This is a genomic window from Pyruvatibacter sp. HU-CL02332, from assembly GCF_040362765.1.
Taxonomy (GTDB): domain Bacteria; phylum Pseudomonadota; class Alphaproteobacteria; order CGMCC-115125; family CGMCC-115125; genus Pyruvatibacter.
Map to the genome: position 1 here is coordinate 219,734 of NZ_BAABWK010000002.1, position 228,153 is coordinate 447,886.

A 228,153-nucleotide genomic window follows, 5' to 3' on the forward strand; every position below is an offset into this window, starting at 1 on the left:
TCGGCGTTCTGTATGAAGAAGGCGAGGGCGTCGAAAAGGACGTCATCAAGGCCTACATGTACTACATCCTCTCCAACGACAACGGCTTCCCCAAATACCCGGCGGAGGCGATTGAAGCCCTTACACCCAAGCTGACAAATGATCAGATCAAGAAGGGTGTGGATGCTGCCAGGGCATTTGAACCGATTTAAAGAGAGATGCTGGGCAACACCATGGTTTACGTGGGGGGTTATTCAGTTTTTGCGTAGTCACCTTTCGCGTAATTCATCTTCATTTGTTGGCGTTCCGTGCTATGTCACTCTTTGAAATTGAAGGACGCTGGATTTCTGCAGCATCCGGATTGATCTTGTTCAGATAGTTTCTGTTCAGGTCGGTGATGGCTTTACTACCCGCAGAATGTGGGGTGTCCGCCAAACGCGGACAGGCCAATTTGGGGGCCCACAAGGAGGACCAACAATGAGTTCAGTTTTTAACACCAGCACTGGTGCGATTGCCGCGCTGCTGACAGCGTCGGCATTTGCCGTCCCTGCAGTTGCAGGCGTGAGCCAGGCTGAAGCCGACAAGCTCGGCACAACCCTGACGCCAATCGGCGCCGAAAAGGCAGGCAATGCCGACGGCACAATCCCAGCTTGGGAGCCGCTAGCAAATGCGCCGGCTCACACGGCAGGCGATTTTTACGCTGATCCGTATGCCGATGATGCGCCGCTGTTCACGATTACATCTGAGAACAAGGCTGAGTATGCCGACAAGCTGACCGGCACCCATGCCGCTTTGCTTGACGACATCGCCGGCTACAAGATGATCGTGTACCCATCACGCCGCAATTGCTCCTATCCGGACTTTGTGAATGCCGCCATCAAGCAGAACGCTCTCAACAGTGAGCTGGTTGCCGATGGTAACGGTGTGGCAAACGCCACAATCGGTGCACCATTCCCAATTCCAACAGAAGCTGTTCAGCTCGCCTGGAACCACAATCTGCGGTATCGCGGTTACAAGCTGAACCGTCAGTTCGCGTCCATCGCTCCGGACGGCAATGCCAACTTCACACCGATTACGGTGTATGACGAAGTGGTGTTCACCTATTCAAACCCGGACATCCCCAACTTCGATAGCCTGAACAACATTTCACTCAAGTACCTGCAGACGGTGATTGCACCGTCTCGTCGTGCCGGTGAATTGCTGCTCGTGCACGAAACCATCAACCAGGTGAAGGGTGCGCGTAACGCGTGGCAGTACAACCCGGGCACCAAGCGTGTGCGTCGTGCACCAACAGTGGCTTATGACAACCCGCAGTCATACGCTGATGGTCGACAGACAACGGACCAGTTTGACCTCTTCAACGGGTCACCTGACCGTTACACCTGGACCATGCAGGGCAAGTCCGAGAAGTACATTGCGTACAACTCTTACAAGTGGGCAAACCCAGCCAACACCTATGACCAGATGCTGCAGCCAGCGTCCCTCAATCAGGATCTTCTTCGCTACGAACTGCACCGCGTGTGGACCGTTGAAGCCAAGATCCGTGAAGGTCAGCGTCACATCTACACACGTCGTGTGAAGTCATTTGACGAAGACACCTACAACATGGTCACCGGCGAAATGTTTGACAGCCGTGGTCAGCTGTGGCGCGTCCAGGAAGGTCACATCCTGAACTACTACGATGTGCCAACTTGCTGGAACAACTCAGACGTCACCTATGACATTCAGGCGGACTACTACAACGTCCAGGGCCTGAAGAACCAGGAACGTGAAATCAACTACACATATGATGAGTTGAGCGAAGACAACCTCGACCCGGCAGCCCTGCGCCGCCGTGGCGTTCGGTAAACCACCGAACATCGAGAGCCTAAAGAAAGCCCCTCGGACGCAGTGTCCGGGGGGCTTTTTCTTTGGCCAAATCACCCGCCAGTCGATTGCATCCTGAGCGAATGTCGAACATGCTTTGCACGAACGTGATCAAACAAAGAGGCGCAGTGCGGGCCCGATGAGTATCCAGCAAAAGAATGCCGTGTGGACCAACTGGTCAGGGGCGCTGACATGCGCACCCTCCAACCTCGTGACTGCCAATAGCGAAGCCGAGATTTCTGCAGCGATTGTGGAGGCAGCGGGTCAGGGCAGGGGTCCTGTTCGTGCGCCGGGTACCGGACACTCATTTACGCCCATCGTCATTACAGACGGCACGATGATCGATATCGATGGCCATGAAGGGCTGGTGTCTGCAGATACATCAACCGGCAGGGCACGGGTCAAAGCCGGCACAAAGATTCACAATCTCGGCGCGCCGCTTCTTGACGCGGGACTGGCGCTCGCCAATCAGGGTGACATCAACCGCCAGTCAATTGCTGGCGCCATCTCTACAGGCACCCATGGCACAGGCCTGGCCCTTGGCTCAGTGTCATCTCAAGTGGCTGGTGTGCGTGTTGCGACAGCGGATGGCAGCATCGTGTCGTGCTCTGCCGATGAAAACACTGATGTCTTCAATGCGGCCCGCGTCTCGCTGGGCACGCTGGGCATTCTGACCGAGTTCGATCTGCAGTGCCTTCCGGCTTACTCCCTGCGGGAGACCGGGGGCCGGATGGCTGTGACAGAGGTCATGGCGCAGATGGACAGCCTGGTGAATGACAACCGGCACTTTGAGTTCTTCTGGTTCCCGTTTGCCGACGATGTTCTGGTCAAATTCCTGAACACCACTGACGAACCTGCACGTCCGCCGCGTGATGGTGGGGGCGGCATGGAACAGTTCGCCATGGTGGCCGCGTGCGAGATCAGCCGCTTTGCGCCCTTCATGCGCGGACCGTTGCAGCGGTTCCTGACCAACAATGCCGGTGCCCGATACATGGGCGCGGATGAGTTTTCACAAAAGGCGAAAGTCCGCCATGCCTATCAGGCATTCCCCAGTGATAGGGATGTTCGCTTCAATGAAATGGAATTCTCCGTCCCGCTGGCCAGCGGGACGGACTGCGTTCAGGAACTCGCCGAGCATATGCGCAAGCGCGGCGGCAACTTCATCTTCCCGATTGAGTATCGCACCATTCAGGGCGACGACATCTGGCTGAGTCCGTTCCAGGGGCGTGACAGCGTATCGATCTCAATCCACCAATATGCGAAGCAGGATTACCGGCGTCTGTTTGATGGCGCCGAAGCCATCTTCCGCAACTATGGCGGCCGCCCGCACTGGGGCAAGTTGCACACGCTTACGGCGCGTGAGCTGGCTCCGCTTTATCCACACTGGGATGATTTCCAGGAAGTGCGCAGGCGGCTTGACCCGAATGGTCTATTTCTCACGCCATATCTCGCGCGCCTGTTCGGAGAAGACGCAGCCTAGTAGTCGATCACGTCGCCTTCATCTATGTCGTCGTGCGGCACGGGCGGCGGTGGAAGGATCGTTTCCAGATACGCAATCAGATTATCAATCTGGGTGGCATCCAGCTGGAACTGCGGCATGCCCACATGGGCGTCCGTTCCAACGACAATGCCTTCGGCAAATCCTTCCGCCAGATGGTCCGCTGGATAGGCAAGCACGAGTTCATGGAAGTTTGGTGCCGCATCATTGGGCGACAGGCCATCGGCCTCCAACGCATGACAGGACGAACAAAGGTTCTGTGCCAGCTTTTCACCTGCTTCTGCTTCGGCTGAAAAGTCTGCGTGTGCGGTGGCCGGCGCCAGCATGATCGCCAGTATCAAAGATGGAATGGCAGTGAGTGCCCGTATACGCATGTTGATGCCCCTCTTGAGAATTGGCCTAGACGTCCATCCGCGCAACAACCTGGCCTTCTTCGACCAGTTCTTCTTCTTCGACCAGAATTTCAGTGACCTTGCCGTCCTTCGGCGCGGCAACGGGAATTTCCATCTTCATGGATTCCAGAATGATGATCGCATCTTCTTCTTCCACGGACGTGCCCGGGGTGGCTTCAATCTTCCAGACCTTGCCTGAAATCTCCGACTTGATATCCATAAATTCAACTTCCCTTTATCGCTGCCGGGCGGAGCGGCGCACGAGATATTCAGATGCAACCAGCGCTGCAACAGCAACAGTTACCGATAGGATGAGAACGCGCAATGCGGCCTGTTCGCCACCCGGCATTTGCAAAAAAGTATAAAGGGCAAGGGGCAGTGTCCGCGTCTCGCCCGGAATGGATGCCGCAAAGGTGATGGTGGCCCCAAACTCTCCAAGCGCGCGGGCAAAGGCCAGTACGCCACCGGCCACTATTCCGGGAACCATCAACGGCAGCGCAATGGTCGCGAAGGCGCCAAAGGGCGACTGGCCAAGCGTGCGGGCCGCCTGCAACAACCGCTCCTCAACATTCTCAGCCGAAATGCGAATGGCACGAACGGCCAGAGGAAAACCGCTGACGGCTGCCACAATCACAGCCCCGGACCATGAGAACGCAAGATTGATCCCGAACCATGACTGGAGCGGTTCACCGATCGGCCCACGTGGCCCCAGTGCCAGAAGCAGGAGATAGCCAAGGGCCACCGGCGGCATGACGAGCGGCAGATGCACAATAATGTCGAGGGCCGTCTTGCCCCAGAACTGCCAGCGGGCCAGCGCCCAGCCGGTGAGCAGAGCGAACGGCATTGACACCAGCAGGCCAATGCCTGCGACCGTCAAAGAGACCGTGAGCGCCTGAAGCTCTGCGTCGGTTATGCCCCACATGTGTTGACTACCCGCATTCTGCTTCTGGATGGGAGCCATCTGACGGATTGGCATCAGGGGGTGTCGCAAACCCATGGGACATCAGGATTGTGCTGCCTTCCGGGCTGCTAAGAAAGGCCAGGAAATCATACGCCTTGGATGTCGCGCTGGTGACCGCGAGCGCCTCATAGACAATCGGTCCGTGCAGTGTGTCAGGTATCGTGGCCAACACATCAACGTCGTCCACGATTGCAGCGTCTGTGGCGTAGACAATGCCAACGGGCGCTGTGCCGGTCCTCACCCAGTTCAGCACCGTGCGAACAGTATCGCCCTGCACAAGCCGGTCCTGCACAAGTTGCCATGCCTTAACTGCCATGAGAGCCTCGCGGGCATAGACCCCTGCGGGCACACCGATAGGGTCCGCGATGGCTATGCGCCCGCGGCTCAGCCCGGAATGGTCCGGGCCGAACGGTGCCTTACCTGATGCAATGGTACTGTCTTCGTCGGGACGTGAACCAATCAGGACCAATTCATTGCCTGCAATGGCGCGGCGCGATGCCTTGTCGCCAATGCCGCAGGCAACCAGCCATTCCGCCCACTGGGAATTTGCGGAAATGAAAACATGTGCAGGCGCCCCTTGCTGTATCTGTCGGGCCGCCCGCGATGTTGAATCAAACACCGTAATGGTCGGGCCATATCCGGCAGCTTCAAAGGCGTCGGCCATCTCCTGCACCGCGTTGGTCATGCTTGCGGCCGCAAAAATCAAAAGCGGCGTATCTGCTTTTGAGGGCAGGGACGAACCGATAGCAATCAGCAGAGCAAGGACGGTAGCGCGGATCATCCGGCAGCCCTGAGGCGTGCAAACCCCTTGTCCAGATCAGTTTTCAGATCATCCATATCTTCAAGGCCGGCATGGAAACGCAGCAGGCGACCAGGGGTGTCCCATTGGGTCGCCGTGCGATATCGGCCCGGATTAGAGGGGACAACAAGACTTTCAAAGCCGCCCCATGAGTAGCCCATGCCGAACAACTCAAGACCATCCAGCATTGCTGCCAGCGCGGGTTCCTCAACCGGATTCAGCACAACCGAGAAGAGGCCACTGGCGCCCAGAAAATCCCGCGCCCAGATGTCATGCTGTGGATGTGAGGGAAGGGCTGGATGAAGCACATGGGAAACCTCGTCGCGCTCACCCAGCCAGGTGGCCAGCTCAATGCCCTGCTTCATGTGCTGCTTTAACCGAACATCCAATGTGCGCAGGCCACGCAACGCCAGATAGATGTCGTCCGGCCCGGCGCACAAGCCAAGTTCGCCCCGAGCGGCATGAAGCAGGGGCCAGCATTCTTCATTCGCGGTGATCGTTCCCAACATCGTGTCGGCATGGCCAACCACATATTTTGTGGCCGCTTGGATGGAGACATCTACCCCATGCTCATAGGGCTTGAAGAACAAGGGCGATGCCCAGGTGTTATCGAGAATGACCTTTGCGCCGTTTGCATGCGCCACTTCTGCAATCGCCGGAATGTCCTGCACTTCAAAGGTCAAGGAGCCGGGGCTCTCCACAAAAACCACCGTGGTTCGGTCGGTCATGAGGGATGCGATATCAGCGCCGATCGTCGGGTCGTAGTAAGTCGTCTCGACGCCCATGCGTTTCAGGAACGTATTGCAGAAATTGCGTGTCGGTCCGTAGGCGCTGTCCGTCATCAACAGATGGTCGCCGGAGCTCAGGAAGGCGAGCAGGGCGGTGGTGCATGCATTCAGGCCTGAGGGCACGATTGCGCACCCAGCACCTCCCTCAAGCGCCATGATGGCGTCTTCCAGCGCAAAGACGGTGGGCGTCCCGCGACGACCATATTGCACGCGCGTCTTGGGGTGCTTCAGATCCTCATAGGTCGGATAGAGGATGGTGGAGGCATGATAGACAGGCGGATTGACGGCACCGTGATTTGATTTCGGGTCCCGTCCGGCGTGAACTATTTTGGTCTTTTCTTTCATCGCACCCACTTTGGTTCCAACGGCCAAATACGGCTTTTCCAGCCATGACACAGATGTTGCGCCAAGCCTCTAGCCGAGGCCTTGAGGAATGCTACACTGGCACAAATGCTGGCAAAAATCGCCGCGTGCGGTACATCCAGTACCCAGAATTCGACTGTGAGGATAGATTCGTATGATTCCCACCACCATTCGTGCCCTTGGGCGTCCTGCTCTGGCCGGTCTTGCCGGTCTGGCGTTTGGATTAATGTCTGTTCACGGTGCTGCCGCACAGCCCGCCGATGCGGGAGCCACGCTGGCTGCCGTAAAGGCAAAAGGCCATTTGCAGTGTGGGGTGAGCCAGGGGCTTCCCGGCTTCTCCAATCCGGATGCCACCGGCGAGTGGACAGGCCTTGATGTGGATTTCTGCCGTGCTGTTGCTGCTGCCATCTTCGGGGATGCCAGCGCTGTTCGGTTTACGCCGCTCTCCGCCAAGGAGCGATTTACGGCACTTCAGTCTCGTGAGATTGATGTTCTGTCGCGCAACACAACCTGGACCCTCGATCGCGACACGTCGCTTGGGGTCAACTTTGCCGGTGTGAACTACTATGACGGTCAGGGCCTGATGGTCCGTAAATCTGTCGGCGTGACAGACGCGCTTGAACTAGATGGCGTGACTTTGTGCACAAACACCGGCACGACAACCGAGCTGAATGTTGCTGACTTCTTCCGGTCCAACAATCTTGAGTACAAGATCCTCGCCTTTGAAAAGGCTGATGAGGTTGTGGCCGCGTACAACGCCAACCGCTGCGACGTGTACACAACAGATGTCTCCGGCCTTGCTGCCCAGCGCCTCAAGCTCACCGAGCCGGATGCCCATGTCATCCTCGACACCATCATCTCTAAGGAGCCGCTTGGGCCAGCCGTTCGTCAGGGCGACGATCAATGGCTCGACATTGTCCGCTGGACGCTCAATGCACTTGTTGCTGCTGAAGAGCTTGGCGTGACGTCCGCCAATCTTGATGAAATGAAGTCCAGCGAAAATCCGCAGATCAAGCGGCTGCTGGGAACCGAAGGCGCCTTTGGTGACGCTCTGGGTCTGTCCAATGACTGGGCCTACAACGCAATCAAGGCCGCGGGCAACTACGGCGAGAGCTTTGAGCGCAACCTTGGCGTCAACACGCCACTTGGCCTTGCCCGAGGGCAAAACGCGTTGTGGACGGACGGCGGCCTTCAATACGCCATCCCAGTTCGCTAGACGCTGATACCAAACAAGACATGGCGCGCCGATATCCAATGAGAGATCGGCGCGCCGTTTTTATGTATGCTTGCAACTGAATGACAGATCCCACCATAGCTACTTCCTCCAAACAACAAGGTCGACCCCAGGCCCGACCTCAGGCCAAGGCATCATTGGTGAACGACCCGCGCGTGCGTGGCATCGTCTATCAATTGCTGACGCTGCTTGTGGTCGTTTGGATCGGCGTTGAGTTCTGGACCAATGCGGTCAGTAATCTTGAGCGCGCAAACATCGCGTCGGGCTTTGGGTTCCTGGATACGACAGCCGGCTTTGGCATCGTCCAGACGCTGATCGAATACACTGAGGAATCCAGTTACGGGCGGGCATTTTTTGTTGGTCTGTTCAACACCCTGATTGTCGCGTTCTTCGGCATCATCCTCGCGACTGTCATTGGCTTCCTGGTTGGCATCGGATCCCTGTCACGCAACTGGCTCATCCGTCAGATATGCGTCGCCTATGTGGAAGTGATGCGCAACATCCCGCTGCTGCTGCATCTGTTCTTCTGGTATTTCGGCGTCCTGCGTGCGGTCCCGGGTCCACGCGAGAGCCTGAATTTTCTCGACAGCGTGTTCGTTAACAACCGGGGTATTTATTTCCCAAGACCGGAAGGTGGGGACGGGTTTGGCCTTGTCCTTATTCTTGTGGCTATCGGCATTGCTGCCTCGTTCTTCATTGCGCGGTGGGCGCGCAAGCGGCGTGAACAGACCGGGCAACCTTTCCCCGTGCTCTACTGGTCACTGGGCCTGATTGTCGGCCTCCCACTGGCAGTGTTTCTCTTGCTCGGCATGCCGCTGACATTCGACTATCCCGCTTTGAAAGGCTTCAACTTCCGCGGCGGCATTGTAATGATCCCTGAGTTCATCTCTCTGGTTCTTGCCCTGTCGATCTACACCGCTGGCTTCATTGCTGAGAATGTGCGTTCCGGCATCCAGTCCGTGAACAAAGGCCAGACAGAAGCCGCCTATGCGCTTGGCATTCAACCTGGCCCGACCATGCGTCTGGTGATCATCCCCCAGGCCATGCGGGTGATCATTCCGCCGCTCACCAGCCAGTATTTGAATTTGACCAAGAATTCGTCTCTTGCCGTCGCCATTGCCTATCCCGACCTCGTGTCGGTCTTTGCAGGCACGGTGCTGAACCAGACGGGGCAGGCGGTTGAAATCCTGTTCCTCACCATGTCGGTCTATCTGACGCTCTCAATCATCACCAGCATACTGATGAACTGGTACAATTCGCGCATTGCGCTGGTGGAGCGCTAGGCCATGTCAGACGCACATCACATGCAAGCCTTTGTCCGCACCGAGACCAAACCCGCGCTGCCGCCTCCCGGACGCACGAAGGGTGTCATCGCGTGGATGCAGGCGAACCTGTTCTCGTCAGTCAGCAATACGCTCCTGACGCTTCTTGGCGCTTACCTGCTTTATCTGATTGTCCCCTCGGTCCTCGACTGGGCGCTGTTCAGTGCGACGTTTACCGGAGACGGACGCGAGGCCTGCCTGCGCGACGGGGCTGGTGCCTGCTGGCCATTCATTGATGCCAAGATGGATCAGTTCATCTATGGCCGCTATCCACTGGAAGAGCGCTGGCGCGTTGACTGGACCTTCTTCCTGGGCGTTGCGGGCCTTATTCCGATGCTTATTCCATCGGTGCCATACAAGCTGTGGAATGCGATTTATCTGCTGGTGCCCTATCCGGTGATTGCGTTCCTGCTGCTCACCGGCGGCACGTTTGGCCTTGTAGAAGTCGAGACATCCTTCTGGGGTGGCATGCTCGTAACCTTGGTGGTTGCCATCACCGGCATTGTTGCATCGCTGCCGCTTGGCATTCTGCTGGCTCTGGGCCGTCGATCAGAGATGCCGATCATTCGCATGCTTTGCATCGGCTTTATCGAGATATGGCGCGGCGTGCCGCTTATCACGGTGCTGTTCATGGCCAGTGTCATGCTGCCGCTGTTCCTGCCCGAGGGCGTGACCTTCGACAAACTCCTGCGCTGCCTTGTGGCCGTTGCCCTGTTCTCATCGGCCTACATGGCTGAAGTGGTGCGTGGCGGATTGCAGGCCGTGCCGCGCGGCCAATATGAGGGGGCTCAGGCGCTGGGTCTCAACTACTGGAAGATGATGGTCTTCGTCATCCTGCCTCAGGCCCTCAAGACCGTGATCCCCGGCATCGTCAATTCTTTCATTGCCCTCTTCAAGGATACGACGCTGGTGCTCATTATCGGCCTGTTCGATTTTTTGGGCATCATCCAGCTCAACTTCACCGATCCAGAGTGGTCAACGCCGCAGACAGCCATCACGGGCTATGTGTTCGCGGCCATGATCTACTTCGTCATATGCTCCGGCATGTCGCAATATTCGCGCTACATGGAGCGCCGCCTAGATACGGGACACCGTAATGACTGACAGCCCAAAAACGGACGCACCAGTCCTGCCTGAAAAAGGTGCCGCAGATTCCTCTCGCATGTCGGTCTCGTCCGACAAGGCGATTGAGATCAACGGCATGAACAAGTGGTACGGCGATTTCCACGTCCTGCGCGACATTGACCTCACGGTTCATCGTGGCGAGCGCATCGTCATCTGCGGGCCGTCGGGCTCGGGCAAATCCACCCTGATCCGCTGCATCAATCGTCTGGAGCAGCACCAGAAGGGCAGCATTGTTGTTGATGGCATCGAGCTGACGGACGACCTCAAGCGAGTGGATGAAATCCGCCGCGAAGTCGGCATGGTGTTTCAGCACTTCAATCTCTTTCCGCACATGACGGTGCTGGACAATTGCACACTTGCTCCCATCTGGGTCCGCCGCATGCCGCGCAAGAAGGCGGAAGAGTTGGCGATGGAATATCTGGAGCGCGTGCAGATTCCAGAGCAGGCACTCAAATATCCCGGGCAGTTGTCAGGTGGTCAGCAGCAGCGTGTGGCCATCGCCCGCTCGCTGTGCATGAACCCGCGCATCATGCTGTTTGATGAGCCGACGTCTGCCCTTGATCCTGAGATGATCAAAGAAGTGCTCGACGTGATGGTGTCGCTCGCCGAAGACGGCATGACCATGCTTGTGGTGACCCACGAAATGGGCTTTGCCCGCACCGTCGCCAACCGCATCATCTTCATGGATGAAGGTCAGATCGTTGAGATGAACGAACCTGAGCAGTTCTTCTCAAACCCTCAAAGCGACCGGACCAAGCTATTCCTTAGCCAGATCCTGCACTAGCGTCGCAGCTGGTCGGGACCGGGTAACGAGCAACAGCCGGTAAAAATGCGTTGTTCGTCCTGCCCAATATCAACAGAGATATCTGCCGAGTAGGGATACAGCGCGTCCGACATCCCGTCGGAACAGGCGCTTCGGCGGATCAGCGCATTGCCGCGGTCCTCGACGCTTTGTCTGAGTTTGATCCACGTCACATGGAAGCGTGCTGCGGCTGACTGGACGGTTCCAATTGCGAACTTGGCCGGCTCATCAAGAATGATGTCATCAAGAACTGCCGTCCCATCTGCTTCAAAGCTGAGGCTCCAGAACGGTTCGGTTCCAAAGCAGGTCAATCCGACCGGCAGGGACGTTTCCCCCAACACAGGCACGTCGACCTCTTTGAGAAACCTGAGGCTCACCCAGCCATTGCGTTCCTGACTGACAATCTGCCCCCAGCCATCCTTGGTAGAGAGCACTTCAATGGGTCCTGCGCCCGGCGCGAGTTCACCAATGGTGTCTGATCGCGCTGTGGCTTCAGCACGGACATTCAGCGTGTCCCCGTCTTCAACGCCGGAAACCTGATAATACTTCGATCCGAAATCGAACGGGTTCTCATGGGCCAACGCTGCAAAGGGTAGGCATGCTATGCCTGCAAGGAGTGTCAGCATGTGTGTCAGCCGCATGTGATGTCCTTATCGAGTTTCAGTCGAGTTCTTCGACTTCGGCCTCAGTCTGAGCGTAAGGCATAAAGCCCATACGCTGATACAGGCCGAGGGCGCGCGGGTGGTCCAATGTGCAGGTCTGCACCTTCAGTTTGGTAATGGAATGCTGCCAGGCAATCTCAATCGCCTGCGCCAGCAGATATTCGCCAAGGCCGCCCCCGACGAATTCCGGCATAAGGCCCATATAGGCTAGCTCACATACACCGCGCTCACGAAAGTTCAGTTCCGCAAATCCGGCTGGTGAGCCCTCGACGTAAAGAACATAAATTTCGACCAGATCATCGTGGATGATGCTCAGGAGGTCCGCATCGCTCTTGCGCTTGCGGTCCACCCAGATGTGGTCACGCCCTACTGCATCATAGAGATAGCGATAGTAATGCACCGGTGGCTCAACACTACGCATCAAGGCCAGACGTCGTGCCGGTATGGGAACCCGGTTGTCCGGGTCCTCATCCATGCTGAGAAAGGTAACGGTGGTCTTGTGTTTGGTGCCCATGCCCGCCTAAGCCTGCATCCTGCGATGCGTATGAATACGTCCTAGCTGGTCTCGATCGGGCAACCGTCGGTGCTGCCCCATTCCGTCCAGGATCCATCATAAAGCGAAGTGTCTTCCACGCCTATGCGTGCGAGTGCCAAAGTGAGGATGGCTGCCGTCACGCCAGAGCCACACGTGGTGATGATGTTCATCTCTTCACCAACGCCCAATCCGGCGAACAGGTTCTCAAGGTCGGACGGGGCATTCAGGAAGCCCTCCGACGTAACGACGCTGGAAAACGGAAGGCTTGTTGCGTTTGGCATGTGACCCGAGGGCAGCCCCGGCCGCGGCTCCGGCTGCGAGCCATCAAAGCGTCCGGCCGGGCGCGCATCCAGAATGACATGGCTGGCGCCCTCACTCGCTGCCTGCATCGCAGAAAGTGGCGTTACGGCGCGGGGGCTGAACTGGGCCTCATAGGTGGAACGCTCAAATTGTTCTTTGGCATCTGTTGTCGCGCCACCTGAGGCCAACCACGCGGGAAGCCCGCCATCCATCACGGCGACTTTGTCATGCCCCATGGCCCGAAACATCCACCACGCTCTGGCGGCACTGAAGATGCCGACGGTGTCATAGATGACAATCTGGTCGGCATTCGAAATGCCAAGACCACCCACTGACGCGGCAAAGGCATCAGGCGTAGGAAGCATATGGGGCAGGGGTGACGAAGTATCGCTGATGGCATCGATATCGAAGAACCGCGCGCCTGCAATATGGTCGCGCCCGTATTCGGCACGCGGGTCACGCTCAGCCGCTGGCATGTGCCAGGAAGCATCCAGCAGCACCAGATGGGGATCAGAGATATGGTCGCGCACCCATTGGACTGACACCAGCGTCCGGGGATCATCCGTATGCGGTGCGGCAGTCACTTACTTGTCCAGCCAGCCAGGAACGGGAAGTCCCTTTTCCTTCAGGAAAGCCGGGTTGAACATCTTGGACTGGTAGCGGGTGCCGAAGTCACACAGGATCGTCACGATCGTATGGCCGGGGCCCATCTTCTTGGCTAGGCGCATGGCACCGGCCACGTTCACGCCGCTTGATGACCCCATACACAGGCCTTCATGTTCCAGGAGGTCAAAGGCGACGGGCAGGGCTTCTTCGTCCGGGATCTGGAATGCTTCATCTACCTTGAGGCCTTCAAGGTTGGCTGTGATGCGACCCTGACCGATGCCCTCTGTAATGGACGTGCCCTCGGCTTTGAGTTCACCGTTGGCGTAGTAGTTGTAGAGCGCGGCCCCCATGGGATCGGCGATGCCGATGGTGATGTCTTTCTTCTTTTCGCGCAGGCCCATGGCCACGCCTGCCAGTGTGCCGCCAGTGCCGACAGCACAGATGAACCCGTCCACCTTGCCGTCCGTCTGTTCCCAGATTTCAGGCGCCGTTGTTTCGATATGGCCCTGACGGTTGGCAACATTGTCGAACTGGTTGGCCCAGATCGCGCCTTTGGGTTCCTTGGCGGCCAGCTCTTCTGCCAGACGACCGGAGTATTTCACGTAGTTGTTGGGGTCCTTGTACGGCAGCGCTGGCACTTCAATCAGTTCCGCGCCGGCCAGACGCAACATGTCTTTCTTTTCCTGGGTCTGAGTTTCCGGGATAACAATCACGGTCTTGAACCCAAGCGCATTGCCGACCAGCGCAAGGCCGATTCCAGTATTACCGGCCGTGCCTTCAACGATGGTGCCGCCGGGCTGGAGGCGACCGGACTTAATGGCGTCCTGAATGATGAAGAGTGCGGCCCGGTCCTTGACGGACTGGCCGGGGTTCATGAATTCCGCTTTACCCAGAATTTCGCAGCCGGTTTCCTCGGAGGCCTTTTTCAGGCGAATGAGAGGAGTGTTGCCGATGGCATCGACAATGCCGTTCCTGATCCCGGGTGTTGCAGATGTCATGAACGTTATTCCTCACTGGAAACTGTAGATTTATGCGATCCACATATTTTTCATGTGGTTGGAAGCATGGGGAAACTGGAAAATAGGGAGCAGCCTGCCTGGACGCAATGCATCATTTACCACATTGAGTGATCCAAATCGCTTATGTGTCCGTATCTACAGGGAAATTCAGAGACTGCGACCCAGTTCCGCCAAATTTGGCGGAATTCAGCCAATTCCGCGCCTGTACTTGCGTGGAAAAACCAAGGACGACCAAGAGACCTCGAATGCAGAATTCGCCAAGAACAAACCGTCCTGCACCAACCATTGACTGGCTTATTTCTCAGTACGCGTTGGGTCAGCTGCCAAGAGCCGCAGCCCTGCTTGCGCAGAGCTATCTGGAGATGAATCCGCACCAGCGCCACACAGCTGATCGGATCGAACAGGTGGGCGGCTGGTCTCTCGAAAAGGCTGAACCTGTTGCCATGCGTGCAGCAACCTCTGACGCCCTTTTGGCGCAGTTCGAGGGCACTGCTGTCATGAGCGCGCCGCGGCGGAAATCAACGTCTGAAGCCCATGAAAGTGCGTTGCCGTCTTCATTACTGGACGCCATTGGGCAGCCGCTCTCGGAGGTTCCCTGGAAGTGGCGCGGCATCGGCGCATATGAACATCGCCTCAGCGCCCTTGAGGACGATGGCATTGTTGCCCGTCTGTTGCGTATCGAGCCGGGAAAGGCCGTGCCACAACACACCCACGAAGGCATGGAAGCAACACTGGTGGTATCAGGCGCGTATTCCGATGATGCAGGACGTTTTGGCCCCGGTGATATCGAACTTGCTGATGATGCGGTGGACCACAAACCCATCGCCGAGCGCGGAGAGACATGCATCTGCTTTGCTGTGACCGAAGCGCCCATGCAGCTTACCGGGCGCATTGGTCGGATATTCCAATCATTGCTTTAGGGCCTTCGTGTCACCAGATCCAAGGTGTCGTGACAGACATGATTTTCGCCGACATATGTGAGGATCCATGGCCGACCCTGTAACTAAAGAAGACGGCGTAGCCTGGGTGACCGGTGCGAGTTCAGGCATCGGCCGCGATGTCGCCCTCAGGCTGGCCGCAGATGGCTGGCAGGTTGTTGCAACCGCCCGACGGGTAGGCGAGTTGGCTGAATTGGCTGAACTCAGCAAAGATCTTGCCGGTGAGATCCGTCCATTCGCTGGCGATGTATCAGACAAGGCTGCGATGCAGAGCATCGTGGAGCGCGTTGAACACCAGTTTGGAAAAGTGGCGCTTTGCATCCTGAATGCTGGCGTGTTCAAACCGATTGATGCACGCAATTTCACCGCTGATGCCTTTCAGTCCACGTTCGACATAAACCTTGTGGGTGTCGCCAATTGCCTGGAACCGGCGATTGCGTCCATGAAGGCCCGTGGCAAAGGTCAGATTGCCCTGGTCGCATCAGTGACAGGGTATGGCGGACTGCCGACGAGTTCCGCCTATGGTGCCAGCAAGGCAGCTCTGATCAACCTGGCCGAGACGTTGCGCATCGAACTTGATCCGATCGGCCTGCTGATTCAGGTGGTCAATCCTGGGTTCATTGATACGCCTGCCACGAAGAACAATCCGTTCCCCATGCCTGCATTGATGGCGTCACCGGATGCGGCGGACCGCATCGTGGATGGGCTCAAGTCAACGCGGTTTGAACTGACGTTCCCGCGTCGCTTTACCTATGTCCTCAAAGCACTGGATTTTCTGCCGACCACGTGGCGGCTGGCCCTTGTCAGGAAGCTGACAGGCTGGGATGACCCTCACACCACACCGGATGTTCCCACAGGCGACGCGTAGCAGTTAGCTACCTTACGAGGTGCTTAACTGCCTCTTGATGTGCGTCGTGAAATCGTTTGGCGCACAGTGCCGAAGGGCAGACCAAACTTCTTCACACTTGCCGTATTGACCAGCGCATCGGGCTCGCACAGCTTAAACTCGTCATCGAAGTTGAGCCGCCAGGCGCGACCCCCAATGGGAAAATCAATCGGATAGGACCAGCGCAGGCGCGGGCCTTCTACCTTGCCTTCTGCAATACCAACAACGTCTGTTGCTTCACCTGTGTAGCGGCCATCACCATGGGCACGAATAACCCACTCGCGTTCATCTATCTGGCCATCGTGGTAGTGAAACTTTTCGTGGATACGGATGGTGTTGCCATCGCGTTTGCCGGTGACACGAGCGTGGAAGGTCCGACGGACGCGGCCGAAGGGGTCGCGGAACTCGCCCTCTGCGTCCAACGATCCATCAAAAAACTCTTCGAGACGCAACTCGAGGCCTGATGCAGCTTCTGCGTCTTCGTAATGTCTGTTCTCACTCATGAGGCAGCTCGCACTCGTCCACTGACGGGGCCGGGGCCCGCAATTGGATCAGGAGGAGGAAGCAGCCGCCGAAATCCGCGTCTGCAGGTCTTCCTGAGCTTCCCGGCTCAATGGAAAATTCCACATAAGTACGAGCGCTGGCAGCTTTAGGATCACCGGCAAACCGGCATAAAGCATTGAAACAGCAAATAAACTTCCATTTGTGTTCGTGCTGTCGAGCCCTGGAAGGGTATCTGCCTGAAAGCCCACAAAAGCAAGAAGGGGAAAGGCCACACCGGCTGCGAGCGCCAGTGAGAGTTTTGTGGCAAGGCTCCAGAGCGCGAAGTAGAGACCCGTGCGCTGTTCGCCAGTGTCTGCTGTGTCTACATCCACCACGTCGGCCTGAATGGCCGCGGGCAGCACAAGGTCAGCTCCAACCGCAAAACCGGACAGCACGCAGATCACGGCAAACCACAGGACGTCGCCCGCGCCCAGGAACGGAACCCAGAGGAAGGTGACGCAGGCAAGCGTCATCGAGCCGACCCAGACACGGTGTTTGCTCCACCGGCGCGACAGCCAGACCCATCCAGGAATGGCCAGCACACCTGACAGGAAGTAGAGGAACAAAAGCGGGCCTACCATCTCAGGCGCCACAAGCACGTGCGTGACGAAGAGCACAAAGAGCGTCGCGGGCAGGCCGTTGGCCCACCCGTTGATGAGGTAGGCGGAGACAAGCCGGACGAAAGACTTGTTTGACCCGATCGCCCGCAGACCGGCGCCCAGCGCCACACGCTGACGGCTTTTGTCAGGGGGTGATGGAACGCGCCACAGGCACAGGGCAACTGTCAGCGGTAGCAGCACAACCAAACCCAGTGCGAGTATCTCAAGGGCGGCCGACGTTCCGATTACACCCAGCGCCGCCAGCACGGCGGGCGTTGCCGTGGCCAGCAACGTGCCCGCCACCACCATGCCTTCGCGTCGCGCGGTAACCGCTGTGCGACCGTCATAGTCATCAGCAAGTTCAGCGCCCCACGCGTTGTAGGGCAGGATCATCAGGGTCCAGCCTACCGATAGCACGGCACTCCAGACAAAAAGGTAAGTCGCTGACGGCGTCTGCGAGGGGACGAACACCATCCAGACCGCAAGCATGGTGGGTATGAGGCCAATGATCATCCACGGCTTTCGGCGGCCGCCGGGAAGGCGAAGTCTGTCACTCAAGAAGCCAATGGCGGGATCAGAAATGGCGTCCAGCAGGCGGACGCCGAGCAACACAGTTCCGATCAAGGCCAGAGATACGCCAAGCTCTGCATAGAAGGCCGGCACGAACACATATACCGGCAACGTAAGTGCTGCGAGCGGAAGGCCCGGCAGTGCGTACCACCAGAACGTCGATGTACGGGAGGACATCAAATGAGATCAGGCGCGCGCAAGTGTGACCTGGGTCACGTCGGTGTTGGCTGAACTGAAGCCAGCCTCGCAATAGGCCAGATAGAAGTGCCAGAGCCGCTTGAACCGCTCGTCAAATCCAAGTGGTTCGATCTTTGGCCATGCTTCAGCGAAACTCTCCTGCCACATGCGCAGGGTGCGGGCGTAGTCGCGTCCAAATTCCCGGTTGCCGGTCAGAACCAGTCCCGCCTTGCTGATCTGATCACGCAGGGCTGTAGGCGAGGGAAGCATGCCACCGGGAAATATGTAGCGCTGAATGAAGTCCGCAGTGTTGCGGTAGTCTTCATAGGCATCATCCGCAATGGTGATGATCTGCAAGCCGGCCTTGCCGCCGGGTTTGAGTACATTGCGGACCTGCTGGAAGTAGGTTGGCCAATAGTCCTCACCAACCGCTTCAAACATCTCGATCGAGGCAACCCGGTCAAACGTCTCGTTGACGTCGCGGTAGTCCTGATAGCGGATTTCAACCTTGTCGCTCAGTCCAGCGCGCTGCACACGCTCGCGGGCAAACTCCAGTTGTTCCTTGGAGATTGTGATGCCGGTGACCCGGCAGCCAATTTCGCTGGCTGCAAACTCCGCAAAGCCACCCCAGCCGCAGCCGATTTCCAGCACGTGGTGCGAGGCGTCGAGCTGCATGCTTTCGGCCAGCGCACGATATTTTTCACGTTGGGCTGACGCCAGATCGTTCATGCCGGGCTTAAAGATCGCGGACGAATATGTCATCGTTGGATCAAGCCACAGGCCGTAGAACTCATTGCCCAGATCGTAGTGCGCATGGATGTTGCGCTCAGAGCCCTTGCGCGTGTTCTTGTGCAGCTTGTGATAGAGCTTGTTTACCCAGTCAAAAAGGCCCATGCGCAGCGCTTGCAACATCATGGTGCGGTTGCGGGCAAACACTTCCAGGAACTTCGCCATATCCGGCGAGTCCACGTCGCCGGCGATATAGGCCTCTCCAAAACCGATGCCGCCACCGGCCAGCAGCCGGCGCACCGTACGATAGTGCTTCAATTCAACTTCGCCGTGGTCGCCGGGTTCCTTGCCTACAAACCGCAAGGGTGCTTGATCCGGCAAACAGACCGTCAGGCTGCCGCTTTGGATATTGAGGAGCATGCGCAGTGAAAAACGCACGAGACGCGGCACACCAGACAGACCGTCCAGAATTTCCGGGGTTGCCACAACAGGCGCAGGGCGTCCCTGCGCGGCAACGTCTGACATATCAGTGGTCGTCATGTCGCTCAGGCTGCCTTTGTTTTTGCGGGATCAGTATAGCGTTTTTCCGGCGCCTTTGCAGGGTCGATTGCATTTCCTCGTGCACCTTGCGAAGGACCATCCAAACTGGAACGCGCGGGCGCCTGCAGTGGACTGGTAAAAAACGGCACGCCTTTGAGCCACAACCGCAGTGCCTCAAAATGAATGGCCCCGACAATCTTGAGTGTCATGAGGGGGTATTTGACAAACGCCTGGGCCAGCGTCGCTGTTGAAAAGGGGCGAGCCTTGCCATCAAACGTGGCCAGCAAAAACGGCCCGTCTTCATCTGTTTCACGAATGCGGATGCCAATCGTTTCAGCAGGGTCATCAAGAGCAAAATGGTAGGACGCGGCCATGCCAACGAAAGGCGAGACGTGCAGGTTCTTGTCCCGGGACTGATGAACCACACGACCTTTTTGCTCAGCGTCTGACACAGGCGCGATGTAGCTGTGCACATCGCCGAATGTGTTGTGGACTTGGTAGACCAGCACGGACAATTGTCCCGCCGCGTCGTAGCAGTAATAGACCGACAACGGATTGAACACATATCCAAGAATACGCGGATAGCAGAGCAGCTTGATCTTGGCAGGCGCAGGCAGGTCAGCGTCACTCAGCAGCGTGTCGATGTGGGTGCGCAATGAACTGCCGTCTTTGGGACCGTGATCCCGGCGATGAAAACTGAACAGATTGAACCGATCGAGAGAGAACAGCCGGCTGGTCTTCGCAGCATCCTCAAGCCGATCGATGTTGATCAGCATTGAAAAGACCTTGTACGCAAAGCGGTGCTTGCGCGGGCGCGAGCGCGCGTGGATGACCCGCCCGAAATACAGCCGGGCGGCTGGGTCATTGATTGCAGGAGTGGGTAGGGTGCCCGTCACTCGGCGGCCTCAACAAACGGTTCAATGCTTGCGGGCGCAGCGGTGTCACCTGCATTTGCGTCGAGCACCATCTGAGCGACATCCAGCCCAGAGGACAGTCCATCTTCATGGAAACCATACCCAAGCCACGCGCCACAGAACCAGGTATTGCTCTGGCCCTGCAGAGACGAGATTTCCTTTTGGGCATCCAGCGCCTGCGCATCAAACATCGGGTGATCGTAGTTCAATTCCGCAAAAGTCAGGTTCGCCTTGGGCGGGGCCACCGGATTGAGCGTCACGAACAGAGGATATTTTTCATCAATCCCCTGAAGCTGGTTCATCCAGTAGGTCACTGACAAGTGGCTGCCCTTGTCGATACGGCCCGGTGACAGATAGTTCCATGCGGACCATGCACGACGACGACGTGGCATCAGCGCAGGGTCACGGTGCAGATAGACCTTGTTGGGTCCGTAGCGCACAGCGCCAAGGAGCCGGTTTTCTGCTTCAGATGCATCCGACAACATGGCCAGCGCTTCATCCGAATGCGCACCAATGACGATGTGATCAAATTCTTCGGTATTGCCGTTGGTATCCGTCACCTGCACCCGACCGTCGTTACGGGTCACCTTGGCAATGCCGACACCGAGCCGGATACGGTCTGCAAACGGCGCTGTCAGCTTTTTGACGTAGGAGCGAGAGCCGCCCGTGACGGTGCGCCACTGGGGGCGATCCTCATCAATGAGACGGTGGTTGCGGAAGAAATCCAGAAAGCTGCGTGCCGGAAAGCGCAACATCTCACTGGCAGGTGTGGACCAGATAGCAGCGCCCATGGGCAGCAGATAGTCGCGCTTGAAGCGCGCGGAAAATTTGTGGCTGGTCAGATAGTCGCCCAGAGACACGCTTTCCTTGAGGCCCGTCTCCAGATCCTCACGCGCGAGGCGATTGAACCGGAAAATCTCTCGCAGCATGAACAAGAAGCCGGGGCTGAAAAGATTGCGCCGTTGGGCAAACACGCTGCGCACTGTGCGTCCTGACCACTCGAATGCGCCCCCCATGGTGGAGACAGCAAAGCTCATATCACTGTCCTGCGTCTCCACGCCAAGCTCGGCAAACAGCTTCGTCATACGTGGATAATTGTGTTCGTTGTACACAATGAACCCGGTATCGACGGGAATGCTGACACCGTCATAGTCCACATCCACCGTGTTTGAATGACCACCAATACGGTCCTGCTTTTCGTAAATCGTCACCTCGTGATGGCGCGACAGCACATGGGCTGCAGCGTTGGAGGAGATACCAGTTCCGGCAATTGCAATTTTCATGGTCGGTCAGTGTCTTTCTACGCAAGGCGCGCGGCATCAAAGTGACGCCAATATGTGGCAAGCACTCAGCTGGCCTTCTTGATTTCGCTATATCCACACAAGGCCCGCTCGCGCGCGTCTGAGTGATCTACGATGGGTCGTGGGTAGTCCGTTCCCAGAACAACGCCTGCCTGATCAAGCACGCCTTCGGGAGCGGTCCAGGGAGAGAACAGATACTTGTTGGGTAGTTTTGCAAGTTCCGGCACATATTTGCGAACATAATCGCCATCCGGATCAAATTTGTTTCCCTGGGTCATCGGGTTGAAAATCCTGAAATAGGGTGCCGCATCTGCCCCGGAGCCGGCCACCCACTGCCAGCTGGCGGCATTGGCGGCCAGATCAGCATCCACCAGAGTGTCCCAGAACCAACTCTCGCCTTCGCGCCAGTGCACCATCAAATGCTTGGCAAGGAAGGATGCGACGATCATCCGTACACGGTTATGCATCCAGCCGGTCTGCCATAGCTGACGCATGCCGGCGTCCACCATGGGGTATCCCGTCATGCCCTTTTGCCAGGCAGCAAGACCTTCTGCGTCGTCGCGCCAGGGGAAGCCGTCAAACTTGTCCTGATAGTTGTCGGTTGGAATGTTCGGGAAGTGATAGAGCAGATGATAGGCAAACTCACGCCAGCCCAATTCTGCAATGAATTTGTCAACGCTCGTGGTCTGAGCCGGATGCTTGTCCGCATGAGACTTGGCCGCCCAAAAAGCGTGACGCGGGCTGATTTCGCCAAAGTGCAAATGAGGAGACAGGCCTGACGTTCCATCGACGCCAGGCATGTCGCGTGCCTCTTTGTAGCCTCCGGCCGCCTCGTCAAGGAAACGACCCAACCTTGCGCTAGCCCCCTTTGAGCCAGGTGACCATTGGTCTGCCAGACCACCAGCCCAGTCCGGGCGTGTTGGCAACAGATGCCAGCTATCCAGAGTATCAGAGGCCGGGCCATCCTTCGGGGATGTCAGTTTGCGGGGCGCTTCTTTGGGGTGTTCCGGCGCATCAAGTTCGCGCATGCAATTGCGCCAGAAGGGCGTAAATACACGGTAGGGTCCACCGGTCTTGGTTTTTGCTGACCATGGCTCAAACAGAAGGCTCGCATTGTAGCTGCTGACGTCAATGTCCATGGCCTGAAGGTCAGCCTTCAGCGCCTTGTCGCGAGCAATCGCATAGGGCTCATACAACCGGTTCCAGTGAACCGCAGTGGCCTTGGTCTGGGAGACCATGTCCTTGAGAACGTGTGCCGCGTGGCCCTTGCGCAGGATCAGTTCGGTACCAAGCCCATCCAGGTCAGCTTTAAGCGACGCCAGAGAATGGTGAAGCCACCAGCGGCTTGCTCCGCCAATACGCCACTCACCGGGAGTCTCATCATCCAGTATGTACAGGGCAACGACCGGCTGGCCGGATGCCGAAGCCGCCAACAGCGCCGCGTTGTCCGCAATACGCAGATCCTGCCTGAACCAAACAATGACGGGGGCGTTGTTCAAAAGAAAAACCTAATGCAGAACCCCGAAATTGGGGCAAGTGGCGCGTCCGTTGACGCAAATTCAGTATGGTTTTTCTACGGCCCCGGACCGCTTTTGGATCATTTTCGGGCTGATTACGGGGCTGTTTGCGTGGCGGCCTCAATAAAGCGGGCCACATGGCTGGTTGCAGGTGCCGACCTGATGGCGGCCGGGGTGCCAATCTGGGCAACGCGCCCGTTTTCAAGAACAGCCATACGGTCCGCCAAACGGGCAGCTTCTGAAAAGTCGTGGGTGACGAACACAATGGTGCGGGCCAATTCAGCCTGGAGCTCAAGCAGAAGGTCCTGCAGATCAACACGCGTGATGGGGTCCAAAGCCGAAAACGGCTCATCGAGCAGCATGATAGGCGACTCGACACATAAAGCGCGGGCCAGACCTACCCTTTGGCGCATTCCCCCGGACAGCTGGTGCGGGTACGACGTGCCATGAGCCCCCAGGCCGACGCGCCCCAGCAATTTGCTAGCCCGCGCCTCTCGATCAGCCTTATTCATCCCGGCGACCTTAAGACCGAAAGCCGCGTTCTCCCCAACCGTGCGGTGAGGGAACAGCGCGAAGCTCTGGAAGACCATGGCGATGCGCTCGCGCCGGAACGCAATCAGGTCGGGTTTGGAGAGCCCACTCACGGTAACACCATCCACAGTCACGGATCCCGCATGTGGCGACAACAAGCCGTTGATCAGGCGGACCAATGTGGATTTTCCTGAGCCCGACAGGCCCATGACCACGAACAACTCACCGTCCTGGATGTCCAGTGACACATCATCGAGCGCCAGGGTCACACCAAGTTGATCCCGTATCCGGTCGCGGCCAGCGCTTTGTTGGGCGGCAACGATTCCCTGACGCACCGCACGTGGATTGCCGCCAAACAGAAGTGATGCCTGATCGATGGAGATCATTTCGTATCGTCCCCGCGCGAGGTCAGGCGACGGGTGCCGAAAGCCTGCGTGATGCGATCAAGCACAATGGCAAGCAACACAATGGACAGACCACCGATCAATCCCTTGCCAACGTCGGCGCGCTGCAACCCTTCCAGAACCGTCTGACCAAGGCCGGGCGCGCCCACCATGGACGCGATGACGACCATCGCCAGTGCCATCATGGTTGTCTGGTTGATGCCTTGCAGAATATTGGGGGCGGCAAGGGGCAGTTCAACGGATACAAGGCGCTGCATCGCGGTCGCGCCAAAGGCGTCTGCCGCCTCAAGCAACTCCTGTTCAATCAGGCGCAGACCCAGATCCGTCAAACGAATAAGCGGGGGCAGGGCATAGACCACCGTTGCAAGGATCGCCGGGACCTTGCCCAGGCCCAGCAACATGGCAACGGGAATGAGATAGACGAAGCTGGGGATGGTCTGCATCAGGTCCAGCACCGGCGAGAGCAGTCGGCGGACCATCGCGCTTTTGGCCATGGCTATGCCAAGCGGCACACCAAAGATGGCGCACACACCAACCGATACCAGCACAATGGCAAGGCTCTGCATGGCCTCGTCCCAGACCCCAAGCGCGCCAAGCAGCCACATGCCGCCGGTGCACACAAGCATCAGCAGGATTTTGCGGGATGCCGCAAAGGCCAGGACTGCGACCACCAGCAACACAGCCCAAGGAGGCATGGCGCGCAGCGGCAATTCCACAAACAGGAAAGCTCCCAGCAAGGCATCAGACACGGCGTCAAAGCTGTTGCCATGGGTGATGATCAGCCAATCAATTGCCGCGTTGGCCGCGTCTCGCAGAGGGGTGCCGAAATCGGGAAACAAGATGTGGCCTTACTGTCCGGCCAGAGCTGCAAGAATGCGCACTCGTGCATCTTCCGAAACCCAGTCGGCCCAATGATCTGGGTGGGTCGACAGGAACCAATCGGCGGCTTCCTCATCCGACAGGTCGTTCTCCCGCATTTGCGCCAGGACATTGGAGACCATTTGTGAGGTGGTGTTGTAGGCCTTCAGCATGGCAATGATTTCCGGCGCGGCTGCTTCAAATTCGGTGTTCACACCAATGGCAACCGCCGCAACGGGGTATTCCACACCCGTCAGCAAGGGCAGGTCCGGGTCCCTCAGGGCGCTGAAGGCGTCCTGATCGTAGGCAGGTTCTTCCAGCTTTACGAGATCATGAAGCCCGGCCAGCCATGTCGGTTCCCAGTAATAAAACAGGATCGGACGCTTGCGTCTTACTGCCCCGGCAACAGCAGCTGACAGTGCCTCGCTCGTGCCGGGTCGAAAGTTTGTGTACAGATCATCAAGACCGTAAGCCTTGAGCTTGCGTGTGTTGACGATCTCGCAGGACCACCCGGTGATGCAATTGTAGAACCGGCCTTTGCCGGGTTCTTCGCGATCCTTGAACAGGTCCGTGTAGTTGGGCAGGTCGCTGACATGCTTGAGATCCGGGGCAGGGGCGTCAGGTCCGTCCACCACATATCGCGGCACGTACCAGCCTTGCACAGCGTCGGGAAAGTTGGCGCCGATATCCACGACCTGACCACGGTCCACCGCCTTGACCCAGGCGGCCGCCAGATTGTTGCGCCAGACTTCCATCATCACATCAATGTCGCCTCGGGCGAGACCGTTGGTGAGGGGAATGGTGGACCCGGGAATGTTGGCTGTTTCACACCCGTAGCCCGCCGACAAAAGCCGCGCGGCAACGGCGTTGTGAAAGCGCGCGGAATCCCAATCGAGGCCGGCAAGGACCACGGGGCGATCGATGGGGCATGTCTGGGCTGTGGCCGTTGTCGGCAGCCCCAGGGCCGCCATCAAGATCAGGGGAGCAAGAAGTTTGAGAATAAGGGTCATGAGTCACAGTTTAGGTGACCTCACACCGGATTCACACCCGCGGTTTCAGGCGGGCAGATTTACGCGACCGGTGCGCTGATCTGATCCAACAGTGCAGAGCGCCGCGATCGGGCGGCTTGACGGGCCGCAGGCTTTTTCTTTCGGAATGACGAGGGCGCACGTCCATAGAGCTTGTTAAACGCAGCATTGAACCGTCGGGTGCTGCCAAATCCAGCTTCAACGGCGATGTCCGCCATGGACAGGTCTGTTTGATCCAGCAGGCGTTTGGCCTTGTGGATACGCAACGTCTGCGCAATCTGCTTGGGTGAAGCGCCAATGTGTTCCTGCAGGAGGCGGCTTAGATGCCTAGCGCCGATTCCCAGACGGTCGGCGAGCTCCTCAACCGACCCGCTGTTGAGTGCACCTTGCGCAATGAGGCGCATGGCGCGGTCCGCGGTGGTGCGCGTGCCATTCCACGCGGGGCTGAACGGCGCTGTTTCCGGGCGACATCTCAGACAAGGGCGAAACCCTGCCTGCTCGGCAGCCGCAGCACTTGGATGGAACGTCACGTTCTTTTCCATGGGTGTTTTCACCCGACAGACCGGACGACAGTAAATGCCGGTCGTCCGCACACCGATAAAAAACACCCCATCAAATGCGGCATCGCGCTGGCGCATCGCTTTCAGGCATGTGGGAAAATCAAGCATGGGCGAACATTATCACAGGAGACGCGGGCTGCAGTCGGCTGGCTCATGATGGCGTCTGAAAACGTCCAATGGCGCAGGTGACGCTGATTGCAGTGGTCTGGAGCACCTTTTTGCCATCTCGACAGCCCGCTAAGATGATTTCACCTAGGGGGAATCAAAATGAACTCGATATGGCTTTTCGCAGCATCCGGTGCAGCGCTGGTGCTTTTTCTCGTCCATGTGATTGCGGGCGGGCGCGCCTATGTGCGCCCCTTAATGGCCCAACCTGATCTGCCGGACATGATCCGCTGGATGAGCTACATGGCCTGGCACTCCGCCAGCGTCGGCATGGCCGCTTTGTGTTTGACCTATGGCTATCTGGCTATCTATGGCGGCCCGATCGAACTGGCGGTTGCGGCAACGCTCTACAGCGTAGGCAGCGCTCTGGTGCCGCTGTACATAGCCATATTTGGCCATGGCATGTTTTTCAGGCTGCCGGCAATCTATGGATTTGGGACGATTGCAGCCTTCGGTGCCCTGGGCATCGCCCTTTAGACAAATCGAGCGATAAGGCTGGCCCGACGGGTCTGGGCCGATTGTTTTTCAGCAATGAAGAAGGGGTGTTGGTGGCCCCTGAAAGAAAATGGCTCCCCGGGCCGGACTCGAACCAGCGACAAAGCGGTTAACAGCCGCTTGCTCTACCAACTGAGCTACCGGGGAACACTCACAAAGCAGCCATTGGTCAGCCGCTCCGTGCGAGATGCAGGGCTATAGCAAAGCCCTTAACGCCTTGCAAAGCCCCATTTCGCCAGAATGCAACAAATCTCGTCTTGTTCGGGTTAACACCAGCCACATTCCCGCCTACGTGTGGGGTTATCCGCACTGCATTGTCAGGACTTGGGCCGTTTGAAACTCAAAATCCGGCGCAAACTGCAATTTGACTGCACAGAGGCCCATGGCACGAATCAAACTTGGCAAACGATCCTATGCTGTTCCGGGTTCAAAACCGGTCCGCATCGCCCTGGGTGTCGTTTTGGTGTTCCTGGGCATGCTCGGCTTCCTGCCAATAATCGGCTTCTGGATGATCCCGCTGGGCCTGCTCGTTCTGTCCGTGGACTCGTGGCGCGTGCGCCGGATGCGGCGGCGGCTGGAAGTCTGGTATGGACGCCGCAAGGAAGCCAAGGCGGCGCAGAAAGCCAAAGCCGCGTCTGAAACGGAAACAGCCTGAGCCGCCCGTGCCTTAGGCCGGCATCGGGTTCGACGTTGCATCTGATTTGGGAAAGTTGGAGGCCACGCCCGGAATCGAACCGGGGTAAACGGATTTGCAGTCCGGCACGTAACCACTCCGCCACGTGGCCTCAACCTGAATAGGGTGTCCAAAAGGACAGGATCCATCCAAGGCAGGGGGCTATAGCAGATGGTGCGCCGCCAAACAATCGCGGAAAACACGGTATGTTCCTTCTGAGCACACTGGGACGCATTGTCAGCCACCAAGCCGCTGACTATAAGGCCCGATAACGCTATTATTGGTGCAACCGTCAGCATTTTGCCGATTGTTGCCTCTTTCAGGTCAGGCCGAACCCATGCTCGATTTTGCTTCAGCTCGCTACAACATGATCGAAAGCCAGATCCGTCCCAATGACGTGACGGACAAGTCTGTGCTTCAGGCCATGTCAGATACGCCGCGTGAACTGTTCGTGCCTGCTGCCAAACGGTCTGTGGCCTATCAGGACGAAGACTTTGTCATTCACACTTCAGAAGAAGGCGTTCAGCGCTTCATCATGGAGCCGCGTGTCTTCGCCCGTCTTCTACAGTTTGCAGACATCAAGCCGGGTGCCCTGGTCCTCTATGTTGGCGCGGGCCTTGGGTATGGCCCGGCGGTCGTTTCAAAACTGGCTGAAACAGTCGTGGCTCTGGAGAGCGACGCCACTCTGGCCAGCCATGCGGGTCAGAACCTGACAGAGGCGGGCGCTGACAATGTGGCGATCATTGAAGGTGCTCTGCAGGACGGATGTCCGGATCAGGCTCCTTTTGACGCCATCATCGTTGATGGAGCCCTGCCAGAAGCCCCTGCAGCTCTGTGCAGCCAGCTAAAAGACGGCGGAAAGCTTGTGTGTGTGATCGGGCAGGGCCTTGCGGGCAAGGCTCACGTGTTTGAGGCCACCGGCGGTGAAGCAAGTGCCCGTGCGGAATTCAGCGCTGCGGTTGCGCCAGCACCCGGTTTTGAAAAACCTCAGGCTTTTGTCTTTTAGGCAACAATTCGCCCACAACCGGCCTAAACCACACAACCAGTTGGGCTTTTTACGCGTAAAACCTGTGTTTAGGGGCCACCAATGGCCGATTCACGGCTGATATGCAGACGATTTGTCCACTTTTTAGCGCGACTGTGTTGAACCGGCTTCTACCGGCACCCTATATAGGACTGACATAAGCAGCTGAGGTGCACATCGCACCGACAGGGCACAAGCGGGGCATGTTTTGAGCAATTATTCAGCGGACTTTCTGGCCAAGAAGCTGCGCAGCGGCGCATCTTTTGCGGCTCTTTCGCTTTCTCTCGTATTTGCGGGCGGCATGACAGCAGCGTCGGCGGAAACTCTGCAGGACGCTTTGGTGGCCACATATGGCTCCAATCCGACGCTTCAGGCGGCCCGTGCCGAGCTTCGCGCGACTGACGAAAACGTCAATCAGGCCCTGGCCAACTGGCGCCCGTCGATTTCCGCGACCGGAACCAGCCAGTTCACCCAGTCCGACAGCGATCTGCGATCAGGCGCGGGCCTTACCTCGCTTACCGCCAAGGATGACCGCACCACAAACACCGGCACGGTCACCGTTCAGCAGAACATCTTCCGCGGCGGACGGACCGTCTCCCAGACCCGTCAGGCCAAGGCACAGGTTGCCGCGGGCCGCGCTCAACTGACCAGCACAGAACAGGATGTGCTGCTGAGCGCCGTGACGGCCTATATGGACGTGCTGCGCGATACCGCCACCGTCGAGCTCAATCAGAACAACGTAAGCGTGCTGCAGCGCCAGCTTGAAGCCTCGCAGGATCGCTTCGATGTGGGCGAGATCACGCGGACGGATGTGGCCCAGTCGGAAGCCCGCCTCAGCCGCTCGGAATCCTCGCTCATTCAGGCGCAGGCCAATCTCATCAACTCACGCGCCACCTATGAACGGGTGGTTGGATCTGCGCCGGGCACCCTTCAGGCAGCACCCGTTCTGCCGCCACTGCCTGAGAGTGAAGATGCTGCGCTCGCCACAGCAACGGTCAACAACCCGACATTGGTTGCAGCCCGTTTTGCGGAAGAAGCCTCACGCCATGCCATTCGGACGGCACAGGGTGGTTTGCTGCCGACACTCACCGTGCAGGGCGACTACAGTCAGTCAGACAATCCAAGCTCGACAGTGAAGAGTTCTGAAACCGCATCCGTAACTGGCCGGCTGACGATCCCGCTTTATCAGTCAGGTGCCGAATACAGCCAGATCCGCCAGGCCAAGCAGCTGAACAGCCAGTCTCGCCTGCAGATCCGCGAAGCGACTCGCTCGGTTGAAGAAGGCGTTGCAAGTGCCTGGGAAAACTACCGTGCCGCCAATGCCCGTATTGTGTCAGACCGCGAGCAGGTGCGTGCCAACGAGATCGCTCTTGACGGTGTTCAGCAGGAAGCACAGGTCGGCTCACGCACAACGCTTGACGTTCTCGATGCCGAGCAGGAGCTGTTGGACTCACGCGTTGCCCTGGTGACGTCAGAGCGTAATGCCTATGTCGCTGCCTATCAGGTGCTGTCGGCAATCGGCCGCCTGAATGCCGGTTACCTGGCCCTGCCAGTCGACCAGTATGATCCGGGTCAGAACTACGATGACGTCAGCGGTCAATGGATCGGCTGGGGCATTGATGATGAGCCGGACGATGTGGCTCCCGAATCAGGCACCGATGCTGCGTCACAGCTCTAGGTACACTGCAGATGTATGCGACAGCCGGGTCTTCCCGGTGGGAAGTGCTGTTTTCTTCGCCACAATAGGCTGGAGTTAACTGTTTCTGGCCGAAACTGCTTGGATAACTATCTCCCTTTAGGGTTTGCCTGCCTTTAATTGGCCTTGCGGCTAGGCTAGGCTCAACTCAATTGGATACAGAGGTTTTTCCTCGAGTCGGCTCCTTGTCAGGAGCAGGCCAAAACAGATTTAGCGCGCAGAACCGGTTTAGTGCGCAGCATGCGGTGAGTGATACGATGAGCGAACAAGGCACCCAGGCCGAACCTTCCATGGAAGAAATTCTCGCCTCGATCCGTCGGATTATCTCCGAGGATGGTGAGGAAGAAGGTGCGGAAGGCGCAGCTGCTCCTGAAGCTGAAGCTGCAGAGGCTGTGGAAGCTGCGGCCGAACCAGATGCGGCTGAAGAAGAAGCAACCCCCATCGAAGACCTCATGGTCGCCGAAGATGATGCTGACGACGAAGACGATGTCCTGGAACTGACGGATATTGCCGAAGTTGAGCCAGAACCGGAGCCTGAGCCCGAACCAGAGCCAGAGCCGGAAATGGCTGCAGAGCCCGAACCGGAACCAGAACCGGTCGCAGAGCCTGAACCCGTTGCCACCGAGCCTGTTGCGGATGATCCATTCGACACAGGCGAAGACAGCGATCTTATGGCCATTGATCGGACGCCTGAGCCTGAACCGGCTCCAGAGCCTGCACCCGTGGCGGCACCAGTGCCCGTTGCAAACACGGCACCAACACCGGAGCCGACTTCTTTGATGTCTGCTGAAGCGTCAGCCGCAGCAACGGCCGCGTTTGATCGTCTTACGGACGATATGCGGATTTCAGGTGATGGCGAGTCAGGCACCCTGGAAGGCCTCGTTCAAGACCTTCTGCGGCCCATGATGAAGGCCTGGCTGGATGAAAATCTGCCAACCATCGTTGAAGCAGCCGTAGCTGAAGAAGTAGAGCGTGTGGGCCGCCGTCGCCGGCGGTAATCACGTAGTTTTCGAGCCCCTTGTTGTCATTGAGGCTCTTTGCGTTAAAACCAGCCGGTTCCCTTGTGATGCCAAATCAGGCATTCGCAGCGGAACCGGCTTTTTTGTTTATTCGCCCCCCTGATTGCAGGCTTCCTGCGGCAGGCATGGGCAAGGTCCAGACACACAATGCTTGAGAAGTCCTTCCAGCCTCAGACGGCTGAGCCACGTATCTACGCCGAGTGGGAAGAAACCGGTGCCTTCAAGGGCGGTGATCCTGAGCGCGTTGCAGCGGGTGCTACCCCGTACTCAATCGTCATTCCGCCACCCAATGTGACCGGCTCCCTGCATATGGGTCATGCCCTCAACAATACGTTGCAGGACATTCTGATCCGGTTTGAGCGCATGCGTGGCAAGGACGTGTTATGGCAGCCGGGCACGGACCATGCGGGCATTGCCACCCAGGCAGTCGTTGAACGTCAGCTTGCGGAGCAAGGCAACAATTCGTCGCGTCGTGAAATGGGCCGGGATGCCTTTATTGAACGCGTCTGGGAATGGAAGGCTGAAAGCGGCAGCACGATCACCAATCAGCTGCGCCGCCTTGGTGCCTCCTGCGACTGGTCGCGCGAGCGCTTCACCATGGATGACGGCATGTCCAAGGCCGTCCTCAAGGTGTTTGTTCAGCTCTACAAGGAAGGGCTGATCTACAAGGACAAGCGCCTTGTGAACTGGGACCCGACGCTTGAGACCGCGATCTCGGACCTCGAAGTGGTGCCCACGGACGTCAACGGGCATCTGTGGCATTTCCGCTATCCGCTTGCCGATGGAAAAACCTATGAGTTTCCAACGGAGCATGACGACGACGGCAATCCGACCGCCTATGAAACGCGCGACTACATTGTTGTTGCAACAACGCGTCCGGAAACCATGCTGGGTGACACCGGCGTCGCCGTGAATGCAGAAGATGAGCGCTATAAGCATCTCATTGGCTCACATGTCGTGTTGCCGATCACCGGACGCCGCATCCCTATTGTTGCAGACGAGCACGCCGACCCGACACAGGGCTCAGGTGCCGTGAAAATTACGCCTGCGCATGACTTCAATGACTTTGAAGTTGGCCGCCGCAACGACCTGCGCATGATCAACATCCTTGATACCCGCGGGAAGCTCTTGCTCGACAGCAATGAAGCCTTCCTCGAGGGCGCGCCGCAGGCCCATCAAGCTGTCACCGCCTATCACGGCAAGGACCGCTTTGATGTCCGCAAGGAGATTGTCTCAGCGCTTGATGAGCTGGGAATGCTCGACAAGATCGACGATCATCGCCACGCCATTCCCTATGGCGATCGGTCGAACGACGTCATCGAGCCGTTTCTGACGGACCAGTGGTATGTGGATGCGGCGACGCTCGCCAAGCCCGCCATTGAAGCGGTGGAGAAGGGCGAAACGACTTTCGTTCCAAAGAACTGGGAAAAGACCTATTTCGAATGGATGCGGAACATCCAGCCATGGTGCATTTCACGGCAACTCTGGTGGGGGCATCGGATTCCGGCATGGTATGGCCCGGACAAGGAAGTGTTTGTCGCTCAGACCGAAGAAGAGGCCTACGAGCAGGCCGAAGTGCACTACGGAAAGCGCATGGATCTGGAGCGCGACGAAGACGTTCTGGACACCTGGTTCAGCTCCGGCCTCTGGCCGTTCTCAACCCAGGGCTGGCCCGAAGAAACCCCTGAGCTTGGCCGCTACTACGGCACCGACGTTCTGGTGACAGCTTTTGACATCATCTTCTTCTGGGTTGCCCGGATGATGATGTTCGGTCTGCATTTCATGAAGGAAGTGCCGTTCAAGGACGTTTACATCCACGCGCTTGTCCGCGACGACAAGGGCGCCAAGATGTCCAAGTCCAAGGGCAATGTGATTGACCCTCTTGAGCTGATCGACACTTACGGTGCCGATGCCCTGCGCTTCACCCTGACGGCCATGGCGGCTCAGGGGCGTGACATTAAACTCTCAACATCGCGCGTTGAGGGCTACCGGAACTTTGGCACCAAGCTGTGGAACGCCGCACGCTTCTGCCAGATGAACGAATGCTCACGGGTTGAGGGCTTTGACGTCTCCACCGTGACCAGCACACCCAATAAATGGATTGCCGGTGAAACACGCCGGACCGCAGCCAAGGTCACCGAGGCGCTGGAAGGCTACCGATTCAATGAAGCGGCAGGCGCGCTTTATCACTTTGTCTGGGATGTCTATTGCGACTGGTACGTGGAACTTATCAAGCCAGTCCTTTACGGCACGGATGAAGCCACCAAGGCTGAAACCCGCGCCACTGCGGCCTGGGCGCTGGATCAGATCCTGCTGATGCTTCACCCCATGATGCCGTTCCTGACAGAGGAACTGTGGAAGGACGGCGTCGAAGGCCCCGCACGGACCAGCATGTTGGTATCAGCTGAATGGCCAACCTACAGCGCTGAACTGGGCGACGGTGCAGCAGATGCCGAGATTGACTGGATCATCCGGCTTGTTTCTGAAGTGCGGTCTGTCCGTGCACAGATGAATGTTCCGGCGGGCGCGAAAATCCCGCTTGTTCTGCGTGACGCCTCTGCTGAGACTGTTGAGCGCATCGCGCGCAACAAGGACATGATCGAGCGCCTTGCGCGGCTGGAAAGCATCAAGGCCAGCGACGAAACACCCGCTGGCGCTATCCAGTCCGTGGTGGATGAAGCAACGCTCTTCCTGCCCCTTGCTGACGTCATTGATATCGATGCGGAGCGGGCACGTCTGGCCAAGGAGATTGGCAAGATTGATGGCGAGATCAAGAAGATCGACGGCAAACTTGGCAATGAGAAATTCCTGTCCAAGGCGCCGGAAGCTGTCATTGAAGAACAGCGCGAACGGCGCACTGACGCTGAACAAACCCGTGCCAAACTGGCAGATGCTCTTGGTCGCCTGGAAGGGGCTGCGTAAAGATGATTACCCGACTTAGTGCCGTTGCACTGGCGTTCCTCGTTTTCATTCTGCCGGCCCACGCCGCTGAAGAAGAAGTTCTCGAGACCATATTTGTGCGTGACACCATTGAGCGCACACTGTTTTCGCCTGAGCTGCTGAACCGCGCCAATGTGGAAGAGGTGGTAGCCATCGTCCGCGGTCTCAAAGGTACGCTGGGCGGGTTCCGGGGTGTTCAGAAAGACGGCCAGAACACCTACACGGTGTTCTTGGAGCGCGGCCGCGTGCCGGCTGAAATTCAGCTTGATGAACAGGGGCTCGTAACATTCCTTTTCTTCCGGCAACCAACCGCGTCTGGCCTTACACCACAGGAAGCATTGGGTGGATTTGTCCGGCTTGAGCGATCGGGCGGGGGGCAGATTTCATTGCTGGTCACCCGCGATGGTGTGGATCAGGTGGCACTGGCACCGGACACGGCTCTGGATGCCGGGTCGACTTTCAAGATGGCCGTCCTTAAATCTCTGACGGAAGCTGTTGAGAGCGGCAAGCTGACCATGGCTGACGTGGTAACCGTTGATCCCGCCTGGCGGTCGCTTCCCAGCGGCATCCTTCAGGACTGGCCCGAAGGCACACCGGTCACGCTGGCTACGCTGGCCACCTTGATGATTTCCATCTCGGATAACACAGCCACGGATGCGTTGATTTCAATCCTGGGGCGCGATGCGGTCGAAGCACATCTTCCACAAAAGCCGCTGATCACCACAGCTGAGTTCTTCAAACTCAAGGCAGATGTGAACAACACCCGGGCACGCTTCCGGGCCGCAGAGAATGAAAGCCGTGCCGATGTTCTGGCTGATTTGGCCGATGCGCCGCTGCCGGAGGTGACCGAGCTCGACGACAGCCCGTCACCTGAAATCGGTTGGCCGATTTCATCTCGCCAGCTTTGCAGTCTTATTGAGGACGTCGCCGACCAGCCTGCCATGCAGGTCAATCCCGGCGTTGCAAACCCGGAAATGTGGGAAAAAGTGGCTTACAAGGGCGGCTCAAATTTCGGCGCCTTCAATATGACCACACGCCTTGTGGATGAGACTGGCACCAGCTGGTGCATCACGGCAACCTGGAACACGGAGCACAGCGCGTTGGATCAGGCGGCCTTCACAACGGCGTATCTCGCCATGATCGGAAGCCTCACCCAGGCAGAGACCCCCTGATGCTTGGGTTAACCACTGCAAGGCTGATCCCCAGTCTTACGGTGGAACCGCCTAGACCGAACGCCTAAACTCTCGCCAATATTGCGACACCCCCAACGGAGATCCGGCCCCATGAGTGCCAACAAGTTTGATAAATCGAAGCTGCCCAGCCGCCACGTTACGGTTGGCCCGCAGCGCGCACCGCATCGCTCCTACTATTATGCGATGGGCCTCACGCAGGAAGAGATTGATCAGCCATTTGTGGGTGTGGCCACCTGCTGGAACGAGGCTGCACCATGCAACATTGCGCTGCAGCGTCAGGCTCAGTCTGTGAAGAAGGGCGTGGCAGAAGCTGCGGGCACCCCACGCGAGTTCTGCACGATCACCGTGACGGACGGCATTGCGATGGGTCATCAGGGCATGAAGTCGTCCCTGGTCAGCCGTGACGTTATTGCGGACTCCGTTGAACTCACCATGCGCGGTCATTGCTATGACGCGCTCGTGGGCCTTGCGGGCTGCGACAAGAGCCTTCCGGGCATGATGATGTCCATGCTGCGGCTTAATGTGCCGAGCGTCTTCATGTATGGCGGCTCCATCCTGCCGGGCAACTTCAAGGGCAAGGACGTAACTGTTCTTGATGTCTTTGAAGGTGTTGGCCAGCACTCAGCCGGCAACATGTCAGACGAAGACCTGCACGAGCTTGAGTGCATTGCCTGCCCAAGTGCCGGTGCCTGTGGCGGTCAGTTCACGGCCAATACAATGGCATGCGTATCCGAAGCCATCGGACTTGCACTTCCAAATTCTGCCGGTGCACCGGCACCCTATGAAAGCCGCGACGCCTATGCCGAAGCCTCGGGCCGAGCCGTCATGGACCTGATCAAAACCGGTTTGCGTCCGCGCGATATCTGCACGCGCAAGGCGTTTGAAAACGCAGCCACGGTTGTTGCGGCGTCTGGCGGGTCAACCAATGCCGGTCTGCATCTTCCTGCCATGGCTGCGGAAGCAGGCATTGATTTTGATCTGATGGAAGTTGCCGAGATCTTCAAGAAAACGCCTTACGTGGCTGACCTCAAGCCGGGCGGCAATTATGTCGCCAAGGACATGTATGAAGCCGGCGGTGTGCCGATGCTCCTCAAGACGCTCCATGAAGGCGGTTTCCTGCACGGCGATTGCGTGACCGTGACTGGCAAAACGCTGGAAGAGAACCTCTCCGAGATTGAGTGGAACCCGGACCAGAAAGTTATCTATCCGGTCTCCAATCCAATCACGAAGACCGGCGGCGTTGTCGGTCTCCAGGGATCACTGGCACCGGAAGGGGCCATCGTAAAGGTGGCCGGTCTTGAGAAGCAGCAGTTCTCAGGTCCAGCCCGCTGCTTTGATTGTGAAGAGGATGCCTTCGAGGCGGTTGAAAACCGTCAGTACAAGGAAGGCGAAGTTCTGATCATTCGCTATGAAGGTCCCAAAGGCGGCCCAGGCATGCGCGAAATGCTGTCGACCACGTCTGCGCTTTATGGTCAGGGCATGGGCGACAAGGTTGCGCTCATCACAGATGGTCGGTTCTCAGGCGCGACGCGCGGGTTCTGCATCGGCCATGTGGGTCCTGAAGCTGCCGAAGGTGGCCCCATCGGCCTCATCGAGGACGGCGACATCATCACTATTGATGCGGAAGCCGGGACCCTTGATCTCGATGTTGCCGCAGATGTGATGGCGGAACGGAAGAAAAACTGGAAGCCGCGCAAGACCGACTACAATTCCGGCACATTGTGGAAATATGTTCAGCTTGTCGGCCCGGCCCGGGGCGGCGCATTGACCCATCCGGGCGCAAAGGAAGAAACGCATGTTTATGCGGATATCTAAAACTGCACTCGTTCTGCTGGCAGCTGTCGGTTGGGGTATTGCCCCGGCAGCAGCTGACCTGCAGACCGGCATTGAAGCCTATTCAGCTGGCGATGTGACCGCTGCCACTGAGGCATGGGCCGAGGGCGGTGACGCTGGAGATGCCACGTCCGCCTTTCTGGCGGCCAAAATGTATGAGGGCAACAATGGCGCCCCGGCCAACCCCTACAAGGCCGTCAAATACATGACACTTGCCGCTGAAGGGAACCATGTGCAGGCGCAAGTGGAACTTGGTGACTACTACCGCTCAGGCAAGCCTGAGGCGGACGTCAAAGCCAGTGTGGATGAGGCGCTGCGCTGGTACGAGAAAGCAGCTCTTAGTCAGCACGCTGAAGCCCAGATGAAAATCGGCGAGATGCACTACAATGGCGAAGGCGCTGAGCGGAACCGCTTTGAAGGCATTCGCTGGTACGAACTGGCTGCAGAAAAGTACTACACGCCCGCTCTCATTTTTCTGTCAGGCATCTACTGGGAAGGTGACCCGCTTCCCCAGGACAAGGCCAAGGCCTATAGCTTCCTGCTTCTCGCGCGTCAGGGCGCAACTGATGACACCCGTGCCGGTGTTGATGCCCTCATGAGCCAGCGTGAAAAACAGATGTCGCGCGCCCAGATGGACGCGGGCATCCGGCTGGCAGAAGCGTTCCGCCTCGAACACATTAAGAAGTAAGTCTTCCGGTAAAGCCATTCGTTTTGTCTGCGCTTTTGGTCATGCATCATGGTAAGGAATCTTTTCCCGAGATGATGTGTAGCGCCGAATGCCTCCTGCAAAACCGACCGGTCCCGAGAAGAAATCTGCGTTGAAGCAGCCCCGGCCTGTAATCGGCTGGCGCGAATGGGTTGGACTGACTGATCTTGGCATAGATCAGGTAAAGGCCAAGATCGACACCGGGGCGCGCACGTCGGCCATCCACGCGTTCAAGGTTCGTCCGTTCACCGATCGCGGCGCGCCACATGTATCGTTCGTGGTGCATCCCACACAACGCAGACGCATCCCTGAAGTGGAGTGTACGGCGCCGGTGCACGACCAGCGCAAAATCCGCAGCTCAAACGGGCAGCAGGAAGAACGCTACGTTATCAAAACCACCATTCAGATTGGCACACATGTGTGGCCGATTGAGCTTACTCTGGCTGACCGTGACCAACTTGGATTCCGCATGTTGTTGGGCCGCGAAGCCATGCGAAAACACTTTGTTATTGATCCCGGTCGCTCCTTTGTCGCAGGCCGCAGTGCCGCCCGGATGTCACCGGTGCACCCCCTACAGGAAGCATCCTCATGAAAATCGCCCTGTTATGCCGCAATGCCACGCTGTACTCGCATAAGCGGCTGGTTGAAGCTGCTGAAGCACGTGGCCATCAGATTGATGTTATCGATCACCTGCGGTGTTACATCGACATCGCGTCGAGTGACCCGGAAGTCCATTACAATGGCGAGTCCCTCAAAGGATATGATGCGGTCATTCCGCGTATTGGCGCATCGGTGACCTTCTTTGGTAGCGCCGTTTTACGGCAGTTCGAGATGATGGGCGTTTATCCGCTCAATGAGTCTGTTGCCATCTCCCGGTCCCGCGACAAGCTGCGCAGCCTGCAGCTTTTGTCCCGGGACGGTGTCGGCCTGCCTACCACTGTGTTTGCCCACCGGACATCTGACGCCAACGAGCTTCTTAAGCTGGCAGGTGGGGCTCCGGTCATCATCAAACTGCTCGAAGGCACACAGGGCATCGGTGTGGTGCTCGGCGAAACGCCGCGGGCCGCTGAAAGCATCATTCAGGCATTTGGTGGCGTGCAGACCAATATTCTGGTGCAGCAGTTTGTCAAAGAGGCCAATGGCGAGGACATTCGCTGCCTTGTCATTGGTGACAAGGTGATTGCTGCGATGATGCGCAAGGGCAAGGACGGTGATTTCCGCTCAAACCTTCATCGCGGCGGCAGCGCGAGCCTTATCAAGATCACGCCGAAGGAACGCGCGACTGCGGTTAAGGCCGCCAAGGCGATGGGCCTCAATGTCTGCGGCGTGGACATGCTGCGCTCGAATGACGGCCCGGTGGTCATGGAGGTCAACTCGTCACCAGGACTTGAGGGTCTTGAAAACGCGACGAATGTTGATGTCGCCTCGCAGATCATTGAGTTCCTGGAGAAGAATGCAAAACCCGGCAAGACTCATACCCGAACCAGCAAGAAGCGGGGCCCGCGCAAAAGTGCCTGACACATCCCCCAAGCGTAGCCCGTTCGAAATTGGCGGCATCTCGATCCAGCCCGGCAGCCGCGAGATCGTCGACATTCCTTTGAGCATGATGTCGGATCACACGCCGGCAACCCTGTCTGTCCAGGCCATCCATGGTCGCAAGCCAGGCCCAACGGTGTTTGTGAGTGCCGCCATTCACGGGGACGAAATCCTCGGGGTCGAGATCGTGCGGCGTCTGATCCGCACCCCTGCGTTGCGGCGCATCGCAGGCACGTTGTTGCTGGTGCCGATCGTGAACACTTTTGGGTTCATAAACCAAAGTCGCTATCTGCCGGACAGGCGTGACCTCAACAGGTCCTTTCCCGGGAGCCCCAGCGGCTCTCTGGCGTCGCGGCTGGCCAACGTATTCATGGAAGAAGTCGTTGCACGCAGTGATTACGGCATTGATCTTCATACTGCCGCCGTCAATCGCGTGAACCTGCCGCAAATCCGCATCGACACGACAGACAAGGCTGCCCACAAGCTGGCGGACGCCTTTGCACCGCCGGTTGTGGTCAACTCAGCGCTCCGTGATGGGTCGCTGCGCCACGCCGCGCGCGAGCAGGGCGTTCCGGTCATGGTGTTTGAAGCCGGTGAAGGATTGCGCTTTGACGAGACTGCCATTCGCGTGGGCGTCAAAGGTGTGTTGAACGTCCTGCGCTTCCTGGGCATGACCGGCAAGGCGCCCACGGGCCATATGGCCAAGACGCGTCCGGCGTGTGCGCCCCTTGCCACAAAGAGCGCCTGGGTCCGCGCCACGGAAGGCGGCATTGCTCGCATCCACTGCAAGGTCGGTCAGTTCGTCAAACGCGGTGACCTGCTCGGCGTTGTGTCCGACCCCTTCGGCGAGCGTGACACCGAACTGTTTGCCCTGCGAGATGGGCTCATCATCGGACGCTCCAACCTGCCGGTGGTCAATCAGGGAGATGCCCTGATCCATATTGCCGACATCCCGAAGGCCGAAGCAGCGCATGCCGACCTGGACGTGATCGAAGAAGCTTTTGATGGTGACCCTTTGTTCGACGAGGATGAGATTCTCTAACCGACGACGGACCGTTCCCGCACAAATGTGAGGGAGGAGTGCTTGAGGTCGATGAATTTTCTTTCATCTGCCAGCAATTCCGCGCCTGCTTTCAAGGCAGCTTCGTCAGACATGGCGAAGTTGAGATCGTCTTCGCTCTCCCAGCACAGTTCCGCAAACCCGTCATATTTTGGTTCTGCCTCGCGGGAGGCCTGCATGGCGTCGCCGAGCGGTGTTTCCATCCCGTGGGATTGCACATAACGAGCGATTTTAAGCGCCGGGGCCCGCTCTTTCACGAGGGGCGCGTGTTTTGTCCACCAGTACTCCCGAAACTCTTCCGGTGAGAGACCGGGAAGCCGGTGGAGGCAGAATATCAATTTGATCATGGTGTTAGCTTCCTTTGTCGGTCGACCCCGGTGGACTTCACACGCGCCCAAAACCCCTGGTCACATTTTCTGCGTTTTTTTGATGTCTTTGATTGTAGCCATGGGCTGCCAGCGAGTCCTAAGCTAGTTGGCGTGTGGCCGTATGTCAGGCATGTGCGGGTCTCCACACAGACACAGAAGAGGCGTCCGTCATGCGTGTCGCAGTGGGTGGTTTTCAGCACGAGACCAACACATTTGCCCCTCAAAAGGCGGATCTGGATGCATTCCTGCAGCCTGACGCTTGGCCGGCCCTTCAAGGCGGACCTGGTCTCCTGACCACCTTTGCGCCGGGTGCCGATGGCGGCAGCGACATGAACATCCCGATTGCCGGATTTCTTGCCGAAGCACCTGCACAGGCCCTGACCCCAGTTCCCATGGTCTGGGCCGCAGCCACGCCGTCTGCTCATGTCACGTCAGACGCCTTTGCCCATATTGCCGGCATGATGGTGGAAGAACTCGAGCGTGCCCTGCGTGATGGGCCGCTGGATGCAATCTATCTTGATCTGCATGGCGCCATGGTCACCGAAGAAATGGAAGACGGTGAGGGCGATCTGCTGGAGTGGATCCGCGACATAACCAACGGCCAGATCCCGATCGTCGCGTCACTTGATCTCCACGCCAACGTGACTGCCAAGATGATGCGCAACTCGGATGCACTGGTGGCGTACAGGACCTATCCCCATGTGGATATGGCAGAGACCGGCGCCCGTGCGGCGAAGCTGGTTGCCAATCTTGCCCGCCGGGCCGGACGCCCCGCAAAGGCGTTCCGCAAACTCAACTATCTCATCCCGCTCACGGCGCAATCGACCATGAGTGATCCGGCAGCGTTGATCTACGCAGACGTGACCGCGCTGGAACGCCTCAAGCTTGATAGCGGTGGCAGTGATGAATCTGAAATTCTGACGGCATCTGCAACCATGGGATTTCCACCCGCCGACATTGCGGAATGCGGTCCTGCGGTCATGGCCTACGCGGACACTCAGGAAGCAGCCGACGAAGCCGTGGACCGGTTGGCTGAAACCTTCATGGAGTTCGAGCGCGGCTTTCGCCAGAAAATTTGGACGGCAGAAGAAGCGGTTGCCTATGGCGAAGCGGCCAGCGACCTTGACCGCCGCGACGGGCCTTTGATCCTTGCAGATACGCAGGACAATCCCGGTGCCGGTGGCAATGGCGATACGGTGGGCATTCTGCGCTCGCTCATTTCGGGCGCTGAGACGGCGCTATGCGGTGTGCTGTTCGATCCGGCTGCCGCGAACACGGCATGGGCTGCGGGTGAAGGCGCTGACGTTCAGCTGTCGCTGGGTGCCTGGACAGGTGGCGCCCGAGAAAAACCCATTGAGGGCAAATTCAAAGTCCTCAAGCTGCATGATGGTGAAATAGACGCACACGGACCATTTTATCGCGGCGCGCATCTGTCTCTTGGAAAATCAGCATTGCTGATGATCGAGGATGTGCGCGTGGTGGTGGCCAGCCACAAGGTTCAAACTGCTGACCGCGCCATGTTTACCGCTTTCGGTGTGGAGCCTGCGGCGGAAAACATTGTCGCCGTCAAAAGCTCGGTTCACTTCAGGGCCGACTTCCAGAAGATTGCCCGTGACATTGTGGTGGTTGGAAGTCCCGGCCCCAATCCGGCAGATCATGTGGACCTGCCATATCGGCGGCTGCGCAGCGGTGTGAGGCTCATGCCCATGGGGCCCGCGTTTCAGCGATCACGCAAACCGTTGAAGTAGGCTTCCACGTCTTTTTCCGGCAGCGTCTCATCGAACCCACGCATGAAGCGGGGGCTATCCTTCTTGAAAATTTGAAACCTGGGTGCCGCGGCACTCGGGTCGTCGAGGGACCCACCAGCAATATCAATCTCGTCTTTGTTGTCATTGACGCGGTAGGTCAGTGTGGACCCACATGCGCTGCAAAAACCCCGGCTGGCCCAACTGGAAGAGGCGAACTCTGTTGGCGCTCCCTGGGTGAGCCTGAAGGCTTTGGGGTCAATACCAAGCCAGACAACGAACGGCGCACCGGAGTGGCGCTGGCAATCCGCGCAGTGGCAAATTCCGGCGTTGATCTCAGGCGCAGAGATTTCATAACGGACCGCGCCGCAGGAGCAGCCGCCGGTCAGGGGTCGTTGAGCCTGACTAGCCAAAGTCCAACTCCGCCCAGACAGGCACATGGTCTGACGGCTTTTCCCAGTCGCGCACATATTTGTCGATGTCACAGGACACCAGACGGTCAGCGGCGTGGGCGCTCAGCATCAAATGGTCGATGCGGATGCCGTTGTCCTTCTGCCAGGCCCCGGCCTGATAGTCCCAGAAGGAATATCGATGCGGCGTTGTGTGACACGCCCTGAACGCGTCCGTCAGACCGAGGTTGGCGATAGAGCGAAAGGCCTTGAGCGTGTCCGGCCGGAACAGGGCGTCGTCGGCCCAGGCGGCTGCATCGTGCACATCGTCGGGTGTTGGAATGACGTTGTAGTCACCTGTCAGAGCCAAGGGCTCCTCATAGGCCAGCAGTGTTTCCGCGTGGGCACGCAGCTTGTCCATCCAGTCCAGCTTGTATTCATATTTGGGGCCCGGTGCCGGGTTGCCATTGGGCAGATAGATCGAGGCGATGCGCAGCATCTGATCACCTGCGGGAACGAGACCTTCCAGATACCGCGCCTGTTCGTCGCCTTCCATGCCGGGCAGGCCACGGGTCACGTCTTCAAGCGGCGACTTCGAGAGAATGGCGACGCCGTTATACGTCTTCTGCCCATGGGTCTCGACGTTGTAGCCGGCGTCCTCGACCTGCGAGCGGGGGAAAGCGTCATCCACGCATTTGAGTTCCTGCAGGCACACGACATCAGGGTCCGCGTCCTTCAGCCAGGCGAGCAGGTTGGGCAGGCGTACTTTGATGGAATTGACGTTCCAGGTCGCGATCTTCATGAGGCACTCCGCAAATCAAGGTTGCGGAGGTTAGGCGAGGGCACGTCCGAAGACCAGAAGATTGACCGGAACAGGGGCCAGAAGGCTAGACCGAGAATGATGTCCCGCAGCCACAGGATGCGGTCGCATTGGGATTTTTGACCTGAAAGGACTGTCCAATGAGGTCATCCACATAGTCCAGCTCAGACCCGCCGACATACATCAGCGAGACCGAATCCACGAGGACTGTCGCACCGTCGCGCTCGATCACCAGATCGTCGTCGGTTTTGGTGTCATCGAGGGTAAAATTGTACTGGAAGCCCGAGCAGCCGCCGCCTTCCACGCTGACGCGCAGCATGGTGCCATCCGCCTCGCCAGAGAGGATTTTGCCAATCTGCTTGGCCGCGCTGGCTGAAACGGTGAAATCACCGCCAGTGGCCGGAATAGCGTCTGCAGAGTTGCTCTCGACTTGAACGTCGCTCATGGGTACACCCTCGATACACAAATTCGCACAGGTGGCATTGCACCGGTTTTTCAACCTTGCGATGCGACTTGTTATTATTAGGTAATCGCACATAAGCGATTGTCAATCTAGGTGCCCAAACGAGCCCCAAGAAACGAGCCAAATATGAGCAAAACCTGGCAGGTCTATCTTTCCGGCGAAATCCACACTGACTGGCGCGACCAGATCGAAGCAGGCACCAAGGCGGCCGGACTTCCCGTCGTGTTCTCAGCCCCTGTGACCGACCATGGCTCATCAGACGCCTGCGGTGCGGATATCCTCGGCGCGGAAGACAACGAGTTTTGGTACGACAACAAGGGCGCGAAGGTGAACGCCATTCGCACCTCCACGCTCATCAAGGGTGCGGACATTGTGGTGGTGCGGTTTGGCGATAAGTACAAGCAGTGGAACGCGGCTTTTGACGCAGGCTACGCGGCAGCGCTCAACAAGCCGATCATCACCCTGCATGATCCTGACCTGCGGCACCCGCTGAAGGAAGTGGATGGTGCCGCCCTGGCCTGGGCGCAGGAACCCGCGCAGGTGGTTCGGATTTTGAAATACGTCATCGACGGGACGCTCTAGCCTGTGGCACCAGCCCTCACCAAGCCGATCACCGGCGACCTTGCACCCTATGCAACTGACCCGTCTGCCACGCGCGGCCGGCGGCATGACGAAATGGAAAGCCGCACGCGGTCTCCCTATCAGCGGGACCGTGACCGGATCATCCATTCAGGGGCATTCCGCCGGCTGAAACACAAGACGCAGGTCTTTGTGTATCACGAGGGCGATTATTACCGGACGCGGCTGACGCACTCCCTTGAGGTGGCGCAGATCGCCCGGTCGCTCAGTCGCTTTCTCGGCCTTGATGAGGACCTCGCCGAAGCGCTCGCGCTTGCCCATGATTTGGGGCACACGCCCTTCGGCCATGCAGGCGAGGACGCCTTGGCAGAATGCATGGAAGGCTATGGCGGCTTTGATCACAACGCCCAGACCCTGCGCATCGTCACGCGGCTGGAGCAGCGCTACGCTGACTTCGACGGGCTGAACCTCACATGGGAAACCCTTGAAGGTGTCGTGAAGCACAATGGCCCTGTGATTGCGCAAGGCGAGGGGACAGATCAGCTGCCACGCGCCTTCCGCGAGTATGAAGGTCTCGCGTCGCTGGACCTGCATACCTACGCCAGCCTTGAAGCGCAGGTGGCGGCGCTGTCAGACGACATTGCCTACAACAATCATGACATTGACGACGGCCTGCGCGCCGGGCTGTTCACAGCGGATGACCTGATGTCACTGCCGCTGGTCGGCGACATGTTCCGCGAAGTGCATGACGCCTATCCCGGACTGGCTCCACGACGCCTGCGTCACGAAGCCATCCGTAGACTGATTTCTCATATGGTTGAAGACGTCATTGGCGAGACGACACGGCGGTTGGAAAAAATCCAGCCCGGCAATAGCGACGATATCCGAAATGCAGGGATGCAAATTGCTTCGTTCTCCGAAGAGATGCAGGCCCACGACCGGGCGCTCAAGTCTTTTCTGCTGGAACGGATGTATCGCCACTTCCAGGTCAACCGGATGATGAGCAAGGCCAAGCGCGTGATGACCGAAGTGTTTGAGCTGCTGGTCAATGAGCCAACGCTGCTTCCCAATGAGTGGCAGGACATGACGGACGGCCCACGCACGGTCAAAACCGCTGAAACAGTCTGTGACTACGTAGCAGGCATGACTGATCGATTTGCCATTGAGGAACACCGACGATTGTTCCAGCCGGACCCGATCTTCCGATAGGCGTACTCACAGGCCTGCATGACAAACAGCGCTCAAAGGTGTATCGAGCGCTTCCTCCTCATTTCTATTTTGACGTCCACACACATGAACCTATTCAGCGATATCCGCACCGTCCTTTTGCAGACGCTTGAGACCCTGTCGTCCGGCGGCACACTTCCGGGCGACCTGGACCTTGGCAATGTGACGGTTGAGCCGCCGCGCGATCCGTCACATGGGGACATCGCCACCAATGCTGCCATGGTTCTGGCCAAGCAGGCCAAGATGAAGCCGCGCGACATTGCAGACGCGATCGCCGCTGAAATCACCTCTCATCCTTCCATTGCATCTGCGGAAGTTGCTGGCCCCGGCTTCATCAATTTGCGCCTGGCTGAAGACCTCATGCGCGCGCAGGTAACAGGCGTGCTCGAGGCGGGAGAAAAATTCGGCGATGCAGATGTTGGCGGCGGGCGGAAGGTGAATGTGGAATACGTCTCCGCCAATCCAACAGGCCCGATGCATGTGGGCCACTGCCGTGGCGCCATATTTGGCGACGCGCTGGCGAACCTTCTCAACAAGGCCGGATACGATGTGGCGCGCGAGTACTACATCAATGATGCTGGCGGTCAGATTGAAGTCCTGGCGCGCTCGGCCTTCCTGCGATATCGCGAAGCACTTGGCGAGACCATTGGCGACATCCCGGAAGGTCTTTATCCGGGCGACTATCTGGTGCCGGTGGGACAAGCCCTTGCGGCAGAACACGGCAAGAGCCTGAGTGACATGGATGAGGCTGAATGGCTTCCCATCGTCAAAGACGCTTCCATTGATGCCATGATGGCGATGATCCGCGATGACCTTGCCGCCTTGGACATTCACCACAAGGTGTTTTTCTCCGAGCGCGATCTTGGCCGGTCGGACGAGCAGGGCTCGAAGCTGGCGGAAGCGATTGACCTGCTGGACGGCAAGGGCCTGCTCTATACGGGCGTTCTTGAACCACCCAAAGGCAAGAAGCCGGATGACTGGGAAGCGCGGCCGCAGCTTCTCTTCAAGGCCACTGAGTTTGGTGATGACGTCGATCGCGCACTCAAGAAATCTGACGGCACGCACACCTATTTTGCCGCCGACATTGCCTATCACCTGGACAAGTACCGGCGCGGCTTCAATGAGATGATTGATGTGTGGGGCGCCGACCACGGCGGCTACATCAAGCGCATGCAGGCAGCCGTCAAAGCCCTGTCCGATGGCGAAGGATCACTGGACGTCAAGATTTGCCAGATGGTGAAGCTCTTCCGCGCTGGCGAGCCGGTGAAGATGTCAAAGCGCTCCGGTGAATTCGTTACCCTGCGGGATGTGGTGGATGAAGTGGGCCGCGACGTGGTGCGGTTCATGATGCTCACCCGCAAGAACGACGCACCGTTGGACTTCGACTTTGCAGCGGTGATGGAACAGTCCAAGGACAATCCGGTCTTTTACGTTCAGTACGCCCATGCGCGGATCTGTTCGGTGCTGCGGCTGGCGGCTGATGATTTCCCGGATGCTGATCTGTCTGACGCGGCCCTGGCAACAACAGACCTGTCTCCCCTGGATGACGAAGCCGAGCTGGCGCTTATCAAGCTCATGGCCGGTTTCCCGAGGCTGGTGGAGCAGGCGGCCCTGTCCCATGAACCTCATCGTGTCGCATTCTATCTGCAAGATCTGGCTGCCGGGTTCCATGCATTGTGGAATAAAGGCAAGGATGACGCCCGGTTGCGGTTTATCCACACAGATCAACCGGGTGTTACCATGGCCCGTCTGGCTTTGATTCGCGCAGTAGCGCTTACGCTGGCCGCGGGGCTTGGAATACTTGGCGTCACCCCGGTTAAGGAAATGCGCTAGACCGCCAGAAAGCGGTGCATGTGCGCAGATAACAGGATCAGGAGGGGCAAGGGCCCATGTCCAATATGGATCAAGATGATGACCGGTATGCGCGCAGCGCGTTTGACCCGGTGATGGTCGATGAAATGGACACCTACGACGCCACCGACGAAGACGATGAGCCTGCGGGCCGCGGCTGGCTGATGTTGATCGTGGTGCTGGCTGTTTTGGCGGCCCTCGCGGGGGTTGTCTATTTCGCCTATCAGCAGGGCCGTGAAGAAGGCATTCGCACAGCACCACCAATCGTGCGCGCCGATGGCGGACCTGAGAAAGTGGCTCCTCAGGAGCCTGGCGGAATGGAAATTCCCCATCAGGACAAAGAGATTTTCGAGCGGATCAATGGGGACAGCACAGCTGGTGACGTGGAAGCGGGCGTAGAACGCCTTCTGCCGCCGCCAGAAGAGCCGGGCACCATTCCAACCGCACCTGCAGCGCCGACACCGGCACCCGCAGCTGAAGCCACGCCTCCGGCGGCTGAACCAGTTGCACCTGTTGCTGTGGCACCGACACCCGCGCCAACTCCGGCACCAACACCTGCGCCAGTTGCTCAGCCAACGGCTCCTGCAGCGTCCACCGGGGGATGGGTCATACAGATTGGTTCTTTCCGGGATCAGGCGCGTGCCCAGACCGAATGGGCAGGCCTTCAGCGCAAACATGCCGGTATCCTTGCGGCTGCAACGGCTGACATTCAGCGGGCAGACCTGGGCGATCGGGGCATCTGGTATCGTCTGCGTGCTGCGACCTATGCCACCAAGGGTGCTGCAGAGACTGCCTGTGGCAGTCTCAAAGCCGCAGGAACTGACTGTCTGGTGCGTAAGCGCTAATGGCGGAAAGTGGCGCGCAGGCGCTTCAGGTGCAGGCTGCCATTTACGGCTGTGAAGGCCTGACGCTGTCAGAAGCGGAAATTCGGTTTTTCCAGGATGCAAACCCGTGGGGTTTCATCCTGTTTGCCCGCAATGTGGATACACCGGCGCAGGTCGCAGCCCTGTGTGACTCCCTGAGAGACACAGTGGGCCGGGACGCACCGATCCTGATTGATCAGGAAGGCGGACGCGTCGCGCGTCTCAAGCCGCCGCATTGGCGCAAATACCCGCCGGTGCGGACCTATGGCGACCTCTTTCAGCAGGACAAGGCTGCAGGGCTTGAAGCCTGCGAGCTGGGCGCGTTCCTGATTGGTCAGGAGCTGCGTTCCCTTGGCATTGATGTGGATTGCGTGCCGCTCGCGGACGTTCCACAGCCCGGTGCGCATGACATCATCGGGGATCGGGCCTATGGCGAAACGCCCGAGCAGGTCATCGCGCTTGCCCGCGCGGCAGCAACCGGGCTTGAACAGGCGGGTGTGCTGCCGGTGCTCAAGCATATTCCCGGTCATGGCCGGGCAGGGGTGGATAGCCACGAAGACCTGCCGGTGGTCGATGCCTCTGCCGACAGCCTGCGCGAGATAGACTTTCGGCCGTTCGTGTCGCTGGCGGACCTGCCCCTGGGCATGACGGCGCACGTGGTGTTTACGGCCCTTGATCCCAAAAATCCGGCAACAACCAGTGGCGATGTCATTCGTCTGATCCGCGAGGAGATCGGATTTGACGGGCTTCTCATGGGGGATGATCTCTCCATGAAGGCCCTTGGTGGATCAATGGAAAGCCGTGTCACCGAATCGATTGGTGCAGGGTGTGACCTGGTCCTGCACTGCAATGGGCACATGGATGAGATGGAAGCGGTGGCAAGCGCGACATCCAGCCTCTCTCCACCGGCCTTACTGCGCTCAGAAATGGCGCTTTCCCGCCGAAAACCCTTCAGTGGCGAATCGGTTACAGCCGCAGTTCAGAGATGGGATGAACTTCTCAGTGCAAGTGCTTGACGGTGCCCTGTCACTAGGCAGACGGTGAGGTTTCATACCCACTTCATAGTCACACCGGACATGGAATTGATCAGTTGAGCCCCGGCGAAGTCTACGATTTTGAAAGCGGCGCACCGCGAGAGACGGACGCATCCAACGCGGATGTTGATCCACGCTCGCTGGTCATTGATGTCGATGGCTTTGAAGGTCCGCTGGACCTGTTGCTGACACTTGCGCGGTCCCAGAAGGTCGATCTCGCCAAGATCTCCATTCTCGAGCTGGCCGAGCAGTATCTGGCCTTTGTTGAAGAAGCCAAGAAACTGGAGCTGGAACTCGCCGCTGACTATCTGGTCATGGCGTCGTGGCTGGCTTTCCTCAAAAGCCGCCTGCTGCTGCCGCCTCCGGAAGAGGACGAAGAGCCCAGCGCCGAAGAGATGGCCGCCCGGCTTGCCTTCCGTTTGCAGCGCCTCGAAGCCATGCGCGAGAGCGCGGCCAAGCTCATGGCGCGCGACCGGTTGGGTCGGGACATATTTGCCCGCGGCATGCCTGAAGGCGTCCGGGTCATCAAGAAGAGCCAGTACTCGGCTGAAATCTATGACCTGCTGAAAGCCTATTCGACACAACGTGCCGTCCAGAAGATTGATCGCCTTAAAATGGCCCGCCAGCCGGTGTTGACTATTGAAGAGGCGCGAACGCGACTTGAGAGCATGCTGGGGACACTGATTGACTGGGGCCTTATCGACAGTCTGGTTCCCCCGGAGTTTTCCGAAGGCAAGGATCGCCGGTCAGGTATTGCCAGCACGTTCTCAGCCAGCCTTGAGTTCGCAAAACACGGCAAGATTGAACTCCGGCAGGCCAGCCCTTTCGCGCCGCTCTACGCACGGCGCATCGGAGATGGGTCACCAAACGGGCCGCGACTACACACAGAAGAGCCGGTTGATGCAGCAAACGGAAACGCCTCATGACGAACGCACCGCGCAGGGCTGAAACACACGACATGCACGAAGATGACGATATCGAGGAGGAGGCCGTCGGTTCTGAGACCGAAGCGGCTGACGCTGCGTCTTCAGAAGCAGAGGCCTCAAGTGAGGACGCTGCAGAAACGTCAAATGTCGCCAGCATCTCTGATGAAAACCGGGCCAAGACACTTCGGATGGTCGAAGCGCTGCTTTTTGCTGCTTCAGAGCCACTCGATGTGAAGAGCCTGGCTCAGCGCCTTCCCGAAGGTACGGATGTGCCGGGGCTGCTGACTGAACTGCAGGCGTTCTACGCGCCGCGCGGCGTCAATCTTGTGCCCGTGGGCGGCAAGTGGCTCATGCGGACGGCAGAAGACCTTTCGTTCCTACTGCAGCGTGAAGCTGTGCAGATGAAGAAGCTGTCACGGCCCGCCATGGAAACACTGGCGATCATTGCCTACCACCAGCCCGTGACCCGCGCCGAAATCGAAGAAATCCGCGGTGTATCGGTGTCCACTGGGACGCTGGATGTACTGCTGGAAACAGGCTGGATGCGCCTGCGCGGTCGCCGCAAGACCCCAGGTCGCCCACTGACCTACGGCACCTCTGAAGACTTTCTCGTTCACTTTGGGCTGGAAAGCGTACGGGACCTTCCCGGCGTTGATGATCTCAAGGCGGCCGGTTTGCTGGACGCCCGTCTTCCACCGGACTTCTCAGTGCCTCAGCCAGGTGATGATCAACTGGCCGATGACGAAGAGGAACTGGCCGAAGATGACAGCGGCGAAGAGCTCTTGATCGGCGAAGCCTCTGATGAAGTCATCCCGGAGCCTGTTGCTTCAACTGAGGATGAAACCACCTCGGAGGCAGCCGAGCCGGCAGGCGACAATGAGGCGGACGCAGATAATCGCGAATAAGCCGCATTTGTACTTGAGCGCATTCTGACTATTGTGCGCCCCATGACCGCTCGGCTCTCCTTCAAAGGCATCGCGCATCAATATGATGTGCAGCTGGCACTCCAGGACCTTTCCCTGGACGTGGCAGCTGGCGAGGTCGTGTGTCTGCTTGGACCTTCGGGGTGCGGCAAGACAACGACGCTTCGCATCGCAGCGGGTGTTGAGCGTCCGACCACTGGCCGTGTCGAAATTGACCAGACTGTGGTCGCGGGCCCCGGTGTGTTTGTGCCACCGGAAAAACGCGGTGTCGGCCTCATGTTCCAGGATTATGCGCTGTTTCCGCATCTCACGGTGCTGGACAACGTGAAGTTCGGCCTGCATCAGCATGCCAAGGACGAACGCGAGCCGATTGCGTTGCGGGCACTGGAGGGTGTCGGCATGACACGCTATGCCCACGTCTATCCAAGTGTGTTGTCCGGCGGTGAACAGCAGCGCGTGGCGCTGGCACGGGCGATGGCACCAGGACCGCGCATCATGCTGATGGACGAGCCATTCTCAGGGTTGGACAACAGGCTGCGGGACAGCGTGCGGGATGAAGCCCTATCCCTGATTGACCAGTCAGGTGCCAGCGCATTGCTGGTGACCCATGATCCGGAAGAAGCCATGCGCATGGCGGATCGCATCGCGCTCCTGCGCAAGGGCAAGCTGGTGCAGGTTGGAACGCCGCAAGAGCTCTATTACCAGCCCGTGGACGCAGAGGCCGCCGCATTCTTCAGTGATGTGAACCGCTGTGGTGGCACTGTTGAGGGCGGGCTCATCACCTGTGCCCTTGGCACATTTCCAGCCCCCAACATTGCTGAGGGCACGAAAGTGGACATCGTGCTGCGTCCAACTGCCATTGAACTTGGCAGCGGTGGGGTCGGGGTGGCAGCAATCGTCCGCCGTGCCCGCCTGCTTGGGGAGGAAAGCCTCATAGAGATTGAGGTAGATGGCCACGACGGCCTTGTTCACGTTCGCGTACGGGGTGCATGGCTGCCGGCGGAGGGCACAAGCGTTCGGGCGGCAGCAGCCCCTGATCGGGCCTTGATTTTTGCGGATAATGCGCTTGTTTCTGGTGGCGAGAGCACAGTTAACCGTCAGCGCTGACATGCAACCTTGCAGGTTGCCGCACTGCAAACCATCTGAGACACTAGGGTTCTCTTGAATTCATTAGGTTTTCGCCCCTTTTTGGCGGCTTGTTGGGAGTATTTCATATGGGACTGAGCATCTGGCAGATCCTTATCGTCGTCGTGCTGGTCATTCTCCTTTTCGGCCGTGGCAAGATTTCTGATCTCATGGGTGATGTTGCCCAAGGCATCAAGAGCTTCCGCAAAGGCATGAGCGATGACGACGCAGGCAACGCTTCGGCTGGAAAAACAATCGAAGGGGAGAGCGTTGACGGTAACGCCACCGTCGATGCCAAAGATACGGCACAGCGCGAAACGCTAAAGAACTAGACCTGTGTTTGATATCGGCTGGTTTGAGCTCCTCATACTAATGGCACTCGCCGTCATCGTGGTGGGTCCAAAAGACCTGCCCAAAATGATGACGACGGTTGGCCGGTACGTAGCCCGCGCGCGGTCCATGGCAGCCGAGTTTCAACGTGGCTTTGAAGACCTGGCGAAGGAAACCGAACTGGAAGAACTCAAGCGCGAAATTGATCGTGTAGGAGAGGGCGACATTCTTTCTTCTCCGCCTCCCATTCGTCCGAATGAGGACGAAGACGCACCGGCCAAAGACGCGAAGTCTGACACACCGCTCAAAACTGTCCGCACTGAAGCCGGCGGCGAAACCGTTGCACCGGGAGAACGCGGGTGAGTGAACGCGACGGCACCGATGACATTGAGGCCAGCCGGGCACCTCTCCTTGAGCACCTCATCGAGCTACGCACACGGCTCATCAAGGCGCTGATCGCGTTTGTCATCGCCTTTTGCATCACCTTTTATTTTGCCGAAGACATTTACGCCTATCTGACGCAGCCCCTGGCTGAGGCCCTGTCCGGCGACCCGGGCCGCCGCCTGATCTACACAGCCCTGCAGGAAACTTTCTTCACCTACATCAAGGTCGCGATGTTTGCGGCCCTGTGTCTGTCGTTCCCGTTTGTTGCCGGGCAGGTGTGGCTGTTCATTGCGCCGGGCCTCTATCGCGATGAGCGCGGGGCGTTCCTGCCATTCCTCGCGGCGACGCCCGTCCTGTTCATACTGGGTGCGTCGCTGGTGTTCTATTTCATCATGCCGATGGCAACTGAGTTCTTTCTGGGTTTTGAAACGACCGGCGGTGACGGTGCCTTGCCAATTCAGCTGGAAGCCAAGGTCAACGAATATCTGTCTTTGGTAATGACCCTGATCTTCGCCTTTGGCCTCGCGTTTCAGCTGCCCGTGCTGCTGATGCTGATGGGCCGCGCAGGGCTCGTCTCCGCTGATGGTCTTGCCAAGCAACGCAAATATGCCGTCGTGGGGGCATTTGCCGCCGCAGCTATCCTGACGCCGCCAGACCCCATCAGCCAGATTGGCCTGGGTGTGCCCATTATCCTGCTCTACGAGATTTCCATCATCGGTGTTCGCATGATCGAGAAGAAGCGGGCTGAGAAGCAAGCAGCGGAAACCGGGAACGAGGTTGCCTAAACGGCTTCTGGACCGGTCCGGACCTGCATCGTATAGAGGGGCCGGACCCTAGGATTTTCGCCCCTCGAAAGATTCGCTTCTATGCATGACGTCAAATGGATACGCGACAACCCGGACGCATTTGATGCCGGGCTGGCCAAGCGCGGCGTGGCTCCTCACGCTGCTGATGTTCTGAAAATTGATGAAGAGCGCCGGGCGCTCATTTCAGAGCTGCAGGACGTCCAGTCACGGCGCAATGATGCCTCCAAGGCCATCGGCAAAGCCAAGGGTCAAGGCGATGACGCGGGCGCTCAGGCATTGATCGATGAAGTTGCAAAACTGAAAAGCGTCATTCAGGACGGCGAAGACCGGCAGCGTCAATTCGACGAGCGGATTGAGGCGGTGCTGTCCGGTCTGCCGAACATCCCGCTTGATGATGTGCCCCTTGGTGAAGACGAAGATGGCAATGTCGAAGTGCGAAAGCACCTCGAACCACGCCAGCTCAATTTTGCACCCAAGGAACATTTCGATCTGGGTGAGGCCAGTGGCCTCATGGATTTTGAAACAGCGGCCAAACTATCCGGTGCTCGCTTTGTGGTTCTCAAAGGCCAGCTGGCCAAACTTGAACGCGCCTTGGCCAACTTCATGCTCGACCTGCACACCACAGAGTTTGGCTATACGGAAGTGGCGCCGCCCATGCTCGTGCGCGACGCGGCAATGTATGGCACCGCACAGCTACCGAAATTTGTGGACGATCAGTTCAAGACCGGCGCGCCGGATGATGAAGACGCGCACTGGCTCATTCCAACAGCCGAAGTGCCGCTGACCAATCTTGCGCGTGAAGCCATCCATTCCGAAGAAGAGCTGCCCCTTCGGTTCACAGCCTTCACCCAGTGCTTTCGCAAGGAAGCAGGATCGGCAGGGCGCGACACGCGCGGCATGATCCGTATGCACCAGTTTGCAAAAGTGGAACTGGTCAGCATCACGACGCCGGAAACATCCAACGATGAACACGAGCGCATGACCCAGTGCGCTGAAGAAGTACTCAAGCGGCTGGAACTACCGTTCCGGACCATGGTGCTGTGCACGGGCGACATGGGCTTCGGCGCGCGCAAGACCTATGACCTTGAAGTCTGGCTGCCGGGTCAGGATGCGTATCGTGAGATTTCATCCTGCTCTCAGTGTGGCGACTTTCAGGCTCGCCGCATGGCTGCGCGCTATCGGCCAACGGGCGAGAAGAGCACGCGCTTTACGCACACACTCAATGGCTCTGGGCTGGCCGTGGGCCGCGCCATGGTCGCGGTTCTTGAGAACTATCAGCAGGCCGATGGGTCTGTCGCCATTCCAGATGTACTGAAGCCCTATATGGGTGGCATCGAAACTCTCGAACTGGGTGCATCAGATGCCTGACAAGCTGCGGATTGAAACGGCTGAGGGCAAAAAGCGTCCTTTGCGTATTCTGTGTACCAATGATGACGGTATCCATGCTCCGGGCCTCAAGACACTTGAGAAAATTGCCAAGGAGCTTTCCAGCGACATCTGGATCGTTGCACCGGAAACCGAGCAGTCCGGAGCCGGCCATTCGCTGACGCTGGCCCATCCGCTGCGTGTGCGCAAAATCAACAGGCGCAAATTTGCCGTGTCGGGAACACCAACCGACTGCGTGTTGATGGCCGTCAAACATCTGATGCTTGAGACGCCACCGGACCTGGTTTTGTCCGGCGTGAACCGTGGTCAGAATATTGCTGAAGACGTGACTTACTCCGGCACGATTGCAGCAGCCATGGAGGGGACCGTTCTGGGTGTACCGTCCATCGCGCTCAGCCAGGCCTATGGGTTTGAAGGTCGTGAGAAAGTGAAATGGGCGACGGCAGAACACCATGGTGCTGCTCTCGTATCCAAGCTTGTGGAAATGGGCTGGCCCAAGGACGTTCTCATGAACGTGAACTTCCCCGATGTGCTGCACACGGCAGTCAAAGAGGTGGAAGTGACCGTTCAGGGCAAACGCGACCAGAGCAACGCGTTGATCGATACACGCATGGACGCGCGCGATACCGCCTATCATTGGCTGGGCTTCCAGAAAATCCTTTCCAATCCGCCTGAGGGAACTGACTTGCGGGCTATCTATGCAGGTCGCATTTCGGTTACGCCGTTGCATATGGACCTCACGCACAAGACAACGCGGCGGGCCATGGCAAAGGAACTGGGTGGCACGCCGCCCAAGTCGGTCACGCCAGTTACCTGGGCCCCGGTTGACCGGACCAATGGGCGGAAACCATCCAAGTGAGTGATGCAGACTACGATCCCTCCCGGATTATCCAGCTGATCATGACGCTACGCCGTCAGGGCATCACGGATGGCGCTGTTCTCGGTGCGGTCGAGCGCACACCGCGTGAAGTCTTCGTAGAGCGGGCTTTTGAAGGTCAGGCATACGAGAACAACGCGCTTCCCATCGAATGTGGGCAGACCATCAGCCAGCCTTACATTGTCGCGTTCATGACCATGAAGCTTGAGGTCAGCGATCGCATGAAGGTGCTGGAGATCGGAACCGGCTCCGGCTATCAAGCTGCCGTGCTCGCGCGCCTATGCCGCCGGCTGTACACGCTTGAGCGATATCGCACCCTGCTGCGAGAAGCAGAAACGCGGTTTGACAAGCTGAACCTCACCAACATCACAGCCAAGGTCGGGGACGGCACAAAAGGCTGGCCGGAACAGGCCCCGTTTGACCGCATTATTGTCACCGCAGCGGCTCCGGTTGTCCCTGAGGCGCTTGTCGCCCAGCTGAAGACCGGCGGTATCGCCGTTGTTCCAATTGACGTTCCCGTGGCGGATGGTGGCGGGCAGCTTCTGGTCAAGCTCACCAAAACCGAAGAGGGTTTTGACCGAGAAGACCTGATCCCCGTTCGCTTTGTGCCCCTGGTAGATGGCGTGGCCCGCGAGCTATAGGGCTAGATCATGCAGCCCAAATCTCGCGGTTTTCTGCGTTCTTGGTGTCCCGGTGTGTTTTTTCCGGCCACCATCCAGTCTTCATTAACCAAATAACCCGAGACTGCGCATCAGATTGACTGCGCGGTTGCGCCTTGTGCATGGGGCCGTCCTCGCAGATCCAGACGAATTTGGGATACGAGACGATGTCGGTTTTTTCAGCTCTTACACGACCGCTCAAGCGAGATCGCGACAGCCGGGGTGCGTCCCGGGCGATTTCGATTGCCGTGCTGCTGACAGCCGGTCTTGCCATCCTTGGTGCCTGTGCTGCGCCATCAAGCTATCGCGGCGCGCCTCAGGCGACCTATGGTGGCAATCGGGCAGCAGCCGTCGAGCCCTACCAGATCACTGTGAAATCCGGCGAGAGCCTCTCCATTCTGGCGGAACGCCACAATGTGCCCATGCGCGCCCTGGCCAAGGCCAATGGCGTGTCCAAGCCCTACACAATTTACAAAGGCCAGAAGCTGACCGTGCCTGTGCCGCGCACCCACAAAGTGCGCCGCGGCGATACGCTGTCTGAAATTGCAGAAAAATACGACACCTCCACGCGCGAGGTGGCCACACTCAATCGCAAGAACAAGCCTTACCCGATCTATGTGGGTGAGCGTCTTCGCGTGGGGGGCTGGATGCCTGATGACGGGCGGGGGAATACCCGTCGTCAGGCAGCACCCGCACCGCGCAAGCCACGCGTTGTTGCTTCAAATGTGCCAACACCAGCAGCCCGTCCGGCCCGTGGTGTAGCCACGCCGCGTGCCAAGCCACGCATTGCAGAACCACCAGCACGGACAGGGCGTTTCGTCTGGCCGGCTGAAGGACGCATCATTTCAAGCTATGGCCCCAAAGAGGGTGGCTTGCACAATGATGGCATCAACATCCGCGTCCCACGCGGCACACCGGTAGCCGCTGCCGACAATGGCGTCGTGGCCTATGCCGGAAATGAGCTGAAGGGCTATGGCAACATGGTTCTCGTCCGCCATCAAAACGGTTACGTCACAGCGTACGCTCACAACTCCGAACTTCTGGTCAGCCGGGGCGATATTGTTTCCCGCGGACAGAAGATTGCGTCCTCCGGCTCGTCCGGCGGTGTAACTGAACCTCAAATCCATTTTGAAGTTCGCCGTGGTGCAAAAGCTGTGAACCCGATGACATATCTGGGTAACAACGTGGCTTCTCGCTAAGCCGCCTCAGCTTTCCAGCTTCTGCCCCAGCTTGCCCGCCAATTCCTGTATGAACTGCCAGGCAACGCGACCTGACCTGCTGCCGCGGGTATTGGTCCATTCAATGGCCTGTGCCCGAACATCCGTCCACGGAGCATCAAGGGAAAAATGCTCGCAGTATTTGCGGATCATTTCCAGATACTCATCCTGGCTGCAATGGTGAAAACCAAGCCAGAGACCAAACCTGTCTGACAACGACACCATTTCCTCAACGGCCTCTGTCGGGTTGATGGCGCGCTGGCGCTCATTGTCCACCATGTCGCGCGGCATCAGATGCCGTCTGTTGGAGGTCGCATAGAACAGGACGTTTTCAGGACGTCCCTCGATGCCACCTTCAAGCACTGCCTTGAGCGACTTGTAACTTGTGTCCGCCTGATCGAATGACAGATCGTCGCAAAAAACCAGAAACTGCCTGTCTGCATCGCGCAGCAATGTCATGAGCCGGGGCAGGGTGGAAATGTCTTCGCGGTGGATTTCAACCAGTGCAAGTCGTCCCGGCACTTCAGCTGCCACCTTGGCGTGGGCTGCCTTCACGAGGGAGCTTTTGCCCATTCCTCGTGCGCCCCAGAGCAGCGCATTGTTGGCAGGCAACCCGGCAGCAAAGCGACGGGTGTTTTCCAGCAGGATATCCCGCAGGCGATCAATCCCCTGCAACAGATCAATATCTACGCGCGAGACCGCTGGGACAGGTTCCAGCCGCGCTTCTTCGCCCATCCAGACGAAGGCATCGCAGGAATTGAGGTCCTGACCGGGGCGGTTTACCGGCGACTTTTCTTCCAGCGCACGGGCTATCCGGTCGAGCAAAGGCACTATCTGGTCGAGGGTCATTTGGGGGGGGCTGCCATCCGCCATACCGGGTTTGATTCTCCTGCTGTCACGCTCACGCAATTCTGATCCTACCAGTTCCCATCAAATGGGTGAAAAACCGCAAAAAACCAAGGGTCTAAAGAAGGGATCAGGGCTGGTTTTCAAAGGCATTCGGCCTCGTTATAGTCCGCCCGCAGCAGACCTGACACCACCGACGGTGCCCTTGAGGTTCTGCCCTCAGTTTTTGATTTCCCTGCATCGGAGACCTTGATGCTCATTACCCCGGCTTATGCGCAGACGGCGGGCGGCAGTAGCGACTTTCTCGTTACGATTTTTCCGTTCATCCTCGTTTTCGCAATCATCTACCTGCTGATCCTGCGTCCACAGCAAAAGCGCATCAAAGACCATCGTGCGATGGTAGAAGCGGTGCGCCGCGGTGACACCGTTGTTACGGCCGGTGGCGTCATCGGCAAGGTCACCAAGGTCCTCGACGACAGCGAAGTCCAGGTGGAGATCGCAGAAGGCACGCGTGTTCGCATCCTGCGCAGCACGCTCTCTGATGTTCGTTCCAAGACCGAGCCTGCGCCTAAAGAAGCAACCAAAGATGCCCCCAAGGCAGCAAATGATGAGGACGCCAAGTCGTAACCGGCAAACTTGCCGCGCACGCATGGCGCTTCTGACGGAGAAGCTCTGAATGCTCTATTTCCCCCGGTGGAAATACACCCTGATCGCCATCACCTGCGTGCTCGGCTTCCTGCTGTCTGCGCCCAACCTTATATCCAAGGATGCTCTGTCGGAGCTGCCGGACTGGTTTCCATCCAATCAGGTCAACCTCGGCCTTGATCTTCAGGGCGGCGTGCACCTGCTGTTGCAGGTGGATGTTGAGACGGTGCTGAGCGACCGGCTTGAAGCCCTGGAAGACGACGTGCGCGTGACCCTCCGTGAGGCACGCATTGGCTATACGGGCCTCAGCACAGCCGATGAACGGGTGACCGTGCGCATTCGCAATGCTGAAGACGTTCAGCGGGCCTCTGATCTCCTGTCGGAGCTATCTTCCCCCATCAATGCAAATGTGTTTTCGGCCGTACCTGAAAGTGACATTGATATTGAAGTAACCGGCAGCCGCATCGGGCTAACTTACACAGAGACAGCTCGCTTGCAGCGCCTGCAGAGTGTCCTTCAGCAGTCCATCGAAATTGTCCGGCGCCGTATTGACGAATTGGGCACCAACGAGCCGATTATTCAGCGTCAGGGTGCAGATCGAATTCTCGTACAGGTGCCAGGCTTCGATGACCCCCAGCGCATCATCGATATTATCGGTCAGACAGCGCAGATGAATTTTCATCTGGTGGACACGTCTGTATCGGTGGTTGAAGCCATTCAGAACCGTCCACCCGCTGGTTCAATCGTGTTGCCCCTCATTGATGGGTCTGGCGGCTCTGTACTCATTCGCCGTCGCGTCATGGTGTCAGGCGAAAGTCTTATTGATGCGCAGCCAAGCTTTGACCAGCAGACAAACGAGCCTGTTGTGTCTTTCCGGTTTGATGCGTCCGGCGGCAAGCGGTTTGCCGATGTCACCCAGGCCAATGTGGGTCGACCATTTGCCATCGTTCTGGACAATCAGGTGATTTCCGCGCCTGTCATCCGGCAACCGATCCTGGGCGGCAATGGTCAGATCAGCGGTGGTTTCTCTGTTACGGAAGCCAACGATCTTGCGATCCTGCTGCGCGCTGGCGCTCTGCCTGCGCCCCTGTCTGTTCTTGAAGAACGGACCGTGGGTCCGGGGCTTGGGGCTGACAGCATTGCTGCGGGCGAGATTGCCGCGGCCATCGGCTTCATCGCTGTTATCTGCTTCATCTTGATCGTGTACGGATTGTTTGGTGTGTTTGCCAATGTGGCACTTATCATCAACGTGGCCCTGATCTTTGGTGGCCTGTCGCTGTTGCAGGCGACACTTACACTTCCCGGCATTGCTGGCATCGTGCTGACGATCGGTATGGCGGTTGACGCCAACGTGCTGATCTTCGAGCGCATCAAGGAAGAGGTGCGTGCGGGCAAAACTCCGATAAATGCCATTGATGTTGGCTACTCGCGGGCGCTAGGCACCATCATTGATGCCAACATCACCACATTCATTGCTGCTGCCATCCTGTTCCAGATGGGCTCTGGCCCCGTGCGCGGCTTCGCCGTGACCCTGGCCATCGGCATCATCACATCCGTGTTCACCGCCTTCACTGTGACACGGCTATTTGTTTCGATCTGGCTCAAGAGCCGCCGGCCTTCTGAAGTGCCGCTTTAAGGGCCAACGGGAAAACAATCATGCGCAAGCTCAAGCTCGTTCCAGACGATACACACATTCCCTTTCTCGGCATGCGCTTCATCGCGCTGGCTGTATCCTCGGCGATGGTCCTTGGCTCCATCGCCATGGTCATCATTTTCGGGCTGAACTTCGGGATCGATTTCCGCGGCGGCACGATGATCGAGATCGGCACAGAGGAACCTGCGGACATCGCGGACCTGCGAAATCGGCTTGGCGGGCTGGGGCTGGGCGAGGTCCAGATCCAGGAATTTGGCGCACCAACAGACGTGCTGATCCGGATTGAAACGCAGCCGGGCGGCGAAGGCGCACAGCGTGGCGCCATCCAGACCGTGCGCGATGAGCTGGGTGATACAGTTGAGTACCGCCGCGTTGAGGTGGTTGGTCCAACCGTTTCCGGGGAACTGATTGAGGCAGGCGTGCTCGCCATCATCCTCGCCGTGGGCATGATGCTGGTCTACATCTGGTTCCGGTTCGAGTGGCAGTTCTCAGTTGGAGCTGTTGTGGCGCTTGTTCATGACGTGGTGATTACGCTGGGGCTGTTTGCCGTGCTGCAGCTTGAATTCAACCTGTCGATCATCGCAGCGCTGCTGACAATCGTCGGCTACTCCATGAATGATACGGTGGTCGTGTATGACCGTGTGCGCGAGAAGCTGCGCAAATACAAACGCATGCCGCTGATCGAGTTGCTGGACCTGGCCGTCAACAAAACCCTGTCGCGAACGGTGATGACATCTGTGACCACATTGCTGGCCCTGTTGTCGCTTTACATCTTCGGCGGGGAGGTGATCCGCGGATTCACCTTCGCCATGATCTGGGGCATCATTATCGGCACCTACTCATCCATATTTGTCGCAGCTCCGCTGCTGCTTTGGCTGGGTGTAAAGCGTGACTGGTCAGGTGCTGGTGCAGGCGAACCGAGCCAGACTGCCAAAAGCGCAAACTAAAGGCTTATATGCGCGCATTCGCGCGGCTTCCCTTGGGACGGGTTACCGGCGTAACCTACGCGCGACGAGTCGACGCATCACTTTGGCGACAACGCTGGCATCAAACGCCCAGCGGATAGCCGGTCTTGCGAGGCACACCAGCATCATAGGAGGACTTGGGGATGGCTGGAATTCTCTCAAATCTGCGCAACACCATAATTGCAGGCTTCTTGCTCGCGTTGGTGCTCTGCATTTTCTACATCTACGGCCAATACAGTGCGTCTGAACATTTTGCGGACGCTCTTGGCTCACAGGCATTCTGGGCCTTTGTCCTCCGCTGGGCACACGTATTGTGCGGCATCATGTGGATCGGCCTGCTGTACTACTTCAACTTCGTGCAGATCCCGAACATGCCGAACATTCCCGACGAGCAGAAACCTGCCATCGGCAAGGTCATTGCACCGGCTGCTCTTTGGTGGTTCCGCTGGGGAGCCATGGGCACAATCGGCTTTGGTATCGTACTCGCGGCACTTAACGGCTACCTGATCGAAGCTTATCTGCTTGGCTTCACAGATGGCGGTGCCAGCACGATCATCGGCATCGGCATGTGGCTCGGCACGATCATGTGGTTCAACGTGTGGTTCGTCATCTGGCCAAACCAGAAAGTGGCTTTGGGCATTGTTGACGCCCCGGCCGAAGACAAGCCAAAGGCTGCGCGGACAGCGATGCTGTTCTCACGCACCAACACTCTGCTTTCCATCCCCATGCTTTTTGCAATGGTGATCAATCAGAACGCGTTTTAGTTCAACGCCCTGACAATGAACACAAACGGCGCTGCCTCACCCCGAGGCAGCGCCGTTTTTCTTTGCCTGATGCGGCTGCAACCAATCAGGAAATGGCTGCGTAGTTCTGCGCTGCAAACTCCCAGTTCACCAGCTTGTCTAGATAGGTGGCGATGTAATCCGGGCGCTTGTTCTGATAATCCAGATAGTAAGCGTGTTCCCATACATCGATTGTGAGAATGGCAGTTGCACCATGCGCCAACGGCAAATCTGCATCATGGGTGCTTGTGATGCTCAGCTTGCCGGCAGCATCTGATACCAGCCACGCCCAGCCAGAGCCAAAGTGGCCTGCGGCTGCATCTGCAAATTCTTTGCGGAAGGCATCGACTGATCCGAAATCGCGGACGATGGCATCCGCAAGTTCGCCGGTCGGATCGCCGCCGCCTTTGGGGCTCAACGAATGCCAGAAGAATGTGTGGTTCCACACCTGCGCTGCCTGATTGAACAGCTTGCCATCTGATGCCGCGATGATCTCTTCAAGGCTCTTACCTTCGTGATCCGTGCCCTTGATCAGTCCGTTGAGTGTATCAACGTATTTTTGGTGGTGCCGGTCATGGTGGATTTCGAGTGTCGACTTGGACATATGCGGTTCGAGCGCATCATGGGCATAGGGCAGATCGGGAAGGGCAATGGTCATCAAGATACTCCTGAACGCGTTTACTTACGTCTTGGCCCTGCTATTTCGCGGACCAATGACTGGTGAAATTCCATCTATGCACTACCTTGTGCGCGAGACGTATTTATCAAGGATTCCCGGGCGTGTCTGACGCAGAAACCACACTCTTGCCTGCCGATGTTTCCGAGCAGCTTCGACGCACGGATAGCGACCGCTTCCTGTCTGCGCTCTTTGCACCGGTTGAGTTACGCCCGCATCTGTTTGCGCTCTATGCGCTGGACCAGGAATTGAAGCGCATTCCGGGCCTTGTCTCAGAACCAATGCTTGGCGCCATCCGGTTCCAGTGGTGGCGGGATACCATCGGCTCCATCTATCAGGGCGAACATCCTGGGCACGAGCTGGTTCCCGCATTGGCTGCCGCCATTAAAGCAGGAGCACTTCCTGCCGAAGGATTTCACCACTGGCTTGATGCACGCGAAGACGAGATGAATGAACTGCCGTTTGTTGACCTAGCATCCATGGAAAGTCATGCCCGACGAGCGGAAGGCACCGTCATGAACATGGCAGGGCGTATCCTCGGTACGGCAGAAACAGCGGAAGGTCTGTCCGGGTTTGCAGCAGCCTATGGTCTGGTAGAATTACTGAAGCGATTTGGCGCTGCTGCTGGAAACCAGAGTGCATTTCTGCCCGCAGACCTGATCGCAGGCGATGAAGACGCGCTCTTCTCCGGTCGATTGACGCCAGCGATAACTGCCGCTTTCAACGACGTGGCCACTCATGCTCGTACGCTGTTGGAAAAGGTCCGACAGGAACCTGTCTCACGAGACGTTATACCAGCCGGGTTACACGCGGGCCTGGTGCCGGGCTACACGCGCATGTTTACCCGTGCAGGATTTGATCCGTTCCGCAGCGTGCCGGAAATCCCGGCCTACCGTCGGCAGATTTCCTTGATGGCCAGGGCCATGCGTGGACGCATCTAGATCTTGGGCGCAGGCTACTCGGCGGCCAGCTTGGTCCCGAACCAACTCTCGATGTCGGCTTTTGCACGGTCCGTGTACGCGCGCTTGCGGGCAGGCTTCTTTGCCTTGCCACGCACACGCTTTCCATCTTCGCCTCTTGGGTGTTCCACAGGCGGGAATAATCCGAAATTGACATTCATTGGCTGGAACGACCCTTTGCCTGCATCAAGGTGCCCGCCAGTGATGTGGCCGAGCAGTGCGCCGAGGGCTGACGTCTGCGGGGGAGGTGTCATTGTTTCCCCCAGGGCTTCTGCTGCGGCGAAGCGTCCGGCCAACAGGCCGATGGAAGCACTCTCAATGTACCCTTCAACACCCGTGACCTGACCCGCAAAGCGCAGGCGTGGCATTGCCTTCATGCGCAGCTCTGCATCCAGAAGCTTCGGACTGTTCAGAAACGTGTTGCGATGGAGGCCTCCGAGACGGGCAAAGACCGCGTCTTCCAATCCCGGAATGGTTTTGAAAATCCGCGTCTGTTCGCCGTGCCGGAGTTTCGTCTGAAACCCGACCATGTTGTAGAGCGTGCCCAACGCGTTGTCCTGACGCAGCTGGATCACAGCGTAAGGCTTCACATCGGGATCGTGCGGGTTGGTCAGGCCGACCGGTTTGAGCGGCCCGTACCGAAGCGTTTCGCGCCCGCGTTCCGCCATCACTTCGATGGGCAGGCACGCTTCAAAGTAGGGGGTGTTGGCTTCCCATTCCTTGAAGTCAGTCTTTTCACCCTCAAGGATGGCGTCGAGGAAAGCGTTGTACTGCTCTTCGTCCATCGGGCAGTTGATGTAGTCAGCACCCGTACCACCCGGACCGACCTTGTCGTAGCGCGACTGGAACCAGGCTTTCTCCATATTGATGGAGTCAAAATTCACGATGGGCGCGATGGCGTCGAAGAACGCCAGTTCGTCTTCGCCAGTCAGGTGCTGAATTGCCTTCGCCAGATCCGGCGAGGTGAGGGGCCCGGTGGCCACAATAACGCTCTTCCAGTCTTCCGGTGGGAGACCTGCGACCTCCCGCCGGTCGATGGTCACCAGCGGGTCCGCTTCAAGGGCAGCCTCTACGGCTTGCGAAAACCCGTCCCGGTCTACAGCGAGCGCACCGCCCGCCGGCACCTGATTGGCGTCGCCGGACCGCATGATGAGTGACCCGCCGCGCCGCAGCTCATAGTGCAGCTGGCCAATGGCGCTTGATTCATCATCGTCAGACCTGAAGGAGTTGGAGCAGACCAGCTCCGCCAGCCCGCCGGTTTGATGGGCATCTGTCCCACGTTCCGGGCGCATTTCGTGCAGCACCACGGGGACACCCGCTCTGGCGATCTGCCAGGCAGCTTCAGAACCGGCGAGACCGCCGCCGATGACGTGTATGGGGTCGATTTTGCTCATGGCGGAGACTTAAGGCAGGCCAAGTCTCGCTGCAAGTTTCTTGATATCCGCCCGATTTCGGACTTTTACCGTCTTCAGATTGGCTGGCCTTACCTCTCGTTTGCCCGTATACGTTGTTTTGGGTGCCTTGGGACAGTTAGAGAGCCCTTGGAGAGTAGCGTGATGAAGTCAATTACAGGCCTTGGGTTGGCCCTTGCAACTGCTGCAGTTTTCTATGCCGCAGGCCAACCCGCGCACGCATTGTCAGCCTGCAATATCAAAGGCATTCAGCTATTCGGTGAGGTGAGCGTTGTCGCAGCGAATGCTGACCTGACCGTGGAAATTGTTCCCAGTGGCGGAGACCTCAGGGTTCATTGGGTCAACCGGCATGCCAATCAATGTGGCGAATGGCGCCGGGTTGGACTTGGTGCAGACTTTACGATCCAGATTGTGCCATCAGGTGGCGAGCTGAAAATTCAGGAAGTCACCAGCGGCGCAGGGCTCTAGCAACCCGCCTAGTTAGACAGTTCCGCCAGCGCGGCCAATTCACCTTCATCCCCCAGATACCCATCCCAGGCAAACCAGAAGGCGATGTGGCCCGGCATGCGGTGAAACACCGTGCCGTCCGGTCCTGAAATGCCACTTTCTGACACGGTCCATTTTCCTCCGTCGCTTACCAGCACAGACGGATCTTCGGTCTTGCTGAAGACACGACCATCCGTGCGATAGGCCCGAACGGTGCGTGTTGCGGCGTTGCCGATCAGCGTGACGGGCACGACGCCTGCCATGTCATTGAGGACGGCCCCACCTTCAAAGGCTGACAGACGCCAGGCCTTTTCAGCACCCGACCCCCGCAGGGCAAACACATAGTCCTTTGGTTCCAGTGCAGCTTCATCAACAGGCGCCGGGAAAATCAGATCAGGGCTGTTGAAATAGTCCGCGTAGGGCGCACCGGGCGTGTAGTTGCGGTCATAGCCGGTGTTAAGGGAAAGGACCCGGGTCCCAGGATTGCTGCGCCGCCAGCCACCCCAGGTGGTGATGGTCACCGGACGGGTCTTGAGTTCGATGCCCGACCCTGTGAGCTCGCCCACAACCGGGCGGCCGGTGAACTGGTTCCACAGGCTCTGGGTTGCGTGGTCATACATCAGCTTGTTTGACCTGTAGAGGAGGCCGGAGGACCCAAAGGTCAGAGGTGTGTCATGGCCCTCCACAGCTGTCTCGAACAGGATGCCCGATCCACACAGGGTGCAATAGGCGAGGCTAACCGGCACGCCGCCAATCACGTCGTTGAACATCTCGTGCCAATCCATGATGCGAAGCGGATAGGCTCTGACGTCGCCGTTGATCTCGACACCAAATACAAGCTCCTCATCGCTCAGGTAGTCGGCTTCACTCTGAGGCACCAGTTCCGGATTGATGAGGGCTGGAATGCCGTCCTTGAGAACACCACCCCATACGGCTTCCCACAGCGCGATGTCATGGGCGACACCGGGATAGATGAAGCCATAGAAGTTCGGGTCGATCTGCGCGAGCAACAGTGCGCGGCTTTCATCAAAGCCGTCAAAGGGCACAAGATCATCCTGCTTTTGAAGCCACTCCATCCACTTGAACCAGCTGTCGCCATGATCAACGCCAGTGATGCTGCTGGCAGCTACGCCCAAGGCTGGACGAAGGTTGCGGTGAAACCGCATGGCCTGGACCAGGGCAAATGCACCGTCCGGGTTCTTGCGTTTGATGAAGTAATCAATGGCGTCTGTCACTGCACGCGGATTGTCGGACACAAGATCAATCGCCCGGGACACAGGCTCGGGCCTGTCACCACGCACGTCCTGAGCGAGAGCTGGCAGGACCGCAAGACACGCAGCGACAACAGCTGCGGACAGGGCGGACGAAATGGACTGGACAAATCTGGACATGAAAACGGCACCGTTGAGTTTGGGATATCCCAACTCAACGGTGCCGCGTTTACATCCACCGTGCACGTCAACACCGCACACAATCATGTGAGAGGTATGGGGGTGTGACGGGCCTGAGGCGTGACGCCCTAGCTCCAGACAGGCGGTCGCTTGTCGGCCCATGGCTGTGCCTGTTCAAGCTGCCCCGCCAACCGATAGAGCGTTGCTTCATCTCCGTAGCGGCCGGTGAACATCATGCCGAGCGGTAGATTGTCCTTCGACCACCACAACGGCAGCGACAGGCTTGGCTGACCGGTAAAGTTGAACGGCGGGGTGAACGGGAAGACCTTGGCCTGCCGCTTGTTCACTTCCTTTGGTTCCAGAGTAACCGGATCAATGAAGCCAATTTCCGGTGGCGGCGTCCCCATGACGGGGCACAGATACGCATCAAACGGCGCCAGATTATGCAGGATCTGCCGTGACAGCTTGCGCAGTGTCCGCCAACCCCAGAAGGCCTGCGGTCCGGAAATCCGTTCGCTCGCCTTCAGTATCTGCCAGGTCAGCGGTTCCAGTTCTTCAGGCTCCGGCTGGCGACCCAGCATTTCAGACCGCTCCATCATGGCAGCGGCAAAGTTGGATGCTGAAACAGCGCCCTGTGCGCGATAGAGCATGCGGTAGTCAACGCCGAGACCTTGCTCCACCACTTCGTGACCAAGCTCCTTTAGAAGAGCAACCGTCTTTTCAAAAGCGGCCGCATTCTCTTCGTCGATGGGCGCACTGCTTGGCGTCTCCATGGAGCACGCAATTCTGAGCTTGCCCGGCGTGCGGCTTACTTCTTCCAGAAAGGGCCGCTCATAGGGAAGCGGCGGGTAGGGGCTATCCGGTTCCGGGGCACACGTCGCATCCAGCATGGCCGCACTGTCACGCACGGTGCGTGTCACCACATGGTCAACGGAGAACCCCATTGCGCGTTCTCCGTCCTCACCGGAATCCGGATTGCGCGCGCGGGTGGTTTTCATGCCGACAAGGCCACAACAGGCAGCTGGAATACGGATCGACCCCAGACCATCAGAGGCGTGCGCCATAGGCACAATACCGGCCCCCACTGCGGAGGCAGCGCCGCCGGATGACCCACCGGCAATGTGATCCGGGTTCCACGGATTACGACACGGGCCAAGACGGGCAGATTCACTGGTGCCGGTGATGCCGTATTCCGGCGTGTTGGTCTTGCCGACAAATACCAAGCCGGCTTCGCGATAGCGCTTGGCAAGGATGCTGTCTTCGGTCGGCACATAATCGCGCAGATAGTGCGACCCGGACGTTGCCGGCCAGTTGGCCACCTTGACGCCCAGATCCTTGATCAGGAAAGGCACCCCCTTGAAGGGACCGTCGGGCAGATCACCCTTGGCCCATTCCCGGGCGTCGTCATAGCCCTTGTAGACAACTGCATTGAGAGCGGGATTGTGCTGCTCAATCCGGTCAATGGCCGCGTCCACCAGCTCAAGCGGTGTCACTTCCTTTTTGGCAACAAGTTCAGCCAGGCCGACGCCGTCATAGTCTGCATACGCATCAATGGTCATGTTGTGCTTCCTAGTTCCAGATTGGCGGGTGGCGGTCGATCCATGGCTGCGCCTGCTCAAGCTGGGCAGCAATCCGGATCAATGTGGCTTCGTCGCCTGCACGACCGGCGAAATGGACACCAACTGGCAGTCCATCAGGTGTCCAGTGCAGAGGCAGGGAAATGGCGGGCTGACCGGTCGCGTTCTCGATGGGCGTAAACGGCACATAATCGAGGATCGGCTCAAAGGCCTTCTGTGGGTCACCTTCGTTGATATCGACGGTGCCGATACGAAGGGGTGGTTCGCCGAGCGTCGGCGTCAGCCACAAATCATACTCGTCATGCCATTGGGCAACGCTGCGGCTCATGATCTGAAGCATGGCAACGGCGTTCAGGTAGTCCGCGCCTGATATCTGCTTGCCTGCTTCCCACAAGCCGATGGTCAACGGCTCAAGGTCACCTTGGTTTGGCGTTTTGCCGAACAGCACATTCTGCACTTCAATCTGCTGGGTCACACCTGTGGCCCAGATCGCCATGAAGGCTTCCTGCATCATGTCGTTGTCCAGAGGTGGTGACGCCTCTTCTACATGATGGCCGAGGCTTTCCAGAAGCTTGGCGGTGTTGGTGACCGCCTTTGCACATTCCTCATGAACGGGGGTACCGCCGGGAGTCTTGGTCGTAAACCCGATGCGCAGATTGCCGGGACGCGTTCCTACATCCTCTGACCAGATGCCGTCGTGATGCGGAGCGAAATACGGGTCGCCGGGCTCCGGGCCTGCCGCGATGTCGAGGGCCACGGCGGTGTCGCGCACCGTCCGGCTGACGACAAGATCGGTCGTCAGTCCGGACATGGCGTCACCAATCATTGGCCCCTGCGGAATGCGCGCGCGGCTGGGTTTCAACCCCACAAGCCCGCATGAGGAAGCGGGAATACGAATAGAGCCGCCGCCGTCATTGGCGTGGGCGAGGGGCACAATACCCGCAGCAACCGCAGCCGCTGACCCGCCAGAAGAGCCACCGGGCGTATGATCCGGGTTCCAGGGATTGCGGGCCGGTCCATAGAGTGCGCTTTCGGAGACGGGAAGAAGCCCAAACTCAGGCACATTTGTCTTGCCGAGTGGCACAAGACCCGCTGCCAGAAACCGCGTGGTCAGGGTTGAGTGCATTGGAGCTGGACTACCGGCGACAAAACGTGAGCCGTACTGCGTAGCAACACCTTCAAAGTCGCCCATGATGTCCTTGAGTAGGAAGGGCACACCGGCGAAGGGCGCCGCAGCATCACCTTCATCAATATCACCGGCAATCTGGCGGCCCTGATCAGCCATGTCCGTCACGACGGCGTTCAGGGTGGGATTGTGTTTCTCAATCCGGCTCAGGGCTTCTTCAGCCAGTTCGCCTGCCGTCACCTCTCCCTTGCGCACGAGTTCGGCAAGGCCGACCCCATCATGCGCCGCGTAATCATCAATCGGCATTCACACGTCCTCCCAGACACAATTTTTTGTTGGGAGATACGCTAATGGACCAATAGGCGAACGGGAAGGGTGGTGTTGCTGTGAATGTCGGGGCACTGGTGTGGCGACCAACCCGGTTCCAACGGAAAGTCTGTAGGCGTTGACAGCCGCATCGGGCACCAAGTTGCCAGCCGGCAGGCTCCCACACACGACACCCTCGAAGTTCCTTGTCGCGAACAACAACTTTGAACGCCGCTTTGGAAACAGGCCCGGAAGCCCGACAAAAAAGCCGGGTGTTTTGCCTTTACCTCACAGGTGGTCGATTGCCATGATCTGGTCGGAGCCTATGATGTCCGCATGGGGCGCATCAAGGAAACGGAACTCTACCAACCTGTGAAAACCTTCCTCACCGGACAGGGGTATGAGGTGAAGGCTGAGGTTGCTTCTGCAGATATTGTTGCATGCCGGGATGGCGAGGATCCTGTCATTGTTGAACTCAAGACCGGTTTCTCGCTCAGTCTTTTCCATCAGGCGGTCGCCCGCCAGTCGATGACCGATGCCGTGTACATAGCCGTGGCACGTGGGTCCGGGCGGCGATTTCAGCAAGCTCTCAAAAACAATCTCAGCCTTGCCCGCAGGCTCGGCCTGGGTCTCATAACCGTGAGGCTCGCAGATGCATTTGTAGAAGTTCATCTAGACCCCGCTCCCTACGCGCCGCGTAAATCCAAGAGACGCAGAGACAGGCTCTTGAGGGAGTTCTCACGTAGGGTCGGCGACCCGAACACCGGGGGATCGACACGTGTCAAGCTGGTCACAGCCTATCGGCAGGATGCATTGCGCTGTGCCGCACACCTGAAGGCCAACGGACCGAGCCGTGGCGCGGACATCGCCAAGACAACCGGCGTTGCCCGCGCGACAAGGATGATGGCCGACGACCATTATGGATGGTTCGAACGGATTGAACGCGGGGTTTATACCCTAAGCCCCAAGGGACAGGCGTATCTGCAGAGCTATCAGGACGAGGTATAGCGTCATCCCGCTGCCTTATTGGCCGCATTAAGAAACAGCTCCTCGCGTCACCCGGCTTTGTCGGGAAACAGGCGAGCATCAGGCGAACGGGAACGGTGGTGTTCCTTCAAAATCAGGGTCGCTGAGCTGCGGCGCCTCGCTTGGCTTCCATAGTGGCGCGGTCAAGGTTGCACGGCGGCGGACCTCAGCAGCGTCGCTTGACGACTTTTGCTTGTTGGCATTGGCAACCGTCACCACCTCGCCACTGATCTGGTCACCAGTCAGAGTGAGAACCACATAGCCATGGGCATTGGTGTCCAGATATTTGATGTAGGGATTTGCCGAGTCACTCTCCAGCCATCCGCTCAGCGTATCGCTGCCAGTGTAATTCATCGCCAGAGACGCCCTGACGCCATGCATAAGTGTGAGGTTGAAGTTCTCCAGCATCTCACCGTCGGGGCCGTCTGCCACAACCATCGGTCGGAAGGCGTTTCCGGGGTCACGGGTGAAGCTTTCAGCCCCCGAGAAGAAGGTGAAGGAGGAGATGCCGCAGGTGGCAAACTCCAGCGCGGCCCCTTCAGGTGTCTCAGCATCCGGATCAGTTGTGAGAACCGCAGCCCCGTGCATGTGATAGTCGCCGGCGCAAGAGACAACGCCTGCAATGCCTTCGTCTTTCACAAAGGACATCAACTCGCGCAGCTCACCGGGATAGCCATTCCAGGCATCTGTGCCCAGTACGGCATCCTGCAAATCCTGAAAAGGAATGGACGCCAGATCGAGCCGCAAGGGCATGGCGGGAATTGAGTTCGCCCAAAGTTTCCAGGAAGCGGAGCTACCTTTGAGCGTTTCCTTGAACCACTTCTTCTGGTCTGTCCCCAGAATTGATGCTGCGGGTTTATCCGCTCGCGGATTGGGGACGTCTCCGTCCTTTCCGGGGAAAACAGCGGGCGGGTTTCCATCCGATGCATCGCGTCCGGCATCAAGCGCGCGGATGATGTCGGTAGGTGGCGCTGGCGCGCCAATGGCTTCTTCCAGCGCTTCATCCATGGGCTGAGGCGACCGGTAGCTGCGCGTGTCCGTAACGACGATGGACGCTGTCTTGCCCCATTCCAGACTGCGGTAAATCGTCAAAGACGCAAGAGCCGACAGGTTGTTGGGTTCATTCAACAGGTAGCCATCGCCAGGCTCGCCGCCGGCTGCATCTGACACAGTGGCTGGCTTGAAGTCATGGGCGGGTCCATCAAGACGCGCAGGCATGTATTCAAACCATGCCTGGTTGGCTGAGACCTTGCGCTCCTGCGCTGGGCCTGTGCCGCCAGTGTAGGTGGCATAGCTCTGCCAGCTGTCATTGGTAAATTCGTGATCGTCCCAGGTGCAGATGAACGGCCAGCGGGCGCGGGCGGTCTGCAGGGCTTCGTCCTCAAGATAGGTCTTGTACAGATGCCGGTAGTCCGTGACCGATACCGCAAAGTTTCGGCCACTTGGCAAGGTTGCCCCATCCGGGAAAGGCTCAATCCGCCGCGCGGCTTCAAGGCCTGCGGGCAGGTCCGGGCTGGTTTCATATATGAAGTCACCCAGATGCAGGACGGCGTGTATCTGGTCTTCCGGTTGCGCGGCTTCATCGTCACTGACCATGCGTGCCCAGGCGCCGAAATATCCTTGCTCGTAATTCTGGCACGAGGCCATGGCGATACGCAGGGGTGCATCAGCATCGGCCGCAGGCGCCGTGCGCGTGCGGCCCAGTCGGGAAACATCACCGGCGGTCGTCAAGAAACGATAGTAGTACCAGCTGTCCGGCTCGAGACCTGTGACGCTCACCCGAACGGTGTAGTCCTGTTCCAGCGATGCTGATACGGGCTGTTCCACAACCACGGTGGCAAATGTTTCATCCGCCGACACCTGAAGGGTAAGCGACAGGGGGCGTGCGGACCTGTCCAGCGGCGTGGCGCGGGTCCAGAGAATAGCGCCGTCCGACGACGGATCAGCGGACGCCACACCATGCGTAAAGAGGCCACGCCGACCAGCGACAGGCGCCACGCTTTCCTCAGTTGCCTCTTGGGCATTTGCAGGACGCATGGCGGGCAGAAACCCAGATCCTGTGGCTGCGGCAACGAAGCAGCCTGCCGTCGCCCCGAAGCGGCGCATGAACTCACGGCGGGTGGAGTGGGAACTGGACGTCATGGCGCTACCTCAGCTTGTTTTGGTTTTTCTTATCGAAGGAGTGCAACACCGTCGTGTCAAGTTGAGCCCTGTCGATCAGCAATTCTCAACAGATCAACGCGGGACCTGTCAGAAATCAAGGGGCATTTGTCATTTCAGCCTTTCCCACATCGCGCCATGATCTCTCAGCAACACATGTAAACGGAGCACCCCCATGTCAGACGCCGCTACAGATCTCGCCCCAGCCCCGATCAAGATCGGTTTCCTCATGTACCCGATGGTGACGGCGCTCGATGCATTGGGACCGGCACAAATTCTGTCAGCGGTACCCGGTGCTCAGATGCATTACATATGGAAAGAGAAGACCCCGGTTGCTTCTGACTCCGGCTACACCATCAATCCAACCCACGACTTTGATGACTGCCCACAGCTGGACGTCATCTGCGTGCCAGGCGGCTTTGGCCAGGTGGACATCATGAACGATGAGGCCGTTCTTGGGTTCCTGCGTACGCAGGGCCAGAACGCCAAATATGTGACTGCGGTCTGCACGGGGTCATTGCTTCTGGGCGCTGCCGGATTGCTGGACGGCTATGAAGCCAGCTGCCACTGGGCCTGGCACGAGCAGCTCTCGCTGGTGGGCGCAACGCCGAAGCACGGGCGTGTTGTCCGCGACCGCAACCGGATGACCGGCGGTGGCGTGACTGCCGGCATCGACTTTGGTTTGACACTTGCTGCCGAGCTCGCCGGTGAGGACGTGGCAAAGCTGCTGCAGCTTTCCTTCGAGTATGATCCTCAACCGCCATTTGTCGGCGGGCACCCCACCAAAGCTGAACCCGCAACTCTTGAACTCTCCAAGGCCTTTATGGCGGACGGTGTCGCATCCATGGCTGAGGCTGCAAAGCAGGCACAGGCCAATAAAGACAAGGCACGCGCTGCGGCGGAGTAACACTTACCTCTGGCATAATTGAGGGGTAGGGCCTCTCAAAAGAGGCTTCCGGTCACACATGGACCGGGAGCCTTTTATGTCTGACACCAAGTATTTTACTGCCGACAATCTGAAGCTTGCCTACACGGTTTCAGGGGAAGGTCCGCCGCTTGTCCTTATTCACGGCTGGCCGTTTCACAAAGCCAACTTTCGTCATCTGATCCCGCTGCTTTCGAAGTCCTACACCTGCTATGCGCTGGACTCTGCGGGCATGGGGGAGAGCGAATGGACCAAAGACTCGGATCTGGGCTTCCATGCGCATGTGGATCGCACCATGGCGTTTGCGGATCATCTCGGACTGACTGACTATGCGGTCCTAGGGCATGACACGGGCGGAACCATTGCCCGGCTTCTGGCCGTCAAAGACTACAAACGGGTGACCACGATCACAGCGATTGATACGGAAATTCCCTTTCAGTTTCCGCCAACGGTGACGCTATTGCAGAAGCTGCATCGCAATCCGCTGACGAGGCTCATCCTCAAGGCCGCCTTATCGTCCGAGACATTTGTAAAGTCCGGCAGCGGCTATGGCGGGTTCTTCGCCGACGCATCGCACTTCACGGATGACTTCATGCAGCTGTTTGTTCACTCATGGCACCGTACGCGCCATGCCTATGACGGGTTGATGGCCTATCTGTGCGCTGTGGACCCGGCCGTTGTGGATACGCTGGATCAGGTACATGCGGATACGAAGGTCCCCATGCTGTTCATCTGGGGAAAGCGTGATCCGATTTTCCCGGTGAAGTATGCGCGGGAGATGGTAGCGAAAATTCCCGGCGATGCGCGGCTGGTTGAAATCGACAAGGCGCGGTTCCTGCCGCATGAAGAACAGCCCGAAGCAGTTGCCGAGGCGGTGTTGGCATTTCTCAAAACAAGCGACGTCGCGGCCTGATGCTGGATCCCCCGGTCAAGCCGGGGGATGGCGATGGATTGATGGACCAAATATCAACACCACGCGATTGTCCGGTTTAACCGGACAATCCATCTAGCGGCTTGTGACTTTCGCCCTCGTCTTGGTGCGCGCCTTTGACTTGGTCTTGGCTTTTGCCTTTGTCTTCGCTTTAGGCGCGACCTTCTTTGCCGCCGTCTTCCGTTTTGGCGCAGGCGCGGGCTCCTCAGCCGGCGCTTTTCGCATGGGACGGCGCGAGGCTGCCGCAGATGCTCTGGCCAACTCGGTTTTCTTTTTGCGCTCTTCCGACTTGGGCGATGCCTTGCGGCTCTTCTTCAGCAGCGGCTTGAGATAGTCGCCAGTGTAGCTGCGCGGTTCAGCGGCAACATCTTCGGGCGTGCCTTGCGCCACAACCTCGCCACCTCCATCACCACCCTCGGGACCAATGTCGATGATCCAGTCAGCGGTCTTGATGACTTCAAGATTGTGCTCAATCACAACAACCGTATTGCCCTGGTCCACCAGCTCATGCAGCACATCGAGCAGCTTTGCCACGTCATGGAAATGCAAACCGGTGGTCGGCTCATCCAGAATGTACAGCGTGCGGCCCGTGGCCCGCTTGGACAACTCCTTTGACAGCTTCACCCGCTGGGCTTCACCGCCAGAAAGCGTCGTCGCCTGCTGACCAATCTTGATGTAGCCAAGGCCAACCTGTTTGAGGGTTTCAAGTTTGTCGCGCACGGCGGGTACGGCCTTGAAGAAGGTCGCTCCATCCTCAACCGTCATAGCCAATACATCCGCGATGGACTTGTCGCGGAACTTCACTTCCAGGGTTTCGCGGTTGTAGCGCTCGCCATGGCAGACATCGCATTGCACATAGACATCTGCGAGGAAGTGCATCTCGATCTTGAGGACGCCGTCACCCTGGCAGGCTTCGCAGCGGCCACCTTTGACGTTGAAGGAGAAACGGCCCGGGGTGTAGCCGCGCGTTTTGGCTTCCGGCAGACCGGCAAACCATTCACGGATCGGCGTAAAGGCACCTGTGTATGTTGCAGGGTTGGAGCGCGGTGTGCGTCCGATGGGCGACTGATCAATGTCGATGACCTTGTCGAGGAACTCGATGCCCTCAATCTTGTCATGGGCACCGGGCTGCGCGCGGGCATTCATCAGGCGGCGTGACAGGGCAGGGTAAAGCGTATCCACCAGCAACGACGACTTTCCGGAACCGGAAACGCCGGTCACGCAGACGAAAGCCCCAAGCGGGAAGTCGGCATCCACATCCTTGAGGTTGTTTTCCCGCGCGCCCTTGATGGTGAGCTTGCGACCATCAACCGGACGACGTTCGTGTGGCAGTTCGATCTGCCGCATGCCGACGAGGTACTGGCCGGTCAGACTCTCGCCTGACTGCATGACCTGCTTGGGCGTGCCCGCGGCCACCACCGTTCCGCCATGGACGCCGGCACCGGGGCCCATATCGACCACATAATCCGCATCCATGATGGCTTCTTCGTCGTGCTCCACGACAATAACCGTATTGCCGATGTCACGCAGACGCTTGAGGGTTTCAAGCAATCGGGTGTTGTCGCGCTGATGCAGACCAATGGACGGTTCGTCCAGCACGTACAGAACGCCGGTGAGGCCGGAGCCGATTTGTGAGGCAAGACGAATGCGCTGGCTTTCGCCACCCGACAGCGTACCCGAGCCGCGCGACAGGGTAAGGTAATCAAGGCCGACATCTACAAGAAAGCGAAGCCGCTCGCGGATTTCCTTCAGGATACGCCCGGCAATTTCGTTCTGCTTTTTGGTGAAGCTCTTGTCCACGGTGGAAAACCACTCATGGGCTTCGCGGATGGAAAAGTCGGCGACTTCGCTGATGTGAAGTTTTGCAATCTTGACCGCGAGGGCTTCGGGCTTAAGACGATTACCGCCACAGGACTCACACGGATGGGCCGACTGGAAGCGGGCCAGTTCTTCGCGCATCCAGGCTGAATCCGTTTCGCGCCATCGGCGCTGAATGTTGCCAACGACACCTTCAAACGTCTTCTTGGTCTTGTAAGAGCGGATGCCGTCGTCGTAGTGAAACTCAACTTCTTCCTTGCCGGTGCCAAATAGAATGGCATTGCGCAGTGTCTCGGACAGATCGCTCCACGCTTCGTTCATGGATCCACCATAGTGATCCACCATCGCCTGCAATGTCTGGGTGTAATAGGGCGACGTGGTGCCCGTCTTGGCCCACGGCGCAACCGCACCCTGACGCAGGCTCAAGGAAGGTTCCGGCACCACCAGATCAGGCTCGAATTGCAGCTCCGTGCCCAGGCCATCACAGGATGGACATGCCCCGAATGGATTGTTGAACGAGAACAGGCGCGGTTCGATTTCTTCAATCGTGAAGCCAGATACCGGGCAGGCGAATTTTTCTGAGAAGATGAGCTGACGGGGATTGCCGTCGTCGTCTTTTTCGTCGGCGAACTCGGCAATGGCGATGCCTTCAGCCAGCCGCAGCGCAGTCTCCATACTGTCTGCCAGGCGGCCTGATATGTCCTTGCGGACGACAAGCCGATCCACGACGACTTCAATGTCGTGTTTCTTCTTCTTGTCGAGCTTGGGAACATCTTCAAGCTCGTAGAATTCACCATCAACCTTCACACGCTGGAAACCGCGCTTGAGCAGGTCCGCGAACTCCTTGCGGTATTCGCCCTTGCGGCCACGGATCATCGGGGCGAGCAGGAACAGCCGCGTGCCTTCCTCGAGGGCCAGCACCCGGTCCACCATCTGGCTGACGGTCTGGCTTTCGATGGGCAGACCTGTAGCCGGTGAATAGGGAATGCCAACACGCGCAAACAGCAGACGCATGTAATCATAGATTTCGGTGACAGTGCCGACGGTGGATCGCGGGTTGCGGGACGTCGTCTTCTGTTCAATTGAAATGGCCGGTGACAGACCTTCGATGTAGTCGACGTCCGGCTTTTCCATCATCTGCAGGAACTGCCGTGCATAGGCAGACAAGCTCTCTACGTAGCGGCGCTGGCCTTCCGCATAGATGGTATCAAAAGCCAGAGATGACTTGCCGGAGCCGGACAGGCCCGTGATGACGACCAGCTTGTCGCGCGGCAGTTCAACATCGACACCTTTGAGATTGTGTTCGCGGGCGCCTTTAACGGTGATGTTGCGAAGTCCGGTCAAGAGGTCACATCCTGTGATTGGCTTTTGTAAAGAGACCGCGTCAGACGAAAACGAAGATGCGGTTTGTCGTAGTAGGTGCCCTGGCCATCCGGGCGCATGCCGAGGCGCAAGGCAACCTGAATAGAGGCTTCATTTGCAGCGCGGATGACTGCGTAGATAGGGTCAATGTTCCGCGTATCAAATCCATAAGACAGCAGCCGCGCTGCCGCTTCTGTGGCGTATCCGTGGCCGCGGCCTGTTTCAAGAAAATGCCAGCCGATCTCGATCAGACCGCTGTCTTCAAGCGGCTGCAAGATCACCTGTCCCAGTAGCGCTTCCGTATCTTTTGGAAACACCGCCCAGTAGCCCATGCCGTTGGGTGCGTCTTCGAAAAACGCCTCAGAGGCAAAATACCCAGCCTGCGCTTCAGCCGTGTAAGGCTCGTCGCGCCACCAATAGACCTCTGGATCCGTCGTTATGCGGCAAAAGGCATCGACTGTGGCTGGTTCCAGACCATAGGGCACCAGCCGCAAACGGTCCGACATCAGCAAAGGCAGGCCGTGCGGGCTGCTAATTGTGTTGGAGCTTTGGGACATGGAGGCGCTGAAACTCTGGATGAAACCGTTGGTTTTGGATGTGGCGGAGGCGGTGGGCCGCGCAGTGTGCTTAGACTGCTGGCTCAAGTCGATTCGGCATGCTAAGAACATAGCAAGAACATATCGATTTGTTGTGGATTAAATCCGCGGCGATGGGGCAGGCCGCGTGATTATCGGCTACCTTTCGCGCAACTCAATAACCTGGCACGTCACCGGCACCTTCCGGCAGGCACCCAGGACGACCATTCCAAGGAAAGGCCCGCACCATGGCAGGCAGTGTCAATAAAGTTATCCTCATCGGCAATCTGGGCGCAGACCCTGAAGTGCGGCATACGCAGGACGGCAAACCGATCGTCAATCTGCGCATCGCGACATCAGAAAGCTGGCGCGACCGAAATTCCGGTGAGCGCCGCGAGCGCACGGAATGGCATCGCGTCGTGATCTTCTCGGAAGGCCTGGCGAAGATTGCTGAGCAATATCTGAAGAAGGGCTCGAAGGTATATCTCGAAGGCCAGCTCCAGACGCGCAAATGGCAGGACCAGTCCGGTCAGGACCGCTATTCAACTGAAGTGGTGCTGCAGGGCTTCAACTCGACGCTCACCATGCTTGATGGCCGTGGCGACAGCGGCGGCATGGGTGCCGGCTCCGGTGGGGGCATGGGTGCATCAGGCGGCGGTGGTGGCGGTGGCCGTCCGGCAGCTGCGGCAGCTGGCGGCGGTGATGATTTCGGCGGCGGCGACTTCGACGACGAAGTGCCGTTCTAGCGCTCAGCTCCCTTTCGCACCCACGCAGGTGACTTCCTCATGAAAGTCGGACTAATCGGCGCGCATGGCTTTATTGGCAGCCATGTTGCGCGCCGGTTTGTTCGGGCTGGTCACGAGGTCACTGGATTTGGCCGCGACCTTGATCTGGGGCGCCGACTTGTCCCGACTGTCGAGTGGCGGCCCTGCGATCTCAATACTGATACGGATCCGCAGATTTGGGCAGACCGCTTGGAAGGTTGCGATGTGCTCGTCAACTGCGCAGGCGTTCTTCAAAAGACATCCAGAGATGATCCTGCCGCCATTCATGGCGCAGCGACTTGTGCGCTCTTTGACGGTGCTCTCAAAGCAGGCGTCCGGCGCATCATCCATGTTTCGGCACTTGGTGCAGACGATGATGTGGATACCGAGTATTCCAGGTCGAAGCGCGTTGCCGACAAATACCTGGCCGAGCTCGACACGGACTGGATCATTCTCAAGCCATCGCTTGTGGTCGCCCGCGAGTGTTATGGCGGCACGGCCATGGTCCGTATGCTGGCAGGGCTGCCTGGTCTGGTCGTGATCCCCGAACAGGCGAACATCGTGTTTCAGCCTGTCGCCATGGATGACCTGACCGACGGCATCCTCAGACTGTCTGACGCCAACGCACCCTCACGCCTGACGCTGGCGGTGACCGGCCCCGCGATTCAGGACCTTGCCGACATCGTGCAGACCATCCGCGCATGGCTGGGGTTTGGGCCTGCTCGTATTCTGGCTGTTCCCGGGTGGGCCATGCGGCCGGCCATCTTGGCAGCGGACCTGCTTGGCTATCTGGGGGTCGAGACGGCATTGCGGTCCACTTCATTCAAGCAGACTGAAAAGCCCAACACGGCAAATCATGTTCCCTTTGAAGAGGCGACCCGTCTCAAGGTCCAGCCCATCGGGACGGCGCTTGCACATGATCCAGCCTCCCGCGCGGACCGGCGCGATGCACGATTAGCTGCACCGCTGATTGCACTGCGTGTGTTGCTGGCGTTCTTCTGGATTGCGACAGGCATAGTCACGCTGGCAGGCATCACGCACGCGGCCCAGGCCGACGCAGCCCTTGCACTGACCGCACTGGTTGGCAGCACGGCAACACTTGCAGCGATCATTGCCACGTCATGTCTTGATGTGATGCTTGGCGTCTGGTTGATCACCGCGCGGGATCTGTGGCGGCCCTGCGCAGCGCAGATACTGCTGAGCCTTGGCTATATTGGCGGCCTGACGTTGCTGGCCCCGGACATGTGGGCTGATCCGCTCGGGCCGCTTTTGAAGGTTCTGCCGATCATTGGCGCTACACTTGTTCTCGCTGCGTCAGGAGCGCGGCGATGATGGATGCGTTTCTGGTCTGGAAGTGGATACATATCCTCAGCGCGGCTGTGCTGTTTGGAACCGGGCTGGGCATCGCCTTTTTCATGTTCATGGCGCATCGCACCGGCAGCCCAATTGTCATTGCCAGGGTCGGACGCATTGTCGTTGTTGCGGATTTTCTTTTCACGGCAACCGCAGTCGTGGTGCAGCCGGTTAGCGGCATCGCACTCGCTGTGCTAGCGGGCTACAGCCTGCTGGATGAGTGGCTCCTCGCGACCTATGCCCTTTATGCACTTATCGGATGTTGCTGGCTGCCGGTTGTCTGGATCCAATGGAAGATGCAGAAGCTGGCGCAACACGCGGCGGACACCAATGCTGATCTACCAGCGCAATACCACCAGCTGTTTGCATGGTGGTTCTGGCTTGGCTGGCCGGCTTTCGCCTCGGTCATGGCTATCTATGTACTGATGCTCGTTCGTCCGGCGCAGGTCTTCTAGGCCGGCCCTGAAGCGGTCAATGAAAACTCAGTTGATGCCCGTCGCATCTTTTATGGCGTCGGTCATTCCGACACTCTTGAGCAACAACACCCCCTCTATTGTCAGCAGCAATCCGGCAGCTTCTGATCTTCGTTTCTTGGGAGACGTGCTTTTGAGCTGAGCGTGGCCCCATTCCAGAAACCGCTCTCCAAGCTGCTGACCGATCGCGCGATAGAATGCGGCTCCGTGGGCCGCAAGCGCTGATATCTCTAGCCACATGCGCATATAGGGCCACAGATCGTCTTCCAGCGCCGCCTTCAACAGGGCTGGCTGCAGTTTTTCCAGCGGCATGGGGTGTGGTGCTGCCCGGTCTCTGAGAATGATCTCCAGGCGGTCGCCAATCACGCCCAGCGTTGCGGTGATGATCTCGTTCTTGTCCTTGAAGTAGTAGAGCAGCATGCGGTCGCTGGTTTCAGCCGCGTCCGCCAAGGCGCGCAGACTTGAGGCAGAGAGCCCGTCTGACAGGACATGGTCCGCGAGACGCTCCAGTATTGCAGACCGGCGATCATCGGATTTGGCCACGGACTATCCTGTTGCAGGGAGCGAAGAGATTGCTGACATAGCGGATATGACGGGAATTGCCGCGCTTGTGTCAATTTGTCTGCGTATCATCAAAAGAGATACCCAAATCTGCAGTCCCGATAGATTTCCAAAAGGCGGCTTCCATGACCATTGATGTGCTCGACACCATTCATGACCCCGGCAAGATCGGCGGTGCCAACGACGACAATCTGGGTCACTCCGGCGATTACGCATGGGTGTTTGATGGGGCTACGGGACTGGTGGAGGAGCAACTCACCGGAACTGCGAGCGATGCTGCCTGGCTTTCACAGGCAGGCACCGACGCGCTGCAGGCACGCGCGCCAAGCCATCGCGGGCCTCTTGCGGGTCTTGTTGATGAAGTCATTGACGATGTGACGCGGCGCTTTGAAGCTGAAGCTCATCGGCAGCCACAGGAACGCTATGAACGCCCTACAGCGTCGCTCATTCTCGTCAGGCAGGTTGGCGGCGTTCTGGAATGCCTCAATTTCGGTGACTGCAAGATCCTCCTGCGCGACGGCACCGGGACATTCCAGACATTCGGGAGCAGCGAGGAAAGCGAGGCATATGAAAACCACCTCGCCACGCGTTTTTCCGAGCAACGTAAAGAGCAGGGTGAAACCGGCGAACCAAACCAGCACCGCAGTTCAATCCTTGAACGCCTGCGCAAGGTTCGCAACCGCCACAATGTGTCGGGCGGGTACTGGGTGTTTGCGCTGGATGCAGGGGCAGCAGAGCATGCGCGGACAGCGACTTTTGAATTTGAAGCGCCAGCTGTGGCCCTCCTGATGACGGATGGGTTTGAGGCGCTGGCAGGGGACTACGGGCGCTACACGGAAGAAGAGCTGCTCGATGCCGCCCTTGAGAAGGGCCTGACCGCCCTGAAGGATGAGCTACGGCACATTGAGAGGGAACTTGACCCTGAAGCGCACCAGTTTCCGCGCTTCAAACAGTCCGACGATGCAACTGCCATGCTGGTCAAAATCGGCTGAGTCTCAGCGTGTGGTGCAGATTTTGAAACGGCTTTGTCCGGCATCAATGTAGCGAACAAGACTTGGCAAAATCGACGCCATTTATGACAACAAAATCAATGAGTTATGAAGCCCTCCTTGATGCCCGTGTGAGCTTCACGCCGGTTTGCTGCTGACCGCGCCGGGTGGTAGTTTCCCGGGTGCGTTTTCGACGCGATTCCGCACAGTGTTGAAAGTCCAAATGCGCTGCTTTTGAGCCTGCGCAATGCGGGCTTTTTGGCCAAACGATGAAACAACAGAAGCAAGCCGCTCAGTGTCAGATATCGACGACAACGAACCCGTAGAAGATCCCGTAGCAACCAAAAGCTCCAGTGATGGCGCTGGAGGAGAACCACCTGCCGGTGGCTCTGATGGACCTTCCGACGGCCCCGGTGAAGGCATAGGCCGCATCTCAATCGAAGATGAGATGCGCAGTTCCTATCTCGACTATGCCATGAGCGTGATCGTGTCGCGTGCGCTGCCTGATGCCCGCGATGGCCTCAAGCCTGTGCATCGTCGCATCCTGTTTTCGATGAATGAGAACGGGTACGACTGGAACAAGCCGTACCGTAAGTCAGCGCGTGTCGTCGGTGATGTGATCGGTAAATATCACCCCCACGGTGACCAATCGATCTATGACGCGCTGGTGCGTATGGCGCAGGACTTTTCCCTGCGTCTGCCTCTGCTGGACGGACAGGGCAACTTTGGCTCTGTCGATGGCGATCCACCGGCCGCCATGCGTTACACCGAAGTGCGTATGGGCAAGCCGGCCCACGCGCTGTTGGAAGATATCGACAAGGACACGGTCGATTTCCAGAACAACTACGATGACAGCGAGCGCGAACCTGTTGTCCTGCCTGCGCGCTTTCCAAACCTGCTGGTCAATGGTGCGGGCGGCATTGCTGTCGGCATGGCGACGAACATTCCGCCACACAACCTTGGCGAAGTTGTTGATGCCTGCATCGCGTCACTTGATACGCCGACAATCGGCATTGATGAACTGATGCAGATCGTGCCGGGGCCGGACTTTCCGACTGGCGGCATGATCCTTGGCCGCTCTGGCATCAACACGGCCTATCGTGATGGACGCGGTTCTGTCGTCATGCGCGGCAAAGTTCATATTGAACAAACCCGCGGTGACCGCGAAGCCATCATCATCACCGAGATCCCCTACCAGGTGAACAAGTCATCGATGGTGGAGAAGATTGCCGAACTGGTGCGCGAGAAGCGCGTGGAAGGCATTTCTGATCTGCGCGACGAAAGTGACCGCGACGGTATGCGCGTTGTGGTGGAGCTGAAGCGGGATGCGGTCTCGGACGTTGTCCTGAACCAGCTCTATCGCTTCTCTCAGCTGCAGACGTCATTTGGCTGCAACATGATCGCGCTCAATGGTGGTCGGCCGGAAGTGCTGACCCTCAAGGGGTTTATTGATGCGTTTCTGGCGTTCCGCGAAGAGGTTGTTACCCGTCGCACCAAGTTTGAACTCAACAAGGCCCGTGACCGCGCTCACGTGCTGGTTGGCCTGGCCATTGCCGTTGCCAACATTGATGAAGTCATTCGTCTGATCCGCAGTGCGCCTGATCCTGCGACCGCGCGCCGGCAGCTGATGGAGCGCGACTGGCCCGCCGCTGATGTGGCACCGCTGGTGCAGCTGATTGCCGATCCGCGTCACGTGCTGACCGATGGCAATACGCTGCGCATGAGCGAGGAGCAGGCCCGTGCGATCCTTGACCTGCGTCTGCAACGCCTCACGGCCCTTGGCCGCGACGAAGTCGGCGATGAGCTCAAAGGTCTTGGCGAGAAGATCGAGGACTACCTCGAAACACTGCGGTCGAAGGAAAAACTCTCCGGTATCATCCGCGACGAGCTGCAGGCTGTCCGCGATGAGTTTGCCACGCCGCGCCGGACTGAAATCATGGAGTCACTGGGTGACTTCGAAGATGAAGACCTGATCCAGCGTGAAGAGATGGTCGTGACCGTTTCTCATGGCGGCTACATCAAGCGCGTGCCGCTGGATACCTATCGAGCGCAGCGCCGGGGCGGCAAAGGCCGCTCAGGCATGGCGACCAAGGACGAAGATTTCGTCAGCAGCATTTTTGTTGCCAACACGCATACGCCCATCCTGTTCTTCTCCTCCGAGGGCATGGTCTATCGTCTGAAGGTCTGGCGTTTACCCGCCGGCTCGCCGCAGTCTCGTGGCAAGGCGATGGTCAATCTGCTGCCGCTGAAAGAAGGCGAGCGCATTACGACCGTCATGCCGATGCCTGAGGATGAAGAAAGCTGGGGCGACCAGCAGCTGATGTTTGCCACCCGCAAGGGCAATGTGCGGCGTAATCAGTTATCTGATTTCGTCCGCATCAATGTCAGCGGCAAGATTGCCATGAAGCTGGATGATCCCGAAGACGGCATTCTCGGCGTGGCCATCTGCGCGGAAGATGAAGACGTTCTGCTGACGACCGCCAAGGGCAGGGCGATCCGCTTCCCGGCAACCGATGTGCGTGTGTTCACCGGACGCACGTCCACTGGTGTACGCGGTATCCGGCTTGACGACGACGACGACGTGATTGCCATGGCCATGCTGCATCATTCAGGTGCAACACCAGCTGAGGCGCGAGCCTATCTGAAGCAGGCGAAAGTCATGCGTGCGGCTGTGGACGATGACGCACCGGCAGAAGAGACTGAAGAGGCTGCTGACGATACTGGCGATGACGTTACGCTTTCGCCTGAGCGGTACGCGGAACTTGGCGCGCGCGAGCAGTTTGTGCTTGCTGTTTCGGTCAACGGCTTTGGCAAACGCACGTCCTCATTTGAGTACCGGACGTCAGGTCGCGGCGGCAAAGGCATCATTGCCATGACGGTGACGCCGCGTAACGGCAAGCTGGTGGCGGTGTTCCCTGTGGATGAAGCTGACCAGATCATGCTGGTAACGGATGCCGGACAGCTCATCCGCTGCCCGGTCAATGATGTGCGTGTGGCGGGACGGGCCACCCAGGGTGTCACCATCTTCCGCACGGCTGATGAAGAGAGCGTGGTGTCTGTTTCTCACATTGCAGACGCTTCAAACGAAGATGAAGACGAAACAGCCGGTAACAATGATGACGGATCGTCAGGTAATGACGACACGCCAACCCTCGACGAACCGGGTTCTGACGGCTAAAACGACGATCAAATCCGGGCTGCAAGCGTGGAAATGCCGCAACGCGGTTCACTAGGACAACAAATAAAAACGGGAGCCGGCCGGAATGATGAAACGGACGGGGCTGTATCCGGGGACTTTTGACCCGATTACCAATGGCCACCTAGACATCATTAACCGTGGACTGAAGATGGTTGACCATCTCGTCATCGGTGTTGCCATCAACCGCGACAAGGGGCCTTTGTTTGCTCTTGAGGACCGCGTGGCAATGGTTGAGGAAGAGGTCGGGAAGCTCATCGAAGCCTCTGACAGCAAGACGACGGTCAAAGTTCAACCATTTGAATCCCTCCTGATGCATTTCGCTGAGGAAATCGGCGCACAAATGATCATCCGTGGACTGCGTGCCGTGTCAGACTTTGAATATGAATTCCAGATGGCCGGCATGAATGAACGCCTTAATCCGGACATAGAGACAGTGTTCCTGATGGCAGAAGCGCAGCATCAGGCTGTTGCCTCGCGGCTTGTAAAAGAGATTGCCCGGCTAGGTGGTGACATTTCACATTTCACCACCCCAATGGTTCAGGATCGTTTGCTGACCCGTTTTGCCGAACTCAAACAGGCCGCATCCTGATCTGGCGCCACATCGGCACAAGACACTTTTGGGAGAGTTTCACCTTATGCGTATGTCATTGACCCGAACCTGGCTTTCAGCGCTGGCACTGGTTGCTATTGCTGCGATCGCGTTCAACAAACCCGCCATGGCGCAGGCCCCCTTCGAGGATGATACATCCAACATTCTTGTGCTTGAACTGAGCACCGGCACTGTTGAAATCATGATGCGGCCAGATCTTGCGCCGCTCCATGTCGAACGTATCAAGAAGCTGGCCCGCGAGAAGTTCTATGACGGCATCATCTTTCATCGGGTGATCGACGGTTTCATGGCACAGACCGGCGACCCTGCCGGCACCGGAGCCGGTGGCTCCACGTATCCTGACCTGCCTGCTGAGTTCACGGAAACAAAATTCCGTCGCGGTACCATTGGTGCAGCCCGCACGGCAGACCCGAACAGTGCCAACAGCCAGTTCTTCATCATGTTCAATCTGGCTCGCCACATGAACAATCCACGTAACCCGTCCGGCTTCTACACCGTATGGGGTGAAGTCATTTCCGGCATGGATGCTGTGGACGACCTGCCGAAGGGCGAACCACCTGCGAGCCCTGGCAAAATCATCACTGCACGGATTAAATCCGACCTTGCGCCTGCAGCTCCTGCGGCGCCCTGAAACTAAACGACACGATCTCACAACAGAAAAGAGAGAGCGATGACAGACGCCTCGCCTGAAGACACCCTGATCCTGACACTGAAAACAGGTGACGTAAAAATCGCCCTGCGGCCGGACCTTGCACCAAACCATGTTGCCCGCATCAAGGAACTGGTACGTGATGGCTTTTACAATCAGATTGTCTTCCACCGTGTGATTGACAACTTCATGGCGCAGACCGGCGATCCCACCGGAACCGGCATGGGTGGCTCCGGCAAGAACCTTGCTGCCGAGTTCTCGAATGAAGCTCACGTGCGGGGCACATGCTCCATGGCACGTGCTGCAGATCCCGACAGTGCCGACAGCCAGTTCTTCATCTGCTTCCAGGAATCCTCCTGGCTTGATGGCCAATACACAGTCTGGGGTCAGGTCGTTGACGGCATGGATCATGTAGATGCCATTGCCAAGGGCGAGCCACCGGCAACCCCTGACAAGATCGAGAAGGCCGTCATTGCCGCAGACGCCTGATCCGGCAACCGGGGCAACGGATATGACCGACAGCCTCGATGCCTATGACTTTACGTTACCCGAAGAGCTTATTGCGCTGCGTCCCGCCCAACCGCGAGACGCAGCGCGATTGCTTGTGGTCAATGCTGCCAAGCCAGGCTCCATCGCAGACGCAGGTGTGCTGGAGCTTGCTGATTTTCTGAAATCCGGTGACGTACTCGTGGCCAATGATACCCGCGTGATACATGCCCGGCTGCGTGGCATACGACACCGGGGCGATGCTGAGGCGCATATTGAGCTGCTTCTGCACAAGCCGATGCCGGATCCGGGTCATTGGCAGGCCTTTGCGCGCCCCGCCAAACGCCTTAAACCCGGCGAAACCGTTGAGTGCGTAGAAGGCCTCAAGGCGCACATTGTAAGCCGAGACGGCGGCGAGGTTGTGGTCCGGCTGGAAGCCGCCGGACAAACACTTGATGAAGCGATTGCCTCTGCCGGTGAAATGCCTCTGCCTCCTTACATTGAAGGCAAGCGCAAGGCCGACGCGCGGGATGAAGAAGATTACCAGACCGTTTTTGCGCAGGCCGACGGATCCGTGGCCGCCCCAACGGCAGGACTTCATTTCACGGATCGCGTCCTTCAGTCCCTCGCAGACAAGGGCATCTCGCAGGAAGCCGTCACATTGCATGTGGGGGCGGGCACCTTTCTGCCAGTCAAATCCGACACCCTGGCGGGCCACAAGATGCATTCGGAGTGGGGCGAGGTCACGGAAGAAACTGCGCAACGGTTGAACGAGGCCCGCCGCGCTGGTGGTCGCATCATTGCTGTTGGCACCACATCCATGCGGCTACTTGAAAGCGCTGTTGATGAAAATGGGGTCTTTCATTCGTTTCAGGCAGAGACGGATATTTTCATCAAGCCGGGCCATCGCTTCCGTGCGGTGGACGTGTTGATGACCAATTTTCATCTACCACGCTCGACGCTGTTTGTGCTGGTGTCAGCATTTGCCGGCGTTACAACCATGCGGCAAGCCTATAAGCACGCAATCGACACGGGCTACCGTTTCTATTCCTATGGCGATAGCAGCCTGCTTTTCCCTAATTCTCAGGACAACGCCGCGACATGACGAGCTTTGACTTTCACCTTGATGCGACCGATGGCGAAGCACGGACAGGCCGAATAGAAACGCCGCGCGGCACCATTCGCACGCCAGCGTTTATGCCCGTCGGCACGGCCGGGACGGTCAAAGCGATGACGACAGACACCGTGAAATCAACCGGTGCAGATATCGTTCTGGGCAACACTTATCATCTGATGCTTCGTCCGGGTGCGGAGGAAGTCGCGGCTCTTGGCGGGCTCCACAAGTTCATGAACTGGGACAAACCCATTCTGACGGACTCGGGTGGGTTTCAGGTCTGGTCCCTCGCCAAACTGCGCAAGATGACCGATGAGGGTGTAACTTTTCAAAGCCACATCGATGGCTCAACACATTCGCTGACGCCGGAACGCTCAATCGAAATCCAGTGTCTGCTGGGCGCGGACATTCAGATGATTCTGGATGAATGCACTGACTATCCTGCGACCCGCGAACAGGCCCAATCCAGCATGGATCTAACCACGCGATGGGCGAAACGCTCCAAGCAGGCCTTTGCAGATCAACCTCACCGTAAGGAAGGTCAGGCGCTGTTCGGCATCGTGCAGGGCTCGACGTATCCAGATCTGCGCCTGCAACATGCTGAGGCTCTGGTGGATATCGGTTTTCACGGCTATGCCCTTGGGGGGCTGTCGGTGGGGGAAGAGCAGGGCGCCATGCTGGAAACGGTCGAAGCCGTCGCTCCGGCGCTGCCAAAACAGCAGCCTCGTTACCTCATGGGCGTCGGCACGCCGGAGGATCTGGTGGAGGCCGTTCGGCGGGGCATTGATATGTTCGACTGCGTGATGCCGACGCGGTCTGGCCGCCATGGGCAGGCGTTTACGCGCCACGGGCGGGTTGCCCTTAAAAATGCCCGGCATGGCGCTGATCCTCGGCCGCTGGACGCGGACAGTCCCTGCGAGGCCTCGAATCTCTATTCGCGGGCCTACCTCCACCACCTTTACAAAAGCGGTGAGTATCTGGCCGCCATGCTCATCACCTGGAACAACGTGGCCTACTATCAGTGGTTAATGGCGCAGATGCGCGCCGCGATTGCCGAGGGCCGGTTTGAGGCGTTTGTGACCGATTTTTATGCCCAACGCGAAGCAGGCGACATAGACCCCATTTAGGGACCCATTTGGGCCAGCATTTGAGCAGCCCAGACCCGACAAAATGGCGCGGAATTGCAGGTTGACCGCAGCGCTTTGCGCCCCTAGTTTCCCGCCACACATGCACGCCGGGCCTTGCAACCCGCAGAGCACTAAGTGGGCCCGTAGCTCAGCTGGTAGAGCGGCTGACTTTTAATCAGTAGGTCACAGGTTCGAACCCTGTCGGGCTCACCACTCTCTCTTTTCCAAGACACGCCAAAATAGACAGCCCCCCTTTGGGGATGCCGCTATGCTGGAGAACTATGGAAATGGGCGAGGGGACATCTCAATGACAAAACGGACTTTTGAATTCTTGGTTCTGGCGGCAGGGCTCGGTTTCACCTTGGCCTTTGCGGTTATCGTGGTCCCCCCCTTGTTCGAATCCGGCGACATCATTGGTGCGTTTGGTGCGGGGTTTGTGAATCCCTATGCCTCGGGCTACTCGCTGGACACTATCCTGTGCGGCGTCATTCTCGCGATCTGGGTCCTGTATGAGCGCAGTGCCCACGGGATTGCCCATGGCTGGATTGTTCTGCCACTCATTCTTGTGCCCGGTGTCGCCACGGCCTTTGCGCTTTACCTTGTTATCAGAACCCGAAGCGGGGCTGTATCGAACGCCTGACGGCGGCTTTAAGCTGTGCTTTAGTTTCAACATACGAGCAATTCCTCTCGAAACTCGGAGCTTAGTCTGTGCGTAACCTGTTGACCTGGATCGGGACCATCGGATTTCTCGGCGCTGTGGGCTATTTCGCGCCAACATTTGCACCGACCTTCCTTCAGTCCACGCTTTTCGAGCAAGGCAACTCTGAGCAGAACCAAGCCTTTGAGGACTGTCGGTCCGGCGACACGGCCCGGCAAATCGAAGGGTGTGGCTGGCTGATCGAAAATCGGGACGGTCTAAGCAACGAAGATTTGTCGATGGCATTCCACAATCGCGGGCAGGGGCATTCAGAGACCGACAACCACGAACAGGCGTTTGCGGACTATGATGAGGCCATTCGTCTGGAACCGGACGATTACATCACATACTACGTGCGTGGATTTCTTCATCAGTACCGGGAGGACTATGAGGCAGCCGTTGCCGACTACACGCTGGCGCTGGAGCTGGAAACAGAGGACCCGGACGTTTATCGGGATCGGGCCTTAGCGCTTTACTATGTGGGCAAATACGAAGAAAGCCTGCCGGACCTCTATGCCGCGCTGAAGATTGACCCAAACCATGCAGAGACACTCAACTCGTTGGCATGGACGCTGTTGTCGTTGGGACGACCGGAACAGGCGCTGCCTGTATCCGCAAAGTCGCTTGAGGAAGACGGGGAGAAATCCGCCAACTCGCTTGATACCTATGCACACATCATGGCGGAGCTTGGTCGGCAACAAGAAGCGTTGGAGTATTTTGTAAAAGCAGCCCGCATGGGTGACACCTACTATGTGCGGCAGATACAGCAGGCCCTGTCAGCCAAAGGCTTTATGTCCTCGCCGCCTGATGGCGTCATGACCGGACGAACGCGCGAAGCGCTCAAGGCCTGCATCGCCCAGAACTGTCAATTGCAGCTGACAGAGCCCGACACGGGCAGCTGATTTCGGGTCTTAGATTTAGTCACAGAAAAGGCCGGGCTCCGCATTGGAACCCGGCCTTTTGCATAGCGTTCAGGAATTAGTGGCTGACGCCGGGCTCCATGCCTTTGGCCTGGTCGATCCATTTGGTAACCATGGACTCACTGGGCACCTGACGTGTGAGGCTCTTTTCGTCGTTGGTCTTTTGGAGCGCTTCAGCCAGGTTGGCTGCATTGCGGTGCTTCAGCTCTTTGACGGTGTCCACGCCAGCAGCTTCCAGAAGCTCGGCGTACTCACCGCCGATGCCTGAAATACGCATCAGGTCTGAGTGGTTGACCCATTTCAGGATCAGTTTTTCAGAGATGTCGGTTTTTGCCGCAATCTCGCCGCGGCCCTTTTTTCCGCCACCGGCTTCCAGCAGATCGCCGGTTGTGGTGATGTTGGCTGTGGCAAGTTTTTCAGCATAGGCAGGACCTACACCTTCTATGTCTTCAATCGGATAGCTCACGGGTATTCTTCCTTCCTCAGGGGTCAATCAGCCCCGTTCGATCAGGGACTTGGTAATACTTTGCAGCGAGTTTACGGCGATTCCAAGCCCGCAGGAGCAGCAAGTTGGATATCAAATCTGACATGATGTCAGCCTCGGTTTTGCCCCGTTTTAGGGGCATACTCATTCATCTGATTTGTCGGAGTCGGCACAATTGAGGCTGCTTATCGTGAAACGCATTCACCTTGCCATCTGGGCCATGCTGGCGGCTCTTGCCATCGGCGCGCCTTCCGCGACCGCGCATCCGCATGTCTGGATCGACATGACCGTTTCATCCGTGTTCGGGGATGAGGGCAAGCTCACAGGCTTCACCCATGTCTGGGCGTTTGATGAGTTCTATACGGTGTTTCAGCTTGAAGGGTTTGAGCTGTCATCAGGCGACAAGCCCAGCCAGGAGCAGTTAGACAAATATGCCGTCGAGATGACCGACAGCATTGCCCAGTTTGGTTATCTGATGCGGATAGAGGGCAGGGACGGTCGCCTTGATGTGGACGCCGGCAACCAAAGCGCCCGGGTGCGACCGGACCAGCGGCTTGAGCTTACCTTTACCGTTGATCTCAAACAGCCCGTGGATGCCACAGACTGGCCGGTCAGGTATTCAGTGTATGATCCTGACTATTACATTGAGATGCTGCACGAAAAGGGCACTGGCGTGCTTATGACAGGCAACCCGCCGGCGACCTGCACCATGGATGTGGACCGCCCGTCGCCGACCTTTGAGATGATCAGCCTTGCAGCCTCTCTGGACAGAATGGACCAGGGACCGGATACACTCGGTGCTGCCTTTGCTGAAAATGTCACCATTGATTGCCGCCCTGAAGAGGCCCGTAGTGCTGAGTAGATTGATCCGGCCCGCTGGCGTATTGCTGGCCTTTGCACTTGCATTCAGTGTCATCCTCAGCCTGCCGTGGGCGTCCCATGCGTCCGCTCAGCTTGGCGTGGAGCGCCAGGAAACGGCTCCGGTGGAAACGGCTGAAACACCCGTCAATACTGAAGTAGAAGCATCATTCCTCACGCGAACGATTCTATATATTCAAAGCGAGCAGCAACGTTTGCACCGCAGCCTCGCCGGGGCCATTCGGACCTTGAAGGATGAAGGCTCAGCGAGTGCGGCGTGGGCCCTCATCGCGCTGTCTTTTCTCTATGGGGTGTTTCATGCGGCAGGCCCTGGCCATGGCAAGGCGGTCTTGTCCACCTATCTTGTCACGCAGCCTACTGCTCTCAAGCGAAGCCTTCTGCTGGCAGCAGCCTCATCCTTTATGCAGGGCGTGACCGCCATCGTGGTTGTGACCGTCATCATTGCCATCTTCGGTCTGGCACTCAGAACCTCGGGCGTCATTGTTCAATGGCTTGAAGCTGCAAGCTTTGCGCTGGTGGCAGTGGTCGGGCTCTGGCTCGTGTGGAGGTCAGCCAAAGCGCTGGCACCGCGGTTTGGGTTCAGCCTTGGGGCACCGGGTCACCATCATCATGACCACGCACATGGTCATGCTCACAGCCATGACCATCATCACGATCACGATCACGATCACGATCATGAGCACGGGCCGGACTGCGGACATACACATTTCCCGACGCCCGAAGAGAGCATGAATGCCGGGTCGCTTAGGGAAATGGTGGGGATTGTTCTGTCGATTGGTATCCGCCCATGTTCCGGCGCCATTCTGGTTCTGGTTTTTGCTCAAGTGCTCGGGATGACTTTTGCCGGCATTGCAGCCGTTCTTGCCATGTCAGCAGGCACAGCCATTGCGGTCGCGCTGATCGCGCTTGCCGCCGTTGGCCTGCGGGACGGTGCCTGGGCGCTGACCCGGCTTGACGATGCGCGCGTGGAAGTCGCGGTTCATAGCCTTGCGGTTCTTGGTGGGATGCTCCTGCTGGTCATGGGCACGCTCTTTGCCATTGCCAGCGCAACACAACCCAGCGGTGCAATGCTGGGTATTTGACCCTCGACGGTTCTTCGGGCACACGCTTCTACAGGCATTGTCGGACTTGAAAGCGCTCAGCATCGCTGACCTCAGGTCGCGCCAATCGCGCGGGTGGCTTTTGGGGGGAACCACACATGTTTTCAAAATGGGCAAAACGAATTGTTGCTGCGGCGTTTGTGCTTGCAGTCGGATGGTGGCTGTTCTCCGGGGAAGACGACGAACGGCTTTTTGCATCGGCTCTGACTGAGGCCGACTACCTGCAACCGACCCCGCTGATCGTCAATCCGCGTGGCCGAGACACCGTCAGCCTTAATGGCCCGTGGAACATAATCATCGACCCGCAAGATCGCGGGCTGCCTACACGCGCATTGGGTCTCACGCTGCCTGGCTTCTTCGAAAACCTTCAGGACACCGGCCCCATGGAGCTGGTGGAATACAGGTTTGACGAGTCGGAGAAACTGCAAGTGCCCGGCGACTGGAACACCCAGCGCGAGGATCTGTTCTGGTACAAGGAACGCGTCTGGTATCAGCGCTACTTTGATGTAGCCAGGCAAGACACCCAGTCTTACCACCTGTATTTTGGTGCCGCTCACTATGAGGCACACGTCGCCGTGAATGGGGTTTACGCGGGAACCCACAAGGGCGGTTTCACGCCTTTCAATCTCGATGTGACCGACCTTTTGGTAGACGGGCAAAACAGCGTCGTTGTTTCGGTAAGTTCGAAACTGAACCATGGGACCGTGCCAACCGCCAACACGGACTGGTTCAACTATGGTGGCCTGACGCGTGACGTCATGCTGGTAAGCACGCCGAGCATTTTCATTCAGGACTATGAGGTGACTTTGCTGGATGAGGTCACGAAGGACATTCGTGTAGCCATTGACCTCAACCAGCCCCTGCGGGATGTGCCTGTAAGCGTCAAAATCGCCGAGCTGAATGCAGATATCAGCATGACAACGGATCGCGATGGCCATGCGGAAGCGCGCCTTACTGCGCCAAACGCAATGCTGTGGTCCCCGGAAACCCCTAACCTGTACGACGTGACGCTGGAGACCGGAGGGGCAGAAATCCAGGACCGGATTGGACTTCGCACCATTCGTGTGGAGGGCGACCGGATCCTGCTCAACGGTCAACCCGTTTTCCTGCGCGGTATGTCAGCACATGAAGAAACCACGACCCGGTACGGTCGCAATGCAACACCGGATGACGGCAAGGCGGTCCTTTCGTTGATCAAGGAATTGGGTGGCAACTACGTCAGGCTCGCGCACTATCCGCACAACGCCCATACCGTCAAACTGGCGGACGAGATGGGGCTGATGGTTTGGTCAGAGATACCTGTCTATTGGGACGTGGACTGGCATGATACCGGCAGCCTCGCGGATGCCCGGAACCAGTTGGAAGAGATGATCACACGGGACCGCAACCGGGCCTCAGTGATCACGTGGTCGATCGGGAATGAAACACCGAATTCTGACGCACGCCTTTCATTCATGGAAAATCTCGCGGACCATGCCAGGGCCGTGGACAGCACCCGGCCGGTGTCAGCGGCGCTGGTGGGCGATGAGGTTGGCCAGCAACTCGGACAGGCCATTGCGGTTCGGGCCCTGACGTCTGACGACACACCGGAAGCGACAAAACAGGCCATCCGGGAATTCCTGGGACCTCTCAACAGCTGGCTGCTGGATCAAGCACTCGCGTGGGAGATCATCGATCCACAAGCGCCGATCATTATTGAGCTGGAAGACCCACTGGGCGACAGCGTCGATATTGTCGGCATCAATGAATATATCGGCTGGTACTACGCCGCCTTCCTTTCGCCAGTGTTCGATATTCCGGAGGCAGAACTGCGAGAGCAGATGTTTGAGCTGACGCCCAACATCACCCTCCGCAATGCATACGGAAAGCCGCTCGTCATCAGTGAAACAGGGGCTGGCGCCGTGGCTGGCCGACGCGACGCGGACATGTCCATCTGGTCTGAGGATTATCAGGCCAAGGTCTATGAACGGCAGATCGAAATGCTTCAGAATTCTGACCAACTGGCGGGCCTGTCGCCATGGATCATCAAGGATTTCAGATCCGCCATGCGACCGCTGAATGGTGTTCAGGACTTCTGGAACCGCAAAGGCCTTGTCTCCGAAACGGGTGAGCGCAAAGCCGCCTTTCATGTGCTAAAGGCTTATTATCAGGGTTTGGCTGCATCCGAAGCTGCACAGTCAGAACCGCCGCAAAACGCTAACGACGAACTGGAATAATCCAACTATGAAAACCCGTGCCGCCCTGGCTGTTGAGGCCGGACGACCGCTAGAAATTGTTGAGGCTGATCTGGAAGGCCCGCGCGAGGGCGAAGTGCTGGTGGAAATCATGGCCACCGGGATATGCCACACCGATGAATTCACGCTGTCCGGCAAGGACCCGGAAGGGATCTTCCCATCCATTCTGGGCCATGAGGGTGCCGGCATTGTGCGCGAAATCGGGCCGGGTGTGACGTCACTTGGGGTCGATGATCACGTTATTCCGCTGTACACGCCGGAGTGTGGTGAGTGCGACTACTGCCTGAACCCGAAGACAAACCTCTGCCAGAAGATCCGCACGACGCAGGGGCAGGGATTGATGCCGGATGGGACCAGTCGGTTCTCAGTCAACGGCAAGCCGGTGCATCACTATATGGGCACGTCCACATTCTCGAATTTTACCGTGGTGCCGGCGATCGCCCTTGCGAAGGTGCGCAAGGATGCGCCGTTCGACAAGATTTGCTACATCGGCTGTGGCGTCACCACAGGCATTGGTGCGGTCATTCATACGGCCAAGGTGGAAGAGGGCTCCGTTGCCATCGTCTTCGGCCTCGGCGGCATCGGGCTTAACGTGCTGCAGGGCCTGCGCATGGTTGGCGCCAAGATGATCGTCGGCGTTGACCTCAATGATGATCGCGAAGCCTGGGGCCGCAAGTTCGGCATGACGCATTTCGTAAATCCGTCAAAGGTATCCGGTGACCTGACGGCACATCTCATTGAGCTGACGGGCGGCGGCGGCGACTACACCTTTGAGTGCATCGGCAATACGGACGTCATGCGCGTGGCGCTTGAAAGCGCGCATAAGGGCTGGGGACAATCCATCATTATTGGTGTTGCGCCAGCTGGTGCCGAGATTTCCACGCGGCCCTTTCAGCTGGTGACCGGGCGTCACTGGCGTGGTTCCGCCTTTGGCGGGGCGCGTGGCCGGTCAGACGTTCCTCAGATTGTGGACTGGTACATGGACGGCAAGATCGAGATCGACCCCATGATCACGCACACCTTGTCGTTGGAAGAGATCAACAAGGGCTTTGATCTGATGCATGCAGGCGAGAGCATCCGTAGCGTGGTCGTCTATTAAAAAAAGGCCGCTGCGGGTGCAGCGGCCTTTTCCAATTCCGGATTCAGATCAGGTGCTTAGCGCGCCATGTTGATGATCTTGAGTTGGGTGAATTCCTCAAGGCCATCGGCGCCGAGCTCAGCGCCGACACCTGACATCTTGGAACCACCAAACGGGATCATCGGGTCCAGTTCGGCGTGCTTGTTCACCCAGATGGTACCGGCGTCCATCTTGTCAGCCAGTGCGTAGGCACGGTCTGTGTCCTTGGCCCAAACGGAGCCGCCAAGTCCATAAGGCGACGCATTGGCGCGGGCGACCGCATCATCGGCATCAGAGTATTTGATGACCGGGAGAACCGGGCCGAACTGCTCCTCATCCACAAGGCGCGTGCCGTCTTCGATGTCGCGCACAATGGTCGGGCGGATGAAATAGCCTTTTTGATCAGGCGTCGTGCCACCGGCAATGATGTTGCCGGAGTCACGGGCGTCTTCGATCAGGTCTTTGACCTTGTCGTACTGCATCTTGTTCTGGAGTGGCCCAAGCTGGGTGCCCTGTTCCAGACCGTCACCGATGATGGCTTCCTCAGCCAGCTTGGCAAGCTCGGCACACATCTCATCATAGATGCTTTCATGCACATACAGACGCTTCATGGCGATGCAGACCTGACCGGAATTCTGGAATGCGGACTGGAAGAGCTGTGGTGCGGCTTCCTTGGGGTCCACATCATCCAGCACGATACCGGCATCGTTGCCGCCGAGTTCCAGTGTCACGCGCTTCAAGAGTTTGGCTGCTCCTTCCATCACCTTGGCACCGGTTGCAGTTGAGCCTGTGAATGACACCTTGCGAATGTCAGGATGGGCCGTCAGCGGCGCACCCAGATCGTTTGCATCCGTGATGACGTTCACAACACCAGCAGGCACGATCTCTTTGAGGAGGCCGGCGAGCTTGAGTGTGGTGAGCGGCGTAGTCGGGGCTGGCTTCAGCACAAGCGTGTTACCGGCAAGCAGCGCTGGTGGCAGCTTGAACGCCATGAGGATCATCGGGAAGTTCCACGGCACGATGGCGCCGATGACACCCAGCGGTTTGCGGTGGGCCTCAACCCGGCGGCCTTCATTGTCGTCCAGCACTTTGACCGGCATATCCAGCGTTGCGAAGTAACGCATAAAGGCAACTGTGCCGAGCACTTCACCGGTTGCATCCGGCAGGGGCTTACCCTGTTCCTGGGTCAGCAGACGGGCAAAGTCTTCGGCTTCCGCTTCAATAGCATTGGCGATGGCATTGATGACGGTGCGGCGCTGCTCAATCGGTGTGGCTGCCCACGCCGGGAATGCGGCTTTTGCAGCGGCTACCGCGTCATTGAGTTGCCCTTCGGAGGCACGGGGTGCCTTGGTAATCACGCCTTCGGTGGCTGGATTGACAACATCCATCGTGCTGTCGCCGTCCACCAGATTGCCGCCAATCAGCAGCTTGTATGCCTGTTCCGCCATGTTTCCGTCTCCCTAGAATGTGCCGCAGGCTGATGCCTGCCGTTTTCTTTGAGGAAACAGTAACGCGTAATTGCAATACGCAAAGTGTTTTTTAGAACGTGCTTGAAATACCTGGCCCCAAAGGTAGACCAAGCGCCAGCCAGCCGACGAAAAACACCGTCGAGGCAACCCCAAACGCAATGGCGAATGGCAGCATGGTGGCCACCAGTGTGCCGATGCCAAAGTTGGGATCGTAGCGTTTTCCGACAATCAGGATGAGCGGGAAATAGGGCAGCAGCGGCGTGATCATGTTGGTGGAACTGTCGCCGATACGGTAGGCGGCCTGCGTCGCTTCTGGCGACAGGCCCAGCAGCATGAGCATTGGGACAAAGATCGGCGCCAGAAATGCCCATTTGGCCGATGCACTGCCGACCAGAATGTTGATCGTTGCCGCCAGAAGAATGAGCGATACCAGAAGCGGGGACCCCTCAAACCCGATGGAGCGCAAAGTATCCGCACCCACGACAGCCGAGATGATGCCAAGGTTGGACCAGCTGAACATGGCGATGAAGTGGGCTGCGATGAATGCGAGCACGATGTAGACGCCAAGGTCAGACATGGCATCTGCCATCATCCGCACCACGTCCTTGTCTGATGCAATCACCCGTGTCGTCACGCCATAGGCAATGCCCGCGACGAGGAATGCGATGAACATCAGCGAAACAAGGCTGCGCATCAAAGGCAGGAAGCTGCCGTCCTCACCGCGCAAGGGAAAGCCCGGTGCCCATGCCAGCGCCGCCACGCCAGCCGCCAGCACCACAACAGAGAGCAGGGCGGCCTGAATGCCCCGACGCTCGACGGCTGAGACATCACCATCGACAGCGGGGACGGGTGTTTCCGTCGGTTCCCATTTGGGCAGACGGGGTTCGACAATTTTGTCGGTCACCCAGGTGCCGACAATGACGAAGAGCGGCACCAGACCGAGCATCAGATAATAGTTTGCGGTTACTTCAACGACGTAGTCCGCGACCACCAGGCGAGCTGCTTCCTGGGTGATGCCCGCCAAAAGGGGATCAAGGGGTGTTAGGATGAGATTGGAACTGAAGCCACCGGCCACACCTGCAAAACCTGCCGCGAGGCCTGCCACCGGGTGCCTTCCGGCCCCCATGAAAATAGCCGCACCTAGAGGTATGAGCACCACATAGCCCGCGTCAGCCGCCAGCGACGACATGATGCCTGCAAAGACGAGAGCAGCTGTGATGAGGCGCGGAGACACCCCGGAAACCAGCGACCGCAGAGCAACGGTGAGGAACCCCGTTTTCTCCGCAACACCAACGCCCAGCATGACAAGCAGCACGTAGCCCAACGGAGCAAAGCTCGTGAATGTCTTGGGCATTTCCACCAGCAGCCGCTGGATCTGATCGGCGGCAAGAAGACTCTTGGCCTCCACAACGTCGCCGGTGCCGGGGTGAGGCACTGCGACACCGGCTGCGGCTGCAATGACGGACGCAATGACCACCAGCACGATCATCAAGGCGAACAGTGTTACCGGATCGGGCAGGGCGTTGCCGGTGCGTTCCACACCATCGAGGAAACGCGTGAGCATGCTGCGGCGTGGGGCGGTCTGCGTCATGGTGGTGATCCCCTCAGATCAACTGTGACCGGCACTTTGGATGCCGAATCTCAGACCAGTTTAACCCCGCTTGGGGCCAAGGGGCAGCAGGCTTAGGGAGAAGATCAACGCAGCCGCAATAACGATGGATGGGCCAGACGGCGTGTCGAGGTAGAGCGACATGAAAAGTCCGCCGACAGCAGCGGCAATAGCCAGGCCTATAGCGGCCAGCGCCATTTGTTCCGGTGAGCTTGAAAGCCTGCGCGCTGCGGCTGCTGGAATGATCAGGAGGGCTGTTACGAGCAGCACACCAACGACTTTCATGGCGACGGCGATTACGACTGCCAGAAGCAGAACCAAGGCAAGGCGATAGCGGGCAGGGTTGATGCCTTCGGCCGCGGCCAGTTCTTCATCCATTGTTGCAGCAACAAGCTTGCGCCAGATGAAAGCCAGTGCCGCCAGCACGGCAAATGCGAGACCAAAAATGACGGCGAGGTCGGCGACGGATACCGAGAGCACGTCGCCAAAAAGATAGGCCGTCAGGTCGACACGTAGGCTCGGGCTCAGCGCGATGACGATGACGCCCAGCGCCAGCGACGAGTGAGCGAGAATGCCCAGCAATGTATCCAGAGCAAGGCCCGTGTGCCGCTCCATGGCAAGTAAGATGAGCGCGACGGAAATGGTGACGGCGGCAACGCCAATTGTGAGGTCTATACCCAGTGTGATGCCAAGGCCGATGCCCAGCAAAGCCGCATGGGCCGTCGTGTCCCCGAAATAGGCCATGCGCCGCCAGACGACAAAGCAGCCCAGCGGGCCCGCCATTGCGGCCACCCCCACGGCAGCCAATACGGCACGCACAAAAAAATCATCCAGCATGGGTGTGCTCTTTGTGGGAATGGCCGTCGTGGCTGTGGTCATGAGCGACATCGCCGCCGATGTCATGCTCGTGGTCATGGCGGTGTTCATAGAACGCCAGAGCGTCGGCAGCCTTTGGGCCAAACAGGCGCACATATTCAGAATGCTGTGACACTTCGTGTGGCTGCCCGGTGCAGCACACATGGCCGTTCAGGCAAATGACCTTGTCAGTTGCGGCCATGACCACGTGCAGATCATGGGACACCATCAACACACCGCAGCCGCGGTCCGTACGCAGGCGTTGAATCAGTTCATAGAGCGCCAGTTCGCCAGCGTGATCGACGCCAGCCACAGGTTCATCAAGCACGAGTATGTGCGGATCCTGAATGAGCGCGCGCGCCAGAAGCACGCGCCGAAACTCGCCACCGGACAACGTATGGACGGAGCTGTCCACGAGGTGGGCGACGCCGGTTTCCTCCAGCGCGGCCAGAATTTTGGCGCGAGGCCGGGCGAACGTGGACGTCAACAAACGCGATACGCGCACAGGCATCATCGGGTTGAGAGTCAGGCGCTGGGGAACATAGCCGATGGTGAGGCCCGGCTTGCGGGTCACAGTGCCGGATGACAGGTGCTGGATTCCCAGCAATGCGCGCACAAGGGTTGTCTTGCCGCCGCCATTGGGGCCGATGATTGTGACAATCTCGCCGGCATCAACACTGAGGTTGATGTTGTGCAGCAATGTGCGCTCCCCGATGACAACGGAGGCTGCATTGGCAGAAAGAAGGTGCGTCATGCGGCGCCCCGGGCGGCGCAAGTGCCACACTGGCCGGTGACTTCCACTGTGGTTTGCTCTGTCACAAAGCCCGTGTCTTTCGCCGCCTTGGAAATGGCGCGGCCGATGCCGGGGGCTTCGAACTCAGCCACCTGCGTGCAGTCACGACAGATCATGATCATCGGCTTGTGGGCATGGTCCGCGTGCGGGCAGGCCATGAAGGCATTGAGGCTTTCAATCTTGTGGGCCAATCCATGGCTTACGAGAAAATCGAGTGCACGGTAGATGACCGCAGGCGCCGGACGGCGGCCACGCCAGTCAATCTGCTCCATGATGTCATAAGCGCCCTGTGCACGATGACTATCCAACAGCACTTCCAACACGGCCTGCCGGTCAGGCGTCAAACGCGCCTTGCTCGCGGCCAGGTGCCGTTGCGCATTGGCCAGCGCATCCTTGCGGCAGGCATCATGGTTGTGCGTTTTGGTGGGGAAAAGCGAATGGGTCATGGGTGCATCTTGCCATGTTTGTAATTGTTATACTATAACATATTGAAACGTGATCAGGAGAGCACCCCCATGAGCCATCTTGCCCGGACTTCCAATCTTGCGCTGCGCCTTGTTACAGGTGCCAGTCTCGGCATGCTTGCCTTTACAGGACAGGCCGCCGCCCAGGCAAATGTCGTGGCTACAATTCCCGCGGTTCATTCTGTCGTCAGCGGTGTGATGGGCACGACGGCGACGCCTCATTTGCTGGTGAGCGGTGCGGCCTCTCCTCATACCTACAGTCTCAAGCCATCCAATGCCCAGGCGCTTGCCGATTCTCAGCTTGTGGTCTGGGTGGGTCCGCAGATGGAAGCGTTTCTTGATGGTGAATTGAAAACACTGGCACCGGACGCAAGTGTCGTGACCATGCTGTCCCTGGATGATGCGGTTACGCATTCCATCCGCGTTGGTGGTCTGTGGGATGCCCATGACCACTCGGCCCATGGTGGACATGACGACCATGGTGATGAACATCACGGTGAAGAAGAACACTCGGACCACAAGGGCCATGATGAGCACGCGGGTCATGACGACCACGATCATGACAAACATGCGCATGACGAACACGCGCATGATGACCATGACGATCACAAGGACCATGCCAAGCACGACGATCACACCAGCCACGACGAACATGCCAGTCACGACGAACATGCTCATGAAGATGATGCAGATGTTGATGCGCATATGTGGCTCGACCCGCGAAACGCCATCGTTCTGAGCGCGGCAGTTAAAGGCGAGCTGGCTCGCATCGACCCGGACAATGCAGCGACCTACGAACAGAACCACGCTGCGCAGGTTGCAATGCTGGAAGCCCTCGACACAGAAGTGGCCGGCTCACTTGAAGCAGTAGCAGATGTGCCATTCATCGTGTTTCACGATGCGTACCAGTATCTGGAAGCGCGTTACGAGCTGAGCAGCGTTGGCTCAATCACCGTGTCACCGGAAGTCGCGCCGGGTGCTGCGCGTGTCCGTGCCATGAAAGAACGCATTCAGGAGCGCAACGCGCACTGTGTATTTGCGGAACCTCAGTTCAAGCCGAGCATTCTGGAAGCCGTCATTGAAGGCACCGATGCCAAGTCCGGTGTTCTTGATCCAGTGGGTGCTGATATTGAGCCAGGCCCGCAAATGTACCCGCAACTGGTGCGCAAGCTGGCGGCAGACCTGACGGCGTGCCTGGGCTCTTAGGAGCCATCAACTGTCAAAGAAGGGCAGCCGTTCCATAAAACAGGGCAGCACCCACAAGGATGACTAGTACTCCGCCGACAGCGCTCATGCTGTTGAGCGTGAGGCTGGCCTCAGCCGAGACAGAGCCGCGGGTCCAGATGGTCAGAACGCCGACACCGGCAAGGGTTAGAGCCATGCCGATGGAAATGGCGACGACAGTCAGTAGCCCCAGCATCCAGGCACCGCTGGCCAGAGCAAACAGGACCGCAATCAAAGCGCCTGTGCACGGCACAGCGCCAACAGCAAGGGAGAGCAGACCGCGTTCACGCAGCGAGCCGGAACTTGGGTGATGATGGTGGGTCTCATCGGCCGCATGATCGTGCCCGCAGGTGGACTGCGCAGCAGCCGTTCCGCCCGGCCAGGGAAGGTCTATGCCGTGAGGAGCCAGCAGCAGTACGACAGCTCGGTACAGCATCAATGCGCCCGCCGCCATGATGAGGCCGTAGCTGACAAGTTTGACGGCTGTAAATGCCGGCCCAGACGCGTCAATCACGCCGCCAAGCAGGATGGCAGCAAAAACGGCTATTGCGGCGGCGGAGCCAACATGAAGTGCGGCAATCTCGCCTGCCATCCGGAACGCTTCACGCACCGGCGCGGAGCGGCCCGCGAAGTAGCCGGCTACGACCAGCTTGCCGTGTCCTGGACCAATGGCGTGAACCGCGCCATAGGAAAATCCAAGCCCCAGGGGGAGGAGGGCTGCGGTTGTAAACTGGCCGGACTGTGCCGCTGCCTCGGCGCCTGCGAGGGCCTGAATGAGGTAGCTATGGAGCTTTTCGACCTGATAGATCATTTCGTCCATCAAGGAGAATTCGGCATACATGCCGACGCACGACGTGCAGGCAGATGCTGTGTCCGGCAGCGATACCAGACATGCAGCAATAGCTGACAAAACATACATTACGAAGCGTGATTGGCGTAAAATCATGAGGTAGAGTATGACTATCAATGAACCCAATGTCCCACATTAATTTGGCCCCATGAGCAGCAGTTCTCTAGACCCAACAGCGAAGCCCGCGCCCAAGGGAAACACCAAGATCAAGCTCATTCGCGCTGCCGAACGGCTGTTTGCTGAAAATGGTCTCGGGGCAGTTTCCGTGCGCGACATCACGCGCGCGGCTGGGGCACGTAATGAGTCGGCGCTGCATTATCATTTCGGCAGCAAGGAAGCGCTCATTCGCGCGGTCTTCGCTGACCGGATCCGCGACATCGACAGCAAGCGACTGGCGCTTATTGCAGACATTGACCGCTCCGGCTCTACTCAGGATGTTCGGCTGCTGATGGAAGTGACCATCGCTCCGATGCTGGAAGCCTGTCTTGATGAAGGAGGTCGGCTCTACGCGACATTCCTCATGCAGATTACCGCTGATCCGCGCTTTGATGTTGACCGGCTGATGGACGATCTGGCACCGGAAGGCGCTCGGGAAGTAACCAGCAGGCTGCGGCGCATGCTGCCGGACCTGCCCGAAGAGACGCGTGCAACCCGTCTGCGGCGGCTGGCCACCATGACGATTTCCATCATGGCCGACCACGCCCGCGAAGTGGCGAACGGAACAGCGCCCGATCTTGATTGGGCCATTGCTGAAGCAGGCACAAGCATCGCCAGCTACCTTACCGGCAAGCCCGGCTCAGTCTGACCCCAACCGACTGAACATCATGCGGCCATGGTCCGGATCATTTCCGGACCGCATAGGTCCAAAATCTTTCACTGCAAAATCGGGTGCCAGAGCTTCATGTGCATCCTTCTGAAATTCATTGATGAGGTTTGACAATGGCATTGGTTATTTACGGCATGGGTCCGTCACCCTTCGTGCGCAAGGTACGGGTTGCCTTTGTTGAAAAGGGAATGGACTACACGCTCGAGAATGTGAACATCTTTCCAGCGCCAGACTGGTTCAAGGAAATCAGCCCGCTAAAGCGCATTCCGGTGCTCCGTGACACGGACCGTCCGGAACCGAACACCATTCCGGATTCCTCTGCCATCTGCGCTTACGCGGAACAGGTCCAGCCCACACCGTCGCTATACCCTTCGGAGGGTTTTGAGCGCGGTCGCGCTGCGTGGATTGAGGAATATGCGGACACGGAGATGGCCGGGGTAGTTGGCCTGGGCGTATTCAGACCCGTCGCTCTGGCGGCCTTGATGGGCAAGGACATTGACGCAGCCACGGCGGAAAAAACCATGGCGGAGCGGATGCCTGCCATCTTTGACTTTCTTGAAGCTGAACTTGGCGATGACGACTATCTTGTCGGCAACAGTTTCTCGATTGCCGACATCTCGGTTGCAACGCAGTTTGTGAATCTCCAGCATGCAGGCTTCAAGCCGGATGCAGCGCAATGGCCCAAGCTGGCAGCCTATGTGGCCCGCATACATGACCGCCCCAGTTTCAAGGCGCTGATTGAAGAAGAAGCGGCGCTGTTTGCAAAAACCCGCGCGGCCTAATCCAAAAATGGGTGGAGTGCCTGGCCCCAATGCCTCTGGCACTCCCTCATTTAGCTGCCCATTGGCGTTCGCTTCCCCCTGTGGCTAACCTGTCTGTCAAACGAGACAGACAAAACGGGGGAAACACAGACATGGCTTACGCGCCGCAAGATCGACCTTTCTATGATGCCGACAGTCACATCATGGAACTGCCGGATTTTCTCAAGTCATATGCGGATCCGGACCTGCGGGACGAGATCCCTGAAGTGAGTTACTCAGCCTCATTGGTCACGGACGAAGAAGTGGCTGTTATCGTCAATCAGGGCGGACGCCATTCCCCCGAGCATGTGCAGGCGCAGATCGACCTGGGCGACAAGCTGATTGAAAGCTCGAAAGAGATTCAGGCGCTCGGCGCGTTCAACTCGTCTGACCGCAAGGTCGCCATGGACATGCTGGGTTTCAAAAAGCAGCTCGTGTTTGCCACGCACTCTGTCGTGCTGCCGTTCCACCCCAGCTCCAAGACCGAAGCTCGACTCCGCTATGGCGGAACGCGGGCTCACAACCGGCACATGAGCGAGTTTTGTGCGTCCGACGATCGTTTGATGGGCGTGGGTGTTGTGCCGCTGGATGTGCCTGAGCTGGCCATTCAGGAACTAGAGTGGGCCATCAACAATGGCCTTGAGGCGATCTGGATCCCGCACCGGGCACCGATAGGGCATTCACCGGGCCATGTAGACCTTGAAGGGTTCTGGGCACGACTGGCTGAAGCAGGTATTCCGTTCTGTCTTCATGTGGGCGGTGCGCCGCTGCAGATCCATAAGTCGTGGGGCAATAACGGGCGCGGCGCGACACGTGACTGGATGGGCGGCGGCGAGAACGTACGCACCAAGGACGCCATGGTTCTGCATCAGCAGCCCGAAATGTTTGTCAGCATGATGATGGCGGAAGGCATCTTCCACCGTCACCCCAAGCTGCGCGGCGCTGTTGTTGAGCTGGGGGCAGGCTGGGTTCCCCAGATGCTCCAGCGGCTTGATGACGTGTGCAAGGTGTATAGCCGGGTGGATGAGTCCATACGCTTTGACCGCAAGCCCAGCGAACAGCTGACAGAGCAGATGGGCTTCACGCCGATGCCGCACGAAAACATCAGCAATATGATCGAGCAGTCCAATGCTGATCTGTATCTGTTTTCCAGCGACTACCCGCATGTGGAAGGCACCCGCGATCCCATCGCGCGGTTTGAGCGCACGATGGGTGATCGGGGCGAAGACATCAAAACCAAGTTCTACAGCGAGAACTTCCTTCGTCTCTGGCCAGAAGCGCGGGTGGCCTAAGGCACCGATCGTCTAGCCGCGCAGATCAAGCCACGCGACTTCATCTTCTGTCAGGCTTAGATCAAAGACCGCGAGGGAGGTGCGCAGTTCGGCCAGCGTCCGCGGACCGACAAGGGCGCAGGTGGGCATCTTTTGTGTCAGCACATAGGCCAGGGCGACGGTCATGGGGTGGACGTTCTTTTTTTCCGCAAGTTCATAGGCGCGGCGGCGACGTTCGAAATTGTCATCGCTGTAAAAGGCGTACACCAGATCATGGTCGGTCTTGATGTCAGGGCCGGCACGGTCCGTGAAGAAGCCGCGTGCCTGCGATGACCAGGAGAAGAGGGCGGTGCCTGTTTCCTCGAGCCACGTCCGATAGTCATCGTCTGAGCAGGCGGCGACGCCTGGCCAGATCGGGTTGTTCATACGGGCCAGTGAGAAATTGTTGGAGAGCACACCGAAGCCCTGCTTGCCATTGGCAGCCGCATAGGCATTGGCTTCCGCCATGCGTTCCTTGCTCCAGTTGGAGCCGCCAAACACACTGATCTTGCCTTCGTCCTTCAGCTCATTGAGCAGGTCGACCCATTCACCGATGGGCACGCTGGTGTCGTCGCGGTGCAGGAAGTAAATGTCTGCCCGGTCCGTGCGCAGGCGCTCCAGACTTTCTTCGAGCTGGGGACGCACAGCATCCGGGCGGCAGTCCGGTGTATGGGCGCCCTTGCAGATGAGAACGAGATCATCGCGGACCCCGCGGTCTTCCATCCAGACGCCCAGCAGCTTTTCCATGATGCCGTCGCCATAGAGATGCGCGGTGTCAAAGCAGTTGCCACCCTGCATGTAGAAGTCATCAAACTGCACTGATGCGTGAGGCATTGCTGTCTGGTTATCGCAACCCATGATGAGGGCCGAGACTGGTCTGGCGACACCCTCAATGGTCCGGGTCTGCATCCGGGCTGTGTCTGACACGGCAAGGGGCAGGCGGCTGGCTGTGGGCCACGCCTTTTTGGTGCTTTCCGCGTCATAGCGGAAGCGGGCACTGTCGCGCCACTGATCCAGGGTGCGCATATTGCCCAGCGTATCTGCGATGGGCACAAGAGGGCTCTCGGTCAGGCCATTGGCGATGCACTCGGCTACATGGTCGGCTTCAATCTCGTACAGCCATTTGTCCTGGGGGACATCAATGGTCTGTGTGTCCTTGCCGAAGCGACGCAACTCAATGGATGACGACCCGCCTTCCACACCGGCCGCGTGCCAGGGGCTGGCGATGTGCAGCGATCCGGTTTCGCCGTAAATGTTTACGTCGTTGGGCAACCATGCGGAGACAGCCGTCGAGAGCTGAGCAATCACATCATTGTCGAATGTGAGAAGGGCAGCCGCCCATTCATCAACTCCGGTCTCACCCAGCCGTGCCGAGCCCGCAACTTTGATGGGGTCTGCAAATCCCTGTTTGTCGTTGGCACCTGCCACGAGGCGGGCAACGGACACAGGGTAAAGCCCCACATCCATGAGACCACCGCCACCAAGCTCGTTGGCGAACAGGCGGGAGGATGCATCAAACGTGGCGTGAAAACCGAAGCTGGCCTCAATCGTCCGGACCCGGCCGATCTCGTCGCTTTCAATCATCTCCACAAGCTTGCGGGTCTGCGGCGCCAGGCGGAACATGAAGGCTTCCATGAAGAAAACGCCGGCTTCGCGGGCGGCTTCAACCATGGCCATTGTATCCGCGTGATTGAGGGCTGCAGGCTTTTCCACCAACACATGCTTGCCTGCCTGGGCGGCACGGATGGCCCATTGGGCATGGCTTGTATGCGGTGTCGCCACATAGATCGCATCGACATCCGGATCAGCCAGGAGGGCCTCATAGTCGCCGGACGGTGCAAAGGTTTTGGCACCTGCTGCTACGTCTGGGTTCTTGTCGGCCTGGAGTTTTTCGACAAAGGCCTGCGCCGTGTCAGACGCACGGCTGCCGACGCGCGACAGGGTGCCGGAATTGCTTTTGGCCACCGCGCGCGCGAATGCCTGCGCAATGGAACCAGTGCCAAGAATGCCCCAGGAGAGACCGGACATGCGCCCTCACTTATAGAAATCTGTGATGTGGATCAGACGAGATTGCAGACATACGAAAGTGCCCGCAAAACACTATGCGACGTGCTCATTCGCACCAAGCAAAACGAACGTCAATTGGAAGTTTCACCGCAAGGCAAAAGGGGCCTTAGGCGTAACTGCTGTGCACCATCATCGCCGCTTCGGGAAAGAACAGCTTAGGCAGCCCCTTCAACGGCTCTGGCATGTAGTCGCGGGCATTAAAGGCACGCCATTTGTTGCGGTCTTCAAGCAGGCGGTCAGCAACGGCCAGCAGAACCAGCGGGTTCACACCCATGCCGATATGCGAGCAGATGATTTCGATGTTTTCGCGCGGTGTCGCGTCGCCCGTATCGAGGAATTCCTCCGGGATCATGGCGAGGTCTTCATGCACGACGCCGTCATACGGGCTGTAGATGGCAATAAGCGGCACATCCTTGGGAGGCTCGTGGAGCGCCAGCTCTTCAATCTCGGCTTCGTTGAGAAGCTCTTCAACCGGGCGGCCCATGATAAGCCGGGAGGCCATGCGGACGCCCTTGTTGATGCCATGGTGGTGGCCGGCCCGCAGATTGGCCGGGCTGCCTAGCGTAATGACGCGGTCCACGTCCTTGGGGAACATGCGCGCCAGTTCGCGGGCATAGACGCCGCCAAGGCTCTGGCCAATGAGGGAGACGGCCTTGCCATTCTCATCCGCCATGGATTTGATCCGGTCGCCAAGCAAGCTGCCAAGGGTGGCGATGTATTCCATGCTCTCAGGACCGCGGTTGATCCCAAGTCCCCAGCTGTCAGCAACAAAGCCGCGCCGATTGAGGAAACGGTTTAGAGGGCGCAGAGAGACTTCCGGACCGGAAAAGCCCGGCAGGGTCAAAACGGGCGTCGCCCCATCCGCACGTGGCGCCACCTGATCCAGAAGTGGTTCAGTCAGGACCTTGGCGGTGAACTCGCCGCCGGCCCAGAGCGCATCGCCCTGCAGACGGAGGAAATCAAGCGTGGTTTTAACTGGCATATGACCCTTCGCCCGAAGGCGAGTCCTCATGTGAATATTTTCAACAAGAGTGTGACGCCTTTTAAATGGGCACGCTATGCCTTTTTGAAAGTCTCATTATGACTATTTTTTAGGCATTTATGGCAGTGGCTACATTTTGGACGCCCCTGATTTGGCCTCAGACTATGTGGCTATTAGTCCGTGTACGGACTAATGCTATGCCTATGAAATCATGAGAGTTATCAGGATATCGGCCCGCCGGACCGCTAAAGCGCACTGCCCGAAAAAGTGACAGTTTTGCAATAGACACCCTTGGCGGAGAGGGCCTGACACAGCCCATTGGCGGCTGTGCGAGAATTGACAGGTCCGGCCAAGAGTCTCCGAAAAACACCATTTTTGCCGGTGTCGATTCGTTGAATTTTGACGTCCAGACCCGTCAATTCCGACGGATGTGCGGCCTTCAGCTCAGCCCAGCCATCCTTCAACCTCTCCAAGGTGCGGTAGGAAGCAAGGTGAATGCCGACAGGACCAGCCGCTGAAGCCTGGGGCTGTGCAGCCCGGGCCGCTGGCGTTGCCTTGGCAGGCTTCGGCGCTGTGGTCGGTTTGGCCGGACTTGGCTTGGGGGCAGCTGTTGGAACTGACGCCGTAATCGGCCCCAAAGCACTTTCAAGGGCAGCCATCCGCTGATCCAACTCGCCTTCGCGGCTGACCAGCTGTTCAAAACTCGGCCGCACGATGGAGTAGTCCAGTTTCAGCTGTGCCAGATCATATTCGAGCCGCGCTAACCGGGCTTCCATGGTCTCGCCGGGAATATTGGTTGGCAGATCTGCCTGCACAGTGGGGGCGGTGCTCCCAATGGAGGCTGTGGTTATGTCTGATGTGTCAGGCATCTGAGCACATGCCGCAAGCAGCAATGATGCCCCTAGCGCGCACCCTGCGAGGCGCACATTGCGGCTTGTTGCCTGTCCGGGCGGCTGTCTTCTGCCCATAACCACCACCTCATCGCGGGCGGATAAGGGGCTAAAGCTGCCAAATCCGCGCGAATCAACGAAAAAACGTCCAACCTCGCTGGTACCCGCGCCCCGGTCAGGCGTCAAACCTGAGATTGTTGAATGGAGCAGGGTACAGACCAAACCACACCCCGTTCATCTGATCGTCGATGCTGAAGAAGCCGCCACAATGATTAACAAATGGGCAAAAACCTGCCTCCGACAGGCAAAAATGCCCCAAAATTAACCAAGAAATCTATTGGTTCTTCTGGATTTTCAAGTAAGGCGGCAAGGTTTGTACCGGTTAACAGGCGTTTAGGCGGACCGGCCCGGATCATGCAATCCAGGCATTGAAACCGGAAAGATGGACTGCGCGACCCGGCATCGGGGGATGTTGAGTGCGGTAGTTCATGTTTTCGCACCACTTGGCGAACTTGTGAGAAGGATTGCCGATATGTTTGAAGGTGTGCCCGTTGAGGGATTGATCGGCATTGGAGCCTTTATCGGCTCAATGATCCTGCTGGCGCTCATCCATGGGGTAAGCGCGGCAGTACAAAATGCCCAAGCATCACGCCGGGAAGCGGCGAAACTCGTAACCCATTTGAGCAATCTGGCCTCAGCTGCCGAGGGCAGCAACAGCGGCCCCAAAGGCCCTGGGCCTGCCGGATCGCCCCGACCGGTTCGGCGGCGCAAGGTCGTCAGTGCCCAAAAGTCAGCCGCCCGACCAGCCGACCGCACGTCCTATGGCCCGCGCAGCATGGCGGGCCGCTAGCGCAGACCGGCTCATAACCGTTCACCGCTTTTTCAGACAGATTTTGCGGGCAGGCGCTGTGTCTGCTACTGCCAAGTCTGGGATGTTTGCATGCTTCGCCCGCGATTTGCGGGTGAGGTCTGTTTCCCTGTGAACTGGACCGGTAGCAGGCGCCTTGATGGCTGGACTTAACGAAAAAACACTCCGACGTGCGGTGATATCTGCACACGATCTGGGCGCTGCCATACTGGCGTATCCCATTGCCGTGTTTTTGCGTCTTGGCCGCGAAGCTGCCGACCATGATCCTATCGTTCTGGGGCAGGCGTGGCTTCTGTTCGTTATCGTGGCGATGGGGGTCATGGCGGGGACGCGGCTCGACCGCGGGTCATGGCGCTATGCCTCCATAGATGATGCGTTCCGGATCGGGCGGGTATCGGTCATTGCCAACATGATCTTCCTGCTGGCGCTGTTCCTGCTTTTCCGCGCGGAGGCCATTCCGCGTTCTGTCGTCCTCATCAACATCTTTGTGTTTGCAGCCCTGCTTGCAGGCCCGCGGCTTTTGTATCGCGCCTATCGCGATGGACGCATGGCGACCTTGCTGGAGCGTGGCACCCACTGGCGCATCCCGGTCCTGATTGTTGGGGCAGGGGATCAGGCCGAGGCGTTTCATCGGCAGATGCTGCGTGACACCGATGCTCCCTATCGGGTCATCGGCATCCTGGATGACGACCCTGCGCGCATTGGCACGACCATTCGCGGTGTGCGCGTCCACGGTCCATTGGCCGAGCTTGCGGAAATCACAAGCAAACTGGAACGCCGAGGGGCCCGTCCTGAAAGACTCGTTCTGACCGCCGACTATGAGGGGTCAGCCAGCCGGTCTGATCTGTTTCATATGGCATCTGAGCTTGGCATGCGGCTGGATCGCATTCCGGCCCAAAGCACCCTGCGCAAGGAAGACGGCAAGCAGCTTGAAGTGCAGCCGGTGGACGTCGAGGATCTCCTGAGCCGTCCGCAAGCGCAGCTCGACAAGTCTGACATGCGACACCTGCTGGCGGGCAAGCGTGTTGTCGTAACGGGTGCAGGCGGCTCCATTGGCTCTGAACTGGTTTTGCAGATTGCCGAGTTTGACCCGGCGAGCATCACCTTGCTCGATCAGTCAGAATACAATCTCTACGAAATCGATCGCGTGCTGGGTGAGGAATATCCCGACCTTCCGCGTACGGCGCATCTGTGCAATGTGCGCAATGCGGATCAGGTGGATAGCATTTTCGCCGAAGCGTCACCGCAGGTCGTGGTGCATGCCGCTGCGCTGAAGCACGTGCCTTTGCTTGAACCGCAACCATCACAAGCGGTCCTGACCAACATACATGGCAGCCGTAACGTGGCTGACGCCAGCGTCAAATGTGGTGCCGATGTGATGGTGATGATTTCCACCGACAAGGCGTCTGACCCGATCAGCATCATGGGCGCCAGCAAACGTGTGGCGGAATCCTACGCGCAGGTGCTGGATATTGATCAGCGCAACCGACCCAACGGGACGCGTTTTGTAACCGTGCGCTTTGGCAATGTGCTTGGATCTGCCGGTTCCGTGGTGCCGCTGTTTCAAAAGCAGCTTGAAAAGGGTGGGCCGCTTACGGTCACCGACCCGGAGATGGTTCGCTACTTCATGACCATCCGCGAGGCTGTGCAGCTGGTGCTCTTTGCCAGTGCCCGTGAGATGAAGCTGGATGCCAGCATCGGGTCCATTCTGGTGCTGGATATGGGTGAGCCGGTGCGCATCATCGACATGGCCCGGCAGATGATACGCCTCGCAGGTCTCGAGCCTGATGAGGACATTGAGATCAAGATCACCGGTGCGCGTCCCGGCGAGCGGCTGTCAGAGCCCTTGTTTGACAAACGTGAAGAACATCTGCCGTCCGGACACCCCGGACTCTTGCTGGCGCGGCCCGATGTCGGCGGCCTGGCGCAGGTCCGGCAGTCGATAGATCAGATGGTTGATCTGGCGCGCAAGAGCGACGAAGCAGCTGTTCGCACGGCGCTGGAGGCACAGGTTTCAGGTGCACCAAAAGGTGATGTGTCCGCTGCTGTGGCCAGCAACTAACGCGCAGTAGAGCCCAAAACGGCAAATCGCGGCTGATTGCTGGTTAACGCCGATTTAGAGACGTAATAGTAACGCTCGGAAATCATACTTTATTTCGATTCACCGACCGGCTGCCGTATGCATCGCCGGACCGCTGAAATCGACCAGATGCCTATCAGCCCAGACGCTTATCCGCAGAGAGCCTGAGACATGACTTCACCTTCTTCCGACACGCGCCCCCTGGCAGTGGTCATCCTTGCCGCCGGCAAGGGGACACGCATGCGGTCGGACATTCCCAAGGTGCTGCACAAGATTGCCGGCAAAAGCATTGTCGGGCACGCGGCGTCTGCACCCGCTGAGCTTTCGCCGGACAGGCTGGTGATCGTTGTCGGGCCGGGCATGGAAGGCATCGCTGATGACGTGCCAGGTGCTGTTGCTGTCGTTCAGCATGAGCGCCTGGGGACGGCACATGCGGTACTCACGGCGCGCCAGGCGCTTGCCGATTTCGACGGCGACCTAATGGTCCTCAATGGCGACGTGCCGCTCATTCAGCCAAAAACGCTGGTGGACCTGCGAGAGTCCATCACCACGGGTGCTGCCGTTGCTGTGCTCGGGTATCACTGCAGCACCGAGCACGCCTATGGACGACTGATTATTGATGAAAATGGCGCGCTCGACCGCATCGTCGAAAACAAGGATGCGACGGACGCGGAGAAGCAGACAAATCTGTGCAACTCGAATGCGATTGTTCTGGCTGCGGAGCACGCCTGGGACATTCTGACGGCAATCGGCAATGACAATGCACAGGGCGAGTACTACCTGCCGGATGTGGTCAAGGTTGCGCGGGCCAAAGGGCTCAACTGCACTTATGCGCTGGCGCCGGAAGACGAAGTTCACGGGATCAATTCACGGTCCGAGCTAGCCCGGGCTGAAGGTTTTCTGCAAGCGCGCCTGCGGCAACGGGCCATGGACGAGGGCGCAACCCTGATTGCTCCGGACACGGTGTTTTTCAGCCATGATACGAAGCTGGGACGCGACGTCATCGTGGAACCGCATGTGGTTTTCGGCCCCGGTGTCACCGTAGCGGACAACGTCACCGTCAAAGCATTCTCGCACCTTGAAGGAGCAACCGTCGCAGACAGCGCCACTGTGGGCCCCTATGTGCGGCTGCGGCCAGGCGCTGATGTGGGTGTCGGGGCCAAGATCGGCAACTTTGTCGAAGTGAAGAAAGCCTCCATCGAGGAGGGCGCCAAGGTCAGCCATCTGTCCTATATCGGTGACGCACGCATTGGCGCACACGCCAATGTAGGTGCAGGTACCATCACCTGTAACTACGATGGCTATGACAAGCACTTCACCGATGTGGGAGCGGGGGCGTTTATCGGCTCCAACACTTCCCTGGTGGCGCCGGTGAAAATTGCTGATGGCGGCTTTACCGGATCGGGCAGCGTTATCACCAAGAATGTAAGCGCTGACGCGCTGGCAGTGGAACGTGCGCAGCAGAAGGAGGTTGCCGGGTGGGCTGCCAAGTTCCGCGCGCGCAAGGAAGCTGCCAAGAAGAAGGGGTCTTAGGCCATGTGCGGCATTGTTGGTGTTATCGGCAAAAGCGATGTAGCTCCCGTCATTCTCGAGAGCCTGCGACGGCTCGAGTATCGCGGCTATGATAGTGCGGGCATCGCAACCCTGGTGGATGGTGCCATTGATCGCCGTCGAGCGATCGGCAAGCTCAATGCGCTGTCAGGCGAACTGGATCTCTCGCCCCTGAATGGCACCATTGGCATTGGCCATACCCGTTGGGCCACCCACGGCGCGCCAACTCAAAACAATGCACACCCCCATGCGACGGAAAATGTGGCCGTTGTTCACAATGGCATCATCGAGAACTTTCGCGAATTGCGGCAGGAGCTCGAGGCCGCGGGAGCAACCTTCTCGTCAGACACCGACACTGAGGTCATTGCTCATCTGATTAATGGCTACCTGGCTGACGGCAAGAAACCCAAGGATGCGGTGGAGGCAACACTGTCCCGCCTGGAAGGTGCCTTCGCGCTGGCGATCGTCTTCAAGGGCGAGAACAAGCTGATGATCGGTGCGCGTCAGGGCAGTCCGCTGGCGGTTGGCTATGGCGACGGCGAGATGTATCTGGGGTCCGACGCCTTTGCGCTGGCTCCCATGACAAACCGGGTGGCCTATCTGGAGGATGGCGACTGGGTCGTCATTACGGATACCAGCGCTGTTGTGTACAACGCCGAAGGCCGTGAAGTGTCGCGTCCAGTGCAGGTTGTTCCCGTGTCTGCGGCGCTCGTGGACAAGGGCAACCATCGCCACTTCATGGCAAAGGAAATCCACGAGCAGCCGGAAGTGGCCGGGCATGTGCTGGGTCACTATGTGGACCCGTACACGCAGACAACGCGGGTGCCGGACCTGCCATTTGATCTCGCGGACATTCCCAAGATCACCATCGTGGCTTGTGGCACAGCCTATTATGCGGCTGTGGTTGCCAAATACTGGTTCGAGCAGTTGGCGCGCGTTCCGGTGGAAGTGGATGTGGCGTCAGAGTTCCGCTATCGCGAAGGTGCGATGACGCCGGGCGGTCTGGCGCTCTTCATCAGCCAGTCAGGCGAGACCGCCGATACGCTTGCGGCGCTGCGCTATTGCCGTGAGAACGGACAACACATTGCCAGTATCGTGAATGTCACTGAGAGCACGATTGCGCGGGAGTCGGATCATATTTTCCCGACACTTGCCGGCCCCGAAATCGGCGTTGCCTCGACCAAAGCCTTTGTGTGTCAGCTGATGGTTCTGGCGATACTTGCCATTGCCACCGCACACCGGCGCGGCACAATTGATGATGCCGAGCACGCACGCCTCACAAGTGAACTGACCGCGATGCCCCGGCACCTGTCAGACGTCCTGCGGCTTGAGCCTCAGATCGAGAAACTCTCCTATGAGCTGTCGAATGCCCGCGACGTGCTTTATCTGGGGCGCGGTGTCAGTTTCCCGCTGGCGCTGGAAGGTGCGCTGAAGCTCAAGGAAATTTCCTACATTCATGCCGAGGGCTATCCGGCGGGTGAACTCAAGCACGGACCGATTGCACTTATTGATGACACGCTTCCGGTGATCGTCATCGCACCGTGGGACAAATTGTTTGAGAAGACCGTGTCCAACATGCAGGAAGTGATGGCGCGTGGCGGGCGGATCATTCTGCTGTCCGACAAGCGCGGCATCGACATTGCCGGAGATGAGGCGAGTGCATTGTTGCAGATGCCTGACGTCGATCCGTTCACGGCGCCGATCCTGTACGCCGTACCGCTTCAGCTGATCGCCTATCACACCGCCGTGCATAAAGGCACGGATGTGGATCAGCCACGCAATCTGGCAAAGTCAGTGACGGTCGAGTAGCTCCCTCGGTCATAGACCCAGGTAGAAACCGAAAGTCCATAAGACTTGAAGCATATTTCGATTCATTCACGTGAGAATGCGCACGAAATACGCTTTTAAACTGCCGAAAAACAAATTGCACAAACGCACTTCGCTGCAAGGCCTGATGGGTCATTGTTTGACCTGACTGGACCGTATGGGTGCGATCTGGGGGCATGAACCTCCGCCATACGTCTGCTAAGTTGAAGGAGTGACGTGGTGGAGCGATTCGTGAAATCTAAAACGACCACATTTGGCGTATCCCTTTGGGGACTAGTCCTGGGTGCTTTGGTAGTGCTTGCAGCAGGGCTTGCTATGCCTAGCGCAGCTCTATCGCAGGCCCAAAGTCAGCCACAAACTCAGGCGGAAGCTAAACAGGCCATTCTGGCGCGCACCAATGAGGCCACGCAGGCCCTTATTGACGGACGGCTAAATGACGCCTTGCGCCTGTTCAATGAAATCATCGCCACCAACGCCCAACTGCCGCGCATCATGGCAGCGGCCCACTATCATCGTGGCATCATCCACCAAAAACGCGGCGCGTTTAACGAGGCTGCAGCGGACTACACTACCGCGCTGTGGCTGGAAGAACTGCCGGACAACATGCGTGCACGGGCCCATTACAATCGTGGCACGGCGCTGGATAATCTGGGGCAGCAGGAGCGCGCCAAGCAGGATTTTGATCTGGCCATTTCCCTGGCCCCGGACATGTCTGCTGCTTACAACAACCGCGCAAATGTATTGCGCCGGGTAGGGGCTCTTGAGGCCGCCGTTGCGGACTATGACCAGTCCATTGCCCTTGGAAACCCGCTTCCGCATCTGCCGCACTACGGCCGGGCTATCGCCAAGGAAGCATTAGGTGACATAGAAGGCGCGCGGGCTGACCTCGAAAAGGCCATCTCTCTGGCGCCGGACTATGAGCCTGCCGGCGCAGCCCTTGCCGCCTTGCCGGCAGCGCCCTCGGCCCTTGCCGTTGCAGCCACACCGGAACCTGTGAAACCCGCAGCATCTGCCATGGCGGATCTTGCTGAGCTACCACCGGCTAAGATAGCAATCGTGGAAACCGCGATGCTTCCACCACCACCTGCGCCAACTCCGGTTTCAACTCCGACGTCTGCACAAGTGGCAAAACCGGTTCAGCCGCAGCGTGTTGAAGTGCCTTCGCGGATGTCGGTTGCCTCCGCTCCGGTGGCCATCCGTCCGGCGGCTGTTCCGCAGGCTCAGCAAGTAGCTCAGCAATGGGCGCAGCCGGTTCAGGCAGCCCCATCAGTCGAAGCGCGCCGCATCACCACAGCGGGCACAGCCCAACCGGTGACAGCAACCAAGACCGCACCCATGCCGATGATGGGTACATGGACGACGACCATTCTGCCTGCGGGAAGCAATGCAGTTCTGACGCTGGACGACGTGACGCCACAGCCAGCGCTCCCGGCCACCGCGTTGCGGACATCACAGGAAACGCAGATAGCCGCCATGGCACCACAACCCAGAACAGGGCTCTCGTTTCCCGGTGTTGCGACTGAAGGTTTCCGGCAGGCAGCTCTTGCGCCTGCTCCGGCTCTCCAGCGCAGCTATGCGCCATCAAGTTCAACAGGTTATGCGGTGCAACTTGCAAGCTTCCGTTCTGAGGCTGAGGCCGCACTGGCGTGGGAGAGTGTCCGGTCCTCCCACGCCACTACATTGCAGGATCGCGAGCATCTGGTGCAGCGTGCCGAGGTGCCCGGGAAAGGCACGTATTATCGCCTGCGTGTCGGCCCCATGGCGGGCAAGTCAACAGCAGCTGCATTGTGCAACACGCTGAAGGCCGAAGGTCAGGACTGCTACGTCACCAAGTTGTAAGACTGTGCCGCAGTGTCTGGCGTTTACGGACTGTCTGACGTGTGACTAGACTGCCCCGAAATTTATTCGGGGAGACGATTGATGGTTGCAGCACTCAAAAGCGAGTTTCTTTGTTCCATGGCGGCATCGCTTGATGCATCGCTGCCGGTTGGCGCGGGGCCCATCGGCAATCGCATGGTGGCTTATGTGGCCAGCGGCACAGTCGAAGGTGACAAACTCAAGGGTGATATATTGCCGGGCGGGGGTGACTGGGCGCTGGTCCGCCAGGATGGCTGCCTGGTGATTGATGTGCGCATCTGCATCAAGACCCATGATGGTGCGATCATCTATGTGACCTATGGCGGGCGGATGGACATTCCCGCTGACCTTCAGCCCAAGGTGTTTAATCCGCAGACTGCTGAAAGTGTGGATCCGGCCGACTACTATTTCCGAACCTGTCCGCTGTTTGAAACGGGTGACGAGCGCTATGCCTGGCTGAATCGCATTCAGGCTGTCGGTGTTGGCCGTCTGACCTCCACGGGCGTCAGCTACGATGTGCATCAAATCCTCTAAAGCGACTGGACAGGCCGTGCACGGGCCCTAGCTTTGCAGCTATGACTGATCACGACGACATTCCTCATCCGGAAACCAGCCAGGAAGCGCAGGCTATTGCGGCGGCGCGGACACTGATTGCGCAATATGGCGAGGACGCACAGGTCATTGCCATGATGCGCGTGTCCGAGCTTGGGTTCTCAGGCGATATTGACGGCTACACCCATTGGGAAATGGTGCTGGCTGCTGTTGAGGTGCTGACCGACGAAGCCGGTCCGCCGCGCCTCGACTCCTAGCTAGCGGCGTCGTTCTGATCGGCGTGCGAGGACGGGCGGCTTGCCACGTAAGCCGAGCCAAACATGCAAAGACCGACACCCAGTGCCGCTAAAGCCCAGTGCATATCAGCACCAAATATCATCCACGCAGATGCCAGCCCCATGCTGCTGAGTGCAAATAGTTTGGCGCGCGGCTTGATAACGCCATAGGTCTCCCATTCCACAATGAATGGGCCAAACAGCTTGTTTGAAATCAACCAGTGATGAAGGGCAGGTGACCCCTTGGCGAAAGCCCAGGCGGCGACCAGCAGGGGTCCTGTTGTGGGGATCAGCGGCAGGAACACGCCAACCGCACCAATCATCAAAAATGTGACGCCAAGGGCGATCCACAGGCCACGACGGGACATGTGCAACCAGCTATTGCGGAGCTCTTCCTTCACCGCCTCTTTGATGAGGCGGTCGGTTTCCGCAGGGTCTGTCTCGTCATCGTTGAGCCGCAAGAAGGCCTCCGCAGATGCTGCTGCATCCCACATGCCCAAATTGTTGTGCGACATCGGTCATTCCCCCTAAACTCCCGGCCAAACGATATTGAACAACACAAAACATGGGGAACGCGTTAATGACCCAGGACATCGGGATCACGTCGCTTGGCGGATATATTCCGCGCCTTCGCCTACAACGTAAGTCTGTTGCAGCCGCACACCAATGGCTGGCACCAAATTTAATGGGCAAGGCCAAGGGTGAACGATCCCTGGCAAACTGGGACGAAGACGCGCTCACCATGGCTGTAGAAGCCTCCCGGGACGCCCTGGGGAGGGATGATGACCGCAGCCATATTGACGCCATTTACTTTGCATCAACCACGATGCCATTTTCTGACCGCCTCAATGCGGGGATGGTGGCAGCGGCCCTGACGCTGGAAAGCGGCATCCAATCCGCTGACATTGCGTCTACCCAGCGCGCCGGCACAACGGCCCTCATTCAGGCCCTGAACGCAGTGGGCGCCGGCACCTCCAAGAACGCGCTGGTCGCCGCAGGTGAACACCGCCGGACACGGGCTGCCAGCACGCAGGAGATGGATTTCGGCGATGCGGGTGCCGCGTTGACCGTGGGTGCGGACAAGCTCATCGCAAAATTCATTGGCAGTCACACGGAGACGGTCGACTTTGTTGACCACTTCCGCGGCGAAGGCGAAGAGTTTGACTACAATTGGGAAGAGCGCTGGATCCGCGACGAGGGCTTTTCCAAAATCGTGCCCAAGGCGATTGCAGCGGTTCTGGAAAAGACAGGCATCAGTGCAGACGGCATCGATCATTTCGTGATGCCGTGCACGTTCCCGCGTCTGCCAGCCACCCTTGCCAAGAAGTCCGGTATCGATCCCGACAAGGTGCGCGACAACCTGGCCCTTAATTGTGGTGAAGCAGGTGCCGCCCACGGGCTGGTCATGCTGGTGCATGCGCTGCAGGACGCCAAGCCAGGCGAGAAAATTCTCGTGCTTCAGTTTGGTCAGGGCTGTGACGCACTGATCTTTGAAACGACTGACCTCATCGGAACCATGTCCGAAAAGCGCGGCATTACCGGATCGCTCGCGCAGGGCCGTCCGGAAGACAACTACATGAAGCTGCTGGTGTTCAACGAACTGGTTGAATGGGAGCAGGGCATGCGCGCGGAGCAGGACAACAAGACCGCGCTCACCACGCTGTACCGCAATGAAGACATGATCATGGGCCTTGTGGGCGGCAAGTGCACCAAGACGGGCACGGTGCAGTTCCCACGTTCGCGCATATCCGTAAACCCGAACGACCATACGGTGGATACGCAGGAGCCGTACAAGTTTGCCGAGAAGGAAGCGAAGATACTGTCCTGGTCAGCTGACTTCCTGTCATTCTCCAAGGCACCGCCCAACCACTACGGCATGGTGACCTTTGAAGAAGGTGGCCGGATCATGATGTCGTTCACGGATGTTATTCCGGGCACGGTGGATTCCGGCATGGAGGTGGACCTCGCATTCCGCATCCACTCCAAGGATTCACGGCGCGGGTTCACCCGGTATTTCTGGAAAGCCGTGCCGCGTGTCAGTGCTCAGGCCGGCGCAACCGCTCAGGCGGCGGAATAGTGGCAACGCTCATTCTCGTTCACGGCGCATGGCACGGTGCATGGTGCTGGGACAAGCTGATACCGGAGCTTGAAGCGAAGGGACACACGGTTCTGACGCTTGATCTGCCGGGGCATGATTTGCCGGACGGTGCGCCTGCGACCACGACGCTGGAAGATTATGGCCGCGCTGTTGCGTTGCTTGCCAATGCGCAAAGCGAGCAGGTTGTGCTTGTGGGTCACTCCATGGGCGGCGGCGTCATCTCACAGGCGCCCAGCTACTCGACCAACATTGCCGGGCTGATCTATCTGGCAGCCTTCGTGCTCCAGCATGGCGACAGCATCGCCACTTTGGCGGGGGCGTCCGAGGTAGATGAGTTGAGTGACCATGTGGACATGGCACCGGACGGCGGACGCACAGTCATTCAGGACGGGGCAGGGAGCTTCGTGTTTTACGAAGACTGCACGCCGGAAGATCAGGCCGCGGCCAATGCGCGGCTGATCCCGCAGCCCATACAGCCTTTGATGGATGCTCTTGAAGATATGGAGGGCAGGGCGATGGCGCTGCCTGCCATTGGCATTGTCTGCGAGCAGGACCGGGCAGTACATCCCGGCCTGCAGCGCATGATGTATGACGCGCGCAACGACATGCCGACTTATGAGATGGATGCCAGCCATTCTCCTTTTGTGTCGAAACCCAAAGAACTGGCTGATCTCATTACAAAGGCTGTCATGCAAATGGCAGATGCATCATGACTCTTGTTGGACTTGTTGGCCGCATTCTCCTCGGCACCTATTTTTTGCTGCCAGGTATCATGAAGTTCGTTGACCCGGCTTCCGGCATCACGCTCATGACGGAGCGCGGCATGCCATTTGTTGAGCCGCTTTATTGGACGGCTGCGGTTCTCGAGGTTGTTCTGGGGGCCATGCTGATCATTGGCTTTCGACCAGTCATTGCGGCCCTGTCACTGGCAGCCCTTACACTGGCTATCAACATCGGTGTCCACAATTTCTGGGCGGTACCGGAGGAACTGGTGTTTGCCGAAGCGCAGCTGTTTGTGAAAAACACGGGCATTCTTGCGGGGCTTTTGGTTACAGGTGCTTGGGAGTATTCTAAGCGCAAATAGGCATTTGAATTGAAACAGGGCCGCGTAGACCGGCCCACCAAGGAGGAGACGCATTATGGCTAGCGGCATCAAAGATAAAGTCGCCATTCTGGGCATGGGCTGCTCGAAATTCGGCGAGCGGTGGGACAGCGATCCAGAGGACCTGATGGTCGAAGCCTATCTCGAAGCCATGCAGGATGCAGGCGTTGAGCCGACGCAGCTCGATGCGGCGTGGTTCTCTACCCACATTGATGAAATTGGCACCGGCAAGGGCGGCACGCCGCTCTCCATCGCGCTGAAGCTGCCGAACATTGCTGTGACCCGCGTTGAGAATTTCTGCGCGTCCGGGTCTGAAGCCTTTCGCGGTGCTGTTTATGCGGTTGCCTCAGGCGCCTGTGACATCGCCCTGGCGCTGGGCGTCGAGAAGCTGAAAGACACGGGCTATGGCGGTCTGCCCACAGGCAACATGGGCACGCTCATTCCCCAGTGGTCACCGACGGGCTCTGCGCCGGGCAACTTTGCGCAGCTGGCGTCCGCCTATCGGGCCAAGCACGATGTCTCCAAAGACGATCTCAAGCGCGCCATCGCGCATGTGTCCGTAAAGAGCCACGAAAATGGAGCCAAGAACGGCAAGGCGCATTTGCAAAAAGCCGTCTCTGAAGAGCAGGTGCTTAACGCGCCGATGATTGCTGAACCGCTGGGTCTGTTTGACTGCTGTGGTGTGTCGGACGGCGCGGCTGCGGCCATTGTCACGACGCCGGAAATCGCCAAGGCCATGGGCAAGCATGACATCGTCACCGTGAAAGCGCTGCAGCTGTCTGTCTCCAACGGTCTTGAAAGCCAGCATAACTCCTGGGACGGCTCCTACTTCCATACGGCGCGCATCGCCGCCAAGAAGGCCTATCAGGAAGCGGGCATTGAAAAGCCACGCGACGAGGTCTCGATGATGGAAGTGCATGACTGCTTCTCTGTCACCGAGCTTGTGACCATGGAAGATCTGTTCATCTCGCCGGAAGGTGGGGCTGTGAAAGACGTCATGGACGGCTTCTATGACGCGGACGGTCAGGTGCCGTGCCAGATTGATGGTGGCCTGAAATGCTTTGGCCACCCCATTGGCGCTTCCGGCCTGCGGATGCTCTACGAAATGTACCTGCAGCTGCAGGGCCGCGCAGATGCCCGTCAGCTGGCGGATCCCAAGATCGGCCTCACGCATAATCTGGGCGGCTCACCATCTCAGAATGTGTGCTCGGTCTCGATCATCGGGGCGCATGGGGCATAGCTCCACGACGCTCGTTGCAAAAGAAAAGGCCGGGGAAATTCCCCGGCCTTTTTTGTGCGCTGGTGCGGTTGCCTAGTTGATCTGGCGAACCGCGAAACCTTCGAAGCTTTCAGCCACATCGTCGTCGATCATGTGGCTATAGGCCAGGTCCAGACCATTATCGGTCAGGGTCCGCTTGTAGACGCGGTAGTTGGCTTCGTCAGAGCGCTTGAACGACAGCATGGTGATGGTGAGGGTGTCGCCGGCAATACGTGCCCAGGCACAGCCGACCTGTGACACCGGATTGCAGTCATCCTGCGCTTCAAAAACGCCGGGCTGATCTGTTGGATCAAACACCAGGGTCATGGAGTGCTGCTCTTCTTCCCCGGCTGACCACAGCACTTCACGCTGCGAGACGATGAAGCCGCTGGCACCCTTGGGATAGATCTGCACATCAAGGTCTGTCCCGCGGAAATCCACATTCTCCATGGCACCGGTCGTGGCCGTTACGCCGTCGCCCAGCCACTGGCCGAGGAATGGCTCAATGCCGGTAAATGCATTGGCAGACGGCGCGCCGAACATTGCAGCCATTGCTGCCAATGCGGCTGCCAGACGGAGTCTGGCCGTTGTTTTCTTCATGGTTTTCTCTCCCCTAGGCCCGGCAGCTTTTGCGCTCGAGCTGTCACGCTTCCATCCCGGATGGTCCGTCATTTGGGTGCGGACTCGTTTCCTTGGATGAAAGCCTAGCGCTGCTGCGACCAAACGCCAACGGGGCAGGAGTGCGGTGCAGCAATTACGCGGACACACGTGCGTATATGGCTACTGAATCGCCATATATGCTGCAGCGCGCAATGCTGCGTTCTCGCGGATCGAGCCATAGAAGAGATTGTAGTCGTAGACGTGGTAGTCCTCATTCTCGAACACCAGTTCACCGAACTCATCCGGCGGCAGCTGGTCCATGTAGGCAATGCCGCCTCGGCACTGGACTAAGACATCCAGCACCTGCGGGTCGGCCAGCCGGGTCACGGGCTGTTCCTCGCCCAGAGCGGCCGCATAGGGCAGGGCACCTTTGTGAAGGTCGCCGCCGGCAGCCTCGCCATTGTCGCTCCAGCTAAGTGGATTGGTGCAGTTGATGGCGCGCCCGGCGACAGGCACGAGGTCGCTGCCTTCCCAGATGCGCTGCTGATCAAACCACACCTTGGGGTCCCCATCGGGCCCAAAGGAATTGAAGCTGACAAGGCAGCCCGTCTGGTCAGGCTCCGCACACGGAGGAACATGCGCCAGCAATCCGTCAAACAGGTGGGACGGCATGGACATGCCGACAGGATAGGCCGCAACAAGTCGCTGCTTGAGCTCAGGGCGCTTGAGATAGTCCTGCATCAGGCGAATGAGATGCAGTGAGCCCTGACTGTGGGCGGCAAGGATAAAGGGGCGCCCATTGTTGTAGAGGCGGATATAGGTCTCGAAGGCGCGTGCGACATCCTGATAAGCAAGGTCGAGCGCCAATTCTCCCTGCGGCTCTTCAAGCTCTGCCCAGGGTTCCATGAAGGCATAGATGGCAGCCTGACGGTATCGCGGCGCATACACCCGGCCAGCCAGATTGTACGCACTCGCCTGATGGGCCATCACCGCATTGTCGATGATGTAGCGAGAGGCCACGTCGTTGATGTCCGCGTTCCATGCCTCACTGGTGAGGAAGGTCGTGGGGTGGATAAAGAAAACGTCGATCCGTGCTGCTTCATCCGCGACTGCCGGTGACATGCCTGCTGGACTCAAATCTGCCGTGTCTGCGCGGCCGGGCATGGCGGCCCAGGCTTCGGGCGTTTCATAGTCCGGTGCCGCAGGCGGTGTGAACTCGGCGAATGGTTTTCCCGGATTTACGTAGTAGGCAACCAACTCCCCGCGGAACAGGTACGCGGCAGCACCGCCAATCGCAATCAGCGCGACAAGTCCCGCTGCTCCCCAAGCCAGATATCGCAGCACAGTTTCGTCCTTCTCTTAAATCACAGTCGATGCTTTTCAGCGCCGCAGGTCGGTCAGAATGTCCGGCGGCTACTCGTCGTCGCGCTGGAGCAGTTCGGTTTCAATCACCAGCGTGATGTCGTCGCCCACAAAACTCAGACCGAAATCCATTCCAAAGTCAGAGCGCTTGATAGCGCCACTGGCTGAAAAACCCCAGCGTGTTGTTCTGGAGGAAAATGGATCAGATGCGGTTCCATTGAAAGCGACATCCAGCACAATTGGTCGGGTCTCCCCCAGGAGCGTGAAGTCGCCGCTGAGTTTTCCTGTCGTTTCGCTGGTCACATCGAGGCCCGTGGCCTTGAAGGTCATGGTTGGATGATCCTCAACATCAAACCATGAGCCGCCCATGAGATTGTCGTCCCGGGCCTTCAGACCGCTGTCGAGACTGGCCACATCGATCGTGAGTTCAACCACCACACCTTCAGGCCGATCAACGTCGAGGACGGCGCGTCCTTCAAACTTCTCGAACTCACCATAGGTCCGTGACAGGCCCAGATGCATGACGCTGAACATGATGTGCGTGTGGCCAGGGTCGAAATCCAGCTGCACGGTTTCAGACCGGGCTGGCGACAAACCAATAAGCACCGCTGCTATCAGCGCGGATACACCAGACAGAAAACGCATCAGGCAATCTCTCCATCGCCGGTCAGAAACTCTTTCATGGCGTCCATGGCTTCAGGATCATCCGCCAGCAGGCGCATAAATTCCGCGCGCTCGTCAGCGAGCCCCTGTGACAGGGTTTTCTGGGTTGCCGACTTCACCAGCATTTTCGCCGCCGCAAGGGAGCGGGGCGTCTTTTGCGCCAGCTCCTTGCCCAGACCTACAGCGGCGGCGACCACATCGCCAGTCTCAAATCTGTGAACGAGACCCAACTCTGCCGCTTCCTCCGGGCCGGCGACGCGACCGCGCAGGATCATCTCCAGTGCCCGTGCTTCCCCAATGACGCGGGGCAGCCGCTGCGTGCCGCCGGCGCCGGGAAAAATGCCGATATTGGTTTCCGGCAGACCAATCGTGTAAGCGCCCTGGCCGGCGATCCGGAAATCACAGCACAGCGCAAACTCAAAACCACCGCCCATGCACATGCCGTTGATGGCGGCGATGGTGGGCTTGGGGCAATTATCGACGCGATTGAACAGAATGGAGATGTCGGTCTCTGCGGCAGCACTTTCCACAATGTCGTCAACGCTGCGCCCGGTGGATTTGACAAAGTCACCTGCCGCGATGATCTCCTCCACATCGTAGTGACGGATAAAGACGTTCGGCAGCCCGCCGGTGAACACAATGGCCCGCACATTGTCGTCCTGCTCATAGGCAGCGACGATGCGATCAAGCTCCTTCACCATTTCCATGTTCATGTAGCCCATGGGCGGGTTTTCAAAGGTTACGATGGCAACCGGGCCGTCATCAGACATCATGATCATGACTTGTCTCCTGCTGAGGGGTTACACATCGAGCGTATTGGTCTGCTCAATCGCTCTTTTGTATGCAGCGTAGCGCGGCTGATCGATGGACAGTTTGGTGAGCGTCGTGGCCCAAAGATGATCCGCCAGGTGGGGCGTATCCAGTGTGACGCGTCCTTCGCGGATCTCCGTGCAGAGCTCTTCGTTCAGATCCTGCAACATGCCACCATGGCCCAACAGGCCTTCAAGGCGTTCAGATTCCTGCGCGTTATCACTGGGCGCGATGGCCAGTTCGCGTTCGACGATGGCAAGCGCGTTCGCAGCCACGCGGGCGTGGAAAGCGTCGTGGCCTTCCAGCTTCGGCATCGCCACTTTTTCTAGGAACTCGCGCACGGCTGTCACGAGATCATGGGCTGCTGGTTGGTCCTGCATTATTTTTGTCCTCCGCGCGGCGCCAGAAGGGTGAGTAGGTCAATCTCCGTTTCAGATGACCGCCTGCCAATGGCCGCCCGCTCTACAGAGCGGTCCATGCCACTGGTGAAGGCCGACACCATGATCATGCACATGATGCCCCATTTGAGCGTGCCCAGAACTTCCCAGTATTTGACACGCTCAGGATCGACGGTGGCACCGCCGGCGGCTTCATATCCGGCGAACATATCCTCGCGAGAGCCAAAGCCTCCTACCGGATTGTCAATTTCGCCAAAGCGCCAGGAGTTGACGCAGATCCAGCCTAGATCCTCCATCGGATCACCCACATGGGCGAGTTCCCAGTCGAGCACGGCACGCACACCATCCGCCCCGATCATCAGATTGCCATTGCGGAAGTCACCATGCACAAGGGTCAGGCTGTCATCCGTCGGCAGGTTGTCTTCCAGATATCTGAATGCCAGCTCGAAGACCGGGTGCGGGTGCTTCATCGAGTTGTAGATGTCGCGGTACTTGTCGATTTCAGACCGGGCCGGTGACGTTTGTATCTCCGGCAGCGAGCCGCGTGGCACGGCGTGAATGCGGGCAAGGATTTCTCCGCACTGGCGTGCCAGCTTTGGCCGGGCGTCCGCATATTCCGCATCACGCAATATCTTGCGGGCAATGGTTTCGCCTTCAATGCGGTCCATCACAAACCCGTCGCCCAGATCATCGGCATCGGTGAGCACAAGCTTGACCGGGGGAACCGGCACGCCCTGCTTGGCGGCCAGCTGAATGAGCGCCGCTTCGGTCGCCAGAGGAACCGCTGTATCGCGTTTGTTGTTGGTGCTGCCGCCAGGGGCGCGGCGCAGGATCAGGTGATGGTTGTTATGCCCGGCCTGAGCTTCAAATGCCCATGTCTCCTGACTGGCTCCGCCGGACAGCCGACGGACGCCGCCCACATGTTCCGTATTGGCCCAGACACGTCCCAGAGCCTTCTTGAGTGGCTGTGCCAGCACGTGCGGTGTGTCGTCCAGTTTTGCAGCGCTACTCATGACGCGATGCTCACGGGCTTGCCGTCAACGATCTGGTCGAGATATTCCGACAGGCCGTACCCAACCTGACCGTTGCAAGTGTACTCGGTCATGCCTTCGGTGATGCGGGTCAGCATTTCTTCGCCGTCAGGTGTCTTGCGGCGGTTGCGCAAGGGAATGAGCGACATCACCTTGCCTGACACTTCATAGTCGGCGCCGCTTTGCGTCTTGATGCGGGCGGTGAGGGCGGTCTGGTACCAGTTCTCGTCCCAGTCGCTGTCGATCTCGGCATGGTCGATCAGATCGTATTTGCCGTCTTTCAGCACCATGCCGCCCATGCGACTTTGGCCTTCGGCATTTGTCACGATGGAAATCATCATCGCGAAGTCAGCGCCAAAGTTCATCGGCAACCAACGATACCAGTGGATCGCCTGCCAGTACCGTGGTCCCCACGACTTGTCGCGCAGGCCGTGGCCGGAGACGTCAAAGCGTTCATCGCCAATGATGAAGTGCCCCGAAGCGGCCATGTGCTGCTCGTAATGTGCCTTGGCAAAACTCTTTTCCGGATCGATCTCCAGCGAAGAGCCGTCTTCTTTCACGGTCTCACCGCCAAACATCGGCGAGACGCCCTCATAGGCAAGATCAACCTCACAATCGACAATCGGGTTGTTCTTGAAGGCGGCTGCCGGGTCCGCCATCTCGTTGGGATCGGTCAGCACGCAGACCTTGCCCTTGTAGGTGACGCGTAGCTTCTTGAACGGCTCCACGACCTCAAAATGCATGCCGCCGGCCTTAAGCTCCTTGTTGCCGTCGATCTTGGGGCGCGCATACATGAACGCGACTCGCCCGTCCGGCAGATACAGGCAGTTGGTCATTTCGGCGTAGCCCTCATTCGGGCGATTGCCCAGACGGAACCAGCCACCGATCTTCTGATCGGGGTCAAACATGTTGAAATACATGCTCTCATTGTAGTTGGACGCTGCGTCAGGCTCGTGGCAGTACTCGTCTTCAGGCTCCAGGCGGACGCGATATCCTTCAGGGATTTTCATCTGTGTTTCCTCAGGCGAAGCCTCATGGGGCACCGCTCATTTGTTTATCTGCAATGACTTTTCGAGGATCATTCTAGACGTCACAGCGCGGATGACCAGCCGTGCCATTGCGCGCTAGAGTGACGTTTGATCCACCTCAACCCCGAGTCGCAGCAATCATGAGCGATCCACAATCCCCCCTGATTGAACCCAAGGAACCGTCACGCTTCCTGTCGCGACTGCGCAACTACTTTCTGACGGGCCTGGTGGTTGCAGCCCCGGTCACGATTACCGTTGTGCTGGTGATGTGGTTTGTGGATTTCGTGGATGCCTGGTTCACCCCGATGATCCCAGACCAGTATCGCCCTGAGCGGTACCTGGATTTCACGGTGCCGGGTCTGGGCGTCATCATTGCGGTGGTGCTGCTGACCTTGCTAGGGGCCCTGACGGCAAATCTGTTTGGCCGGACGCTGGTCAACTACGGCGAACGGCTGGTGGGCCGTATGCCGCTGGTCCGCAATATCTATGGCGCGCTCAAGCAGATTTTCGAGACGGTCCTCAGCCAGTCGCAACAATCCTTCAGAGAAGTGGCACTCATCGAGTATCCACGTCGCGGCGTCTATTCCATTGCCTTTGTCACGACCGCCGCCAAGGGTGAAGTGCAGGCGCGGGCAGATGAAGAGATGGTGAGTGTCTTTCTGCCGACCACGCCAAACCCGACCAGCGGGTTCTTGCTGTTCGTTCCCCGGCGGGATGTCATCACGCTGGAAATGTCCGTTGAAGACGCAGCCAAGATGGTGATCTCAGCAGGTCTGGTGGCGCCGGAGTTTGATGCCGACGGCACCACGCTGTCCGGCTATCACGTGCGAACGCAGGCTGAAGAAGATGAGCTGCACAAATAGGTCATGACCGGGACCAGTAATCTTTTTTCCGGTCTTCCTGACTCTGCGCTTCCGACAGAACAATTCGATACGTTGCTGGACCACAGTAATGTCAAAATTGAGCGGATCATCTCAACCGGGCACCAGGCACCCGAAACAGGATGGTTTGATCAAGAACAGGATGAGTGGGTCTGTGTTCTTGAAGGAGATGCCAGACTGGAAATTGACGGTCAGGGAGAGACGGCACTTTCACGCGGTGACTGGACACTCATCCCGGCCCATCAAAAGCATCGCGTCACCTACACGCGGACATCACCGCCCACAGTCTGGCTCGCAGTACATATCTACCCGGCGCGCAAGTAGCGGATCGCTTCGTCGCGCTCAAACAGATAGAGCAGCACGCGCAACGCGGCACCGCGTTCTGTCTCAAGTTCGGGGTCCTTGTTGAGGATGAGCTCCACATCATCTCTGGCAGCAGCAATGAGGTCCGCATGGGCTTCCAGAGAGGCCAGTCGGAATTGAGGCAGCCCGGACTGACGTGTTCCCAGAACTTCGCCAGCGCCGCGCAGGATCAGGTCTTCTTCCGCGATGACAAATCCGTCTTCAGTATCGCGCAGGGTGGCGATGCGTTTCTTGGCCATCTCTCCCAAAGGCGTCTTGTAGAGCAGCAGGCAGCTTGATGCGGCAGACCCACGGCCGACACGGCCCCGCAGCTGGTGGAGCTGGGCGAGGCCAAAACGTTCCGCATGTTCAATCACCATGATCGAGGCATTGGGCACATCGACGCCGACTTCGATCACGGTTGTGGCCACTAGAATATCGATCTCACCTGCCTGAAACGCGGTCATGACCTCTTCGCGTTCCGGGCCTTTCATGCGGCCATGGACCATGCCGACCCGCGCACCGAGCGACGCCTTGAGGCCGGCATAGCGTTCTTCTGCGGCAGCAACGTCCAGCACATCGGATTCTTCGACGAGGGGGCATACCCAATAGACCTGGCGGCCCTCGCTGATGGCGCGGCCAAGGCCGGACGTGACTTCATCCATACGTTCAAGCGGCAGGGCACGCGTCGCGATGGGTTTGCGGCCCGCGGGTTTTTCCGTCAGGCGGGAGACGTCCATGTCGCCATAGGCTGTGAGCTGAAGGGTGCGGGGTATCGGTGTCGCCGTCATCACCAGCACATCCGTTCCGGCCACGCCCTTGGACGACAGTTCCATGCGTTCGCGAACGCCGAAGCGATGCTGCTCATCCACCACCGCAACGGCCAGGTCCTTGAACGCCACGCTTCCCTGAAAGAGAGCGTGGGTGCCCACGAGGATGTCTATGTCTCCGGCTTCAGCTGCAGCCACAATGGCGTCGCGCGCCTTGCCCTTGTCACGTCCGGTCAGCACGGCCATGCGGATGCCCGCTGCTTCGCAAAGTGGCTCAAGTGTCTTGGCATGCTGGCGAGCGAGGATTTCGGTTGGCGCCATCAAGGCCGCCTGTGCGCCTGCTTCAACGGCCACCAGCATGGCCATGAGCGCCACCATGGTTTTGCCCGAGCCAACGTCACCCTGCAGCAATCGCAGCATCCGGTAGGGCTCTTTGAGGTCTGACTCGATTTCCGCCACGGCCACACGCTGGCCACGGGTAAGCTCGAAGGGGAGGGCATCTTCAACCCTGCGCCGCAATGTCCCGTCACCGGACAGCGGCCGGCCACGGCTGCGCTTCATTCGGGCACGCACCAGCGCCAGCGCCAACTGGTTGGCCAGCATCTCGTCATAGGCCAGGCGCGCACGCGCAGGGTGACGCGGATTAACTGACTCGGGACTGTCTGGTTGATGGACCGCCTTAACCGCCTCATGCCAATGGGGATATTTCTGCTGTCGCGCCCAGGCTGCATCCATCCACTCAGGCAATTCCGGCACTCGCTCCAGGCCTGCCAGAATGGCCTTGGTCAGCACCTTGCCGGAGAGGCCTGCGGTCAACGGATAGACCGGCTCATAGGGCGGCAGCTTTGCCGCATCTTCCAGCGTCAGCATGTGGTCAGGATGGGTCATCTGTATCTGACCGCCATAGGCCTCGACCTCGCCGGAGATGACGCGTTTTTCGCCTTCCGGCAGCGTGCGGCGCAGATAGTCTTCGCGGGCATGAAAGAAAGTGAGGGTGATTTCACCGGTCTCATCCGTACACGGAATCCGGTAGGGCGCACGACTGCCGCGCGGCGGCGCGTTATGCGGCCCGATCGTGACCTCAAGAGTGGCAATCACGCCGGGCTGCGCGTCAATGATGTGCGGACGGTTGCGGCGATCAATCAGCCCGACCGGCAGGTGCCATAGCAGGTCCACGACCTTGGGACCGGTCAGCTTTTCCAGCAGTTTTTGCAGGCGCGGGCCGATACCGGGCAGCTTGACGGCGTCCGCGAACAGCGGAAACAGCGCCTCGGGGCGGCCCTTGGGGGGCACGGCTTTGGCGTTTGATGTGGTGGACGGCGGGGTCATGGATCATCATTTAGCATGATCCCCGAGGGCCTGTCCGCCCATCGCTCGCTTATCAAGGCAGATAAAACCAGCGGACACTGTTGGGCCGAACGCCCACCGCCCTAAAGATGGCTGATCAGTTTTTGAATGATCTCATCTTTGAAATTCAGCACGATGGAGAAGTGACCGTCATCTTCTGTAAAGGTGGCTTCGATGTCCGGCACCCGCGCGGCGTAGTACCGGCCGATGGATGAGGGCACGACCGTGTCTGCATGGCCGTGCCACAAATAGGTCGGCACCTGTATCTCGGAGATGCGCCAGCCCCAGGGGCTGCCATAGATGCGGCTGTCACTCGACATGCCGGCAACACCGCTGCCGATCGCTTCCCGCCAGCTGGCCAGCATCAGGCGGCTCATGTCGCTTTTCATGAGATCTTTGTCGGCTTCGGCCCGCGGCTGCTTGGCCCGATAGGCAGCAGCGCGACGCATCCAGTTGTCATCCATCACAATGGCGCGCCCGATGCCAAACAGCGCCTGGCGGGCAATGGGACGACGGGCGAGGTTGGTTAGCATCTTCAGCCGCCCCTGGCTCATGCCGGGCGCTTCTGGTGGTCCCAGTGGGCAGACGAGTGCTGCCGCCACCACGCGGTCCGGCAGCCAATGGGCGCAGGCGGCGGCATAAGGTCCACCGCCTGACACGCCCATGACGGCAAACCTGTCTATGCCCAGATGGTCCGCCAGCGCGGCAACATCCTTTGGAAAATCCGCCAGCTTGCGGCGGCGCTTGGGGCTTGAAAGGCCATAGCCCGGGCGATCAATGCCAATCAGCCGTGCGCCCTCGATGGTCAGAAAAGAGGCCTCAAGCCGCGACCCGGGAAAGCCATGCAGATAGAAGACAGGCGGCAGGGTCTGGTCGCCGGTATCGGAATAGCCAAGTTTACGGCCATCGGGCAGAGGAGCGGTCAGCCGGGCATTCTGGCTCTTGATCGTCTCGAAGGCGTTCATTTAGCGGGTATTTCCAGCGTTTAGCGGTCATTTGACGGACAAGCGGGTGGCGAGATTGTGTGGGCGATATAGCTATCAGGGGGCTGACTTACAGCCCCTCAACAAGGTATATCGCACGCCATGACCGACAACACGCCTTCATATGAGTCTTCAAACCTCGACGACGACGCCCGTCGCCGCCGGATCAAGTTCCGTGCGTGGCACCGTGGCATCAAGGAGAATGACCTTATCCTTGGGACATTCGCTGACGCCTACGTCGAAGAATTGACCACGGATGACCTCACGGATTTCGAGCGGCTCATGGAAGCGCCGGATCAGGACGTCTATGGGTGGATATCGAACACCAAGCCTGTTCCTGACGAATACAAGACCAATCTGATGACGCGGCTCCAGTCTCACATCGTGCCACAACGCACACGGCTTGAACGCTAGACGGACGATCCGATGAATTCCTCCCTCACACACGCACCGGGCCATGGGACGGCGGCGGACGGACAGTTCGTCTCTGCTGCCGGACGCCTTACCACGGGCGGTGTGCCGGAGGGCTTTGATGCCATCGCCCTAAGCGATCTGGCGCGGGCGCGTGGCGAGCTCGTTGTGCACATCGCCCGCGATGAACCACGGCTTGCGCGGCTGAAGGAAGCGTTGCGCTTTTTTGCGCCGGACCTGCCGGTTATCGAGCTGCCGGGGTGGGACTGTCTGCCCTATGACCGCGTCTCGCCAAACAGCGATGTGATTGCGCGGCGCATGGCGGCACTTGCAGAGCTTGCCGGGCGTAACGAGACTTCCGGTCCGGCTGTTCTGATTGCGACAGTGAACGCCACGCTCCAGCGCATGCCGTCACGCAGCACCATGGCACAATCAAGCTGGCGCGCGGAGCAGGGCGACCGTATCGACCTGGACGCCTTGTTGGCCTATCTGGGCCGTGACGGATATCTGCGCTCAGGCACGGTGCGTGAACAGGGCGAGTTTGCCGTTCGCGGCGGCATCGTGGACATCTTCCCGCCTGGCTTTGAAGAGCCGGTCCGTCTTGATCTGTTCGGCGATACGCTTGAAGGCGTGCGCTCTTTTGATCCCGAGACACAGCTGACAACCGGCAAACTTGATCGCGTCGAGCTGGTGCCCGCCACAGAAATTCTCCTCGACGAAGAAACCACCCGGCGGTTCCGTGCCGGCTACGTCCAAAACTTCGGCACGGTTACCGGCGAGGACCCGCTTTACGAAGCGGTCAGTGAAGGACGTCGTCATCAGGGCATGGAGCATTGGCTGCCGCTCTTCCACGAAGAAATGGCCACCCTGTTTGACTATGCCGGGCCCAGCACGGTCATTACGCTTGATCCTCTGACGGAAGAAGCCGCTGGCGAACGCCGCGAGATGATTGATGACTACTACGCGGCCCGCACCGAGGACGCTGATGTCAGCCAATCGGTGGCCAAGGCTTCGAAGAAGAAGAAAAATGCTGGTGCTGCCGGGTTTGACGCACCGGCCTATCGCCCCATGCCGCCGGACTCGCTCTATCTGACAATGGACGAGTTGAAGGCGACACTTGGGGAACATCCAACCCGTGCGCTTTCCCATTTCGATGTGCCTGATGGTCCTGATGCCCTGGACATGGGCGCGCGGCCGGGTCGTGACTTTGCGCCTGAGCGCAAAGCAGAAAACGCAAACGTCTTTGACGCGCTACGCGGACATATCAATTCGCTGAAGAAAAACAGTAAGCGCGTGGTTCTGGCTGCCTGGTCAGACGGGTCTGCTGAACGCATGAGCCACGTGCTTGGCGAGCATGGCATTCAACCGGTTGTCATTGCGGATGACTGGAAGGACGCGCAAAGCCTGCCAGCGTCAACCGTCGCTCTGGTCGTCCTTGGCCTTGAGACAGGCTTTGAGACACCAACAACCGCCATCATTGCGGAGCAGGACATTCTGGGAGACCGGCTTGTCCGCACGCGCAAGGCACGCCGTGCGCAGAACTTCCTGTCCGAGGTATCAAGCCTCAGTCAGGGCGACTTCGTGGTGCACGTGGACCATGGCATCGGCCAGTTCACCAGCCTTGAAACCATCGAAGTGCAGGGCGCACCTCATGACTGCCTGCTGATTGTCTATGCGGGCAATGACAAGCTCTATCTGCCGGTAGAAAACATCGAGCTTCTGTCGCGCTACGGGTCGGATGACACGGAAGTGCAGTTGGACAAGCTTGGCGGCGGCGCCTGGCAGGCCCGCAAGTCCAAGATGAAGGAGCGCATCCGCGAGATTGCGAACCAACTCATCGCTGTCGCTGCCGCCCGGGCGCTCAAGACCGCGGAACCTGCCGTCCCCGCGCCGGGTCTCTATGACGAGTTCTCCTCACGCTTCCCCTATGAGGAAACCGAAGACCAGCAGAACGCCATCGGTGATGTTATTTCTGATCTTGCCGAGTCCAAACCAATGGATCGCCTGGTGTGTGGCGATGTGGGCTTCGGGAAGACCGAAGTTGCGTTGCGTGCAGCCTTTGCTGCTGCCATGTCCGGCAAGCAGGTAGCGGTCGTCGTGCCCACGACCTTGCTGGCCCGCCAGCACACCAAGACCTTTACTGAGCGCTTTGCGGGCTGGCCGCTCAAGGTTGCGCAGCTGTCCCGTATGGTCACCGCGAAACAGGCGGATGAAACCCGCGAAGCCATGGCGTCCGGGGATTTGGATATTGTGGTTGGCACCCACGCGCTGCTGGCAAAGTCGATCAAGTTCAAGGATCTGGGCCTGCTGATCGTTGATGAAGAGCAGCGCTTTGGCGTGACCCACAAGGAACAACTCAAGCAGCTCAAGGCCGACGTGCATGTGCTGACGCTGACCGCAACGCCGATCCCGCGCACCCTGCAGCTGGCGCTCACCGGCGTGCGCGAACTCTCTTTGATTACGACGCCGCCGGTGGACCGGCTGGCAGTTCGTACCTTTGTCACGCCGTTTGACCCGGTGGTCATTCGTGAAGCTTTGCTGCGCGAGCGGTATCGCGGTGGACAGAGCTTCTATGTGTGCCCGCGGATCTCAGACCTGGCGGATGCGGAAGCTTTCCTCAAGGAATATGTGCCGGAAGTAAAATCCGTTGTGGCCCATGGCCAGATGCCACCGGGCGAGCTCGATGACATCATGAATGCGTTCTATGACGGCAAGTATGATGTGCTGCTGTCGACGACGATCGTGGAGAGCGGTCTCGACATTCCCACGGCCAACACCATGGTGGTGCACCGGGCGGACCGGTTTGGTCTGGCGCAGCTCTATCAGCTGCGCGGCCGGGTCGGGCGCTCGAAGGCGCGTGCGTTTGCCTATTTGACGGTCCCGCCAAACCGCACCCTGACCGTCAACGCCGAGAAACGCCTGAAGGTTCTCCAGTCACTGGACTCGTTGGGTGCCGGTTTCAATCTGGCAAGCCATGACCTTGATATCCGCGGTGCCGGCAACCTGCTGGGAGACGAGCAGTCCGGACACATTCGTGAAGTCGGCTACGAGCTGTATCAGCACATGCTGGAAGAAGCGGTGGCGCAGGCGCGGGCAGGGGGCCTCGACAAGGAAGAGGGCGAATGGTCACCCCAGATCAGTGTCGGCACGGCGGTTCTTATACCGGACACCTATGTGGCTGATCTTGACGTGCGCATGAGCCTTTATCGCCGTCTGGCATCCCTTGAAGAGCATCAGGAAATTGAAGGCTTTGCCGCTGAGCTTATTGACCGCTTCGGGCATCTGCCGGGCGAGGTGAAGCATCTGCTTGAGATCGTTGAGATCAAGCGCCTGTGCCGAGCGGCCAATGTGGAGAAGATTGACGCGGGTCCCAAGGGCTGCGTCATCAGTCTTCGCAACAATGAGTTTGCGAACCCGGCAGGCCTTGTTCAGTTCATCAATCGCGCCCGTGGGGACGCCAAGCTGCGGCCCGACCACAAGATTGTAGTGAAGCACAACTGGCCGGACGCGGAAGACCGCCTCAAGGGCACCCGTGCCGTCATGGAAGAACTGGCAACGCTCGCAGAGGGTGGCTCGGGGGCCTAGTTGCTATCGGGGCGCTATTGGGCAGCCTGCTCGCTGAGCTTCGCCTGCACCTTGTCGATGGCCCGCAAATAGCCTTCGGTTTCCTGCGCGCCAACCACCGCAAACTTGCCTTCAAACAGGAAGGTGGGAACGCCGGAGATGCCCATTTCACGGGCCTGATTGGCTTCGTTGGCGACGAGGTCCGCATCCTTGTTGTGAAGCAGCAGATAGGCCACCAGCTCATGGTCCATGCCTGCTTCCTTGGCGGCATCGACCAGAACCTTACGGTCACCAATGTCCTCGCCATCCTCGAAATAGCGACGGAACAGGATTTCAACGATCTCGTTTTGTGTCCCGGCACTTGCCCCCCACCGGATCAGCCGATGCGAATCAAATGTATTAGGCGAGCGCTGAATTTTGTCGAAAGCCAGGGTAATTCCAGCTTCGTCTGCCGCCTCTCGAATGACGTTGCCGACCTCCTTGGAGCGGTTCTTGCCAAACTTGGCTTCCATGTATTCGCGACGGTCCACGCCTTCAGCGGGGATCGTCGGGTCCAGCTGATAGGGGCGCCAGCGCAGGTCGATTTCAATGTCGGGGCGTTCAGCCTTTGCCATGTCGAAGCGGCGTTTGCCGATGTAGCACCACGGGCAGACGGTGTCTGATACGACGTCAATGAACATGAGATGGCCTCCCATTCAGCCAGAATTCGAAAATCTGTTTCGAGGTCATTATGGCCGCAAGCGGCACTCAGGCCAAATCACGCCCTGCTGAGCATGATGTTGACGCGGCGCGACGGATTTCTAGGATGCGGCTCCCTTGTTCGCAGCCATCCCGGAGCCTTCCAATGACCGATGCCCATGTATTTGACCTGACAGGCAAGACAGCCCTCATCTCCGGCACTACTTCAGGGTTCGGGCGGCACATGGCCATCACGCTGGCCAAGGCGGGCGCCCATGTGGCCATTACGGGTCGGCGGGTTGAGCGGTTGGATGAGCTGAAGAAGGAAATTGAGGCCTTTGACGGGCGGGCATTGCCGATCGCTCTTGATGTGACCGACATGGACAGCATCAAGACCTGCATCGAGACCTGCGAAACGGAACTCGGCCCGTTGGACATTCTCGTCAACAATGCGGGCATGAACATCGACCAGATGGCCACGGATGTGACCGAGGACTCTTATGACACGGTGATGGATACCAACCTCAAAGGTTCATTCTTCATGGCGCAGGAAGCTGCGAAACGAATGATCGAGAAAGGTCGTCCCGGGCGCATCATCAACATCGCATCCATTGGCGGCCACACAGTTCTGCCCGGCTTGTCTGTCTACTGCATGTCAAAGGCATCCGTCCTGATGATGACCAAATCACTGGCACGCGAATGGGCGCGATACGACATCAATGTCAACGCCCTATGCCCGGGCTTCATCGAAACAGAGCTCAACGCACACTGGTTCGCCACCGAACCCGGCCAAAAGCAGGTGAAGGGGTACCCGCGGCGACGCCTGGGTGAAATTGCGGATCTGGATGGGGCTTTGTTGCTGATGGCGTCAGATCAAGGCCGGATCATCACTGGTACGTCACTAACCATTGATGACGGTCAATCGCTGTAGTTTCGCGTTGCATCTACCGGTTCCTAAGTGAGCCGTGCCGGATGGATGGAGAGAGGGGACAAGGTACTCCGGATAGTCCACCAGCACGGCTCAAAAGGATGCCTTCCTAGCGAAGACAGGACAATTTACGGAGGCTGGCTCCTTCCGGATCACTGCAACTCGACTTTTTTCTGAAAAAATTCTTCTCGTGATACGTGCATTCCAAAAACGCGAGTTTGGCTTCAAAATCGAGAGATTCTTGGAATTTTCGGCCAAACCACTGCCTACAAGCGTGCTTTGCAGCCAATTGCTCGCTTAAGTAGTTCATACGGTTTTAACTCAACCTGTCACATTCTCTAAACCAGAAGTTGTCCTCTTGCCGGGGCAACGGTCAGGTTTGATGACTTGTTGCTGTTCGATACAGCGGTTTCATCGGACCTGATTCACACCTTTCTGGACGGGGACCCAGATGAACACTTCAAAGTTGGCAGCCGTGACAGGCTCACTGAAATCCGCTGGAAAAAGCGCCGGTGGTTTTTTCGGATTCATGAACAATCTCAAGATTTCAACGCGCGTCTTTGGCGGTTTCGGTATCGTCCTGGCGTTGCTCACTCTTGTTGGCGGGTTGTCCGTTTTTGCCCTTGGCGATGCGGAAGAGACCTTCACCGAATATCGCTCTCTGGCTCGCCAGGCGAACGCGGTAAGCATCGTGCAAGCGCACCTGCTGACCACTCGCATCAAGGCAAAAGACTTTATCATCACCAAGTCCGACAGCGCTGCTGACGCAGTCCATAAATATGTCGATCGCACCATTGCAGACATCGAACATGCGCTTGAGGTCGTTCAAGACCCAGACCGGCGTGAAATGCTGCTCAAAATGGAAGAAGAAATGGCTACCTACGAGGTCCATTTCGATCACGTCTTAGAACTGAACGCAAAGCGCAATGAGCTGGTTACGACAGTGCTCGACAAGGCTGGACCTCGTGTCGAGTCAGAACTTTCGCAAATCATAGAAAGTGCTTACAGGGACGGAGACGCGGAAGCAGCGTTCCTGGCAGCCGATGTCCGGCGCAATCTGCTCATGGCTCGGCTCCATGCATCGAAGTATCTGGTGGACAACCGCGAAGAGTCCTACGAGCGCGTCATGTCTGAGTTTTCTGCTCTGGCCACCAAGACGGATAGTCTTCTTGGCAGCCTTCAGAACCCGGAACGCCGTGCACTCGCAGAAGATGCTCTCCTGTATGTGGGTAAGTATCGCGCCTCCTTTGACGAAGTGCACACGACCATCGTGGAGCGCAATGAAGTCATCACAGGCAAACTGGATGTGATTGGCCCGAAAATCGCCGAGGCCATCGAAAGCTATGAAATGTCCATCCAGTCCGAGCAGGACACTCTTGGACCTCAGGCCGCTGCCAACATCCATGCATCGGTGATTGTTGACCTGGTCATTGCAGGGGCCAGCCTGGTCTTCGGCGCCATCATCGCTTGGATGATTGGCATGGGTATTTCTCGCCCGATCAACCGTATGACTGCGGTCATGAAAGAACTTGCCAATGGCAACAAAACCATCGACGTACCGTCACGGGATCAAAAAGATGAAATCGGCGCCATGGCTCAGGCTGTTCAAGTCTTCAAGGAAAATGCACTTGAAGTAGATCGTCTGAACGAAGAGCAGGCAGAGCGTGACCGCAAGGCAGAAGAAGAAAAGCGTCAGGCCATGATGTCTCTTGCTGACGACTTTGAATCTTCGGTCAAACAGGTCGTCACAAGCGTATCCAACGGCGCTTCGGACATCACGACTGCGGCTCAGCAACTCACAGCTGCTGCAGAGAGTGCCACGCAGAAGTCGACAGCCGTTGCTGATGCCTCAACTGAAGCATCTGGCAATGTGCAGACGGTCGCTGCTGCATCTGAAGAAATGTCCAGCTCTATTCAGGAGATTGCACGTCAGGTTTCAGATTCAACACGCAGCACGGGTGAAGCCAAGGATGAAGTCGAACAGACCGACGCCGTGGTCCGAGACCTTGCTGACGCTGCCCAGAAAATTGGCGAAGTTGTTACGCTGATTTCTGACATTGCCGAGCAGACAAACCTCCTGGCTCTCAATGCGACGATTGAGGCTGCACGGGCAGGGGAATCCGGCAAGGGCTTTGCGGTTGTTGCGTCCGAGGTCAAAAACCTTGCGCAGCAGACGGCCAAAGCAACTGGTGAAATTGCTCAGCAGATTGATGGCGTGCAGAGCACAACTGATACCGCGGTGCAGGCCATTGGCCGGATCAAGGACACCATCATGAAGGTGGACGAGATCGCAAGTTCAATCTCGGCAGCTGTGGAAGAACAAACCGCAGCGGTGGCTGAAATTTCAAACAGCACGCAGCATGCCGCACGCGGCACGCAGCAGGTGAATGAAAACATCGGTGAAGTTCAGCGCACATCAGAGGAGACAGGCACCGCGGCCCGTCGTGCCCTTGATACGGCGACGGACCTTTCCGGCCAGTCAGAAGATCTTCGCCAGAAGGTCGAACAGTTCCTGGGCCGCGTGCGCGCTGCCTAGGTCATAGTCAGACACAACAATTGGCGGGCGTCCGGTTTATTCCGGGCGCCCGTTTTTGCTTATGCTACAGGCGTCGTGGCAGCTGTTTGCGCGCCAGTTTGCCATTGGCGGTGCGGGGCAATTCATCAAGGAAGCGGATTTCTCTTGGACGCTTATAGGGCGCCAGATTTTTTGCGGCATGGGCCAACAAGTCTGCAATCTCCGGTGTGGTTCCTTCGGGCTTCACGAATGCGGCAATCAGGTGGACGCCGGACGACACTTCCACTTCACGCACGGCCACCTCATGGACACCGTGGTGACTTAGAAGTGCCGCTTCTACTTCTGCCGGACTCACGCGGTAGCCCTGCGCATTCATCACGTCATCAGCCCGGCCTTCAAACCACACATAGCCATCTTCATCCATGTGGGCGAGGTCGCCCCCACAAAACCAGTCGCCGCGCCAAACCTGCGCGTCTTCTTCAGGGCGCTTCCAATAGCCAAGCATGAGCGCAGGGTCCGTCCGGTGGACAGCCAGCAAGCCCGTCTCACCGGGTGGGAGAGGTGTCGCATCCACCGTTTCATCAGCTGGCAGAATGGCGACGCAGCGTCCCGGCTGGGGTCGTCCCGGCGATCCAGGTCGCGGGGGCGTGACAGGACCAGATGAGATGTAAGTGGAGCACTCACTCATGCCCAAAGCTTCAAAGAGCGGCAGGCCTGTCGTGTGAGCCCAATCTGCAGCTACCTGGTCAGGCAGAGGTTCACCGGCTGTGAGGCCATGGCGCAATGTTGGAATACCGTGGCTGATATCGCTGTCACGCAATAGCTGTCGATAGAGACTTGGCACAGCCGCAAACAACGTGCCTTTGTGAGCACGTATCAGGCGCGGCCAGACATTGATGTCCTTTGGACCGTTGTAGAGAACCGTCGCCGCACCATTGGCCCAGGGATCAGACAGACCAACGCCCAGGGTGTATGTCCAATTCACGGCCCCTGCATGCACCATCACATCATCCGACGTCAGGCCATACCAGCCGTCGACCATGGGCTTTCGGCCCCAGACGCTTCGATGCGCATGCAGCACCCCCTTTGGTGTGCCGCTGGTGCCTGACGTGTACACCAGAAAGGCGGGATCATCCTTGTGCGTATCCGCATATCCAGCGCCAGGTGTCTGAGCCAGCTCTGCAATGTCCGGCGGCAGGAGCGAGGGCGTCTGGCCGTTCTCGATTGGCAGGTCTGGTGAAAGTGCGATCAGAACCGCACCTGAGTTTTCCAGAACGAAGGCTGCCTCGGATGCAGTCAGCTGCGCGGATGTCGGCACCGGCACAAAGCCCCCGGCAATCGCACCGAAGAACATCAATGCAGCTTCCGGCGTGTTGCCCATGCGTATGAGCAACCGGTCTCCCTTTGAGAGGCCCCGTGCCACAAGCCCGGCAGCGATACCCTGAACCGCGCGATCAATAGCGGCATAGCTCCAGCGGTCCGGCTGTCCCTCACCATGCTCAATCGTCAGCGCAATTCTGGCGGGATCGCGATGGGGGGCTGGGGCAAGACAGAAGGCCGCCATGTTGAATTCTTCAGGCGGCACGTCGCCCGTATAGTGGTGTTCGTTCATAGCGGCGGTATAGAGCGCGGGGCCGCAGCGCGCCAGTCTTGCCCCCGCGTCACCAGGTTTACGCAGGGTCACGCTAGGCCGCATATGAGCATTTGCTGGACCCCTCCCAAGCGGCTAAAACCGAACGCAACAAAGCTATTTGCATCAACACAATCGGGAGAGATCGTCATGGGTAAAGGACCGCTTTCAGGCGTCAAGGTTCTGGAGTTTGCAGGCATCGGCCCGGGACCGTTCTGCGCCATGCTGCTGTCAGACATGGGCGCGGAAGTCATTCGCATTGACCGCAAGGGATCTCGCGGCGGGTCCAAGTTTGACGTCACCGCGCGCGGTCGCAAATCCATTGCGCTGGACCTCAAGAACCCAGACGCCATTGAAACTGTTCTCAAGCTTGTTGAGCAGGCGGACATCCTGCAGGAAGGCTTCCGTCCCGGTGTGATGGAACGCCTTGGCCTTGGTCCGGATGTGGTTCTCGGCCGCAACCCCAAAATCGTCTATGGCCGCATGACCGGCTGGGGTCAGGAAGGCCCGCTGGCACACGCTGCCGGCCATGACATCAACTACATTTCTCTCACCGGCGCGCTTCATGCCATCGGTCCCAAGGAAGGCAAGCCCGTTCCGCCCCTCAACCTTGTGGGTGATTTTGGCGGCGGTGCGCTTTACCTCGCCATGGGCATGCTCGCGGCTTTGCACAGTGCCAGTGCCACCGGCAAGGGCCAGGTCGTCGACACGGCCATGACCGATGGGGCCACGTCGCTTATGTCCATGTTCTTCGGCTTCATGGCGTCCGGCATGTGGGAAGACGACCGCTATCGCAACATGCTGGATGGCGGTGCGCATTTCTATGACACCTATGAATGCTCGGACGGCAAGTTCGTCTCGCTGGGCTCCATTGAGCCGCAGTTCTACGCCTTGCTGCGCGAGAAGGCTGGCCTCAACGACCCGGCCTTCGATGCCCAGATGGACAAGGGTCAGTGGCCGGACCTCAAGGAAAAGCTCGCGACCGTCATGAAGTCCAAGACCCGCGACGAATGGTGCGAGATCATGGAAGGCACGGACATCTGCTTTGCGCCGGTCCTGTCCATTGGTGAGACGATCAATCACCCCCACAACGCGGCACGCAAAACCGTTGTTGAGATTGATGGTGTTGCACAGCCCAACGTGGCGCCACGCTTCTTTGGCACACCGTCAGAAATTCAGGGCCCACCCCCAGAAGCTGGCGGCAACACCGACGAAGTCCTGGCGGCGTGGGGCTTTTCATCAGACGACATTGCGGGCCTGAAAACCAAAGAAGCGATTTAGGTCCCTTATCTATCCTAGTTTGGAGTAAGCGGCATGAGTGCATTGCCGGGCACAACGGGCCGGCGGCGCATCTATTTGATGCGTCATGGCCACGTGAACTATTTTTCTCGCCAGGTGCGGGAGACCGGCGACACCTCACTGGTGCCGCTTACCGAACTGGGGCAGGCCCAAGCCAAGGCGGCCGGTCAGGCGTTGGCCCATGTGACGTTCGACCGCGCGATCTGCTCTGGCTATCCGCGCACGGAACAAACAGCAAAGCTCGCGCTTGAACAGCTGGACACGACTGCGCCGGAGCTTGAATACGACCGGCGTCTTGTTGAAATCCACGGCGGTGGTTTTGGGCCGGTCATGGAGCAGGATGACATTGCGTCCGTCATGACCTTCACATTTGATCAGGCCGCCGAACCTGACGCGAAGATGGGGCCTGCGGGTGAAGTCTTCGGTGACGCAATGGACCGCGCTGTCGAGGGCATCAATGATCTCCTCAACTCACCCAACTGGCACACAGCGTTGGTGGTTGCCCATGAAGGCATCAACCGTCTGCTGCTTGGTTGGTGCACCGGCAATGGCCTGAAAGCCATTCAGGCGTTTGAACAGGACCCTGCCTGTATCAACATCATTGATATGGACCTGGTGCCCAAGGAGACAGGTGAGGGGACCGAGATCGTCCGCAAGATCATCAAGGCCGTGAACGTGACGCCTTACAACTACGTGAAGCACGGCATGAACATGACGAGCCTCGAGGCCATTTTTGCCCGTGATCCGGCCTAGGCCACTTGGCACGCAGGCCCATGCCCCTATGTCTTGGGATATGACCTGGAAAACATGCCTTGTAACCACACTGGCCGCAGCAACGGCTTCGCTCTGCGTGACACCAACCTTTGCCCAGATCGATCGATTAGAAAGGACCTACCGTCCCATCATCATCGTGGCGGAGGCCAGCAACGACCCAGTGCTCGACGACATTCGCATTGTGCTGCGGCAGTCACGCGACGCGCTGGCGGATCGTGACGTCATGGTGATCACTGTGGTCGGCGATGATGTAACCGCCTGGGACCCCGCGCTTGATGAGGCGCCGGGCCACTCTTTCGACGCCACCCGCCTGCGCACGTCATATGGCCAGGCTGGAGCTCCGATCTCCATTACGCTTGTCGGCAAGGACGGTGGCATCAAGGATCGGGGCACTGTGCCCAGCGACATCCAGGACATGGTGGACCTGATTGACACAATGCCTATGCGGCAACGCGAGATCGAAGACCGCGAGCGTGAAATAGAGCGTCGTGAGGAAATCGAAAACCGCATGTGGGGCGGCGAGACTTTCGGCAGATAGACCATATGCCGGTGGGATTTTCACATCGCAGACAACGCGCTAGGCTCTGCCCAAACATATTGGGAGAAACGCCATGAAAGAGCTGCTTGGAACCGTCGATCACATCGATGAAATCAAGACCGCCGCACCGAAAATTGCAGGCATCCACCACTCCGCTTTTCGCTGCCGTGACGCAGGGGAAACGCGGAAATTCTATGTCGATATCCTGGGGCTGGAAGACGGTGCCGCGCTGGCCTTCGACAAGGATCCGGCAGGTAATGACCGGCCCTACATGCACCTGTTTTTCAAGATGGGCGACGGGAACTTTCTGGCGTTTTTTGATGAGCCCAACTCGGTGAAGGAAGATCTTTTCACCATGAAGGACGGCATTGAGGATTATCACTTCGCCTTTGAAGTGGCCTCGATGGACGAACAGGCGCAGTTCAAGACGCGGCTTGAAGAAGCAAAGGTCCCCGTTTTTGGACCAATCGATCATGAGTTCTGCCACTCGATCTATTTCTTTGACCCCAACGGTCTGGCGCTCGAAATCACGGTTCGCGACGCGTGCCACGACAAGTACATGGCGGAAGAGGGTGCAGAAGCGCGCGCAGCCATTGCCAAGTGGACGGCGAAGACCGAGGCCATGAAGCAGGCAAAGCTGACACCTGCAGCAGCGGAATAGCTGGCGACACAGGTACCCGTTCAAAGAAAAGGCCCCTTCAGCATTGGTTGCTGAAGGGGCCTTTTGCTTGTGCGCTTGGCGCCGGTCTAATTTGTACCTGCGGCCCACCAGGTATCAAAGCGAACAAAGTTAGGCTGCACCTGCGGGTGATCGAGATTGTTCCAGCGCGCCACCCACTGGTCGGGCGCGTGATAGAGAGGGATCACGTAGTGACCGGACAGCAGGACCCGGTCCAATGCCCGCACTGCAGTCACGAAATCCTCGCGCTCGCGAGCCTCAAGCATTGCTGCGATCATCGCATCCACAGCCTCTGATTTTACGCCCATATAGTTGCGCGTGCCGTCCGTGTCCGCACTGTCGCCGCCCCAATAGAATGATTGTTCGTTGCCCGGGCTCAGGGACGCGGACCAGAAGTTGAAAATCATGTCGTAGTCATAGGTCTGACGGCGCTGCTGATACTGACTTGAATCCACGTTGCGGATTTTTGCATCGATGCCCAGTCGTTCCAGATTGCGAGCAAAGGTCAGCGCGAGGCGTTCGTCTTCCGGACTTGCGACCAATATCTCAAATGCGAATTGCGCGCCCGATGCATCGACCAGCTTGGCATCCTGAACGGTGTAGCCAGCTTCTTTGAGAAGTGCGAGCGCATCACGCATCTGAGACCGGTTGCGTCCTGACCCATCCGTTCGTGGTGCCACATATCCCGACGCCATGATTTCCGGTGTCACCGCATCAAGGAAGGGTGCAAGCAGGGCCTTTTCAGCCGGGCTGGCTGGACGCCCCGCCGATGACAATTCAGAATTGTCATAGAAGCTCTGGGTCCGCGTGTAGAGTCCGTAGAAGAGGTTCTTGTTGATCCACTCAAAGTCAAACATCATGCCCAGCGCCTTGCGGACCTTGATATCCGTGAAGACATCGCGGCGCGTGTTGAACACCAACGCACGCATGCCTGACGGTGTGCTCTTCTTGAGCTGCTCGCGGATGATGCGGCCATCCTTGACCGGCGGCACGTCATAGCCGGTGGACCAGCGCGTGGGATCATCCTCGATGCGCAAAGTGTATTCGCCGGACTTGAAAGCCTCGAAGGAGGCGTTCGCATCCCGAAAGTAATCGTAGCGAATGCGATCAAAATTATTGTGGCCGCGTGCGGCGGCAACGTCCTTGCCCCAATAGTCAGGGTTGCGCACAAAGGTGATGCTGCTTCCTGGATCGACATTGCCGATCGTGTACGGCCCGGACCCGATCATTGGCGTGAGACCTGTGCGCGTAAAGTCCTGCCCCTCATACACATGCTTGGGCAGGATCGGCATAAGCCCCATGATCAGGGGCATTTCCCGATCGCCTTCTTCGGTGAAGGTGAGGCGTACCGTCCGGTCGCCGGTCTTCTCCATTGAGGCGACTTTGCCGTAGTAGAACTTGTGGTTTGGACGCCCCTGGTCACGCAGCGTTTCGACGGTGAAAATGACGTCATCCACCGTCACCGGCTGTCCATCAGAAAAGCGCGCTTCCGGACGCAGGGTGAACTCAACCCAGCTACGGTCATCCGGCGTTGTGATGGTTTCAGCGATCAATCCGTAAAGCGAAAACGGTTCGTCATAGGCGCGGCCCATGAGGCTCTCAAAGACATGCCACCGGATACCGGCTGCGGACGACCCGCGGATGATCATCGGGTTAAGGCTATCAAACCCACCAATTGCAGCCAGCTTGATCTCACCTTCCTTTGGCGCCCGGTCATTCACATAATCATACCGGGTAAAATCAGCCGGGTATTTCGGGGAACCATGCATGGCAATGCCGTGCTGCGGCGTCTGAGCCTGAGCACCGGCAGTAACCGCAAGGCTCCCGGCAAGGAAAGTCAGAAGTGTGAGAAGCATCCGCCGCATGACCATAAAAGCGCCCATCTTTGTTTTCATTTTCATCCCGCTGGTTTGGTAGCGAGTCGCATACATTCGAAGATTGGCCCGTAACCCGGACATTCAGCAATATCGCAATCGGCAATACTGGGTTTGTTCATCTAAACGCAGGCATGCTGAGTTTTGATGACAGGCCAACAGGGCCGAATTTAGGCAGTTTCAATCACCAGACTGCGCCTCCAGCGGTGCGGTCATTATGCTTAACAGCGGTTGATCTGCTGGTTGATTTGACAGGACAGAGCATGCCGCGTTAGCGGTGGTGCGCAATCGAAGCCCGGCCAAGGCCGGGAACGCACAGAATACAGGAACACAGACATGATCCGCCACACGATCCGCCGTTCAATCCGCAGCTTCATGAACCCTCAGAAACTGGGTGTCGCTGCAGGTGCTGCTTTGATTGCTCTTGCCGGGTTTGGCAGTGCACACGCACAACAGGCGGACGGCGCCAAGGTTGAACCTTCCATTGTGGAACAGCATGGCATGTGGGTGTTTGAGTGCACGCCCTCAGAGGGCAAGGAATTCTGCTCGATGCAGCAGGTTCTTTCCAATGCGGACACCAAGGAAGTGCTTCTGCATGTGACGATTGCCTATCACCCGCGTACGGCTGACCTACTGATGGTATCGCGCACACCGCTTGGTGTTGAGCTGCCGCTTGGCGTTGGACTGCAGGTAGATGAAGGCCAGCAGATGGCAGCGCCATACACCAACTGCACAACGGCTGGCTGCCGGGCCACAGCTCCCTTGAGCGCGGATCTTGTGAACACGCTCAAGAACGGCAACACCATGAAAATCTCATTCGGCTATCGCGGTCAGCGCATTGATGCGCCTGTATCGCTGACGGGTTTCACCGCAGCATATGACGCGATCTCAGCCCGCAAGCCTGTTGCAACGCAGCCGTCGCTGGCAGCACCTGCGCAGTAACGCGCAGGCGGCCAGCCGGGGATACGTCGCTTAGTCTGCTGCGGAACCGAACGGGTCCGAGCGATCTGCTGCAACCATTGAGCAGACGAAAAGCGTCACTGCAAAAGACAGCATGCCGACGCCGACCATGGCGAGATAGGCAATGTTTCCGGTATCCATAATGTGAACTCCCATTGAGCGAAGGCCGAATGTGCCTGCGCATCTTCAACACACCCAAAGGCTATGGGCGGGGGGCCGGGAGTCGCTTTGATCTGGATCAGCCCATGAGGCCTAGTCGGTCTTTGAGGGTGCGACCAACGCGCGCAGCCACGAGAACAGCGAGTTGTTGCGTAAAAAGTACCGCTCCAACTTCAGCATTTCAGCCATCAGGGCGTCCGGGTCCGCATAAAGGTCTTCGCGCTTCTTTATGGTCCGGTCGGGATCAAGCTCACGCACGACACGGGCAGGGTTCCCGGCAGCAATGACGTTTGCCGGGATGGATTTCGCGACAACAGACCCGGCACCGATCACCGAATTTTTGCCGATGGTCACGCCCTTGCAGACTTTGACGCCGTAGCCCAGCCAGACATTCTCCTCCAGAACAATCGGCTTATGCGCATCCTGCTCGCTGGTGCGGTCATAGACGTCATGCCAGTCAGAATCCGAGATGTAGACCTCACCGGCGATCATCGTGTTGCTGCCGATGGTGACGTGGTCCGACGACAGGATGCGGGTCCCCGGGCTGATCAGCACATAGTCCCCCATGTCGATGCGGCCTTCACGATCCGAGCTTGTCCAGACGGTCAGGGTAATGGGGTAGGCGGGTGTGGTCCGAAGGGTGGCGCACCTGCCGATTGAGATATTCGGCCCATACAGGCTCACATATTTGGGATGACCGGCATCCAGATAGGGGCCCACAGAGTCAAACTGTGGCTCCAGGAAATGTTTGACCCAGGCTCGCTGATACAGGCGATGCAGATGTTTGGCCCAACGGGGGCGGTGTTCTTTGCGCACGGGTTTGTCCCTTGTGGATCGGTCGTTCAGGCCCAATATCCCGGGACATTAGCCCATTCCATGATTTGCTGCTAAATACGCGGCGAACATATTTCCCCATCTAGAACGTGGATTATCATGACCTCCGTAGACACGCTTTTCCGGCCGTTCGAGCTCGGCCCGCTCTCGCTCTCCAATCGCATTGTCATGGCGCCCATGACGCGCAGCCAGTCGCCAAACCAGATCCCCGGCCAGAATGTGGCCGACTATTACCGTCGCCGTGCGGAAGCTGAAGTCGGCCTCATCATTACCGAAGGCACGACCGTCGATCACCCGGTTGCCAGCTTTGACACCAATGTTCCAGCATTCCACGGCGAGGCATCGCTCAAGGGCTGGGCCAATGTCGTGAAGGAAGTGCATTCGGTCGGCGGCAAGATCATGCCGCAGCTCTGGCACGTAGGTATGATGCGCAAACCTGGCACAGGTCCAAACCCCGACCTGCCAAGTGCCGGACCTTCCGGCATGGTCAAGCCGGGCAAACAGGTTGCCGAACCAATGACCGAAAACGATGTGGCTGATCTGATTGCCGCCTTTGCCAAGGGTGCAGCTGATGCTCAACGCATCGGTTTTGATGGCATCGAAATTCATGGCGCCCATGGCTACATCATTGATCAGTTCTTCTGGGGCGGCACAAATGAGCGCTCTGATGCCTTTGGCGGCAACCAGCTGAAGCGTGTTCACCTGGGCGAGGAAATCGTCAAGGCATGTCGCGCGGCAACGAGCCCGGACTTCCCGATCATCCTGCGGTACTCACAGTGGAAGCAGCAGGACTATGATGCCCGCCTTGCGCCAACGCAGGGTGAACTTGAAGCATTCCTGGCTCCGCTGACAGATGCAGGTGTTGATATCTTCCATTGCTCAACCCGCCGTTTCTGGGAGCCCGAATTTGAAGGCTCCAACATGAACCTCGCCGGTTGGACGAAGAAGCTGACCGGTAAGCCGACGATCTCGGTTGGCAGTGTCAGCCTCAATGAAGAATTCATTGCAACATTTGCCGGCATGGACGCAGCAAATGATGAAGGCCATATGGACGATCTTCTGGAACGCATGGAAGCGGATGAGTTTGACCTCATTGCTGTCGGCCGGGCGCTCATCAGTGATCACGAGTGGGCTGCAAAAATCCACAAGGGCCAGTTCGACAATCTGAACCCGTTCACAAAGGAAGCTCTGGCAACCCTCTACTGATTGGTGGCTTGACCAAAGCCCCCTGATCCGCCAGCTTGCGAGGAGGCATGGAAACATGCCTCCTCGTCCGCGGAAAGGGCTGCGCCCACCACGTTGCACCATAGCGATCCAGCATCGATTTCCTTTGCCTGACATGCGGACACAGGCAATGCACCCAAAAGGGGAATCGCATGCCATCTGACACACCCACACATTCGCGCGACTATTTTCATGGCCTGCTCAATCTCGAGCAGCAAAAACGCCGTGCCAAAGACCTTCTCAAAAGCGCCAGAGCATCCGACGTAAAAGCTCTCGCCCGCTTTCAGGAACACCTGCCCGAGAACCTCGGCACCGCTCCTGAAGCTCTCAAGCTTGCTGATGCCCAAGTGGTCATTGCACGGGAGAACGGATTTTCAAGCTGGCCAAGGCTGAAGCAGCATTGCGACCTGCTTCAGGAGCGGCGGCGGCAAGCCGATGCCGGAACCCTTCCAATACTTGATACTCCGGACACGGTGCATATTCGCTGCGGATCAGACATCCAGCATGGCCTTCAGTTGGCCGGCTTTGTCGGCACCTTTCAGGAATTTGCTGATCCCTTCTGTCAGGGCCCTCTGCCTGATGGTTCAGAAGCTGAGTTTCGAGCATCGCGAGCCCAGTTTGTTTCGGAGGCCTATGGCATAGAGCTGACAGATGCGACTGCGCGACAGCGCCTTGAATATGCGGCGTTTACCAATGCATCTGACAAGTCCCATGTGGTGATGTGGTTTGAGCACGACAGTTACGATCAATTGATCCTTGCCTATCTACTGAACCATTTTGCCACAGCAGCGCGACCCGCAACTTTTGAACTGATCTGCGTTGATCGCGTGCCGGGTATTCAGGGTTTTACCGGTCTGGGGCAACTTGCCCCTGAAATGCTGGTCTGGCTTTGGGAAAACCAACGCCGCCCGGTGACGGGCGAAGACATCACTTGTGGCACCCGCGTGTGGGCGAGCCTTCGGTCCCCGGACCCTTCCATTTTGGCGACTGTGGCAAATGAAGGGACACCTTCATTGCCACCTATGGCCGGCGCCTTGAAGAGACATCTGCGTGAGTTGCCAGCACGCAGGAACGGCTTGTCCTTAACTCAGGAACTCATCCTGCAGATTCTGTCAGACAAAGGTGCAATGACAGGTGGAAAACTCTTCGGGCAATTGATGCGAAACTATGAGCCCCTGCCATTCCTTGGGGATCTCATGTTCTGGCACGCGCTGGTTGATCTGCAGAACGCATCTATCACGCCTCTGCAGGTTGCGGAAACGCACGAGCCATGGCCACGACGGTCCCTTGACATCACAGCCTACGGTTCTGATCTTCTCAAAGGCCTTGTGGACTATCAGGACTCGTATCAGGGAGAACGGTGGGTAGGGGGTGTACGCATCACTCCACGCGATCCAGATGCTGTCAGTTACCGAAGTGACGTATCCGACACCGGGGCAATCGTGATCACCACCAGATAGGAAGACACGGGAACACCATGCTTCAGCTTGAATTCGGTCCAGGACATCAGGTCTGGCAGTACCTCGAACGCGGTGTGCAAATCGTTGTGGGTGTGTCCGCTGTCAGCACAATCACCTTTCTGGGTGAAGTCTGGGGCTCGGAGAATGTGCCCTACGAGGCGATCTTCATTGCGCTTTGGTGGCTGGCTTACGGGTTCCTTGTCGCACTGCTTCCGACGCCGCTGTGCTGGGCCCTGGTTCCCATACTCGGGCAGCCATCTGACAAGGAGCCCCGCAAGCGCCGCATACTTCAGTGGTGGGCGATCATTTCGCTGATAGGCCCACTCGTCGTATCCCTGTGGATGTTTACCTATGCGGCCCAATACATGATTTTTCATCTGGCCGAGTCTCAGGGGGTAGACTATTCGGAAGTTGACCTGTTTGAGCCTGACCTGGGCGAGAACGATGATGACAATCCTCTGGGGGGAGGCACGCGCTAATGCCATTGAACCGAGTTGACCATGTACTGGTTGCCGTAAACGATCTGGATGCGGTGACACGCGACTATGAGGTTCTGACGGGGAGGGCTGTTTCTCTTCGCGGCAGCCACCCGGACTACGGCACCGCGAACGCCATCTTTCAGCTTGAGAACACCTATATCGAACTGATCTCGCCGGTGGGCGAGGGACCATTTGCCCAGCAGCTGCGCACCCACCTTGATGAGAAAGGTGATGGACTGTTCGGCATTACCTTCGGCACAGATGACGCACGGGTGACCTCTGAGGAGTGGCAGCAACAGGGTCTAAGGGCCACAGCGCCTCAACCGGGCGAGGGGCATGGTCCTGATGGGAGCGTGCGGCAATGGCGCAATGTGTATGTGCCCAGCGAGGATGTGTTGGGCCTGTTCCTGTTTGCGATCGAGCACGTGTCCGATGCCAGCACACGACCGACCGCAGCACCCCAGGGACCTGAGGAGGCCACCTTCCATGCGGTTGACCATGTGGTGGTCAATACGCCGGACGGGGATAAAGCCATATCGGTTTTCGGAGACAAGATGGGCATACGCCTTGCTCTCGACCGGGATGCCAAACAATGGGGCGCCCGAATGATGTTCTTCCGGATTGGCGGCATTACGCTGGAAGTCATTCAACGGTATGGCGATGAGAAAACACCTGCGATGCCGCTGGACGCACCTTCGGTGTATTGGGGCATGGCATTCAGAGCGCATGACGTAGCAGCCGCGCAGGCGCGCCTCGCATCTGCTGGCGTCAACGTCTCAGATGTTCGAAAGGGCCGCAAACCGGGCACGCTGGTTGCGACGGTGCGAGACAAGAGCGGTGGCGTCCCCATGCTGATTGTCGGGCCTGACCCGCAAGCCGACGAGACTGCCTAGTGAGCTGATCCTGGAAGAATGGCATAGAGGCCATCTTTGAGGTCACCGAACATTTCCTTCACCTGTGGATGCCGCACCGGGTTGCCGGTTTCGTCTATCAGCAGGTTCTGCTCGGACACATAGGCCTCGTATTCCGTCTCATCGTTCTCTGCGAGCAGGTGATAGAACGGCTGGTCCTTGCGCGGGCGCAGATGCTCAGGGATCGCAAGCCACCATTCCTCAGTGTTGTTGAACACCGGGTCGACATCAAAGATGACACCTCTAAACGGGAACAGGCGGTGTTTCACCACCTGGCCGATCTGGAATTTGGCTTCGCTGTTTACCATTGGCATTCGGTCAGTTCTCTCGACGATTGGATCAGTCAGCCGCTTTTTCACTTACTTGATAAACCGTGCGGGTCGGGAAGGGAATGTTGAGGCCGGCGGCATCATAGCCTTCTTTGATCTCGCGCTGCTTATCAAAGGTGAACGGCCAATAATCATCCGATTTGACCCATACACGGCAAATCACATTGACGGAACTGTCACCAAGGGTCTTTACGGCAATCATCGGCGCGGGTGATGGCAGAACACGATCGTCCTCTGCCACAATGCTCCGCATCACTTCAAATGCCTTGCCAATGTCATCATCATAAGCGATGCCGCACTCGATCTCGATGCGTCGTGTGGAATTGTAGCTGTAATTGCTGATGGCAGATCCCCAGACGTCGCTGTTGGGTACGAATATCTGCACGTTATCCGGTGTGGAAAGCTCGGTCCGAAACAGGGTGATGGCTTTTACTGAACCCGATACGCCGCCAGCTTCAATAAAGTCACCCAGCTTGAACGGCCGCAGAAACAGCAACATCACCCCGGCTGCCACGTTCGACAACGTGCCTTGAAGCGCAAGGCCGATGGCAAGACCTGCGGCACCCATGACAGCCAGTAGGCTGGCAGTCTGAACGCCAAACTCGGCCAGGACCGCCAGAATTGTAACCGCAATGATTGTGTAGCGAACAAGACCCGCCAGGAAATCTGTCAGCGTCTGATCAATGCCATCAAATCGCTGCATCAACCGAACGACGGCGCTGCGCGACCGGTTAGCGACCCAAAAACCGACGATCAGAATGACAATGGCACCGACCATACTGATGCCATAGGTCACGGCCAGCGCCGCGAGGGTTTCTGTTGCCTGGTCAGTCATTGTCTGGATGTTTTCGTCCATTGGGCTACTCACGATATGATAGGTTTACCGAAGCACAGGTGCGTTGCCGCAGCGGATTCCCCAAATCAGGCTGGGCGTTAGGGAGAGATACAGCATGAAAGACCCATTTCAGGCAATCTTGCATTCCAGCCGCTTTGGCCGGCCATTTCTGGCAGCTTTTCTGGCGATTCTCATCGCCGGTTGCCAGACAACATCTGGCCAGCAGCCATCCCAGCACAAGGGCCTGTTTGAGAGGGGGCCGCGTGGAGCCGTGGTCGGCGAGCATGGCACCTACAACATTGCGTGGATCACGCTTCAGGATCAGATCCTTTTGCAGAAGCCTGTGTACGAGGTGCTGGTGTCCTATCACCCGACCAACCGGGGACCTGGCGGCGTCAAAGAGCACCATTGGAATGAGATGATGCTTGTGGCCCAGGATGAAATCGCCCGCCGCTGCATTGCACCCGCGCAGGGTGAAATCATCAGCTCCAGTCGGGACTATGATCCGCGGCAAAGGGCGATGGGCGCTGAAATCAGGGTCAACTACACCTGCCGGTAACCGCAGGGCGGGCTTGAGTTTGAGGCAGATCAAAACATCGCCGGCGCGGCTCGCACGGCCTTAAATCGGAACGCCAATATTGCCATATTTCGATGGGTGCAGTCCCTGAGGCTGCCTCCATTGGCTTACCCAAAGATGTGGGAGTTTGTTATGGCAACCGACAAAGGAAAAACTGATCTCGCCAGGCCTGAAACATCGACACCGGGCTTGCACTTGGGCGACAGGTTTCACCGCCTGCGAGAGGAAATGGACCGCTTCGCCAACGACATGTTTGGCGGAAACTGGCTGACCCGTAGCCCGTTTGCGGATACCGCTGAACTCATGCCGGGGTTTGGGGCAGGCGCGCCAAGCATTGACTTACATGAGAGCGATACCGCCATCACCATTACGGCGGAATTGCCTGGCATGGATGAAGGCGATATCGACCTGACCGTGAAGAACGGCGTGCTAAGCCTCAAGGGCGAAAAACGCTACGAAACGAAAGATGACAAAGACGAAGCGCGCGTGATCGAGCGCCGCTACGGCAGTTTCCAGCGCAGCTTTTCATTGCCGGACAGCGTCGATGATGAAAAGGCCGATGCCAAGTTCGACAAGGGCGTGTTGACGGTGACATTGCCAAAACGACCGGGCACAGAAGTGCCGGAGCGCAAGATCGGCATCACCAAAGTCTGACCATCAATACCACGAAACCAGCCGCTAATTGTTGACATTCACATTGGTGTTGTCGGGATTGGCGGTCTGGTTCTGGCGAATGATGGTTGTCTCCTGACTGCGGTCTATCCCGACCGAGTGCGGGTAGGGAAATTCTACCGGTGGGATGGTTGCCGGTACGCCGCCGTCCCCGACTGAGGCCTCGTCACCGCAGCGCGGCCGCAAAGCGTCGCAGTTCCATTTTACGCCGGAGAGTTCACCGGTAATTGTGCCACCACGTACCTGTGTGCACTCGCACAGCACGCCTTGCATACATGCCGTGGCACCAAGAGACGAAGGCTCACACCGAGGGAGCGCATCTTTTTCATCCGCAAGAGACGCTGACGCAGACAACGCAATCGCAAACAAAGCAATCAGTAACTTCGCGGGCAGGGCGTAGGACATGGATTCCTCCTGGGCAGATCAGGGGAGTCTATCGCAGATTGGGCACCTGGTCTCTTCCAAGACGGATCACGGTAAAGAACGTCCTAAAGCCCCATCTGGCGCACCGCGAGGTCGCGCATGATTTCTTCAGACCCGCCACCGATAGCCAGAACCTTGACCTCCCGGTAGATCCGCTCAACGGAGTTACCACGCAGATAGCCGGCACCGCCCAGAATCTGCATCGCTTCCGACGCCACGAATTCCAGCGCCTTCGTCCCGAAGAACTTCGCCTTGCAGATTTCTGCGACCGGCATGTCGCCCTCATTGATGGCGTAACAAATCTGCTGGAGATAGGCGTCGAGGGCATCCGTCTTGGCGGACATATCGGCAATTTTGTGCCGGATGACCTGGTGCTGGATCATTGGCGTACCAAATGTCTCGCGCTCCTGCGCCCACTCGATAGAACAGCGCAGCGCTTCCTTCATCATGCCCAGCGCCTCAGCTGTCAGCCCGACGCGCTCAAGATTAAAGTTCTTCATGATCTCGATGAAGCCGCGGCCTTCTTCGCCCATGAGGTTTTCAGCAGGGACGCGGCAATTGTCGAAATACAACGTCGCCTGATCTGATGCCCACCAGCCCATCTTCTTGCCGAGCTTGGTGCGCTCGAAACCGGGCGCGTCCTTTTCTACAAAGAACAGGGAAATGCCATTGAGACCGTCGCCCCCGGTGCGTGCACCGACCACGAAGTAGTCGCTTTTCATACCGCCGGTGATGAAGGTCTTTGACCCGTTGAGCACCCAGGAATTTCCATCCTTGTGGGCCTTGGTCTTCATGTTGGCGACGTCAGACCCACCGGATGGTTCCGTAATCGCAAGGCTCGATCCCTTGCGGCCAGCCACCACATCCGGGAGCACCCGCTCGCGAATTTCTGCGGTTGCCAGTTTCTGGATCGGGTCGAGAGAAATCGTCCGCCCCACAAGCGCGGCCAGAACCCCGTTCGCCCCGGACTTGCCCATCTCCTCCATCCACGCCATGCGCAAGAAGGCATCGTCCATGCCAAGGCCGCCATAGGCTTCATCAATGCCAAAGCCAAAGACCCCCAGAGCGCCTGCCTTCTCATGCAGTTCCCAGGGGATTTCCTCCGCCTCATCCCACTCATCCGCATGGGGGCGGACTTCCGTGTCAACGAAACGGCGAACCGTATCGCGGAACTGGCGGCGTTCTTCGGTGTCATGGGGGCTGAGCATGGCGTTCTCCTGGGGCCGGACACAGCCGGCAGTCTTATGTCGTTGGTGTGTGTTTTAGCGAAGTTTCAGGTGTGGCGCGATCAGTTCAATAAAGCGATCCACAATCAGCGTTTCCTCAGCGCGGTTCCTCGTAAACCGCTCATGGGCGAGCATGCCACGCATAAAGACACGACAGATCGCCCACAGGGTCACCACATCGGCGTCATCAAGGTCCGGCGATTCATACACCTCAACGATCGCGGTTCCCATGCGGGCATCCCATTCGATCAGACTCTTGGCGGTGCGTTTTCCCAGCGCCTTGTCGGTCCGCGCGGCCATGAGGATTTCCATCAGCGACCGGCCTTCGGGTGTGCGTACGAGCCGCTCCCAAAGCCACTTCAGGTGGGCGCGTACCCGCGCGTCTTCATCCGGCAGTTTGCTCCATGCAGCACGCTCCACCCGCTTGCCGGTCATCACGCTGCGGCCAAGCAACATATCCAGTGTGGCGGCGATCAGATCTTCCTTGGTGGGAAAATGATGGGTGAGGGCGCCACGTGACAGACCTGCGCGTTCCTGGATGCGTGTGAGGGAGGTGTCGGCATATCCCATTTCATCCAGACATCCGATTGCGGCCTCGCAGATTGCACGGCGGGTTTTCCCGGCCTGCAGTTCTTTGGAAGCAGGCACACCCGGTTTTGCTATCTGCGCTGCGTGCGTCATGGCAGGATTGTTCCTCATTCCGGATCAGGCAGAGGTCCGGATGATAGTTGACAGACCGACTGGTCGGTCTGTAGGAATCTAAGTCAGCAGATCATGAGATGCAAGCGGTCGAAAACAGACCGCACGTCCATGGTGACGGGAGCAGGGCAAGGCAGGGCATGGGCAGCGAAAAAAGCATTCGCATTGGCGGCGCAGGTGGTTTTTGGGGCGAAGCATTGCACGCAACGCCACAACTGCTTGCCGGTGGCAATCTGGACTATCTGGTCTTCGACTATCTGGCCGAAATCACCATGTCCATCATGGCGCGGGCAAGGGCCAAGAACCCGGATCAGGGATACGCCACGGACTTTGTCACCGGCGTGATGGCACCCCACCTCAAGGACATCGCTGCGCGCGGGGTCAAAGTCATTTCAAATGCGGGCGGCGTTAATCCGGCAGCGTGCGGTGCCGCAGTCCGCGAGCTGGTCAAAAATGCGGGCCTTGATCTCAAAGTCGCAGTGGTCGCAGGGGATGACCTTCTTGACCGGGCACAGGAACTGGCCGGCGGCAGCTATGGGGAAATGTTCTCCGGTGCGGCCTTTCCACCAGTTGATGCCATCGCCAGCATCAATGCGTATCTGGGTGCTTTCCCGATTGCAGACGCACTGGACCGGGGCGCAGACATCGTGATCACCGGGCGTGTGGTGGACAGTGCGGTTACGCTGGGTGCGTGCATCCATGCGTTTGGCTGGACCAGGGATGATCACGACCTGCTGGCGGCAGGCACACTTGCGGGGCACATAATTGAGTGCGGCCCTCAAGCGACCGGCGGCAACTTCACGGATTGGCGCGACGTTGCCGACGACCTTGATGCCATCGGGTACCCCATTGCCGATGTCAGCGCGGATGGCAGCTTCATATGCAGCAAACCGCCCAAGACCGGCGGCAAGGTGTCAGTCGGCACCGTGTGCGAACAAATGGTCTATGAGATTGGTGACCCGCAGGCCTATCTGGTCCCGGATGTCGTTTGCGACTTCTCTGAAGTACAAGTGACACAGACCGGACCTGACGAGGTAAAGGTCACGGGGGCGCGCGGACTCCCGGCTCCGGATACATACAAGGTCTGCACGACCTATTCGGATGGCTGGCGCGGCGGGCTGATGATGGCCTTCATCGGGCTTGATGCCGCAGACAAGGCCCGCACCTACGCCGAAACATCCATCAAGCGCGCTCAGAACATCCTGCGGCAGGCCAACGCTGCTGACTTCACGGAAACCAGCATCGAGATCATTGGCGACGACAGCCAGTATGGTGCGGCCGCAAAGGATGTCGCGTCGCGTGAGGTTGTGATGAAGCTTGCAGCCAAACATCCAGACGCCCGCGGCATTGGTGTCCTGTTGAAGGAAGTCACCGGCCTGGCGCTGGCGACCCCAGCAGGCCTTACGAGTTTTGCAGGTGGGCGTCCCAAACCATCACCCGTAGTGCGGCTCTTCTCATTTGCCCTGCCCAAAAATGCCCTGAGCATCACTGTTGACGTTGATGGCGATGTGACCACCCTGGCCACAGAAACAGGCGTTGCGTTCCATCCATCCAAACTGGACCGGCCCACTGACCCGGCAGCACCTTCCAGTGACGGCAGCATGGTCGCCGTGCCGCTGGTCAAACTGGCCTGGGCCCGCAGCGGCGACAAAGGCGACAAAGCCAATATCGGGATCATCGCTCGAGATGAAAGCTATCTGCCCTATATCAGCGCATCCATGACAGACAGCGCTGTGGCAAGTCGTTTCGCGCATTTTCTGGATACGTCGAATGGCGGCGGAAAGGTTGAACGCTTTTTCCTGCCGGGATCGAATGCATTCAATTTTTTGATGGATGATGCGCTGGGCGGTGGCGGTGTTGCCAGCCTGCGGGCAGACCCGCAGGCCAAGGCTTATGCGCAAATCCTTCTTGACCATCCGGTGTCCGTGCCTGCGGACCTGGCCGGGAGACTGTAATGGCGATTTTCCAGACCAAGATTGATCCCAAGTCGGACATCTTTGCGAAGAACCGCGAAGACATGCTCGGACTCATTGAGCAGTTGCGCAGCTACGAAGCCCGCGCCGCGACCAAATCAGAGAAACGCAAACCCCGATTTGAAGAACGCGGCCAGCTCACACCCCGCGAACGACTGGAACGTCTGCTTGATCCGGGCATGCCGTTCCAGCGGCTCTACAACATGGCCAACTTTCTGGTCGATGACCCAAACATTGAAACCTCTGTACCCGGCGGCAATATCATCGCCGGCATCGGCTTCGTCAGCGGCGTGCGGTGTATGGTCTATGTGGATGATAGCGGCATCAGCGCCGGCGCCATGACCACACAATCCGTCGGCGTGATGATCGGCGTGATGGAATGTGCGCTTCGCCAGAAATTGCCTTTTGTCCATCTGGTGGAAAGTGCAGGGGCCAACCTGTTTGAATACACGGTTGAACTGTGGGCCCATGGCGGCAAGATGTTCTATCATCTGGCGCAGCTCAGCGCCGCAGGCATCCCGACCTTTGTGGTTCTACATGGTCCCTCAACCGCAGGCGGAGCCTACCAGCCGGGCATGAGTGACTATGTCATCGGCGTCAAGAAAAACGGCATGGCAGCTCTTGCCGGTGCCGCACTGGTGAAAGCTGCAACCGGCGAAGTCGCTGACGCGGATGAGCTTGGCGGCTCGGAGATGCATGCCAGCACCACGGGCCTTGTGGAGTATGTGGCTGAAGACGATGCCCACGGCATTCTCATCCTGCGCGACCTGCTCGATCGCATTGACCACAACAAGCAGATACCCGCAGCACCAAAACGCGACTATGAGCCGCCGGTGCTCAGCACCGATGACATTGCCGGGACTGTGCCTGTGGACTATCGGCAACCCTATGATGTGCGCGAAGTGGTTGCCCGCGTCGTGGATGGATCAGACTTTGTCGAGTTCAAACCGCGATATGGTCCCGCAACCGTCTGTATGCAGGCCAGCATCATGGGCCATGCCTGCGGCCTGATTGGCAATAATGGACCGATTGATCCCGCCGGTGCCACCAAGGCGTCGCATTTCTTTCAGCTATGCGATCAGTCGGACATGCCGATCATCTTCCTCAACAACACAACCGGCTACATGGTGGGTACGGAGTATGAGCAGGCCGGGATGATCAAGCACGGCTCCAAGATGATCCAGGCCGTGTCGAATGTTCGGGTGCCGAAGATTTCGCTCTATATCGGTGCGAGCTTTGGTGCTGGCAATTACGGCATGTCCGGTTACGCCTATGAGCCGGAGTTTCTGTTTGCCTGGCCCAATGCCACCACTGGCGTGATGGGTGGCGAGCAGGCAGCCGGCACAATGGAAGAAGTCGCACGTAGTGGTGCCGCGCGTCGTGGGCAGGATGTGGATGAGGAGGCGCTTGCTCAACAGCGCGCAGCCGTCGTCAAACTGTTCGATGACCAGTCCACATCGTTTTACACCTCCGGCCGTCTTCTTGATCACGGCATCATTGATCCACGCGACACGCGCAAAGTGCTTGGCTTCGCACTTCAGACAATCTGGGAAGGCCGCAACAAGACACTCCACCCCAATAGCTTCGGCGTCGGCCGGCACTAAAGGCAGGACAGACACATGACCACACTCCCTGACGTGACCGGCGTTGACCTTGAGCTGGACAATGGCTGGCTGACCATCTGGTTCAACCAGCCTGAAACACGCAACGCCTTGACCGATGAACTGGTAGATGGTGTCCGCCGCACTCTCGAAGCCGTTCGCGATGACCGTGAGGTGCGGGGCATCACATTACGGGGCAGACATGGCGTGTTCTGCGCGGGCGGAAACCTCAAACAGTTCAAAGCCTCCTTTCAGGGAGGTGGCAATGACGGTGGCGGCTCACGGGACAGCACCATTGAGATGTCCAAGGGTGCTGCGGTGCTTTTTGACCTCATCAATGAGGCGCCGCAGGTCGTGATTGCCATCATCGAAGGGGCTGCCATGGCCGGCGGGTTTGGCATGGCCTGTTGTGCGGATGTTGTTATCTGCGAAGCGGATGCCAAATTCGCGATGACTGAAACAGCCATCGGCATTTCACCGGCACAGATTGCGCCCTTCGTGATTCAGAAACTGGGTTACGCCACAGCCCGCCGCCTCATGCTGACGGCTGCCCGCTTCAACGGCGAAGGGGCACATGACCTTGGCTTCGCAGACTTTGTTGCCAGTGACGTGGACGGTCTCAATGCCATCGAGCAGCAGATCCGCAGTCAGGTTCTGAAATGTGCCCCAGGTGCCATTGCAGACACCAAATCACTGATCATCGCTCTGCCGGAGATGACCCGCGAAGAAGCCATTCATGCTGCTGCTGAAAACTTTACCGGGCGCCTCCTAAGTGACGAAGGCCGCGAAGGCGTGGCGTCATTCCTTGAAAAACGCAAACCCGTCTGGGCCAAAGGCTAGGGACATCACAACGATGCGCTTCAATTCCATTCTGGTTGCCAATCGCGGTGAGATTGCAGTTCGGGTCATGCGAACAGCAAAGTCGCTGGGATATCGGGTCATCGCCATCTATTCACAAGCCGATAGTGAAGCCCCCCACGTCAAGATGGCTGACGAAGCCGTGTGCGTGGGTGCGGCACCGGTGGGCGAGTCCTATCTTGATCCTGAAAAAGTGCTCAAGGCCGCCGCCGATACAGGCGCGCAGGCTATCCATCCAGGATATGGGTTCCTGAGTGAAAATGCTGACTTTGCCCGAGCGTGCGAACAAGCCGGGCTCGTCTTTATTGGTCCACGGCCGGATGCGGTAGACCTGATGGGCAACAAGGCTGAAGCCAAGCGCCGCATGATTGCCGCCAAAGTGCCGTGCGTGCCGGGCTATGAAGGCGAGAACCAGACGGACGACGCATTCATTTCAGCATCCAAAGACATCGGCTTTCCGGTCATGGTCAAGGCAGCCGCAGGCGGTGGTGGCCGCGGGATGCGTCTTGTGCATGACGCTGCCGAGTTACCGGACGCGATCAAGCTTGCCCGGTCAGAAGCCGAAAACGCCTTTGGGTCCGGTGAACTGATCCTCGAAAAAGCCATCATCCAGCCCCGCCACGTAGAGATACAGGTCTTTGCGGATGAAGCAGGCAATACCATCCATCTGGGTGAGCGCGACTGCTCCGTTCAGCGACGCCATCAAAAGGTGATCGAAGAGGCTCCGTGCCCGGTGATGACACCTGAGCTCCGCGCGCGTATGGGAGCTGCTGCTGTCGAGGCAGCCCAGACCATCAACTATCGCGGCGCGGGCACCGTTGAGTTTCTGCTTGGCGCCGACGGCGAATTCTACTTCCTCGAAATGAACACCCGCCTGCAGGTCGAACACCCGGTCACTGAGCTGGTTACCGGGCTCGATCTTGTGGCGTTGCAGATTAAGGTTGCCCAGGGGGAGAATCTTGGGCTTTCGCAGGACGATGTGTCTTTGACCGGCCATGCCATTGAGGTGCGCCTTTACGCAGAAGATGTGGCCGAGGACTTCCTGCCCAGCACAGGACATATTGACCTGTGGGCTCCCGCCGAGGGCGAGGGCGTTAGAATTGATGCGGGCATTGCCACGGGGCTTGAGGTCTCACCCTTCTACGACCCGATGATCGCCAAGGTCATGGCCCATGGTCCCAACCGTGATGTGGCTCGACAACGGGTCATTGAAGCGTTGCGGAACACCGGCATTTTCGGGCCTCAGACCAACCGTGATTTTTTGATTGATGCGCTCTCACAACCAGCCTTTGCCGCCGGTGAGGCAACAACAGCATTTATTGGAGAGACATATTCGGCAGACGACTTGGCCCGGCAGGCGCCATCTTCGCAGATGGTCACCGCTGCTGCTGTTCTGCTTTACCACTCTGAGCAGCATGCAGCTCACAAGGCCGCCATCGGTGTGGACGAGGAATTGCTCAACTGGGGCAGCACCGGCCGCCTCTCAACGCTCTATCGTTTCAGCTTCGATGACAACGCGATTGATGCGCGCGTCGTCGCTGGCGGTGGCAATTCATGGACCGTGGAAACAGCCACCGGATCGGTCGCTGTGTCGCTCGTTTCTCGAGACACTCATCGTGCCTGTCTGACGATAGATGGCACCACATCTGCTGTCGTATTCGCCCTGCCGCGATCAGGGACAATTCACCTGAGCATGAATGACACCAGCGCGACCCTTTCGAATGTGCTCGCTACTGCCGGTATGGCGGACGACGCAGCAGGCGGCGGGCGTGTACTGGCACCGATGCACGGGCTCATCCTTGAGGTCCATGTGAGCGAAGGCCAAACTGTCAAAAAGGGTGACCGTCTTGCTGTGCTCGAAGCCATGAAAATGCAGCATCAGATACTTGCCGAAGTTGACGGTACTATCACAGCAATTGCCTGCGCAGCGGGAGATCAAGTCCCGGCAGATGAGCTGTTGGTGGAAATCGAAATTGATGAAGACAATTGATGAAGTTTGGGGCGCCTGAAGGCGGACCTTTAAGGAGACTGCAGATGTTTGATCAACCCAATGATTTTCGCGGCGAAAGCGATGCGCTCTATGAGCTGATCAAGGACTTGCCTGAAGAACGCCTATTGGAACCCACACAGTTCAAGGGCTGGACGATCCGCGACGTGATCGGGCATTTGCACATCTGGAACGAAGCGGCAGATATGTCGCTCAATGACGAAACCGCATTCAATGCCTTTTTCGAGCGGGTAGGGGAATTCGTGGCCACCGGCGGCCTGCGTGGGTTTGAGAACGCAGAGCTGGAAGGCGTCAGTGGACGCGATCTGGTGAAACGGTGGCACGACTTTTATCCAGGTGTGGCAGATCGTTTTCTGGATGCTGACCCCAAACAACGCGTCGTCTGGGCTGGCCCCAGCATGAGTGCTCGCTCCAGCATTACAGCTCGGCTGATGGAAACCTGGGCACACGGCCAGGAGATCTATGACACGCTTGGGGTCGAGCGGAAGAATGCTGACCGGATCAAGAACATCGCTGTCCTGGGCGTGAACACCTTTGGATGGACCCACATGGTCAACAAGCTGCCGGTGCCTGAAAACGTACCTTATGTGAAGCTGACGCTGCCGTCCGGCGAGCTGCTTGAGTTCAATGAACCGGACCCGGACAACATGGTTGAGGGGACAGCCACAGAGTTCTGCCAGGTGGTTACGCAGGTACGAAATATCGCAGACACCCAGATCAAGACGACCGGTGACGTTGCGGCGAAGTGGATGGCGATTGCCCAGTGCTTTGCTGGACAAGCAGAAACGCCGCCGGCTCCTGGGACCCGGCGGCGAATGGTTGCAGCGTAATGCGTAAGATCAGCTAGGCGGCTTTTGCCTTGGCTGATGGCTTACGGTTGCGGCGATTGCGCTGTGGCGGACGGCCAGTGCTCTTCTTGCCGCCACCATCCGTGCGCTTGCCAACTGGCTTGCGACGACGTGGTTTGCGCTGGGCAGGTTCGGGCTGTTGCAGCACCTGACGTTCTTCTTCCGGCACAACTTTACGCCCGCTGTCTGCGGGGCGATCCACCACATCAATCTTGCGTTTGATGAGCCGCTCAATGTCTCGCAGAAGGCCGCGCTCAGCACCGTCACACAATGCAATAGCTTGTCCGCTCTTGCCGGCACGGGCGGTTCGGCCGACGCGGTGCACATAGGCTTCAGCAACGTTGGGAAGTTCGAAGTTCACCACGTGTGAAACGTCATCCACGTCAATGCCGCGGGCAGCAATGTCCGTTGCCACCAACACATTCACTTTGCCTTTGCGGAATGCGTCGAGACTGCGCACGCGCTGGTTCTGGCTCTTGTTGCCGTGAATGGCGGCCGAGGCGAAACCATACATCTCAAGATGCTTGCACACTTTGTCCGCGCCACGCTTGGTGCGGGTGAAGACAATGGCCCGTTCCATATCGGGCGTTGCCAGATAGTCCACGAGCGCGGCACGCTTTTCTGCCGTCTTGAGCATGACCACTTTCTGGTCAATGCGATCGATCGGCTTGGAGTTGGGCGTGACCGTCACTTCGATCGGGTTATGCAAAAACACCTGCGCCAATGCACGGACCTGTTTCGGCATGGTCGCTGACAGCAGCATGGTCTGCCGCTTCTTGGGCAGATAACCCATGATGCGCTTGATCTGAGGCATGAAGCCCAGGTCGAACATCTGATCTGCTTCGTCGAGTACAACTTTGGTTGTCGCATCGAGGCGCAGGTTCTTGGAAGCCACGTGGTCAAGAAGACGGCCCGGCGTTGCCACCACAATGTCTACGCCCTTTGCCAGAGCTTTAATCTGCGGTGGAATTTTTGCGCCACCGACAATCACAGCCACTGAAGGCCGAGAGTGCTTGCCATAGGCACGAATGTTATCGCCAATCTGCGCTGCCAGCTCGCGCGTTGGCGCAAGGATCAGGGCTTTGCAGGTGCGGTGTTTTGCAGGCATTGGATCGCCACACAGGGCGTGGAGGATCGGTAGCACGAATGCAGCGGTCTTGCCGGTGCCGGTCTGTGCGATGCCCAGAATATCTGATCCATCCATCATGGATGGAATGACCTTGGCCTGAATTGGGGTAGGGGTCGTGTAGCCTTCGTCGGAAATGGCACGAAGGATCGGCTCGGCGAGGCCGAGCGATGTAAAATCTGTCACTTAGGTACTTTCAAAATGAGTGCCCGCAGCCAGCCGGATAGTCCGAAATAGCGTCATGGCACGGGAACGTGTCGCGTGGCCTTTTTGATACTCAAAAGGCAACTATGAGGGTCGTCTGTTTGACCCTCATCTTGGGCACGCGGCGGACATTTGAATGTCCTGCCCGTACCGTTCGCGAACGCCAATGTCGGTTCCAAATCACTTGGAAGCTCAACAAGACCTGTGACATGACAGCTAAATAGAGCAATTACAAGGCATGCCACCTATGCGCAGGCGCCTGTTTGAGCACGCAGGCCCACTCAAAAACTTGACAAATCACGGGATCCCGAATGTATTGGCATAATTAATGCCATTAATAAGGTGGGTACTATGGGGAAGAAGATCGTTCTGGGGGTTGTGGCCGCAGCTATTGTTCTGGGCGGCCTTGCCTATCTCATGCGCGTGGACATCATTTTGTATCTTGCGACGAACACCGGCAAGATTGATGTCGCACCCCATCAGGAAATCAGCTGGAAATCAGCCGACCCGGAGCGGGCGAGCAAGGCTGCTGCGGGCGCGCCCAATATCGTCTTCATCCTGGCTGATGATCTGGGCATCAACGACATCTCCACCTATGGCGGCGGCATGAATGGTGGTGCCTTCAAGACACCTCACATTGATCGACTGGCAACTGAGGGCGCCAACTTCACTCAGGCTTACGCAGGGACGGGCACCTGTGCACCATCGCGCGCCATGCTCATGACCGGGCGTTATCCATCACGCACAGGCTTTGAGTTCACTCCCACGCCGGATGGAATGGCCGATGTCGTCGGAATAGTTTCCGCAAGCATGGATAGTGGCTTGCCAGACGCCTACGTGCCCGACAGATCCGGCACGCCAGAACTCACTTACCAGGAAAAGGGCCTGCCAGGGTCTGAACTGACGGTTGCAGAAGTCCTCCAGGAGGCCGGATACCACACCGTCCATATCGGCAAGTGGCACCTGGGGCGCGGTGAAGAATTCGACGCCACGTCTCAGGGCTTCGATGAAAGCCTGTTGATGGCCAGCGGTCTGTTCCTGCCTGAGGATGATCCCAATGTGGTCAATGCCAAGCTTGATTTTGACCCCATCGACAAATTCCTGTGGGCCCGCATGCAATATGCCGCGAGCTACAACGGCAGCGAATGGTTTGAGCCGGGTGGCTACCTGACAGACTACTGGACCCAGGAAGCTCAGAAGGTTATCCGCGCCAACAAGGATAATCCGTTCTTCCTGTATCTCGCCCATTGGGGCATCCACACACCGCTGCAGGCCACCAAGGAAGACTACGAAGCTGTAGGTGACATCCAGCCCCATCGCGCACGGGTGTATGCGGCCATGATGCGCGCGGTCGACCGCAGCGTCGGTGATATCATTCAGACGCTGGAAGAAGAGGGGATTGCCGACAACACGATTATCGTCTTTTCCAGCGACAATGGCGGTGCCGGGTATATCGGCATTCCGGACGTCAATGCACCGTATCGCGGCTGGAAGATCACTCTGTTTGAAGGCGGCATCCGTGTGCCAATGCTCATGCGCTGGCCGAACCGGATTCCCGCCGGGACTGAAATCGAGTCACCCGTCGCCCACATTGATGTGATGCCGACACTTGTCGCTGCAGGCGAGGGCACAATCCCTGACACCATCGAGATTGATGGCAAGGACCTGCTGCCGCTGGCAACCGGTACGTCTACGGAAGATCCGCACGAAGCCATTTTCTGGACCAGCGGCTACTACCGCGTTGTGCGTGCAGGTGATTGGAAGCTGCAGGTATCAGAACGACCGAACAAGGCGTGGCTGTTCAATCTTGCCAGCGATCCGACCGAGCAGACCAACGTGGCTGAGGCCAATCCTGATGTGGTCAGCAGACTGACGGCCTTGCTGGATGCGCATAGCGCCGGTTCACGTCCGCCGCTCTATCCACATCAGGCAGAGTTCCCGGTTGCTGTCGACAAGACACGGGCCGAGCGGTTTGAAGACGGGGATGAGGTCATCTACTGGCCGAACTGATCGACTGCTATCCGTCCCGGATAACCCGAAAGCCGATGTGGTTGGTTGAAAAATCAACCTCCGACGGCTGTCGGGCCTCGGGACGGTAGCGACGGCAGAAATTGTCCGCGCACAGGTATGACCCGCCTTTGATGGTCTGCGTTCCGTCCGCATAGGGTGTGTCGGTGAGTTCCCACACATTGCCGATCATGTCGTAGACGCCATTTTGATCGGCTGGGAAACAGCCAACGGGCGACGCTCCGGAGAACCCGTCCTCGGCCTGGTCAAAGAAGGGAAAGACCCCTTGCCACGTATTGGCGCGTGGCTTGCCGGTTTCATCATATGCGCCGGATGTCGTTACATTCTGGTCGGGCAGGCCGCTGGACGCTGCAAACTCCCACTCTTCTTCCGTGGGTAGTCGGGCACCGGCCCATTTTGCATAGGCTTGCGCGTCCGCGAGAGACACATGAACAACCGGGTGATTGTCCAGACCTTCTATGGATGAATCTGGACCGTTAGGTTTCTGCCACGTTGCACCGGGTATCAGCCGCCATGGATTGCCAGTCATGCTTCCATCCACGATCCGCTCAAACACCGCAGACCCTGCACCGGTCCGCCCGGCGGCGATGTCACGTTCAGCAGTTGTTTCATAGTTCGTCGCGTCAACGAATGCCGCAAACTGCGCGTTGGTGACCTCGTGCGTTTGAATGTCAAATCCCACAACGTGCAGACGAAGACCCAGTTTTTCCTCCGGGTAGACAGCGTTCCTGCCTTTGATAAATGAGCCCGAGGGAATTGATGCAAAGCTGCCAATGCGATCTGTCGTCAGGCCGCACGAGGCCGCGTTGGTCGCCGTTGGGCCGTTACCTTCAGCTGACGTCGCTGTGCGCTCATCGCATGCTGCAAGCGCACCAATCAGTGACAGGAGGATGACGAAACGCATTTACGCTGCCACCAGTTTCTCAACACTGAACCGAATTGCCTTTTCAGCCTGCTTGGCAGTGAGTTCCTGATCCTGCCGCAACCGCCTCCATGCATTGAAGCCTGTGAGCATCTCCAGCGCCGCAAAAAGCGTTTTGTCAGACTTGATGTGGCTGGGGAGAACGCCGGCCAGACCTTCGCGCTCCATGGTCAGGAAACGCTGGTAGTCCTGCATCAGATATTCGGACCTGAAACGACGCAGCCCTGCGCATGTCTTGATGGGCATGATGCGCTCGTAAACATTCACACGCCGATCAATCATCTCAGAAAGGCGCCCCTGCCAGGTAGATGCCGTGAAAGGCTGACTAACGATGGGAAGAATTTCTGCTTCCATCTGGGCAGACATTTCCCGGTAGAGGCTGTCTACATCGTCGAAGTGTCGGAACACGGTTCGAATGCCGACCTTTGCCTCCTCGGCGAGGGTTGCCGCGCTTGGATCCATCTCGCCGCCCCGGATGACCGAGAACATAGCCGCTACAATTTTTGCGCGGCTTCGCTCACTGCGCTGCCGGCGTCCATCACCTTGCCCAGCCACTTCAGTGGAGGCTGGTTCTGTAGATTTGGATACAGCGTTGGAGTGTGACTTTGGCGCCATTGGTGGGAACCGCTCTATTAAGCAAAATGATAAGCTACCAACCTAGGAATTGGCATAATGCACGTCAATACATGACGCAAATTCCCAGAGTTTGGGCTATGCGTGACTGCGCTCATCATCGGTTATGCCAAAGAAGATAGCGTAGAGGGCGGGGACGATGATGAGCGTCAGGAGTGTCGCGAAGCTGAGGCCAAAGACCAGAACCACCGCCATCGCCGCAAAGAACGGGTCCATGAAGAGCGGCAGAACACCAAGCACTGTCGTCAAAGACCCCATCATGACCGGCCGCACGCGGCTGGCCGCACTGTCGATAACAGCATCATGTCGAGGTTTGCCCTCACGTATCTCCAGGTCCATCTGGTCCACGAGCACAATGGCATTCTTGATCAAGAGCCCCGACAGGGACAACACACCGAGGATGGCCATGAACTCCATGGCGCTGTTGGTGACCAGCAAACCAATCACCACACCGATGATAGACAGCGGTACAACGAGCCAGATGAGGAGCGGCTGACGGATCGCGTTGAAGAGGATGATGACAGTCAGGACCATGGCTGCAAGGCCGATAGGCAACGTCGATGCAAGATTGCCGTTGGCTTCCGTGCTGTCCCCATACTCGCCGCGCCACGTCAACGTGTATCCCGGTGGCAAGGCAATGGCCTCGATTTGTCCGCGGATACGGTCAAAGGCGACAGACGCCAATTCAGAGGGCAGGGGGTCTGCCTGTGCTTTGATTGTCCACACACGATCAAGACGGCGGAGCTGCGCATCTCGCCAAATGGAATTCACACCCTCCACGACTTCGATGAGTGGAACCGTGTTGCCAGTTGTCGCGCTTGGAATCTGAATACCCGGCAGACCGGAAACGCCGGTGCGTTCCGCTTCGGGCGCGCGCGCGATGATGGGGATCAGTTCATCTCCTTCACGATATACGCCAATGTCGCGTCCTGAGTAATTGGACCTCAGTGCTGCGGCCAGATCCTCTCGGGAGACACCCAGCCGGCGACCGCTGGTTTCGGAGTAAATCGGTTCGAGGACAGACACAGGCTGGCGCCAGTCTTCCTTTATGGAAATGAGGTTGCCGTCTTGCGCAAATATATCTGTGGCCTCACCGGCAAGACGGCGCAGCACAACTGGGTCAGGGCCTGAAAACTCCGCCTGAATGGCCGACCCGCCGCCTGGACCAAGCTTGAAGCGCCAGACTTTTCCCTGGGCATCGGGGTAGTTGTTGTCCACGTAGGATTGAATGTCGGGGATCAAAGTTTCAATCAGCGAGTAGTCCGAGACCCGGACGAGCAACTGTCCATAGGCGCTGTTGTAGGACTCCGGCGGATACACAAGCATGTAGCGAAGACCGCCCTGACCGACATAGGTCGTAACGCTCTCGACACCGTCCAGTTGCGCCACCGCCTGCTCCAGTCGGCGCATGTCAGCGTCTGTACGATCAATGTCCGTGCCTTCGGTCAGCCAGTAATCGACAACTAGCTGAGGCGTCGTCGAGCTTGGGAAAAAGCCGGACTTTGTGAACTGAAATGCCCAGACAGACACAACGAACATTCCAATGGCTATGCCAACAACTCCCCAACGTGCGGCCAGCACGCGCCGCATGAAGCTCTTGTAGGTCCGCGAAAACTTGCCTTCCGGTGGCGTGTGTCCGGCTGCAGCGGTGTTCTCTTTGAACAGAAGGTCTGCCAGCAAGGGCACTGCGGTAATGGCAAAGACCCAGCTGTAGAGCAGGGAGATCAGCACCACCCAGAACAAGTGGCCGGTATATTCTGCTGTGCTACCCGGCGCGAAGCCGATGGGGGCAAAAGCAATGATGCCGACAATGGTGCCGCCCAGAAGCGGCCACCAGGTGCGGGTCACAATATCCTTGGCAACTTCGAGTTTCTTGCGCCCTTGCTGCACACCAACAAGGATACCCTCAGTAACAACAATGGCGTTGTCCACCAGCATGCCCAGTGCAATGATCAATGCGCCCAATGAGATGCGGTGCATGGGAATATCAACCAGATACATGGTGCCAAGTGTGGCGGCGATCGTCAGCAGCAGGACGGCGCCGATCACGACAGCCGATTTGAGGCCCATGAAAATAAGCAGCGTGATCAAAACGATGACCAGAGCCATGACCACGTTGACCACAAAGTCCTGCACCGCCTTCTCGACGATAGTGCCCTGATGATAGTACTGATGAATCTCCACGCCGATCGGACGACGGGATTCCTCTGCCGCAAAGGCTGCATCTATGCCCTTGGCCATTTTCACGACATTTGCGCCGGTCACATTTGAAATGCCAAGGCCCAACGCAGGCTGACCGTTGTGACGCAGGATAAACGTCTGCGGGTCTTTCAGCTCACGTCGAACCGTTGCGATGTCACGCAGATAGACCACGCCGGATGTGTCCGAACCGCTGGATGAACTTGTTGAAACGATGACGTTTTCAATTGCCGCGACGGAGTCGATATCTCCCGTAGGAAGAATGTTCAGGCGTAGATCGCCAACACGCACACTGCCTGCCGAGACAACAGAGTTCTGCTTGGCAAGATCGTTGTAAACCTGATCAACCGAGACGCCGAGGGCCGCAGCGCGGTCTCTGGAAATCTCCACATAAATGGCCTCAGACTGAACCCCGGTGATCGCTACTTTTGCAACGTCATCCACTGCCAGAAGATCCGCACGCAGACCTTTTACATACTCATGTAGTTCCTTGGCCGTGTAGCCTTCGCCGGTCACGAAGTAGTAGAGGCCATAGACGTCGCCGAAGTCGTCATTGGTGAGAGGTGCCAATGCACCGGGGGGCAGACTGCCGACTGCATCATCCACCTTGTTGCGCAGTTTGCCCCAGATGATCTGCAGATCCTCCTTGCTGGGGGAAAACTCGAACTTGATTTCGACCGTTATCCGCGAAACACCAAAGCTGGATTCAGACGTAATCTCGTCGACTTCCTGCAGCTGCTGAATGGCACTTTCCAGCGGTTCGGTGACTTCATTTGCAACTTCTTCCGGGGTCGCACCGGGATATTGCGTGACGACGACAGCCTGCCGAATGGTGAATTCCGGGTCCTCGAAACGCGGCATGTTTTCGTAGGCGGTCCAGCCTCCAAACAGCGCAATCAGGATAATGATCACGCTGATGAGGCGGTTCTTGATGGCAAATTCAGCAGGATGCATGTGACCGACCTCCTACTGTTCGAAGGCGCGGACTTGCGTGCCCTCCGTCAGGAATGAAACACCGGCCGCCACAATCGTGTCGCCAGCGGCAAGGCCCGAAGTCACCACCACATCCGCACCGACGTCAGGCCCTTCCTGGCTGATGGTGATGGCCGTGCGTGACACGGTCATGGTCTCGGCATCGACCTTCCAGGCAAACAGGTCTTCTGCCTGCGCAAGAACGGCTGTTCGCGGAATTGTAATTCGACCGTCCGCACCATTGCGGTTGGCAATCTGCAGCTTGGACCTCAGTGTGCCCGTCATGCCCGGCAGGATCACGAGGTCCTCCGGTGGCTCGAAAGCAAACCGCACCTGGAATGTCTGTGTCCGTGGGTCCGTCTGGGTTGACGTCGATACGATTTGCGCGGGCACTTCTCTGTCAGGTGCGGCATCCAGAACCACGTAGGATTCAGCCACGTCAATCTGGCCGGAATTGGCAACAAGCGTCGACGGCACCTGAACAACGGCTTCCGCAGCGCCGGTAGACTGGAGCGTTACAATCACCGTTTGGGCTCCAACGGTCTGGAACTGGTCAACATGCTTGGTTGCAATCACGCCAGCGAAGGGCGCGCGCAGCGTGCTGTCGTCGAGCTGCTTTTGGGCATCGTCGAGTGCGGTTCGCGCGACATCGCGGTCTTTCAACCGCTCATCATATGTTTTTTGAGCAATCGTGCCCTTCTTGATGAGCTGCGCTGCTCTGCTGAACTGGGATTGCGCGTTGCGGTAGGTCGCCTCTGCCTGCGCCACCTGATTTTGGAATGCCCGCTGTTCCAACTGACCAATAAGGTCGCCCTCAGCGACTTCCTGACCCTCAATGACCGGGAACTCCTGGAGCACCCCGTTCACTTCGAATGTCAGGTCTGCAGTTGATCGCGCGCTGATCACCGCCGGGAGGTTCATGGTCCGTGTGTTCTGCGACTGAACCACTTCAAAGAGCTTAGCTGGACGAACCGAAGGCTCTTCACTCGCCTCGGGCGCGTCAGAGCATGATGCAAGCCCGACACAAGCGGCCAACACAGATCCCGCCACCGTTCGCCGTTTCCACATCTTGAGATTTGTCAATTGGAACACAGGCTGCTCTCCACACTGATAAGGTCCGACCGTCCCTAAAAAAGGATTTCGGTTCCCCTTGATACCTGAATTGGCCCGCTGCGTAAGCCACGGACACAAATTAAGCAGAAGCGGGAGACCAGTACATCTGGACAATAGGAAATCCATATTCAGGATTTTGTGACGACCACGGATTGTTCGACGAATTTCGCCTGCCCAAAAACGCCCAGAAAAGCGACATCTGCTGCATCTGAGCCAACGCCGATCCGCGCGATGGTGTCTGCCGGCGCCATTCCGGTTGCATCGACAAGGTGCCATGTACCGTCAAGATAGATTTCCGCCACCGCGTGAAAATCTTGAGGCGTTACGCCTGGCGCATAGACGCTGACAAACCGAGCTGGGATCCCCGATGCACGCGCAAGCGTTATCAGGACATGGGCGAAATCTCGGCAAATACCCTGCCTTTGGACAAAGGTATCCAGAGCGGTCGTCTGAGCATTGCTGGACCCGGGAACATATTTGAAGGTTGAGTGAATCCAGGCACGCATTGCGTCAATCTTGGCACCACCCTCCAGGTGACCGAACTCGTCCTCAGCGAAGGAACTGAATTGATCAGACTGGCAGTAACGCGAGGGCATCAGGTACCTCACGGTATGCCAGGGCAGAAGACGGGGCATCGCCGAGCTGAGTGCGGTCAAGTCGAGGGCAGGCCGGTCAACGTGTATGCGTGCGCTGTAGGCGCAGCGAAATTCTCCATCCGCGCGTATCCATATGCGTTCACCCAGCCCATCTTCCGCCGGCACTCGCGACATATGAGAGATGTGCGAAAAATCAATTTCCGACGTCAGAACACGTTGGTCGGCTACATCAGCAACCTCAACCTGCAAGAGCAGGTCCGTTGTCTGTGAAAGCTCATATGCCATGTGCATATTTATATTCAGCAACACGGTGCGACCCCGCTGGAGAAATGACTCCTTGCTTCTACCGCAACAGTCAGACCCGAATTGTCAGTCATGAGGTCTTTCCAGAGATGCTGTGGAAAAGCGGCAGGAGGCTGAGGCGGCAGAAGCTGCCGACGGCGTATCGGCGTCCCGTTTCCGAAATGTCCGCAATAACGGAAAGATCAACGCTCACAATGGCCAGCATCGCACTGGCCTGATCGGCAAGGTTTTGTGTCGCACAAGGAGAGCCAATGGCGGAGAGGGAGGGATTCGAACCCCCGGGACCGTGAAGCCCAACGGTTTTCAAGACCGCCGCATTCGACCACTCTGCCACCTCTCCGCATAAAAGGCGCTGGCCTGCGGGGACAGCTTTAGCGGGGTCGGGACAATTTCGCAATATCGGCAGGAATCTTTGTTTTTGCCTTGGTCCCGGGACCCTCGGGGCAAGCGAATCAGCCGCGTTAACGCCGTTTGACGCGGCGGTTTGCGCTCGCCGGTTTTCGAGGCAACAATAGGCCGTATTGCTTGCTTTTCCGGGGGTGCCCGTGCATTCAATCGGGTAGGACACGTGAACACGGCTGTTAAGGCCGGGAAACATCATGAAGTAAGCCCGCTCAGGCGGCTGCTGGCCAGATAATGCACAGCAGCCAGATGGTGCGGGACAAGGGGAGTTTTTGAATGCTCGAATATGATCTGGTGCAAACCTGGATACCGGCGTCCATCATCGGCGTGCTGTTTGTCTTGATTTTGCTGGACAGCATGTGGATCGCCCGGCGCGACCGCAAAGCGATGGAACGCTCAGGTGGCGATGGTGGGCCCAGCACGGGCGGTGGCGGCGGTGGTCGCGATGCGCAGGCCAAGTGGCACGAACAGAACAAGGCAGATTTTGCTCAGCGTCAGTGGACGGAAAAGAACCGCGAAATTCTGCGTAACAAGAACGGCACCGCAGCTCAGGCTGTGGGCGCTGCCCCGGCAGCATCTGTCGCCATGGGGGGCTCTGCCCCCCGTGCCGGCGGATACTGGGGCCCGTGGCTTGTTCTTACGAGCCTCATCCTTGGTGCCGGTATCGCGTTCTATACCGTTTTTCCAATGCTCCAGAACTAGCGCCTGCCGGCACTTACATACCCGCCTGAACGCCATGCCGATTTCGCCTTCACAGGTCAGGCAAAGAGCGGAAGAGGCGGCAGCCTTTCGGCCATCGGCAGCGCAAGAATAGCCTCGGCGAGCTGCTTTGGCGCAGCAACACCGCCAAACTCCATCAGCCCCAATGATTTTTCGACCACCTCTGGTGGCGTGAGCGGTGCCTCAGGATCGCCCTTTGCAAACCCGCGTTCTGCGCGGTGCTTTGTCCCGTCTGTCATGACAATTTCAACAGCACTGCCCCAGTCAACGGGGTAGGACGCGGCATAAGGATCCATCACCTTGATGGTGATGCCGGAGGCAAGTCGTCGGGCTTTGACGCGGGCAGCATCATCAAACGATGCAAGAGTGACCTCACCATTTTCCAATGCCGTCGCGATGCAGTGCTGAAGTGAGAATTTGGCTTCGTATTCGCTGTCGGCATGGGGGCGATCGCAGACATCCTCCGCCGCCTGATAGGTCTCGACAGTTACAGAGTGAAACTCATCAGCGCTGGCGTGCTTCAGTTTCCCGGACAGCTCAAGGGACGCATCAATGGCCGGGTGGGTATGACGACAGGACGGCCATGGCTTCATGGATGTAAGAGGCAATTGCCAGGGTCCGTCGGGATCAGACATCACACGGGATGCATCCCCATCGGGACAAGTGGCTGCGAAGAAGCCTCGTTCGCCTTCCAGTATTCGGGGAGGCCCGGTGAAGCCGAGGGCCGCCAGGTCTGCAGACTGCACCCCAGCCTGCGCTGCATGGCCTGCATGCAGATGTTTGGTCATGGCGCCGGTATCAAGGAATTCCCATAGACCTGAGGACTGGCTGCCTGCATTGCCCAAAGCATGAACGGTCTGGTCTTCGTTGAGGCCCAGCAGGGTTGCCGCTGCCATAGCGGACCCATATGGGCCGCATGTGGCTGTGTTGTGCCAGATGCGGTAGTGGGCAGGCCCCACCCCCATGCCCACACGGGTCGTGACTTCAAAGCCTTCCAGGACACTGCGCAAGAATGCTGGCCCCGAGATACCTTCACGAAGCGCCATGACCCACGCAGCAGGCACGACCACACAACCGGGGTGCACCACGGAGGCCCGGTGGAGATCATCGGTTTCAAGAATATGGGTAAGGGCGCCCATTAGCAGCGCATGGGAGCCAGTATCGAAGGGGGTTCCGGGTCGGCTTGGGCCATTGCCTGCCCAACGCAGAAGTTTACGCCCCTGTTCGCTGGCGCAGCCGCCAAGCGCATTTGCCACAGCATCCAGGACAAACAGGGCGGCCATTGCCAGATCGTCAGCCGTGGCCTCCTTGGCGCGGGCATGCTGTACCAACTGGCGGGTCAGGGGAGTGTCGGTTTGTGCGTGATCGGTGGTCATGAAATCGTAAACGCCTCGTTTACCAAATTGCAGGCATTCTAACTGTCTGAAATTCGGGCGGTGCCGGTCTCCACAAGGACGAAGGTACTGCCTGCTTGTGGTGTCTCGACTATTGACGGGGATAATGGGGCCATGAACGCGATTATGTCACGCACACGTACGCCGCGCATTGGCGCAATGCTGGTTGGACTGACCGGCATGCTGGTTCTTGCAGGGTGTGCGGAAACGCAGCTGGCCGGCGCCGTTGTGAAGGAAGTCAGCCGCAGTGAGATACCAAGCGGCGAGGGTGGCTACTGGAAAGTGGGCAACCCGTATCAGATTGCCGGTGAGTGGTATTATCCCAAGGAAGACGAGCGCTACAACAGCACGGGCATTGCCTCCTGGTATGGCCCGCAGTTCCACAAGAAGATGACCGCCAATGGCGAGATCTTCGACATGTATCAGGTCTCTGCTGCACATCCGACACTTCCCATGCCGGTGATGGCGCGCGTGACCAACCTTGAAAATGGGCGCTCGTTGATTGTTCGCATCAATGACCGTGGCCCGTTTGCCCGTGGCCGTGAAATTGACATGTCCATGCGCGGCGCTGAATTGCTGGGCTACAAGGAGCAGGGCACAGCCAAAGTCCGCGTCGAGTATCTGGCGAAGGCGGAAGGCTGGACCGGTGAGCAGGGCCGCGTGCAGACGGTCAATGCGCAGCCTGCACCTGTGGCACCTGTAGCGACACAGGCAGCATCGCAGATGCAGCCCGTTCAGGATGACGACGATGACATTGCAACAGCGGGCCTGCCGCCTGTGCCAAACGCGCCGGTAGACCTGTCGCTTCTGGCGGGTGGTGCTTCTGCTGCCGCAGGGACCGTTCCCGCAGCAACTGCACCTTCGGCACCAGCTTCGCAGACAACCGCTATGGCGCCTGTCGTGGATAACTTCTTTGTTCAGGCAGGTTCGTTCCGCAGTGCCAGCAACGCCAATGCGCTCGCCTCACAGCTTTCCGACCTTGGTCCAGTTGAAGTGACTGAGTCTGTTGTGAATGGCACGCCTTGGTATCGTGTACGGGTTGGACCGGTGAACAACGCTCAGGGCGCCGATGGGCTGCTCGAATCGGTTGTGTCACGTGGGCAGAATGGGGCCCGCGTCGTCATCAACTAGGCGCGCATTCCTCTGCCAAAAAGGTGACGTTTCCATCAAAACGGGTGTCGCCACTGGTACAGGATGCTCATACGCGGTAATCCAGTTGCAGCCTTATTTGGACGGTACAAACGTACCCCCTTCGAGCTGGATGGAGCCCCGCGTTTTATGATTGCCCGCTTTACTCGACTTCCTGCTTTTCTGCTCGCCGTAGCGCTGGCTGCGGCTTCGTTCGCCATCGCACCTGCGCGGGCTATCGAGACCCCCGCCAGTTACGTATCGCTGATGGATTTTGCGACTGGCGAAATCATCTACGAGAAGCAGGGCAACGAGCTGATGGCTCCAGCCTCGATGTCAAAACTCATGACCATGGTCATGTTGTTCGACGCCCTGAAAGACGGCCGTGTGACGCTGGATGACGAGTTTGTCATTTCCGAAAACGCCTGGCGCAAGGGCGGTGCTGCTTCCGGCTCATCCACCATGTTTGCGGAACTCAACAGCCGCGTCCCGGTCCGCGACCTCATTTATGGTGTCATCGTCCAGTCCGGCAATGATGCCTGCATCGCAATCGCTGAAGCTCTGGCAGGTTCTGAAGCGACATTTGCTGAACGGATGACGGAGCGGGCCCGGGAAATCGGGCTTGAGACATCCACCTTTAAGAACGCGACCGGCTGGCCGGATGAAGGTCATCTCATGACTGCCAACGAGCTGGCTATTCTGGCGCGCTACCTCATCGAAACGCATCCTGAGTTTTACGAGATCTATTCCGTACGTGATTTCGAATGGAACGGAATTACGCAAGCCAATCGCAATCCGCTCATTTACATGAACATGGGCGCTGATGGGCTCAAGACCGGACACACATCCGTATCCGGCTATGGGCTTACGGCATCGGCCGTTCGCAACGGACGTCGCCTTGTGCTCGTGGTCAACGGGCTCAGTTCTGAAAAAGAGCGCGCCAATGAAACACAGCGGCTGATGGACTGGGCATTTCGCGAATTCCGCTCCTACAATCTGCTGGAAGCAGGTCAGGTTCTGGAGCGTGCGCCTGTCTGGCAAGGGTCAAGCCGCACAGTCCCCATGGTGATCGCCACGGATGTTGCCCTTACGATGTCGCGGGACGCGCGCAAAGGCATGGAAGCGAAGGTCCGCTACGATGGTCCTTTGAACGCCCCAATCGCCGAGGGCGATATCATTGGCCAGCTCGTTATCACCGGTCCTGGCTTGCCCACACGCACATATGACTTGCAGGCGGGAACATCCGTTGAGGCGCTGGGGATGTTCGGCAAAGCCATGAGCGCACTCGCGCAGCTGATCTCAGGCTGATGGCGACCGACACACAGCGCGGCCGGTTCATTACCTTTGAAGGCGGCGAGGGTGCCGGCAAGACAACGCAGATTACACGGCTGATCGAAGCGCTGACCGCGCATCAGATCGCCGCCATAGCAACGCGTGAACCAGGCGGCACGCCTGCCGCTGAAGACATACGTGCCCTCCTTGTCAGAGGCAGTACGGACCGTTGGGCACCCTTGTCTGAAGCGCTCCTCCTCAATGCAGCGCGCGTGGACCATCTCGAACGTCTGATCCGTCCATCACTTGCCAATGGCCAATGGGTGATAAGCGACAGATTTGCAGATTCAACCACCGCCTATCAGGGGCATGCCCTTGGTCTTGGCACCCAGACCACGTCTGACCTTGAACAGCTGGTGGTCGGCGATACGCAGCCAGACCTCACGCTCATCCTGGATTTGCCGATTGACGTTGGTCTTGCCCGTGCGCGAGCGCGTGAGGCAGATGCCAATGCGGGTGAGGATCGCTATGAGGGATTTGACGTTGCGTTCCACGAAACCTTGCGACAGGCCTTTCTCGACATTGCCAAAGGCGACCCCGACCGGTGCATCGTCATCGACGCATCGCAATCGCCTGATGAAGTTGCCCAGGCAATTTGGCAAGCCGTGATCACGCGGTTTGGTGAGGTGACGTCTTAATGGCTCGATCTCCTGAACCCTTTGATGTGCCCCAGCCAGATCAGCTGGAAGGATTTCCCCATCCCCGCGACACAGAAATGCTGTATGGCCATCAGCCGGCCGAAGACGCCCTGCGCGAAGCCTTCATGGCAGGCAGGCTTCACCATGCGTGGCTGATCACAGGGCCCGCAGGGATTGGCAAGGCAACACTGGCATACCGGTTCGCCCGGTTTCTGCTCAAATATGGTGACCCGCGTATTGTGGAATCTGCGGGCATTGAAACGCTGCACATTCCGCCGGAAGACGAGATCTTCAAAAGAGTGTCGTCGCGCGGTCATGCCAATGTGCTGACACTGCGCAAGCCATGGAACGACAAGACCAAGAAATACATGACCGTGCTTTCTGTCGATGAAGTTCGGAGGACGCATGACTTCTTCGGCATGAAGGCGGGCGAGGGCGGCTGGCGCATTTGCATTGTCGACAGTGCCGATGACATGAACACGAGTTCGGCCAATGCGTTGCTCAAGGTTCTCGAAGAACCTCCTGCACAGACCATTTTTCTGGTTCTCGCCAATCATCCCGGCCGGTTGTTGCCGACCATCAGATCGCGATGTCGCACGCTTCCATTGAAGCCGCTCAGTCATGATCAGTTGCTGTCCGCGGTCCATGGACATCTGGGGCACATGGCGGACGGAGATATGGAAGCCGTGGCCAAGCTGGCGCAGGGCAGCGTCGGGCGGGCACTTCTGCTGGCGGGCGGCGGTGGCATTGAGCTCTACCGTGAGATGCATGGGGTGATCGCAAGCCTTCCCAAGCCGGATGTCCCGGCGGTGCATGCGCTTGCTGAAAAGCTGGCGCGGCGCGGCAATGATCAGGCCTATGAGATGTTCCGCGAGCTTTTGTCAGACTGGCTCGTGCGCCTGGTACGGCAGGGCGCTGGTGGACCGGCGATGATTGATGAAGTGATTGCCGGGGAAGCTGACATCATGAACCGGCTGGCGGCGGGGGCTTCGCTTGATCGATGGGTGGAGGTATGGGAAAACACCGCCCGCACTGCCGAGAGGGCAGAGGCACTTAATCTCGACCGAAAACAGGTGGTTCTCGGCACGTTTGCAGCACTCGAAACTGCAGCGCGCGGGTAGCACCTGCTTCATACAAGCTGAAAGCCACCGCCATGTCCGGCGACAAGAATTTTTACATCACCACGGCCATTTCCTATCCCAATGGCGCACCGCATATTGGCCATGCCTATGAGGTGCTGACGACGGATGTCCTCGCACGCTTCAAGCGGCTTGATGGCTATGACGTGTTCTTTCTGACGGGTACGGATGAACATGGTCAGAAGATGGTGGAGACGGCGGAGAAAGAAGGCATAAGCGTTGATGACCTTGCGGACCGCAACTCGCAAAAGTTCAGGGAGCTGCCGCCGGCACTCAACTGCTCCAACAATGATTTCATTTCGACCCGCGAACCGCGCCACGCCGTGGCCGCGCAGGAATTGTGGAACCGGCTCGTAGCCAAGGGCGACATCTATCTCGACAAGTATGAAGGTTGGTACTCGGTACGTGACGAGGCGTTCTACACAGAGACCGAGCTGACCGAAGGGCCCAATGGTGAGAAACTTGCGCCCACCGGCACCGAGGTAAAATGGATGGAAGAAGAGAGCTATTTCTTCAAGCTCTCTGCCTATCAGGACAAGCTGATGGCGCTTTTCGAAAGCCAACCGGGCTTTGTGCAGCCGGATGCGCGGCGCAATGAGATCATGTCGTTCGTGAAGGGTGGCCTCAAAGATCTGTCCGTGTCCCGCAAGACCCTGAACTGGGGCGTGCCGGTTCCCGGTGATGACGATCACGTCATGTATGTGTGGATTGATGCGCTCACCAATTACCTCACGGGAGTTGGGTTTCCAGATACCGATCCAGACCAGCTTGCGAAGTTCTGGCCGGCGGATCTGCATATCATCGGCAAGGACATCCTGCGTTTCCACACGGTCTACTGGCCAGCCTTCTTGATGTCCGCAGAGATCGAGCTGCCCAAACGCGTGTTTGCGCACGGGTTCCTCTACAACCGCGGCGAAAAAATGTCGAAATCGCTCGGCAATGTGCTCGACCCGTTCGAGATGATTGAAGAATACGGTGTTGATCCGTTCCGCTACTTCTTCTGCCGCGAAGTTTCCTACGGGCAGGACGGCAGCTACGGTCACGAAGCCATGGTCAATCGCATCAATGCGGACCTGGCGAATGATTTGGGCAATCTTGCGCAGCGCTCGCTGTCGATGATTGGCAAGAATTGCGATGGCGTTGTGCCTACGCCGGGTGAGTTTTATGCCCAGGATGTAGCCATACTCGAGGCTGCGGACGGGTTGTTGCGTGGGGCCCGCAAGGCAATGGATCAACAGGCGATTCACACCTATGCGGGTGAGGTCTGGAAAGTCGTTGCTGAAGCAAACCGCTACTTTGCCGGTCAGGAACCTTGGGCGCTGAAGAAAACAGACCCGGAACGCATGGGCACTGTGCTCTACGTGACAGCCGAAATCATCCGGCAGGTCGCCATCCTCGCTTCGCCCATCATGCCAACGTCCTGTGGCAAACTTCTTGACCTGGTCGTGGCACCGGAAGACCAGCGCGACTTTGCGGCACTTGGCGCAGGCGGCCGTCTTGCAGCCGGCACCGCATTACCGAAACCCGAAGGCGTGTTCCCGCGCTATGTAGAAGCGGAGGCCGAGTAATGCTCGTTGATAGTCACTGCCATCTTGATTACCCGGGCCTCATTGAGGACCTGGATGGTGTTGTCGCCAGAGCAGGGGAGGCCGGCATTGGCCGAATGCTGACAATCTGCGTCAAGCTATCTGAGTTTGAGCGTGTGCATGATGTGGCCAAGCGGTTCGACAATGTGTGGTGCACGGTGGGTGTTCATCCCCATGAAGCCGATAGCGAGACCGGTGTCACGGCGCAACGCATCATTGACGCGACCCAATCGCCGGACGTGGTGGGAATTGGCGAGACCGGGCTCGACTATTTTTACGACAACGCCCCGCGCGAAGAACAGAAGGCCTGCTTTCTTGCGCACATTGAAGCTGCGCGCGAAACACAGCTGCCCTTGATCATCCACGCACGCGATGCCGATGAGGACATGGCGGACATTCTGGAAACAGAACACGCCAAGGGTGCGTTCCCGTTCCTCCTGCACTGTTTCTCATCGGGCCCTGAGCTTGCCCAGCGTGCGGTGGCCATTGGTGGCTATGTCTCACTGTCCGGTATCATCACCTTCAAGAAGGCGGATGACATTCGCGAGACGGTAAAGTTGCTGCCGATGGAGCGCCTGCTGGTGGAAACCGACTCTCCTTATCTGGCACCGGTGCCACACCGTGGCAAAACCAATGAGCCAGCCTTCACCGCTCACACTGCGGACAAACTGGCTGAAATCAAAGGTGTCACGCCGGATGAAATTGCTGCGGTCACAACTGCCAATTTTCATATGCTCTTCACAAAGATTCCGCCGGTTGCAAACTGACGCTGGCATTGGACACCAAACAGCGTGACACTTGGGTCCTCACAAGAACAAACGAGGGAAACGCCATGAAACATCGTATTGCAGCGCTCGCATGCGCCGGGCTCATTGCAGGTGCGGGTTCTGCTCTCGCCGCCCCACTTGAGGTCGACATCATTGGTGGCGAAGGCGCAAGCATCGGCACTGCGACTCTTCATGATGCGCCCACGGGCGTTCTCATGCGCATCGAAATTGGCGAGGACGGGCTGGAGCCAGGTTGGCACGGAATGCATCTGCATTCTGTCGGAGACTGTTCTGACGTTGGCAAGTTCAAGCTCTCCAAAGGTCACATCAACTTCGATGATAAAGAGCATGGGCTGCTGAACGAAAATGGGCCGGACAATGCAGACCTGCCCAACATCTACGCAGATGACGATGGCGCGGCGAACGCTGAACTCCTGACCACGCTGGTCTCCATCAGCGGCGACCGCGGGCTGATGGACGAGGACGGCTCGGCGCTGGTTATCCATGCCAATGAGGACGATCACATGACACAACCGATCGGCGGTGCCGGCGGACGGGTTGCATGTGGCGTCATCGGCGGGTAGTAGCCTTACATACCTAGAACTTGAACGGCGATGACCTGTTCGGCCGTCGCCGTTTTTGTTTACCTGCCAATCATCTGCGTTGAGTCATGAGCGGATTTCTCAAAATCACTATTCTGGGCTGCGGCTCGTCCGGCGGCGTGCCGCGCATCGGTAATATCTGGGGCGACTGCGACCCGGATGAACCAAAGAACCGCCGCCGACGCTGCTCGATCCTGGTACAGAAATCTGCCGAGGCGGGCGGCCCAACAACCAATGTCCTGATTGATACGTCGCCGGACATGGCGGAGCAGCTCAACATGGCCAATCAGGGTCGTCTTGATGCGGTGCTTTACACCCATGCGCATGCGGACCAGGCCCATGGCATCGATGACCTTCGTATGGTGGCCATGAACAACCGGGCGCGGGTAGATGTCTATATGGACGAAACCACGGAGTCGTGGCTGCTCAACCGCTTTGACTATTGCTTCAAGACACCGCCTGGGTCTGGCTATCCGCCGATACTCAATGCCCACAAGATGACGGCGCACGAGCCGGTCACCATTGACGGAGACGGCGGCCCCGTGACGTTCGAGCCCCTGTTGCTAGAGCACGGGTCAATTCCAGCATTGGGCTTCAAGGTGGGCGGCGTTGCCTATTCACCGGACGTCAACGGCGTACCGCAGCGCGCGCGTGATGCCATTGCCGGGATTGATTGCTGGATTGTGGACGCCCTGCGCCGGGCACCGCACCCATCCCATGCCAATCTTGATCTCACACTGGAATGGATTGCAGACGTCAAACCAAAGCTTGGTGTGTTGACCAATATGCATGTGGATCTGGACTACCAGACGCTTCGCAAGGAACTGCCAGACGGGATCATTCCTGCCTATGACGGCATGGTGCTGGAGTATCCACTGTGAGCGATGGTGCAAACCACACAGGTTGGAAAGGCGGCGTATACCGGCAAGGTGAGTTTGAGGTCTCGACAGACCGCAACCGACTCGACCGGACGGTGATTATCAACACGTTGTCGGAAACCTACTGGGCCGGCGACGTATCGCCAGAGCGCATCATGGAAAGCGTTGCCAACGGGTTTCCGTTCGGCCTGTATCACGTCCCCAGCGACCGGCAGATAGGTTTCGCACGTCTGGTGACGGACATGACCAGGTTTGCTTGGGTGTCAGATGTCTTTGTGATTGAGACATACAAGGGGCAGGGCTGTGGCAAGCTTCTGATGCAGGCCATCCTCGATTATCCGCCGTTTGAGAACGTCTACAATTGGACGCTAGCCACCAAAGACGCGCACGGCTTTTATGAGCAGTTCGGCTTTCAGCTTGCAGAAGGCAAGGACGCCACAATGCAACTCAAGCGCCCCAAAAAACCGATCGTCTAGCACACCGGTTCTGGCGCTTCGCGCAAATGTTGCTATTATGTTCTCACCGGGTAAGGAGAGCATTTTGGACCAGCGCATCAGTATCATCACCTTGAGCGTTTCAGACCTCGCAGCATCGCGGGCGTTTTACGGGCGGCTTGGCTTCACTGAGGCCAGCATCTCGCAGGACGGGATTGCCTTTTACGCCATGGGCACGTTTGTGTTCGCGCTGTATCCAACCGACAAGCTGGCTGAAGACATTGGTGAGGATCTGCCCGAGGCGACGGCTGGAGGCGTTACCTTGGCCTACAATGTGCGCGCCAAGGAAGACGTGGCCAGTGTGCTCTCTGAAGCCGTGGCTGCCGGGGCACGATTGGTGAAGCCGGCCGAGGATGTTTTCTGGGGTGGGCACTCCGGATATTTTGCAGATCCTGATGGGCACTTCTGGGAAGTGGCCTGGAACCCGCATTCACCACTTGAAGCAGATGGATCCCTGCGCGTCAGCTGATCGCAAGCACTCCTTATGTTTCGCCTTGAAATGACTTCCGGTCATATTTATCTATGATGAAACAAACGCGCTTCATGGACTGGCCGATGAATCGGGCAGACGATGAGTCGAAACAATGGTTTAGGGGAGGGTGCTATGAGCGGACTTGAAGGCAAGGTTGTAATCGTCACGGGTGCGTCAAGCGGTATCGGTGCACAAGTTGCCAAGACACTGGCGGCCGGCGGCGCGAAAGTCATGCTGGCAGCCCGCCGTCAGGACCGGCTGGACGCACTGGTAGATGAGATTGGTGCTAACGCAAAAGCGCATGTCACCGATGTGAGCGATCACCAGTCCATGCTCGACCTGGGTGAAGCCACCATTGCAGCGTTCGGACACATCGATGTGCTCGTGAATAATGCCGGGCTCATGCCGTTGTCATTCTTTGCATCACGCAAAGTGGACGAATGGGATCGCATGGTGGACGTCAACATCAAGGGCGTCCTCTATGGCATTGATGCCGTGCTGACCCACATGCTGGGACGCAGTTCTGGTCACATCATCAATGTATCCTCCATTGCCGGCCACAGGACCGGTCCGGCAACAGGTGTCTATTCGGGGACGAAGTTTGCCGTGCGCGCAATCTCAGAGGGACTGCGGCAGGAAACCGCCGGCAAAATCCGCGTCACCACCATTTGCCCTGGAGCCGTGACGACCGAACTTGCGGGCACCATCACCGACAAGGTGGTTATGGACAATATGGGCGGGACGTATGACTTTGAGTTCCTGGATCCCACGGCCATTGCTGATGCGATTGCCTATGCGATCGGCCAGCCGGACAACGTCGCGGTCAATGAAATGCTCATTCGTCCTCTACAGCAATCAATGTGAGCAAACCCTTGCTTTTGAACGGCTTTTTGCCATCCTAACAGTCTATTAACGGGCCTGTGAGATACTCTCGCAAACTGGGGATAAATCCTATCCTCAAAGGAGGGTGCTCCAATGGTGCGCTATGCAGGTGTGGTTGAGACCAAAAAGATCGACAGGCTGCTGACCAGTGCGGAACTGGATCGCGAAAAACGTCATGCCTTGAACGTGTTTCGTGATCGCATGGACCGTACGATCATGAAAGCCAATCAAGAGGTTCTGAGCGGCAAGCTGCCGGACATTGATCTCGATACGATCACGCGCCTTGCGGTACGTATTGCAGAGCTGCGCGCGAGCTATCTGTCAAAGGCGCTCGCGGTGGCTGAAACACCAGGTGTGCCGACGGTTGACGCACTTGAAGATCTGCAGCGGCATCGCGTGGCCTTTGAAGAGCTCCGCGAGGCCTTTGAAGCACTGGAACGCGTCATTGAGCGCGGCTACACAAAGGCCGTGTAACGTCGGTGATGTAGCCCACCCAAGCCTACTTCAGAGCGCCGTGACGACCATCACACATCGGGGCGTTTTTGGTGTGCTTGCACTGGCAGAAAAACACCGCGCGATCTTTCTCCGCCTTGTATTCCATCGGTTCGAAGTCTGTTCCAGCGTGGCTACCGTCGCAGAATGGCTGCGCCTTGGACCGACCACAGCGGCACCACCAATAGGTCTCACCAGCTTTGACTTCGACCATTGCAGGCTCTTTGGCGGCAATTACAGGATCTGACATTGGGGTTCCTTACAGGGGTTAGGGGCAGGGATGGTGGTACGGCTATTGAGCTGCTGCTTCGTCCATACCGGTAGCAATGACCGCGTCCATTTTACTGGCCGCGAACCGGTGCTTCACGATGGTCTGATAGCCATCCGAATTGTACCAGGCCATGACGTCATCCTTGGACGGGAAGCTCAGCAAGACAAATCGTGTGGCTGACCATGTTCCTTCAAGTGTCGACGGATTTTCATCCACAGCCAAAAGAGACCCTTTGAACTGCTGGAAGACGTCCATGAAGGACTCCTCGTATTTCGCGTACTCGTCGCGATCATGAATGGAGATGTGGCCAGCGACGTATACGGTCATGTGTGCGGTCTTCCTTGGAGATTCGAATAACTGTTCCCAAGTAGCCTAGCCACCCGGTACCTGTTTCACCATATCTATTGTTTTCCATAATATATATTATGCGTCAATTGCTGCTGACGGCGCTTGTCAGGAAGCGCCGTCACGGGCTGGCAGGTTCAGCCAAAAAAGCTATTGTGACGCATTCGCGGCTCAATGCCATTTCAGTGTCCCGCCTGCTTAAATCTGAAAGCACTTCATGACCGAAACAACGCTTGCCACAGAAGCTGATCTTCGCGGCACTTATGCCGAACCAAATGATGCGGTGCTGGCAAAAGACATCCGCCATATCGATGCGCACTGTGCCCGCTTCATCGAGCTGTCCCCGTTCTGCGTTTTGGGGACGTCGCGTGCAGATGGATTGGGCGATGTGTCCCCTCGCGGCGGCGAGCCCGGATTTGTGCATGTGCTGGACAAGACACATCTGGCCATGCCGGACCGTCCGGGCAACAACCGGCTCGATTCACTGACCAACGTATCCCACAACCCAGCCATCGGGCTTTTGTTCTTTCTGCCCGGCGTCAACGAAATGCTGCGGGTGAATGGCACAGCCTCCATCAGCAAGGATCCCGAGTTGATGGAGCGGTTTCTTGCAAACGGGCGCCCTCCTCTGTCGGTCCTCGTGGTCGAGGTCAAAGAGGCCTATCTGCACTGCGCAAAAGCTGTGAAGCGGTCCGGCCTGTGGGACCCTGAGGCTCAGATTGAACGCAAGGATTTCCCGAGCCTTGGACAGATCATGCGGGACCAGCTGGCGTTGGACATTGAGGCCGAGTTGATTGACCAGGCTCTGGATCAGGACGCCAAGGACAACCTCTACTAAGCGGCAAGAAGCATCTCCTGGCGACACCTCAAACCTTGTCGTCAGGTGCCATGCAGGCCATGCTAAAAAGTGACCGATGGTCGCTTTTCACACCCTGCTGCGAGATATCCGATGACCCTTCCTGCGCTCCCTGCATTTCAGTCCGGAAACACCGCCGTCATTACCGGTGGTGCCAACGGTATCGGCCTTGCCTGCGCACAGCAGATGGCTGACGCCGGGCTCAACGTGGCCTTGATAGACCGTGACCCTGAAGCACTTGCAGCTGCAGCGACACGTGTTTCAGGCGCCGGAAAGGTTCTGACCTTCGAGTGTGATGTCAGTGACGCGTCTGCCATGCACACACTGGCTGACCAGATATCAAGTGACCTTGGGCCCGCCAGCATTCTCATGAACAATGCCGGTGCAGGTCTCAATCCCGGCAAGCCCTGGGAGAATGGAGATGGGTGGCAGCAGCTGCTTGGCATCAATCTTGGCGGCATCATCAATGGCGTGCAGGCCTTCGTGCCCGGCATGATTGAAGCCGGTGCACCGGGGATCGTTATCAACACCGGGTCCAAGCAAGGCATCACCCTGCCGCCGGGCAACGGTGCGTACAATGTCTCCAAGGCAGGCGTAAAAGCATACACGGAGACCTTGGCTCATGAGCTGCGCAACCTTGATGAGTGTCAGATCAGCGCCCACCTGCTGATCCCCGGATTTACCTATACGGGGATGATCCAGCGGTTCCTTCCTGAAAAGCCACCGGGCGCCTGGACGTCCGAGCAGGTCGCAGATTTCATGTTTGACAGCCTTGCCCGCGGCGACTTTTACATTCTGTGCCCGGACAATGACGTGGACCGGGCTATGGATGAAAAGCGCACCGCGTGGAATGTCGGCGACCTGATTGAGAACCGACCCGCCCTCTCCCGCTGGCATCCGGATTTTGCGGATGCGTTTGAAGCGTTTATTAAGAGCTGAACCTGAAACCAGCCGGACCTAACCTCATGCCTCTCAAAATCGCCATCGTGCCCGTCACGCCGCTCCAGCAAAACTGCTCGCTCCTGTGGGACGACGAAACAATGGTGGGTGCCGTGTGTGACCCGGGCGGCGATATCGGTCGCCTGAATGACGCCATACATGAAGCTGGTTTCAAGCTTGAAAAGGTCCTCCTCACCCATGGACATCTGGACCATGCGGGTGCAGCAGGAGAGCTGGCGAAAACGCATGGTGTCCCCATTGAAGGGCCGCACAAGGATGACCTGTTCCTAATTGAGACGCTGCCGGAGCAGGCCTCCAAATATGGCATGCCAACTTACGACCTCTTTGAGCCAACGCGCTGGCTGGATCAGGGAGACACGGTGACAGTCGGAGGACTGACGCTGGACGTGATCCATTGCCCCGGACACACGCCCGGCCACATCGTTTTTCATCATGGGCCGTCGCGCATTGCTCTGGTCGGCGATGTCATTTTTCAGGGATCCGTCGGGCGCACGGATTTTCCACGCGGCAATCACCAGCAGCTCATCGATTCAATCCGAGATCGGCTGTTTACGCTTGGCGGTGACACAGGGTTTGTCCCCGGGCACGGCCCCCTCTCGACATTTGAATACGAGCAAAAGACGAATCCCTATGTTTCCGATGAAGTCCTGGGGCTGGCGTGAGTACACACCCCTTTGACCTGTCGGGCCGCATTGCACTTGTCACCGGTGCCGCGCGCGGGCTTGGGCTTGAAATGGCGCGCGCCCTTGGCGCTGCCGGTGCGCATGTTTTTGTTGGCGGCCGTGAAGCCGCGACAGTCAGCCTTGCGGCTAACACGCTGACGAACGATGGCTTGAAGGCAACGCCCCTGCCCTTTGATGTTGCAGACGCAGACGCTGCAGCACGATCTGTCGAGCGCATCATCGGCGAGCATGGCCGCATCGATATTCTCGTGAACAATGCGGCCGCACGAGATCGGCGCGATCTTTTTGAGTTTGAGCCCGATGCCATCAAGGACCTGTTGCAGGTCGATCTTGTTGCGCCTTTTGAGCTCTCCCGGCTTGCGGCGCAACACATGAAGACAAGAGGCAGTGGGCGCATCATCAACGTGACGTCGATTGCTGCACATATTTCGCTCAAGGGCGATCCGGTTTATGGCATGGCAAAAGGTGGACTTGCAGCAGCCACTCGAGCGCTTGCCGCTGAACTTGGCCCGAACGGCATCACGGTGAATGCCATCGCGCCGGGATTTTTTGCGACGGAGTTCAACGCCCCCCTTGTTGATGTTGAAGAGATCACCCAGATGCCGCGCGACCGGTCTTCACTTGGAAGGTGGGGCGAGCCTCACGAAATTGGGGGCGCGGCCGTGTTTCTTGCCTCAGATGCTGCGAGCTACATCACCGGCCACACGCTGGCGGTCGATGGCGGATACATGACCCACTACTAGACGCTACATCGTAGAGGTAATGACGTGCTCCAGGTACTAATCAAAGCAGCCCTATCTGGCGTACTCGTCATGATTGTTGCCGAAACCTCAAAACGAAGCCCTGCATTCGGAGCCTTGGTCGCGTCCCTGCCCCTCATTTCAATTCTGGCTGTTATCTGGCTTTGGAACGACACCGGAGACACTGTTCGTGTTGCCAATCAGCTCGAAGCGACATTCTTTTATGTGTTGCCATCACTGCCGATGTTTCTGGTGATGCCCGCGTTGCTTCGATCCGACTACGCGTTCTGGCCGGCGCTCGGGTTGTCGGTTCTACTGACTGTTGCGCTCTACGGGCTGGTGGTTTTTGTGACGGCGCGGTTTGGTATTGAGTTGTAGCCTTGGCCAAGCCCATTTTTGCCGCAGCCGCAAGATTGTATCGCACAGCTCACCACACTAGGCTCGCCCGCAATTCAGTAATTTGTGGGTGACGTATTCCATGGCTAAAGGCCGTATCTCCAAATGGCAGCTGGGCTCCTTTGCGCTTCCTGCCATTCCCATTGCCGCTCTTGGCCTGCCCATCGTTGTGTACCTGCCGCCCTTCTATGCAGAAGACATGGGCCTCTCCCTGTCACTCGTCGGCGTCATCTTCATGGTTGCGCGGTTCTGGGATGTTTTTACCGACCCGGTGCTTGGCACCCTGTCTGACCGCATCCACTCCCGCTGGGGGCGTCGCAGACACTGGCTGGTGATTTCAGCGCCAATTCTCATGTTGTCGTCATACATGCTGTTCATGCCGACGGCGCCAGTCACCGGCGCCTATCTGATGTTCTGGATGGTGATCCTCTACATCGGCTGGACGCTCATCACCATTTCACACATGTCATGGGGTGCAGAACTTTCGACAGACTATGATGAGCGATCATCAATCCAGGGTTGGCGTGAGTTTGCACTCATCTTCGGGTCTTTCACGGTGTTGGCGCTTCCAGCGGTTCTACAAACCACCGGCGCAAGTACAGGACTTGCCGATGGTGTAGCAGCCATGGGCTGGTTCGTTATCATTCTGCTGCCGATCACCATTGCCCTAGCGGTATGGGTCGTTCCCGAATTCAAAAGCGTGCCGCAGGCGAGTATCAACTGGAAAGAGTCCGGTCGCCTGATCCTCAAGAACACGCTGCTGCGTCGCGTCCTGTTTGCTGACCTTCTGGTGGGCATCGCACCGGGCATCACCGGCTCGCTCTACATTTTTTTTGCCTCATACGTGATGGGCCTGCCAGAAACGGCAAGCCTGCTGCTGCTCGTCTATTTCGTTGCAGGGTTTGTCGGCGTACCGATCTGGCTGCGCGTTGCCCACAAGATGGGCAAGCACAAGACGCTGGCGATTGCGATGTTCTATGGCGCGACGGCTTTGCCGTTGATTGTCTTCATGCCGCGCGAAGAATTCTGGTGGCTGTTCTTCGGCAACACCCTTTATGGCTTGGCCTACGGCGCTGGTTCGTTTCTGCTACGCGCCATCATGGCGGATGTGTGCGACCGCGACCTGATCGACTCCGGCCAGCAACGCACCGGGCTCTATTACTCGTTACTGACGATGACCAACAAGATTGGTTTCGCCGTCGCTGTGGGCATCACATACGTCATGTTGGATGTAATTGGATTTGTGCCTGAAACCGGAGCTAACAGCCCCGAAACTCTCAACCAGCTTCTGGCTCTGTACGTGACCCTGCCGGCACTGTTCATGGCCATCGCCGGTATTGTGATGTGGCGCTATCCATTGACCAAGGAAGCACAGGCTGAGTTGCGCGCCAAGTTGGCTGAGCGTCATCACACTCACGAAGGCCCTGCCGACGCTGCAGCAGCGGTCGCGGCTGTGGCTACGGGCGTGCATGACCGAACACCGGACTGATCAATGAGTGCGACACTTCCCAAAGACAAACACGGCATTGAGACGCTTCTGGCCATTATGGCGAAGTTGCGTGACCCGGATGGTGGCTGTCCTTGGGATCTGGAGCAGACGTTTGAAACGATCGCGCCGTACACGATTGAGGAAGCCTATGAGGTGGCTGACGCAATCCAACGTGGCGACCGTGACGACCTGAAAGATGAGCTTGGTGATCTGCTGTTGCAGGTCGTGTTTCATTCCCGCATTGCGGAAGATGAAGGCAGCTTTCGGTTTGAAGATGTCGTCGAGAGCATCTCCTCAAAAATGGTGCGCCGTCACCCCCATGTGTTTGGCGACGGCGAGGCAAAGACACCGGTCGCCGTCAAAGGCAGCTGGGAAAAAATCAAGGCTGAAGAACGTAAGGCAAAGGCTGACGGCAAAGACCCCGGTACGTTGGATGGCATTCCCAAAGCGCTGCCCGCCCTCGTCCGCGCGGTAAAACTGCAAAAACGCGCGGCCCGCGTCGGCTTCGACTGGCCTCAGACAGCCCAGGTCCTCGACAAGCTGGCCGAAGAAACAGCTGAACTCAAAGCCGAAGTGGATAAGGGAGCGCTTGCCGAACGGGTCATGGATGAACTGGGAGATATCCTGTTTGTCTATGCCAACCTCGCGCGGCATCTGGATGTTGATCCCGAGCAGGCTCTCAGCGGAACGAACGCAAAATTCGAACGGCGCTTTGCGCAGATTGAAGCATGGTTGGCAGAAGACGGACGAACCGCAGATCAATCGACGCTGGAAGAAATGGACGCTCTGTGGACCAGAGCCAAGACCGAAGAACGGCAGTAGAGTTCACACGATCCATCTGGAGGAACGCACATGTTCAAGACCGCACTTTTTGCTGCGATTGCATCAATTACAGTTAGTGCTTTGGCAAATGCCGACACACTCACGCCAATCGACGAGATGTCCGACGGCTGGAATACCATTGCGCCAGGTGGCGATACCTTGTGTGCGATGGGCACGCCCTACACCTTTCATGTAAAGCCCGGCGCACGTGAGAACGTGATGGTGTTTTTGAATGGCGGCGGCGCGTGCTGGTCAGGCCAGAACTGCGACGCCAGCGTTGAGCCCACAACATATGTGCCGATGGCCGAACTCCCCCACAACGATCCTCGCACTCGTGGCGGAGCGTTTGCACAGGACAAACCGGAAAATCCGTTCAGTGCATGGACGCAGGTATTTGTTTCCTACTGCACTGGCGACGTGCATCTGGGGGCCAATGACAAGACCTACACCAAGCCTGACGGCAGTGAAGTCACCATTCATCATCGCGGCAAAGCCAACACCATGTCAGCCCTTGGATGGTTGTTCGACAATGTGCAGGCACCCGAAAAAGTCTTCGTGTCCGGCGGCTCAGCAGGTGCTGTCTCCTCTCCGGTCTACGCGGGCATCGTGCAGGAAGCATACCCTGAAGCGGAGGTCATTCAGTTTGCAGGCGGCGCAGGTGGATATCGGGTAAGTGGCAACACGGACCTGAACGAGGCGTTGGGTATCTATACAGACCTGCCCGCGTGGCCTGCCATGCAATCATTGTCAGCTGAGACGTCGAGCTTTGACGACTTTTATGTCGCTACGGCCACGCAGTTTCCGCAGATAAAATTCCGCCAGTTCAACACCGCCTATGACGCTGTGCAGAAGCAATTTCTGACCTTGCTTGGGTCAGACAGCGAAGTGTATCCGCTGCTTCAGGCAAACTTGGATGACCTGGCGACGGAGATTGGCAACTTCCGCAGCTTTACTGCATCGGGCACTTTCCACACGCTCCTGCGTTTTGATGAGATGTATGAGTTTGAAGCCGAAGGTGTACGCGCCGTTGACTGGGTGCGCGATGTCGCCAACGGCAATGAAGTCGCCTCGGTCACCTGCGCGAACGACGAAGCAGGTTGCGGTGGACCTGCCGAGTAGCAACTAGAGTTCAAGAGCCTCAGGAAGCAGGCCGGGGAAACGTTTGTTGATCCGGCCTGTATCCGCTGAAGAGACCTTGATCAAAATACGGACATTACCTTCGTCATCAGGGTCATCTTCACCTGTAACGGTGCAGTTTTCGTGCAGCCATGCACGAGCGGCAGCGTCGCCAGGGCCAAGCAGGACATCAATCTCGGTTAGATGTGCGGTAACGCGCCCTTCAATCAGAGCATTGAGGGGATCGATGCCCTCCCCGGTTATGGCAGAGACCGCGATCTGGTTTGGATCGCCTTCGATGGTATCAGCCAGCACGGCACGCCCGGGCCCATCAAGCTGATCAATCTTGTTGGCAACTTCAATCACGCGTTCCGTATCCTGCGGATCGACACCCAACTCTCTGAGTACATCATGGACATCCTGCCTTTGAGCAGCGGTGTCCGGGTGTGAGATATCGCGTACATGCAAGATCAGCTCTGCTTCCAGCACTTCTTCAAGTGTTGCGCGGAAAGCGGCGACCAGCGACGTCGGCAGGTCCGAAATGAACCCCACCGTGTCGGAGAGGATCACCCGCTGACCGCCCGGCATGTCCAGGGCACGCATAGTCGGGTCGAGTGTTGCGAACAACATGTCCTCCGCCAGCACGCCAGACGCCGTCAGCCGATTGAACAAGGTAGATTTGCCAGCGTTGGTATAGCCAACAAGCGCTACAACCGGATAGGGCACGCGCCGCCGGGTCTTGCGGTGCAATTCACGCGTGCGGGTCACACGCTCCAGCTGGTTTTCAAGCTTGGTTATGCGGTCCTGGATGTGACGTCTGTCGGCTTCGATCTGGGTTTCACCCGGACCACCCACAAATCCCAATCCGCCGCGCTGGCGTTCAAGGTGGGTCCATGACCGCACCAGACGGCTTTTCTGGTACATCAGGTGCGCAAGTTCGACTTGCAATGAGCCTTCTCGGGTCGCTGCGCGCTCGCCAAAAATCTCAAGGATCAAGCCTGTACGATCCAGCACTTTGGCTTTCCAGGCGCGCTCAAGGTTGCGCTGCTGAATGGGCGTGACCTGACCATCAATAATGACGAGGCCCGCCTCTTCCAGCTCCACCATGTGCTTGATCTCATCCACCTTGCCCTGACCAAACAATGTGCCGGGTTTGGGATCGGCTACAGGCACTACGATGGCCTGCGCGATGTCGAGGTGGATAGCAGCAGCAAGGCCCACCGCCTCTTCGAGACGGTCTTCAGGAGCACGTTGGGTGTGGCGAGCAGCGGCTGCCACCGGACCGGACTTGATCCATGGGTGAAGCACAATGGCCCGGCCGCTTTCAGTCGCAGCTACGCGATCATCCACCGGTGTCATATCCACGTGGACGTCTTTCGAAGCGGCAGTCGGATGTTGTTTGTTTTTCGTCTTTTTCGGTGTCGTCAAAATAAGGGCGGTCCCGGCGCTATTTATTCGCCGGATCCCTCGCCTTCATCATCGAAAAGCTGGACCGGCGCCGACGGCATGATCGTCGAAATGGCATGTTTGTACACAAGCTGCGAATGGCCGTCTCGGCGAAGCAGCACGCAGAAGCTGTCAAACCAGGTCACAACACCCTGCAACTTTACCCCATTCACGAGAAAAACCGTGACCGGCATCTTCTGTTTGCGAATGTAGTTGAGGAAGGTGTCCTGGAGGTTCTGCGGTTTGTCTGAGGACATGTGCTTGGCCTTTCTTTTGTTCTTGTTTGTATGCACTTGCGTCGTTCTCAGGGGCGAGGTTGGACAGCCCCAAAGAACCTAGACTCACTTCGGCAGTTTCGTACCAGACATTTGATACAGTTTTCTTGCGGAACAAGGGCAAATTCGTGGCAATCGACAGTTTTGCCTAAATGCTGGGCAATTGCGCACCAGAAACTTGCGAAATGGCGCGTGAAAATGCACGCAGGCGAAGTGTCACAGGGCCGGCCTGGCCGTCACCGACAGCCACTCCATCAATACCCACAACAGGAAAAAGGACAGCTGAGGAGCTTGACAGAAATGCTTCTGCAGCGGTCTTCGCCTCTGAGACGGTAAACGCACGCTCCTCTACTTCGAGCTGAAGCGATGTCGCCGCATCAAGAATAATGCTGCGACTGATGCCCGGCAGAATGTCTTCACTCAAGGGGCGCGTTACAAGTGTTCCGTCATTGGTCACGATCCACGCATTCGTCGATGACCCTTCGGTTATGAAGCCTGCCCTATCCACCAGCCACGCCTCATAGGCACCGGCTTCGCGCGCGGCCTGCTTGGCGAGGACATTTGGCAGCAGGCTGGTCGACTTGATGTCGCGTCGCGCCCACCTTTCATCCGGCAGAGTCGTCACCTCAACGCCAGCGGCGGCCCTGCCATCACGTATGGCCGTGTTCGCCGGCGTAACAAATACCGTAAGTGTCGGCTGCACCTGTGGATCCGGAAAGGCATGGTCGCGTCTGGCTGCGCCACGGGTTACCTGAAAGTACAACACCCCATTGCGGACATGGTTGCGGCGAATTGTTTCGCGCAACACCAATTGGAGGCTGCGGATCGGCATGGGCGATGCAAGCTTCAAGGCCTTGAGTGACGACACATACCGATCAAGGTGACGCTCTTCGTCAACGAGTCCGCCGTCTCGCACTTCACAGACTTCGTATATGCCGTCGGAGAACAAGAAGCCCCGGTCCTCGATGGAGACACCAGCCCTGTCGCGCGACACGTAGGAGCCAGGGTTTCGGGCATCTTTGACAAAGGCAATACGGCTCATAACCGCGCCCTAACTGTCCTGTGTTGTCAGGGCCGTGACAACACCGACAAATGCCAGAAGCTCCACACGGCCCGCGACCATTGCGAGGCTCAGCACCAGCTTTGCTGTCGCCGGCATGGCTGCATAGACTTCCGAACTGCCAACACCAATCGGAGCGCCGTCGATACTGGTCGCAAAACCAAGGACAGGGCCTGCATTGGAGAGCGCACCAATTGAGGCTGTGATCGCATGCTCAAATGGAACGCCCAGCACCGTCAGAGCAAGTGCCGTCAACAGGGCAAAGACCAGCATCAGCACAAACATGGTCCACACGCCTCGCATCAAGGGCATGGTGAAAGAGCGCCCACCAAAATCGGTATGAACAATGCCGTGGGGGTGAGACAGTCGGGCGATCTCCCGAGATCCCTGTTTCATCAATATCGCGATGCGCATGAGCTTGAGCCCGCCAGCTGTCGACATGGTGCTGCCACCAACGAACACAACTGCAAGAGCGACAAGAAGGGGAATGCTGCCAAAGCCTGCTTCGTCGACGGCAAACACCGACGTTGAAAGGAGAGACAGCATCCACATGATTGCATTGATCAGCGGGAGACTTGCACCCGACGTGATGGCAACAAGTCCCGCAAGTACGATACCACCAACAGTGATACCGAGGACCATGTACCGGAACTCAGGATCTTCCCAATAGGTACGCGGCGATCTTCGAACCAGTCCCGCGTGACGCAGATAATTGGTGGCACCAAGCAACAAGAGCGTTGCTACAACAATGCCCGAAAAGACGCTGATCGATGTCACAACCGTACCACCATTGGGCATCAGTCCCCCGGTTGCTGCAGCGGAGAAAGCCAAACCAATGGCTGGCACCAAAGCCATGCCACCAACCAGCAGACCAATGACACCGGCAAGGGTCACACTGCCGTAAACCAAACCCAGCGCCACCATTGCGGGCCAATACCGCCCGAAAGGTCCGGATGTATCACCGGGGGGAATGGGTGCCCGGCGTAGTGACAATCCTGCAAGACCAAGCTGCGCGAGCACGAGCATAGACATCAAAAGAGTCGCATACCCGCCAATCCACTGCAGGGTCGCGCGCCAAATCATGACAGCGGGCGCAGACGACAACTCATTGATCAGCGAAATGGATCCTGTTGTTGTCAATGCGGACACCGCATCAAAATAGGCATCCACATAAAGCGTCTTTGGATCAACCCCGACAAACGCAATGGCGGCAAAGCCGGGCACAATGAGCCAGACGATGGAAAGTGCCGTCAGTCTTTCCGCCACAACAGGTCGATGTTTCTGCCCACCTGTTGCAAAACCCAAGGCACCAGCAATAAACGCCGTCAGTAGCCCGGTCATGGCAAATACAATTGCCTGGTCATTGTCACCTGCGGATACAGCGACAAGCACCGGCAGCAAATGCGCGAGCGCAATCACCGAAAGAGAAGCTGCGAGAACAATGCCGATAATGGCGAACATGAAAAGGCTTTCCGCCGGATTGCGCTAGAAGAACTCGATGCTCACACGGAACATGCGTTCCACACGTCGCACTTCATCAGCCATGGCAAAAATGATGACCCGATCACCAGCCTGAATTTCAGTATCACCACGCGGAACGATTACTTCTGTTCCGCGCAGAACAGCGCCCAGGCGTATGCCTGATGGCAGATCTGCATCCCGCAAAGGCCGCCCGACAAGGGTCGATGTCGCAAGGGCTTCGGCCTCAATCACCTCCGCCTTGCCATCCTGCACAGATGAAACGCCGCGGATGCGCCCACGCCTGACATGACGGAGTACGGTTGAGACCGTCGTGGCACGCGGGTTGACGAATGCGTCGACCCCCATCGGATTGATCAAACCGGAGTAACCGCGATTGTTAATCAGCGACACCGACCGCTCGCACCCAAGTTGCTTGGCCATCACGCAACTCAGAATATTGACCTTGTCGTCATTGGTCAGTGCCAGGATTGTTTCCGCCTGACTGGCACCTGCTTCACGCAACACTTCTTCATCAAGTGCGTCACCGTTCAGCACAACGGTCCGGGATAACTCGTCAGCTGCCAACACGGCTTTTTGTTTGTCAGCCTCAATTATTTTTACTTTCACACTGGTGTGTGAATTTTCAAGCTCAGCTGCCACATGTCTGCCGATGTTGCCTGCGCCAACAATCACGACACGGCGTGCGGCCTGCTCTTCATGACCAAAGAGCGACAGGACGCGCGCACTTTGCGTCGTATCCGTCACAACATAAGCGACATCGCCGACCATCATCTGATCTTCTGAGTCCGGCACGAAGAGCCGCTCGCCACGTTGAATACCCGTAACAACCGCATTGAGATCCGGAAACAGCTCGGTCAGTTGGCGAAGAGGCGTATTTACGACCGGACAATCATCTTCCAGCGCAATGCCGAGGAACGTGATGTGAGTGTCACCAAATGGAATGGCTTCCAAAGCACCGGGCATCTCGAGACGCCGCATCACATCACGGCCCACTTCAAGTTCAGGTGAAATGATCACATCGATGGGCATGTGATCGCGCGTAAACAGATCCTGCCACATCGGGCGCAGATAGCTCTGGGCCCGGATGCGAGCAATCTTGGTGGGAACATTGAAGATCGAGTGCGCAACCTGGCAGGCCACCATGTTGACTTCATCCGCGAACGTTACGGCGATCACCATGTCAGCTTCCCGGGCACCGGCGCGTTCCAGCACATCAGGATGAGACGCGTATCCAACGACAGTGCGCACATCAAGATTGTCCGCCATCTGCTGAATGAGATCTGGCGAATTATCGATGACGGTTACATCGTTGTGCTCATTGGAGAGCTGCCGCGCAATGCCGGAACCAACCTGCCCTGCGCCACAAACGATAACTTTCATGAGGTAGCCCTTATGCGGCTTGGTTCTTGAAGAATTGAGATGAGATGTGACGCAAAATCAGGCGCTCAGTTCGGATCTATTTGAAGTGGTTACGCCCAAAGACTTCAGTTTGCGATGAAGGGCTGAGCGTTCCATCCCGATAAAGGCTGCAGTACGAGAGATATTTCCGCCAAAGCGCCTGATCTGTGCAAGCAGATATTGGCGCTCGAAACTCTCCCGCGCTTCGCGCAACGGCAATGCCATGATGTTCTGGCCCGCTTCGCCCTCACCCACCTGGGGTGTGGTTCGTGCAACTTCGGACGGCAACATGTCGGCCGTGATGGCACCTTCCTTTTCGCCCGAAGCAAGGATCAGAAGGCGTTCAATGTTGTTTCGCAATTGACGCACATTGCCCGGCCAGTCATGTGCCTGCAGCGCGGCAAGAGCATCTTCACCAATCTTGCGGACCGACAGACCGGTTGAATTGGCAATGTGTTCCATGAAGTGCTCTGCAAGAAGCGGAATGTCCTCGCGGCGTTCTGACAAAGCAGGAACGGAAATCGGCACAACGTTGAGCCGGTGATACAGATCCTCCCGGAAGCGGCCTGCGGCAATTTCCGTGGTCAGGTCACGACTTGAGGACGACACCACACGAACATCAACCTGCACGCGCGGACCGCCGCCAACACGTTCAAATGTCTGGTCCACCAGAACGCGCAGAATTTTTCCCTGGGTCTCAAGCGGCATGTCAGCAACTTCATCGAGGAACAAAGTGCCCTTATGGGCCTGCTCAAACACGCCAACCTTGGCCGCGCGGCCTGCGTCAGCCTCGGTCCCAAAGAGTTCTTCCTCCATGCGGTCCGGAGACATGGTCGCGGCATTGATTGCCACAAAGCTGCCGCCTGAACGAAGCGAGCGGGCGTGAAGCATTCGCGCCACCACTTCTTTGCCTGACCCCGATGGTCCGCTGATCAGCACCCGGCTGTTTGTGGGCGCAATCCGATCCACCATCTGCCGCAACTGATTGACGCCGGAAGACACACCCACAAGCTCCGCTTCGTCACCGGTCCGCTGACGAAGCTGCTCATTTTCCCGCTTCAGCTTTGACGCTTCGATCGCACGCTGAACGATCAGGACAAGCCGATCTGCTTTGAAGGGTTTTTCGATGTAGTCATAGGCACCCTTTTTGATGGCGGTTACGGCAGTTTCAACATTGCCGTGGCCAGAAATCACAACCACCGGAAGGTCCGGGTGCTTCTCCTTGATCGCATCCAGCAAATCCAGCCCATCCATGCGGCTGCCCTGTAACCAGACATCCAGCAGAACCATGCGTGGCACACGCGCCTGAATTGCCTTCAGCGTTTCATCGCTGTTGCCTGCAAGACGGGTTTCGTAGCCTTCATCATCCAGGATGCCGGCCATAAGCTCCCGAATGTCGAGCTCATCATCAACAATGAGAATATCTGACGCCATAAGTCTAACTCTCCAACACTCTTAATCAGACATAGATGCGCTTTGCCCGAAGGGCACTTCTGCATCATCATTGATTTCAATTTCATTCGTAGATTGATCGTTCTCGGTCGCCTGGGTGCGCGGAAGCAGCAGGCGAATGCTGGCGCCATGACCGCCATCGGCAACCCATGGCGCATCTTCCAGCAGCAAGTTTCCGGAGTGGTCTTCCATGATCTTCTTCACGATCGCGAGGCCAAGGCCCGTACCCTTGTCGCGGTGCGTCACATATGGCTCAAGCAGCCGATAGCGTTCGCCGCGCGGCAACCCAATGCCGGTATCAGCCACGCTGAGCGAAATCATCTCGGCGCTGTCATCGAGGGATACAACAATACGGTCCTCACCTTCTTCCGGCTCGGAACCTTCAGCCTGGTGCCGCGACTGAATAGCCTCAGATGCGTTCTTGATCAGATTGGTAAGCGCCTGACCGATCAAACGACGATCACACTCGACCATGATCGGGGCATCTGCACCCTCGACATCAAACTCAATGTGGGGAGCGGCCACGCGTTGCAGGAACACGGCTTCCCTCACGAGTTCTCCAATATCAGCCCGCGCCATGACAGCAGTTGGCATGCGCGCGAATGACGAAAACTCATCGACCATCCGACCAAGATCACCGACCTGTCGTATGATCGTATTGGTACATTGTTCAAACACCTCAGGATCATTCTCGATGTGTTTGCCGTATTTACGTTTGAGTCGCTCAGCAGAAAGCTGAATGGGTGTCAGCGGGTTTTTGATTTCATGGGCGATGCGGCGGGCAATGTCCGCCCATGCAGATGCACGCTGCGCGGATACCAACTCGGAAATATCATCAAGCGTCACGACATAGCCATGTGACCCGTCGCCGGATTTTTCGGATGCCACACGCACGGTCAACGTCCGCTCACTACCGTCTTCTTGCTCAAGCGTAATCTGCCCTTCCGACGGTCTGTCGTTACGCGCCATGGCCTGCCGCACATAAATCGCTGTTTCGGGAACCGTGGCCACAAGCGGCTGACCCACAAGCTCGTCGCGTGTTCGGCCAAGCAAATTGAGGCAACTGCGATTGACGAGGTCGATGCGCCCCTTGGCATCGAGTCCGATTACACCCGCACTGACGCCGGACAGGACCGTTTCCGTAAACCGGCGACGTCGGTCGAGCTGATGGTTTGCTTCCATCAGCTCATTGCGCTGACTCTGCAGCTGCCCGGTCATGCGATTGAAGGTGCGGCCCAGTGCCGTAATTTCGTCGGCATCGTTTGCGACTTCTACCCGGGTGGTCAGATCGCCATCGGACACCCGCTCCGCAGCACCCACAAGTTCACCGATCGGTGCGACCATCCGATTTGCAGCCCACAACCCAAGCCAGATCGCCGCGAGCAGAACCAACAGTGCAACGATCACGTAAATCAGCGCAAAGGTCAGTTGCACGGTGTAACGACGGCTTTCCAGATTTGCGTATTCAGCAGCGGCTGTCCGCGTCCTTGCAAGATGATCAATCACCCGTGCATCGACGATGCGGAAGACCAGAAGAAACGCGTCATCAAAACTGGAGAGGCGTACCAGTGCCTGGACCTGGTCACCGCCCTCGCTGGCAATGAGATGTACTTCGCCTTCACCCAACTCATTCAGTGTTTCCGGAGATGGCGGAGCAATGCGTGTCTGTGCTGACCCTTCGGCATACTCCAACAACTGACCGTTGGAGTTTGCGACAAACCCACCGGAAAGAGACCGCAGGGCGATCTGCGTTGTCAGTACTTCACGGAAACGCTGGCGGTTGGACATGTAGAGAGAGGCACTGCGGTTTACGTCGCTCGCCATTGCAAGCGCATCGGCACGCAAAACCTGCTGATGTTCGCTGAGATATGCCTCTGCCACACTTGAGGCATTGGCAATGATTGTGCGCGTCCGCTCTGAGAACCAGGAATCCAGACTGCGGTCCAAGGTCGTGGCCGCAAACACGGCGACGATGATGGCGGGCATGACCGCAACGAAGCTGAACATGGCAACGAGGCGTACATGCAGCCGTGCACCGGCGCTGCCCGCCCGTCGAGCAATCCACAAGCGCACAAGTCTGTAGGCGATCAGCGCGAAAAGTGTGAGGACGATAGCCAGATTGACGAGAAGCAGCCCAATGGCCTGCAGTCGCGTGGGCTCAAAATCAGTCGCCCCCGTAAGAGCGATGTAGGTGGCCGCACCGCTGACAACTGCCGCGATTGCGAGGCCGATGCCGAGTATCGTTGGCCACTGGATGCGTTTGAGCCACCACCCCACACGTGCTCTCGCGGTGCGGTAGCTGTCTTTGCGCTGCGTCATCGAGCCTGTGGACGCCATTGTCCGTATTCGCCTCAGTTGCCGCTACGGGTTCCACAAAAGTAAGAGATGCTCAAACATGCCAGGACCACACGGTCACGGGCGGACGTTTGGCAACACTTTGGTATTGTGGACGTGCAACAGGTGCAAATCAACAACATTGTTGCTGGAATGCGACAGGCCGAAAATGAGCCTACTGCTCTGTTCTAATTAACGAATTCCACGAACGACCTGAATATCGAGATCTCGAATCTTCTTGCGCAGTGTGTTGCGGTTTAGGCCCAGTAGGTGCGCCGCCTTTATCTGGTTTCCCCGAGTAGCCCCCAGGGAGATTGAGATCAGTGGCCGCTCCAACTCCTTGAGAATACGGTCGTAGAGACCTGGAGGTGGCAGGGCGTCACCATGCTCAGAAAAGTACCTTTGCAGGTGCCGTTCGATTGCGGCCCCCATATTTTCATCCTCAGCAACTTCAGACAATTCGTGTGAGACAGACGGTTCAGCCAGTTCCGTCTGGATCACCTCTGACGTGATGGTGTCTTCGGTGTAAAGCGCGGCGAGACGGCGAACCATGTTTTCCAGTTCACGCACATTGCCCGGCCAGCGATGTCTGCGCATGAGATCAAGCGCAGAATTATCGATGCTTTTGGACGGCAGGCCTTCTTCTTCGCACAGCGTAAGGAAGTGCCGGACCAGATCGGGAATGTCCTCAGAGCGCTCTCGCAGAGGCGGCAGTCGGATGGGTACAACATTCAACCGGTAGAACAGGTCTTCTCGGAAAAGCCCCTGATTTATGAGCTGCCGCAGATCGCGGTTTGTTGCGGCAACGATGCGTACATCTGTCTTGATTGGCGAACGTCCGCCGACAGTCGTGTACTCGCCTTCCTGCAACACACGTAGCAGGCGGGTCTGGGCATCCATCGGCATGTCGCCAATTTCATCCAAAAAGAGGGTGCCGCCTTCCGCCTGCTCAAAGCGACCAACGCCTTTGCCACTCGCGCCGGTAAAGGACCCCTTCTCGTGGCCGAAGAGTTCTGACTCGATAAGTTCACGAGGAATAGCCGCCATATTGATGGCCACAAACGGTCCATTGCGACGCTTGCCGTAGTCGTGAAGCGCCTTGGCCACCAGCTCTTTGCCGGTCCCGCTTTCACCGATGATCATGACTGTCAGGTCTGTACCTACCAGACGCGCCATAACCCGATAGATTTCCTGCATGGCGGCCGAACGACCGATGAGCGGAATCCGATCTTCTTCTTCGGTTGTTTCACGCTTGGGCGCAGCCGCCTTTGGCTGCGAGAGTGCGCGGCGCACAATGCCTGTGAGCTCATTTAGATCAAAGGGTTTGGGCAGGTATTCATAGGCACCGCGCTCTGCCGCGGTGATGGCCGTCATGAGCGTATTCTGCGCGCTCATCACGATGATCGGCAGATCTGGTCGCAGTTTCTTAATTCTGGGAATGAGATCAAATGCATTTTCATCCGGCATCACCACATCGGTGATGATGAGGTCACCCTCGCCCTGGTTCACCCAACGCCACAGTGTGGAGGCATTGCCCGTTGAGCGAACATCGAACCCCGCACGGCCGAGCGCCTGATTGAGCACTGTGCGGATGGCGCCGTCATCATCCGCGATAAGGATCGTTTCACTGGGCATCAAATTCTCCTAAGCCGCCTGAAACGGGAACATCACTGTTCGCGCCAAGAGACGGGTCTTTCATAGCTGTGCGCTTGATGGGGAGGAGCACGCGGAAAACAGTGCGGCGCGGAATGCTGTCACATTCAATGACGCCGCCATGGTCACCCACAATCTTTGCGACCAGCGCTAAACCCAGCCCGGTTCCGGTGGGTTTTGTGGTCACGAAGGGGTCAAACAGATGAGGTAGCAGATCCGGGGGCACGCCAGGGCCGTTGTCGCGCACGCACACTTCAAGCGGCAGACTCACGCGCTCACTGCTCCCGGGAATAGATAGCCGCACACCCGGTCGATAGGCTGTCGAGACAACGATCTCACCATCTTCCGGATCAACAGCTTCCGCTGCATTCTTCACGAGGTTCAGGAAGACCTGAACGAGCTGATCGCGCGAGCCGGGTACCGGCGGCAAAGATGGATCGTATTCCTCAGTCAGCTTGATGTCTTTGGCGACCCCTGTGCCTGCAAGACGACGTACATGGTCCAGGACCTCATGGATGTTCACGGGCTCTGCAGCCAGAGGGCGCTTGTCGGAAAATACCTCCATGCTGTCGACCAGCTTGCAGATGCGGTCCACTTCCTCCGTGATCAATCTCGTCAGATGCCGATCTTCGGGCTGTGCGCCCATTTCAAGCAACTGAGCTGACCCGCGGATACCTGACAGCGGGTTCTTGATCTCATGGGCCAGCACGGCGGCCATGCCGGTGACCGAACGCGCGGCCCCTCGGTGCGTGAGTTGCCGGTCCATTTTGTGGGCAATGGTGCGTTCCTGAAGCATCACAACCACGGCCCCAGGTTCTTCAACAATAGGCGCAACCTGGATATCAACGTCGCGCTCACCCATGCGCGGTCCGCCAATGCCGACGCCATACTCAGTCACTGAGGCACCGGTTGCCTGAACCTGATTGATAAGGGCTACCAAGGGGCTGCCAAATGCCACCAGGTCACTTGGTGGATTGCCAAGAATGATGTTTGAGCCGGCTGCAAAAAACTGCTCAGCGACGGCATTCACGAACGCCACCATTCCGTCCGGCCCGACTTTCATAACCGGATGCGGGAGAGCATCCAGAACAAATGCACCTGCCCCGTCCAATCCCAATCCTGATGATGCAACTTTAGCTGCCTGACCGGCCATTATGCGACTTGCCCTTGCATCGCGACCTCAGTCGCGTCGTCGTTGAAAATCGATGTGAGTGCGTTTCGGACGTCTGAGGGGTCAGACATGCGGCACATGTCTGATTTGGCAGCGCGCAGGCTAATGCCATTGCAGCGCTCATAATCCTCGACGTACCAGGCTAGGTGCTTGCGAGCGCAACGTACGCCAAGCGCCTCTCCGTAATGTTCCAGTATGGCTTCGTAATGCGCGAGAATAATCTCAAGACGCTGATCCGTACCCGGATCACCCGGGACCGCACTGCCTGCAAGCGACGCCCGAATTTGCCCAAGCCGCCACGGAGCGCCCTGCGCACCCCGCCCGACCATCACGCCATCAGCCCCTGACTGTGAGAGCGCGTTTTGGGCATCTTCAATTGTGCAGATGTCACCATTCACAATGACGGGGACATCGACGGCGTTTTTGACTTCACGGACAAAACCCCAATCCGCATGGCCGGTGTAAAACTGGTTGCGCGTGCGCCCATGCACTGTGATGAGTGCCACGCCGGCCGCCTCAGCGCGCGCGGCAAGTTCGGGCGCGTTTCGGCAATCCATGTCCCAACCGGTCCGCATTTTCAGCGTCACGGGAACACTCACTGCCTCAAGGGTGGCATCAATCAGCGTGAGAGCGTGGTCAAGGTCGCGCATCAGGGCGGAGCCCGAGAGCCCGCCGACCACCTTCTTGGCGGGGCACCCCATATTGATGTCGATGATCCGGGCCCCTGAGCCTTCCGCAATTTTGGCGGCTTCCGTCATCCAGTGTGGCTCGCGTCCGGCAAGCTGCACCGCCATTGGCTCTTCAGCCGCCTCGCGGCGTGCGCGAAGCATCACCTCTTCTTTTTCGTTTACGAGGTCCTCACAGGCGATCATTTCCGACACCACCAGCCCTGCCCCAAGCCCACGCACAGTGCGGCGGAAGGGGAGATCAGTAATGCCGGACATCGGCGCAAGGAAAACGGGATCGACAGCAATATCCGTCTTACCGCGCACGACGTGCAGCGCCGGGCGCTTCGAAAGCGCCAGCTTTTGCGGGCCTGACTGATCCATTTGCTTAGTTGATGAGCACATACAATAACTGCCTATTTGTTGATCAAACTATACCCAACACCCCGTGCCGACAAGGGCTGACCGGAAGCAAATTGACGGTGATCGCCACCAGGCCAGGATTTGGGGCGACTGGTGCTTCTACAATAAATCCAGTGAACGGCTGGAATGCTTGGCATTGGCACCGTGCTGCGGCTAGCTTGCAGCCTCAATTCTGGCGTTAACGCGCCGATTCCTGACCGTTTGCCTGCAAGGCCTGAAGTTCATGACCGCACCTGCCTCCACCGCCGTGCTGATTGTCGCTGCCGGACGTGGCCATCGATTTGGGGGCGAGTTGCCCAAGCAATACGCCCAGCTGCGCGGCGCCCCGGTCCTTAGCCACACGCTGCGGGCTTTTCTCAAACATCCTGATGTAACTCATGTCGTGACCGCTATTCACCCGGATGATCGGGAGATGTATGACGCAGCCGCACAGGCATCTGGTGCCGGGGACAAGCTCCTTCCCCCTGTGCATGGCGGCGCTGAAAGACAGGACTCTGTTCGCTTTGGGCTAGAGGCACTCGAGGCGCTCTCGCCTTCCAAGGTCCTGATCCAGGACGGCGCTCGGCCGCTTGCAAGCGCCGGCCTGATAACGCGGGTCATAGATGCACTTGACGATCATGCGGCCGCTTTGCCGTGTGTCGCCGTTACTGACACCCTCAAACGTGTAGCCGATGGGCTGGTGGGTGAAACAGTCGATCGAACCGGCCTTGCCCGTGCGCAGACACCACAGGGCTTCCGATACAATGACATTCTGACAGCTCATCGTGCTGTCGCCGGAGATGCTCTCACAGATGATGCTGCGGTTGCTGAACATGCAAAGATGGCAATAGGTCTGGTCGACGGCGCGGAGGATAACTTGAAAATCACCACACAGGACGATCTGGTTCGCGCCGATGGACTGATGGCCGCGCGCCTTGGAGATGTCCGAACGGGATCAGGCTTTGACGTACACAAGTTTGACGCCCCCGGCACGGCAAGCGAAATCATGCTGTGCGGCATTCCGGTCCCCCACGATTGCGACACTGTTGGCCACTCTGACGCTGATGTCGGCCTTCACGCGCTTACAGATGCTATTTTGGGCTCCATTGGAGCCGGCGACATCGGCGAGCATTTTCCACCCAGCGATCCACAGTGGAAGGGCGCTGCGTCCTGGAAGTTTCTGGCTCATGCAGCATCTCTCGTCACAGACCGAGGCGGCGTGATTGCAAGTGCAGACATCACCATCATATGCGAGCGCCCCAAGGTTGGACCGCACCGTCCTGCAATGCGTAAACGGGTTGCTGAAATTCTCTCCATTGCTGAAGACAGGGTATCCGTGAAAGCGACAACCACCGAAGCGCTCGGATTTACCGGCCGGCGCGAAGGCATAGCCGCACAATCCATCGCCACTGTGCGGTTGCCTCTCGCGGCAGAGCTATGAGCCGGTATCTGACACCCTTGCCGCAGGGCCTTAGATTTACCGACCCCGTCGTCGTGGTTGCTACGTTCGGTGGATCCGGATTGCTGCGCCCAGCACCCGGCACCTGGGGCTCAATTGCGGCGGTGTTTGCCGCCCTCCCCTTTGCCATTCTCGGTGGCCCAGTGGTTCTGTCCATTGCTGCCATTGCTGCATTCCTGATCGGACTTTGGGCAACGGAAAAATACATTGCTGCTTCCCGCAATCATGACCCCAGCGAAGTGGTGATTGATGAAGTCGCTGCCATGTGGCTCGTGATGGCCGCCCTGCCGCCAAACCCGATTTTCTACCTGCTTGGGTTTGCCTTTTTCAGATTGTTCGACATCTGGAAGCCCTGGCCGATCAGAGGTCTGGAAAAACGTGTGGCCGGTGAAATGGGTGTCATGGTTGATGACCTGGTTGCCGCAATCTATGCAATCATGGCCGCATGGATCGCGGGCATTGCTTTCTTCACCGCCTGAGCTGAGAGGACAAAGATCATTTTCCCCGGACCCATCAGCAAGCTGGCACAACTCGTTCTGTCTGATGCCCAGGCCAAAAACCTCAAAGTGGCAACGGCCGAATCCTGCACGGGCGGTCTGGTTGCCGCGTGCCTGACAGATATTGCCGGCTCATCGGCCGTCGTGGATGCTGGATTCGTTACCTATTCCAACGAGGCTAAACGGGGATTGCTTGGCGTTCCCGGAGACATGATTGCCGACTTTGGTGCCGTCAGCGAGCCCGTTGCTCGGGCAATGGCCGAAGGTGCAATTTCCCATTCTCGGGCAGATGTATCGGTTTCAATTACCGGTGTAGCCGGCCCGGGCGGCGGCACTCCAATGAAGCCGGTGGGACTCGTCCACTTTGCCAGCGCCAGACGCGATGGACGCATCGTTCATGACAGCCATCGATTTGGTGATATTGGCCGCACTGAAGTCCGGATGAAGGCCATGGAAGTCGCGCTCACAATGCTTCTGGAGCGCATTGCCGAATAGGACTAGCCGCCGGTCACTGGCTCTGCTTGAGGCGCAGGCACCTCCTTAACCGAAGCAGGTGCATAAATGTCATGGGATCGCGCCTCAAAGGCATCGCCCATTTTGACCACCGCATCTGCAAACCTGCTTTCAATGATCTTTTGCAACGTCTTGCTCTTGAAAGCAAAGTCAACGAAGAATCCGACCTTTGTTCCGTTTACCACCACATCATCTGTATAAGGACTAAATGTCCAACGGTTGATCAGGTGGGTAAAGGGCCCATCGAGGTACTCCACCTCGATCACACCTTCTTGATCATTCAACGTCACACGACTGGTAAAGCGTTCGCGAAACACCTTGTAGGCGACGATAAGATCTGCCGTCATCCGGTCCACACCTTCAATCCGTTCGCGCGTGCGGATGCGGGCGCCAGCGCACCACGGCAAGAATTCCGGATAACGGGCTACGTCTGCGACCAACGCAAACATCTGTTCGGGCGAAAACGGCACAATGCGCTGCTCGTCATGGACAGGCATCAGGTGCTCACCTGCCGTGCTCTCGCTTCTTTAAGAGCTGCGAAGTCTGTGTCCGCATGGTAGCTCGACCGGGTAAGCGGTGTTGCTGACACCAGCAGAAACCCTTTCGCGCGGGCAACCCGCTCGTAGGCAGCGAACTCATCCGGTGTCACAAAACGGGCGACCGGATGGTGTTTACGTGTCGGCTGCAAGTATTGTCCGATGGTCAGAAAATCAACGCCTGCGGACCGCAAGTCGTCCATCAACTGCAAGACCTCGTCGCGCTCCTCACCCAGGCCCACCATAATGCCGGACTTGGTGAAAACCGTCGGGTCCAGCTCTTTGGCCCGTTCCAGCAAACGCATGGAATGGTAATACCGGGCACCGGGCCGCACCCTCAGGTAAAGCGATGGCACGGTTTCAAGGTTGTGATTGAACACATCCGGCCTTGCTTCAATCACGGTCTCCAAGGCGCCATCCTTTCGTAGAAAGTCAGGCGTGAGAATTTCGATTGTTGTTTTTGGCGCCTGCTGGCGGATCGAACGAATGACTTTGGAAAAGTGATCTGCTCCGCCATCTGCAAGGTCATCGCGATCGACACTTGTTATCACAACATGAGCAAGGTCGAGTTTGGCGACAGCTGAACCAACATTCTTTGGTTCATCATCATCAAGGGCCCCTGGTAGCCCAGTCTTCACGTTGCAAAAGGCGCATGCCCGCGTGCATGTGTCACCCATGATCATCATGGTGGCGTGCCGTTGGTCCCAGCATTCTCCGATGTTGGGACAGGCAGCCTCTTCACACACGGTTGTGAGGCTGTGCTCTTTGACGATTTTTCGCGTGGCGGCATAACCCTTGGAGATTGGCGCCTTTACACGAATCCACTCCGGCTTGCGCAGAATAGGTGTGTCTGGCCGGTTTTCCTTTTCAGGATGCCGCGGGCGTTGGGCGGAAACTGTATCGAGAACTGTAACCATGGGCCGGAAGACCGATTCCAATAGGGTGACTGGTTGGCGTTAGCTTATCATATAGCGGGGCAAACGGGGATTTCACCTGCTGCATGCCAGCGCGGCACATCCGGGCGGACGGCCCGAGAGGTGCCTTCTAATCGAACGCGAACTGGCCACCGATCACGCCGCGTGAGCCGTCTTCAAACTGAATGGCGAGATGCAGCACTTCGAAATCGATATGCTCCAGATTGTCGCCCACATAGTTGCCCCGCAGGGTCAATGGCTCGCAGGTTGTCGCAGCGTGGCGGTAACTCTCAACAGTCTTGGGCCCAAAATCCGGCCCATAGACGCCAGTCAGTGTCTGGTTCGTCAGCGCACGGCGCATCCGCTCCTCAATCTGGCTGCCAACGAGACGAAACTGGTAATCATCGCCCAGTGGCTTGGCCAGGAACAGGCACGGCAGCAGCTTGGGCAGTTGTAGCGGATCAAAATCAGACCGCATCAATGGCTGCCCCTCTGGCCGTTTTTCCTCCCAATAGGCCAGCAACGCCTGATTGTTCATATGAGATGGAGCGTCCACCCGGCCGGAGGAATATCCCAGCGTTTTAGGCTTTTTCTGTAACATGCAGAGATTATTGCATTATTCCGGTTATCAATTCGCAAATATACCGTGTGCGTCCTATTGGTTGAGTGAACCCTATTCAGCCGCTCTAAGCGCCCCTGCATAGGGTTCCGCATTCCAGTCGGGATATCTCTCCTTGGTGCGCTCAAGCGTCCGCTGCGTCCAATAGGCATGGCCAGGCAGCGGTATACCAATCAAAGCAAGCTGCTCAGGCGTTGCGTGGGCAAAAATGGTCTCCCACGGTTTCATGAAGTGGTAGGGCCACGCCGACCAGCCGATCATTTCATTGCCGGCTCGTTTGAAGCTTGCGGTGAGCGTAAACCGCCGCGCACCGGGCAATGTCAGGTTGGTACCGCGATGAAACACGTCAATGCCATAAGCGAAGATTGACCCTGCCGGTGCCGCCCCAGACTTTTCCAATGGCTTCAACTTTGCCTGCTCGGCATCGCCCGGGAATTGCGGGCGGCGACCGTTCATGACTGTGTCGCCGTCTGGCTGAGTCACGTAATGAATTGCGCCGTGTTCATTGGTTACATCCGTGGCGTAGATCATGATGTTGATCGTCCGCTCCCGCACGTCGTCGGATGGCGCAATCAATGTGTGGTTTTTAAAGTCACAGTGAAATGTCTGGTCATAGTCAGCACCGCCGGTAAATTTGGCCCAGCTGTGGCTTTGATAGAGATGCACGTCCTCGGCCTGCAAGGCAGCGCGAGCAAGTTCAGCAAGGGCAGGATGCATGCCCAGTAGGTTCAACGCTGGCGAGCAGTCGAACGGCATGTCGTCGAAGTAGGCAAACTGCTCAACTTCAAACTGGCCGATTGAACCGCTCTTTTTATTGTCCCGAGCTGAACTCTGGGCGCCGGGTGCCTTATCGCCATACAGGACCTCAAAGTCCTTCAAGACCGGCGCCAACTCCTCCGGTGTAAAGAAGTTCTCGATCAGGACCGCTCCATCGCGATTCCAGTTCGCAATATCCTTTTCGGTGAAGCGGCAATCAGCTGATGTGATTGATCCTGGACTCATGAACACGTCCTCCCAACGCATATGGCGACCGAAGAAAGACTAGCGCGGCACGTGTAATTCTCAACAACCGGAAATTGCACAGCGCTCCCTCTAAGCAGCCGCAGCTGCTCGCTTCTTCTTTCGCGCAACCCGCATCAGATTGAGGCTTTCAACGCCAACGGCGAATGCGACAGCGAAATACAGGTATCCCTTGGGAATGTGGAACTGCAGACCATCTGCGACCAAAGCCATGCCGATGAGCAGCAAGAATGACAAAGCGAGCATCTTCACCGTTGGATGCCGGGAGACAAATGCACCAACCGCATCAGCCGCAAAGAGCATCACCGCGATGGCAATCATGACCGCAGCAACCATGATCTCGATGTCGTCGGCCATGCCAACAGCCGTGATCACACTGTCGAGTGAAAACACGATATCGAGAATGGCAATCTGAGTGATGACATAGGCAAAACTCGCGTGAGCAACTTTGGCTTCAGCAGGACCGTCGCCTTCCACGGTGTGGTGGATTTCCATGGTCCCCTTGGCAATGAGGAAGCCCCCGCCGCCCAAAAGAATGAGATCGCGGATCGATACGGATTGGTCCAGCACCGTGAACAACGGCTCAGTGAGCTGCATGACCCACACGATTGAAAACAGCAGTAATATTCGCGTCCCAAGCGCGGCACCCAGTCCAACGCGGCGAGCCAGTTGGCGCTGCTCCGGTGGCAATCGATCTGCCAGAATGGAGATGAACACCAGATTGTCGATGCCCAATACTATTTCGAGTATGGCCAGTGTTGCGAGGCTGGCCCAGGCAGCAGGCGAGGCTAGAAGTTCAATCATGGAGGTGACCGCCAGATCATGTTGCGAGGATGAATCGCACCAACCCTAGCGGGACGCACTGACGTCCGCAAAGACCCCATTGGTCGTGTGTCTAATTGAAAGCAAACATGCCGCAAATCGCATCCACACGGGTGTCATCACGCGACATGACTGGGAGGAAGACCATTTCATAGTCGACATGCTCTATCCCCAACCCGAGCAGGTTACCCCGCAACATGACGGGGCGGTGATTTGCAAAAATTCGGCGGTAGATTGATCGCAGTTCTTCCGACATCGCCTGACCGAAGATTTCCGGAGATTTGCCGGTGAATGCAACCTTGGTGCGCTCTTCAATCTCGCTGCCGATAAGGCGATAACGTATCAAGCCTTCATCTTCGGGCACCTGTTCAACGATCAGTAATCCCGGCGCTATATCTTTGAGATCGATAAGGTCAAAGCTCCCACGGTTCGGCAAACCACCATCGGGGCGATTGGCTTCATAACTGGCCAGCAATTGCTGGTTTTTGGGGTGCTCTACTGCTTGAACCTCGTGGACATCCCAATTGATGTCAGCGATGGAAGTATCGGAACTCATTTACACTAGTGCCTTGATTTCAAATCTATTTAACCCACCAGCCAACAGGGTTAATGGGTGCGCGCTCTATCTGCCCTGCCACTTACCGAATTGTAAGTGCGCCAAAATGACGCCCTGTCAACAAGGGCAAAAAACTACAGTGAAAAGCTGGATAAATAAGCTCTGCGAGTTTGGCGGATCAGATGTGCAGAACACGCCCGAACGCATCCAAGACACTCTCGTGCATGGCTTCAGAGAGAGTTGGATGCGGGAAAACCGTCTGCATCAATTCGGCTTCGGTGGTTTCAAGCTGGCGCGCCACCGTGTAGCCCTGAATAAGTTCGGTTACTTCCGGGCCAATCATGTGGGCACCCAGTAGTTCACCGGTCTTCTTATCGAAAACGGTTTTGATGAACCCGTCCGGCTCCCCTAGGGCGATGGCCTTGCCATTACCCTGAAACGGGAATGTACCGACACGCACCTCATGCCCCGCTTCCTTGGCCTTGGCCTCGGTCAAGCCGACAGAAGCGACCTGTGGGCGGCAATAGGTACAGCCTGGAATGTTTGAGGTATCGAGCGGATGTACCCCTTTGAGATCCGCAATTTTTTCCACGCAGGAAATACCTTCATGGCTTGCCTTGTGCGCCAGCCAGGGTGGCCCGGTGAGATCACCGATCGCATAAATACCATCTACGCCTGTGCGGCCATAACCATCCACGACAACGTGGCCGCGGTCCACTTTTACGCCCAGATCTTCGAGCCCAAGGTCTTCGACATTTCCCGTAATGCCCACCGCCAGAATGACTTTGTCGAAGGTTTCCTTGGATGACTTTCCTTTGACCTCAATTGTCGCGGTAGCCGCCCCGCCCTTCACATCTAGCGCTGCCACCTTGGCGCTGGTGACAAGCTTCATGCCCTGCTTCTTGAATGCCTTGAGCGCAAACGACGAAACGTCTTCGTCCTCTACGGGCAGGATGCGGTCCATGACTTCGACCACCGTCACGTCTGCACCCATTGTGTTGTAGAAACTGGCAAACTCGATGCCGATAGCACCTGATCCGATGACCAGCAGTTTCTTCGGCATCTCCTTTGGCACCATCGCTTCGCGATAGGTCCAAACTGTCTCACCGTCGGGTTCAAGCCCTGGCAAAGTGCGGGCCCGGGCACCCGTGGCCAACACAATGTGCTTGGCTGTCACGTCCTGGGTCGTGCCTTCATTCTCGACGATGAGCTTGCCTTTTCCAGCAAGCTTTGCAGTTCCGACAATGACGTCGATCTTGTTTTTCTTCATCAGGAACGAAATGCCCGATGAAAGCTGCCCCGCGACCTTGCGGGAGCGCTTGACGATTTTTGAGATGTCGAAAGATACATTGTCCGCAGACAGACCAAAATCATCGAGATGCTGAAGATGGTCATAGATTTCAGACGTACGCAGCAGTGCCTTGGTCGGGATGCAGCCCCAGTTGAGGCAAATGCCACCCAGCTCGGACCGTTCAACAACTGCCGTCTTCATTCCCAGCTGACTTGCTCGAATGGCCGCAACATAGCCACCCGGCCCTGTCCCAACCACGACGAGATCGTATGCACTTGCCATGGACCAGTTCCTTTAAAGCAGCATGGTGAGCGGATCTTCGATCAGGACCTTAAAGGCCTGCAGAAGCGTCGCTCCCAGCGCGCCGTCGATGGCGCGGTGATCACATGACAGCGTCACTGTCATCATGGTGGCAGAACCCAGCACACCCTCGCGCACGACCGGGCGTTCTTCGCCGGCGCCCACAGCCATGATGGCAGACTGGGGAGGATTGATAACGGCGGTAAAATTCTTGATACCAAACATGCCGAGATTGGAAACCGAGAACGACCCGCCTTCATAATCAGACGGCTTGAGCTTCTTATCTTTGGCGCGGGCTGCAAGGTCTTTCACCTCGGCAGAGATCTGTCCCAGCCCCTTGGTGTCCGCTGCCTTGACGATAGGCGTAATCAGCCCGCCATCCAGGGCAACTGCGACGCCGATATCCGCGTGCTTGTGCTTCAACAGAGCATCGCCTGCATAGGAGACATTGCAGTCAGGCACCTTCATCAGCGACAGCGCGGATGCGCGGATAATGAAGTCGTTGACAGACACCTTGATGCCGTCCTTTTCGCCACGCGCATTCAATTCCTTACGAACGCGCAGCAACTCATCAAGCTCGCAGTCAATCGTGAGATAGTAATGAGGGATTTCCTGCTTTGACTGGGTCAGACGCTTCGCAATGGATTTGCGCATGCTGTCCAGTGGAACTTCCTCGTATGTGCCTTCCTCATAGTAGAGCCGTGGGTCCGGCAGCGATCCCACAAGTCCACCGCCCGGTGCGGAAGGTGGCTTCTTCGGTTCTGCGGACTTAGCGCCCGGTTTGGCACTCTCCACGTCTGCTTTGACGATACGACCGTGCGGACCCGAGCCTGCAATGCCGGAAAGGTTGATACCCTTGTCGGCAGCAATACGGCGGGCCAATGGACTGGCGAACACGCGGTCACTCTTTGCAGCGGCAGGCGCTGCTACCTGCATTTGAGCCGGTGCTGCTGCAGGCGCATCCGGTTTTGGCTCTGCGGCAGGCGCAGCTTCCATCTTGGGCGCAACTCCACCGCCTACCTTGAAGCCCTCAAGGGCGGACGCGTCTTCACCGTCCTCAAGAATGACGGCGACGGGCGTATTAATGGCAACACCTTCGGTGCCTTCATCGACCAGTATTTTGCCGACGGTACCTTCGTCAACAGCTTCCACTTCCATGGTTGCCTTGTCGGTTTCTATCTCCGCGATGACATCGCCGGACGAAACCGTGTCACCTTCTTTCACAAGCCATTTGGCAAGCGTCCCCTCTTCCATTGTGGGGGATAGCGCGGGCATGAGGACAGAAATGGGCATGGGAGCGCTCTACCTGTAAGTGACGGCTCTGACCGCCTCGACGACTTCAGCAGCACTTGGCAGTGCCAGTTTTTCAAGATTGGCAGCATAGGGCATGGGCACGTCCTTGCCTGCTACGCGCATCACTGGCGCATCAAGATGATCAAACGCATCTTGCATCAGCATTGCGGAAATCTCTGACCCGATGCCGCAGATGCTCCAACCTTCTTCTACGGTTACGCAGCGATTGGTCTTTTTGACGCTGTCGATGATCGCCTGCTTGTCGAGCGGACGGATTGTACGAAGGTCGATGACTTCTGCATTGATACCGGCAGCCTCAAGCTCAGGCAGTGCATCCATCACATAAGTCAGGCTGTGGGAGTGCGAGACGATGGTAACGTCCGTACCTTCCTTCAATACCTTTGCCTTGCCGATGGGCACGATCCAATCGTCGGTGTCCGGCACATCAAAGGTCTTGCCGTACATCACTTCGTTTTCAAGGAAGATCACCGGGTTTGGATCTCGGATAGCTGCTTTTAGCAGTCCCTTGGCGTCCGCTGCAGAGTACGGAGCTACAACCACGAGGCCGGGAATATGGGCGTACCAGGCAGCATAGTCCTGGCTGTGTTGGGCACCGACACGGGCTGCAGCCCCGTTGGGCCCTCTAAACACGATCGGGCAGCCAATCTTGCCACCCGCCATGTAGCGGGTTTTGGCCGCAGAGTTGATAATCTGGTCAATGGCCTGCATGGCAAAGTTGAACGTCATAAATTCAACAATCGGCCGAAGGTCGGCGAAAGCGGCACCAACACCAATACCGGCAAATCCATGCTCGGTAATAGGTGTGTCAATGACGCGCCGGGGGCCAAACTCGTCGAGCAAGCCCTGAGTAACCTTGTAGGCACCTTGGTATTCAGCGACTTCCTCACCCATGACGAAGACGCGATCATCCGCCCGCATCTCTTCAGCCATTGCATCACGCAATGCCTCACGAACCGTAATGGACACCATAGCAGTGCCCGAAGGGACATCCGGTTCTGCGACTTCTACTGGTGTAGGTGCTGGCCCGACAGCAGAACTTGGCTCGGAAGCCTCAGCCGCTGGCGCTGGTTTTGGCGCCACAGGTGCCGCATCCATTGCGTTGGCGTCTTCACCGTCTTCCAGCAGCACGGCAATCACGTCATTGACAGGCACAGCCTCTGTGCCTTCTGCCACCAGGAGCTTGCCGACTATGCCTTCGTCCACGGCTTCCACTTCCATGGTGGCCTTGTCGGTTTCAATCTCAGCAATGACATCGCCTGATGAGACTGTATCGCCTTCCTTGACCAGCCATTTGGCAAGAGTGCCTTCTTCCATGGTGGGCGATAGCGCGGGCATGGTGATGTTAGTGGGCATTAGCGTGCGCCTCCTTCAAGAGGGGCATAGATATCAGTCCACAGTTCCTTGGGATCAGGCTCAGGGCTTTCCTGCGCAAATTCGGCAGCCGCTGACACCTCATCCTTGATTTCCCGGTCAATCTTTTTGAGGTCGTCTTCGCTCGCCCATTTTCCATCCAGAATGCGGGCCCGCACCATGTCGATGGGGTCATGCTCTGCCCGCATCTTCTGCACTTCATCCTTTGAGCGGTATTTCGCCGGGTCAGACATGGAGTGGCCGCGATAGCGGTAGGTTTTCATCTCAAGGATGATCGGCCCATTGCCGTCACGGCACCATTGGGCGGCGCGGGACGCTGCCTCACGCACTTGCGCCACGTCCATGCCGTCCACTTCTTCGCCGGGAATGTTGAACGAGCGCCCTCGCTTGTAGAGATGGGTTTCAGCAGCGGCACGCTTCAAAGAGGTGCCCATGGCATAGCCATTGTTCTCGATCACATAGATGACCGGCAGCTTCCAGAGTTCCGCCATGTTGAAGGCTTCGTAGACCTGCCCCTGATTGGACGCGCCCTCACCAAAGAAGGTCGCCGATACATGTCCGTTATCCCGGTAGGCATTGGCAAAGGCCAGCCCTGTGCCGATGGGAACCTGCGCTCCGACAATCCCGTGACCGCCATAAAATGCTTTCTCAGTCGAGAACATATGCATTGAGCCCCCCTTACCCCGGGAATACCCACCGGCGCGGCCCGTCAACTCGGCCATCACCCCTTTGGGATCCATCTTCTTGGCAAGCATGTGACCGTGGTCGCGGTAGGAGGTAATCACCTGATCACCATCCTCGAGCGCCATCTCAACGCCGGTCACGACGGCTTCCTGCCCGATATACAGGTGACAGAAGCCACCAATGAGGCCCATGCCGTACATCTGTCCGGCGCGCTCCTCAAATCGGCGAATCATCAACATGTCCCGATAGGCCTGGAGCGTATCTTCCTTGGACATTTTGGGGTTTGCGCGTTTGATCTTGTCCCACGCCGCCTGGGAAACGTCCTGCCGCTCGGCTTCGGTCTGAGCGATGGATTTCGACGCGGTTTTCTTTGAGGCGGATTTTGACGCCGTGCTGCGCGCAGCCATTTAGGACTCCCTCGTGCCGACAACCGGCAAATGACGTGATTTGGTCAAAGTCTACCGCGCCAAGGTTTAATGCGCGATGCACTCCCGCGCACAAAACCGTCGAATGCAGGTGGCCACGGGTTACAAAATTGTGAGAACCGGGTCGTTTTCGCAATCGGGCCGAAACAGCCTGATAACCGGCAAAACTGACTACTCGTCAACAAAGACGGTCAACTCGTCAGGGTGTGCAAAACCGAGGGCAGCGCGCGCGCGCTCATCCAGCAAATCCGGGTCCAGGCTTTCGGGACGCAAAAGCGCCACATCGCGTTCAAGATCACGTCTGATCTGCTGCGCCGAGAGAACCTTTTGGGACAACTCCTGGCGCACTTCGCGTATCTCAGCGAGCCGCAACAGGCCATTGTCGCCATGGATAGCGTGGTAGGCGAAGTAGCCCATGATGCACAGGCAAGCCACCGGTACGATGGCCCTACCCAAACGCGACCGCAAACCGTCTCGTTCAGCGGAGTAGCGCCCACCGTAATGCGTCGTGCGAATCGTCTCGTGCATCTTCATACATCCAAGGAATCACAAAAGTGATTCTTATTGCAACCCCATAAAAGTCAGTGACTTAGGGTGAGTCGCTGGAAATTTGAATCCGGCTGTTCATGAGCAAGAGAGGCCGTGTGATAGTGGTCTGTGCAGAGCGCACACGCCACAAATGCGAGACACGGACATGCTGACTATACGCCCGGCCACCAATGCGGATTCTGATGTGATCTGGGGCATGTTGGAGCCGGTCATCCGAGCTGGCGAAACCTATGCCCTACCCCGAGATTTCAGCCGTGAGGATGCACTCGCGTACTGGCTGGCTTCTGACAAACACACTTTTGTTGCCCTTGAAGACGGTGCAGCGCTGGGCACCTACTACATGAAGGCGAACCAGATGGGCGGCGGCTCCCACGTGGCCAACTGCGGCTATGTGACGTCAGTTGACGCGCGAGGGCGCGGCATCGCGGCCGCCATGTGCGAACACTCTCAGGATGAGGCTCGTCGCCGCAACTTTACCGCGATGCAGTTCAATCTCGTGGTCGCAACCAACACGGGGGCTGTCGCTCTATGGCAGAGGTTGGGCTTTGAAATCATGGGAACACTCCCCGGCGCCTTTGCACATCCAACACTTGGCCATGTTGATGCCCACATCATGTTCAAAATTCTCTAGATCAAGCGGCCCCCGGTCCGCCCTTTCCTGATTTGTATTGAGTTTTGATCATGTATTTGCGCCCCTCCCTTTTTGTTGCGTTGATGGTTGTTGTCATGCCCGTTGGTTCTGCTGTTGCCCAATCTGATGCCCAAGCCGCCTGCACGCTTGTTGCCCGGTCTGACACCGGTGAAATCCTGGTTGAAGAAGGTGACTGCGACAGGCGTGCGACGCCTGCATCAACTTTCAAGCTACCTTTGGCGGTCATCGGATTTGATACCCGCGTGCTCACATCCCCAGAGGCGCCGGCTGTTGACTTCGACCCGAACAAGCATGTCGCCTGGATTGAAAACTGGAAGGCCACCACAACGCCCCGCACATGGTTGCGGGATTCAGTTGTTTGGTACTCATGGGAAGTGACCCGCCCGTTGGGTCTTGACGGCATAGAGACGTATCTGGAGCGTTTCAACTACGGCAATCGGGACATGAGCGGCACTGCAGGGGAAAACAACGGGATTACCCATGCATGGCTGAGCTCGTCGCTGGCTATCTCCCCGCGGGAGCAGATCGCATTCCTCAGCAAACTCATGATGCGCTCGCTACCAGTCAAAGTCGCATCCCAGGAACTCGCCATTGAAGCAACGGCGTCTTATGAGTTCGACGATGATCGCATTGCCAAAGGAAAGACTGGAAATGGGTTTGCCCGCGGCACGGATGGGGCCGTTATGCGTGACCGGCAGGTTGGGTGGTTCATTGGCTGGACCAATGACTGGCCAAAGGGCGAAAACGTGGCTGAAGATACACCGTTGGT

At 58.0% G+C, this 228,153-nt stretch carries 218 protein-coding genes, 4 tRNA genes and 1 pseudogene (2 of these 223 only partly in view); 127 read left to right on the forward strand and 96 right to left on the reverse strand.

Annotation, left to right across the window (positions count from 1 at the left end; genetic code table 11):
• From ABXH05_RS11755 to ABXH05_RS11765, 3 genes are all read left to right on the forward strand, one after another.
• Positions 1-191: the end of a tetratricopeptide repeat protein gene (locus ABXH05_RS11755; protein WP_353561175.1), read on the forward strand. 586 nt of this gene lie to the left of the window's left edge; the window shows 191 of its 777 coding nt (coding positions 587-777); the start codon falls outside the window, past its left edge; the stop codon is at positions 189-191.
• Positions 192-456: 265 nt separating this feature from the next.
• Positions 457-1,827, forward strand: a complete 1,371-nt coding sequence (locus tag ABXH05_RS11760; protein ID WP_353561176.1) for a DUF1329 domain-containing protein — start codon at positions 457-459, stop codon at positions 1,825-1,827.
• A gap of 157 nt (positions 1,828-1,984) precedes the next feature.
• Positions 1,985-3,325, forward strand: a complete 1,341-nt coding sequence (locus ABXH05_RS11765) for a D-arabinono-1,4-lactone oxidase (RefSeq protein ID WP_353561177.1) — start codon at positions 1,985-1,987, stop codon at positions 3,323-3,325.
• On the opposite strand, the gene ABXH05_RS11770 is transcribed toward ABXH05_RS11765, so the two are convergent.
• Genes ABXH05_RS11770 through metC form a run of 5 tightly spaced genes read right to left on the reverse strand, consistent with a single transcriptional unit; the run spans position 3,322 to position 6,628 of the window.
• Positions 3,322-3,717: a c-type cytochrome gene (locus ABXH05_RS11770; protein ID WP_353561178.1), complete on the reverse strand. Its 396-nt coding sequence runs from the start codon at positions 3,715-3,717 to the stop codon at positions 3,322-3,324. The two genes, ABXH05_RS11765 and ABXH05_RS11770, sit on opposite strands and share 4 nt — an antisense overlap.
• A 25-nt stretch (positions 3,718-3,742) precedes the next feature.
• Entirely contained in the window at positions 3,743-3,955 is a 213-nt protein-coding gene (locus ABXH05_RS11775) for an acyl-CoA carboxylase biotin carboxyl carrier protein subunit (RefSeq protein WP_348140620.1), read from the reverse strand.
• Between the two features lie 15 nt (positions 3,956-3,970).
• Positions 3,971-4,711, reverse strand: coding sequence for a molybdate ABC transporter permease subunit (gene modB / locus ABXH05_RS11780; RefSeq protein ID WP_497889760.1), 741 nt, complete (start codon positions 4,709-4,711; stop codon positions 3,971-3,973).
• Positions 4,665-5,477: a molybdate ABC transporter substrate-binding protein gene (gene modA, locus ABXH05_RS11785; RefSeq protein ID WP_348140616.1), complete on the reverse strand. Its 813-nt coding sequence runs from the start codon at positions 5,475-5,477 to the stop codon at positions 4,665-4,667. The genes modB and modA overlap by 47 nt, the downstream gene beginning before the upstream one ends.
• Positions 5,474-6,628, reverse strand: coding sequence for a cystathionine beta-lyase (gene metC / locus ABXH05_RS11790; RefSeq protein ID WP_353561179.1), 1,155 nt, complete (start codon positions 6,626-6,628; stop codon positions 5,474-5,476). Before metC ends, modA begins: the two co-directional genes overlap by 4 nt.
• 244 nt (positions 6,629-6,872) lie before the next feature.
• Here metC and ABXH05_RS11795 point away from each other — a divergent pair, with 244 nt between their 5' ends.
• From ABXH05_RS11795 to ABXH05_RS11810, 4 genes are all read left to right on the forward strand, one after another.
• Complete coding sequence (locus ABXH05_RS11795) at positions 6,873-7,862, forward strand: amino acid ABC transporter substrate-binding protein (RefSeq protein ID WP_353562386.1); 990 nt, start codon at positions 6,873-6,875, stop codon at positions 7,860-7,862.
• Positions 7,863-7,942: 80 nt separating this feature from the next.
• Positions 7,943-9,163, forward strand: coding sequence for an amino acid ABC transporter permease (locus ABXH05_RS11800; RefSeq protein WP_461495155.1), 1,221 nt, complete (start codon positions 7,943-7,945; stop codon positions 9,161-9,163).
• Between the two features lie 3 nt (positions 9,164-9,166).
• Positions 9,167-10,306 carry an amino acid ABC transporter permease gene (locus ABXH05_RS11805; protein ID WP_502947737.1) on the forward strand — a complete coding sequence of 380 codons (1,140 nt, stop codon included), beginning with the start codon at positions 9,167-9,169 and terminating at the stop codon, positions 10,304-10,306.
• On the forward strand, positions 10,299-11,111 hold the full coding sequence (locus tag ABXH05_RS11810; RefSeq protein WP_353561181.1) for an amino acid ABC transporter ATP-binding protein: 813 nt from the start codon (positions 10,299-10,301) through the stop codon (positions 11,109-11,111). Before ABXH05_RS11805 ends, ABXH05_RS11810 begins: the two co-directional genes overlap by 8 nt.
• Here the strand turns inward: ABXH05_RS11810 and ABXH05_RS11815 are convergent.
• The 4 genes from ABXH05_RS11815 to ABXH05_RS11830 are packed head-to-tail and all read right to left on the reverse strand — an operon-like array spanning position 11,108 to position 14,230.
• Entirely contained in the window at positions 11,108-11,770 is a 663-nt protein-coding gene (locus ABXH05_RS11815) for an SH3 domain-containing protein (protein ID WP_353561182.1), read from the reverse strand. The two genes, ABXH05_RS11810 and ABXH05_RS11815, sit on opposite strands and share 4 nt — an antisense overlap.
• A gap of 19 nt (positions 11,771-11,789) precedes the next feature.
• Positions 11,790-12,305: a GNAT family N-acetyltransferase gene (locus ABXH05_RS11820; protein WP_353561183.1), complete on the reverse strand. Its 516-nt coding sequence runs from the start codon at positions 12,303-12,305 to the stop codon at positions 11,790-11,792.
• Positions 12,306-12,346: 41 nt separating this feature from the next.
• Positions 12,347-13,210, reverse strand: coding sequence for a 3-mercaptopyruvate sulfurtransferase (gene sseA / locus ABXH05_RS11825; RefSeq protein WP_353561184.1), 864 nt, complete (start codon positions 13,208-13,210; stop codon positions 12,347-12,349).
• Positions 13,211-14,230 carry a cysteine synthase A gene (locus ABXH05_RS11830; protein ID WP_353561185.1) on the reverse strand — a complete coding sequence of 340 codons (1,020 nt, stop codon included), beginning with the start codon at positions 14,228-14,230 and terminating at the stop codon, positions 13,211-13,213.
• A gap of 266 nt (positions 14,231-14,496) precedes the next feature.
• Between ABXH05_RS11830 and ABXH05_RS11835 the strand changes: the two genes are divergently transcribed.
• Both ABXH05_RS11835 and ABXH05_RS11840 read left to right on the forward strand, forming a co-directional pair.
• Positions 14,497-15,171, forward strand: coding sequence for a ChrR family anti-sigma-E factor (locus ABXH05_RS11835; RefSeq protein ID WP_353561186.1), 675 nt, complete (start codon positions 14,497-14,499; stop codon positions 15,169-15,171).
• A gap of 67 nt (positions 15,172-15,238) precedes the next feature.
• Positions 15,239-16,057, forward strand: a complete 819-nt coding sequence (locus tag ABXH05_RS11840) for an SDR family NAD(P)-dependent oxidoreductase (protein ID WP_353561187.1) — start codon at positions 15,239-15,241, stop codon at positions 16,055-16,057.
• A 23-nt stretch (positions 16,058-16,080) separates the two neighbouring features.
• Here ABXH05_RS11840 and ABXH05_RS11845 read toward each other — a convergent pair whose 3' ends face one another.
• The 10 genes from ABXH05_RS11845 to ABXH05_RS11890 all read right to left on the reverse strand — a co-directional run bounded on the left by ABXH05_RS11845 (position 16,081) and on the right by ABXH05_RS11890 (position 26,454).
• On the reverse strand, positions 16,081-16,578 hold the full coding sequence (locus tag ABXH05_RS11845; RefSeq protein ID WP_353561188.1) for a DUF3833 family protein: 498 nt from the start codon (positions 16,576-16,578) through the stop codon (positions 16,081-16,083).
• Between the two features lie 48 nt (positions 16,579-16,626).
• The gene (locus ABXH05_RS11850) at positions 16,627-17,964 is read right to left on the reverse strand and encodes an MFS transporter (RefSeq protein WP_353561189.1); all 1,338 of its coding nucleotides are present in this window, start codon (positions 17,962-17,964) and stop codon (positions 16,627-16,629) included.
• A 9-nt stretch (positions 17,965-17,973) separates the two neighbouring features.
• Entirely contained in the window at positions 17,974-19,233 is a 1,260-nt protein-coding gene (locus tag ABXH05_RS11855; protein WP_353561190.1) for a class I SAM-dependent methyltransferase, read from the reverse strand.
• Positions 19,234-19,238: 5 nt separating this feature from the next.
• A complete protein-coding gene (locus ABXH05_RS11860) occupies positions 19,239-20,129 on the reverse strand; it encodes a DUF1365 domain-containing protein (protein ID WP_353561191.1) in 891 nt (296 codons plus the stop codon).
• Positions 20,126-21,430: an NAD(P)/FAD-dependent oxidoreductase gene (locus tag ABXH05_RS11865; RefSeq protein WP_353561192.1), complete on the reverse strand. Its 1,305-nt coding sequence runs from the start codon at positions 21,428-21,430 to the stop codon at positions 20,126-20,128. The genes ABXH05_RS11860 and ABXH05_RS11865 overlap by 4 nt, the downstream gene beginning before the upstream one ends.
• 65 nt (positions 21,431-21,495) lie before the next feature.
• Positions 21,496-22,947: a cryptochrome/photolyase family protein gene (locus ABXH05_RS11870; protein ID WP_353561193.1), complete on the reverse strand. Its 1,452-nt coding sequence runs from the start codon at positions 22,945-22,947 to the stop codon at positions 21,496-21,498.
• A 113-nt stretch (positions 22,948-23,060) separates the two neighbouring features.
• Positions 23,061-23,882 (reverse strand): ATP-binding cassette domain-containing protein, encoded by an 822-nt coding sequence (locus ABXH05_RS11875; RefSeq protein WP_353561194.1) that lies wholly within the window; start codon positions 23,880-23,882, stop codon positions 23,061-23,063.
• Positions 23,879-24,739 (reverse strand): ABC transporter permease, encoded by an 861-nt coding sequence (locus ABXH05_RS11880; protein ID WP_353561195.1) that lies wholly within the window; start codon positions 24,737-24,739, stop codon positions 23,879-23,881. The genes ABXH05_RS11875 and ABXH05_RS11880 overlap by 4 nt, the downstream gene beginning before the upstream one ends.
• 9 nt (positions 24,740-24,748) lie before the next feature.
• A complete protein-coding gene (locus ABXH05_RS11885) occupies positions 24,749-25,768 on the reverse strand; it encodes an ABC transporter substrate-binding protein (RefSeq protein WP_353561196.1) in 1,020 nt (339 codons plus the stop codon).
• 59 nt (positions 25,769-25,827) lie between these two features.
• A complete protein-coding gene (locus ABXH05_RS11890) occupies positions 25,828-26,454 on the reverse strand; it encodes a bifunctional transcriptional activator/DNA repair enzyme AdaA (protein WP_353561197.1) in 627 nt (208 codons plus the stop codon).
• Between the two features lie 159 nt (positions 26,455-26,613).
• On the opposite strand from ABXH05_RS11890, the gene ABXH05_RS11895 reads away from it, so the two are divergent.
• A complete protein-coding gene (locus ABXH05_RS11895; RefSeq protein ID WP_353561198.1) occupies positions 26,614-26,988 on the forward strand; it encodes a hypothetical protein in 375 nt (124 codons plus the stop codon).
• A gap of 89 nt (positions 26,989-27,077) precedes the next feature.
• On the opposite strand, the gene ABXH05_RS11900 is transcribed toward ABXH05_RS11895, so the two are convergent.
• Positions 27,078-27,153 (reverse strand) — tRNA-Asn (locus ABXH05_RS11900).
• Between the two features lie 235 nt (positions 27,154-27,388).
• Between ABXH05_RS11900 and ABXH05_RS11905 the strand changes: the two genes are divergently transcribed.
• Positions 27,389-27,661, forward strand: coding sequence for a hypothetical protein (locus ABXH05_RS11905; protein WP_348140574.1), 273 nt, complete (start codon positions 27,389-27,391; stop codon positions 27,659-27,661).
• A gap of 56 nt (positions 27,662-27,717) precedes the next feature.
• On the opposite strand, the gene ABXH05_RS11910 is transcribed toward ABXH05_RS11905, so the two are convergent.
• Positions 27,718-27,791, reverse strand: a tRNA-Cys gene (locus tag ABXH05_RS11910).
• A gap of 225 nt (positions 27,792-28,016) precedes the next feature.
• Between ABXH05_RS11910 and ABXH05_RS11915 the strand changes: the two genes are divergently transcribed.
• The 10 genes from ABXH05_RS11915 (at position 28,017) to ABXH05_RS11960 (ending at position 40,668) form a co-directional block, all read left to right on the forward strand.
• Positions 28,017-28,685, forward strand: a complete 669-nt coding sequence (locus ABXH05_RS11915) for a protein-L-isoaspartate O-methyltransferase family protein (RefSeq protein WP_353561199.1) — start codon at positions 28,017-28,019, stop codon at positions 28,683-28,685.
• 226 nt (positions 28,686-28,911) lie between these two features.
• Complete coding sequence (locus ABXH05_RS11920) at positions 28,912-30,381, forward strand: TolC family outer membrane protein (RefSeq protein WP_353561200.1); 1,470 nt, start codon at positions 28,912-28,914, stop codon at positions 30,379-30,381.
• Between the two features lie 275 nt (positions 30,382-30,656).
• Positions 30,657-31,397 carry a DUF2497 domain-containing protein gene (locus ABXH05_RS11925; protein WP_353561201.1) on the forward strand — a complete coding sequence of 247 codons (741 nt, stop codon included), beginning with the start codon at positions 30,657-30,659 and terminating at the stop codon, positions 31,395-31,397.
• A gap of 168 nt (positions 31,398-31,565) precedes the next feature.
• Positions 31,566-34,340: a valine--tRNA ligase gene (locus ABXH05_RS11930; RefSeq protein ID WP_353561202.1), complete on the forward strand. Its 2,775-nt coding sequence runs from the start codon at positions 31,566-31,568 to the stop codon at positions 34,338-34,340.
• Positions 34,341-34,342: 2 nt separating this feature from the next.
• Positions 34,343-35,530, forward strand: coding sequence for a serine hydrolase (locus ABXH05_RS11935; RefSeq protein WP_353561203.1), 1,188 nt, complete (start codon positions 34,343-34,345; stop codon positions 35,528-35,530).
• Between the two features lie 111 nt (positions 35,531-35,641).
• The gene (gene ilvD, locus ABXH05_RS11940; RefSeq protein ID WP_353561204.1) at positions 35,642-37,366 is read left to right on the forward strand and encodes a dihydroxy-acid dehydratase; all 1,725 of its coding nucleotides are present in this window, start codon (positions 35,642-35,644) and stop codon (positions 37,364-37,366) included.
• On the forward strand, positions 37,347-38,072 hold the full coding sequence (locus tag ABXH05_RS11945) for a tetratricopeptide repeat protein (protein WP_353561205.1): 726 nt from the start codon (positions 37,347-37,349) through the stop codon (positions 38,070-38,072). The genes ilvD and ABXH05_RS11945 overlap by 20 nt, the downstream gene beginning before the upstream one ends.
• Positions 38,073-38,160: 88 nt before the next feature.
• Positions 38,161-38,682 carry an ATP-dependent zinc protease family protein gene (locus ABXH05_RS11950; protein ID WP_353561206.1) on the forward strand — a complete coding sequence of 174 codons (522 nt, stop codon included), beginning with the start codon at positions 38,161-38,163 and terminating at the stop codon, positions 38,680-38,682.
• Positions 38,679-39,608 (forward strand): 30S ribosomal protein S6--L-glutamate ligase, encoded by a 930-nt coding sequence (gene rimK, locus ABXH05_RS11955; protein ID WP_353561207.1) that lies wholly within the window; start codon positions 38,679-38,681, stop codon positions 39,606-39,608. Before ABXH05_RS11950 ends, rimK begins: the two co-directional genes overlap by 4 nt.
• Positions 39,601-40,668: a succinylglutamate desuccinylase/aspartoacylase family protein gene (locus ABXH05_RS11960; RefSeq protein WP_353561208.1), complete on the forward strand. Its 1,068-nt coding sequence runs from the start codon at positions 39,601-39,603 to the stop codon at positions 40,666-40,668. Before rimK ends, ABXH05_RS11960 begins: the two co-directional genes overlap by 8 nt.
• Here the strand turns inward: ABXH05_RS11960 and ABXH05_RS11965 are convergent.
• Positions 40,665-41,033, reverse strand: coding sequence for an EthD domain-containing protein (locus ABXH05_RS11965; protein WP_353561209.1), 369 nt, complete (start codon positions 41,031-41,033; stop codon positions 40,665-40,667). The two genes, ABXH05_RS11960 and ABXH05_RS11965, sit on opposite strands and share 4 nt — an antisense overlap.
• A 191-nt stretch (positions 41,034-41,224) precedes the next feature.
• Between ABXH05_RS11965 and ABXH05_RS11970 the strand changes: the two genes are divergently transcribed.
• Positions 41,225-42,802 carry a M81 family metallopeptidase gene (locus ABXH05_RS11970; protein WP_353561210.1) on the forward strand — a complete coding sequence of 526 codons (1,578 nt, stop codon included), beginning with the start codon at positions 41,225-41,227 and terminating at the stop codon, positions 42,800-42,802.
• Here the strand turns inward: ABXH05_RS11970 and ABXH05_RS11975 are convergent.
• The 3 genes from ABXH05_RS11975 to erpA all read right to left on the reverse strand — a co-directional run bounded on the left by ABXH05_RS11975 (position 42,775) and on the right by erpA (position 44,453).
• The gene (locus tag ABXH05_RS11975; protein WP_353561211.1) at positions 42,775-43,212 is read right to left on the reverse strand and encodes a GFA family protein; all 438 of its coding nucleotides are present in this window, start codon (positions 43,210-43,212) and stop codon (positions 42,775-42,777) included. The two genes, ABXH05_RS11970 and ABXH05_RS11975, sit on opposite strands and share 28 nt — an antisense overlap.
• Positions 43,205-43,990, reverse strand: a complete 786-nt coding sequence (gene xth / locus ABXH05_RS11980) for an exodeoxyribonuclease III (RefSeq protein WP_353561212.1) — start codon at positions 43,988-43,990, stop codon at positions 43,205-43,207. The genes ABXH05_RS11975 and xth overlap by 8 nt, the downstream gene beginning before the upstream one ends.
• An 85-nt stretch (positions 43,991-44,075) precedes the next feature.
• Positions 44,076-44,453 carry an iron-sulfur cluster insertion protein ErpA gene (gene erpA / locus ABXH05_RS11985; RefSeq protein ID WP_348140549.1) on the reverse strand — a complete coding sequence of 126 codons (378 nt, stop codon included), beginning with the start codon at positions 44,451-44,453 and terminating at the stop codon, positions 44,076-44,078.
• 144 nt (positions 44,454-44,597) lie between these two features.
• On the opposite strand from erpA, the gene ABXH05_RS11990 reads away from it, so the two are divergent.
• The 15 genes from ABXH05_RS11990 to ABXH05_RS12060 all read left to right on the forward strand — a co-directional run bounded on the left by ABXH05_RS11990 (position 44,598) and on the right by ABXH05_RS12060 (position 58,640).
• Positions 44,598-45,053 carry a YtoQ family protein gene (locus tag ABXH05_RS11990; RefSeq protein ID WP_348140547.1) on the forward strand — a complete coding sequence of 152 codons (456 nt, stop codon included), beginning with the start codon at positions 44,598-44,600 and terminating at the stop codon, positions 45,051-45,053.
• Between the two features lie 3 nt (positions 45,054-45,056).
• On the forward strand, positions 45,057-46,259 hold the full coding sequence (locus ABXH05_RS11995) for a deoxyguanosinetriphosphate triphosphohydrolase (RefSeq protein ID WP_353561213.1): 1,203 nt from the start codon (positions 45,057-45,059) through the stop codon (positions 46,257-46,259).
• Between the two features lie 84 nt (positions 46,260-46,343).
• The gene (gene argS / locus ABXH05_RS12000; protein ID WP_353561214.1) at positions 46,344-48,110 is read left to right on the forward strand and encodes an arginine--tRNA ligase; all 1,767 of its coding nucleotides are present in this window, start codon (positions 46,344-46,346) and stop codon (positions 48,108-48,110) included.
• 56 nt (positions 48,111-48,166) lie between these two features.
• Positions 48,167-48,973 carry an SPOR domain-containing protein gene (locus ABXH05_RS12005; RefSeq protein ID WP_353561215.1) on the forward strand — a complete coding sequence of 269 codons (807 nt, stop codon included), beginning with the start codon at positions 48,167-48,169 and terminating at the stop codon, positions 48,971-48,973.
• Positions 48,973-50,007 carry a beta-N-acetylhexosaminidase gene (gene nagZ, locus ABXH05_RS12010; protein ID WP_353561216.1) on the forward strand — a complete coding sequence of 345 codons (1,035 nt, stop codon included), beginning with the start codon at positions 48,973-48,975 and terminating at the stop codon, positions 50,005-50,007. Before ABXH05_RS12005 ends, nagZ begins: the two co-directional genes overlap by 1 nt.
• Positions 50,008-50,081: 74 nt before the next feature.
• Positions 50,082-50,951 carry a segregation and condensation protein A gene (locus tag ABXH05_RS12015; protein ID WP_353561217.1) on the forward strand — a complete coding sequence of 290 codons (870 nt, stop codon included), beginning with the start codon at positions 50,082-50,084 and terminating at the stop codon, positions 50,949-50,951.
• Positions 50,948-51,856: an SMC-Scp complex subunit ScpB gene (scpB, locus tag ABXH05_RS12020; RefSeq protein ID WP_353561218.1), complete on the forward strand. Its 909-nt coding sequence runs from the start codon at positions 50,948-50,950 to the stop codon at positions 51,854-51,856. Before ABXH05_RS12015 ends, scpB begins: the two co-directional genes overlap by 4 nt.
• A gap of 42 nt (positions 51,857-51,898) precedes the next feature.
• Positions 51,899-52,981, forward strand: a complete 1,083-nt coding sequence (locus ABXH05_RS12025) for an ABC transporter ATP-binding protein (RefSeq protein WP_348140533.1) — start codon at positions 51,899-51,901, stop codon at positions 52,979-52,981.
• 107 nt (positions 52,982-53,088) lie between these two features.
• Positions 53,089-53,331: a twin-arginine translocase TatA/TatE family subunit gene (locus ABXH05_RS12030; protein ID WP_348140531.1), complete on the forward strand. Its 243-nt coding sequence runs from the start codon at positions 53,089-53,091 to the stop codon at positions 53,329-53,331.
• Positions 53,332-53,335: 4 nt separating this feature from the next.
• A complete protein-coding gene (tatB, locus tag ABXH05_RS12035; protein WP_353561219.1) occupies positions 53,336-53,692 on the forward strand; it encodes a Sec-independent protein translocase protein TatB in 357 nt (118 codons plus the stop codon).
• Positions 53,689-54,498, forward strand: a complete 810-nt coding sequence (gene tatC, locus ABXH05_RS12040; protein ID WP_353561220.1) for a twin-arginine translocase subunit TatC — start codon at positions 53,689-53,691, stop codon at positions 54,496-54,498. The genes tatB and tatC overlap by 4 nt, the downstream gene beginning before the upstream one ends.
• A gap of 81 nt (positions 54,499-54,579) precedes the next feature.
• Positions 54,580-55,887 carry a serine--tRNA ligase gene (gene serS / locus ABXH05_RS12045; protein ID WP_353561221.1) on the forward strand — a complete coding sequence of 436 codons (1,308 nt, stop codon included), beginning with the start codon at positions 54,580-54,582 and terminating at the stop codon, positions 55,885-55,887.
• 40 nt (positions 55,888-55,927) lie between these two features.
• Positions 55,928-56,764: a 5'/3'-nucleotidase SurE gene (surE, locus tag ABXH05_RS12050; protein WP_353562390.1), complete on the forward strand. Its 837-nt coding sequence runs from the start codon at positions 55,928-55,930 to the stop codon at positions 56,762-56,764.
• Positions 56,761-57,423 (forward strand): protein-L-isoaspartate(D-aspartate) O-methyltransferase, encoded by a 663-nt coding sequence (locus ABXH05_RS12055; RefSeq protein WP_353561222.1) that lies wholly within the window; start codon positions 56,761-56,763, stop codon positions 57,421-57,423. The genes surE and ABXH05_RS12055 overlap by 4 nt, the downstream gene beginning before the upstream one ends.
• A gap of 185 nt (positions 57,424-57,608) precedes the next feature.
• Positions 57,609-58,640 carry a peptidoglycan DD-metalloendopeptidase family protein gene (locus ABXH05_RS12060; protein ID WP_353561223.1) on the forward strand — a complete coding sequence of 344 codons (1,032 nt, stop codon included), beginning with the start codon at positions 57,609-57,611 and terminating at the stop codon, positions 58,638-58,640.
• A 6-nt stretch (positions 58,641-58,646) separates the two neighbouring features.
• Here the strand turns inward: ABXH05_RS12060 and ABXH05_RS12065 are convergent, their stop codons facing one another.
• Positions 58,647-59,531, reverse strand: a complete 885-nt coding sequence (locus tag ABXH05_RS12065; RefSeq protein ID WP_502947738.1) for an ATP-binding protein — start codon at positions 59,529-59,531, stop codon at positions 58,647-58,649.
• A 225-nt stretch (positions 59,532-59,756) separates the two neighbouring features.
• Here ABXH05_RS12065 and yajC point away from each other — a divergent pair, with 225 nt between their 5' ends.
• From yajC to ABXH05_RS12085, 4 genes are all read left to right on the forward strand, one after another.
• Positions 59,757-60,131 (forward strand): preprotein translocase subunit YajC, encoded by a 375-nt coding sequence (gene yajC, locus ABXH05_RS12070; protein ID WP_043949072.1) that lies wholly within the window; start codon positions 59,757-59,759, stop codon positions 60,129-60,131.
• A 49-nt stretch (positions 60,132-60,180) separates the two neighbouring features.
• Positions 60,181-61,785, forward strand: a complete 1,605-nt coding sequence (gene secD / locus ABXH05_RS12075; protein WP_353561225.1) for a protein translocase subunit SecD — start codon at positions 60,181-60,183, stop codon at positions 61,783-61,785.
• 20 nt (positions 61,786-61,805) lie between these two features.
• Complete coding sequence (gene secF, locus ABXH05_RS12080; RefSeq protein WP_353561226.1) at positions 61,806-62,750, forward strand: protein translocase subunit SecF; 945 nt, start codon at positions 61,806-61,808, stop codon at positions 62,748-62,750.
• Positions 62,751-62,911: 161 nt separating this feature from the next.
• Positions 62,912-63,532 (forward strand): urate hydroxylase PuuD, encoded by a 621-nt coding sequence (locus ABXH05_RS12085; RefSeq protein WP_353561227.1) that lies wholly within the window; start codon positions 62,912-62,914, stop codon positions 63,530-63,532.
• Positions 63,533-63,617: 85 nt separating this feature from the next.
• Here the strand turns inward: ABXH05_RS12085 and ABXH05_RS12090 are convergent, their stop codons facing one another.
• Complete coding sequence (locus ABXH05_RS12090; protein ID WP_502947739.1) at positions 63,618-64,208, reverse strand: superoxide dismutase; 591 nt, start codon at positions 64,206-64,208, stop codon at positions 63,618-63,620.
• Positions 64,209-64,330: 122 nt separating this feature from the next.
• Between ABXH05_RS12090 and ABXH05_RS12095 the strand changes: the two genes are divergently transcribed.
• The gene (locus ABXH05_RS12095; protein WP_353561229.1) at positions 64,331-65,167 is read left to right on the forward strand and encodes a squalene/phytoene synthase family protein; all 837 of its coding nucleotides are present in this window, start codon (positions 64,331-64,333) and stop codon (positions 65,165-65,167) included.
• Between the two features lie 14 nt (positions 65,168-65,181).
• Here ABXH05_RS12095 and trmFO read toward each other — a convergent pair whose 3' ends face one another.
• Positions 65,182-66,579 carry a methylenetetrahydrofolate--tRNA-(uracil(54)-C(5))-methyltransferase (FADH(2)-oxidizing) TrmFO gene (trmFO, locus tag ABXH05_RS12100; protein WP_353561230.1) on the reverse strand — a complete coding sequence of 466 codons (1,398 nt, stop codon included), beginning with the start codon at positions 66,577-66,579 and terminating at the stop codon, positions 65,182-65,184.
• Between the two features lie 162 nt (positions 66,580-66,741).
• On the opposite strand from trmFO, the gene ABXH05_RS12105 reads away from it, so the two are divergent.
• Entirely contained in the window at positions 66,742-67,065 is a 324-nt protein-coding gene (locus ABXH05_RS12105; RefSeq protein WP_353561231.1) for a 7(1) septoil knot domain-containing protein, read from the forward strand.
• An 8-nt stretch (positions 67,066-67,073) separates the two neighbouring features.
• Here the strand turns inward: ABXH05_RS12105 and ABXH05_RS12110 are convergent, their stop codons facing one another.
• The 3 genes from ABXH05_RS12110 to ABXH05_RS12120 form a co-directional block, all read right to left on the reverse strand.
• Positions 67,074-68,474 (reverse strand): DUF3179 domain-containing protein, encoded by a 1,401-nt coding sequence (locus tag ABXH05_RS12110; protein WP_353561232.1) that lies wholly within the window; start codon positions 68,472-68,474, stop codon positions 67,074-67,076.
• Between the two features lie 128 nt (positions 68,475-68,602).
• Complete coding sequence (locus ABXH05_RS12115) at positions 68,603-70,033, reverse strand: amidase (protein WP_353561233.1); 1,431 nt, start codon at positions 70,031-70,033, stop codon at positions 68,603-68,605.
• 10 nt (positions 70,034-70,043) lie between these two features.
• Positions 70,044-71,483 carry an amidase gene (locus ABXH05_RS12120; RefSeq protein ID WP_353561234.1) on the reverse strand — a complete coding sequence of 480 codons (1,440 nt, stop codon included), beginning with the start codon at positions 71,481-71,483 and terminating at the stop codon, positions 70,044-70,046.
• A 336-nt stretch (positions 71,484-71,819) separates the two neighbouring features.
• Here ABXH05_RS12120 and ABXH05_RS12125 point away from each other — a divergent pair, with 336 nt between their 5' ends.
• Positions 71,820-72,491, forward strand: coding sequence for a DUF2161 domain-containing phosphodiesterase (locus ABXH05_RS12125; protein ID WP_353561235.1), 672 nt, complete (start codon positions 71,820-71,822; stop codon positions 72,489-72,491).
• Between the two features lie 78 nt (positions 72,492-72,569).
• On the opposite strand, the gene ABXH05_RS12130 is transcribed toward ABXH05_RS12125, so the two are convergent.
• Positions 72,570-74,651, reverse strand: a complete 2,082-nt coding sequence (locus ABXH05_RS12130) for an alkaline phosphatase D family protein (RefSeq protein WP_353561236.1) — start codon at positions 74,649-74,651, stop codon at positions 72,570-72,572.
• 193 nt (positions 74,652-74,844) lie between these two features.
• On the opposite strand from ABXH05_RS12130, the gene ABXH05_RS12135 reads away from it, so the two are divergent.
• A complete protein-coding gene (locus ABXH05_RS12135) occupies positions 74,845-75,576 on the forward strand; it encodes a DJ-1/PfpI family protein (RefSeq protein ID WP_348140490.1) in 732 nt (243 codons plus the stop codon).
• 76 nt (positions 75,577-75,652) lie between these two features.
• Positions 75,653-76,507: an alpha/beta fold hydrolase gene (locus tag ABXH05_RS12140; protein ID WP_353561237.1), complete on the forward strand. Its 855-nt coding sequence runs from the start codon at positions 75,653-75,655 to the stop codon at positions 76,505-76,507.
• Positions 76,508-76,600: 93 nt separating this feature from the next.
• Here ABXH05_RS12140 and uvrA read toward each other — a convergent pair whose 3' ends face one another.
• Together uvrA and ABXH05_RS12150 are read right to left on the reverse strand one after the other, a co-directional pair.
• Positions 76,601-79,687 carry an excinuclease ABC subunit UvrA gene (gene uvrA, locus ABXH05_RS12145; protein ID WP_353561238.1) on the reverse strand — a complete coding sequence of 1,029 codons (3,087 nt, stop codon included), beginning with the start codon at positions 79,685-79,687 and terminating at the stop codon, positions 76,601-76,603.
• The gene (locus tag ABXH05_RS12150) at positions 79,684-80,211 is read right to left on the reverse strand and encodes a GNAT family N-acetyltransferase (protein WP_353561239.1); all 528 of its coding nucleotides are present in this window, start codon (positions 80,209-80,211) and stop codon (positions 79,684-79,686) included. The genes uvrA and ABXH05_RS12150 overlap by 4 nt, the downstream gene beginning before the upstream one ends.
• 317 nt (positions 80,212-80,528) lie before the next feature.
• On the opposite strand from ABXH05_RS12150, the gene ABXH05_RS12155 reads away from it, so the two are divergent.
• The 3 genes from ABXH05_RS12155 to ABXH05_RS12165 are packed head-to-tail and all read left to right on the forward strand — an operon-like array spanning position 80,529 to position 82,852.
• Positions 80,529-81,026, forward strand: coding sequence for a single-stranded DNA-binding protein (locus ABXH05_RS12155; protein ID WP_353561240.1), 498 nt, complete (start codon positions 80,529-80,531; stop codon positions 81,024-81,026).
• 39 nt (positions 81,027-81,065) lie between these two features.
• A complete protein-coding gene (locus ABXH05_RS12160; RefSeq protein ID WP_353561241.1) occupies positions 81,066-82,376 on the forward strand; it encodes an SDR family oxidoreductase in 1,311 nt (436 codons plus the stop codon).
• The gene (locus ABXH05_RS12165; protein ID WP_353561242.1) at positions 82,373-82,852 is read left to right on the forward strand and encodes a DUF2269 family protein; all 480 of its coding nucleotides are present in this window, start codon (positions 82,373-82,375) and stop codon (positions 82,850-82,852) included. The genes ABXH05_RS12160 and ABXH05_RS12165 overlap by 4 nt, the downstream gene beginning before the upstream one ends.
• Before the next feature lie 27 nt (positions 82,853-82,879).
• Here ABXH05_RS12165 and ABXH05_RS12170 read toward each other — a convergent pair whose 3' ends face one another.
• Positions 82,880-83,413, reverse strand: coding sequence for a TetR family transcriptional regulator (locus ABXH05_RS12170; RefSeq protein WP_353561243.1), 534 nt, complete (start codon positions 83,411-83,413; stop codon positions 82,880-82,882).
• A gap of 143 nt (positions 83,414-83,556) precedes the next feature.
• Between ABXH05_RS12170 and ABXH05_RS12175 the strand changes: the two genes are divergently transcribed.
• The 10 genes from ABXH05_RS12175 (at position 83,557) to ABXH05_RS12220 (ending at position 93,204) form a co-directional block, all read left to right on the forward strand.
• The gene (locus ABXH05_RS12175; RefSeq protein WP_353561244.1) at positions 83,557-84,423 is read left to right on the forward strand and encodes a protein phosphatase 2C domain-containing protein; all 867 of its coding nucleotides are present in this window, start codon (positions 83,557-83,559) and stop codon (positions 84,421-84,423) included.
• Positions 84,424-84,868: 445 nt separating this feature from the next.
• Positions 84,869-87,598, forward strand: a complete 2,730-nt coding sequence (gene gyrA, locus ABXH05_RS12180; RefSeq protein WP_502947745.1) for a DNA gyrase subunit A — start codon at positions 84,869-84,871, stop codon at positions 87,596-87,598.
• An 85-nt stretch (positions 87,599-87,683) separates the two neighbouring features.
• Positions 87,684-88,208 (forward strand): pantetheine-phosphate adenylyltransferase, encoded by a 525-nt coding sequence (gene coaD, locus ABXH05_RS12185; RefSeq protein ID WP_348140472.1) that lies wholly within the window; start codon positions 87,684-87,686, stop codon positions 88,206-88,208.
• A gap of 52 nt (positions 88,209-88,260) precedes the next feature.
• Positions 88,261-88,860, forward strand: a complete 600-nt coding sequence (locus ABXH05_RS12190; protein WP_353562394.1) for a peptidylprolyl isomerase — start codon at positions 88,261-88,263, stop codon at positions 88,858-88,860.
• A 39-nt stretch (positions 88,861-88,899) separates the two neighbouring features.
• Positions 88,900-89,367: a peptidylprolyl isomerase gene (locus tag ABXH05_RS12195; protein WP_348140468.1), complete on the forward strand. Its 468-nt coding sequence runs from the start codon at positions 88,900-88,902 to the stop codon at positions 89,365-89,367.
• 22 nt (positions 89,368-89,389) lie between these two features.
• A complete protein-coding gene (gene queA / locus ABXH05_RS12200) occupies positions 89,390-90,469 on the forward strand; it encodes a tRNA preQ1(34) S-adenosylmethionine ribosyltransferase-isomerase QueA (RefSeq protein WP_353561245.1) in 1,080 nt (359 codons plus the stop codon).
• Entirely contained in the window at positions 90,466-91,605 is a 1,140-nt protein-coding gene (gene tgt / locus ABXH05_RS12205) for a tRNA guanosine(34) transglycosylase Tgt (protein WP_353561246.1), read from the forward strand. Before queA ends, tgt begins: the two co-directional genes overlap by 4 nt.
• A 137-nt stretch (positions 91,606-91,742) precedes the next feature.
• A tRNA-Lys gene (locus tag ABXH05_RS12210) sits at positions 91,743-91,818 on the forward strand.
• A gap of 94 nt (positions 91,819-91,912) precedes the next feature.
• Positions 91,913-92,245 carry a DUF2834 domain-containing protein gene (locus ABXH05_RS12215; RefSeq protein ID WP_353561247.1) on the forward strand — a complete coding sequence of 111 codons (333 nt, stop codon included), beginning with the start codon at positions 91,913-91,915 and terminating at the stop codon, positions 92,243-92,245.
• Positions 92,246-92,313: 68 nt separating this feature from the next.
• Positions 92,314-93,204, forward strand: coding sequence for a tetratricopeptide repeat protein (locus ABXH05_RS12220; RefSeq protein WP_353561248.1), 891 nt, complete (start codon positions 92,314-92,316; stop codon positions 93,202-93,204).
• Positions 93,205-93,280: 76 nt separating this feature from the next.
• On the opposite strand, the gene ABXH05_RS12225 is transcribed toward ABXH05_RS12220, so the two are convergent.
• On the reverse strand, positions 93,281-93,688 hold the full coding sequence (locus ABXH05_RS12225; protein WP_348140455.1) for a DUF4332 domain-containing protein: 408 nt from the start codon (positions 93,686-93,688) through the stop codon (positions 93,281-93,283).
• A gap of 208 nt (positions 93,689-93,896) precedes the next feature.
• Here ABXH05_RS12225 and ABXH05_RS12230 point away from each other — a divergent pair, with 208 nt between their 5' ends.
• The 4 genes from ABXH05_RS12230 to ABXH05_RS12245 all read left to right on the forward strand — a co-directional run bounded on the left by ABXH05_RS12230 (position 93,897) and on the right by ABXH05_RS12245 (position 99,018).
• Positions 93,897-94,568, forward strand: coding sequence for a DUF1007 family protein (locus ABXH05_RS12230; protein WP_353561249.1), 672 nt, complete (start codon positions 93,897-93,899; stop codon positions 94,566-94,568).
• Positions 94,558-95,667 (forward strand): nickel/cobalt transporter, encoded by a 1,110-nt coding sequence (locus tag ABXH05_RS12235; RefSeq protein WP_353561250.1) that lies wholly within the window; start codon positions 94,558-94,560, stop codon positions 95,665-95,667. The genes ABXH05_RS12230 and ABXH05_RS12235 overlap by 11 nt, the downstream gene beginning before the upstream one ends.
• A gap of 116 nt (positions 95,668-95,783) precedes the next feature.
• Entirely contained in the window at positions 95,784-97,901 is a 2,118-nt protein-coding gene (locus ABXH05_RS12240) for a glycoside hydrolase family 2 protein (protein WP_353561251.1), read from the forward strand.
• A 7-nt stretch (positions 97,902-97,908) separates the two neighbouring features.
• Complete coding sequence (locus ABXH05_RS12245; protein WP_353561252.1) at positions 97,909-99,018, forward strand: S-(hydroxymethyl)glutathione dehydrogenase/class III alcohol dehydrogenase; 1,110 nt, start codon at positions 97,909-97,911, stop codon at positions 99,016-99,018.
• A 56-nt stretch (positions 99,019-99,074) separates the two neighbouring features.
• Here ABXH05_RS12245 and ABXH05_RS12250 read toward each other — a convergent pair whose 3' ends face one another.
• From ABXH05_RS12250 to ABXH05_RS12270, 5 genes are all read right to left on the reverse strand, one after another.
• A complete protein-coding gene (locus ABXH05_RS12250; protein WP_353561253.1) occupies positions 99,075-100,484 on the reverse strand; it encodes an aldehyde dehydrogenase family protein in 1,410 nt (469 codons plus the stop codon).
• Between the two features lie 91 nt (positions 100,485-100,575).
• Positions 100,576-102,096 (reverse strand): AbgT family transporter, encoded by a 1,521-nt coding sequence (locus ABXH05_RS12255; protein WP_353561254.1) that lies wholly within the window; start codon positions 102,094-102,096, stop codon positions 100,576-100,578.
• Positions 102,097-102,156: 60 nt separating this feature from the next.
• Positions 102,157-102,951, reverse strand: a complete 795-nt coding sequence (locus ABXH05_RS12260; RefSeq protein ID WP_353562396.1) for an iron chelate uptake ABC transporter family permease subunit — start codon at positions 102,949-102,951, stop codon at positions 102,157-102,159.
• Positions 102,941-103,723 (reverse strand): ATP-binding cassette domain-containing protein, encoded by a 783-nt coding sequence (locus ABXH05_RS12265; protein WP_353561255.1) that lies wholly within the window; start codon positions 103,721-103,723, stop codon positions 102,941-102,943. Before ABXH05_RS12265 ends, ABXH05_RS12260 begins: the two co-directional genes overlap by 11 nt.
• On the reverse strand, positions 103,720-104,208 hold the full coding sequence (locus ABXH05_RS12270; RefSeq protein WP_348140437.1) for a Fur family transcriptional regulator: 489 nt from the start codon (positions 104,206-104,208) through the stop codon (positions 103,720-103,722). The genes ABXH05_RS12265 and ABXH05_RS12270 overlap by 4 nt, the downstream gene beginning before the upstream one ends.
• A gap of 69 nt (positions 104,209-104,277) precedes the next feature.
• Between ABXH05_RS12270 and ABXH05_RS12275 the strand changes: the two genes are divergently transcribed.
• Positions 104,278-105,432: a zinc ABC transporter substrate-binding protein gene (locus ABXH05_RS12275; RefSeq protein WP_353561256.1), complete on the forward strand. Its 1,155-nt coding sequence runs from the start codon at positions 104,278-104,280 to the stop codon at positions 105,430-105,432.
• Between the two features lie 13 nt (positions 105,433-105,445).
• Here the strand turns inward: ABXH05_RS12275 and ABXH05_RS12280 are convergent, their stop codons facing one another.
• A complete protein-coding gene (locus ABXH05_RS12280) occupies positions 105,446-106,369 on the reverse strand; it encodes a nickel/cobalt transporter (protein ID WP_353561257.1) in 924 nt (307 codons plus the stop codon).
• 79 nt (positions 106,370-106,448) lie between these two features.
• Between ABXH05_RS12280 and ABXH05_RS12285 the strand changes: the two genes are divergently transcribed.
• From ABXH05_RS12285 to ABXH05_RS12295, 3 genes are all read left to right on the forward strand, one after another.
• Positions 106,449-107,105 carry a TetR family transcriptional regulator gene (locus ABXH05_RS12285; protein ID WP_353561258.1) on the forward strand — a complete coding sequence of 219 codons (657 nt, stop codon included), beginning with the start codon at positions 106,449-106,451 and terminating at the stop codon, positions 107,103-107,105.
• A gap of 134 nt (positions 107,106-107,239) precedes the next feature.
• Positions 107,240-107,908 carry a glutathione S-transferase family protein gene (locus ABXH05_RS12290; protein WP_353561259.1) on the forward strand — a complete coding sequence of 223 codons (669 nt, stop codon included), beginning with the start codon at positions 107,240-107,242 and terminating at the stop codon, positions 107,906-107,908.
• Positions 107,909-108,039: 131 nt separating this feature from the next.
• On the forward strand, positions 108,040-109,218 hold the full coding sequence (locus tag ABXH05_RS12295) for an amidohydrolase family protein (RefSeq protein ID WP_353561260.1): 1,179 nt from the start codon (positions 108,040-108,042) through the stop codon (positions 109,216-109,218).
• Positions 109,219-109,230: 12 nt separating this feature from the next.
• On the opposite strand, the gene ABXH05_RS12300 is transcribed toward ABXH05_RS12295, so the two are convergent.
• The 3 genes from ABXH05_RS12300 to ABXH05_RS12310 form a co-directional block, all read right to left on the reverse strand.
• On the reverse strand, positions 109,231-111,264 hold the full coding sequence (locus tag ABXH05_RS12300; RefSeq protein WP_353561261.1) for an aldo/keto reductase: 2,034 nt from the start codon (positions 111,262-111,264) through the stop codon (positions 109,231-109,233).
• Between the two features lie 145 nt (positions 111,265-111,409).
• Positions 111,410-112,285 carry an esterase/lipase family protein gene (locus ABXH05_RS12305; protein WP_353561262.1) on the reverse strand — a complete coding sequence of 292 codons (876 nt, stop codon included), beginning with the start codon at positions 112,283-112,285 and terminating at the stop codon, positions 111,410-111,412.
• A gap of 245 nt (positions 112,286-112,530) precedes the next feature.
• Positions 112,531-113,154: an SPOR domain-containing protein gene (locus ABXH05_RS12310; RefSeq protein ID WP_353561263.1), complete on the reverse strand. Its 624-nt coding sequence runs from the start codon at positions 113,152-113,154 to the stop codon at positions 112,531-112,533.
• 553 nt (positions 113,155-113,707) lie between these two features.
• Between ABXH05_RS12310 and ABXH05_RS12315 the strand changes: the two genes are divergently transcribed.
• From ABXH05_RS12315 to ABXH05_RS12345, 7 genes are all read left to right on the forward strand, one after another.
• On the forward strand, positions 113,708-114,025 hold the full coding sequence (locus ABXH05_RS12315) for a hypothetical protein (RefSeq protein WP_353561264.1): 318 nt from the start codon (positions 113,708-113,710) through the stop codon (positions 114,023-114,025).
• A gap of 157 nt (positions 114,026-114,182) precedes the next feature.
• Entirely contained in the window at positions 114,183-116,105 is a 1,923-nt protein-coding gene (locus tag ABXH05_RS12320; RefSeq protein WP_353561265.1) for a polysaccharide biosynthesis protein, read from the forward strand.
• A gap of 189 nt (positions 116,106-116,294) precedes the next feature.
• On the forward strand, positions 116,295-117,656 hold the full coding sequence (gene glmU, locus ABXH05_RS12325) for a bifunctional UDP-N-acetylglucosamine diphosphorylase/glucosamine-1-phosphate N-acetyltransferase GlmU (protein ID WP_353561266.1): 1,362 nt from the start codon (positions 116,295-116,297) through the stop codon (positions 117,654-117,656).
• Positions 117,657-117,659: 3 nt separating this feature from the next.
• Positions 117,660-119,483: a glutamine--fructose-6-phosphate transaminase (isomerizing) gene (glmS, locus tag ABXH05_RS12330; protein WP_353561267.1), complete on the forward strand. Its 1,824-nt coding sequence runs from the start codon at positions 117,660-117,662 to the stop codon at positions 119,481-119,483.
• Between the two features lie 249 nt (positions 119,484-119,732).
• A complete protein-coding gene (locus ABXH05_RS12335) occupies positions 119,733-121,340 on the forward strand; it encodes a tetratricopeptide repeat protein (protein WP_353561268.1) in 1,608 nt (535 codons plus the stop codon).
• Between the two features lie 81 nt (positions 121,341-121,421).
• Complete coding sequence (locus ABXH05_RS12340) at positions 121,422-121,892, forward strand: DUF3237 domain-containing protein (protein ID WP_353561269.1); 471 nt, start codon at positions 121,422-121,424, stop codon at positions 121,890-121,892.
• 41 nt (positions 121,893-121,933) lie between these two features.
• Positions 121,934-122,167 carry a hypothetical protein gene (locus ABXH05_RS12345; protein WP_353561270.1) on the forward strand — a complete coding sequence of 78 codons (234 nt, stop codon included), beginning with the start codon at positions 121,934-121,936 and terminating at the stop codon, positions 122,165-122,167.
• Here ABXH05_RS12345 and ABXH05_RS12350 read toward each other — a convergent pair.
• Complete coding sequence (locus ABXH05_RS12350; RefSeq protein ID WP_353561271.1) at positions 122,164-122,700, reverse strand: YbaN family protein; 537 nt, start codon at positions 122,698-122,700, stop codon at positions 122,164-122,166. The two genes, ABXH05_RS12345 and ABXH05_RS12350, sit on opposite strands and share 4 nt — an antisense overlap.
• A 65-nt stretch (positions 122,701-122,765) precedes the next feature.
• Between ABXH05_RS12350 and ABXH05_RS12355 the strand changes: the two genes are divergently transcribed.
• Genes ABXH05_RS12355 through ABXH05_RS12370 form a run of 4 tightly spaced genes read left to right on the forward strand, consistent with a single transcriptional unit; the run spans position 122,766 to position 126,625 of the window.
• On the forward strand, positions 122,766-124,262 hold the full coding sequence (locus ABXH05_RS12355) for a hydroxymethylglutaryl-CoA synthase family protein (RefSeq protein WP_353561272.1): 1,497 nt from the start codon (positions 122,766-122,768) through the stop codon (positions 124,260-124,262).
• Entirely contained in the window at positions 124,262-124,996 is a 735-nt protein-coding gene (locus ABXH05_RS12360; RefSeq protein WP_353561273.1) for an alpha/beta fold hydrolase, read from the forward strand. Before ABXH05_RS12355 ends, ABXH05_RS12360 begins: the two co-directional genes overlap by 1 nt.
• Complete coding sequence (locus ABXH05_RS12365) at positions 124,993-125,367, forward strand: DoxX family protein (protein ID WP_353561274.1); 375 nt, start codon at positions 124,993-124,995, stop codon at positions 125,365-125,367. Before ABXH05_RS12360 ends, ABXH05_RS12365 begins: the two co-directional genes overlap by 4 nt.
• 55 nt (positions 125,368-125,422) lie before the next feature.
• The gene (locus tag ABXH05_RS12370; protein ID WP_043949028.1) at positions 125,423-126,625 is read left to right on the forward strand and encodes an acetyl-CoA acetyltransferase; all 1,203 of its coding nucleotides are present in this window, start codon (positions 125,423-125,425) and stop codon (positions 126,623-126,625) included.
• Between the two features lie 72 nt (positions 126,626-126,697).
• Here the strand turns inward: ABXH05_RS12370 and ABXH05_RS12375 are convergent, their stop codons facing one another.
• The 7 genes from ABXH05_RS12375 to ABXH05_RS12405 form a co-directional block, all read right to left on the reverse strand.
• Positions 126,698-127,243, reverse strand: a complete 546-nt coding sequence (locus ABXH05_RS12375; RefSeq protein WP_353561275.1) for a hypothetical protein — start codon at positions 127,241-127,243, stop codon at positions 126,698-126,700.
• A gap of 180 nt (positions 127,244-127,423) precedes the next feature.
• On the reverse strand, positions 127,424-128,587 hold the full coding sequence (locus ABXH05_RS12380; RefSeq protein WP_353561276.1) for a DUF3089 domain-containing protein: 1,164 nt from the start codon (positions 128,585-128,587) through the stop codon (positions 127,424-127,426).
• A 69-nt stretch (positions 128,588-128,656) separates the two neighbouring features.
• Positions 128,657-129,250 (reverse strand): YceI family protein, encoded by a 594-nt coding sequence (locus tag ABXH05_RS12385; RefSeq protein WP_353561277.1) that lies wholly within the window; start codon positions 129,248-129,250, stop codon positions 128,657-128,659.
• Positions 129,250-130,047, reverse strand: coding sequence for an enoyl-CoA hydratase/isomerase family protein (locus ABXH05_RS12390; protein ID WP_353561278.1), 798 nt, complete (start codon positions 130,045-130,047; stop codon positions 129,250-129,252). The genes ABXH05_RS12385 and ABXH05_RS12390 overlap by 1 nt, the downstream gene beginning before the upstream one ends.
• A 21-nt stretch (positions 130,048-130,068) precedes the next feature.
• A complete protein-coding gene (locus tag ABXH05_RS12395) occupies positions 130,069-130,458 on the reverse strand; it encodes a DUF6285 domain-containing protein (protein ID WP_353561279.1) in 390 nt (129 codons plus the stop codon).
• Positions 130,458-131,453, reverse strand: coding sequence for a phosphotransferase family protein (locus tag ABXH05_RS12400; RefSeq protein ID WP_502947746.1), 996 nt, complete (start codon positions 131,451-131,453; stop codon positions 130,458-130,460). Before ABXH05_RS12400 ends, ABXH05_RS12395 begins: the two co-directional genes overlap by 1 nt.
• Positions 131,454-131,485: 32 nt before the next feature.
• The gene (locus ABXH05_RS12405) at positions 131,486-132,517 is read right to left on the reverse strand and encodes a DUF7064 domain-containing protein (protein ID WP_353561281.1); all 1,032 of its coding nucleotides are present in this window, start codon (positions 132,515-132,517) and stop codon (positions 131,486-131,488) included.
• 158 nt (positions 132,518-132,675) lie between these two features.
• On the opposite strand from ABXH05_RS12405, the gene ABXH05_RS12410 reads away from it, so the two are divergent.
• Together ABXH05_RS12410 and ABXH05_RS12415 are read left to right on the forward strand one after the other, a co-directional pair.
• Complete coding sequence (locus ABXH05_RS12410; RefSeq protein WP_353561282.1) at positions 132,676-133,398, forward strand: DUF502 domain-containing protein; 723 nt, start codon at positions 132,676-132,678, stop codon at positions 133,396-133,398.
• Between the two features lie 3 nt (positions 133,399-133,401).
• Positions 133,402-133,740, forward strand: coding sequence for a cupin domain-containing protein (locus ABXH05_RS12415; protein ID WP_348140376.1), 339 nt, complete (start codon positions 133,402-133,404; stop codon positions 133,738-133,740).
• On the opposite strand, the gene recG is transcribed toward ABXH05_RS12415, so the two are convergent.
• Together recG and ABXH05_RS12425 are read right to left on the reverse strand one after the other, a co-directional pair.
• Entirely contained in the window at positions 133,722-135,857 is a 2,136-nt protein-coding gene (recG, locus tag ABXH05_RS12420; protein WP_353561283.1) for an ATP-dependent DNA helicase RecG, read from the reverse strand. The two genes, ABXH05_RS12415 and recG, sit on opposite strands and share 19 nt — an antisense overlap.
• A gap of 101 nt (positions 135,858-135,958) precedes the next feature.
• Complete coding sequence (locus ABXH05_RS12425) at positions 135,959-136,840, reverse strand: alpha/beta fold hydrolase (RefSeq protein WP_353561284.1); 882 nt, start codon at positions 136,838-136,840, stop codon at positions 135,959-135,961.
• A gap of 120 nt (positions 136,841-136,960) precedes the next feature.
• Between ABXH05_RS12425 and ABXH05_RS12430 the strand changes: the two genes are divergently transcribed.
• Complete coding sequence (locus tag ABXH05_RS12430; protein ID WP_353561285.1) at positions 136,961-137,272, forward strand: FAD assembly factor SdhE; 312 nt, start codon at positions 136,961-136,963, stop codon at positions 137,270-137,272.
• Positions 137,273-137,284: 12 nt separating this feature from the next.
• Positions 137,285-140,854, forward strand: a complete 3,570-nt coding sequence (gene mfd / locus ABXH05_RS12435; RefSeq protein ID WP_353561286.1) for a transcription-repair coupling factor — start codon at positions 137,285-137,287, stop codon at positions 140,852-140,854.
• Positions 140,855-140,868: 14 nt separating this feature from the next.
• Here mfd and ABXH05_RS12440 read toward each other — a convergent pair whose 3' ends face one another.
• Complete coding sequence (locus ABXH05_RS12440; protein ID WP_353561287.1) at positions 140,869-141,513, reverse strand: DsbA family oxidoreductase; 645 nt, start codon at positions 141,511-141,513, stop codon at positions 140,869-140,871.
• Between the two features lie 164 nt (positions 141,514-141,677).
• Here ABXH05_RS12440 and ABXH05_RS12445 point away from each other — a divergent pair, with 164 nt between their 5' ends.
• Together ABXH05_RS12445 and ABXH05_RS12450 are read left to right on the forward strand one after the other, a co-directional pair.
• A complete protein-coding gene (locus ABXH05_RS12445) occupies positions 141,678-142,442 on the forward strand; it encodes a glucose 1-dehydrogenase (RefSeq protein WP_353561288.1) in 765 nt (254 codons plus the stop codon).
• Positions 142,443-142,890: 448 nt separating this feature from the next.
• Entirely contained in the window at positions 142,891-144,975 is a 2,085-nt protein-coding gene (locus ABXH05_RS12450) for a HAMP domain-containing methyl-accepting chemotaxis protein (protein WP_353561289.1), read from the forward strand.
• 64 nt (positions 144,976-145,039) lie between these two features.
• On the opposite strand, the gene ABXH05_RS12455 is transcribed toward ABXH05_RS12450, so the two are convergent.
• Positions 145,040-146,566 (reverse strand): class I adenylate-forming enzyme family protein, encoded by a 1,527-nt coding sequence (locus ABXH05_RS12455; RefSeq protein WP_502947747.1) that lies wholly within the window; start codon positions 146,564-146,566, stop codon positions 145,040-145,042.
• Between the two features lie 168 nt (positions 146,567-146,734).
• On the opposite strand from ABXH05_RS12455, the gene ABXH05_RS12460 reads away from it, so the two are divergent.
• The 4 genes from ABXH05_RS12460 to ABXH05_RS12475 all read left to right on the forward strand — a co-directional run bounded on the left by ABXH05_RS12460 (position 146,735) and on the right by ABXH05_RS12475 (position 149,856).
• Complete coding sequence (locus ABXH05_RS12460) at positions 146,735-147,865, forward strand: CaiB/BaiF CoA transferase family protein (RefSeq protein WP_353561291.1); 1,131 nt, start codon at positions 146,735-146,737, stop codon at positions 147,863-147,865.
• Positions 147,866-147,898: 33 nt separating this feature from the next.
• Positions 147,899-148,636: a histidine phosphatase family protein gene (locus ABXH05_RS12465; RefSeq protein WP_348140348.1), complete on the forward strand. Its 738-nt coding sequence runs from the start codon at positions 147,899-147,901 to the stop codon at positions 148,634-148,636.
• Between the two features lie 40 nt (positions 148,637-148,676).
• Positions 148,677-149,195, forward strand: a complete 519-nt coding sequence (locus ABXH05_RS12470) for a DUF4174 domain-containing protein (protein WP_353561292.1) — start codon at positions 148,677-148,679, stop codon at positions 149,193-149,195.
• Positions 149,196-149,268: 73 nt separating this feature from the next.
• Complete coding sequence (locus ABXH05_RS12475; protein WP_353561293.1) at positions 149,269-149,856, forward strand: VOC family protein; 588 nt, start codon at positions 149,269-149,271, stop codon at positions 149,854-149,856.
• Positions 149,857-149,942: 86 nt separating this feature from the next.
• On the opposite strand, the gene ABXH05_RS12480 is transcribed toward ABXH05_RS12475, so the two are convergent.
• Complete coding sequence (locus tag ABXH05_RS12480; RefSeq protein ID WP_353561294.1) at positions 149,943-151,757, reverse strand: extracellular solute-binding protein; 1,815 nt, start codon at positions 151,755-151,757, stop codon at positions 149,943-149,945.
• 327 nt (positions 151,758-152,084) lie between these two features.
• Between ABXH05_RS12480 and ABXH05_RS12485 the strand changes: the two genes are divergently transcribed.
• Positions 152,085-152,690 carry an invasion associated locus B family protein gene (locus ABXH05_RS12485; RefSeq protein WP_353561295.1) on the forward strand — a complete coding sequence of 202 codons (606 nt, stop codon included), beginning with the start codon at positions 152,085-152,087 and terminating at the stop codon, positions 152,688-152,690.
• A gap of 30 nt (positions 152,691-152,720) precedes the next feature.
• Here the strand turns inward: ABXH05_RS12485 and ABXH05_RS12490 are convergent, their stop codons facing one another.
• A complete protein-coding gene (locus tag ABXH05_RS12490; protein WP_275450965.1) occupies positions 152,721-152,849 on the reverse strand; it encodes a hypothetical protein in 129 nt (42 codons plus the stop codon).
• 111 nt (positions 152,850-152,960) lie between these two features.
• A complete protein-coding gene (locus tag ABXH05_RS12495) occupies positions 152,961-153,683 on the reverse strand; it encodes an acyltransferase (protein ID WP_353561296.1) in 723 nt (240 codons plus the stop codon).
• 117 nt (positions 153,684-153,800) lie between these two features.
• On the opposite strand from ABXH05_RS12495, the gene ABXH05_RS12500 reads away from it, so the two are divergent.
• The 4 genes from ABXH05_RS12500 (at position 153,801) to ABXH05_RS12515 (ending at position 157,757) form a co-directional block, all read left to right on the forward strand.
• Positions 153,801-154,907, forward strand: a complete 1,107-nt coding sequence (locus ABXH05_RS12500) for an NADH:flavin oxidoreductase (RefSeq protein WP_348140334.1) — start codon at positions 153,801-153,803, stop codon at positions 154,905-154,907.
• A 170-nt stretch (positions 154,908-155,077) separates the two neighbouring features.
• Positions 155,078-156,385, forward strand: a complete 1,308-nt coding sequence (locus ABXH05_RS12505; RefSeq protein ID WP_353561297.1) for a DUF1835 domain-containing protein — start codon at positions 155,078-155,080, stop codon at positions 156,383-156,385.
• A gap of 17 nt (positions 156,386-156,402) precedes the next feature.
• On the forward strand, positions 156,403-156,864 hold the full coding sequence (locus ABXH05_RS12510; protein WP_353561298.1) for a hypothetical protein: 462 nt from the start codon (positions 156,403-156,405) through the stop codon (positions 156,862-156,864).
• Positions 156,864-157,757 (forward strand): VOC family protein, encoded by an 894-nt coding sequence (locus ABXH05_RS12515; protein WP_353561299.1) that lies wholly within the window; start codon positions 156,864-156,866, stop codon positions 157,755-157,757. Before ABXH05_RS12510 ends, ABXH05_RS12515 begins: the two co-directional genes overlap by 1 nt.
• Here the strand turns inward: ABXH05_RS12515 and hspQ are convergent.
• On the reverse strand, positions 157,754-158,089 hold the full coding sequence (hspQ, locus tag ABXH05_RS12520) for a heat shock protein HspQ (RefSeq protein ID WP_348140326.1): 336 nt from the start codon (positions 158,087-158,089) through the stop codon (positions 157,754-157,756). The two genes, ABXH05_RS12515 and hspQ, sit on opposite strands and share 4 nt — an antisense overlap.
• Before the next feature lie 25 nt (positions 158,090-158,114).
• The gene (locus ABXH05_RS12525; RefSeq protein WP_353561300.1) at positions 158,115-158,960 is read right to left on the reverse strand and encodes a mechanosensitive ion channel family protein; all 846 of its coding nucleotides are present in this window, start codon (positions 158,958-158,960) and stop codon (positions 158,115-158,117) included.
• Positions 158,961-159,054: 94 nt separating this feature from the next.
• Between ABXH05_RS12525 and ABXH05_RS12530 the strand changes: the two genes are divergently transcribed.
• Together ABXH05_RS12530 and ABXH05_RS12535 are read left to right on the forward strand one after the other, a co-directional pair.
• Positions 159,055-159,498, forward strand: coding sequence for a hypothetical protein (locus ABXH05_RS12530; protein WP_353561301.1), 444 nt, complete (start codon positions 159,055-159,057; stop codon positions 159,496-159,498).
• Positions 159,499-159,648: 150 nt separating this feature from the next.
• Positions 159,649-160,170 (forward strand): Hsp20/alpha crystallin family protein, encoded by a 522-nt coding sequence (locus ABXH05_RS12535; RefSeq protein ID WP_353561302.1) that lies wholly within the window; start codon positions 159,649-159,651, stop codon positions 160,168-160,170.
• A gap of 24 nt (positions 160,171-160,194) precedes the next feature.
• Here the strand turns inward: ABXH05_RS12535 and ABXH05_RS12540 are convergent, their stop codons facing one another.
• From ABXH05_RS12540 to ABXH05_RS12550, 3 genes are all read right to left on the reverse strand, one after another.
• Positions 160,195-160,593, reverse strand: a complete 399-nt coding sequence (locus ABXH05_RS12540; RefSeq protein WP_353561303.1) for a hypothetical protein — start codon at positions 160,591-160,593, stop codon at positions 160,195-160,197.
• Between the two features lie 83 nt (positions 160,594-160,676).
• A complete protein-coding gene (locus tag ABXH05_RS12545) occupies positions 160,677-161,819 on the reverse strand; it encodes an acyl-CoA dehydrogenase family protein (protein WP_353561304.1) in 1,143 nt (380 codons plus the stop codon).
• A gap of 54 nt (positions 161,820-161,873) precedes the next feature.
• Positions 161,874-162,518: a TetR/AcrR family transcriptional regulator gene (locus tag ABXH05_RS12550; RefSeq protein WP_348140316.1), complete on the reverse strand. Its 645-nt coding sequence runs from the start codon at positions 162,516-162,518 to the stop codon at positions 161,874-161,876.
• A 158-nt stretch (positions 162,519-162,676) separates the two neighbouring features.
• Here ABXH05_RS12550 and ABXH05_RS12555 point away from each other — a divergent pair, with 158 nt between their 5' ends.
• The 5 genes from ABXH05_RS12555 to ABXH05_RS12575 are packed head-to-tail and all read left to right on the forward strand — an operon-like array spanning position 162,677 to position 169,806.
• Positions 162,677-164,491, forward strand: a complete 1,815-nt coding sequence (locus ABXH05_RS12555; protein ID WP_353561305.1) for an acyclic terpene utilization AtuA family protein — start codon at positions 162,677-162,679, stop codon at positions 164,489-164,491.
• Positions 164,491-166,113 (forward strand): acyl-CoA carboxylase subunit beta, encoded by a 1,623-nt coding sequence (locus ABXH05_RS12560; RefSeq protein ID WP_353561306.1) that lies wholly within the window; start codon positions 164,491-164,493, stop codon positions 166,111-166,113. The genes ABXH05_RS12555 and ABXH05_RS12560 overlap by 1 nt, the downstream gene beginning before the upstream one ends.
• A gap of 15 nt (positions 166,114-166,128) precedes the next feature.
• The gene (locus ABXH05_RS12565) at positions 166,129-166,950 is read left to right on the forward strand and encodes an enoyl-CoA hydratase/isomerase family protein (RefSeq protein WP_353561307.1); all 822 of its coding nucleotides are present in this window, start codon (positions 166,129-166,131) and stop codon (positions 166,948-166,950) included.
• Between the two features lie 13 nt (positions 166,951-166,963).
• Entirely contained in the window at positions 166,964-168,958 is a 1,995-nt protein-coding gene (locus ABXH05_RS12570; protein ID WP_353561308.1) for an acetyl/propionyl/methylcrotonyl-CoA carboxylase subunit alpha, read from the forward strand.
• Between the two features lie 44 nt (positions 168,959-169,002).
• Positions 169,003-169,806, forward strand: a complete 804-nt coding sequence (locus ABXH05_RS12575) for a TIGR03084 family metal-binding protein (RefSeq protein WP_353561309.1) — start codon at positions 169,003-169,005, stop codon at positions 169,804-169,806.
• Between the two features lie 13 nt (positions 169,807-169,819).
• Here the strand turns inward: ABXH05_RS12575 and ABXH05_RS12580 are convergent, their stop codons facing one another.
• Positions 169,820-171,136 (reverse strand): DEAD/DEAH box helicase, encoded by a 1,317-nt coding sequence (locus ABXH05_RS12580; protein ID WP_348140304.1) that lies wholly within the window; start codon positions 171,134-171,136, stop codon positions 169,820-169,822.
• Positions 171,137-171,505: 369 nt separating this feature from the next.
• On the opposite strand from ABXH05_RS12580, the gene ABXH05_RS12585 reads away from it, so the two are divergent.
• The gene (locus tag ABXH05_RS12585; protein ID WP_353561310.1) at positions 171,506-173,164 is read left to right on the forward strand and encodes a sulfatase; all 1,659 of its coding nucleotides are present in this window, start codon (positions 171,506-171,508) and stop codon (positions 173,162-173,164) included.
• Between the two features lie 7 nt (positions 173,165-173,171).
• On the opposite strand, the gene ABXH05_RS12590 is transcribed toward ABXH05_RS12585, so the two are convergent.
• From ABXH05_RS12590 to ABXH05_RS12615, 6 genes are all read right to left on the reverse strand, one after another.
• Positions 173,172-174,086: an SUMF1/EgtB/PvdO family nonheme iron enzyme gene (locus ABXH05_RS12590; RefSeq protein ID WP_353561311.1), complete on the reverse strand. Its 915-nt coding sequence runs from the start codon at positions 174,084-174,086 to the stop codon at positions 173,172-173,174.
• Entirely contained in the window at positions 174,087-174,593 is a 507-nt protein-coding gene (locus tag ABXH05_RS12595) for a TetR/AcrR family transcriptional regulator (protein ID WP_353561312.1), read from the reverse strand.
• Between the two features lie 222 nt (positions 174,594-174,815).
• On the reverse strand, positions 174,816-177,890 hold the full coding sequence (locus tag ABXH05_RS12600) for an efflux RND transporter permease subunit (RefSeq protein WP_353561313.1): 3,075 nt from the start codon (positions 177,888-177,890) through the stop codon (positions 174,816-174,818).
• 12 nt (positions 177,891-177,902) lie between these two features.
• Entirely contained in the window at positions 177,903-179,147 is a 1,245-nt protein-coding gene (locus ABXH05_RS12605; protein WP_353561314.1) for an efflux RND transporter periplasmic adaptor subunit, read from the reverse strand.
• A gap of 2 nt (positions 179,148-179,149) precedes the next feature.
• On the reverse strand, positions 179,150-179,617 hold the full coding sequence (locus tag ABXH05_RS12610) for a transglutaminase-like domain-containing protein (protein WP_353561315.1): 468 nt from the start codon (positions 179,615-179,617) through the stop codon (positions 179,150-179,152).
• A 555-nt stretch (positions 179,618-180,172) separates the two neighbouring features.
• A tRNA-Ser gene (locus ABXH05_RS12615) sits at positions 180,173-180,260 on the reverse strand.
• 338 nt (positions 180,261-180,598) lie between these two features.
• Between ABXH05_RS12615 and ABXH05_RS12620 the strand changes: the two genes are divergently transcribed.
• Positions 180,599-181,024, forward strand: coding sequence for a hypothetical protein (locus ABXH05_RS12620; RefSeq protein WP_353561316.1), 426 nt, complete (start codon positions 180,599-180,601; stop codon positions 181,022-181,024).
• Positions 181,025-181,080: 56 nt separating this feature from the next.
• Here the strand turns inward: ABXH05_RS12620 and ABXH05_RS12625 are convergent, their stop codons facing one another.
• Positions 181,081-182,418, reverse strand: a complete 1,338-nt coding sequence (locus ABXH05_RS12625; protein WP_353561317.1) for an MmgE/PrpD family protein — start codon at positions 182,416-182,418, stop codon at positions 181,081-181,083.
• Between the two features lie 132 nt (positions 182,419-182,550).
• Between ABXH05_RS12625 and ABXH05_RS12630 the strand changes: the two genes are divergently transcribed.
• The 12 genes and pseudogenes from ABXH05_RS12630 to ABXH05_RS12685 all read left to right on the forward strand — a co-directional run bounded on the left by ABXH05_RS12630 (position 182,551) and on the right by ABXH05_RS12685 (position 192,828).
• A complete protein-coding gene (locus ABXH05_RS12630; protein ID WP_353561318.1) occupies positions 182,551-183,567 on the forward strand; it encodes a septal ring lytic transglycosylase RlpA family protein in 1,017 nt (338 codons plus the stop codon).
• Between the two features lie 147 nt (positions 183,568-183,714).
• Positions 183,715-184,872: a D-alanyl-D-alanine carboxypeptidase family protein gene (locus ABXH05_RS12635; RefSeq protein ID WP_353561319.1), complete on the forward strand. Its 1,158-nt coding sequence runs from the start codon at positions 183,715-183,717 to the stop codon at positions 184,870-184,872.
• Positions 184,872-185,534 carry a dTMP kinase gene (tmk, locus tag ABXH05_RS12640; RefSeq protein WP_353561320.1) on the forward strand — a complete coding sequence of 221 codons (663 nt, stop codon included), beginning with the start codon at positions 184,872-184,874 and terminating at the stop codon, positions 185,532-185,534. The genes ABXH05_RS12635 and tmk overlap by 1 nt, the downstream gene beginning before the upstream one ends.
• Positions 185,534-186,655 (forward strand): DNA polymerase III subunit delta', encoded by a 1,122-nt coding sequence (locus ABXH05_RS12645; protein WP_353561321.1) that lies wholly within the window; start codon positions 185,534-185,536, stop codon positions 186,653-186,655. The genes tmk and ABXH05_RS12645 overlap by 1 nt, the downstream gene beginning before the upstream one ends.
• A 23-nt stretch (positions 186,656-186,678) precedes the next feature.
• Positions 186,679-188,241: pseudogene (gene metG / locus ABXH05_RS12650) on the forward strand (methionine--tRNA ligase); the annotation flags it as partial.
• Positions 188,241-189,026: a TatD family hydrolase gene (locus ABXH05_RS12655; protein WP_353561322.1), complete on the forward strand. Its 786-nt coding sequence runs from the start codon at positions 188,241-188,243 to the stop codon at positions 189,024-189,026. The pseudogene metG and the gene ABXH05_RS12655, both read left to right, overlap by 1 nt.
• A 65-nt stretch (positions 189,027-189,091) precedes the next feature.
• A complete protein-coding gene (locus ABXH05_RS12660; RefSeq protein WP_353561323.1) occupies positions 189,092-189,610 on the forward strand; it encodes a superoxide dismutase family protein in 519 nt (172 codons plus the stop codon).
• An 86-nt stretch (positions 189,611-189,696) separates the two neighbouring features.
• Positions 189,697-190,509: an MBL fold metallo-hydrolase gene (locus ABXH05_RS12665; protein WP_353561324.1), complete on the forward strand. Its 813-nt coding sequence runs from the start codon at positions 189,697-189,699 to the stop codon at positions 190,507-190,509.
• Positions 190,506-190,982: a GNAT family N-acetyltransferase gene (locus ABXH05_RS12670; protein WP_353561325.1), complete on the forward strand. Its 477-nt coding sequence runs from the start codon at positions 190,506-190,508 to the stop codon at positions 190,980-190,982. Before ABXH05_RS12665 ends, ABXH05_RS12670 begins: the two co-directional genes overlap by 4 nt.
• A 64-nt stretch (positions 190,983-191,046) precedes the next feature.
• Positions 191,047-191,469 (forward strand): VOC family protein, encoded by a 423-nt coding sequence (locus ABXH05_RS12675; RefSeq protein WP_353561326.1) that lies wholly within the window; start codon positions 191,047-191,049, stop codon positions 191,467-191,469.
• 135 nt (positions 191,470-191,604) lie between these two features.
• The gene (locus ABXH05_RS12680) at positions 191,605-192,336 is read left to right on the forward strand and encodes an SDR family oxidoreductase (protein ID WP_353561327.1); all 732 of its coding nucleotides are present in this window, start codon (positions 191,605-191,607) and stop codon (positions 192,334-192,336) included.
• A gap of 111 nt (positions 192,337-192,447) precedes the next feature.
• Complete coding sequence (locus ABXH05_RS12685; protein ID WP_353561328.1) at positions 192,448-192,828, forward strand: hypothetical protein; 381 nt, start codon at positions 192,448-192,450, stop codon at positions 192,826-192,828.
• 25 nt (positions 192,829-192,853) lie between these two features.
• On the opposite strand, the gene ABXH05_RS12690 is transcribed toward ABXH05_RS12685, so the two are convergent.
• The gene (locus ABXH05_RS12690; protein WP_353561329.1) at positions 192,854-193,096 is read right to left on the reverse strand and encodes a CDGSH iron-sulfur domain-containing protein; all 243 of its coding nucleotides are present in this window, start codon (positions 193,094-193,096) and stop codon (positions 192,854-192,856) included.
• A 42-nt stretch (positions 193,097-193,138) separates the two neighbouring features.
• Complete coding sequence (locus ABXH05_RS12695; protein ID WP_348140249.1) at positions 193,139-193,444, reverse strand: DUF1330 domain-containing protein; 306 nt, start codon at positions 193,442-193,444, stop codon at positions 193,139-193,141.
• A gap of 235 nt (positions 193,445-193,679) precedes the next feature.
• Here ABXH05_RS12695 and ABXH05_RS12700 point away from each other — a divergent pair, with 235 nt between their 5' ends.
• The 8 genes from ABXH05_RS12700 to ABXH05_RS12735 all read left to right on the forward strand — a co-directional run bounded on the left by ABXH05_RS12700 (position 193,680) and on the right by ABXH05_RS12735 (position 200,527).
• Positions 193,680-194,300 (forward strand): pyridoxamine 5'-phosphate oxidase family protein, encoded by a 621-nt coding sequence (locus ABXH05_RS12700; RefSeq protein WP_353561330.1) that lies wholly within the window; start codon positions 193,680-193,682, stop codon positions 194,298-194,300.
• 111 nt (positions 194,301-194,411) lie between these two features.
• Complete coding sequence (locus tag ABXH05_RS12705; RefSeq protein WP_353561331.1) at positions 194,412-195,257, forward strand: SDR family NAD(P)-dependent oxidoreductase; 846 nt, start codon at positions 194,412-194,414, stop codon at positions 195,255-195,257.
• Between the two features lie 26 nt (positions 195,258-195,283).
• Positions 195,284-195,940 (forward strand): MBL fold metallo-hydrolase, encoded by a 657-nt coding sequence (locus ABXH05_RS12710; protein WP_353561332.1) that lies wholly within the window; start codon positions 195,284-195,286, stop codon positions 195,938-195,940.
• Positions 195,937-196,704: an SDR family oxidoreductase gene (locus tag ABXH05_RS12715; RefSeq protein ID WP_353561333.1), complete on the forward strand. Its 768-nt coding sequence runs from the start codon at positions 195,937-195,939 to the stop codon at positions 196,702-196,704. The genes ABXH05_RS12710 and ABXH05_RS12715 overlap by 4 nt, the downstream gene beginning before the upstream one ends.
• Before the next feature lie 24 nt (positions 196,705-196,728).
• Positions 196,729-197,079: a DUF3147 family protein gene (locus ABXH05_RS12720; protein WP_353561334.1), complete on the forward strand. Its 351-nt coding sequence runs from the start codon at positions 196,729-196,731 to the stop codon at positions 197,077-197,079.
• 100 nt (positions 197,080-197,179) lie between these two features.
• Positions 197,180-198,586: an MFS transporter gene (locus ABXH05_RS12725; RefSeq protein WP_353561335.1), complete on the forward strand. Its 1,407-nt coding sequence runs from the start codon at positions 197,180-197,182 to the stop codon at positions 198,584-198,586.
• Between the two features lie 3 nt (positions 198,587-198,589).
• A complete protein-coding gene (gene mazG, locus ABXH05_RS12730; RefSeq protein ID WP_353561336.1) occupies positions 198,590-199,408 on the forward strand; it encodes a nucleoside triphosphate pyrophosphohydrolase in 819 nt (272 codons plus the stop codon).
• A gap of 30 nt (positions 199,409-199,438) precedes the next feature.
• A complete protein-coding gene (locus tag ABXH05_RS12735) occupies positions 199,439-200,527 on the forward strand; it encodes a pectin acetylesterase-family hydrolase (RefSeq protein WP_353561337.1) in 1,089 nt (362 codons plus the stop codon).
• A 3-nt stretch (positions 200,528-200,530) separates the two neighbouring features.
• Here the strand turns inward: ABXH05_RS12735 and hflX are convergent, their stop codons facing one another.
• From hflX to dusB, 10 genes are all read right to left on the reverse strand, one after another.
• Positions 200,531-201,883, reverse strand: coding sequence for a GTPase HflX (gene hflX, locus ABXH05_RS12740; protein WP_353562400.1), 1,353 nt, complete (start codon positions 201,881-201,883; stop codon positions 200,531-200,533).
• Positions 201,884-201,975: 92 nt separating this feature from the next.
• Positions 201,976-202,227: an RNA chaperone Hfq gene (gene hfq / locus ABXH05_RS12745; RefSeq protein WP_043948969.1), complete on the reverse strand. Its 252-nt coding sequence runs from the start codon at positions 202,225-202,227 to the stop codon at positions 201,976-201,978.
• Positions 202,228-202,393: 166 nt separating this feature from the next.
• Complete coding sequence (locus ABXH05_RS12750) at positions 202,394-203,287, reverse strand: D-amino-acid transaminase (protein WP_353561338.1); 894 nt, start codon at positions 203,285-203,287, stop codon at positions 202,394-202,396.
• Between the two features lie 9 nt (positions 203,288-203,296).
• A complete protein-coding gene (locus ABXH05_RS12755) occupies positions 203,297-204,766 on the reverse strand; it encodes a potassium transporter TrkG (protein WP_353561339.1) in 1,470 nt (489 codons plus the stop codon).
• A gap of 24 nt (positions 204,767-204,790) precedes the next feature.
• The gene (gene trkA, locus ABXH05_RS12760) at positions 204,791-206,167 is read right to left on the reverse strand and encodes a Trk system potassium transporter TrkA (protein WP_348140229.1); all 1,377 of its coding nucleotides are present in this window, start codon (positions 206,165-206,167) and stop codon (positions 204,791-204,793) included.
• 57 nt (positions 206,168-206,224) lie between these two features.
• On the reverse strand, positions 206,225-207,619 hold the full coding sequence (gene ntrX / locus ABXH05_RS12765) for a nitrogen assimilation response regulator NtrX (protein ID WP_348140227.1): 1,395 nt from the start codon (positions 207,617-207,619) through the stop codon (positions 206,225-206,227).
• 21 nt (positions 207,620-207,640) lie between these two features.
• Positions 207,641-209,974 carry a sensor histidine kinase NtrY-like gene (locus ABXH05_RS12770; RefSeq protein WP_353561340.1) on the reverse strand — a complete coding sequence of 778 codons (2,334 nt, stop codon included), beginning with the start codon at positions 209,972-209,974 and terminating at the stop codon, positions 207,641-207,643.
• 189 nt (positions 209,975-210,163) lie between these two features.
• The gene (ntrC, locus tag ABXH05_RS12775) at positions 210,164-211,606 is read right to left on the reverse strand and encodes a nitrogen regulation protein NR(I) (protein ID WP_353561341.1); all 1,443 of its coding nucleotides are present in this window, start codon (positions 211,604-211,606) and stop codon (positions 210,164-210,166) included.
• Positions 211,596-212,777: a two-component system sensor histidine kinase NtrB gene (locus ABXH05_RS12780; protein WP_353561342.1), complete on the reverse strand. Its 1,182-nt coding sequence runs from the start codon at positions 212,775-212,777 to the stop codon at positions 211,596-211,598. The genes ntrC and ABXH05_RS12780 overlap by 11 nt, the downstream gene beginning before the upstream one ends.
• Positions 212,777-213,844 carry a tRNA dihydrouridine synthase DusB gene (dusB, locus tag ABXH05_RS12785; RefSeq protein ID WP_353561343.1) on the reverse strand — a complete coding sequence of 356 codons (1,068 nt, stop codon included), beginning with the start codon at positions 213,842-213,844 and terminating at the stop codon, positions 212,777-212,779. The genes ABXH05_RS12780 and dusB overlap by 1 nt, the downstream gene beginning before the upstream one ends.
• Positions 213,845-214,106: 262 nt before the next feature.
• On the opposite strand from dusB, the gene ABXH05_RS12790 reads away from it, so the two are divergent.
• Genes ABXH05_RS12790 through ABXH05_RS12800 form a run of 3 tightly spaced genes read left to right on the forward strand, consistent with a single transcriptional unit; the run spans position 214,107 to position 216,313 of the window.
• On the forward strand, positions 214,107-215,303 hold the full coding sequence (locus tag ABXH05_RS12790) for a bifunctional 2-C-methyl-D-erythritol 4-phosphate cytidylyltransferase/2-C-methyl-D-erythritol 2,4-cyclodiphosphate synthase (protein WP_353561344.1): 1,197 nt from the start codon (positions 214,107-214,109) through the stop codon (positions 215,301-215,303).
• Positions 215,300-215,800 carry a phosphatidylglycerophosphatase A family protein gene (locus tag ABXH05_RS12795; RefSeq protein WP_353561345.1) on the forward strand — a complete coding sequence of 167 codons (501 nt, stop codon included), beginning with the start codon at positions 215,300-215,302 and terminating at the stop codon, positions 215,798-215,800. The genes ABXH05_RS12790 and ABXH05_RS12795 overlap by 4 nt, the downstream gene beginning before the upstream one ends.
• A 42-nt stretch (positions 215,801-215,842) precedes the next feature.
• Positions 215,843-216,313 carry a CinA family protein gene (locus ABXH05_RS12800; protein WP_353562402.1) on the forward strand — a complete coding sequence of 157 codons (471 nt, stop codon included), beginning with the start codon at positions 215,843-215,845 and terminating at the stop codon, positions 216,311-216,313.
• A 2-nt stretch (positions 216,314-216,315) separates the two neighbouring features.
• Here ABXH05_RS12800 and ABXH05_RS12805 read toward each other — a convergent pair whose 3' ends face one another.
• The 11 genes from ABXH05_RS12805 to ABXH05_RS12855 form a co-directional block, all read right to left on the reverse strand.
• Positions 216,316-216,828, reverse strand: coding sequence for a type II toxin-antitoxin system RatA family toxin (locus tag ABXH05_RS12805; protein ID WP_353561346.1), 513 nt, complete (start codon positions 216,826-216,828; stop codon positions 216,316-216,318).
• Entirely contained in the window at positions 216,828-217,784 is a 957-nt protein-coding gene (gene lipA / locus ABXH05_RS12810) for a lipoyl synthase (protein WP_353561347.1), read from the reverse strand. Before lipA ends, ABXH05_RS12805 begins: the two co-directional genes overlap by 1 nt.
• A gap of 127 nt (positions 217,785-217,911) precedes the next feature.
• Positions 217,912-218,382 carry a PAS domain-containing protein gene (locus ABXH05_RS12815; protein ID WP_353561348.1) on the reverse strand — a complete coding sequence of 157 codons (471 nt, stop codon included), beginning with the start codon at positions 218,380-218,382 and terminating at the stop codon, positions 217,912-217,914.
• Positions 218,383-218,454: 72 nt separating this feature from the next.
• On the reverse strand, positions 218,455-219,402 hold the full coding sequence (locus tag ABXH05_RS12820; protein WP_353561349.1) for a phytanoyl-CoA dioxygenase family protein: 948 nt from the start codon (positions 219,400-219,402) through the stop codon (positions 218,455-218,457).
• Positions 219,403-219,492: 90 nt separating this feature from the next.
• A complete protein-coding gene (locus ABXH05_RS12825) occupies positions 219,493-220,224 on the reverse strand; it encodes a TerC family protein (protein WP_348140204.1) in 732 nt (243 codons plus the stop codon).
• A gap of 91 nt (positions 220,225-220,315) precedes the next feature.
• Complete coding sequence (locus ABXH05_RS12830; RefSeq protein WP_353561350.1) at positions 220,316-220,798, reverse strand: PAS domain-containing protein; 483 nt, start codon at positions 220,796-220,798, stop codon at positions 220,316-220,318.
• 178 nt (positions 220,799-220,976) lie between these two features.
• On the reverse strand, positions 220,977-222,371 hold the full coding sequence (lpdA, locus tag ABXH05_RS12835; RefSeq protein WP_353561351.1) for a dihydrolipoyl dehydrogenase: 1,395 nt from the start codon (positions 222,369-222,371) through the stop codon (positions 220,977-220,979).
• A 12-nt stretch (positions 222,372-222,383) separates the two neighbouring features.
• Positions 222,384-223,682 carry a pyruvate dehydrogenase complex dihydrolipoamide acetyltransferase gene (locus ABXH05_RS12840; protein WP_353561352.1) on the reverse strand — a complete coding sequence of 433 codons (1,299 nt, stop codon included), beginning with the start codon at positions 223,680-223,682 and terminating at the stop codon, positions 222,384-222,386.
• Positions 223,683-223,691: 9 nt separating this feature from the next.
• Positions 223,692-225,056, reverse strand: coding sequence for a pyruvate dehydrogenase complex E1 component subunit beta (locus ABXH05_RS12845; RefSeq protein WP_353561353.1), 1,365 nt, complete (start codon positions 225,054-225,056; stop codon positions 223,692-223,694).
• Positions 225,056-226,033 (reverse strand): pyruvate dehydrogenase (acetyl-transferring) E1 component subunit alpha, encoded by a 978-nt coding sequence (pdhA, locus tag ABXH05_RS12850; RefSeq protein ID WP_353562404.1) that lies wholly within the window; start codon positions 226,031-226,033, stop codon positions 225,056-225,058. The genes ABXH05_RS12845 and pdhA overlap by 1 nt, the downstream gene beginning before the upstream one ends.
• 321 nt (positions 226,034-226,354) lie before the next feature.
• Positions 226,355-226,711, reverse strand: a complete 357-nt coding sequence (locus tag ABXH05_RS12855) for an FtsB family cell division protein (protein ID WP_348140192.1) — start codon at positions 226,709-226,711, stop codon at positions 226,355-226,357.
• A 169-nt stretch (positions 226,712-226,880) separates the two neighbouring features.
• Between ABXH05_RS12855 and ABXH05_RS12860 the strand changes: the two genes are divergently transcribed.
• Complete coding sequence (locus tag ABXH05_RS12860; protein ID WP_461495711.1) at positions 226,881-227,363, forward strand: GNAT family N-acetyltransferase; 483 nt, start codon at positions 226,881-226,883, stop codon at positions 227,361-227,363.
• A 50-nt stretch (positions 227,364-227,413) separates the two neighbouring features.
• Positions 227,414-228,153: the 5' portion of a penicillin-binding transpeptidase domain-containing protein gene (locus tag ABXH05_RS12865; protein WP_353561355.1), read on the forward strand. It continues 109 nt past the right edge of the window; the window shows 740 of its 849 coding nt (coding positions 1-740); it begins with the start codon at positions 227,414-227,416; its stop codon lies off the right edge, out of view.

Bases quoted from the DNA above. Each gene is read 5' to 3' on its own strand.
- ABXH05_RS11760 (WP_353561176.1), top strand. From the start codon at position 457: ATGAGTTCAGTTTTTAACACCAGCACTGGTGCGATTGCCGCGCTGCTG.
- ABXH05_RS11765 (WP_353561177.1), top strand. From the start codon at position 1,985: ATGAGTATCCAGCAAAAGAATGCCGTGTGGACCAACTGGTCAGGGGCG.
- ABXH05_RS11770 (WP_353561178.1), bottom strand. From the start codon at position 3,717: ATGCGTATACGGGCACTCACTGCCATTCCATCTTTGATACTGGCGATC.
- ABXH05_RS11775 (WP_348140620.1), bottom strand. From the start codon at position 3,955: ATGGATATCAAGTCGGAGATTTCAGGCAAGGTCTGGAAGATTGAAGCC.
- modB (WP_497889760.1), bottom strand. From the start codon at position 4,711: ATGCCAATCCGTCAGATGGCTCCCATCCAGAAGCAGAATGCGGGTAGT.
- modA (WP_348140616.1), bottom strand. From the start codon at position 5,477: ATGATCCGCGCTACCGTCCTTGCTCTGCTGATTGCTATCGGTTCGTCC.
- metC (WP_353561179.1), bottom strand. From the start codon at position 6,628: ATGAAAGAAAAGACCAAAATAGTTCACGCCGGACGGGACCCGAAATCA.
- ABXH05_RS11795 (WP_353562386.1), top strand. From the start codon at position 6,873: ATGTCTGTTCACGGTGCTGCCGCACAGCCCGCCGATGCGGGAGCCACG.
- ABXH05_RS11800 (WP_461495155.1), top strand. From the start codon at position 7,943: ATGACAGATCCCACCATAGCTACTTCCTCCAAACAACAAGGTCGACCC.
- ABXH05_RS11805 (WP_502947737.1), top strand. From the start codon at position 9,167: ATGTCAGACGCACATCACATGCAAGCCTTTGTCCGCACCGAGACCAAA.
- ABXH05_RS11810 (WP_353561181.1), top strand. From the start codon at position 10,299: ATGACTGACAGCCCAAAAACGGACGCACCAGTCCTGCCTGAAAAAGGT.
- ABXH05_RS11815 (WP_353561182.1), bottom strand. From the start codon at position 11,770: ATGCGGCTGACACACATGCTGACACTCCTTGCAGGCATAGCATGCCTA.
- ABXH05_RS11820 (WP_353561183.1), bottom strand. From the start codon at position 12,305: ATGGGCACCAAACACAAGACCACCGTTACCTTTCTCAGCATGGATGAG.
- ABXH05_RS11830 (WP_353561185.1), bottom strand. From the start codon at position 14,230: ATGACATCTGCAACACCCGGGATCAGGAACGGCATTGTCGATGCCATC.
- ABXH05_RS11835 (WP_353561186.1), top strand. From the start codon at position 14,497: ATGCAGAATTCGCCAAGAACAAACCGTCCTGCACCAACCATTGACTGG.
- ABXH05_RS11840 (WP_353561187.1), top strand. From the start codon at position 15,239: ATGGCCGACCCTGTAACTAAAGAAGACGGCGTAGCCTGGGTGACCGGT.
- ABXH05_RS11845 (WP_353561188.1), bottom strand. From the start codon at position 16,578: ATGAGTGAGAACAGACATTACGAAGACGCAGAAGCTGCATCAGGCCTC.
- ABXH05_RS11850 (WP_353561189.1), bottom strand. From the start codon at position 17,964: ATGTCCTCCCGTACATCGACGTTCTGGTGGTACGCACTGCCGGGCCTT.
- ABXH05_RS11855 (WP_353561190.1), bottom strand. From the start codon at position 19,233: ATGACGACCACTGATATGTCAGACGTTGCCGCGCAGGGACGCCCTGCG.
- ABXH05_RS11865 (WP_353561192.1), bottom strand. From the start codon at position 21,430: ATGAAAATTGCAATTGCCGGAACTGGTATCTCCTCCAACGCTGCAGCC.
- ABXH05_RS11875 (WP_353561194.1), bottom strand. From the start codon at position 23,882: ATGATCTCCATCGATCAGGCATCACTTCTGTTTGGCGGCAATCCACGT.
- ABXH05_RS11885 (WP_353561196.1), bottom strand. From the start codon at position 25,768: ATGACCCTTATTCTCAAACTTCTTGCTCCCCTGATCTTGATGGCGGCC.
- ABXH05_RS11890 (WP_353561197.1), bottom strand. From the start codon at position 26,454: ATGCTTGATTTTCCCACATGCCTGAAAGCGATGCGCCAGCGCGATGCC.
- ABXH05_RS11895 (WP_353561198.1), top strand. From the start codon at position 26,614: ATGAACTCGATATGGCTTTTCGCAGCATCCGGTGCAGCGCTGGTGCTT.
- ABXH05_RS11905 (WP_348140574.1), top strand. From the start codon at position 27,389: ATGGCACGAATCAAACTTGGCAAACGATCCTATGCTGTTCCGGGTTCA.
- ABXH05_RS11915 (WP_353561199.1), top strand. From the start codon at position 28,017: ATGCTCGATTTTGCTTCAGCTCGCTACAACATGATCGAAAGCCAGATC.
- ABXH05_RS11925 (WP_353561201.1), top strand. From the start codon at position 30,657: ATGAGCGAACAAGGCACCCAGGCCGAACCTTCCATGGAAGAAATTCTC.
- ABXH05_RS11930 (WP_353561202.1), top strand. From the start codon at position 31,566: ATGCTTGAGAAGTCCTTCCAGCCTCAGACGGCTGAGCCACGTATCTAC.
- ABXH05_RS11935 (WP_353561203.1), top strand. From the start codon at position 34,343: ATGATTACCCGACTTAGTGCCGTTGCACTGGCGTTCCTCGTTTTCATT.
- ilvD (WP_353561204.1), top strand. From the start codon at position 35,642: ATGAGTGCCAACAAGTTTGATAAATCGAAGCTGCCCAGCCGCCACGTT.
- ABXH05_RS11945 (WP_353561205.1), top strand. From the start codon at position 37,347: ATGTTTATGCGGATATCTAAAACTGCACTCGTTCTGCTGGCAGCTGTC.
- ABXH05_RS11950 (WP_353561206.1), top strand. From the start codon at position 38,161: ATGCCTCCTGCAAAACCGACCGGTCCCGAGAAGAAATCTGCGTTGAAG.
- rimK (WP_353561207.1), top strand. From the start codon at position 38,679: ATGAAAATCGCCCTGTTATGCCGCAATGCCACGCTGTACTCGCATAAG.
- ABXH05_RS11965 (WP_353561209.1), bottom strand. From the start codon at position 41,033: ATGATCAAATTGATATTCTGCCTCCACCGGCTTCCCGGTCTCTCACCG.
- ABXH05_RS11970 (WP_353561210.1), top strand. From the start codon at position 41,225: ATGCGTGTCGCAGTGGGTGGTTTTCAGCACGAGACCAACACATTTGCC.
- xth (WP_353561212.1), bottom strand. From the start codon at position 43,990: ATGAAGATCGCGACCTGGAACGTCAATTCCATCAAAGTACGCCTGCCC.
- erpA (WP_348140549.1), bottom strand. From the start codon at position 44,453: ATGAGCGACGTTCAAGTCGAGAGCAACTCTGCAGACGCTATTCCGGCC.
- ABXH05_RS11990 (WP_348140547.1), top strand. From the start codon at position 44,598: ATGAGCAAAACCTGGCAGGTCTATCTTTCCGGCGAAATCCACACTGAC.
- argS (WP_353561214.1), top strand. From the start codon at position 46,344: ATGAACCTATTCAGCGATATCCGCACCGTCCTTTTGCAGACGCTTGAG.
- ABXH05_RS12005 (WP_353561215.1), top strand. From the start codon at position 48,167: ATGTCCAATATGGATCAAGATGATGACCGGTATGCGCGCAGCGCGTTT.
- nagZ (WP_353561216.1), top strand. From the start codon at position 48,973: ATGGCGGAAAGTGGCGCGCAGGCGCTTCAGGTGCAGGCTGCCATTTAC.
- scpB (WP_353561218.1), top strand. From the start codon at position 50,948: ATGACGAACGCACCGCGCAGGGCTGAAACACACGACATGCACGAAGAT.
- ABXH05_RS12025 (WP_348140533.1), top strand. From the start codon at position 51,899: ATGACCGCTCGGCTCTCCTTCAAAGGCATCGCGCATCAATATGATGTG.
- ABXH05_RS12030 (WP_348140531.1), top strand. From the start codon at position 53,089: ATGGGACTGAGCATCTGGCAGATCCTTATCGTCGTCGTGCTGGTCATT.
- serS (WP_353561221.1), top strand. From the start codon at position 54,580: ATGCATGACGTCAAATGGATACGCGACAACCCGGACGCATTTGATGCC.
- ABXH05_RS12060 (WP_353561223.1), top strand. From the start codon at position 57,609: ATGTCGGTTTTTTCAGCTCTTACACGACCGCTCAAGCGAGATCGCGAC.
- ABXH05_RS12065 (WP_502947738.1), bottom strand. From the start codon at position 59,531: ATGGCGGATGGCAGCCCCCCCCAAATGACCCTCGACCAGATAGTGCCT.
- yajC (WP_043949072.1), top strand. From the start codon at position 59,757: ATGCTCATTACCCCGGCTTATGCGCAGACGGCGGGCGGCAGTAGCGAC.
- secD (WP_353561225.1), top strand. From the start codon at position 60,181: ATGCTCTATTTCCCCCGGTGGAAATACACCCTGATCGCCATCACCTGC.
- secF (WP_353561226.1), top strand. From the start codon at position 61,806: ATGCGCAAGCTCAAGCTCGTTCCAGACGATACACACATTCCCTTTCTC.
- ABXH05_RS12085 (WP_353561227.1), top strand. From the start codon at position 62,912: ATGGCTGGAATTCTCTCAAATCTGCGCAACACCATAATTGCAGGCTTC.
- ABXH05_RS12090 (WP_502947739.1), bottom strand. From the start codon at position 64,208: ATGACCATTGCCCTTCCCGATCTGCCCTATGCCCATGATGCGCTCGAA.
- trmFO (WP_353561230.1), bottom strand. From the start codon at position 66,579: ATGAGCAAAATCGACCCCATACACGTCATCGGCGGCGGTCTCGCCGGT.
- ABXH05_RS12105 (WP_353561231.1), top strand. From the start codon at position 66,742: ATGAAGTCAATTACAGGCCTTGGGTTGGCCCTTGCAACTGCTGCAGTT.
- ABXH05_RS12110 (WP_353561232.1), bottom strand. From the start codon at position 68,474: ATGTCCAGATTTGTCCAGTCCATTTCGTCCGCCCTGTCCGCAGCTGTT.
- ABXH05_RS12115 (WP_353561233.1), bottom strand. From the start codon at position 70,033: ATGACCATTGATGCGTATGCAGACTATGACGGCGTCGGCCTGGCTGAA.
- ABXH05_RS12120 (WP_353561234.1), bottom strand. From the start codon at position 71,483: ATGCCGATTGATGATTACGCGGCGCATGATGGGGTCGGCCTTGCCGAA.
- ABXH05_RS12125 (WP_353561235.1), top strand. From the start codon at position 71,820: ATGGGGCGCATCAAGGAAACGGAACTCTACCAACCTGTGAAAACCTTC.
- ABXH05_RS12130 (WP_353561236.1), bottom strand. From the start codon at position 74,651: ATGACGTCCAGTTCCCACTCCACCCGCCGTGAGTTCATGCGCCGCTTC.
- ABXH05_RS12135 (WP_348140490.1), top strand. From the start codon at position 74,845: ATGTCAGACGCCGCTACAGATCTCGCCCCAGCCCCGATCAAGATCGGT.
- ABXH05_RS12140 (WP_353561237.1), top strand. From the start codon at position 75,653: ATGTCTGACACCAAGTATTTTACTGCCGACAATCTGAAGCTTGCCTAC.
- ABXH05_RS12150 (WP_353561239.1), bottom strand. From the start codon at position 80,211: ATGTCGGACCGTTTGCGGCTGGTGCCCTATGGTCTGGAACCAGCCACA.
- ABXH05_RS12155 (WP_353561240.1), top strand. From the start codon at position 80,529: ATGGCAGGCAGTGTCAATAAAGTTATCCTCATCGGCAATCTGGGCGCA.
- ABXH05_RS12160 (WP_353561241.1), top strand. From the start codon at position 81,066: ATGAAAGTCGGACTAATCGGCGCGCATGGCTTTATTGGCAGCCATGTT.
- ABXH05_RS12165 (WP_353561242.1), top strand. From the start codon at position 82,373: ATGATGGATGCGTTTCTGGTCTGGAAGTGGATACATATCCTCAGCGCG.
- ABXH05_RS12175 (WP_353561244.1), top strand. From the start codon at position 83,557: ATGACCATTGATGTGCTCGACACCATTCATGACCCCGGCAAGATCGGC.
- gyrA (WP_502947745.1), top strand. From the start codon at position 84,869: ATGCGCAGTTCCTATCTCGACTATGCCATGAGCGTGATCGTGTCGCGT.
- coaD (WP_348140472.1), top strand. From the start codon at position 87,684: ATGATGAAACGGACGGGGCTGTATCCGGGGACTTTTGACCCGATTACC.
- ABXH05_RS12190 (WP_353562394.1), top strand. From the start codon at position 88,261: ATGTCATTGACCCGAACCTGGCTTTCAGCGCTGGCACTGGTTGCTATT.
- ABXH05_RS12195 (WP_348140468.1), top strand. From the start codon at position 88,900: ATGACAGACGCCTCGCCTGAAGACACCCTGATCCTGACACTGAAAACA.
- queA (WP_353561245.1), top strand. From the start codon at position 89,390: ATGACCGACAGCCTCGATGCCTATGACTTTACGTTACCCGAAGAGCTT.
- tgt (WP_353561246.1), top strand. From the start codon at position 90,466: ATGACGAGCTTTGACTTTCACCTTGATGCGACCGATGGCGAAGCACGG.
- ABXH05_RS12215 (WP_353561247.1), top strand. From the start codon at position 91,913: ATGACAAAACGGACTTTTGAATTCTTGGTTCTGGCGGCAGGGCTCGGT.
- ABXH05_RS12240 (WP_353561251.1), top strand. From the start codon at position 95,784: ATGTTTTCAAAATGGGCAAAACGAATTGTTGCTGCGGCGTTTGTGCTT.
- ABXH05_RS12245 (WP_353561252.1), top strand. From the start codon at position 97,909: ATGAAAACCCGTGCCGCCCTGGCTGTTGAGGCCGGACGACCGCTAGAA.
- ABXH05_RS12250 (WP_353561253.1), bottom strand. From the start codon at position 100,484: ATGGCGGAACAGGCATACAAGCTGCTGATTGGCGGCAATCTGGTGGAC.
- ABXH05_RS12255 (WP_353561254.1), bottom strand. From the start codon at position 102,096: ATGACGCAGACCGCCCCACGCCGCAGCATGCTCACGCGTTTCCTCGAT.
- ABXH05_RS12260 (WP_353562396.1), bottom strand. From the start codon at position 102,951: ATGCTGGATGATTTTTTTGTGCGTGCCGTATTGGCTGCCGTGGGGGTG.
- ABXH05_RS12265 (WP_353561255.1), bottom strand. From the start codon at position 103,723: ATGACGCACCTTCTTTCTGCCAATGCAGCCTCCGTTGTCATCGGGGAG.
- ABXH05_RS12270 (WP_348140437.1), bottom strand. From the start codon at position 104,208: ATGACCCATTCGCTTTTCCCCACCAAAACGCACAACCATGATGCCTGC.
- ABXH05_RS12275 (WP_353561256.1), top strand. From the start codon at position 104,278: ATGAGCCATCTTGCCCGGACTTCCAATCTTGCGCTGCGCCTTGTTACA.
- ABXH05_RS12280 (WP_353561257.1), bottom strand. From the start codon at position 106,369: ATGTATGTTTTGTCAGCTATTGCTGCATGTCTGGTATCGCTGCCGGAC.
- ABXH05_RS12285 (WP_353561258.1), top strand. From the start codon at position 106,449: ATGAGCAGCAGTTCTCTAGACCCAACAGCGAAGCCCGCGCCCAAGGGA.
- ABXH05_RS12290 (WP_353561259.1), top strand. From the start codon at position 107,240: ATGGCATTGGTTATTTACGGCATGGGTCCGTCACCCTTCGTGCGCAAG.
- ABXH05_RS12295 (WP_353561260.1), top strand. From the start codon at position 108,040: ATGGCTTACGCGCCGCAAGATCGACCTTTCTATGATGCCGACAGTCAC.
- ABXH05_RS12300 (WP_353561261.1), bottom strand. From the start codon at position 111,264: ATGTCCGGTCTCTCCTGGGGCATTCTTGGCACTGGTTCCATTGCGCAG.
- ABXH05_RS12305 (WP_353561262.1), bottom strand. From the start codon at position 112,285: ATGCCAGTTAAAACCACGCTTGATTTCCTCCGTCTGCAGGGCGATGCG.
- ABXH05_RS12310 (WP_353561263.1), bottom strand. From the start codon at position 113,154: ATGCCTGACACATCAGACATAACCACAGCCTCCATTGGGAGCACCGCC.
- ABXH05_RS12315 (WP_353561264.1), top strand. From the start codon at position 113,708: ATGTTTGAAGGTGTGCCCGTTGAGGGATTGATCGGCATTGGAGCCTTT.
- ABXH05_RS12320 (WP_353561265.1), top strand. From the start codon at position 114,183: ATGGCTGGACTTAACGAAAAAACACTCCGACGTGCGGTGATATCTGCA.
- glmU (WP_353561266.1), top strand. From the start codon at position 116,295: ATGACTTCACCTTCTTCCGACACGCGCCCCCTGGCAGTGGTCATCCTT.
- glmS (WP_353561267.1), top strand. From the start codon at position 117,660: ATGTGCGGCATTGTTGGTGTTATCGGCAAAAGCGATGTAGCTCCCGTC.
- ABXH05_RS12340 (WP_353561269.1), top strand. From the start codon at position 121,422: ATGGTTGCAGCACTCAAAAGCGAGTTTCTTTGTTCCATGGCGGCATCG.
- ABXH05_RS12345 (WP_353561270.1), top strand. From the start codon at position 121,934: ATGACTGATCACGACGACATTCCTCATCCGGAAACCAGCCAGGAAGCG.
- ABXH05_RS12350 (WP_353561271.1), bottom strand. From the start codon at position 122,700: ATGTCGCACAACAATTTGGGCATGTGGGATGCAGCAGCATCTGCGGAG.
- ABXH05_RS12355 (WP_353561272.1), top strand. From the start codon at position 122,766: ATGACCCAGGACATCGGGATCACGTCGCTTGGCGGATATATTCCGCGC.
- ABXH05_RS12365 (WP_353561274.1), top strand. From the start codon at position 124,993: ATGACTCTTGTTGGACTTGTTGGCCGCATTCTCCTCGGCACCTATTTT.
- ABXH05_RS12370 (WP_043949028.1), top strand. From the start codon at position 125,423: ATGGCTAGCGGCATCAAAGATAAAGTCGCCATTCTGGGCATGGGCTGC.
- ABXH05_RS12375 (WP_353561275.1), bottom strand. From the start codon at position 127,243: ATGAAGAAAACAACGGCCAGACTCCGTCTGGCAGCCGCATTGGCAGCA.
- ABXH05_RS12385 (WP_353561277.1), bottom strand. From the start codon at position 129,250: ATGCGTTTTCTGTCTGGTGTATCCGCGCTGATAGCAGCGGTGCTTATT.
- ABXH05_RS12390 (WP_353561278.1), bottom strand. From the start codon at position 130,047: ATGATCATGATGTCTGATGACGGCCCGGTTGCCATCGTAACCTTTGAA.
- ABXH05_RS12395 (WP_353561279.1), bottom strand. From the start codon at position 130,458: ATGCAGGACCAACCAGCAGCCCATGATCTCGTGACAGCCGTGCGCGAG.
- ABXH05_RS12405 (WP_353561281.1), bottom strand. From the start codon at position 132,517: ATGAAAATCCCTGAAGGATATCGCGTCCGCCTGGAGCCTGAAGACGAG.
- ABXH05_RS12410 (WP_353561282.1), top strand. From the start codon at position 132,676: ATGAGCGATCCACAATCCCCCCTGATTGAACCCAAGGAACCGTCACGC.
- ABXH05_RS12415 (WP_348140376.1), top strand. From the start codon at position 133,402: ATGACCGGGACCAGTAATCTTTTTTCCGGTCTTCCTGACTCTGCGCTT.
- recG (WP_353561283.1), bottom strand. From the start codon at position 135,857: ATGACCCCGCCGTCCACCACATCAAACGCCAAAGCCGTGCCCCCCAAG.
- ABXH05_RS12425 (WP_353561284.1), bottom strand. From the start codon at position 136,840: ATGAACGCCTTCGAGACGATCAAGAGCCAGAATGCCCGGCTGACCGCT.
- ABXH05_RS12430 (WP_353561285.1), top strand. From the start codon at position 136,961: ATGACCGACAACACGCCTTCATATGAGTCTTCAAACCTCGACGACGAC.
- mfd (WP_353561286.1), top strand. From the start codon at position 137,285: ATGAATTCCTCCCTCACACACGCACCGGGCCATGGGACGGCGGCGGAC.
- ABXH05_RS12440 (WP_353561287.1), bottom strand. From the start codon at position 141,513: ATGTTCATTGACGTCGTATCAGACACCGTCTGCCCGTGGTGCTACATC.
- ABXH05_RS12445 (WP_353561288.1), top strand. From the start codon at position 141,678: ATGACCGATGCCCATGTATTTGACCTGACAGGCAAGACAGCCCTCATC.
- ABXH05_RS12450 (WP_353561289.1), top strand. From the start codon at position 142,891: ATGAACACTTCAAAGTTGGCAGCCGTGACAGGCTCACTGAAATCCGCT.
- ABXH05_RS12455 (WP_502947747.1), bottom strand. From the start codon at position 146,566: ATGAACGAACACCACTATACGGGCGACGTGCCGCCTGAAGAATTCAAC.
- ABXH05_RS12460 (WP_353561291.1), top strand. From the start codon at position 146,735: ATGGGTAAAGGACCGCTTTCAGGCGTCAAGGTTCTGGAGTTTGCAGGC.
- ABXH05_RS12465 (WP_348140348.1), top strand. From the start codon at position 147,899: ATGAGTGCATTGCCGGGCACAACGGGCCGGCGGCGCATCTATTTGATG.
- ABXH05_RS12470 (WP_353561292.1), top strand. From the start codon at position 148,677: ATGACCTGGAAAACATGCCTTGTAACCACACTGGCCGCAGCAACGGCT.
- ABXH05_RS12475 (WP_353561293.1), top strand. From the start codon at position 149,269: ATGAAAGAGCTGCTTGGAACCGTCGATCACATCGATGAAATCAAGACC.
- ABXH05_RS12480 (WP_353561294.1), bottom strand. From the start codon at position 151,757: ATGGGCGCTTTTATGGTCATGCGGCGGATGCTTCTCACACTTCTGACT.
- ABXH05_RS12485 (WP_353561295.1), top strand. From the start codon at position 152,085: ATGATCCGCCACACGATCCGCCGTTCAATCCGCAGCTTCATGAACCCT.
- ABXH05_RS12490 (WP_275450965.1), bottom strand. From the start codon at position 152,849: ATGGATACCGGAAACATTGCCTATCTCGCCATGGTCGGCGTCGGCATG.
- ABXH05_RS12500 (WP_348140334.1), top strand. From the start codon at position 153,801: ATGACCTCCGTAGACACGCTTTTCCGGCCGTTCGAGCTCGGCCCGCTC.
- ABXH05_RS12505 (WP_353561297.1), top strand. From the start codon at position 155,078: ATGCCATCTGACACACCCACACATTCGCGCGACTATTTTCATGGCCTG.
- ABXH05_RS12510 (WP_353561298.1), top strand. From the start codon at position 156,403: ATGCTTCAGCTTGAATTCGGTCCAGGACATCAGGTCTGGCAGTACCTC.
- ABXH05_RS12515 (WP_353561299.1), top strand. From the start codon at position 156,864: ATGCCATTGAACCGAGTTGACCATGTACTGGTTGCCGTAAACGATCTG.
- hspQ (WP_348140326.1), bottom strand. From the start codon at position 158,089: ATGCCAATGGTAAACAGCGAAGCCAAATTCCAGATCGGCCAGGTGGTG.
- ABXH05_RS12525 (WP_353561300.1), bottom strand. From the start codon at position 158,960: ATGGACGAAAACATCCAGACAATGACTGACCAGGCAACAGAAACCCTC.
- ABXH05_RS12530 (WP_353561301.1), top strand. From the start codon at position 159,055: ATGAAAGACCCATTTCAGGCAATCTTGCATTCCAGCCGCTTTGGCCGG.
- ABXH05_RS12535 (WP_353561302.1), top strand. From the start codon at position 159,649: ATGGCAACCGACAAAGGAAAAACTGATCTCGCCAGGCCTGAAACATCG.
- ABXH05_RS12540 (WP_353561303.1), bottom strand. From the start codon at position 160,593: ATGTCCTACGCCCTGCCCGCGAAGTTACTGATTGCTTTGTTTGCGATT.
- ABXH05_RS12545 (WP_353561304.1), bottom strand. From the start codon at position 161,819: ATGCTCAGCCCCCATGACACCGAAGAACGCCGCCAGTTCCGCGATACG.
- ABXH05_RS12550 (WP_348140316.1), bottom strand. From the start codon at position 162,518: ATGACGCACGCAGCGCAGATAGCAAAACCGGGTGTGCCTGCTTCCAAA.
- ABXH05_RS12555 (WP_353561305.1), top strand. From the start codon at position 162,677: ATGGGCAGCGAAAAAAGCATTCGCATTGGCGGCGCAGGTGGTTTTTGG.
- ABXH05_RS12560 (WP_353561306.1), top strand. From the start codon at position 164,491: ATGGCGATTTTCCAGACCAAGATTGATCCCAAGTCGGACATCTTTGCG.
- ABXH05_RS12565 (WP_353561307.1), top strand. From the start codon at position 166,129: ATGACCACACTCCCTGACGTGACCGGCGTTGACCTTGAGCTGGACAAT.
- ABXH05_RS12570 (WP_353561308.1), top strand. From the start codon at position 166,964: ATGCGCTTCAATTCCATTCTGGTTGCCAATCGCGGTGAGATTGCAGTT.
- ABXH05_RS12575 (WP_353561309.1), top strand. From the start codon at position 169,003: ATGTTTGATCAACCCAATGATTTTCGCGGCGAAAGCGATGCGCTCTAT.
- ABXH05_RS12585 (WP_353561310.1), top strand. From the start codon at position 171,506: ATGGGGAAGAAGATCGTTCTGGGGGTTGTGGCCGCAGCTATTGTTCTG.
- ABXH05_RS12590 (WP_353561311.1), bottom strand. From the start codon at position 174,086: ATGCGTTTCGTCATCCTCCTGTCACTGATTGGTGCGCTTGCAGCATGC.
- ABXH05_RS12595 (WP_353561312.1), bottom strand. From the start codon at position 174,593: ATGTTCTCGGTCATCCGGGGCGGCGAGATGGATCCAAGCGCGGCAACC.
- ABXH05_RS12600 (WP_353561313.1), bottom strand. From the start codon at position 177,890: ATGCATCCTGCTGAATTTGCCATCAAGAACCGCCTCATCAGCGTGATC.
- ABXH05_RS12605 (WP_353561314.1), bottom strand. From the start codon at position 179,147: ATGGATTTCCTATTGTCCAGATGTACTGGTCTCCCGCTTCTGCTTAAT.
- ABXH05_RS12610 (WP_353561315.1), bottom strand. From the start codon at position 179,617: ATGCCCTCGCGTTACTGCCAGTCTGATCAATTCAGTTCCTTCGCTGAG.
- ABXH05_RS12620 (WP_353561316.1), top strand. From the start codon at position 180,599: ATGCTCGAATATGATCTGGTGCAAACCTGGATACCGGCGTCCATCATC.
- ABXH05_RS12625 (WP_353561317.1), bottom strand. From the start codon at position 182,418: ATGACCACCGATCACGCACAAACCGACACTCCCCTGACCCGCCAGTTG.
- ABXH05_RS12630 (WP_353561318.1), top strand. From the start codon at position 182,551: ATGAACGCGATTATGTCACGCACACGTACGCCGCGCATTGGCGCAATG.
- ABXH05_RS12635 (WP_353561319.1), top strand. From the start codon at position 183,715: ATGATTGCCCGCTTTACTCGACTTCCTGCTTTTCTGCTCGCCGTAGCG.
- tmk (WP_353561320.1), top strand. From the start codon at position 184,872: ATGGCGACCGACACACAGCGCGGCCGGTTCATTACCTTTGAAGGCGGC.
- ABXH05_RS12645 (WP_353561321.1), top strand. From the start codon at position 185,534: ATGGCTCGATCTCCTGAACCCTTTGATGTGCCCCAGCCAGATCAGCTG.
- ABXH05_RS12655 (WP_353561322.1), top strand. From the start codon at position 188,241: ATGCTCGTTGATAGTCACTGCCATCTTGATTACCCGGGCCTCATTGAG.
- ABXH05_RS12660 (WP_353561323.1), top strand. From the start codon at position 189,092: ATGAAACATCGTATTGCAGCGCTCGCATGCGCCGGGCTCATTGCAGGT.
- ABXH05_RS12665 (WP_353561324.1), top strand. From the start codon at position 189,697: ATGAGCGGATTTCTCAAAATCACTATTCTGGGCTGCGGCTCGTCCGGC.
- ABXH05_RS12680 (WP_353561327.1), top strand. From the start codon at position 191,605: ATGAGCGGACTTGAAGGCAAGGTTGTAATCGTCACGGGTGCGTCAAGC.
- ABXH05_RS12685 (WP_353561328.1), top strand. From the start codon at position 192,448: ATGGTGCGCTATGCAGGTGTGGTTGAGACCAAAAAGATCGACAGGCTG.
- ABXH05_RS12690 (WP_353561329.1), bottom strand. From the start codon at position 193,096: ATGTCAGATCCTGTAATTGCCGCCAAAGAGCCTGCAATGGTCGAAGTC.
- ABXH05_RS12695 (WP_348140249.1), bottom strand. From the start codon at position 193,444: ATGACCGTATACGTCGCTGGCCACATCTCCATTCATGATCGCGACGAG.
- ABXH05_RS12700 (WP_353561330.1), top strand. From the start codon at position 193,680: ATGACCGAAACAACGCTTGCCACAGAAGCTGATCTTCGCGGCACTTAT.
- ABXH05_RS12705 (WP_353561331.1), top strand. From the start codon at position 194,412: ATGACCCTTCCTGCGCTCCCTGCATTTCAGTCCGGAAACACCGCCGTC.
- ABXH05_RS12710 (WP_353561332.1), top strand. From the start codon at position 195,284: ATGCCTCTCAAAATCGCCATCGTGCCCGTCACGCCGCTCCAGCAAAAC.
- ABXH05_RS12725 (WP_353561335.1), top strand. From the start codon at position 197,180: ATGGCTAAAGGCCGTATCTCCAAATGGCAGCTGGGCTCCTTTGCGCTT.
- mazG (WP_353561336.1), top strand. From the start codon at position 198,590: ATGAGTGCGACACTTCCCAAAGACAAACACGGCATTGAGACGCTTCTG.
- ABXH05_RS12735 (WP_353561337.1), top strand. From the start codon at position 199,439: ATGTTCAAGACCGCACTTTTTGCTGCGATTGCATCAATTACAGTTAGT.
- hflX (WP_353562400.1), bottom strand. From the start codon at position 201,883: ATGACACCGGTGGATGATCGCGTAGCTGCGACTGAAAGCGGCCGGGCC.
- hfq (WP_043948969.1), bottom strand. From the start codon at position 202,227: ATGTCCTCAGACAAACCGCAGAACCTCCAGGACACCTTCCTCAACTAC.
- ABXH05_RS12750 (WP_353561338.1), bottom strand. From the start codon at position 203,287: ATGAGCCGTATTGCCTTTGTCAAAGATGCCCGAAACCCTGGCTCCTAC.
- ABXH05_RS12755 (WP_353561339.1), bottom strand. From the start codon at position 204,766: ATGTTCGCCATTATCGGCATTGTTCTCGCAGCTTCTCTTTCGGTGATT.
- trkA (WP_348140229.1), bottom strand. From the start codon at position 206,167: ATGAAAGTTATCGTTTGTGGCGCAGGGCAGGTTGGTTCCGGCATTGCG.
- ntrX (WP_348140227.1), bottom strand. From the start codon at position 207,619: ATGGCGTCAGATATTCTCATTGTTGATGATGAGCTCGACATTCGGGAG.
- ABXH05_RS12770 (WP_353561340.1), bottom strand. From the start codon at position 209,974: ATGGCGTCCACAGGCTCGATGACGCAGCGCAAAGACAGCTACCGCACC.
- ntrC (WP_353561341.1), bottom strand. From the start codon at position 211,606: ATGCCCAGTGAAACGATCCTTATCGCGGATGATGACGGCGCCATCCGC.
- ABXH05_RS12780 (WP_353561342.1), bottom strand. From the start codon at position 212,777: ATGGCCGGTCAGGCAGCTAAAGTTGCATCATCAGGATTGGGATTGGAC.
- dusB (WP_353561343.1), bottom strand. From the start codon at position 213,844: ATGGATCAGTCAGGCCCGCAAAAGCTGGCGCTTTCGAAGCGCCCGGCG.
- ABXH05_RS12790 (WP_353561344.1), top strand. From the start codon at position 214,107: ATGACCGCACCTGCCTCCACCGCCGTGCTGATTGTCGCTGCCGGACGT.
- ABXH05_RS12795 (WP_353561345.1), top strand. From the start codon at position 215,300: ATGAGCCGGTATCTGACACCCTTGCCGCAGGGCCTTAGATTTACCGAC.
- ABXH05_RS12805 (WP_353561346.1), bottom strand. From the start codon at position 216,828: ATGCCTGTCCATGACGAGCAGCGCATTGTGCCGTTTTCGCCCGAACAG.
- lipA (WP_353561347.1), bottom strand. From the start codon at position 217,784: ATGGTTACAGTTCTCGATACAGTTTCCGCCCAACGCCCGCGGCATCCT.
- ABXH05_RS12815 (WP_353561348.1), bottom strand. From the start codon at position 218,382: ATGTTACAGAAAAAGCCTAAAACGCTGGGATATTCCTCCGGCCGGGTG.
- ABXH05_RS12820 (WP_353561349.1), bottom strand. From the start codon at position 219,402: ATGAGTCCAGGATCAATCACATCAGCTGATTGCCGCTTCACCGAAAAG.
- ABXH05_RS12825 (WP_348140204.1), bottom strand. From the start codon at position 220,224: ATGATTGAACTTCTAGCCTCGCCTGCTGCCTGGGCCAGCCTCGCAACA.
- ABXH05_RS12830 (WP_353561350.1), bottom strand. From the start codon at position 220,798: ATGAGTTCCGATACTTCCATCGCTGACATCAATTGGGATGTCCACGAG.
- lpdA (WP_353561351.1), bottom strand. From the start codon at position 222,371: ATGGCAAGTGCATACGATCTCGTCGTGGTTGGGACAGGGCCGGGTGGC.
- ABXH05_RS12840 (WP_353561352.1), bottom strand. From the start codon at position 223,682: ATGCCCATTTCTGTCCTCATGCCCGCGCTATCCCCCACAATGGAAGAG.
- ABXH05_RS12845 (WP_353561353.1), bottom strand. From the start codon at position 225,056: ATGCCCACTAACATCACCATGCCCGCGCTATCGCCCACCATGGAAGAA.
- pdhA (WP_353562404.1), bottom strand. From the start codon at position 226,033: ATGTCCAAGGAAGATACGCTCCAGGCCTATCGGGACATGTTGATGATT.
- ABXH05_RS12855 (WP_348140192.1), bottom strand. From the start codon at position 226,711: ATGCACGAGACGATTCGCACGACGCATTACGGTGGGCGCTACTCCGCT.